At 71.1% G+C, this 230686-nt stretch carries 190 protein-coding genes and 3 pseudogenes (1 of these 193 only partly in view); 102 read left to right on the top strand and 91 right to left on the bottom strand.

Annotated features, from left to right (window positions below; all coding sequences use genetic code 11):
* The 4 genes from OG257_RS09095 to OG257_RS09080 all read left to right on the top strand — a co-directional run.
* Positions 1-326: the 3' portion of an ATP-binding cassette domain-containing protein gene (locus OG257_RS09095; RefSeq protein WP_329206364.1), read on the top strand. 463 nt of this gene lie to the left of the window's left edge; the window shows 326 of its 789 coding nt (coding positions 464-789); its start codon lies off the left edge, out of view; the stop codon is at positions 324-326.
* Complete coding sequence (locus tag OG257_RS09090; protein ID WP_329206363.1) at positions 323-1600, top strand: sugar ABC transporter permease; 1278 nt, start codon at positions 323-325, stop codon at positions 1598-1600. Before OG257_RS09095 ends, OG257_RS09090 begins: the two co-directional genes overlap by 4 nt.
* A 217-nt stretch (positions 1601-1817) precedes the next feature.
* Positions 1818-3731: a 1-deoxy-D-xylulose-5-phosphate synthase gene (gene dxs / locus OG257_RS09085; RefSeq protein WP_329206362.1), complete on the top strand. Its 1914-nt coding sequence runs from the start codon at positions 1818-1820 to the stop codon at positions 3729-3731.
* Between the two features lie 282 nt (positions 3732-4013).
* Positions 4014-5483, top strand: a complete 1470-nt coding sequence (locus OG257_RS09080; RefSeq protein ID WP_329214993.1) for an amino acid permease — start codon at positions 4014-4016, stop codon at positions 5481-5483.
* Positions 5484-5635: 152 nt separating this feature from the next.
* On the opposite strand, the gene OG257_RS09075 is transcribed toward OG257_RS09080, so the two are convergent.
* Complete coding sequence (locus tag OG257_RS09075) at positions 5636-6733, bottom strand: LCP family protein (protein ID WP_329206361.1); 1098 nt, start codon at positions 6731-6733, stop codon at positions 5636-5638.
* A 426-nt stretch (positions 6734-7159) separates the two neighbouring features.
* Here OG257_RS09075 and OG257_RS09070 point away from each other — a divergent pair, with 426 nt between their 5' ends.
* Positions 7160-8197 carry a hypothetical protein gene (locus tag OG257_RS09070; RefSeq protein ID WP_329206360.1) on the top strand — a complete coding sequence of 346 codons (1038 nt, stop codon included), beginning with the start codon at positions 7160-7162 and terminating at the stop codon, positions 8195-8197.
* A gap of 78 nt (positions 8198-8275) precedes the next feature.
* Here OG257_RS09070 and OG257_RS09065 read toward each other — a convergent pair whose 3' ends face one another.
* The 10 genes from OG257_RS09065 to OG257_RS09020 all read right to left on the bottom strand — a co-directional run bounded on the left by OG257_RS09065 (position 8276) and on the right by OG257_RS09020 (position 22924).
* Positions 8276-10258, bottom strand: a complete 1983-nt coding sequence (locus tag OG257_RS09065) for a glycosyltransferase (protein ID WP_329206358.1) — start codon at positions 10256-10258, stop codon at positions 8276-8278.
* Complete coding sequence (locus OG257_RS09060) at positions 10255-11835, bottom strand: stealth family protein (RefSeq protein ID WP_329206357.1); 1581 nt, start codon at positions 11833-11835, stop codon at positions 10255-10257. Before OG257_RS09060 ends, OG257_RS09065 begins: the two co-directional genes overlap by 4 nt.
* Before the next feature lie 146 nt (positions 11836-11981).
* Positions 11982-13004, bottom strand: coding sequence for a Gfo/Idh/MocA family protein (locus OG257_RS09055; protein ID WP_329206356.1), 1023 nt, complete (start codon positions 13002-13004; stop codon positions 11982-11984).
* Positions 13001-14128: a DegT/DnrJ/EryC1/StrS family aminotransferase gene (locus OG257_RS09050; RefSeq protein ID WP_329206354.1), complete on the bottom strand. Its 1128-nt coding sequence runs from the start codon at positions 14126-14128 to the stop codon at positions 13001-13003. The genes OG257_RS09055 and OG257_RS09050 overlap by 4 nt, the downstream gene beginning before the upstream one ends.
* The gene (locus OG257_RS09045) at positions 14125-15954 is read right to left on the bottom strand and encodes a stealth family protein (protein WP_329206352.1); all 1830 of its coding nucleotides are present in this window, start codon (positions 15952-15954) and stop codon (positions 14125-14127) included. The genes OG257_RS09050 and OG257_RS09045 overlap by 4 nt, the downstream gene beginning before the upstream one ends.
* A gap of 310 nt (positions 15955-16264) precedes the next feature.
* Positions 16265-18403, bottom strand: coding sequence for a 3-hydroxyacyl-CoA dehydrogenase NAD-binding domain-containing protein (locus OG257_RS09040; protein ID WP_329206350.1), 2139 nt, complete (start codon positions 18401-18403; stop codon positions 16265-16267).
* A complete protein-coding gene (locus OG257_RS09035; protein ID WP_329206349.1) occupies positions 18400-19626 on the bottom strand; it encodes a thiolase family protein in 1227 nt (408 codons plus the stop codon). Before OG257_RS09035 ends, OG257_RS09040 begins: the two co-directional genes overlap by 4 nt.
* Positions 19627-19989: 363 nt before the next feature.
* On the bottom strand, positions 19990-21270 hold the full coding sequence (locus OG257_RS09030) for a ribonuclease D (RefSeq protein WP_329206347.1): 1281 nt from the start codon (positions 21268-21270) through the stop codon (positions 19990-19992).
* 113 nt (positions 21271-21383) lie between these two features.
* On the bottom strand, positions 21384-22046 hold the full coding sequence (locus tag OG257_RS09025) for a helix-turn-helix transcriptional regulator (RefSeq protein WP_033300087.1): 663 nt from the start codon (positions 22044-22046) through the stop codon (positions 21384-21386).
* Positions 22047-22264: 218 nt separating this feature from the next.
* The gene (locus OG257_RS09020; protein WP_329206346.1) at positions 22265-22924 is read right to left on the bottom strand and encodes a DUF3000 domain-containing protein; all 660 of its coding nucleotides are present in this window, start codon (positions 22922-22924) and stop codon (positions 22265-22267) included.
* An 89-nt stretch (positions 22925-23013) separates the two neighbouring features.
* Here OG257_RS09020 and hemE point away from each other — a divergent pair, with 89 nt between their 5' ends.
* Positions 23014-24084, top strand: coding sequence for a uroporphyrinogen decarboxylase (gene hemE / locus OG257_RS09015; RefSeq protein ID WP_329206345.1), 1071 nt, complete (start codon positions 23014-23016; stop codon positions 24082-24084).
* Between the two features lie 48 nt (positions 24085-24132).
* Here the strand turns inward: hemE and OG257_RS09010 are convergent, their stop codons facing one another.
* Both OG257_RS09010 and OG257_RS09005 read right to left on the bottom strand, forming a co-directional pair.
* Positions 24133-25515, bottom strand: coding sequence for an FAD-dependent oxidoreductase (locus tag OG257_RS09010; RefSeq protein ID WP_329206343.1), 1383 nt, complete (start codon positions 25513-25515; stop codon positions 24133-24135).
* Between the two features lie 45 nt (positions 25516-25560).
* Entirely contained in the window at positions 25561-26574 is a 1014-nt protein-coding gene (locus OG257_RS09005) for a DUF4349 domain-containing protein (RefSeq protein ID WP_329206341.1), read from the bottom strand.
* Positions 26575-26701: 127 nt separating this feature from the next.
* Between OG257_RS09005 and hemG the strand changes: the two genes are divergently transcribed.
* Both hemG and hemQ read left to right on the top strand, forming a co-directional pair.
* Complete coding sequence (hemG, locus tag OG257_RS09000; protein WP_329206339.1) at positions 26702-28213, top strand: protoporphyrinogen oxidase; 1512 nt, start codon at positions 26702-26704, stop codon at positions 28211-28213.
* A 4-nt stretch (positions 28214-28217) separates the two neighbouring features.
* The gene (hemQ, locus tag OG257_RS08995) at positions 28218-28931 is read left to right on the top strand and encodes a hydrogen peroxide-dependent heme synthase (protein WP_329206337.1); all 714 of its coding nucleotides are present in this window, start codon (positions 28218-28220) and stop codon (positions 28929-28931) included.
* Between the two features lie 215 nt (positions 28932-29146).
* On the opposite strand, the gene OG257_RS08990 is transcribed toward hemQ, so the two are convergent.
* From OG257_RS08990 to OG257_RS08970, 5 genes are all read right to left on the bottom strand, one after another.
* Positions 29147-29929 carry a TIGR04222 domain-containing membrane protein gene (locus OG257_RS08990; protein ID WP_329206336.1) on the bottom strand — a complete coding sequence of 261 codons (783 nt, stop codon included), beginning with the start codon at positions 29927-29929 and terminating at the stop codon, positions 29147-29149.
* Positions 29930-30029: 100 nt separating this feature from the next.
* Entirely contained in the window at positions 30030-31079 is a 1050-nt protein-coding gene (locus OG257_RS08985; RefSeq protein ID WP_329206334.1) for a TIGR04222 domain-containing membrane protein, read from the bottom strand.
* Between the two features lie 5 nt (positions 31080-31084).
* Positions 31085-32377, bottom strand: coding sequence for a DUF692 domain-containing protein (locus OG257_RS08980; protein WP_329206332.1), 1293 nt, complete (start codon positions 32375-32377; stop codon positions 31085-31087).
* A 106-nt stretch (positions 32378-32483) separates the two neighbouring features.
* Positions 32484-33233, bottom strand: a complete 750-nt coding sequence (locus OG257_RS08975; protein WP_329214991.1) for a DUF4142 domain-containing protein — start codon at positions 33231-33233, stop codon at positions 32484-32486.
* A 149-nt stretch (positions 33234-33382) separates the two neighbouring features.
* Positions 33383-34120 (bottom strand): aminoacyl-tRNA hydrolase, encoded by a 738-nt coding sequence (locus OG257_RS08970; protein ID WP_329206331.1) that lies wholly within the window; start codon positions 34118-34120, stop codon positions 33383-33385.
* 72 nt (positions 34121-34192) lie between these two features.
* Here OG257_RS08970 and OG257_RS08965 point away from each other — a divergent pair, with 72 nt between their 5' ends.
* The 4 genes and pseudogenes from OG257_RS08965 to OG257_RS08950 all read left to right on the top strand — a co-directional run bounded on the left by OG257_RS08965 (position 34193) and on the right by OG257_RS08950 (position 36827).
* Positions 34193-34870, top strand: coding sequence for an AIM24 family protein (locus OG257_RS08965; RefSeq protein WP_329206329.1), 678 nt, complete (start codon positions 34193-34195; stop codon positions 34868-34870).
* An 11-nt stretch (positions 34871-34881) separates the two neighbouring features.
* A pseudogene (locus OG257_RS08960) lies at positions 34882-35250 on the top strand (ATP-binding cassette domain-containing protein); the annotation flags it as partial.
* Between the two features lie 726 nt (positions 35251-35976).
* The gene (locus tag OG257_RS08955) at positions 35977-36633 is read left to right on the top strand and encodes an ABC transporter (protein WP_329214989.1); all 657 of its coding nucleotides are present in this window, start codon (positions 35977-35979) and stop codon (positions 36631-36633) included.
* A gap of 14 nt (positions 36634-36647) precedes the next feature.
* A complete protein-coding gene (locus OG257_RS08950; RefSeq protein WP_329206328.1) occupies positions 36648-36827 on the top strand; it encodes a hypothetical protein in 180 nt (59 codons plus the stop codon).
* A 9-nt stretch (positions 36828-36836) separates the two neighbouring features.
* On the opposite strand, the gene OG257_RS08945 is transcribed toward OG257_RS08950, so the two are convergent.
* The 4 genes from OG257_RS08945 to zapE all read right to left on the bottom strand — a co-directional run bounded on the left by OG257_RS08945 (position 36837) and on the right by zapE (position 40981).
* On the bottom strand, positions 36837-37697 hold the full coding sequence (locus tag OG257_RS08945) for a polysaccharide deacetylase family protein (RefSeq protein WP_329214986.1): 861 nt from the start codon (positions 37695-37697) through the stop codon (positions 36837-36839).
* A 165-nt stretch (positions 37698-37862) separates the two neighbouring features.
* Entirely contained in the window at positions 37863-39245 is a 1383-nt protein-coding gene (locus OG257_RS08940; protein WP_329206327.1) for an alkaline phosphatase PhoX, read from the bottom strand.
* A 134-nt stretch (positions 39246-39379) separates the two neighbouring features.
* The gene (locus tag OG257_RS08935) at positions 39380-39805 is read right to left on the bottom strand and encodes an OsmC family protein (RefSeq protein ID WP_329206326.1); all 426 of its coding nucleotides are present in this window, start codon (positions 39803-39805) and stop codon (positions 39380-39382) included.
* An 84-nt stretch (positions 39806-39889) separates the two neighbouring features.
* Positions 39890-40981, bottom strand: coding sequence for a cell division protein ZapE (zapE, locus tag OG257_RS08930; protein WP_329206324.1), 1092 nt, complete (start codon positions 40979-40981; stop codon positions 39890-39892).
* Between the two features lie 37 nt (positions 40982-41018).
* Between zapE and OG257_RS08925 the strand changes: the two genes are divergently transcribed.
* From OG257_RS08925 to msrB, 4 genes are all read left to right on the top strand, one after another.
* A complete protein-coding gene (locus OG257_RS08925) occupies positions 41019-41816 on the top strand; it encodes a pyrimidine reductase family protein (RefSeq protein WP_329206323.1) in 798 nt (265 codons plus the stop codon).
* A gap of 157 nt (positions 41817-41973) precedes the next feature.
* Positions 41974-42426, top strand: coding sequence for an indole-3-glycerol phosphate synthase (locus tag OG257_RS08920; RefSeq protein WP_329206322.1), 453 nt, complete (start codon positions 41974-41976; stop codon positions 42424-42426).
* A 44-nt stretch (positions 42427-42470) separates the two neighbouring features.
* Positions 42471-43865: a UDP-N-acetylmuramate--L-alanine ligase gene (gene murC, locus OG257_RS08915; RefSeq protein ID WP_329206320.1), complete on the top strand. Its 1395-nt coding sequence runs from the start codon at positions 42471-42473 to the stop codon at positions 43863-43865.
* A 9-nt stretch (positions 43866-43874) separates the two neighbouring features.
* A complete protein-coding gene (gene msrB / locus OG257_RS08910) occupies positions 43875-44282 on the top strand; it encodes a peptide-methionine (R)-S-oxide reductase MsrB (protein WP_329206318.1) in 408 nt (135 codons plus the stop codon).
* An 82-nt stretch (positions 44283-44364) separates the two neighbouring features.
* Here msrB and OG257_RS08905 read toward each other — a convergent pair whose 3' ends face one another.
* On the bottom strand, positions 44365-44835 hold the full coding sequence (locus OG257_RS08905) for a hypothetical protein (protein ID WP_329206317.1): 471 nt from the start codon (positions 44833-44835) through the stop codon (positions 44365-44367).
* 575 nt (positions 44836-45410) lie between these two features.
* On the opposite strand from OG257_RS08905, the gene OG257_RS08900 reads away from it, so the two are divergent.
* From OG257_RS08900 to OG257_RS08805, 20 genes are all read left to right on the top strand, one after another.
* Positions 45411-47261, top strand: a complete 1851-nt coding sequence (locus OG257_RS08900; RefSeq protein ID WP_329206315.1) for a phage tail sheath C-terminal domain-containing protein — start codon at positions 45411-45413, stop codon at positions 47259-47261.
* A 28-nt stretch (positions 47262-47289) separates the two neighbouring features.
* Positions 47290-47814: a phage tail protein gene (locus OG257_RS08895; RefSeq protein ID WP_329206313.1), complete on the top strand. Its 525-nt coding sequence runs from the start codon at positions 47290-47292 to the stop codon at positions 47812-47814.
* A gap of 8 nt (positions 47815-47822) precedes the next feature.
* Positions 47823-48581, top strand: coding sequence for a T4 family baseplate hub assembly chaperone (locus tag OG257_RS08890; protein ID WP_329206311.1), 759 nt, complete (start codon positions 47823-47825; stop codon positions 48579-48581).
* Positions 48574-49302, top strand: coding sequence for a hypothetical protein (locus tag OG257_RS08885; protein WP_329206310.1), 729 nt, complete (start codon positions 48574-48576; stop codon positions 49300-49302). The genes OG257_RS08890 and OG257_RS08885 overlap by 8 nt, the downstream gene beginning before the upstream one ends.
* A 4-nt stretch (positions 49303-49306) precedes the next feature.
* Complete coding sequence (locus OG257_RS08880) at positions 49307-50176, top strand: DUF4255 domain-containing protein (RefSeq protein ID WP_329206308.1); 870 nt, start codon at positions 49307-49309, stop codon at positions 50174-50176.
* Between the two features lie 30 nt (positions 50177-50206).
* The gene (locus OG257_RS08875; protein ID WP_329206306.1) at positions 50207-52252 is read left to right on the top strand and encodes an ATP-binding protein; all 2046 of its coding nucleotides are present in this window, start codon (positions 50207-50209) and stop codon (positions 52250-52252) included.
* Positions 52243-52530 carry a hypothetical protein gene (locus OG257_RS08870; RefSeq protein ID WP_329206304.1) on the top strand — a complete coding sequence of 96 codons (288 nt, stop codon included), beginning with the start codon at positions 52243-52245 and terminating at the stop codon, positions 52528-52530. The genes OG257_RS08875 and OG257_RS08870 overlap by 10 nt, the downstream gene beginning before the upstream one ends.
* The gene (locus tag OG257_RS08865) at positions 52527-58901 is read left to right on the top strand and encodes an eCIS core domain-containing protein (RefSeq protein WP_329206302.1); all 6375 of its coding nucleotides are present in this window, start codon (positions 52527-52529) and stop codon (positions 58899-58901) included. The genes OG257_RS08870 and OG257_RS08865 overlap by 4 nt, the downstream gene beginning before the upstream one ends.
* A 94-nt stretch (positions 58902-58995) precedes the next feature.
* A complete protein-coding gene (locus tag OG257_RS08860; RefSeq protein ID WP_329206301.1) occupies positions 58996-59598 on the top strand; it encodes a hypothetical protein in 603 nt (200 codons plus the stop codon).
* A complete protein-coding gene (locus OG257_RS08855) occupies positions 59595-60281 on the top strand; it encodes a hypothetical protein (RefSeq protein WP_329206299.1) in 687 nt (228 codons plus the stop codon). The genes OG257_RS08860 and OG257_RS08855 overlap by 4 nt, the downstream gene beginning before the upstream one ends.
* A gap of 5 nt (positions 60282-60286) precedes the next feature.
* Positions 60287-60661, top strand: coding sequence for a hypothetical protein (locus tag OG257_RS08850; protein ID WP_329206297.1), 375 nt, complete (start codon positions 60287-60289; stop codon positions 60659-60661).
* Positions 60654-61793, top strand: coding sequence for a hypothetical protein (locus tag OG257_RS08845; protein ID WP_329206296.1), 1140 nt, complete (start codon positions 60654-60656; stop codon positions 61791-61793). The genes OG257_RS08850 and OG257_RS08845 overlap by 8 nt, the downstream gene beginning before the upstream one ends.
* 43 nt (positions 61794-61836) lie before the next feature.
* Complete coding sequence (locus tag OG257_RS08840; protein WP_329206294.1) at positions 61837-62367, top strand: phage baseplate assembly protein V; 531 nt, start codon at positions 61837-61839, stop codon at positions 62365-62367.
* Positions 62368-62388: 21 nt separating this feature from the next.
* Positions 62389-62730 carry a hypothetical protein gene (locus tag OG257_RS08835; RefSeq protein WP_329206292.1) on the top strand — a complete coding sequence of 114 codons (342 nt, stop codon included), beginning with the start codon at positions 62389-62391 and terminating at the stop codon, positions 62728-62730.
* Positions 62721-63104, top strand: coding sequence for a GPW/gp25 family protein (locus OG257_RS08830; RefSeq protein WP_329206291.1), 384 nt, complete (start codon positions 62721-62723; stop codon positions 63102-63104). Before OG257_RS08835 ends, OG257_RS08830 begins: the two co-directional genes overlap by 10 nt.
* Positions 63101-66271: a putative baseplate assembly protein gene (locus tag OG257_RS08825; RefSeq protein ID WP_329206290.1), complete on the top strand. Its 3171-nt coding sequence runs from the start codon at positions 63101-63103 to the stop codon at positions 66269-66271. The genes OG257_RS08830 and OG257_RS08825 overlap by 4 nt, the downstream gene beginning before the upstream one ends.
* Positions 66268-70056 carry a putative baseplate assembly protein gene (locus tag OG257_RS08820; protein ID WP_329206289.1) on the top strand — a complete coding sequence of 1263 codons (3789 nt, stop codon included), beginning with the start codon at positions 66268-66270 and terminating at the stop codon, positions 70054-70056. Before OG257_RS08825 ends, OG257_RS08820 begins: the two co-directional genes overlap by 4 nt.
* Positions 70057-70078: 22 nt before the next feature.
* Positions 70079-72271, top strand: a complete 2193-nt coding sequence (locus OG257_RS08815; protein ID WP_329206288.1) for a hypothetical protein — start codon at positions 70079-70081, stop codon at positions 72269-72271.
* 70 nt (positions 72272-72341) lie between these two features.
* On the top strand, positions 72342-73919 hold the full coding sequence (locus tag OG257_RS08810) for a DUF6519 domain-containing protein (RefSeq protein ID WP_329206287.1): 1578 nt from the start codon (positions 72342-72344) through the stop codon (positions 73917-73919).
* 28 nt (positions 73920-73947) lie between these two features.
* Positions 73948-74832: a peptidoglycan-binding protein gene (locus OG257_RS08805; RefSeq protein WP_329206286.1), complete on the top strand. Its 885-nt coding sequence runs from the start codon at positions 73948-73950 to the stop codon at positions 74830-74832.
* Between the two features lie 40 nt (positions 74833-74872).
* Here OG257_RS08805 and OG257_RS08800 read toward each other — a convergent pair whose 3' ends face one another.
* Positions 74873-77317: a GTPase-associated protein 1-related protein gene (locus OG257_RS08800; RefSeq protein WP_329206284.1), complete on the bottom strand. Its 2445-nt coding sequence runs from the start codon at positions 77315-77317 to the stop codon at positions 74873-74875.
* 264 nt (positions 77318-77581) lie between these two features.
* On the opposite strand from OG257_RS08800, the gene OG257_RS08795 reads away from it, so the two are divergent.
* On the top strand, positions 77582-78427 hold the full coding sequence (locus tag OG257_RS08795) for an alpha/beta fold hydrolase (RefSeq protein WP_329206282.1): 846 nt from the start codon (positions 77582-77584) through the stop codon (positions 78425-78427).
* Between the two features lie 58 nt (positions 78428-78485).
* Here OG257_RS08795 and OG257_RS08790 read toward each other — a convergent pair whose 3' ends face one another.
* Positions 78486-79244: a DeoR/GlpR family DNA-binding transcription regulator gene (locus OG257_RS08790; protein WP_329206281.1), complete on the bottom strand. Its 759-nt coding sequence runs from the start codon at positions 79242-79244 to the stop codon at positions 78486-78488.
* 73 nt (positions 79245-79317) lie between these two features.
* On the opposite strand from OG257_RS08790, the gene OG257_RS08785 reads away from it, so the two are divergent.
* Positions 79318-80517, top strand: coding sequence for an MFS transporter (locus OG257_RS08785; RefSeq protein ID WP_329206280.1), 1200 nt, complete (start codon positions 79318-79320; stop codon positions 80515-80517).
* 153 nt (positions 80518-80670) lie between these two features.
* Here the strand turns inward: OG257_RS08785 and OG257_RS08780 are convergent, their stop codons facing one another.
* Together OG257_RS08780 and OG257_RS08775 are read right to left on the bottom strand one after the other, a co-directional pair.
* Complete coding sequence (locus tag OG257_RS08780; RefSeq protein ID WP_329206279.1) at positions 80671-82263, bottom strand: MFS transporter; 1593 nt, start codon at positions 82261-82263, stop codon at positions 80671-80673.
* A gap of 121 nt (positions 82264-82384) precedes the next feature.
* Positions 82385-82858, bottom strand: coding sequence for a MarR family winged helix-turn-helix transcriptional regulator (locus OG257_RS08775; protein WP_329206278.1), 474 nt, complete (start codon positions 82856-82858; stop codon positions 82385-82387).
* Positions 82859-83030: 172 nt separating this feature from the next.
* Here OG257_RS08775 and OG257_RS08770 point away from each other — a divergent pair, with 172 nt between their 5' ends.
* From OG257_RS08770 to OG257_RS08750, 5 genes and pseudogenes are all read left to right on the top strand, one after another.
* The gene (locus tag OG257_RS08770; protein ID WP_329206276.1) at positions 83031-83486 is read left to right on the top strand and encodes a MarR family winged helix-turn-helix transcriptional regulator; all 456 of its coding nucleotides are present in this window, start codon (positions 83031-83033) and stop codon (positions 83484-83486) included.
* A gap of 276 nt (positions 83487-83762) precedes the next feature.
* Positions 83763-84725: pseudogene (locus tag OG257_RS08765) on the top strand (serine/threonine-protein kinase); the annotation flags it as partial.
* 301 nt (positions 84726-85026) lie between these two features.
* The gene (tdh, locus tag OG257_RS08760) at positions 85027-86055 is read left to right on the top strand and encodes an L-threonine 3-dehydrogenase (protein ID WP_329206274.1); all 1029 of its coding nucleotides are present in this window, start codon (positions 85027-85029) and stop codon (positions 86053-86055) included.
* 53 nt (positions 86056-86108) lie between these two features.
* On the top strand, positions 86109-87302 hold the full coding sequence (locus tag OG257_RS08755) for a glycine C-acetyltransferase (RefSeq protein ID WP_329206271.1): 1194 nt from the start codon (positions 86109-86111) through the stop codon (positions 87300-87302).
* A 34-nt stretch (positions 87303-87336) separates the two neighbouring features.
* Positions 87337-88242, top strand: a complete 906-nt coding sequence (locus tag OG257_RS08750) for a LysR family transcriptional regulator (protein WP_329206270.1) — start codon at positions 87337-87339, stop codon at positions 88240-88242.
* Positions 88243-88290: 48 nt separating this feature from the next.
* Here OG257_RS08750 and OG257_RS08745 read toward each other — a convergent pair whose 3' ends face one another.
* Positions 88291-88677: a VOC family protein gene (locus OG257_RS08745; RefSeq protein WP_329206269.1), complete on the bottom strand. Its 387-nt coding sequence runs from the start codon at positions 88675-88677 to the stop codon at positions 88291-88293.
* Positions 88678-88788: 111 nt separating this feature from the next.
* Between OG257_RS08745 and OG257_RS08740 the strand changes: the two genes are divergently transcribed.
* Positions 88789-89424: a nucleoside/nucleotide kinase family protein gene (locus OG257_RS08740; protein WP_329206267.1), complete on the top strand. Its 636-nt coding sequence runs from the start codon at positions 88789-88791 to the stop codon at positions 89422-89424.
* Between the two features lie 46 nt (positions 89425-89470).
* Here the strand turns inward: OG257_RS08740 and OG257_RS08735 are convergent, their stop codons facing one another.
* Positions 89471-91036, bottom strand: coding sequence for an LLM class flavin-dependent oxidoreductase (locus OG257_RS08735; protein WP_329206266.1), 1566 nt, complete (start codon positions 91034-91036; stop codon positions 89471-89473).
* Between the two features lie 12 nt (positions 91037-91048).
* Positions 91049-92524 carry an MFS transporter gene (locus OG257_RS08730; RefSeq protein ID WP_329206264.1) on the bottom strand — a complete coding sequence of 492 codons (1476 nt, stop codon included), beginning with the start codon at positions 92522-92524 and terminating at the stop codon, positions 91049-91051.
* Positions 92525-92584: 60 nt separating this feature from the next.
* Here OG257_RS08730 and OG257_RS08725 point away from each other — a divergent pair, with 60 nt between their 5' ends.
* Entirely contained in the window at positions 92585-93112 is a 528-nt protein-coding gene (locus OG257_RS08725) for a MarR family winged helix-turn-helix transcriptional regulator (protein WP_329206262.1), read from the top strand.
* Positions 93113-93217: 105 nt separating this feature from the next.
* Positions 93218-94348 (top strand): aminopeptidase P family protein, encoded by a 1131-nt coding sequence (locus OG257_RS08720; protein ID WP_329206261.1) that lies wholly within the window; start codon positions 93218-93220, stop codon positions 94346-94348.
* Here OG257_RS08720 and OG257_RS08715 read toward each other — a convergent pair whose 3' ends face one another.
* Together OG257_RS08715 and treZ are read right to left on the bottom strand one after the other, a co-directional pair.
* Positions 94349-95365, bottom strand: a complete 1017-nt coding sequence (locus OG257_RS08715) for an aldo/keto reductase (RefSeq protein WP_329206259.1) — start codon at positions 95363-95365, stop codon at positions 94349-94351.
* 76 nt (positions 95366-95441) lie between these two features.
* Complete coding sequence (gene treZ, locus OG257_RS08710) at positions 95442-97202, bottom strand: malto-oligosyltrehalose trehalohydrolase (protein WP_329206257.1); 1761 nt, start codon at positions 97200-97202, stop codon at positions 95442-95444.
* 203 nt (positions 97203-97405) lie between these two features.
* On the opposite strand from treZ, the gene OG257_RS08705 reads away from it, so the two are divergent.
* Entirely contained in the window at positions 97406-98764 is a 1359-nt protein-coding gene (locus tag OG257_RS08705; protein WP_329206255.1) for a GH1 family beta-glucosidase, read from the top strand.
* A 22-nt stretch (positions 98765-98786) separates the two neighbouring features.
* Here the strand turns inward: OG257_RS08705 and OG257_RS08700 are convergent, their stop codons facing one another.
* Together OG257_RS08700 and OG257_RS08695 are read right to left on the bottom strand one after the other, a co-directional pair.
* Positions 98787-99698, bottom strand: coding sequence for a GNAT family N-acetyltransferase (locus tag OG257_RS08700; RefSeq protein WP_329206254.1), 912 nt, complete (start codon positions 99696-99698; stop codon positions 98787-98789).
* 193 nt (positions 99699-99891) lie between these two features.
* Positions 99892-100845 (bottom strand): GNAT family N-acetyltransferase, encoded by a 954-nt coding sequence (locus tag OG257_RS08695; protein WP_329206253.1) that lies wholly within the window; start codon positions 100843-100845, stop codon positions 99892-99894.
* A 165-nt stretch (positions 100846-101010) separates the two neighbouring features.
* On the opposite strand from OG257_RS08695, the gene OG257_RS08690 reads away from it, so the two are divergent.
* Complete coding sequence (locus OG257_RS08690; RefSeq protein ID WP_329206252.1) at positions 101011-101577, top strand: DUF1707 and FHA domain-containing protein; 567 nt, start codon at positions 101011-101013, stop codon at positions 101575-101577.
* Between the two features lie 13 nt (positions 101578-101590).
* Here the strand turns inward: OG257_RS08690 and treY are convergent, their stop codons facing one another.
* Together treY and glgX are read right to left on the bottom strand one after the other, a co-directional pair.
* Complete coding sequence (gene treY, locus OG257_RS08685; RefSeq protein ID WP_329206250.1) at positions 101591-103999, bottom strand: malto-oligosyltrehalose synthase; 2409 nt, start codon at positions 103997-103999, stop codon at positions 101591-101593.
* A gap of 97 nt (positions 104000-104096) precedes the next feature.
* A complete protein-coding gene (gene glgX, locus OG257_RS08680) occupies positions 104097-106259 on the bottom strand; it encodes a glycogen debranching protein GlgX (protein ID WP_329206249.1) in 2163 nt (720 codons plus the stop codon).
* A 383-nt stretch (positions 106260-106642) separates the two neighbouring features.
* Here glgX and OG257_RS08675 point away from each other — a divergent pair, with 383 nt between their 5' ends.
* Both OG257_RS08675 and OG257_RS08670 read left to right on the top strand, forming a co-directional pair.
* Positions 106643-107875: an SAV2148 family HEPN domain-containing protein gene (locus OG257_RS08675; RefSeq protein ID WP_329206247.1), complete on the top strand. Its 1233-nt coding sequence runs from the start codon at positions 106643-106645 to the stop codon at positions 107873-107875.
* Positions 107876-107952: 77 nt separating this feature from the next.
* Positions 107953-108666, top strand: coding sequence for a 3'-5' exonuclease (locus OG257_RS08670; protein ID WP_329206246.1), 714 nt, complete (start codon positions 107953-107955; stop codon positions 108664-108666).
* A gap of 81 nt (positions 108667-108747) precedes the next feature.
* Here the strand turns inward: OG257_RS08670 and OG257_RS08665 are convergent, their stop codons facing one another.
* From OG257_RS08665 to OG257_RS08640, 6 genes are all read right to left on the bottom strand, one after another.
* Positions 108748-109104 carry a DUF4333 domain-containing protein gene (locus tag OG257_RS08665; protein ID WP_329206244.1) on the bottom strand — a complete coding sequence of 119 codons (357 nt, stop codon included), beginning with the start codon at positions 109102-109104 and terminating at the stop codon, positions 108748-108750.
* Between the two features lie 98 nt (positions 109105-109202).
* Complete coding sequence (locus tag OG257_RS08660; protein ID WP_329206242.1) at positions 109203-109715, bottom strand: hypothetical protein; 513 nt, start codon at positions 109713-109715, stop codon at positions 109203-109205.
* A gap of 60 nt (positions 109716-109775) precedes the next feature.
* Positions 109776-110273: a hypothetical protein gene (locus OG257_RS08655; protein ID WP_329206240.1), complete on the bottom strand. Its 498-nt coding sequence runs from the start codon at positions 110271-110273 to the stop codon at positions 109776-109778.
* Between the two features lie 58 nt (positions 110274-110331).
* Positions 110332-111642: a hypothetical protein gene (locus tag OG257_RS08650; RefSeq protein WP_329206238.1), complete on the bottom strand. Its 1311-nt coding sequence runs from the start codon at positions 111640-111642 to the stop codon at positions 110332-110334.
* Positions 111643-111653: 11 nt separating this feature from the next.
* Positions 111654-112061, bottom strand: coding sequence for a hypothetical protein (locus tag OG257_RS08645; RefSeq protein ID WP_329206236.1), 408 nt, complete (start codon positions 112059-112061; stop codon positions 111654-111656).
* Between the two features lie 99 nt (positions 112062-112160).
* On the bottom strand, positions 112161-113027 hold the full coding sequence (locus OG257_RS08640; RefSeq protein ID WP_329206235.1) for an aminoglycoside phosphotransferase family protein: 867 nt from the start codon (positions 113025-113027) through the stop codon (positions 112161-112163).
* A 125-nt stretch (positions 113028-113152) separates the two neighbouring features.
* On the opposite strand from OG257_RS08640, the gene OG257_RS08635 reads away from it, so the two are divergent.
* The 4 genes and pseudogenes from OG257_RS08635 (at position 113153) to mgt (ending at position 117482) form a co-directional block, all read left to right on the top strand.
* The gene (locus OG257_RS08635) at positions 113153-114091 is read left to right on the top strand and encodes a carbohydrate ABC transporter permease (protein ID WP_329206234.1); all 939 of its coding nucleotides are present in this window, start codon (positions 113153-113155) and stop codon (positions 114089-114091) included.
* A complete protein-coding gene (locus tag OG257_RS08630) occupies positions 114088-114927 on the top strand; it encodes a carbohydrate ABC transporter permease (protein ID WP_329206233.1) in 840 nt (279 codons plus the stop codon). The genes OG257_RS08635 and OG257_RS08630 overlap by 4 nt, the downstream gene beginning before the upstream one ends.
* Complete coding sequence (locus tag OG257_RS08625) at positions 114927-116228, top strand: ABC transporter substrate-binding protein (protein WP_329206232.1); 1302 nt, start codon at positions 114927-114929, stop codon at positions 116226-116228. Before OG257_RS08630 ends, OG257_RS08625 begins: the two co-directional genes overlap by 1 nt.
* 17 nt (positions 116229-116245) lie before the next feature.
* A pseudogene (gene mgt, locus OG257_RS08620) lies at positions 116246-117482 on the top strand (macrolide-inactivating glycosyltransferase).
* A 75-nt stretch (positions 117483-117557) separates the two neighbouring features.
* Here mgt and OG257_RS08615 read toward each other — a convergent pair.
* Positions 117558-119861 (bottom strand): MMPL family transporter, encoded by a 2304-nt coding sequence (locus OG257_RS08615; protein WP_329206230.1) that lies wholly within the window; start codon positions 119859-119861, stop codon positions 117558-117560.
* A gap of 372 nt (positions 119862-120233) precedes the next feature.
* Between OG257_RS08615 and OG257_RS08610 the strand changes: the two genes are divergently transcribed.
* From OG257_RS08610 to OG257_RS08590, 5 genes are all read left to right on the top strand, one after another.
* Complete coding sequence (locus OG257_RS08610) at positions 120234-121436, top strand: S8 family peptidase (protein ID WP_329206229.1); 1203 nt, start codon at positions 120234-120236, stop codon at positions 121434-121436.
* 79 nt (positions 121437-121515) lie between these two features.
* Complete coding sequence (locus OG257_RS08605) at positions 121516-122064, top strand: DUF1697 domain-containing protein (protein ID WP_329206228.1); 549 nt, start codon at positions 121516-121518, stop codon at positions 122062-122064.
* On the top strand, positions 122057-122440 hold the full coding sequence (locus OG257_RS08600; RefSeq protein WP_329206226.1) for a nuclear transport factor 2 family protein: 384 nt from the start codon (positions 122057-122059) through the stop codon (positions 122438-122440). Before OG257_RS08605 ends, OG257_RS08600 begins: the two co-directional genes overlap by 8 nt.
* Before the next feature lie 537 nt (positions 122441-122977).
* On the top strand, positions 122978-123895 hold the full coding sequence (locus tag OG257_RS08595) for a S1 family peptidase (RefSeq protein ID WP_329206224.1): 918 nt from the start codon (positions 122978-122980) through the stop codon (positions 123893-123895).
* A gap of 192 nt (positions 123896-124087) precedes the next feature.
* Complete coding sequence (locus tag OG257_RS08590; protein WP_329206223.1) at positions 124088-124720, top strand: mycothiol-dependent nitroreductase Rv2466c family protein; 633 nt, start codon at positions 124088-124090, stop codon at positions 124718-124720.
* A gap of 10 nt (positions 124721-124730) precedes the next feature.
* On the opposite strand, the gene OG257_RS08585 is transcribed toward OG257_RS08590, so the two are convergent.
* The 14 genes from OG257_RS08585 to OG257_RS08520 all read right to left on the bottom strand — a co-directional run bounded on the left by OG257_RS08585 (position 124731) and on the right by OG257_RS08520 (position 138278).
* The gene (locus tag OG257_RS08585; RefSeq protein WP_329206221.1) at positions 124731-125501 is read right to left on the bottom strand and encodes a sirohydrochlorin chelatase; all 771 of its coding nucleotides are present in this window, start codon (positions 125499-125501) and stop codon (positions 124731-124733) included.
* A gap of 6 nt (positions 125502-125507) precedes the next feature.
* On the bottom strand, positions 125508-126386 hold the full coding sequence (locus OG257_RS08580; protein ID WP_329206220.1) for an ABC transporter permease: 879 nt from the start codon (positions 126384-126386) through the stop codon (positions 125508-125510).
* A complete protein-coding gene (locus OG257_RS08575) occupies positions 126373-127164 on the bottom strand; it encodes an ABC transporter ATP-binding protein (protein ID WP_329206218.1) in 792 nt (263 codons plus the stop codon). Before OG257_RS08575 ends, OG257_RS08580 begins: the two co-directional genes overlap by 14 nt.
* Positions 127165-127201: 37 nt before the next feature.
* On the bottom strand, positions 127202-128317 hold the full coding sequence (locus tag OG257_RS08570; protein WP_329206217.1) for an aliphatic sulfonate ABC transporter substrate-binding protein: 1116 nt from the start codon (positions 128315-128317) through the stop codon (positions 127202-127204).
* 243 nt (positions 128318-128560) lie between these two features.
* The gene (locus tag OG257_RS08565) at positions 128561-129904 is read right to left on the bottom strand and encodes a sulfate adenylyltransferase subunit 1 (RefSeq protein ID WP_329206215.1); all 1344 of its coding nucleotides are present in this window, start codon (positions 129902-129904) and stop codon (positions 128561-128563) included.
* Positions 129905-130840 carry a sulfate adenylyltransferase subunit CysD gene (cysD, locus tag OG257_RS08560; protein WP_329206213.1) on the bottom strand — a complete coding sequence of 312 codons (936 nt, stop codon included), beginning with the start codon at positions 130838-130840 and terminating at the stop codon, positions 129905-129907.
* A complete protein-coding gene (gene cysC / locus OG257_RS08555) occupies positions 130837-131406 on the bottom strand; it encodes an adenylyl-sulfate kinase (RefSeq protein ID WP_329206212.1) in 570 nt (189 codons plus the stop codon). Before cysC ends, cysD begins: the two co-directional genes overlap by 4 nt.
* Positions 131406-132122, bottom strand: coding sequence for a phosphoadenylyl-sulfate reductase (locus OG257_RS08550; RefSeq protein ID WP_329206210.1), 717 nt, complete (start codon positions 132120-132122; stop codon positions 131406-131408). The genes cysC and OG257_RS08550 overlap by 1 nt, the downstream gene beginning before the upstream one ends.
* Positions 132119-132298 carry a hypothetical protein gene (locus OG257_RS08545; RefSeq protein ID WP_329206208.1) on the bottom strand — a complete coding sequence of 60 codons (180 nt, stop codon included), beginning with the start codon at positions 132296-132298 and terminating at the stop codon, positions 132119-132121. Before OG257_RS08545 ends, OG257_RS08550 begins: the two co-directional genes overlap by 4 nt.
* The gene (locus OG257_RS08540) at positions 132295-133992 is read right to left on the bottom strand and encodes a nitrite/sulfite reductase (protein ID WP_329206206.1); all 1698 of its coding nucleotides are present in this window, start codon (positions 133990-133992) and stop codon (positions 132295-132297) included. Before OG257_RS08540 ends, OG257_RS08545 begins: the two co-directional genes overlap by 4 nt.
* Positions 133993-134108: 116 nt before the next feature.
* Complete coding sequence (locus OG257_RS08535) at positions 134109-134192, bottom strand: putative leader peptide (RefSeq protein ID WP_310591794.1); 84 nt, start codon at positions 134190-134192, stop codon at positions 134109-134111.
* 123 nt (positions 134193-134315) lie between these two features.
* Positions 134316-134930: a GNAT family N-acetyltransferase gene (locus OG257_RS08530; RefSeq protein ID WP_329206204.1), complete on the bottom strand. Its 615-nt coding sequence runs from the start codon at positions 134928-134930 to the stop codon at positions 134316-134318.
* Between the two features lie 139 nt (positions 134931-135069).
* On the bottom strand, positions 135070-136365 hold the full coding sequence (locus OG257_RS08525; RefSeq protein ID WP_329206203.1) for a GAF domain-containing protein: 1296 nt from the start codon (positions 136363-136365) through the stop codon (positions 135070-135072).
* 275 nt (positions 136366-136640) lie between these two features.
* A complete protein-coding gene (locus OG257_RS08520) occupies positions 136641-138278 on the bottom strand; it encodes an acyl-CoA dehydrogenase family protein (protein ID WP_329206202.1) in 1638 nt (545 codons plus the stop codon).
* Between the two features lie 17 nt (positions 138279-138295).
* Between OG257_RS08520 and OG257_RS08515 the strand changes: the two genes are divergently transcribed.
* Together OG257_RS08515 and OG257_RS08510 are read left to right on the top strand one after the other, a co-directional pair.
* Positions 138296-139432 (top strand): YihY/virulence factor BrkB family protein, encoded by a 1137-nt coding sequence (locus OG257_RS08515; RefSeq protein WP_329206201.1) that lies wholly within the window; start codon positions 138296-138298, stop codon positions 139430-139432.
* Positions 139433-139450: 18 nt separating this feature from the next.
* The gene (locus tag OG257_RS08510; RefSeq protein WP_329206199.1) at positions 139451-140221 is read left to right on the top strand and encodes a DUF6597 domain-containing transcriptional factor; all 771 of its coding nucleotides are present in this window, start codon (positions 139451-139453) and stop codon (positions 140219-140221) included.
* Here the strand turns inward: OG257_RS08510 and OG257_RS08505 are convergent.
* From OG257_RS08505 to OG257_RS08490, 4 genes are read right to left on the bottom strand one after another with little or no spacing between them, the layout of a single operon-like run.
* Positions 140164-140553 (bottom strand): VOC family protein, encoded by a 390-nt coding sequence (locus tag OG257_RS08505; RefSeq protein WP_329206197.1) that lies wholly within the window; start codon positions 140551-140553, stop codon positions 140164-140166. The genes OG257_RS08510 and OG257_RS08505 overlap by 58 nt on opposite strands.
* A gap of 56 nt (positions 140554-140609) precedes the next feature.
* On the bottom strand, positions 140610-142160 hold the full coding sequence (locus OG257_RS08500; RefSeq protein WP_329206195.1) for a 3-hydroxyacyl-CoA dehydrogenase: 1551 nt from the start codon (positions 142158-142160) through the stop codon (positions 140610-140612).
* Between the two features lie 41 nt (positions 142161-142201).
* Positions 142202-142981: a CoA-transferase subunit beta gene (locus tag OG257_RS08495; protein ID WP_329206193.1), complete on the bottom strand. Its 780-nt coding sequence runs from the start codon at positions 142979-142981 to the stop codon at positions 142202-142204.
* Positions 142982-143007: 26 nt separating this feature from the next.
* Positions 143008-143925, bottom strand: a complete 918-nt coding sequence (locus OG257_RS08490) for a CoA transferase subunit A (RefSeq protein ID WP_329214984.1) — start codon at positions 143923-143925, stop codon at positions 143008-143010.
* Between the two features lie 157 nt (positions 143926-144082).
* Between OG257_RS08490 and OG257_RS08485 the strand changes: the two genes are divergently transcribed.
* From OG257_RS08485 to OG257_RS08470, 4 genes are all read left to right on the top strand, one after another.
* Positions 144083-144973: a LysR family transcriptional regulator gene (locus tag OG257_RS08485; RefSeq protein WP_329206192.1), complete on the top strand. Its 891-nt coding sequence runs from the start codon at positions 144083-144085 to the stop codon at positions 144971-144973.
* A 125-nt stretch (positions 144974-145098) separates the two neighbouring features.
* Positions 145099-146325 (top strand): acetyl-CoA C-acetyltransferase, encoded by a 1227-nt coding sequence (locus OG257_RS08480; protein WP_329206190.1) that lies wholly within the window; start codon positions 145099-145101, stop codon positions 146323-146325.
* A 131-nt stretch (positions 146326-146456) separates the two neighbouring features.
* Positions 146457-147800, top strand: coding sequence for an MFS transporter (locus OG257_RS08475; protein ID WP_329206189.1), 1344 nt, complete (start codon positions 146457-146459; stop codon positions 147798-147800).
* A gap of 33 nt (positions 147801-147833) precedes the next feature.
* Entirely contained in the window at positions 147834-148292 is a 459-nt protein-coding gene (locus OG257_RS08470; protein ID WP_329206187.1) for a MaoC family dehydratase, read from the top strand.
* Between the two features lie 72 nt (positions 148293-148364).
* Here OG257_RS08470 and OG257_RS08465 read toward each other — a convergent pair whose 3' ends face one another.
* A complete protein-coding gene (locus tag OG257_RS08465; RefSeq protein ID WP_329206185.1) occupies positions 148365-148787 on the bottom strand; it encodes a MarR family winged helix-turn-helix transcriptional regulator in 423 nt (140 codons plus the stop codon).
* A 160-nt stretch (positions 148788-148947) separates the two neighbouring features.
* Between OG257_RS08465 and eno the strand changes: the two genes are divergently transcribed.
* The gene (eno, locus tag OG257_RS08460) at positions 148948-150255 is read left to right on the top strand and encodes a phosphopyruvate hydratase (protein WP_329206183.1); all 1308 of its coding nucleotides are present in this window, start codon (positions 148948-148950) and stop codon (positions 150253-150255) included.
* Between the two features lie 54 nt (positions 150256-150309).
* On the opposite strand, the gene OG257_RS08455 is transcribed toward eno, so the two are convergent.
* Both OG257_RS08455 and OG257_RS08450 read right to left on the bottom strand, forming a co-directional pair.
* Positions 150310-151500, bottom strand: a complete 1191-nt coding sequence (locus tag OG257_RS08455; RefSeq protein ID WP_329206181.1) for an FAD-dependent monooxygenase — start codon at positions 151498-151500, stop codon at positions 150310-150312.
* A 156-nt stretch (positions 151501-151656) separates the two neighbouring features.
* Entirely contained in the window at positions 151657-152460 is an 804-nt protein-coding gene (locus OG257_RS08450) for a chaplin (protein ID WP_329206179.1), read from the bottom strand.
* A 322-nt stretch (positions 152461-152782) separates the two neighbouring features.
* Here OG257_RS08450 and OG257_RS08445 point away from each other — a divergent pair, with 322 nt between their 5' ends.
* From OG257_RS08445 to OG257_RS08420, 6 genes are all read left to right on the top strand, one after another.
* Positions 152783-153184, top strand: a complete 402-nt coding sequence (locus OG257_RS08445; RefSeq protein WP_329206177.1) for a rodlin — start codon at positions 152783-152785, stop codon at positions 153182-153184.
* Between the two features lie 222 nt (positions 153185-153406).
* Complete coding sequence (locus OG257_RS08440; protein WP_329206175.1) at positions 153407-153640, top strand: chaplin; 234 nt, start codon at positions 153407-153409, stop codon at positions 153638-153640.
* 225 nt (positions 153641-153865) lie between these two features.
* Positions 153866-154168, top strand: coding sequence for a hypothetical protein (locus OG257_RS08435; protein WP_329206173.1), 303 nt, complete (start codon positions 153866-153868; stop codon positions 154166-154168).
* 184 nt (positions 154169-154352) lie between these two features.
* The gene (locus OG257_RS08430) at positions 154353-154763 is read left to right on the top strand and encodes a rodlin (protein ID WP_329206171.1); all 411 of its coding nucleotides are present in this window, start codon (positions 154353-154355) and stop codon (positions 154761-154763) included.
* 215 nt (positions 154764-154978) lie between these two features.
* On the top strand, positions 154979-155206 hold the full coding sequence (locus tag OG257_RS08425; RefSeq protein ID WP_443054333.1) for a hypothetical protein: 228 nt from the start codon (positions 154979-154981) through the stop codon (positions 155204-155206).
* A 116-nt stretch (positions 155207-155322) separates the two neighbouring features.
* Positions 155323-155733 (top strand): rodlin, encoded by a 411-nt coding sequence (locus OG257_RS08420; protein WP_329206169.1) that lies wholly within the window; start codon positions 155323-155325, stop codon positions 155731-155733.
* An 85-nt stretch (positions 155734-155818) separates the two neighbouring features.
* On the opposite strand, the gene OG257_RS08415 is transcribed toward OG257_RS08420, so the two are convergent.
* Positions 155819-156319, bottom strand: coding sequence for a DUF5949 family protein (locus OG257_RS08415; protein WP_329206168.1), 501 nt, complete (start codon positions 156317-156319; stop codon positions 155819-155821).
* A 320-nt stretch (positions 156320-156639) separates the two neighbouring features.
* Between OG257_RS08415 and rsgA the strand changes: the two genes are divergently transcribed.
* Positions 156640-157797 carry a ribosome small subunit-dependent GTPase A gene (gene rsgA, locus OG257_RS08410; protein WP_329206166.1) on the top strand — a complete coding sequence of 386 codons (1158 nt, stop codon included), beginning with the start codon at positions 156640-156642 and terminating at the stop codon, positions 157795-157797.
* A 76-nt stretch (positions 157798-157873) separates the two neighbouring features.
* Complete coding sequence (locus tag OG257_RS08405; RefSeq protein ID WP_329214980.1) at positions 157874-159250, top strand: DNA-3-methyladenine glycosylase 2 family protein; 1377 nt, start codon at positions 157874-157876, stop codon at positions 159248-159250.
* 10 nt (positions 159251-159260) lie between these two features.
* On the opposite strand, the gene OG257_RS08400 is transcribed toward OG257_RS08405, so the two are convergent.
* Both OG257_RS08400 and OG257_RS08395 read right to left on the bottom strand, forming a co-directional pair.
* The gene (locus tag OG257_RS08400; protein WP_329206164.1) at positions 159261-159743 is read right to left on the bottom strand and encodes a DUF456 domain-containing protein; all 483 of its coding nucleotides are present in this window, start codon (positions 159741-159743) and stop codon (positions 159261-159263) included.
* A 74-nt stretch (positions 159744-159817) separates the two neighbouring features.
* A complete protein-coding gene (locus OG257_RS08395) occupies positions 159818-160804 on the bottom strand; it encodes a helix-turn-helix domain-containing protein (protein WP_329206162.1) in 987 nt (328 codons plus the stop codon).
* 209 nt (positions 160805-161013) lie between these two features.
* Between OG257_RS08395 and OG257_RS08390 the strand changes: the two genes are divergently transcribed.
* From OG257_RS08390 to OG257_RS08380, 3 genes are all read left to right on the top strand, one after another.
* A complete protein-coding gene (locus tag OG257_RS08390) occupies positions 161014-164778 on the top strand; it encodes a S8 family peptidase (protein ID WP_329206160.1) in 3765 nt (1254 codons plus the stop codon).
* A 138-nt stretch (positions 164779-164916) separates the two neighbouring features.
* Positions 164917-166497 carry a protein phosphatase 2C domain-containing protein gene (locus OG257_RS08385; RefSeq protein WP_329206158.1) on the top strand — a complete coding sequence of 527 codons (1581 nt, stop codon included), beginning with the start codon at positions 164917-164919 and terminating at the stop codon, positions 166495-166497.
* 110 nt (positions 166498-166607) lie between these two features.
* Complete coding sequence (locus tag OG257_RS08380) at positions 166608-168350, top strand: pyruvate dehydrogenase (protein ID WP_329206157.1); 1743 nt, start codon at positions 166608-166610, stop codon at positions 168348-168350.
* 12 nt (positions 168351-168362) lie between these two features.
* Here the strand turns inward: OG257_RS08380 and OG257_RS08375 are convergent, their stop codons facing one another.
* From OG257_RS08375 to OG257_RS08365, 3 genes are all read right to left on the bottom strand, one after another.
* Positions 168363-171479 carry an alpha-mannosidase gene (locus tag OG257_RS08375; protein WP_329206156.1) on the bottom strand — a complete coding sequence of 1039 codons (3117 nt, stop codon included), beginning with the start codon at positions 171477-171479 and terminating at the stop codon, positions 168363-168365.
* A 67-nt stretch (positions 171480-171546) separates the two neighbouring features.
* The gene (locus tag OG257_RS08370) at positions 171547-171936 is read right to left on the bottom strand and encodes a barstar family protein (RefSeq protein WP_329206154.1); all 390 of its coding nucleotides are present in this window, start codon (positions 171934-171936) and stop codon (positions 171547-171549) included.
* A 96-nt stretch (positions 171937-172032) separates the two neighbouring features.
* Positions 172033-172431, bottom strand: coding sequence for a ribonuclease domain-containing protein (locus OG257_RS08365; RefSeq protein ID WP_329206153.1), 399 nt, complete (start codon positions 172429-172431; stop codon positions 172033-172035).
* A gap of 241 nt (positions 172432-172672) precedes the next feature.
* On the opposite strand from OG257_RS08365, the gene OG257_RS08360 reads away from it, so the two are divergent.
* On the top strand, positions 172673-173083 hold the full coding sequence (locus OG257_RS08360) for an ATP-binding protein (protein ID WP_329206151.1): 411 nt from the start codon (positions 172673-172675) through the stop codon (positions 173081-173083).
* Between the two features lie 47 nt (positions 173084-173130).
* Here the strand turns inward: OG257_RS08360 and OG257_RS08355 are convergent, their stop codons facing one another.
* Positions 173131-174216, bottom strand: a complete 1086-nt coding sequence (locus OG257_RS08355) for a DUF2637 domain-containing protein (protein WP_329206150.1) — start codon at positions 174214-174216, stop codon at positions 173131-173133.
* 203 nt (positions 174217-174419) lie between these two features.
* On the bottom strand, positions 174420-175268 hold the full coding sequence (locus OG257_RS08350; RefSeq protein ID WP_329206149.1) for a (2Fe-2S)-binding protein: 849 nt from the start codon (positions 175266-175268) through the stop codon (positions 174420-174422).
* 146 nt (positions 175269-175414) lie between these two features.
* Between OG257_RS08350 and OG257_RS08345 the strand changes: the two genes are divergently transcribed.
* Positions 175415-176164, top strand: coding sequence for a GntR family transcriptional regulator (locus tag OG257_RS08345; RefSeq protein WP_329206147.1), 750 nt, complete (start codon positions 175415-175417; stop codon positions 176162-176164).
* A 44-nt stretch (positions 176165-176208) separates the two neighbouring features.
* Here the strand turns inward: OG257_RS08345 and OG257_RS08340 are convergent, their stop codons facing one another.
* On the bottom strand, positions 176209-176991 hold the full coding sequence (locus tag OG257_RS08340) for a hypothetical protein (protein ID WP_329206145.1): 783 nt from the start codon (positions 176989-176991) through the stop codon (positions 176209-176211).
* 163 nt (positions 176992-177154) lie between these two features.
* Positions 177155-178891, bottom strand: coding sequence for a PucR family transcriptional regulator (locus OG257_RS08335; RefSeq protein ID WP_329206143.1), 1737 nt, complete (start codon positions 178889-178891; stop codon positions 177155-177157).
* A 273-nt stretch (positions 178892-179164) separates the two neighbouring features.
* On the opposite strand from OG257_RS08335, the gene OG257_RS08330 reads away from it, so the two are divergent.
* The 6 genes from OG257_RS08330 to OG257_RS08305 all read left to right on the top strand — a co-directional run bounded on the left by OG257_RS08330 (position 179165) and on the right by OG257_RS08305 (position 189784).
* Positions 179165-180055 (top strand): FAD binding domain-containing protein, encoded by an 891-nt coding sequence (locus OG257_RS08330; protein ID WP_329206141.1) that lies wholly within the window; start codon positions 179165-179167, stop codon positions 180053-180055.
* Positions 180056-180057: 2 nt separating this feature from the next.
* Entirely contained in the window at positions 180058-180654 is a 597-nt protein-coding gene (locus OG257_RS08325; protein WP_329206139.1) for a (2Fe-2S)-binding protein, read from the top strand.
* A 2-nt stretch (positions 180655-180656) separates the two neighbouring features.
* Positions 180657-183074, top strand: a complete 2418-nt coding sequence (locus tag OG257_RS08320) for a xanthine dehydrogenase family protein molybdopterin-binding subunit (protein WP_329206137.1) — start codon at positions 180657-180659, stop codon at positions 183072-183074.
* A gap of 213 nt (positions 183075-183287) precedes the next feature.
* Positions 183288-184745, top strand: a complete 1458-nt coding sequence (locus OG257_RS08315; protein WP_329206135.1) for an NCS2 family permease — start codon at positions 183288-183290, stop codon at positions 184743-184745.
* Positions 184746-184785: 40 nt separating this feature from the next.
* Positions 184786-185925 carry an XdhC/CoxI family protein gene (locus OG257_RS08310; protein ID WP_329206133.1) on the top strand — a complete coding sequence of 380 codons (1140 nt, stop codon included), beginning with the start codon at positions 184786-184788 and terminating at the stop codon, positions 185923-185925.
* A gap of 106 nt (positions 185926-186031) precedes the next feature.
* On the top strand, positions 186032-189784 hold the full coding sequence (locus tag OG257_RS08305) for a S8 family serine peptidase (RefSeq protein WP_329206131.1): 3753 nt from the start codon (positions 186032-186034) through the stop codon (positions 189782-189784).
* Positions 189785-189848: 64 nt separating this feature from the next.
* Here the strand turns inward: OG257_RS08305 and OG257_RS08300 are convergent, their stop codons facing one another.
* From OG257_RS08300 to OG257_RS08280, 5 genes are all read right to left on the bottom strand, one after another.
* The gene (locus OG257_RS08300; RefSeq protein WP_329206130.1) at positions 189849-190703 is read right to left on the bottom strand and encodes a DUF3626 domain-containing protein; all 855 of its coding nucleotides are present in this window, start codon (positions 190701-190703) and stop codon (positions 189849-189851) included.
* Between the two features lie 55 nt (positions 190704-190758).
* Positions 190759-191526 carry a hypothetical protein gene (locus OG257_RS08295; protein WP_329206127.1) on the bottom strand — a complete coding sequence of 256 codons (768 nt, stop codon included), beginning with the start codon at positions 191524-191526 and terminating at the stop codon, positions 190759-190761.
* Between the two features lie 180 nt (positions 191527-191706).
* Positions 191707-193251, bottom strand: a complete 1545-nt coding sequence (locus OG257_RS08290) for an N-acetylmuramoyl-L-alanine amidase (protein WP_329206126.1) — start codon at positions 193249-193251, stop codon at positions 191707-191709.
* Positions 193252-193442: 191 nt separating this feature from the next.
* Positions 193443-194174, bottom strand: coding sequence for a nitroreductase family protein (locus OG257_RS08285; RefSeq protein WP_329206124.1), 732 nt, complete (start codon positions 194172-194174; stop codon positions 193443-193445).
* Positions 194175-194264: 90 nt separating this feature from the next.
* Positions 194265-194708 carry a nitroreductase family deazaflavin-dependent oxidoreductase gene (locus OG257_RS08280; RefSeq protein WP_329206122.1) on the bottom strand — a complete coding sequence of 148 codons (444 nt, stop codon included), beginning with the start codon at positions 194706-194708 and terminating at the stop codon, positions 194265-194267.
* A 228-nt stretch (positions 194709-194936) separates the two neighbouring features.
* On the opposite strand from OG257_RS08280, the gene OG257_RS08275 reads away from it, so the two are divergent.
* Genes OG257_RS08275 through OG257_RS08265 form a run of 3 tightly spaced genes read left to right on the top strand, consistent with a single transcriptional unit; the run spans position 194937 to position 197391 of the window.
* Entirely contained in the window at positions 194937-195170 is a 234-nt protein-coding gene (locus OG257_RS08275; protein ID WP_329206120.1) for an acyl carrier protein, read from the top strand.
* Positions 195167-196441, top strand: a complete 1275-nt coding sequence (locus OG257_RS08270) for a beta-ketoacyl-[acyl-carrier-protein] synthase family protein (protein ID WP_329206118.1) — start codon at positions 195167-195169, stop codon at positions 196439-196441. The genes OG257_RS08275 and OG257_RS08270 overlap by 4 nt, the downstream gene beginning before the upstream one ends.
* Before the next feature lie 14 nt (positions 196442-196455).
* Positions 196456-197391, top strand: coding sequence for an alpha/beta fold hydrolase (locus OG257_RS08265; protein ID WP_329206115.1), 936 nt, complete (start codon positions 196456-196458; stop codon positions 197389-197391).
* A gap of 57 nt (positions 197392-197448) precedes the next feature.
* On the opposite strand, the gene OG257_RS08260 is transcribed toward OG257_RS08265, so the two are convergent.
* On the bottom strand, positions 197449-199866 hold the full coding sequence (locus tag OG257_RS08260) for an endonuclease/exonuclease/phosphatase family protein (protein ID WP_329206113.1): 2418 nt from the start codon (positions 199864-199866) through the stop codon (positions 197449-197451).
* A 543-nt stretch (positions 199867-200409) separates the two neighbouring features.
* Here OG257_RS08260 and OG257_RS08255 point away from each other — a divergent pair.
* The 8 genes from OG257_RS08255 to OG257_RS08220 all read left to right on the top strand — a co-directional run bounded on the left by OG257_RS08255 (position 200410) and on the right by OG257_RS08220 (position 211471).
* Positions 200410-201663 carry an ROK family transcriptional regulator gene (locus OG257_RS08255; RefSeq protein WP_329206111.1) on the top strand — a complete coding sequence of 418 codons (1254 nt, stop codon included), beginning with the start codon at positions 200410-200412 and terminating at the stop codon, positions 201661-201663.
* Between the two features lie 300 nt (positions 201664-201963).
* Positions 201964-202509, top strand: coding sequence for a flavin reductase family protein (locus OG257_RS08250; RefSeq protein WP_329206109.1), 546 nt, complete (start codon positions 201964-201966; stop codon positions 202507-202509).
* 13 nt (positions 202510-202522) lie between these two features.
* Positions 202523-203587, top strand: a complete 1065-nt coding sequence (locus OG257_RS08245) for an ABC transporter substrate-binding protein (protein WP_329206107.1) — start codon at positions 202523-202525, stop codon at positions 203585-203587.
* The gene (locus tag OG257_RS08240; protein WP_329206105.1) at positions 203584-204456 is read left to right on the top strand and encodes an ABC transporter permease; all 873 of its coding nucleotides are present in this window, start codon (positions 203584-203586) and stop codon (positions 204454-204456) included. Before OG257_RS08245 ends, OG257_RS08240 begins: the two co-directional genes overlap by 4 nt.
* Positions 204432-205199, top strand: coding sequence for an ABC transporter ATP-binding protein (locus OG257_RS08235; protein WP_329206103.1), 768 nt, complete (start codon positions 204432-204434; stop codon positions 205197-205199). Before OG257_RS08240 ends, OG257_RS08235 begins: the two co-directional genes overlap by 25 nt.
* Before the next feature lie 19 nt (positions 205200-205218).
* Positions 205219-206595 (top strand): LLM class flavin-dependent oxidoreductase, encoded by a 1377-nt coding sequence (locus tag OG257_RS08230; RefSeq protein WP_329206101.1) that lies wholly within the window; start codon positions 205219-205221, stop codon positions 206593-206595.
* Positions 206592-210428, top strand: a complete 3837-nt coding sequence (locus OG257_RS08225; protein WP_329206099.1) for an ABC transporter ATP-binding protein — start codon at positions 206592-206594, stop codon at positions 210426-210428. The genes OG257_RS08230 and OG257_RS08225 overlap by 4 nt, the downstream gene beginning before the upstream one ends.
* On the top strand, positions 210425-211471 hold the full coding sequence (locus OG257_RS08220; protein WP_329206097.1) for an aldo/keto reductase: 1047 nt from the start codon (positions 210425-210427) through the stop codon (positions 211469-211471). The genes OG257_RS08225 and OG257_RS08220 overlap by 4 nt, the downstream gene beginning before the upstream one ends.
* Here the strand turns inward: OG257_RS08220 and OG257_RS08215 are convergent.
* Entirely contained in the window at positions 211408-211845 is a 438-nt protein-coding gene (locus OG257_RS08215) for a VOC family protein (RefSeq protein WP_329206095.1), read from the bottom strand. The two genes, OG257_RS08220 and OG257_RS08215, sit on opposite strands and share 64 nt — an antisense overlap.
* Before the next feature lie 89 nt (positions 211846-211934).
* Here OG257_RS08215 and OG257_RS08210 point away from each other — a divergent pair, with 89 nt between their 5' ends.
* Together OG257_RS08210 and OG257_RS08205 are read left to right on the top strand one after the other, a co-directional pair.
* Positions 211935-213428, top strand: a complete 1494-nt coding sequence (locus OG257_RS08210) for an MFS transporter (RefSeq protein WP_329206094.1) — start codon at positions 211935-211937, stop codon at positions 213426-213428.
* Positions 213425-214453: a glutathione S-transferase family protein gene (locus tag OG257_RS08205; protein WP_329206093.1), complete on the top strand. Its 1029-nt coding sequence runs from the start codon at positions 213425-213427 to the stop codon at positions 214451-214453. Before OG257_RS08210 ends, OG257_RS08205 begins: the two co-directional genes overlap by 4 nt.
* Before the next feature lie 7 nt (positions 214454-214460).
* On the opposite strand, the gene OG257_RS08200 is transcribed toward OG257_RS08205, so the two are convergent.
* Positions 214461-215339, bottom strand: coding sequence for a DMT family transporter (locus OG257_RS08200; RefSeq protein ID WP_329206092.1), 879 nt, complete (start codon positions 215337-215339; stop codon positions 214461-214463).
* A 105-nt stretch (positions 215340-215444) separates the two neighbouring features.
* Between OG257_RS08200 and OG257_RS08195 the strand changes: the two genes are divergently transcribed.
* Positions 215445-216563 (top strand): winged helix DNA-binding domain-containing protein, encoded by a 1119-nt coding sequence (locus tag OG257_RS08195; protein WP_329206091.1) that lies wholly within the window; start codon positions 215445-215447, stop codon positions 216561-216563.
* 59 nt (positions 216564-216622) lie between these two features.
* On the opposite strand, the gene OG257_RS08190 is transcribed toward OG257_RS08195, so the two are convergent.
* Positions 216623-217441, bottom strand: coding sequence for a response regulator transcription factor (locus OG257_RS08190; RefSeq protein ID WP_383810223.1), 819 nt, complete (start codon positions 217439-217441; stop codon positions 216623-216625).
* A 142-nt stretch (positions 217442-217583) separates the two neighbouring features.
* Between OG257_RS08190 and OG257_RS08185 the strand changes: the two genes are divergently transcribed.
* Both OG257_RS08185 and OG257_RS08180 read left to right on the top strand, forming a co-directional pair.
* Positions 217584-219260 carry an AMP-binding protein gene (locus OG257_RS08185; RefSeq protein WP_329206089.1) on the top strand — a complete coding sequence of 559 codons (1677 nt, stop codon included), beginning with the start codon at positions 217584-217586 and terminating at the stop codon, positions 219258-219260.
* Positions 219257-220864 (top strand): AMP-binding protein, encoded by a 1608-nt coding sequence (locus OG257_RS08180; protein WP_329206087.1) that lies wholly within the window; start codon positions 219257-219259, stop codon positions 220862-220864. The genes OG257_RS08185 and OG257_RS08180 overlap by 4 nt, the downstream gene beginning before the upstream one ends.
* Positions 220865-220922: 58 nt before the next feature.
* Here OG257_RS08180 and OG257_RS08175 read toward each other — a convergent pair whose 3' ends face one another.
* From OG257_RS08175 to OG257_RS08165, 3 genes are all read right to left on the bottom strand, one after another.
* On the bottom strand, positions 220923-221144 hold the full coding sequence (locus tag OG257_RS08175) for a hypothetical protein (protein ID WP_329206086.1): 222 nt from the start codon (positions 221142-221144) through the stop codon (positions 220923-220925).
* Positions 221145-221215: 71 nt separating this feature from the next.
* Positions 221216-221743, bottom strand: a complete 528-nt coding sequence (locus OG257_RS08170; protein WP_329206085.1) for a GNAT family N-acetyltransferase — start codon at positions 221741-221743, stop codon at positions 221216-221218.
* A gap of 20 nt (positions 221744-221763) precedes the next feature.
* Positions 221764-222486: a hypothetical protein gene (locus OG257_RS08165; RefSeq protein ID WP_329206083.1), complete on the bottom strand. Its 723-nt coding sequence runs from the start codon at positions 222484-222486 to the stop codon at positions 221764-221766.
* A 239-nt stretch (positions 222487-222725) separates the two neighbouring features.
* On the opposite strand from OG257_RS08165, the gene gcl reads away from it, so the two are divergent.
* Positions 222726-224510 (top strand): glyoxylate carboligase, encoded by a 1785-nt coding sequence (gene gcl, locus OG257_RS08160; RefSeq protein ID WP_329206081.1) that lies wholly within the window; start codon positions 222726-222728, stop codon positions 224508-224510.
* A 77-nt stretch (positions 224511-224587) separates the two neighbouring features.
* Here gcl and OG257_RS08155 read toward each other — a convergent pair whose 3' ends face one another.
* The 5 genes from OG257_RS08155 to OG257_RS08135 all read right to left on the bottom strand — a co-directional run bounded on the left by OG257_RS08155 (position 224588) and on the right by OG257_RS08135 (position 230662).
* Entirely contained in the window at positions 224588-225346 is a 759-nt protein-coding gene (locus OG257_RS08155) for a hypothetical protein (RefSeq protein ID WP_329206079.1), read from the bottom strand.
* 304 nt (positions 225347-225650) lie between these two features.
* Entirely contained in the window at positions 225651-227108 is a 1458-nt protein-coding gene (locus OG257_RS08150; RefSeq protein ID WP_329206077.1) for a catalase, read from the bottom strand.
* Positions 227109-227296: 188 nt separating this feature from the next.
* Complete coding sequence (locus OG257_RS08145) at positions 227297-228190, bottom strand: 2-hydroxy-3-oxopropionate reductase (RefSeq protein WP_329206075.1); 894 nt, start codon at positions 228188-228190, stop codon at positions 227297-227299.
* Between the two features lie 43 nt (positions 228191-228233).
* Positions 228234-229073, bottom strand: coding sequence for a TIM barrel protein (locus tag OG257_RS08140; protein WP_329206073.1), 840 nt, complete (start codon positions 229071-229073; stop codon positions 228234-228236).
* Between the two features lie 155 nt (positions 229074-229228).
* Positions 229229-230662: a cellulose binding domain-containing protein gene (locus tag OG257_RS08135; RefSeq protein WP_329206071.1), complete on the bottom strand. Its 1434-nt coding sequence runs from the start codon at positions 230660-230662 to the stop codon at positions 229229-229231.
* Positions 230663-230686 lie beyond the last annotated feature (24 nt).

Below are 230686 nucleotides of genomic sequence, written 5' to 3'. Positions count from 1 at the left end.
TCGCCATCGCCCGTTCGATGCTCGGCGAGCCCAAGCTCGTCATCCTCGACGAGCCCACCGCCGCCCTCGGCGTCGAGCAGACCGCGCAGGTCCTCGACCTCGTCGAGCGGCTGCGCGAGCGTGGCCACGCGGTCATCCTCATCAGCCACAACATGGCCGATGTGAAGGCCGTCGCCGACAAGGTCGCCGTGCTCCGGCTGGGCCGGAACAACGGGGTCTTCGACGTGAAGACCACCTCGCAGGAAGAGATCATCTCCGCCATCACGGGCGCCACGGAAAACGCCGTGACCCGTCGTGCGGCGCGCAACGCGGAGGTCCAGAAGTGAAGACCGACAAGACGTCCACCGCAGTGATCAACCCGGAGGCCGCCAAGGGCGCGGACACCGCGGTCGACCCGCGGCTGCTCGTGCGCGAGCAGGGCTTCGGCGGATACCTCACCGAGTTCAAGCGCAAGATGCGCGGTGGAGACCTCGGGTCGATCCCCGTGGTCATCGGCCTGATCATCATCTGCGTGATCTTCCAGAGCCTGAACTCCGAGTTCCTCTCCGCGAAGAACATCAGCGACATCGCCGTGACGATGGTGGCCACCGGCATGATGGCCGTCGGCATCATCTTCGTGCTGCTGCTCGGCGAGATCGACCTCTCGGTCGGCTCGGTCAGCGGTGTCTCCGGCGCCGTCGTCGCCGTACTCAGTGTGACCAACGGTATGAACGAGTGGCTGGCCGTCCTGGTCGCCATCGTCAGCGGTGCGGTCATCGGAGCCGTCCACGGCTTCTTCTTCGCCAGGATCGGCGCGCCCGCGTTCGCCGTCACCCTCGCGGGCCTGCTGTTCTGGCTGGGCTTCATGCTCCAGCTCCTCGGTGACACGGGCACGATCAACCTGGACGGCGACGGTGTCGTCGGCAAGCTGACCACGTACTACTTCACGGACGTCGCAGCCGCCTACGGCCTCGCGGCCCTCGCCGTGATCGGCTTCTTCCTGTCCGCGTTCCTGGACAGCCGCCGCCGCGATGCGGCCGGCATCCCGGCCCGGCCGCTCACCGACATCGTGGTGCGCACCGCGGTGCTCGCGGTGTTCGCCTTCGCCGCGGCCTTCATGTTCAACCAGTACCGGGGTCTGCCGCTGGCGCTGGTCCTCTTCCTCATCGTGCTGGTGGGTTCGGACTTCGTCCTGCGCCGCACCTCCTACGGCCGGAAGATCTTCGCACTCGGCGGCAGCGTCGAGGCCTCGCGCCGCGCCGGTATCAACGTCACCGCGATCCGTATCTCGGTCTTCTCGATCGCCGGTACCTTCGCGGCGATCGGCGGCCTGTTCTGGGCCTCCAAGATCGCGGCGGCGAACCAGGGCTCCGGCACAGGCGACCTGCTGATGAACGTCATCGCCGCAGCCGTCATCGGTGGCACCAGCCTCTTCGGTGGCCGTGGCCGCACGTGGAACGCTCTGCTCGGTGTCATGGTGATCGTCTCGATCCAGTACGGCCTGTCGCTGGAAGGCATCGCCACGCCGGTCCAGTACATGATCACCGGTGGTGTGCTTCTCGCCACGGTCGTCATCGACTCCGTCACCCGCAAGACGCAGAAGACCGCAGGCCGCGCCTGACCGCGGTTCCGCACACGTGCCCGGCATCCCTCGTGGTGCCGGGCACGTGCGCGTACTCATGTCCTGCCACGGCGCCGTGCGGAACGCGCCCGTGGCACGAGGCCGGACGCACCCGCGGCAGCACGCGGAATGCGCTGCCCGATGACCGATGCCGCCGACGGAACATTAGACTCATCGGATCGGCACGCTCGACCAGCTCAAACGCAAGGAGGCACGGGTGGACCTGCTGACCCGCATCGGGGGACCGCGCGACCTGGACCGGCTCAGCCTCGAGCAGCTGAACCAGCTCGCCGAGGAGATCCGTACCTTCCTCGTCGACGCGGTGTCCAAGACCGGAGGCCACCTCGGCCCGAACCTGGGCGTGGTCGAGCTGACCATCGCCCTGCACCGGGTGTTCGAGTCCCCGCAGGACAAGGTCCTCTTCGACACCGGCCACCAGAGCTATGTGCACAAGCTGCTCACCGGCCGGCAGGACTTCTCGAAGCTCAAGAGCAAGGGCGGCCTCTCCGGATACCCGTCCCGCGCCGAGTCCGAGCACGACGTCATCGAGAACTCGCACGCCTCGACCGTCCTCGGCTGGGCCGACGGCCTCGCCAAGGCCAACGAGGTACTGAAGAAGGACGACCACGTCGTCGCGGTCATCGGCGACGGCGCGCTCACCGGCGGTATGGCCTGGGAGGCGCTGAACAACATCGCCGCCGCCAAGGACCGCCCCCTCGTCATCGTCGTCAACGACAACGAGCGCTCCTACGCCCCGACCATCGGCGGTCTCGCGAACCACCTCGCCACCCTGCGCACGACCGACGGGTACGAGCGGTTCCTGGCCCGCGGCAAGGACATCCTGGAGCGCACCCCCGTCGTCGGGAAGCCGCTCTACGAGACGCTGCACGGTGCCAAGAAGGGCCTCAAGGACTTCATCGCCCCGCAGGGCATGTTCGAGGACCTCGGCCTGAAGTACGTCGGCCCGATCGACGGCCACGACATCGAAGCCCTGGAATCCGCGCTGACGCGTGCCAAGCGCTTCGGCGGCCCGGTCATCGTCCACTGCCTCACGGAGAAGGGCCGCGGCTACACCCCGGCCCTCCAGGACGAGGCCGACCGCTTCCACGCCGTCGGCAAGATCCACCCCGACACCGGCCTGCCCATCTCCACCTCCGGCCTCGACTGGACCTCGGTCTTCGGCGAGGAGATGGTCAAGCTCGGCCACGAGCGCGAGGACATCGTCGCGATCACCGCGGCCATGCTCCAGCCCGTGGGCCTCGGCAGGTTCGAGGAAGCCTTCCCGGACCGGATCTACGACGTCGGGATCGCCGAGCAGCACGGCGCGGTCTCCGCGGCCGGCCTCGCCACCGGAGGACTCCACCCCGTCTTCGCGGTCTACGCGACGTTCCTCAACCGCGCCTTCGACCAGGTCCTGATGGACGTCGCCCTGCACAAGTGCGGTGTGACCTTCGTCCTTGACCGGGCCGGAGTCACCGGTACGGACGGCGCCTCGCACAACGGCATGTGGGACATGTCGATCCTGCAGTGCGTGCCGACCCTGCGGATCGCCGCCCCGCGCGACGCCGACCAGGTCCGCGCCCAGCTGCGCGAGGCCGTCGACGTCGACGACGCGCCGACCGTCGTCCGCTTCTCCAAGGGTGCGGTCGGCCCTGCGGTCAAGGCCGTCGGCACGGTCGGCGGCATGGACGTGCTGCGCTACGCGGGCACGGACGCGCCGGACGTCCTGCTGGTCTCCGTCGGAGCGCTCGCCCCGATGTGCCTGGAGATCGCCGCACTGCTGGACGCCCAGGGCATCTCCACGACGGTGGTCGACCCGCGCTGGGTCAAGCCCGTCGACGAGGCACTCGCCCCGCTCGCCGCACAGCACCGCGTCGTCGTCACCGTCGAGGACAACAGCAGGGCGGGTGGTGTCGGCTCCGCCGTCGCCCAGAACCTGCGGGACGCCGGGGTGGACGTACCCCTGCGTGACTTCGGGATCCCGCCGGTCTTCCTCGACCATGCCTCCCGCAAGGAGGTCATGGCCGAGATCGGCCTGACCGCACCGGACATCGCCCGTCAGGTCACCGGACTGGTCGCCAAGCTGGACGGCCGGTACGAGAGCCGGGCCGTGGAGCCCGTCCGCGACTGACGCCGCGCGCCGGCCGGTACCGCGACTGCGCCCCCTCGTTCCGTACGGAGCGAGGGGGCGCAGTCATGCGGTCACCGGGAGAGGCTCGGTGAGGGCGTGAGCGTGTGCCGTCCGTGCCCGCAGTACTCCGTTCGGCCGAGAGAACTTCCCTCTCCCGTGCCCCATCGGGTGAATCGCCCCCTTCCGCCTCCCCTCAGCCGCGCGCCGTCTCGATCATGACCGTGATTCGGGTAACGCGAGGACGCGGCGACGGACGATCACGGAGGCAGACCGGTGAACACACTGTTTCGGACGAAGACGGTCGAACAGTCGATCAGGGACACGGAGGAACCGGAACACGCGCTCAAGAAATCCCTCTCCGCGCTGGACCTCACGGTCTTCGGAGTGGGTGTCATCATCGGCACCGGAATCTTCGTCCTCACGGGCAAGGTCGCCAAGGAGACGGCAGGTCCCGCGACCGCTCTCGCCTTCGTCGCCGCCGGTATCGTCTGCGCCCTGGCCGCACTCTGCTACGCCGAATTCGCCTCCACCGTTCCCGTGGCGGGATCCGCGTACACCTTCGCGTACGCCTCCCTCGGCGAACTCGTCGCCTGGATCATCGGCTGGGACCTGGTGCTCGAATTCGCCCTGGGCACGGCGGTGGTGGCGGTCGGCTGGTCCGGCTACGTCCGCTCGCTCATGGACAACGTCGGCTGGACGATGCCCGAGGCGCTCTCCGGTCCCGATGTGGCGGACGGATTCGGCTTCGACATCCTGGCCTTCGCCCTGGTCCTGATCCTGACGGTCATCCTCGTGCTCGGGATGAAGCTCTCCGCCCGGGTGACGACGGTCGTGGTCGCCATCAAGCTGGCCGTGGTCGGCATCGTGATCGTGGCGGGCCTGTTCTTCATCAAGTCGGCCAACTACTCGCCGTTCATCCCCGAGGCCCAGCCGCAGGAATCCGGTTCGGGCCTGGACGCCCCGCTGGTCCAGCTGATGTTCGGCTACGAACCGACGAACTTCGGCATCATGGGCATCTTCACCGCCGCCTCCGTCGTCTTCTTCGCCTTCATCGGCTTCGACGTCGTGGCCACCGCGGCCGAGGAGACCAAGGTCCCCCAGCGGGACATGCCGCGCGGCATCCTGGCCTCGCTCCTCATCTGCACAGTGCTCTACGTCGCCGTGTCGCTCGTGGTCACCGGCATGCAGCACTACTCCGAACTCTCCGTCAGCGCCCCGCTCGCGGACGCCTTCAAGGCCGTCGGCCACCCCTTCTACGCGGGAGTCATCAGCTTCGGCGCCGCAGTCGGCCTCACCACGGTCTGCATGATCCTGCTCCTCGGCCAGACCCGGGTGTTCTTCGCGATGAGCCGCGACGGGCTCCTCCCGCGCTTCTTCTCGGTGACGCACCCGCGCTTCGGCACCCCGTACCGCCCGACCATCCTGCTCGGCGGGATCATCGCGATCGTGGCAGGGTTCACGAGCATCAACGAGCTCGCGACCCTGGTGAACATCGGCACGCTCTTCGCCTTCGTGGTCGTCGCCCTCGGTGTGATCGTCCTGCGCCGCACCCGCCCCGACCTGCACCGGGCCTTCCGTACCCCCTGGGTACCCGTGCTCCCGATCGTGTCCGTCGCCGCCTCGGTGTGGCTGATGCTGAACCTGCCGGCCGAGACGTGGCTCCGGTTCGCGATCTGGATGGCCATCGGAGTGGCCGTCTACTTCCTGTACGGGCGCCGGAACAGCCGTATGCAGAAGGACAAGGTCTCCTGACCCTGCCCGGCCCCCCACAGGACGCGACAGCGGCCGCAGCCGTACAGGGACCCGTACACCGGGTCCCGTACGACTGCGGCCGCTGCTGTTCCGGGACCGGCCGGACCGGACCGTGGCCGGTCCCCTGCCGGTCCCTGAAGGATGAGGCGGGATCAGCCGCCGGTCGCGGGGGACTTCTTGGCGGACTCGGGGATCGTGGCGTCCTGACGGATCGCCTTCCAGAGCTCGCCGGCCCGGGGCTCCGAGGCCACCACCCGGTTCGGGTCCTGCTTGTCGTAGGCCACCGGCAGCATGATCGTCTCCATGGAGGAGGGGTCGACGCCGTTCATCGAGCGGGCGAACTCGGTGAGGGAGGTCAGCGAGGCCAGCCCCTCGTCGGTGGTGAGCGACTTGGTGGCCGAGTTGGCGATCTTGTACGCGGTCGTCGGACTGCCGAGCAGGTCCTGGGACTTGATCTCGGTCAGCAGCGCGAGCAGGAACTGCTGCTGGAGCCCGATCCGGCCGAGGTCGCTGCCGTCACCGATGCCGTGCCTGGTCCGGACGTAGGCGAGGGACTCGGTGCCGTTGAGCTTGTGGGAACCGGCGGTCAGGTCGAGACCGGAGGCCTTGTCCCGGATCGGTTCCTCGACCTCGACGGTGACTCCGCCGATCGCGTCGACCAGATCCTTGAACCCGGCGAAGTTGATCTCCAGGTAGTGGTCGATCCGGACCCCGGACATCTTCTCCACGGTCTTGACCACACAGGCCGGACCGACCTGGGAGTACACGGAGTTGAACATCACGCGCTCGGCGGACGGCATCTTCGAGCCGTCGGCCTTGTTGCACTCCGGCCGGGTCACCAGGGTGTCGCGCGGAATGGACACGGCGACGGCCTCGGTCCGGCCCTCGGGTATGTGCACCACCATGGCGGTGTCGGACCGGGCGCCGCCGACGCTGCCGCCACCGCCCAGCTCCTTGTTCTCCGCCCCGGCCCGCGAGTCCGATCCCAGCACCAGCAGGTTCTGCCCGGTGGTGGGGAGCTTCTCGGGACGGTCCTTCTCGTCGAGGGCCTTGTTGATGTCGACGCCCTTGATGTTGCCGTCGAGCTGGCTGTACATCCAGTAGACCGTGCCGCCGCCTGCGAGCAGCAGGACGAGCAGGACGCCAAGAGTGATCTTGAGGCCCCGGCGGCGCTTGCGCGGCTTGGGTGCGCGTCTGGAGCGGGTTTCGTCGGATATCCGCGATCCGGAGTCAGCGTTGTGATCTGTCATGGGCTCGTCTGGTTCTTCCGTCGGGACGCGCTCGGCGCGTGCGAGAGGAGAGGAAAAGGGGGCGGACAGTTCCGGTCCGTGGGTGCCGAAGTCGTCCCTGCGCTGCGATTCGTCCAGGTGCCGTTCGCACCTCGAAGTCGCATTCTGTGATAGGAAGCTCTCTGAAATCGACCCCTGTCGAGTATTATTGTGACACCAGTTGACGCAGTAAAAGCGAAACCGGTCATTCGACAGAGAAACCACGGGACTCCGCCCATCGCCGTTCGGCACCGGAGGAAGTACTCGGTGAAGAACGGGCGGGGAGCAATGGTTTTGCGTTCAGGGCGCAGGCGTGGCGGTCATCCTGGCGGGGGGATCTCTGCCGGACCTGTCGGACAGCCCGTCGCCGCACCGCGAGCCGCAGCGCCGCGCACGACCGGATGGCTCGTGCCGGACGGCGAAGGCCGCCTCACCGCGTACGCCGTCGGCAGGACGGGCGGCATCGTGCGCTGGACCGAGGCCGCTGCGCAGTCCGGCGGCTGGGGACGCCCCGAACTCCTGCTCGCCGACGCCGGGATGCTCCCGTATCTCTCCGTCGCGCGGAGTCCGCAGGGCTACGTCGACCTCTTCGCGATGCGGCGCAAGGGCAACGGCCCTCAGGCACCCGTCGAGGTCGTCTTCGCGTCCCAGTACCAGGCAGGCCGTCCGATGACCGGATGGCACTCGATCGGCAACCCGCACGCCGACGCAGCGCAGGCGGGGGCCGTCGGCGCCCCGGTGGCGGTCGTCGACGGGAGCGACACGGTCCACGTCTTCGTCCGCAGCGCGACCGGCGGGGTGTTCACCCGTCGGCGCGGCCGCGGAGGCGCCTGGGGCAAGTGGACGGCTCTGCCGTGCAAGCGGGTACGGGAGGGCATGTCCGCCGTCGTGACCCCGTCCGGCCGGGCCGAAGTCTTCATACCCGCCGACAAGGGCGTGTACGTATGGCGCCAGGAGAAGCCGGGCGGCTCCCTGGACCGCGCCCCCAACCTGGTCTTCATCGCCCGCCCGGAGACCGCGTCGGGCACCGGGTCCTACGAGGACAGGATCACCCACTTCTGGCGTGACGACGCGAGCGGCGAGGTCGTCGCCTACCGGTTGCCCGAACCCGGCGCCGCCGACGTCGCCCCCGCTCCGCTCGCCGGCCGGTCGGGTCGTGGCCCCCTCGCCCTGTCCCGCTGCGTCGTGGACGGCTACGACTGCACCGTCCTGGCCCAGACCGAGGAGACGGGCACCCTCGGGGTGACCGCCTATCCGACCGAGATGGAATCCGCAGGTGCCTGGTGGGCCGATACCCGCGAACCCTGTGAAGGGGTGCCCGCACTCGCCCGTGACCGTGCCGGCCGGCTGGTCGTGGCGGTGATCGGCCCGGACGGCGGGATGAGCGTGACAAGGCAGCGGACGGATCAGCAGGGGATGGCGCTGGAGGCCTGGCTCCGGTACTGAGACCGCACCCGCGCGCCCCGCGGAGTGCGCGGGGCGGCCCGGGTCGGCCGACGGCTGGGTCATGGCCATGTGTCCCCGCTACTCCGCCTTCTCGGAGACGCGGACCGAGAGTTCGGTGCCCGCGGTGTAGTAGGGCTTGACCAGGACGTCAGGACCGTCGTCGGCCGGCACCACCGCGTTGGGGTAGGCGAAGACACCCTTCACATCGACCACGTCGGTGAGGAAGCGGCCCAGCCGTGCGACCACCGGGTCGTACCGCCGGCCCACCCACAGGTCCCACAGCTCGTGCCGGCCGATGAGCTGTTCGGCCAGGTCCGACGCGGGCAGCGCGAAGGAGAAGTCCGCGGCTCCCGACGAGTTGCCGGAGAGCCAGAACTGGTGCCCCTCGCCCCCGCGCCGGCGCATCAGCAGCAACGGCTCCGCGTCACCGAAGTCGCAGCCGTACAGGACGCCCCGCAGATGGATGATTCCGTCACCGACCCAGACCTCGGTGGCCTCGGCGTGACGTTCCCGCGTCCATGTGCGCAGCACCAGGTGGCCGCTCTCGGACGCGTAAGGGAGCTGGACCACGGTGCAGGCGGGACCGGTCGCCACCGGACCGAAGCCGCGCAGGTCGAGGACCCCCGGCTGGATCTTCGAGGGCTTACCGTCACCGCTGTCCAGATGGACGTCCCAGCGGCCCTCGGTGAGAATCCCGGGCCCCGGCGGGACGACCGCTGTGTAGAGGTGCGGTCCCAGGCCGTCGGCGGGCAGCAGAGGGAGCCGGACCGGCCGCTCGTCGCGCGCCGCCTTCCGTCTGCGCAGGACCAGGTGCAGATCCTCGCGGCCCTCCCGTACCCCCGCCAGGCGCAGGCCGATCAGGCCGTCGGGCTCCACCGTGCACCCCACCGAGACCTCGGCGGCGGGACGGGACTCCCGGCGGGCTCGCCGGGACATCCTGATCGCCTTCTCGAACCGACCCGCCGCCGCCTCCGGACCGTAGCGGTCGGAGTCCTGGAGCGCCTGACGGCCCATTGCCGCGCGGGTGGCCTCGTCCTCGACCAGACGCATCAGCGCGGCGCCGAACGCGTCGACGTCGTCGACGGGCGTGAGCAGGCCGTTGACCTCGTGGCGGACGATTTCCGGGGGCCCGCCGGGGCAGTCGGTGGAGACGACGGGGAGTCCGCACCGCATGGCCTCCGCCAGCGCGAGCCCGAAGGACTCGCGGTCCGACGTGCCTGCGGCTATGGCGGATGCCGCCCAGTGCGCCTCCAGCCTGGGTTCCTCCATCATCAGGAACACGTGGTTGTACAGGTCGAGTTCGGCGACGAGCGCACGGAGCGAGCCGTACTCGGGACCGGTGCCGAAGATCCGCAGCTGCCAGTCGGGATGATGCCCGGCCACGTGCGCGAAGGCCTGGATCAGCAGGTCGAAGCGCTTCTCGGGGACGAGCCGGCCGGCCGCCATCACGGTCCGGGACCGTCCGTCGGCCGGACGTACCCTCGGATCGGGCACGCAGTCGGGGTGGGCGTACACGGCGACACCGCCCGGCAGACCCGCTTCCGTGATGGCCGTCGCCTCGGCGCGGCTCGGCACGATCACGGCATCCAGGCGCCCCAGCCCCGCCCACGCGCGGCTCTGCTCCTGGGCGGACAGCACGGTGCTCAGCAGATGCAGCTGGCCCAGCCGCAGCGCCCTCGGGCGGCCCCAGCGCGAGACGTAGGCCGCCAGCTCGAGGCTGGTACCCACCACCACCTGAGCCTGGGTCTCGCCGAGGTACTCCTGCACCTTGTCGTCGGTCAGCTGGCTGTAGCGCCAGGACATCTCCTGCGTGCGCGGGATGACCCTGGACGGGGTGAGCCTGCGGATGTCCTGCTTGTCGGGACGGCGGCCCTCGCGGAGGTCCAGCAGGGAGATGTTCCGTACTCCGTGGGCGGGCGCGATCGCCGGACGGTCGAGCCAGCGGAACACCGAGACGATCCGGACCTCGTGCGTGTCGGCCAGGGCGCCAGCCAGGTTGAGGACCGCACGGGTCGCTCCGTCCGCCGCGAAGGCGTTCTGAACCAGGAAATCGATCTTCACCGCGTCGCCGTCTTCTCGTACGGGCTGGGAAGAGGGAAGTACGCCTCGAAGAACGGATGGATCAGGGCCTCCTGATCAGCCACGTCGTCCTCGGTGCTGAAGGAGTCGTTCACACAGAAGACGGCCGCGTCCCGCCGCTTGAGCAGACGGTCGAGCTTCTTGGAGAGCTGGACCATCGAGAGGTGGAGATAGGCGTACGGGATGGTGTCGGGCACCCCGCGCTCCGTGAAGTACGAGTAGTACGGATACATGCAGGTGCCGACGTCGATATCGGTCCTGCTGCGGAATCGGGCGGCAGCGGTCGCCCGGAACACCTCCGCGAATTCCCGTTCCATCTCCTCCAGCACACTGCGCCGCAGCGGCACGGGCGTGTGCTTCATCGCGTCGATGATGGTGCGGCCGAACCGCCCCTCCAGAAGCGCGCGGACGTTCTTGCGGGCCACCTCGTGCGGAAGGTCGTCCGGGCGTATCGGGCCCATCGGGATACGGACCGTGTCCGGGTAGTACTTGGACGCGCCGTTCGGCAGGAAGAACTCGTGCGGGGTGATGGGCCTGCCCACGAAAACGTCGTCGTTGAAGTGGATGAAGTGCTCGGAGAGTCCGGGAACGCGGTGCAACTGCGCGCTGATGGCATGCGAGTTGAAGACGGGGAGGCGGTCCGTCTCCCGGAAGATCTCCCGGTGCGACACCACGGTGATGCCCTCGACTGTCTCGTCGAGCCAGTGCGGCACCTGGTCGTCGGTGACCAGGAAGATGTGGCGGACCCACGGGGCGTACATGTGCAGGGAACGCATCGAGTAGAGGAGTTCGTCGCGGTTGATGTAGCGCCCGGCGCTCGCGGACTCCTCGTGGAAGACGTCGCCCGAAGCCTCGGCCCTGCGCCGCTGCCAGGCCGGGTCGTCGCTGTCCACCCAGGTGTAGACGACATCGATGGGAAAGGTGATCTCGTCCGGACCGGTGCAGACGAACTCCCGGCGGGTCGGCAGACCGGTCGCCTCCTGCTTGCGGCTCCAACGCCGTTGCTTGGGCGCGGCTTCCGTGCGCAGCGGCGGAGCCAGCCGGGAGAAGCGGTGCGGGGAGACGAGAGTCATCTCGCCCTCCACGGGGAGGAAGCTCGCGCCCCGGTTGATCCGGGGCGGCAGCAGGCGTCCCTCCTCCTCACGCCAGAACTCGATGTCGCAGCCGTACTCGGTGCCGTACACGAGTTCACCCGACGGGTCGGCCTGGAACCAGATGGCGCGCAGTACGTCCACGGTCTCCAGGCCCTGCCAGGAGGACTCCCGGGCGCCCGGGTGCAGCAGCTCGCTGGTGCGCTGGACGGGGACCCGGCGCTGGATGTACCCGGGGCTCCGGCCGAACAGCGACCGCAGGGTCTGGGCGACCCTGCCGCGCTGGGTGTCCCGTACGCCGACCGCCGACGACGTGTCCTCGGTCCCGGGCACCACGAAGTGCTCCACGCCGGCCTGCGTCAGCGCGACGGACACCAGCTGAAGGTGCTCGGCGCGCACCGCGAGAGGGGTGAGGCCCGGCCGGACGTGAGCCAGTCGGCGGTGCATGCCGACGGGAATTTCGTGCATGCCGACGGGCAGGGCACGACTCGGCCGTTCAGCCGTTGCGTTGATCGGATGGATCACCGAATACTCCAGAACATCAGTGCGCCGAGAGACGCCGGAAGAACCCCGCATCCCCGGGTGGCCCGCAGCGGGCCACCCGGATGATCCGGTCAGACGGAAGTCACCGGGAGACCGGGCCCCACGGGGACCCCGGTCTGCTTCGCGGCGGCTTCGAGGACGGCTTCGGCCACGGCCACGGTGCCGGTGGCCTGCTCGAGCGTGACGATGTCGGCCTCCTTGCCCAGCACGGCGTCGCGGAAGGTCTCGTGCTCGACCAGCAGCGGTTCGCGCTTGACGATCGCGTACCGCGTGACGTCGCCCTCGGACACACCGCGGAACTGGCGCAGGCCCTCCCACTCGGTGGGCTGCGAGCCGTTGGCGTAGAACCACAGGTCCGCGGTGAGGGTGTCGGCCACGAAGCAGCCGTGCTCACCGGTCACGATGGTGACGCGCTCCTTCAGCGGGGACAGCCAGTTGACCAGATGGCTGGTGACGGCTCCGGACGCCAGGTGCCCCACGAACGCCACGAGGTCCTCATGGACCCGGCCGCTGCGCGACACCGTCGCCGAGGCAACCGACTCGTAGCGGCTGTTGGTGAGCCACGCGGTCAGGTCGATGTCGTGGGTGGCCAGGTCGTAGACCACCCCGACGTCCGCGATCCGCGCCGGGAAAGGTCCCTGACGCCGCGTCACCACCTGGTAGACCTCGCCCAGTTCACCCAGGTCGAGGCGGGCGCGCAGCTCGCGGAGGGCGGGGTTGTACCGCTCGATGTGCCCGACCCCGGCCACCAGGCCCGCTTCCGCGAAGGCGCGGGTGATGATCCCGGCGGACCGCACCGACGGAGCGATCGGCTTCTCGATCAGAGCGTGCACCCCGTGGGCCGCCAGCTCCAGCGCGACCTCTTCGTGCAGGGCGGTGGGGCAGGCGACGACCGCGTAGTCGATGCCCTCGGCCAGCAGCTGCTCGACACTGCGGAACACCGCTACGGAACCGGGCGCGCCGTCCTCGGCGGCGACCGGGTCGGCGACGCCCACCAACTCGACGCCTTCGAGACCGTGCAGCACCCGGGCGTGGTTGCGGCCCATCGACCCGAGACCGATCAGCCCGGCCCGCAGAGAGTTCTCCCGGCTCATGCGCCCTCCTCCACGACCTCGTTGACCGTGGCCGCCAGACGGTCGAGCTCCTGCGGAGTGAGCATCGGGTGCACGGGTATGGAAAGCGCCTGGGCCGCTGCCAGTTCCGTCTCGGCCAGGTCCCCGCCGACGTAGCCGAGGGCCTTCTCGCCGCTCTGGAACGGCTTGAGCCGGTGCACCGGGGTGGGGTAGTAGACGGCGTTGCCGATGCCCCGCTCCTGGAGCTCCCGGGAGACCGTGTCCCGGTCCTTGCCGGACGCGGAGTCCACCCGGATCGTGTACTGGTGGTAGACGTGGCGGGCGCCTTCGGCGACCGGCGGCGTGACGACGCCGCTCAGGCCCGCGTCGAGCACGGCGGCGTTGGCCCGGCGGCGGTCCGTCCAGGCGTCGAGGCTGCGCAGCTGGACGCGGCCGACCGCTGCCGACACATCGGTCATCCGGACGTTGAAGCCCACGATCTCGTTGGCGTAGCGCTGCTCCATGCCCTGGTTGCGCAACAGCCGCAGCGTGCGTGCGAGAGCGGCGTCACCCGTGGTGATCATGCCGCCCTCGAGGCTGTGCATGTTCTTGGTCGGGTAGAAACTGAAGCAGGCAGCAGCACCGAACGCACCCACGGGTGTGCCGTCCAGGGCGGCGGCATGGGCCTGGGCCGCATCCTCGACGACGGCGAGTCCGTGCCGCTCGGCCACCGTCATGAGCCCCGCCATGGCGGCCGGGTGGCCGTACAGGTGCACCGGCATGATCGCCGCGGTGCGCGGAGTGACGGCGGCCTCGGCGGCCTGCGGGGAGAGACAGAAGCTGTCGCGCTCGATGTCCGCGAACACCGGGGTCGCGCCCACGAGCCGCACCGCGTTGGCGGTGGCGGCAAAGGTGAAGGACGGGACGATCACCTCGTCGCCGGGGCCGATCCCGAGTGCCATCAGCGAGAGGTGCAGGGCGCTGGTGCCCGAGTTGACGGCGACGCAGTGCCGGCCGTCGACGAACTTCGAGAACTCCTCCTCGAAGCCGGCGACCTCCCGGCCCTGAACGACCATGCCGCTGCGCAGCACACGCACCGCGGCCTCGATCTCGTCCTCTCCGATCACCGGGGCTGCCGCGCGTATCACCTGGGGGTCACTGGTCATTGGTTCCACTTCACAGAGTTCGGAATGTCGAAAGCAGGCTCGGGCCGGGTGGTCTCCACCAGGTCGTAGGAGCGCTGCGGTGCGGCCGGCCCTGGCCGCTCATAGGGACTGGGCACGGGGAAGTAGGTCTCCAGGAACGTTCTGAGCATCGCGGTGCGGGCTTCCGCCGTATCCGGGTCGTCCACCGTGTCGTTGATGCAGAACGTGTGGTAATCGCGCTGGGCGAGAAGCCTGTTGAGATGCCTGCCGGTGTTGGGCGCGGCCAGGTCCAGATACGTGTAGCGGATCCTGCCCGGGACCGAACGGCTCGTCTGCTGCCCGTAGTAGTGGTGCAACGAAGAGGTGATCGACAGGTCGGTCGGGCTGCGGAAGTGCGAGTGCTGCGTCTGCCGGTGCTCCACCGGGTAGCGCTCCTCGATCTCCTGGAGGATGTCGCGGCGCAACGAGTGCGGCACGTGCTTCATCTTCCTGGTCAGCACCCGGTCGAACGACCCCGCGATGACGACCCGGTTGTTCTTCGCGGCGATTTCCGAGGGCGGGTCCTCGGCGGAGGGCGGGGTCATCGGGACGAGCGCGTTGGAGGGGAAGTACTTCGAGAGCCCGTTGGCGTGGAAGAACTCCTCGGGAGTCACACTGCGGCCGAGGAAGACGTCGTCGTTGAAGTACAGGAAGTGGTCGGAGAGCCCCGGGATGTGGTGCAGCTGGCTCTCGATGGCGTGGGAGTTGAACGTGGGCAGGGCGGAGCCCTCGGTGAAGATCTCGCTGTGGGGGACCACCTTGAGCCGGGGGTGGGCGGTGTGGAGCCATGCCGGCACCTGCCCGTCCGTGACCAGGTAGATGGTGCGCAGCCACGGTGCGAACTGGTGCAGGGAGCGCAGCGAGTAGCGCAGCTCGTCACGGCTGGTGAAGCGGGCGGCGCTCACCGCCTGCTCGTGGTAATCGGTCCGGCCGAGCGCGGTGGCCCGGCGGCGGATCCACTCGGGATCCGCGCCGTCGACCCACGTGTAGACCGCGTCGACGGGGAAAGTGACCTCGTCGGGAAGGGACAGGGTGAATTCGGACCGTGTCCCCACCTGCGGCGGTGCGTCCACCAGCCCGCTGACCGGACCGGTGAAATGGCTGACCGGCACGCGGACCGGGTTCTCGGCGGCGACCACGGCGGTCGCGGTGAGATTGGGTACCGGGGCCAGGAGCAGCCCGTTGTCCTCGGTCCAGTACTCGATGACACATGCGTGATTGGGCCCGAGCGTCCACTGCCCCATGGGATCGGTGAGGAGCCACCAGATCCGCAGAATCGATTCTTCCGAAGTCTGGGACCAGGAGGCGCGCTGATCGGCGTGCAGTTGCTTGCCGCCGGCCGCGCCACCCGCCAGGAGCGCGCCCGCCGAGAGTGCGCTCACTCGCAGCGCCCTTTCGGCGCGTGGCCGCTCGCCCGCCGGGATCGCCACGGCGGTCATGGTGACGGAATTGCCGCGCACGCAGAAATAGGGAATGCCGTGACGCTCCAGCACGTCGGTCACGCGCAACAGGTTCGTGGCACGGGCGATGGACGGTGTCAGACCTTCCGTCACCTCGGCGGCGCGGACCCCTCGCGCGTACCAGACCAGCTTCACGCCCGGGCGGCGGGCGTCGCGGCGCAGCCGCTTGCTCAGCCGGATGCTCGCCTGCTTGCGCAGGGTGCGCCACGTGGTGCCGAGCCCGGACAGGCCGTGCTGGAGGATCAGCCGGTTGCGGGCAGGCAGGAGCCGTACCAGGAATCGCCTCAGGGAGTGCGGCAGCATGCGCCGGTACAGGCGCAGCAGAGTAGAGGCTTCCGGGTTGCCCATTGCTTTGTCTACTCCGTGTTCCCCCGCTCGGCCTCACGGCGAGCAACCATCAAGCGTCACGGCGACAGTCCGTCGGTCTCGGCAGGCGGAGCGCGGAGGTGGGGATCCGCCGAAAGGTGCAGCCAAGTGAAGCAAACGTGTCGCAGAGGTGAAGAATAACAAGATTTTAAGGTTGAGGCTGCAATTAAATGGTTCCGATTTGACTACATCATCGACTTTTCGTGCATGCGAAAGCGGGCCGTACGGTGATCCGTACGGCCCGCTGCCCGCTGAACATGCGGATTCGGTGCAGATGCTGTGCGGTGCTGCCTCAGGCAGGAACGCTCGCCACGCCCTGCGCCAGGAACTTCTTGCCCGTGACCCGCTCGGAGACGCCCTCGCGGTCCAGGTACGGCGTGATGCCGCCCAGGTGGAAGGGCCAGCCCGCGCCGGTGATCAGGCAGAGGTCGATGTCCTGGGCCTCGGCGACGACGCCCTCGTCCAGCATCAGACCGATCTCCTGCGCCACCGCGTCCAGGACGCGGTCGCGGACCTGCTCCTCGGACAGGACGGTGTCGCCCTGCTTGAGGAGGGCGGCGACCTCCGGGTCCAGCTCCGGCTTGGCTGGATTCCCGGCGGAGTAGATGTAGAAGCCGCGCTTGCCGGCCTTGACCACCGCGGCCAGGTTCTCGGAGACGGTGAAGCGCTCCGGGAAGGCGCGGTTCAGGGTCTCGGAGACGTGCAGGCCGATCGCCGGGCCCACCAGCTCCAGGAGCACCAGCGGGGACATCGGCAGACCGAGGGGCTCGATGGCCTTCTCCGCGGTCTCGACCGAGGTGCCCTCGTCGATGATGTTCTGGATCTCGCCCATGAAGCGGGTGAGGATGCGGTTGACGACGAACGCCGGGGCGTCCTTCACCAGGACCGCGGTCTTCTTCAGCTTGCGGGCGACACCGAAGGCCGTGGCCAGCGAGGCGTCGTCGGTCTGCTCGCCGCGGACGATCTCCAGGAGCGGGAGGATCGCGACCGGGTTGAAGAAGTGGAAGCCGACGACCCGCTCGGGGTTCTTCAGCTTCGACGCCATCTCGGTGACCGAGAGGGACGAGGTGTTGGTGGCGAGGATCGCGTGCGCCGGGGCGACCGCCTCGACCTCCGCGAACACCTGCTGCTTGACGCCGATCTCCTCGAAGACGGCCTCGATGATGAAGTCGGCGTCGGAGAAGCCCTCGGCCTTGTCCAGCACACCGGAGACCAGGCCCTTGAGGCGGTTGGCCTTGTCCTGGTTGATGCGGCCCTTGCCGAGCAGCTTCTCGATCTCGGCGTGGACGTAGCCCACACCCTTGTCGACCCGCGCCTGGTCGATGTCGGTCAGGACGACCGGCACCTCGAGGCGGCGAAGGAAGAGCAGGGCGAGCTGCGAGGCCATCAGGCCCGCGCCCACCACGCCGACCTTGGTGACCGGACGGGCCAGGGCCTTGTCCGGGGCACCGGCCGGGCGCTTGGCACGCTTCTGGACCAGGTTGAACGAGTAGATCCCGGAGCGCAGCTCGCCGCCCATGATCAGGTCCGCGAGGGCCTGGTCCTCGGCGTCGAAGCCGGCGCTCAGGTCGCCGTCCTTGGCCGCGGCGATGATCTCCAGCGCGCGGTACGCGGCCGGGGCCGCGCCGTGCACCTTGGAGTCGGCGATGGCCCGGCCGCGGGCGACGGCCTGGTCCCAGGCATCCCCGCGGTCGATCTCCGGGCGCTCCACCGCGAGCGAGCCGTTCAGAACGGACGCGGTCCAGATCAGCGACTGCTCCAGGAAGTCCGCGCCCTCGAAGAGTGCGTCGGCGATCCCGAGCTCGAAGACCTGCTTGCCCTTGAGCTGGCGGTTCTGGTTCAGCGAGTTCTCGATGATCACCGAGACCGCGCGGTCGGCGCCGATCAGGTTGGGAAGCAGCGCACAGCCGCCCCAGCCGGGGACCAGGCCGAGGAAGACCTCGGGCAGCGAGAAGGCGGGCAGCGCCTTGGAGACGGTGCGGTACGAGCAGTGCAGTCCGACCTCGACACCGCCGCCCATGGCCGCGCCGTTGTAGTACGCGAACGTCGGGACCGCGAGGCCGGACAGCCGGCGGAAGACGTCGTGGCCGCCCTTGCCGATGGCCAGCGCGTCCTTGTGCTCCTTGAGCAGCTCGACACCCTTGAGGTCGGCGCCGACCGCGAAGATGAACGGCTTGCCGGTGATGCCGATACCGGTGATCGTGCCCTCGGCGGCCTCCTTCTCGACCTGGTCGATGGCGGCGTTCAGGTTCGCCAGCGACTGCGGTCCGAAGGTGGTCGGCTTGGTGTGGTCCAGGCCGTTGTCCAGCGTGATGAGGGCGAAGTTGCCCGCACCGGCCGGAAGTTCCAGGTGGCGTACGTGCGCCTGGGTGACGACCTCGCCGGGGAACAGCTCGGCCGCACCCTTCAGAAGCTCAGTGGTGGAGCTCACTTGTCGCCTCCGGCGGTGTTGAAGTGCGGGTTCTCCCAGACGACCGTCGCGCCCATGCCGAAGCCGACGCACATGGTCGTCAGGCCGTAGCGGACCTCCGGCTGCTCCTCGAACTGGCGGGCCAGCTGAGTCATCAGGCGGACGCCGGAGGAGGCGAGCGGGTGGCCGTAGGCGATCGCGCCGCCGTACTGGTTGACGCGCGCGTCGTCGTCGGCGATGCCGTAGTGCTCCAGGAAGGCGAGCACCTGCACGGCGAAGGCCTCGTTGATCTCGAAGAGACCGATGTCGGAGATCGAGAGGCCCGCCTTGGACAGGGCCTTCTCGGTCGCCGGGATCGGGCCGTAGCCCATGACCTCCGGCTCGACGCCCGCGAAGGCGTACGACACGAGGCGCATCTTGACCGGGAGGCCCAGCTCGCGGGCGACGTCCTCGGCCGCGAGCAGCGAGGCGGTGGCGCCGTCGTTGAGACCTGCGGCGTTACCGGCCGTCACGCGGCCGTGGGCGCGGAACGGGGTCTTCAGACCGGCCAGGGACTCCATCGTGGTGCCCGGACGCATCGGCTCGTCGGCGGTGACCAGGCCCCAGCCCGTCTCCCCGGCCTCCGCGTTGGTGCGGCGCACGGAGACCGGCACCAGGTCCTGCTGGATCTTGCCGTTGGCGTACGCCTTCGCGGCCTTCTCCTGCGAACGCACCGCGTACTCGTCGGCGCGCTGCTTGGTGATCGTGGGGTACCTGTCGTGCAGGTTCTCCGCGGTCATGCCCATGAACAGGGCGGACTCGTCGACCAGCTTCTCCGAGACGAAGCGCGGGTTCGGGTCCACGCCCTCGCCCATCGGGTGGCGGCCCATGTGCTCGACGCCACCGGCGACGACGACGTCGTACGCGCCGAACGCGATGGAGCCGGCCGTCGCGGTGACGGCGGTCAGGGCGCCCGCACACATGCGGTCGATCGAGTAACCGGGAACCGACTGCGGCAGACCGGCAAGGATTCCGGCGGTGCGGCCGAGGGTGAGGCCCTGGTCGCCGATCTGGGTGGTCGCGGCGATGGCGACCTCGTCGATCTTGGCGGGGTCCAGGTCCGGGTTGCGGCGCAGCAGCTCCCGGATGGCCTTCACGACGAGATCGTCGGCGCGGGTCTCGTGGTAGATGCCCTTCGGGCCCGCTTTGCCGAACGGGGTGCGGACGCCGTCGACGAAGACGACGTCCCGGATGGTACGAGGCACGGTGGCTCTCCTCCAGGGTGCGGGATGGCACTGCTGCGGGGCGCGCTCAGGAGCGCGCCGCCACCCTCATGCTACTTGCGGGTAACCAGACTGCCCACCCCCCACGGCCGGAGCGGCGAAGGTCACATGCCGCTCGTGTGCGGACCGCGGGCGGCGGGCGGGTGCGAGGGGAGCTGTACGGCCGCGATCCGGGCCGGGAACGTGGCGTGAATTCGCTCCTCGCCACGTGCGGTCCGGCCGCCTCCGCGGCGTGCGCGGCCACCGAAGCACCCGTGGTTCCAGTAGTCCCCGAAGCCGGCGTGATCAAACAGAACACCCCCGGCCCGGAGGCCAGGGGTGTTCAGGAGTGCAAGGGGTGAACGGTCAGGCGCTCGCGCCCGCGCCCAGGGCGCGCAGCAGCAGCGGGCCGACCTGCTCGATCTGCCAGTGCCTCGCGCCGTACCCGGCGAGGGCGCTCTCGACCGCGTCCGGGGTCAGGTTCCTGGGCGGCTCCCAGCAGACCCTGCGCACGGTGTCCGGGGTGATCAGGTTCTCCTGGGGCATGTGCAGCCGCTCGGCGAGCTCCGACACCGCGGTACGGGCCGCGGACAGCCGGGCCGCGGCGGCCGGGTCCTTGTCCGCCCAGGAACGGGGCGGCGGCGGTCCGGCGGGCTGCTGGCCGGGCTGCGGGAGCTCCGAGTCGGGCAGCTCCTTGGCCCGGTCGACGGCCGCCTGCCACTGCTCCAGCTGACGGCGGCCCATGCGATGGCCGAAGCCGGGCAGCGCGGTCAGGGCCTGCACATTGACCGGCATGGCGAGGGCCGCCTCGACGATCGCGGCGTCACCGAGCACTTTGCCGGGGGAGATGTCACGGCGCTGCGCGACCTGGTCGCGGGTCGTCCACAGCTCCCGTACGACCGCGATCTGACGGCGGCGGCGCACCTTGTGCATGCCTGAGGTGCGGCGCCACGGGTCCTTGCGCGGGGGTGCGGGCGGCGCCGAGGCGATAGCGTCGAACTCCTCCCGGGCCCACTCCAGCTTGCCCTGCCGGTCCAGCTCCTCCTCCAGGGCGTCGCGCAGGTCGACCAGCAGCTCGACGTCGAGCGCGGCGTAGCGCAGCCACGGGTCGGGCAGCGGGCGGGTGGACCAGTCGACCGCGGAGTGGCCCTTCTCCAGGGCGTAACCGAGCACGTTCTCGACTATGGCGCCGAGGCCGACCCGCGGGAATCCCGCCAGTCGTCCGGCGAGCTCCGTGTCGAAGAGCGAGGTGGGGACCATGCCTATGTCGCGCAGACAGGGCAGGTCCTGGGTGGCGGCGTGCAGGATCCACTCGGTGTCGGTGAGGACCTCGCCCAGTCCCGACAGGTCCGGGCAGCCGACCGGGTCGATCAGCGCGCTTCCCGCACCCTCGCGGCGCAGCTGCACGAGGTAGGCGCGCTGTCCGTAGCGATAGCCGGACGCGCGCTCGGCGTCGACGGCGACGGGGCCGGTGCCCGCGGCGAAGGCCGCGATGACCTCGGCCAGCGCGTCGTCGGTCGCCACCACCGGGGGAATACCCTCGCGCGGCTCGAGCAAGGGGATCGGCGCCGGGGCGACGTCGTCCGGGGGGGCGCCCCCGGTGGTTCGCAGTGAGGTGTCTGCTGCGGTCTCTTGGGCGTCGGTCACATGCCAAGGGTATCTGTGTATGTACAGCGCCCGCCGACGGAACCTTCCGTCGACGGGCGGTGATGCACGTAAACCGGCCTGGTACGCATCTGTGCACGCACCTCGGGACGGGGTCAGTGGATGATGCCCGTCCGCAGGGCGACGGCGACCATTCCCGCTCGGTCTCCGGTGCCGAGCTTGCGGGCGATGCGGGCGAGGTGGCTCTTGACGGTGAGGGCGGAGAGGCCCATGGAGACGCCGATGGCCTTGTTGGACTGGCCTTCGGCGACCAGGCGGAGTACCTCCACCTCACGGCCGGACAGTTCGCGGTAGCCGCCCGGGTGGCTCGGGGAACCGGGAGGCCGACGGTGCATACGGGCGGCATTGGCGCCGATCGGTGCGACGCCGGGGCGGGTGGGGTGACCGATGTTGGTTCGGGTGCCGGTGACGACGTAGCCCTTCACGCCGCCCGCGAGGGCGTTGCGAACGGCGCCGATGTCATCGGCGGCGGAGAGGGCGAGGCCGTTCGGCCAGCCGGCGGCTCGGGTCTCGGACAGCAGGGTCAGCCCGGAACCGTCGGGCAGGTGGACGTCGGCAACGCAGATGTCGCGGGGGTTGCCGACGCGGGGGCGGGCCTCCGCGATGGACGACGCCTCGATGACGTCACGTACTCCGAGTGCCCACAGATGGCGGGTGACGGTGGAACGGACGCGCGGGTCGGCCACGACGACCATGGCCGTCGGCTTGTTCGGGCGGTAGGCGACCAGGCTTGCGGGCTGCTCGAGGAGAACGGACACCAGGCCTCCTGGGGAGTGGCGGGACGGGCCGGCTCGGGGATGAAGCCGGGGCGAACCGTGCTTGAAGGGTCATTGACCTCTTCGGCAGCAGACCCGTCCTCCTTTAGAGGAAGATCACGATTTGATGAGTAACAATTCGGGCAAATAGGACGCGCGATCGATTGTACGAAAAGAGAGCCGGCCTCTGAGCGGCCGGCTCTCCCTGGGGCGACGCGGTGTTACGACACCTGTGGACCGCGCCGCTGAGGCAGGGTCACCACCGCCGCGTCGGACGTGCCCGACGGCGGCAGGCCGGCGATCTGGCAGAGCAGATCACCCCACGCGACCAGGTGACCGGCCACGTCCGGCACCCCGCCGCGCCCCTCGCGGGGCGTCCAGGAGGCCCGGATCTCGATCTGGGTCGCCGGACGGCGCTCGGCCAGCGAGCCGAAGTAGTGCGATCCGGCGCGGGTCACCGTGCCGCCCGCTTCGCCGTACGACAGTCCGCGCGCGTCCAGCGCACCCGTCAGCCAGGACCAGCACACCTCGGGCAGCAGCGGATCGGCCGCCATCTCAGGTTCCAGTTCCGCCCGTACGAGCGTCACCAGGCGGAAGGTGCCCTGCCAGGCGTCGTGCCCGGACGGATCGTGCAGCAGCACGAGGCGGCCGTCGGCCAGATCGTCCTCTCCGTCGACGACCGCGGCCTCCAGGGCGTACGCATGCGGGGCGAGCCGCTGGGGCGGTCGTGTCGGCTCGACCTCGAGTTCTGGTCGAAGACGCGCGGAGCGGAGCGCATCGACAGCCGACCGGAACGCGGGTGGGACGGAATCACCCTCCGCACTCTTCTTGGTGTCAGCGCCATCGGAATGATCGGAGAATTGTCCCTGAGCCGGAGCCATGCGGGGAAGAGTAGGCGGAACCGGAGCCTCGCGCAGGGAGGGACACCCGGCCGGGGCAGCTCCGTACCGCTTCATGCGAAGATTCTGGTGTGAGTGCCAACGAAGGCCCCTCGGGCCCGCAGACGACATCCGCCACCCATGAGTCGGCGTTCCTCAAGGCGTGCCGGCGCGAGCCCGTACCGCACACGCCGGTCTGGTTCATGCGCCAGGCGGGGCGTTCGCTGCCCGAGTACCTGAAGGTCCGTGAGGGCATCGCGATGCTCGACTCCTGCATGATGCCGGAGCTGGTCACGGAGATCACGCTCCAGCCCGTGCGCCGTCACAAGGTCGACGCCGCCATCTACTTCAGCGACATCGTCGTCCCGCTCAAGGCGATCGGCATCGATCTCGACATCAAGCCCGGCATCGGCCCGGTGATCGCCGAGCCCATCCGGACCCGCGCCGATCTTGCCCGGCTGCGCGACCTCACGCCCGAGGACGTCCCGTACGTCACCGAGGCCATCGGCATGCTCACGGCCGAACTGGGTGCCACTCCGCTCATCGGTTTCGCCGGTGCGCCGTTCACTCTCGCGAGCTACCTCGTCGAGGGCGGTCCGTCGCGGAACCACGAGCGCACCAAGGCCATGATGTACGGCGACCCGGAGCTCTGGGCCGATCTGCTCGACCGGCTCGCGGAGATCACCGGGGCGTTCCTGAAGGTCCAGATCGAGGCGGGCGCCTCGGCGGTCCAGCTCTTCGACTCCTGGGTCGGCGCGCTCGCCCCCGCCGACTACCGCCGCTCCGTCATGCCGGCCTCCTCGAAGGTCTTCGACGCCGTCGCCGGATACGGCGTCCCCCGCATCCACTTCGGTGTCGGCACCGGCGAACTGCTCGGCCTCATGGGTGAGGCGGGCGCGGACGTCGTGGGCGTCGACTGGCGCGTGCCGATGGACGAGGGCGCGCGGCGGGTCGGACCCGGCAAGGCACTGCAGGGCAACCTCGACCCGGCGGTGCTGTTCGCGCCGACGGCGACGGTGGAGGCGAAGACCCGTGAGGTGCTCGACGCCGCCGCCGGTCTCGAGGGCCACGTCTTCAACCTGGGCCACGGAGTCATGCCGACGACCGACCCGGACGCGCTGACGCGGCTCGTGGCGTACGTGCACGAGCAGACGGCGCGCTGACTCGGACGCGGTGCTGCCCCGGGTCCCGGACCCGGGGCGTGACGCGGCTCAGGCCGTGCCCGCCTCCCGCACCGCGGTCACCGCCTTGCGGGCAGCCACCAGCACAGGGTCCCAGACCGGTGAGAACGGCGGGGCGTAGCCGAGGTCGAGCGCCGTCATGGCCTCCACCGTCATACCGGCGGTCAGCGCCACCGCCGCGACGTCCACACGCTTGGCCGCCCCGTCGCGGCCCACGATCTGCACACCCAGCAGCCGGCCGGTGCGGTACTCCGCCAGCATCTTCACCGTCATCGGCTGCGCTCCGGGGTAGTAGCCCGCCCGGCCCGTCGACTCGATCGTCGCCGTGACGTAGCGCAGCCCGACCGCGCGCGCGTCCTTCTCGCGCAGCCCGGTCCGGGCGATCTCCAGGTCGCAGACCTTGCTCACCGCCGTACCGACGACACCGGGGAACGTGCCGTAGCCGCCGCCCACGTTGGAACCGATGATCTGGCCGTGCTTGTTGGCATGGGTGCCCAGGGCGATGTGCCGGGTGCGGCCGGCCACCAGATCGAGCACCTCGACGCAGTCGCCGCCCGCCCAGATGTTGTCGTGGCCCACGACCCGCATGGACAGATCCGTCAGCAGCCCCCCGTGCGGACCGAGCGGCAGACCGACCGTGCGGGCCAGAGCGGTCTCCGGCTCGACCCCGATGCCGAGCACCACCACGTCGGCGGGGTAGGTGCCGTCCTGCGTCGCGACCGCCGTGACACGGCCGTCCTCGCCGGTGAGGATGCGGGTGACGGCGGCCCCGTTGACGGTCGTGATGCCCAGGCCGTCCATCGCGTCGTGGACGAGGCGGCCCATGTCCGGGTCGAGCGTCGCCATGGGCTGTGCGCCGCGGTTGAGCACCGTCACCTCGAAGCCGCGCTTCAGCATCGCCTCGGCCATCTCGACGCCGATGTACCCCGCGCCGACCACGACGGCCCGGCGCCCCGGGGCCCGGTCCAGCGAGTCCAGGAGGGCCTGCCCGTCGTCGAGCGTCTGCACCCCGTGCACCCCGGGAGCGTCCATACCCGGAAGCGCGGGGCGGACGGGCCTGGCTCCGGTCGCGATCACCAGCTTGTCGAAGCCGGTCCAGTACGTCTCGCCGCTCTCGCGGTCCAGTGCCCGCACCCGTCGGCCGGAGACGTCGATCTCCGTCACCTCGGTGCGGGTGCGCAGATCGATCGAGCGGGCCCGGTGCTCCTCGGGCGTACGGGCGATGAGGTCGTCGCGCTCGTCGACGTCGCCGCCGACCCAGTACGGGATGCCGCACGCGGAGTACGAGGTGAAGTGGCCGCGCTCGAAGGCGACGATGGCCAGTTCGTCCGGACCCTTGAGCCTGCGGGCCTGCGACGCGGCGGACATGCCCGCCGCGTCGCCCCCGATGACCACAAGTCGCTCCGCTGCCATGCCGGGTCCCTTCGCCGTGGTGTCAGGGAGCCCACGCTACGGCGCTCACGGGGCCGGTGGGACCTCCGGACCTGCTGCCGCCCCCGGCGCGGCCGCGGGGGCCTGTGCGGGCGCCCGGACCGGCGTACGGCGGCGCGGCAGGCGGCCGCGCAGAAGCCGCCACACGAGCACCAGGACGGCCGCGGCGGCCAGGAACGGCGCGGTGGCGCCGATGGCCACCGCGATCCACCGCAGCATCGTCACGAACGCGTCCCAGCCGCCGCCCAGCGCGTCCAGGAAGCCCGGGTCCTCGTCCTCGGGCTCCTTGTCGCGCCCGTACGGCTCGCTGAGTTCGAGCGTGATCGTCGCCAGCGAGGTGCGGTCCTTCAGGGAGGCCTGCTGGGCGAGCAGCGACTCCAGAGCGGCCTGGCGGTTGCTCAGTTCACCTTCCAGGGTCACCACATCGGTGAGCCTGGTGGCCTGGTCCATCAGCGCGCGGACCCGGTTGACGCTCGCCCGCTGGGTGGCGATACGGCTCTCGACGTCGACGACCTGCCCGGTGACGTCCTTCGCGTTCGACGTACGGGACAACAGCTTCCCGGAGCCCGCGAGTTCGCGCAGGACCGCGTCGTACTCGTCCTGCGGGACACGCAGGACGAGATGGGACACGTCGTGCGTGTCGTCGAGCCGTTCCGTGGTCTCGTCCGCGACGAGCCCCCCGGCGCCCTCCGCGGCGCTGCGGGCGGCGGCGACCGCCTTCGGCACGCTCTTCACCTCGACTTCGAGCGTCGCCGTGCGGATGACGTGCACGGCGACCGCGCTGCCCGGTTTCGGCGCCGAGGAAGCCCCGTCCGCGGACTTCCCGCCGTCCGAGTCCGCCTGGGCGGCCCCCTCCGCGCCAGGCGCCGCCTGCTTCTGGTCGGATGCGACGCCCTTGCTCTGCGAATCGGCACCGCTACCGGCACCGCACGCACCGGTGCCGAGCAGCACCACGAGCAGTCCGGCTGCCAGAGCGGCGCGTGAGCGGCGCCGGCGGACACGGGCGGGTGGATGACTGTCCGTGTGGCGTTCGATATGCATAACGCGTCCCCCCAGGGCCGTTGTTGATGGTGCCGGTTCGACGTACGAGGGGCCTGTGAGGGTTGCCTGTCAGCGGTTTCGAAGCGGTCACGGTCGGGACTCGGTCCGGGTTTGAGAGAGTGGACCCATGCAGGGTTCTCTTCAGCGCGACAACACGCGTACGGGTCATGTCGTCGTCATCGGTGGCGGCATCGCCGGACTGGCCGCCGCCCACCGGCTGCTCTCCACCGGTCTGCGGGTCACCCTCCTGGAGGCGACGGAGCGGCTCGGCGGCAAGCTGATGACCGGCGAGGTCGGGGGCACCCGTGTCGACCTCGGCGCCGAGTCGATGCTCGCGCGGCGCCCCGAAGCGGTCGAGCTCGCCACCGCCGTCGGCCTCGGCGACCGGCTCCAGCCGCCCGCCACCGCCACCGCGTCGGTCTGGACGCGTGACGCCCTGCGGCCGATGCCCAAGGGCCACGTCATGGGCGTGCCCGGCGACCCGGCGGCCCTCGGCGGTGTGCTCTCGCCGGAGGGGCTGGCCAGGATCGCCCAGGAGCGCGACCTCACCCCGACCGCCGTCGGCGACGACGTCGCGGTCGGTGCCTATGTCGCCGACCGGCTCGGCCGCGAGGTCGTGGACCGGCTCGTGGAGCCGCTGCTCGGCGGGGTGTACGCGGGAGACGCCTACCGGATCTCGATGCGTGCCGCAGTACCGCAGCTGTTCGAGGCGGTGAAGGAGGGCGGCTCGCTCCTCGACGGCGTGCTCCGCATCCAGGAGAGGGCCGCCGCCCGGCAGCAGACCGGACCGGTCTTCCAGGGCATCGACGGCGGCATCGGCACCCTGCCGGACGCCGTGGCCGACGCCGTACGCGCCGGAGGTGCGGAGATCCTCACCGCCACCCCCGTACTCGGGCTGACCCGGAGCGCCCGGGGCTGGGACATACGGACGGACAGCCGGGTGATCTCCGCCGACGGGATCGTCCTGGCCACACCCGCCTGGTCCGCGTCCACGCTCCTCGCCGCCGAGTGCCCGGCGGCCTCCGTCGACCTGGCCGCGGTCGAGTACGCCTCGATGGCCCTGATCACCATGGCCTTCCGGCGCTCCGACATCGCCGGGACCGAAGCACTGCGGGGGCGCTCCGGATTCCTCGTACCGCCCGTCGACGGGCGCACGATCAAGGCATCGACCTTCTCCAGCAACAAGTGGCAGTGGGTCGCCGACGCCGACCCCGGCCTCTTCGTGCTGCGTACGTCCGTCGGCCGCTACGGCGAGGAGGACCACCTGCACCGTGAGGACTCCGAGCTCGTCGACGTCTCACGGAGCGACCTCGCCGCCGCGACCGGGCTCACGGCCGTGCCCGTCGACACGGAGGTCACCCGGTGGATCGGCGGCCTGCCGCAGTACCCCGTCGGGCATCTGACCCGCGTCGCCCGGATCCGCGACGAGGTCGCCAAGCTGCCGGGACTGCGGGTGTGCGGCGCGGTGTACGACGGGGTCGGGATCCCCGCCTGCATCGCGAGTGCCCGGCGGGCCGCGGACGAGATCGTCCAAGACCTGACGGGGAGGACCGCCGGTGCGATCACGCCGGGGAGCGCGGGGGAGATCATCGCCACGCCGCCCCCGGTTCAGGGCACTCGGAGCGAGGCGGGACAATAGCCGTATGAGTGCGCCAGAGAAGCTTCCGAACGCCGGTAAGAAGGCCAAGGACCTCAACGAGGTCATCCGCTACACGCTGTGGTCCGTCTTCAAGCTGCGAGATGTGCTCCCCGCCGACCGCGCCGGCTACGCCGACGAGGTCCAGGAGCTGTTCGACCAGCTCGGAGCCAAGGACATCACGGTCCGCGGCACGTACGACGTGTCCGGTCTGCGCGCCGACGCCGATCTGATGATCTGGTGGCACGCCGAGACCTCCGACGAGCTGCAGGAGGCGTACAACCTCTTCCGGCGCACCAGGCTGGGAAGGGCACTGGAGCCGGTCTGGTCGAACATGGCGCTGCACCGGCCCGCCGAGTTCAACAAGTCGCACGTGCCGGCGTTCCTGGCCGACGAGACGCCGCGCGACTACATCAGCGTGTACCCCTTCGTGCGCAGCTACGACTGGTACCTCCTGCCGGACGAGGACCGCCGCCGCATGCTCGCGGACCACGGCAAGATGGCCCGCGGCTACCCCGACGTGCGTGCCAACACCGTCGCCTCGTTCTCGCTGGGCGACTACGAGTGGGTCCTCGCCTTCGAGGCCGACGAGCTGTACCGCATCGTCGACCTCATGCGGCATCTGAGGGCTTCCGAGGCGCGGTTGCACGTGCGCGAAGAGGTCCCGTTCTACACCGGGCGCAGGAAGTCCGTCGCAGACTTGGTGGCCGGGCTCGCATAGCCAGCGTTCCCGATCACCCGACCCGGAAGATCAGTTGGCGGGCAACGGCGTGCAAACGCCGCCCGTCGTTCCAGCGACACCGGGTCCGGTTCCGGGGCCACTTCGGCCTCGGACCGGCGAACTGCGGTGGTCTGCGGGGGAGTCAGCCATACCTCCCCGCAGGCCGCCGCTTCTCGTTTTCCACGGCCGATGAGCGGCCGGTGCGGCCGGGGCGTTCATCGGCCCGAATGCGCCGTGCGGCCGCTGCGCAGAGCCGCCCGCAGCGCCGGGTCCTCCACGGCCCCCACACCGCGTACCGCCACCGCCGCCAGCAGATCGCGGTCCGCCCCGTGCGCCGGGGCCGGCAGCGAGTCCAGCCACTGCTGTCCGGACGGCGAGGCCCACGGGCTGTACGGATGGTTCTCGACACGGGCTATGGCCAGGCAGCCCAGGGTGAGGACGAGTGGCAGCCCGAACCAGGCCACCACCGGACCCGCGTACCCGGGGTCCTGACCGGGGATCAGCGCGGCGGCAGCGGCCAGCACCACCACCAGCACCGCCGCACCCCGCACGGCCCGCACCGCCGACTCCAGGGTCGTCCGGGTCCCGTGCGGTACGGCGAGGCCCGCCGCGACGAGCCGATCGGCGAGGGTGAGTACGGCCTCGGCGGCCGCGGCAGCGGCCCGTATCGGGGCTATCCGGGACTGCCCCTCCGGGCCGATCGCACGGATCACCGTGCGCTCCACCTCGTCCCGGCCCTCCGGATCGACGACCGTCGCCCAGCCCGTGTGGGCGAGCAGCAGCCGGCGCCGCAGGTGCATGGAGACGAGAGCCAGATCGGCGACCCGGTGCGGGCCGCCGGCCAGGAAGGCCGTCTCGTACAGGTTGAGTTCGTGAAGGGCGGGTTCGCGCCCGGCCTCGGACGGCCGCTGGGCCGCACCTGCGGTGACGAGGCAGAGCCGGATGCAGGAGATGGCCGCCGCGCCCCACGCGACCAGAAGGAACAAGACCCAGAGCATGGCGGAGTTCTATGCGAGACGGGCATGTGAGCGCCATGGGCTGTTCACGATATGGACGAATTGTGGTCACGGACGGTCATCGGTGGCTGAAACCGTGCGTTCAGGAACTGCTGCCGCAGCTCGAACCACCACTGCTGCTGCCGCAGCTCGATCCGCTGCTGCTGCTGCAGCTCGACCCGCCACTCGATCCGCCGCAGCTCGATCCGGAACTGCAGCTCGATCCGGAACTGCAGGAGGATCCCGACCCGTGGCCGCCACCGCCGCTGGAACTTCCGCAGCCGCCGCCGCCGGGGCTCGACCCGGCGCACCACATCACCGGCAGAAGCGCGGCGCTCGCGGCGTAGGAGTCCGTCGAGGTGGAGGACGACCGGGAGGACGACGAGGAGCGCCCGGCAGGCCGGTGGCGCGCGGCTGCGAGCAACTGCCCCTGGAGCGCGGGGTCGGGGAGCGCGCCCAGCCCCCGTGTGGCCACCAGGTGGGCCGGGTCGCCCACATAGGCATGGGCGGCCGCGTACCCGTCGGCGGCCCGGCGCCCCGCCCGGGTGATCCGGACCTTGGCCGATGCGGCCGTGAGGCCGCCCACCAGGGCGCCGCCCACGAGGGCGGGCAGCACCTTCACGATGAACGGGAACGGCATGTCCGAGTAGCCCTCGTGCAGGGCGTACTGGAGGAAGGTCAACAGGAGGCTGACGGGGCCGGCCACCAGGCACACCGACAGCTGGGCGATGGCCCAACGGCGGCGGGTCCGGTTCTCCTCCGGTGCGGCCAGCAGCCCGCGCGCCGCCAGTCCGTCGCCGATCTCCTGCACCGCCGGATGCCGCATCACGGCCTGCCGCAGCGTGTGCAGGGCGCCGTTCGGGGCGGCGCCCAGCTCCTGGAGCACGGCACGCTCCACCGCGTCCCGGGCCTCCGGGCGCTGTACGGCGACGATGCCCGGGCCGCCGATGGCCAGGCGCCCGTCGGTGTGCAGGGCGGTGAGCGCGGTGTCCACGACCCTGGCCGGACCGCCGTTGAGGAAGGCGGCCTCGGAGAGGTCGTGCACATACGCGTCGGGGCCGCCGCCGAGGCGGCCGGCCTTGCGGGTCGCAACGATCAGGAGCGTCGAGGAGACCACCGCGGCGAGAGTCATCAGAAGGGCAAGGGCGTTCATCGGGGTCACCTTCCCATGAGAGCGGTACGGGCCGCCCGGACCAGGCGGGTACTGCGGCGCGGCGGACGGGCGGCCGCGCGGTCCTGCCACCAGTGGGTCAGCCTGCGACGGGCCGCGTCGTCGGCCGGGGCCCCCGCCACGAGCAGCTGCTCGGCGAAGGCCAGGGCGTCACGACGGTAACCGCCGGACATGGGCCGGGTCCTGGCGTACGCGAGGAAGGCGCTGCGGTAGCCGTCGCCGAGGATCTCCGGGAGCTCCGGTGCCACCTTGGCGACGACCCCGGCCCGCTTGGCGGCCAGGGCGCGGCTCTGCACACCGAGCCGCCGGTGGTCGAAGCCCTCCGGCGCGGGCGTACCCGCGACCAGTGAAGAGAGCAGTGCGGTCTGGGCGACGGCGGTGCGGTCGCGGGCCCCCGCGGCACGGCCGGCCGGCTCCTGGGACCGCGCCGGCGGCCGTCGCACGGGGGCCGGCGCGTCGGCCGCCCCGGCCAGCGTGGTGCGGATCGCTACCAGTTCGTCCGCCAGTTCCGCGATCGGCGGGAAGTCGTCGTCGCGCTCCAGCAGGACGCCCGGCGGATCGACCCGTGAGCGGAGCTCGGCCAGCACGTCCAGGACGGGCTGTGTCACGGGATGGGCGTGCGTGTCGTGCCAGACCCCGTCCCTCTCCATGCCGCCCGCCACATGGACGTACGCGATGGCCTCGACCGGAAGTTCGTCGAGGGCCGTCGCCGGGTCCTCGCCCCGGTTGACGTGATTGGTGTGCAGATTGGCGACGTCGATCAGCAGCCGCACGCCCGTGCGCTCGACCAGCTCCGCGAGGAACTGCCCCTCGGTCAGCTCCTCGTCCGGCCAGGAGATCAGCGCGGCGATGTTCTCCAGGGCCAGCGGCACGGGCAGCGAGTCCTGGGCGATCCGCACGTTCTCGCACAGCACCTCCAGCGCGTCCCAGGTCCGCGGCACGGGCAGCAGGTGCCCCGCCTCCAGCCCCGGCGAGGCGGTGAGCGGCCCCCCGGCCCGTACGAACGCGATGTGCTCCGTCACCAGCGGCGTGCCCAGCAGCGTGGCTCGCGCCGCCAGATCGGCTAGCCGGCCCGCGTCGGGGCGGTCGGCGCCGCCGAGGCCCAGCGAGACACCGTGCGGGACGACGGTGACGCCGCGCTCCCTGAGGCGGGCGAGAGACGCGGGGAGGTGGTCGGTGCAGATGTTCTCCGCAACCGCCTCGACCCAGTCGATCCCGGGCAGCGCCTCGATGGCGTCCTCGATCTCAGGCCGCCAGCCGATTCCTGTTCCCAGCTTCATCCGTCCCCCTCCTCGGTCCGTCGCTTCGTGCAGGGGTCATGGCCCCGCCACACGGCGGTGAATCCGAAAAGGGGGACGTTCAGAGCTTGATTTGAGGTTCCCGGAGCTACGGCTGCGGCAGCGGCTCCATCGTGGGCGGCACCGGGCGCGAGGTGAACGACTGGTCCCCGGTCGGCGTCACCGGCACCGGGACCTGCGGGACTCCGTTGCCCGACACGGGCGGGCCCGAGGGGCTGGCCGTCGACGCGCCCGCCGCCTCGCGGGCCAGTCCGTCGAAGTCGACGAACCCGGTGCGCTCCAGCATGGTGATGTGGTCCAGGACGGTCTGGTTGGCGTCCGAGGCCAGCTGCCTGATCAGCGAGTTGCGCGTGGTGTGCCGGACCTGGGCGACCAGCGCGAAGACCTTGCCGTGCGCGTTGCGCAGCAGGTTGGCGAACTTGCGCTCGTACTCCTGGCCGCTCGCCGCCGTCAGTTCGCGCAGCCAGCCCTGCTGCAGTTCCGTCGGCTGGTTCGGCAGTTCCACCCCGAGCTTGGCGGCCACGTCCCGGGCCCGCCGGTCCAGATCCGTGTGCCCGACCACCAGGTGGTCGCCCGCCGTCTTCACCGCCTCGCTCGGTGCGCGCTCGATGGCCTGCTGGCCCGCGGGCAGTTCCCACAGCCCGGCGAGGCGCACCTTGACCAGGAAGTCCCGGTCGGTCGCGGAGAGCGGGCCCCACTGGGTGGCGACACTGGACGCGTTCAGATTGGCTTCGCCCGTCCCCGAGCGGTCGGCGTACGACCAGACGGGATAGGCGAGCGCGCCGAGTGTGGCGACAAGTGCCGCGATGATGAGGGCCGTTCCGTTGATGCGTCGCAACAAGAGTGTCTCCCGGGCCGATACGTGGCAGCTCTGAACCAACCGCCAACTGACTCGTCATTCAACCTACTCGTCGGTAATGGCGGTGCGGCAGTACCCGGAGGTACGTATTTCGGCGCAGGGATGTTCAGCAGGAGGGCGAGTGATCTTCAGCGGCGCAGTGCCGGATGGTCCGCGACCACCGTGCAGGACCCCGGCGCGATCTCGGTGAACCCGGCATCGCGCACCACCGGCAGTCCGCTCACGGTGAGTTCGCGCCAGCGGTCCGGGGCAGGGGTGGCCACGGAGAGAGGGAAACCCGCCTCCCGCCACGCCTTGCGCTCCGTGTCCGACAGCTCCCACCAGGCGAGCTGCGCACCGTGCCCGGCCTGGGCCATCGTCTTGCCCGCCGACATGCCGAGCTCCGGATTCAGCCAGAGCACTGGGCCGGCACCGTCGGGAGCGGCCGGCGGCTCCGGATCGTCGAGGTCGGTTCCCGACACCTGGAGCTTGGCCAGCTCCTTCGGCCAGCCGTCCAGCGGCACCGGCGGGAACACCCGCACCTCGGCCTGCTCGCCCGTGACCGTGATCCCGGGCAGCGCGGACGCCTTGCGCCACTCCGCACCGCGTGCGCGCCGCACCACCTTGCGGATCCGGGCGTCCTGCCAGTCCCGCATGAGCTGCGCCCACTCGCCCTCACCGAGCGATCGTTCGTCGGAGAGCATCGTGAGCACCGCGCGGGCGGCCGTCCGAAGCGCGTCGGTGCGTGCCGGGGGATCCGTCTTCTCGATGTGCACCACCAGCGGCAGCACGAACTGAGGTGCCTCGTCGCGCGCCGTCGGCTCGGTGCGGAACGGACTGTCCGCGGGATCTGCGGGAAGGGTCTCGGGAAGGTCGTCGCTGCTCACGGAGTCCAGTCTGCCAGGCCCCCGCAAACCGGTTCTTGGCGGAAGGCAGGGCTCCGGGTGAGGATGCACGGCATGAAGAGCGATCTCTTTTCCAGCGAGCACATGGCCCAGCAGGCCACCGCCCCCGGTATGTCCCTGCAGAACGCAAAGTCCATCAAGTACGCCGTCAACGGTGAGATGCACGCGCGTCAGGGATCGATGATCGCCTTTCGCGGCAGTCTCCAGTTCGAACGCAAGGGCCAGGGCATCGGCGGCATGCTCAAGCGCGCGGTCACCGGCGAGGGACTGGCGCTCATGGCGGTCCGCGGCCAGGGCGAGGCGTGGTTCGCCCACGAGGCGGCCAACTGCTTCATCGTGGAGATGGAGCAGGGCGACGTCCTGACCATCAACGGCCGCAACGTCCTCTGCTTCGACGCGAGCCTCTCGTACGAGATCAAGACCGTGAAGGGTGCCGGGATGACCGGCGGCGGCCTCTTCAACAGCGTCTTCAGCGGCTACGGCAAGCTCGGCCTGATCTGCGACGGCCAGCCCATCGTGATACCCGTGACCGCCCAGCAGCCCGTGTACGTCGACACGGACGCGGTCGTCGGCTGGAGCGCCCAGCTCTCCACCTCGCTGCACCGCTCGCAGAGCTTCGGATCCATGGTGCGCGGCGGTTCGGGCGAGGCCGTCCAGCTGATGCTCCAGGGCGAGGGGTTCGTGATCGTACGGCCCAGCGAGCTCAAGCCGGAGAAGGCGTCGGCCAACTGAACCTCCACGGGGTGGGCCGCAGGTACGGCCTCCGCGGCCCCTGGGTGCTGCGCGGGGTCGACCTGGTGCTGCCCGCGCGCGGCCTGCTCCGGATCGAGGGCGCCAACGGGACGGGGAAGTCGACCTTGTTGCGGCTGCTCGCCGGTATCGACGCCCCGTCCGAGGGGCGGATCACGGGCAGGCCGCGTACGGCGTACGTCCCCGAGCGCTTTCCGGCCGCCCTGCCCTTCACGGCGGCCGGCTACCTCGTCCACCTCGGCCGGATCCACGGACTGCGGACCGCGGAGGCGGCCTCGCGTGCTCAGGAGTGGCTGACGCGCTTCGGTGCGGCGGAGCACGCCCGTACACCGCTTGCGGAGCTGTCCAAGGGCACCAGCCAGAAGGTCGCCGTCGCCCAGGCGCTCCTGGCCGAGCCGGACCTGCTCGTCCTGGACGAGGCATGGACGGGCCTGGACACCGAGGCCCGGGGCGAACTGGACCGGGCCGTCGGCGCGCGGGTCCTGGCGGGAGCCACCGTCGTCTTCGTCGACCACGATCCGCGCCGGTTGGCCGACGGCGTCGATGCCGCGTACCGGCTGGAAGGCCGCACCCTCGCCCCGGCGGGGCTTCCGGCGCCGCCGCTCGAACAGCCCGGCCCCCGTGTCCGCATCGACGCGACAGGGCCTGCGGGCGGGTCCCTCCCGCCCGGACTCCGGGGTGCGCTCGCCGTGGACCGGACCGGGGGCGACACCGAGGGACGGGTGCGCCTCACCGTTGCGGCGGCACACTCGGACGCTGCCCTGCGGGCCCTGCTCTCGGCCCGCCCGCCCTGGCACATCGCAGGGGTCGCGCCGATCCCGCTCACGAACGCGGCCGGCACGGGGGAACGGGACGCGGACCGGGTTGCGGCACCGGGCCGAGGATGGGGCCCGGACCTGGCTTCGACTCCGGACCTGGCTTCGGCCCCGGACACGGCTTCGGCCCCGGACCGCGGTGCGGCGACGGACCTTGCTGTGGCCGCGGCGCCGGACCTGGCCCCTGACCCTGCCCTGGCCCCTGACCCGATCCCGTCCATCGCAGCGTCCCCGGGGTCCCGCCCCGCGCGCCGGGGCGCCACGACCGCCCTGATGCGCTATCAGGCCGCACTGCTGGTGCGCTCGCAGCGCTGGCTCGCGCCCGTCCTCCTCTACGCGGCCTTCCTCGGCGTCGGTGTGCGCGCCGGGCAGCCCCTGCTGGACTCGCTCGGTTACGCGGCCGCCGCGCTGCTGCCCGTCGCCGCGTGGTTCGTCCGGCTCTGCGTCACCCAGGAGCCGCCCGCCGCCCGGACGGTCGCGGCCGCCGCCGCCGGGCAGTCGCGGGTCCACTGCGCCGCGCTGCTCACCGCCCTCGGATCCGCACTGGCCCTGGGCGTCGTGGCCGACGGGGTCGTGCTCCTCATCAGCAAACCGGTCAGCACCGACAACACTGTCGACATACCGATTCTGCCCGCCGCCTGCGCCGGACTGCTCGCCGCCGTCTGCTGCGCCCTGCTGGGAGCGGCGGTCGGAGCGCTCTGTTCCCGGCCGCTGCTGCACCACCGCGGCTGGTCACTGGCCGCCACCGTGTCCGGCAGCCTGCTCGCCCTGGTGGCCCCCGGCTCACCTGCGAGGTACGCCGTGACGAGCCTGGTCACCGGTTCGTCGGCCGGGACGGTCCCGGTGCCCGTCCTGCCGCTGGCCGGGGCCGCTGTCATCGCGGCGGCGGTGGCCGCCGTCACCTCCCGGCTCACTTCGCTGCGCGGGTGAGTACGCTCGCAGCCATGGACGATGCGTACTGCGAGACGCCCGCGCCGGCCCCCGTACCCGTCGACGCGGGCCCGCCGTGGGCCGAGTGCGTGCTGTGCCGGAAGCCGACCGAGTACCCGGAGTCGACGAAGGGCAGCACCCTCTGCCCCGTCTGCGAGTGGCAGGAGGCGGGGCGCGCCGCCTGCTCGGGCTGACGCCGGTTCTCAGCCCCGCATCAGCTCGGAGACCTTGACGAAGCGGTACCCCCGCGCGCGCAGCTCGGGGACCACACGCCGCACGGCTTCGTCGGTGACGGGCGCCGCGCTGCGCGTGCAGTGCATGACGACCAGCGAGCCCGGCTTCACGCCCGCCAGTACCTGCTCGGCCACCGCGTCCGCGTCCGTGGCGAACGCGTCGCCGCTGACGACGTCCCACTGGACCGCCGTCACCCCGGTGGCCGCCAGGGCCTTCAGCGAGGCGTCGTCGTAACAGCCGCCGGGGAAGCGGAAGTACGGCACGACATTGCGCGCCCCCGTCTTCCGGATCGCGGTGAACGCCCGCTCCACCTCGCCGCGCATGTCGCCCTTCGCGACGGTCGGCAGCCCGTAGCAGGGGGAGGAGAAGGCGTAGTGGCTGTACGAGTGGTTGGCGACCTCGAACAGCGGGTCCGTGCCGATCGAGCGGGCCTGGACCGGGTACTCCTGGGCCCACCGTCCGGTCATGAAGACCGTCGACGGCACCTTCAGCCGACGCAGCAGCGTGATCAGACCCGGGTTGTCGAAGTGCTCGCCCGCGGCGGCGCGCTGACCCTGATCTGCCGTCATGTCCGCGTCGAAGGTGAGCGCCACGACCTTGTCGGCCTTGCCTGCCTTGCCGCTCCTGTCCCCGGATCCGCCGGAGCGGCGCTCGAAGACGGGAGTCAGCCCGGCCGGCCCCGGAGCCATCGTGGGCGGCTTCGTCCGCGTGCCCTGCGCCTTCGCCGCGTGGCTCGGGGCCGGCGACGGCGGCGTGAGGGTCTGGGTGCGGGTGGCCTCCGGGTTCCCGCAGCCGGCGAGCACCGCCCCCAGAACCGCCAGCATGGTCATCGTACGAACAGATTTGATCACTGAAGGACGCTAGCTGATGGGCGGTCAGCATTCCTTCACGGCACTCCGCCCCCGACGGCTCGGCTCCGAGCCGTCGGGGGCGGAGCGCACACGACCGGGGCCGGGCAGCGGATGCCGCCCGGCCCCGGTCGCGCTACCGGTCGCTCAGCGCCAGGGGCCCGTCACGGCGAAGGTCGTCCCCGGCGTGTAGCAGTTCACGAACATCGTTCCGCCGTCCGGCGAGAACGTCACCCCGGCGAATTCGCCCCACTCCGGCTCCTCGGGCGTCCCGATGTTCTGCCGCCCCCGCGCCATCGGATAGACCTCGCCGCGCCGTGTCACCCCGAGGACATGCTGTGCGCCGCCGCCGTCCTCGCACACCATCAGCCCGCCGTCGGCGGCCAGGCAGATGTTGTCCGGGGACTCGCCGGGCAGCTGGATGTCCGAGTCCGGGCCGAAGATCACCACCAGCGTGAGCCGGCGCCGCTTCGGCTCGTACCGCCAGACCTGGCCGAAGTGGTCGGCGGCCGACCCCTCCGAACTGTGGGCGAAACTGGAGACGAAGTAGACGGACGAACCGCCCCAGTAGCAGCCCTCCAGCTTCTGGGCGTGCGTGATGCCCTTCGGTCCGAAGTCCTGCAGCCGGATCGGAGTCGCGACGGCCTGCGGATCGGGGACGGGCACCCACTCGATCCGGTCGAAGCTCGTCCCGGTCTCCTGGACGACGGACAGGTCGGGTACCCCGGGCACCCGCATTGCTTCGAGCGCGCCCCCCGCCCGCAGCGAGCCCGTGCCGCCGAGCGGCTTCTCGGGGAGGAAGCGGTAGAAGAGCCCGAACGGCTGCTGGAACGCGTCCTCGGTCTCGTACACGATCCCGTTCTTCGGGTCGACCGCGATCGCCTCGTGCTGGAAGCGGCCCATCGCGGTCAGCGGTACGGCTCCGGTGCGGCGCGGATCGGCGCCGTCCACCTCGAAGATGAACCCGTGGTCCTTGGTGTAGCCGTTGGTGCCGGCCTTGTCCTCGGTCTCCTCGCAGGTCAGCCACGTGTTCCACGGGGTGGGCCCGCCCGCGCAGTTGACCGCCGTACCGGCGATGGCGACGCGCTCCCCGAGGACGTTCCCCCGGCTGTCGAGCTCCAGGGCCGTACAGCCGCCCTTGCCCGTCGGGTCGTACGTGAGGCCCTCGACCGTCGGTACGCCGATCTTGCCGGTGGGCCGGTTCTCGTGGTTGCGCACGAGGTGTACCCGGCCCCGGCGGCCCGCGAAGGCGGCCATGCCGTCGTGATTGCTCGGGACCAGGCCCTCGCCGGAGAGAAGGGGCTCACCCTCCCGGGAGAGGACCCGGTAGCGGAAACCTCTCGGCAGGTCGAGCAGGCCGTCGGGGTCGGGCACGAGGGGGCCGTAGTCGCCGTGGCCCCGGGCGGCGGCGGTGCCGGCGAAGAGCTCGGTGAAAGCCCCGGCGAAGGCGATCGAGGCGGCGGTCGCGCCGGTGCCGGCCAGGACCTGTCGTCGTGTTGCGCGTCCTTCAGGTACTGATGCTGATGACATGAGGCAACTCCCTGTTGGCGGACAGGTGAAGTGACCCGCATGTGTGTACCACGCGTAGTGTCTCGCGGGAACCATGCGGGCCACTGTGCCTCGATGTGGCCCGGGGACGGATGTGGCCCCCGGGACAGGTGGGATCAGGCCAGCGAAGCGCTGAGCGTGATCGTCGTGCCCGTCAGCGCCTGGCTGACCGGGCAGTTCACCTTGGCGTCCTCGGCGGCCTTCACGAAGCCCGCCTCGTCCAGACCCGGGACCTCGCCCTCCACGGTGAGGTGGATGCCGGTGATGCCGGTACCGGGCTGGAAGGTGACCTCCGCCTGGGTGTTCAGCTTGGTCGGCGGGGTGCCCGCCTTGGCCAGGCCGTTGGACAGAGCCATCGAGAAGCAGCTGGAGTGCGCTGCGGCGATGAGCTCCTCCGGGCTGGTCTTGCCGTTCGCCTTCTCCGCGCGGGAGGGCCAGGAGACCGGGTACTCCCCGATCCCGGAGGAGTCGAGGGTGACAACGCCCTTGCCCTCGAGCAGGTTGCCTTCCCAGACCGTGTGCGCCTGACGCGTGGTAGCCATGCTGGATCCCTTCAAACGGTGTGCGCGGATATACGGGGCGTACGCGGTGCCGTGAGGCTCCTCGTACGCGGTACGCCCACGAACCTACTGCGCCACCAGTCCCTTTGCGTCACGCGCCAGTGCCGTCAGCCGGGAGATCGCCCGGAAGTACTTCTTCCGGTACCCGCCGTTCAGCATCTCGTCGCTGAACAGCTGGTCGAACGGAAGACCGGACGCGAGCACCGGGACCTCACGGTCGTACAGCCGGTCCGCGAGCACCACCAGACGCAGGGCCGTCGACTGGTCCGGCACCGGCTGCACATCGGTCAGGCAGACCGCCGTGATGCCGTCCGTCAGTGCTCCGTAGCGGCTCGGATGGACCCGGGCGAGGTGGTCGAGCAGGCCGGGGAAGTCGTCCAGGGCGGCGCCCGGGGTGGCGTACGCGGCCCGGGTGACCTGCTCGTCGGAGTACGGCGGCGGGGCCTCGGGCAGCCCGCGGTGACGGTAGTCCTCGCCGTCGATCCGCAACGGCCGGAAGTGCGAGGAAAGCCCCTGGATCTCGCGGAGGAAGTCGGCGGAGGCGAAACGGCCCTCGCCGAGCTTGCCGGGCAGGGTGTTCGAGGTGGCGGCCAGCGCGACACCCGCCTCGACGAGCCTGCTGAGCAGCGACGACACCAGGACCGTGTCGCCCGGGTCATCCAGTTCGAATTCGTCGATGCACAGGAGCCGGTGGCCGCTCAGGGTCTGAACGGTCTGCTGGAAGCCCAGCGCACCGACCAGATTCGTCAGTTCGACGAACGTGCCGAAGGCCTTGAGCGAGGGGGCGGCCGGAGTGGCGTGCCAGAGCGAGGCCAGCAGGTGGGTCTTGCCGACGCCGTAGCCGCCGTCGAGGTAGACACCCCGAGGGCCGGTGGGCGGCGTGGGCTTCTTGCTGAACCACTTGCGCCTGCCCGCGCCGGTGGCGTGCGCGCCGCCGAGCCCGCCGGCGAACTCGCCGAGGACCTTGACCGCCTCGGTCTGGCTCGGCTGGTTCGGGTCGGGTACGTACGTATCGAAACGCACCGAGTCGAAGCGCGGTGGCGGCACCATCTCCGCGACCAGGCGGTCGGCGGGGACGCGCGGCTCGAGGGCGCACAAGGACTGCGGGGCCGTTTCGGCTATGGGGCTCTGCCCCGGCACGGCGGTGGAGGACGACACAACTCTCCACCTTAAGGGCCGTGCCAGACTGCGGGGCATGCGACGCCTGCTCCCTGTGACGGACCTGACAATCGCGGACCCGGCAGATGCCGCCGGGAGGACATCCGCAGCCAGCGATCGCGAGTGGACACTCGACGAGCTGGCCGACGCCTACGCGTACCCCGGGGAGACCCGCCCCTGGCTGCGCGCCAACATGGTCTCCACCCTGGACGGTGCGGCCCAGCACGAGGGCCGCTCCCAGGGCATCTCCAGCGCGACGGACATGCGGATCTTCGGCACCCTGCGCGGGCTGGCCGATGTGATCGTCGTCGGCGCGGAGACGGTGCGGCTGGAGGGCTACCGGCCCGCCCGGGCCCGCGATGCCTTCGCCGCCCGGCGCGCGGCGGCCGGGCAGGGCCCCGCCCCCGCGATCGCCGTCGTGAGCGCGAGCCTGGACCTGGACTTCTCGCTCCCGCTCTTCGTCTCGCCCCTGGTCCCGACCCTGGTGATCACCGGGGCGGCGGCACCCTCCGACCGGATCCGAGCGGCCCGGGACGCCGGTGCCGAGGTGCTGATCGCCGGGGACGGCGCGGCCGTGGAGCCGGCGCGGGCGGTTGCGGAACTGGCCGCGCGCGGCCTCACCCGGCTGCTCACGGAGGGCGGACCGAGGCTGCTGGGCCAGTTCGTGGCGGCCGGGGTGCTGGACGAGCTCTGTCTGACGGTGTCCCCGATGCTCACCGCGGGGGATGCGCAGCGCATCGCGGGAGGCCCCGGAGTGACCTTGCCGGAACGTTTCTCCCTCACATCCCTGCTGGAAGAGGCGGGATTCCTCTTCACCCGGTACGGGAAGATCTGACACTTAGCGGAATTTCCCGTTCCGGTTAGCTTCGGGTGGGCACACTTAGTCCTGCAGACCCCGTGCAATTGCGGGGAAGGATGGTTTCAGCAGCAGCGGCCGTCCGGGGCCGATGAGATGAAACGGAAGGGCGCCTGCCGTGTTCACAAGCGTTTTGATGATCGAGAAGCCCCTCACTCCCGAGGACGTGGAGTTCGTCACCACCCTCCACGGCGAGGAGCAGATCTCGTTCGTCGTACTGATGCAGCCACGCGGTGACCAGGCCGATGTCCTGTTGCGGGCGATCGACGACGTGGCGCTCGGCGAACTGAGAGAAGCGGCCCGCGAGGGCGAGGAGCCGGAGGGCAGGGCGGCGCAGGAGCCTGCCGCGGTCGCCTTGGAGTACTCGCTCCAGGAACTGCGCAAAGCAGGGTCCGAAGCCGTCGGACAAGTGATCGAGGACCACCCCCTGGACAAGCTGAAGACCGTGGTCGACGACTCCGGGGCCGACGAGGTCATCGTGCTCACCGCACCGCACTACGTGGAGGAGTTCTTCCACCGCGACTGGGCGTCCCGGGCCCGTCACAAGGTCGGCGTACCGGTGCTCAAGCTCTTCGCGCACAGCGAATAGGCTGGGCGGACCACATCCACGTCACACCTTCGGGAGACACACGCATGGCACCCGGTATTCCTGCCGCCCTTGAACGGCCGCACTTCATCGGCATCGGCGGCGCCGGGATGTCGGGCATCGCGAAGATCCTCGCCCAGCGAGGAGCGAAGGTGGCAGGCAGCGACTCCAAGGAGTCCGCCACCGCCGAGGCCCTGCGGGCGCTGGGGGTCACCGTCCACATCGGGCACGCCACCGGTCACCTGGCGGACGACGCGTCCTGCGTGGTCGTCTCCAGCGCCATCCGCCCGGACAACCCCGAGCTGGTCCGCGCCGCCGAACTGTCCGTGCCCGTCGTGCACCGCTCCGACGCGCTCGCCGCCCTGATGGAGGGCCTGCGCGCCATCGCGGTCGCCGGTACGCACGGCAAGACCACCACCACGTCGATGCTCGCCGTCGCCCTGTCCGAGCTGGCCCTCGACCCCTCGTACGCCATCGGCGGCGACCTGGAGGGTCCGGGCACGAACGCCGCGCACGGCGGCGGCGACATCTTCGTCGCCGAGGCGGACGAGAGCGACCGCAGTTTCCAGAAGTACGACCCCGAGGTCGCGATCGTCCTCAACGTCGAGCTGGACCACCACGCGAACTACGCGTCGATGGAGGAGATCTACGACTCCTTCGAGACGTTCGTCGGCAAGATCGTCCCCGGTGGCACCCTCGTCGTCTCCGCCGACCAGCAGGGCGCGGTGGAACTGGTCCAGCGGGTCCGCGACATCTCCTCGCTCAACGTCGTCACCTACGGCGAGTCGGAGACCGCGGACGTACGGGTCCACAAGGTCACCCCGCGCGGGCTGACCAGCGAGGTCACCGTCGTCCTGGGCGGCAAGTACCTCACCTTCACGGTCTCGGTGCCCGGCAGTCACTACGCCCACAACGCGGTCGCGGCCCTCGCCGCCGGTGTCGCCCTCGGCATCCCGGCACACAACCTGGCCTCCGCCATCGGCAAGTACACCGGCGTCAAGCGCCGTCTCCAGCTCAAGGGCGAGGCCGCCGGGGTCCAGGTCATCGACTCCTACGCGCACCACCCCACGGAGATGACCGCCGACCTGGAAGCCATGCGCGGCGCGGCCTCCGAGGCCCGCCTCCTGGTCGTCTTCCAGCCCCACCTCTTCTCCCGCACCCAGGAGCTCGGCACCGAGATGGGCCAGGCGCTCGCCCTCGCCGACGCGTCGGTGGTCCTGGACATCTACCCGGCCCGTGAGGACCCGATCCCGGGCATCACCAGCACCCTGATCGTCGACGCCGCGAAGGCGGCCGGGGCCGACGTCACGGCCGTCCACGACAAGGCGGCGATCCCCGCCGTCATCGCGGGAATGGCGAAGCCGGGCGATCTGGTTCTCACGATGGGAGCGGGCGATGTCACCGACCTCGGCCCGCAGATCCTGGACCACCTGTCGAGCTGAGGAGCCACCGTGTCGTACGACGTCGAGAAGCCCGACGAGCAATGGCGGGCGGAGCTGAGCCCCGCCGAGTACGCGGTGCTGCGCAAGGCAGGCACCGAGCCCGCGTTCGTGGGTGAGTACACCGACACCAAGACCGCGGGCGTCTACTCGTGCCGCGCCTGCGGGGCGGAGCTGTTCCGCTCCGACACCAAATTCGAGTCGCACTGCGGCTGGCCGTCCTTCTACGACCCGAAGGACACGGACGCGGTCGAGCTGATCCAGGACAACAGCCTGGGCATGGCCCGTACCGAGGTGCGCTGCGCCCGCTGCGGCTCGCACCTGGGCCACGTCTTCGAGGGCGAGGGCTACAACACGCCCACGGACCAGCGTTACTGCATCAACTCGATCTCGCTGACCCTGGCGCCGGACGAGAGCTGAGCACGGGGACGGGGCGGCGCCGCGGTCGGTCCTCCTGGGACTCCGCGGGCGCCGTCGGCCGGCCCTGCCCGGGCGCCGCCGGTCAGTCCTCCTCGGGCTCCGCGGGCGCCTCGGGGCGCAGCAGCGGGTGCGCGACGCCGGGGAACACCCGGGCCCGCACGACTTCCTCGGCGGACCCGCCCTGGACCACCGTCTCCGCGACGCCCCACGGCCGGCCGGCCAGCCGCACGGTCAGGGTGTACGAGGACGAGCAGCCGGTGCACTCGTAGCGGTCGGCCCAGATCTCCACGTCCGTGACGCTGCCCGGATACCGCTTCACGTGCAGGTGCCGGGCATGGCAGTGATCGCACGTCTCGCCCGGCTCGCAGGTGCCGCCGCACGGACAGGGCACATCCAGTGACTCCGCCGGCTGCCAGCGCTGGATCAGCCTGGCCTCGCGGGTCGCGCCCATGTCCTTCATGGCCTTCAGATTGCGCGCGGCGACGTTGTACGACTCGCCTGTCGCGGCCATCCGGTCCCTGATGACGTCCTTGCGCCCGCGGTTCGTCGTCATGTGTTCCTCCTGGGTGTACGCAGCCCGCCAGGAGGCCCACGAAATCGTTCTCCCTACGGTACCTGGCGCACCACCCCCGCCGCCCCGGCCCCGGCCCGCAGTCCCGGCGGCCCACGCGTACCCACAGTGCGACCGTCTGTCCGGTATTCGAACCAAATGGCCATTCCTCGGGGTGGGGCGCACGGCGGCGCGCCGTCATCGAGTCAATTCGGCTTGATTCTCTCGCGGGCCCAGACTTTTCTGTGAAGCGATGGTGAACTGAATCTTCATATGCTCATAGGGAAATCCTCTGACCATGCCGAATCATTTATTGCGGATCCGGTCGGACCCTCCTGCCGGATGACCGAATCACCACCTTGACCGGCTCTCCGGGCGCGATACACACTCGCAAGAGGCACTCATGCATCAGGAGCCACCAGCGCACACGGATGCGGATGGCCCTGCGAGACCGATATCGCACGGGGTGAACAACGGGGGAAACGCGCGGGGGGATTATGTGTGCGGATTTTGGCGCGCGCACGCAATTCCTTCACCTCTCCTCTCATCTCTTGGTGCGCGAAGGGAATGGAGGGGGAATGCCGACGCACATGGGCTATCCCGGTGTTTACATCGAAGAACTTCCCAGCAGCATCCGTACGATCGCCTCGGTCACCACCTCGGTGACCGCGTTCGTGGGACACACACGCCGGGGTCCGCTCAACCAACCTGTACGGGTCACCAGCTTCGCCGACTTCGAGCGCCGCTTCGGCGGCCTCACCTCGCAGAGCGCCCTCAGCTACGCGGTGCACCAGTTCTTCGGCAACGGCGGCACCTTCGCGGTGATCGTCCGTGTGGCCAAGGCCGGCACCGGTGAGGACGCCTGCGTGACGCTCCAGTCCACCGAGGGCCGCAGTGAGTGCCCGGTGCTGGAGGTGCACGCCAGGGAGCCCGGAGTCTGGGGCTCGGGCCTGCGGGTGGCCGTCGACCACGACACCCCGGCACCGGACAGGACGTTCAACCTCCATGTCCTCGACGCGCGCGGCGGAGCCCGGGAGTCCTTCACCGGCCTCTCGATGAGCGCCGGTCACGGCCGCTTCGTCGAGACAGTGGTCAACGCGGGTTCCTCCCTCGTCCGGGTGAAGGCTCTCGATGAGGACCGGCCCGACCCTTCCGGCACGGTTTCCAAGCCCTTCGCGGCGGAACTGCCGCACTTGAACGTCGAGTTGAAAGTCAAGATCGGTGATGTGGAGCGTGAGTTCACGCTCTTCGAGCCCGACCGCGACGGTGAGCCGCCGAGCAACGTCGTCGAGCTGGCCCTCCTGCTGGAGCGCAAGCTGCGCGCGCTGCCCGACGCTCCGGGGAAGCACGCCTTCGCCGGGGCCGAGGTCGCCGCTTTCGGCCGGCGGCTCCAGGTCGTCGCCGGGTCCGTCGACCCGGACGACGTGGTCCGCTTCGTCGGCGAGTGCGCCAACGACCTGGGGCTCGAGGCCTCGGTCAACCCGCCCGTCTTCCCGCTGGAGGGCGGCAAGGACGGCGATCCGCCCGGGCCGCGCGACCTCATCGGCAGCGAGGCGCGCAAGACCGGCGTGCAGGCCCTGCGCGACGTGGACGACGTCAATCTCCTCGTCCTGCCGGAGCTGTCGGCGTACGAGTCCACCGAGGACATGGTCACCGTCCTGTCCGCGGCCGAGCAGCTCTGCCAGGAGCGGCGGATCCTCCTGCTCGTCGACTCTCCCTCGACGTGGGGCAACGTCGACGCCGCGCGGGCCGGGATCGGCGCGTTCGAGCCCGTACGCAGCAGCCATGCGGCGCTGTACTTCCCGCATCTGCAGCTCACGGACCCGCTCACCGGACGGCTGCGTTCCTTCCCGCCGTCGGGTGCCGTCGCCGGTGTGATCGCCCGTACGGACGGCGAGCGCGGCGTGTGGAAGGCGCCGGCCGGGACCGAGGCGCGCCTCGCCGGGGTCCGGTCGCTGACGGTAAAGCTGACCGACCGGGAGAACGGGCTGCTCAATCCGCTGGGCGTGAACTGCCTGCGCACCTTCCCCGTGGTGGGGCCGCTGGTCTGGGGCGCCCGCACGCTCGAGGGCGCGGACGCGCTCGACAGCGAATGGAAGTACGTACCCGTGCGGCGGCTCGCGCTGCATGTCGAGGAGAGCCTCTTCCGCGGTCTGCAGTGGGTCGTCTTCGAACCCAACGACGAGCAGCTCTGGCAGCAGATCCGGCTCAAGGCGTCGGCCTACCTCCACGACCTCTTCCGGCAGGGCGCTTTCAAGGGCGGCACACCGCGCGAGGCGTACTTCGTGAAGTGCGACAAGGACACCACCACCGACGCCGACATCGAGCGCGGAGTGGTGAACGTCGTGATCGGAATCGCGCCGGTCAAGCCCGCGGAGTTCGTGATCGTCAAGATCCAGCAGTTCGCCGGGCAGTTCGACCTCTCGTAACCAAGGAAAAGGAACACGAAGGAAACCGATGGCTGAGTTCCAGATCAACGCCCATCGCTTCGACCCCTACAAGAATTTCAAGTTCCTGGTCCTCTGGGACGGTCGAACGGTCGCGGGTATCAGCAAGATCAGTCCACTGAAGCGCACCACCGAAGTGGTCAAGCACCGCCACGGCGGTGACCCGAGTTCACCGCGCAAGTCGCCGGGCCGCTCCGAGTTCGAGGGCGTCACGCTCGAGCGAGGTGTCACCCACGATCCCGAGTTCGACCGCTGGGCCAACAAGGTCTGGCAGGTCGGCGCCGGGCTCGGCTCGGAGGTCTCGCTCCGGGACTTCCGCAAGGACATCATCATCCAGGTGCTCAACGAGGCCGGGCAGGTGGCCGTCTCGCACAAGCTCTACCGGGCCTGGGTCAGCGAGTACCAGGTCATGGGCGAGCTCGACGCGAACGCCAATGCCGTCGCCATCCAGAGCGTGAAACTGGAGTGCGAGGGCTGGGAACGGGACTACGAGATTCCGGAACCGGTCGAGCCGTCGTTCACCCACCCGGCCTGAACGTCGTCGTGATCCCTGGAACAGCCCCCGTGGGGCCCGCCGAGCTGCTGGCCGCCTGGGAGACCGGGCTGGCCCTGGGCGCGGCGGAGAGGTCGCTGCTGCTGCACCGGGCGGCCCGCCCGGCGGCCGGTGCCGACGAGTTGCTGTCGGTACCGGTCGGCGAGCGGGAGGCCGATCTGTTCGCGCTGCGCCGGTCGCTGTTCGGCGAGCGGATGCAGGTGCGGGTCGAGTGCGGGGCCTGCGGCGAGGCCATGGAGTTCGACCTCGACGCCGGTGCACTGGGCGTGCGTCCGGCGGCGGGGGACCGACTGCTGCGGGTGGCGGAGGACGACTGGGTGGTCGAGTTCCGGCTGCCCACCGTCGCCGACCTCGCGGCGGCCGGCGGGGCAGCCTCCCCCGCCGAGGCCCGCCGGCTGCTCGTGACGGGCTGCACCGTGCGGGCCCTGCGGGGCGGGGAGCGCGTCGACGTCGATCAGCTGTCCGCTCTGCTGCCCCCACGGGTGGAGCGGCTCATCGCCGAGAAGGCCGCCGAGGCCGACCCGACGGCCGAGGTGACGCTGAACGTGGCGTGCCCCGAATGCGGTGAGGCCACCCCGGCCGAACTGGACATCACCTTCTACCTGTGGACCGAACTGGACACCTGGGCAAGGGACCTGCTCCTCGATGTCCATCTGCTCGCCACCGCCTACGGGTGGAGCGAGCCGGAAATTCTGGCGCTGAGTCCCACCCGGCGCCGTTACTACCTGGAGCTGTGCACCGATGCCTGACTACTTCGACCGGCTGCTCGCCCGGTACACACCGGTGGCCGCGGCCACCGATGACACCGGCGTGCGGGTGCGGCCACGGCTGTCCGGCCCGTTCGAGCGGGCCGAGGCACTGCGGTACGGGCAGCCCGAGCCGGACGAGCCGGCCGCGCTGCTGCCCTCCGCTCCCCAGGCCGCCACGAACCCGGACCTCCCGGTCCGGCCCGCCCGGGAGGTGCACACCGAGCGGCACACCGTGGTGCGTACCGAACAGGCCCCGCAGCCCGCTGAGCCGGGGCAGCCGGTCCGGCCCGCGGCCGCGGGCCCGGCACCCCTTCTGCGGCACCGGGCGGCTCCGTCGCCGAAGACCCGGCCCAGGGGGACGGACGGCACACGGGCCGAGCGCCGCGGGCAGCAGTCCGCGCGGGACGACACGACGCCGGCGCCCGTCACAGCGGCGGCACCGGCACGGGCCGCCGCACCGCCACGTGCGGCAGCGCTCCCCACGCCACGCGACTCCGACACCGCCGCCGCGCGCGGAGCGGCGCTCGCCTCGGTGGGGCGGCGCGCCCCGCGGCCGGCCGAGCGCGTCGTACACGTGCAGATCGGCCGCTTGGAGGTCAGTGCGGCGCCGCCACCCGGAGCGCACGGATCACCGGCCGGACGCCCCGCACAGCCGGCCGGAAGGCCTGCCCCCGTACTGACGCTGGCCGACTACCTGTCGCGCGGCGGGAAGAGGGACTGACGACATGAGCAACGCACTCGCCGTCGCCACGGTCACCCAGGCGCTCGCCCTGCTGATCGAGAGCAACCTGGGGCCCGAGATGGACATCGCGGTCAAGGTGGAGACCCGCAAGCCACCGTCGGAGCCGCCGAGCGAGCCGACGATCACGGTGTTCCTCTACCAGGTGACGCCGAACGCGGCGATGCGCAACAACGACCTGCCGACGCGCGCCGCCGACGGAACGCTGCGCAACCGCGCCGCCGCGCCGCTGGACCTGCACTACGTGATCAGCGCGTACGGGGAGGAGACGGAGCTGGTCGGGCAGCGACTGCTGGGTTGCGTGATACGCACGCTGCACGAAATTCCGGTACTGCCGCGCGAACTGATCGAACTGGCCGCCGATCGACCGCATTTGGCGGGCACAGATCTGGCGGACTCGCTGCAGAAGGTGCGCTTCACGCCGACGGTCATGGACATCGACGAGACGTCCAAGCTCTGGGGAATGCTGCACCAGACGCCCTACACCCTGTCGGTGGCCTACCAGGCATCGCTGGTGGTGATCGAGGGCCGGGAGAAGCCGGTCCCGGCGAAGCCGGTGGAGCGACGCACGGTACGGGTGCTGCCGTTCGGGGCACCGGGTGCTCCCGTGCCGCCCGAGGCTCCCGTCGCCGCTGCGGAGGGGGCGGACGAGGACACGTCCCGTCCGCCCGAGGGCAGGAACGCGGCGGCGAAGCAGGCAACGGCGAAGAAGGCCGCAGCGGTGACGAAGGCCCCCGCGAAGGCCTCCACCAAGGCCCCCGCCAAGTCCACCAAGGCGGCTGCCCGGCGTACCGCTCCGCCTCGTCCCCGCAGGGCGGCCGGCAGCGATACACCTGCGCCGGACGACAAGAGCTGAGCCGAAGTGCGGAACACGGGGGGTGAGGACATGGGTACGTACGAAGAGGCCGGTCGGAGCGAGAGCCGCGACGCGGCAGCGCAGGGACGTGCGCTTCTGGCGGCCGTCCACGCCGTACTCGCCCGCGTCGACGCCCACGCCGGGCGTGCGACCGCCGGGGCAGCGGATGCGGCCGGGGCAGCCGATGCTGCAGGAGGCGGGCGGCCCGCACGGAACGAACCCGAACCCGGATCCGGCACCACCCCCGCGGCGGGCGCCGTCCTGGCCGCACCACCAGGCCCCGCCGCCCTCGACGCGCTTGCCGCCTGCTTCGGCCTCAGCCCCTTCGAGCGCGAGATCGTCCTGCTGGCGGCGGCAGCCGAACTCGAACCCACCACGGCCGCCCGCTGCGCCGCGGCCTGCGGGGACCCGGAGCGCGCCCACCCCACCTTCTCGCTCGCCCTCGCCGCCCTCGGCGATCCGCACTGGAGCGCCCTCACCCCCGTCGCCCCGCTGCGGCGCTGGCGCATCGTCGAGCTCGACGACGAGACGAGGCTGACGACGTCCCGGCTCCGGCTCGACGAGCGGATCCTGCACTTCCTGGTCGGATCGCCCTACTTGGACGCACGGCTCCACGGGCTGCTGCGCCGGACCGCCGTGCCGGACTCGCTGCCCGCCTCCTACGACCTCGCGGCGAGCCGGGTCGCGGCAGGCTGGGCAGGGGCCGGGCGCGGTGCGCCGCTCCGGGTCGAGCTGGTCGGGGGAGATCTCCGTACCCGCGCGGACATCGCCGCGGTCGCGGCCCGCCGCTCGGGACTCGGCCTCTACGAGATGTCGGCCGCCGACCTTCCCGCCGCTCCGGCCCAACGCGACCTGCTGGCCCGCCTGTGGCAGCGTGAGGCGATTCTGCTGCCCGCGGCGCTGCTGGTGGAGATCGGCGACATGGACCGTGAACAGGCCGCCGCCACCGACGCGTTCGTCGAGAGCGCCGCTGTGCCGCTGGTCGTGTCGAGCCCCGATCCTCGGCAGACCGCCCGCCCCCGCGGTGAGCGCGTCACCGTTCCGCCGCTCGACGCGGACGAGCAACTCGGGGTGTGGGCCGATGCGTTCGCCGACGTACCGGACGTGTCGGAGGGTGATCTGCGCGACCTCGTGGCCCAGTTCTCACTGCCTCCGCATCTGGTCCGCTCGGCCGGCGCGGCCGTGGCCCGGGACCTGCCCGGCGAGGACGAGCTGGACGCGACCGGCCTGGCCTGGCAGGCGGGTCTGACCGAGGCCCGGATGGGCATGGACGAGCTGGGCCGCCGGATCGAGCCGCAGGCGGCGTGGGGCGATCTGGTGCTGGCCGAAAGGCAGTTGCGCGTCCTGCGAGAGATCACCGCGCATGTGCGGCAGCGGCCCACCGTGTACCAGGAGTGGGGTTTCGCCGGGACGCTGCGCCGGGGGCTGGGCGTCACCGCGCTCTTCGCGGGCGGCTCCGGCACCGGCAAGACCCTCGCCGCCGAGGTCATGGCCAAGGAGCTGGGCCTCGATCTGTTCGTCATCGATCTCTCCCAGGTGGTCAGCAAGTACATCGGTGAGACGGAGAAGAACCTGCGCAAGGTCTTCGACGCCGCCGAGCAGGGCGGGGCGCTCCTGCTCTTCGACGAGGCCGACGCGCTGTTCGGCAAGCGCAGCGAGGTCAAGGACAGCCACGACCGGTACGCCAACCTCGAAGTCAGTTACCTGCTGATGCGGATGGAGGCCTACCGGGGTCTCGCGATCCTCACGACGAACATGAAGCAGGCGCTGGACACGGCGTTCATGCGCCGCATCCGCTTCGTCGTCGACTTCCCGTTCCCCGGCGAGAGCGAGCGCGCCGAGATCTGGCGCAGGGTGCTGCCCGCGCGGGCGCCCATGAAGGGCGTCGATCCGGAGCTGCTGGCCCGGCTGACCGTGGCGGGCGGCTCCATCCGCAACATCGCACTGTCGGGTGCGTTCCTCGCCGCGGAGGAGGGCGACCGGCTCCAGATGCGCCACATGCTGGAGGCCGCTCGTACCGAGTACCTGAAGCTCGACCGTTCCCTGACGCCGTCGGAGGTGCACGGATGGGTCTGAACGAGCAGCAGCGCACGGTACGGGTGGACATCGGCGAGCTGGTGCTCGACGGGTTCGGCCGGGTGGACCCGGAACGCGTGTCGGAGTCCTTCCAGGCCGAGTTGGGCCGACTCGTACGGGAACGGGGCGTGCCGATCGCCGCGGACGGCGGACAGGCGCTGGACGCCCTGGTGGGACTGCCCCCGCTGCCCGCGTCGCTCTCGGCGCGACGCCTCGGCCAGGAACTGGCGCGCGCGGTGCACACAGGTCTCTCGGGCGGGGGCGAGGTGACGCGATGAGTACGTCCCACTCGCAGGAGACGCGGTCGGACCAGTCCGCCAGGCGCCGGAAGCGCAAGGAGCGCGCCGCGTCCCGGGCGCCCGAGCCGAAGAACATCGTCAGCGGCGCCGGCCAGCCGCTCGACCTGAGCGTGCGCCGCGAACTGGAGGAACAGCTCGGGCACGACTTCAGCCGGGTAAGGCTGCACAACGACCCGGACGCCGCCGCGCTCACCGAGATGCTCGGCGCGGACGCGGTCGCGGTCGGCCAGGACATCTTCTTCCGGGAGGGTGCGTACCGCCCAGGCACCCTGGACGGTCAGCGCCTGCTGGCCCACGAGTTGCTGCACACGGTGCAGAACCCGCACGGTCTGGGTGCGCTGCGCGCCGGGCGTGACCTGGGCGAAGTGAGCCTCCCGCAACAGGCGATGGAGCGCGAGGCGGAGTCGGCGGCCCAGGAGTCCGTACGGGACGGTGAGCCCGGGACCCGGGTCGAGGAGGGGCAGCCGACGCCGGGCTGGCTGCGGTACGCGACCGTGGACGCGGACCGGAACCGGCTGGAACAGATCGATCCGGCGACGCTCGTGGAGCGGCTGGCCAACTCGGTCGTACGCTCGCTGCGCGGCGACCCGGAGGACCGGTCCAAGCGCACCCGCAGGCAACTGGTACGGCTGCCGGAGGAGTTGCAGGACACCGTGCTGGAGCGCCTGGAGACCAGGCTGCTCAGCTCGGAGCACGAGCGGGTGCTCGACCTCGTCGACGAGGTCGAGGCCTACGACGACCTGGAGCGGAACTCGCTCGAGGCCCCTGGCGTGGAGAACGACCCGGTCCAGGAACTGCGGTACGAGCGGGAAACCGAGCAGCGGTCGGCCGAGGAGCAGCGGGAGGAGGAACAGCAGCCCGCGCCCGCGCCGGGTCCGGAGAAGGACCAGGACGACGAGGGTGGCGCTCCCGGCAGTACCCCGGAGAACGAATCCGCTCCGCGGGGCGGCGAGCTGGAACAGGCGAAGGAGCAGGACCCGGGTGCTGCTTCGGCGGCACCGGCTGCCACACCCCAGCAGCAGGCGTCGTCTGCGTCCTCCAGCTCTTCCTCGCCCTCGGGCGGAAGGTCCGAGGGCGGCGGAAGGCCGGCCGCGGGCTCCGACGAGGGCCAGGCAGGCGGCCAGGAGCAGCAGAGCGCCCCGGCCGTGAGCAAGGAGGAGTCCGCGGCCAAGAACCGTCCGGGCGCGGTCGATGCGCTCGTGGCGGGGCAGCAGCTGAAGCAGGAGGACAGGGGAGGCTCGGAGAAGCCCGCGGGCACTCCGTCCGCGGCAGGCAAGGACACCCAGCTACCCGGTGCGTTCAGCACGCTCGACGGCGTACGCAACCAGGATCTCGACGGCCCGGAGGAGACGTCCGACGACGATCCGTTCGGCTCCGGCAGCGAGTCGGAGGTGGAGGCAGGCAGCGGGGAGCCGAGCGCCTGGGACGTCAAGCTCAAGCCGGAGGATTTCCTGCCCGCGCAGGACCTCGACATGTCCGCCGTACCGACGGCGGACAAGTTGGACCCCTCCTCGTCCGCCGCCGGGACCGTCCCGTCGTTCCCCGCACCGCCGGTGACCAAGGCCGACCAGGTGCAGGCCGAGCGGGACGCGGAGGACGCGGAGGACGCCGAGGATGCTGCGGCGGAGTCCGAGCCCGGGCAGGACGATGCCGGTCCACCCTCCGGTACGGAGCCGTCGGCCGAGGCGGACCAAGGCACGCAGGGAGACACACAGCTCGGCGGACTCGCCCTGGAACAGGCCGCCGAGGTACGGCCGGTGACAGACTCGCGCGACCCGAAGAGCGGCGCCGACCCGAAGGCCGGTCCCGTCGCCGCGCAGACGACGGTGCAGGAGGCGCCGGGCAAGTCGGAAGCCGGAAGTGACGACAAGGAGGCGGCCGCCAAGGAGGAGAAGGGGACTCCCGCGGGGGCCGGCTCGGCGGCCGGTGCGCAGGAGAAGGCCTCGCCGCAGGCCGTGGCCGGAAACGCGGCGGCGCCCGAGCCCGCGGCCAGGGAGGAGCAGAAGAAGACGGACGCGGATCCGGCGGGCCGGAGCGAACCGACGGCGGACTCGCAGGCCCCCTCGCCCGCACGGGACACGCATGTCTCCGGCGGGTCCAACGTGGATACGTCCGGTGGAGCACCGAGCGAGTCGTCGGACAGCGGCCCGGCGAAGAGCGAGCCCGCTCCTCGTACGGAGAGCCCGGCCCCGAAAGCCTCTGCGCCCACCGCAGCGCCGGAAACCACGAAGGCTCCCGACGCCCCGAGTGCGGCGAAGGCCGCACCGGCTCCCAAGGCAGCGGCATCCAAGCCGGCCCCCGCCCCCAAGGGATCGAGCGGTGGAGGCGGCGGAGGCGGCGGGGCCAAGGCGGCCGGACCGGGCAGGGGCAAGGGCAGGAAGGACTCGGGGGCGGCCCCGAACCTCTCCGGCGTGGCACCGGAAGCGGGCCTGGCCACTGCCTCGAAGCTCAAGCCGCACAAGGCACTTCAGGCGATGACCGGCGTGAGCGGCTCCGTGGACCGCACCGTCGGCGACGAGCACAAGACCCTCGCGGCCGCGCCGCCCTCGATGCAGCGCCCCGCCGGCGCCCCGCAGACCCTGGAGGGCAAGCCGAAGGCCGACGCACCGGCCCAGTACTCCCAGGATCCGGCGGCCAGGTCCGAGGCCCCGAAGGACGAGAAGGCCGAGGTCAAGGGGGCCAAGGAGCCCGAGGGTCAGATCGAGGCGGAGAAGGCGGAGGAGCCGGGCGGCTGGGACACCTTCAAGATGGCCCTGGGCTTCGGCATCGGCAAGGTCCTGAGCTGGGTCGGCTTCGAGGTGGACGCGTCCGAGCTGGCAGCCAAGTTCGCCGGGCTGCCGACCAAGGACGAAGCGCTGAAGAAGGCCCAGGCGGGCAACGCGCCGGGCGTCGAGATGGAGGGCGCCGCCGAGCAGACGGCAGGCGAGCAGGGCACCGCTGTCGACACCAAGGGCCAGGAAGCGGTGGCGACGGGCAAGGACGACGCGGCCCGCCCGATGGGGGAGAACCAGGTCTACCCCAACGCTCCCAAGGAGCAGATGACGGCGAAGGTGCCCGGCGGGCAGGGCGGCAACGGGGGTGCGCCCGACGGGAGTGCCGGAACCGGGGCCGTACCGCCGGAGGCGGCCTCCGAAGTGGCCGAGCACGAACAAGGGCCGCAGTTCCAGGCCGCGTTCAGTGACGGCCAGAAGGGCATGTCCGAGGGTCGGCAGACCAAGGACAGGGACTTCCGCGACTCGCAGCAGAAGCACAAGGCGAAGGTCGACACGGAGATCGCGGCCAACACCAAGAGCCAGGCGGGCGAGCGCGAGAAGGCCCTGGACGAGGTCACCGCCGAGCGCACCGACTGGCGCACGGAGCAGGACGCGGAGCTCAAGACCCTCGGCACCAAGAAGACCGAGCGGCACGAGAAGGTCCGCACGGACGTCAAGGACAAGGAGAAGAAGACCGACGAGGACGTCGTCAAGGAGAAGGAGGACGGCGACAAGAAGATCCAGGACGAGAACACCAAGGCCGAGAAGGACGCGGAGAAGCAGCGCGACGACAGCGTCGAGGACTCGGGCAACTGGGTCAGCAAGGCCTTCGACTGGATCAAGCAGAAGGTCATCGACATCAAGAACGCGATCGTCCGCGTCATCAAAGCGGCGCGCGACGCGGTCGTCGGCTTCATCAAGAACTTCAAGGAGACGGTCGAGCGCTGGATCAACGAGGCGCGGAAGTTCATCGTCGACGCGATCAAGAACCTGATCGACGATCTGATCGAGTTCGCGAAGGCGATGGTCCGGGCCATCGTCGAACTGGCCAACCTCATCAGGAAGTTCATCACGGGGCTGATCGCTGCCGCGATCGCCCTCGTGAACAGGCTCGCCACAGCGCTGAAGCAGATCATCACCGATCTGCTGGACGCCATCGGCAGGCTACTGAGCAGCATCCTGGACTTCCTCAAGAAGATGCTCCAGGCCGCGGTGAAGGCGGTCGTGGCCGCCGTGAAAGCGGTCATGGACTTCGCCTCGAAGCTGCTGAGCGCGCTCGGCGACTGGATGCTGATCGCGGTCGACTTCCTCTCCGACCCGGGCGGCTGGCTGGGCGGCGCCAAGAACTCGGCGGTGGACGGCGCGAAGAACCACCTGTTCCGGGAGGTCAAGGCCGCCGTCAAGCAGTGGTTCAACGACAAGATCCAGGAGATCATCGGCGTCCCGAAGGCCATCTTGGACAAGCTGCTCAAGGGCGGCATCAAGATGGAAGACATCGTCAAGGAGGCCTGGGACGCCGTCGTCCCCCAACTCCCCTTGATCATCGGCGAGCTGGTCATGACAAAGATCGTCGCCAAGCTGATCCCGGGCGCGGGCTGGGTGATGGCCGTCATCGACGCCATCCGCACGGCCTGGGGCGCGCTGAGCGCCATCCTGAGCGCGCTGGGCATGGTCCTGGACTGGCTGAAGTCGGTCCGGAGCGGCGGCGCCGGGATCCTCTTCGCCAAGGCGGTCGCGGCGGGCGTGGTCGCCCTGCTCGAAGTCCTCTACCAGGCGCTGATGACCGGCATCGGCAAGTACGTCTCGAAGGTGGGCAAGCGCCTCAAGGGCGTCGCGGCGAAGCTCGGCAAGGACAAGGACAAGGGCGGGGACAAGAACAAGGACGGCACGGGCTCCGACGACAAGGGCGGCGACAAGAAGAACCAGAACCAGGACCCGAAGAAGGACACGGCCGCCCCGGGTAACCGCCCCAACACCACGACTCCGAAGCCCGACCTCACCAAGCCCGGGAAGCCCAGGACCACCCCGGGCAAGGGCAAGGACAAGGACGGCACCAAGCCGGACACCCGCCCGACCCCGTCCCCGAAGCCCAAGCCGAAGCCGCCGGCCAAGCCGAGGACCGAGCCGGACACGAAGCCCAGGCCGAAGGACGACACCCCGGGCAAGCCGAAGGACAACGACTCCACGAAGCCGAAGGACGCCGACAAGGACTCCGTAAAGCCGAAGGACGACACCCCGGGCAAGCCCAAGGACTCCACGAAGCCGAAGGCCGACGAGAAAGGCAGCCCGAACAAGCCGAAGGATCGGGACCCGAACAAGCCCAAGAGGGACGACAGGGACGGCCCGGGCAAACCCGCCAAGACCAAGGACAAGGACAGTGGCGGAAAGAAGCCGAAGGACAAGGGCAAGGACCCGGCCAAGGACAAGGACGGACAGGATCCCGGGAAGGACAGGAACGGCCCTGGCTCAGGCAGGCCGAAATCCACTTCGGACAAGGATCGGCGCAAGGATGAAGAGGATGATTCCAAGGCTGACCGCCTGCGGAAAATTGTGGCTCGCATTCGCCCCGTGATCAACGCGAAGCTTGAGGGCGGAATTACGCAGTCGTCTCACCGTGCCATGCTCGAAGGGCTCCGCGCCCACTACCGCCTCACAAGCCTCAGCAAGTCCCGGGACCAGGACTTCGAGGTCAGCGCGAGGCTGAACCCGACTTCACCCGTAACGAATGGTCATACGAGCGGCCAGGACAACAACGACTATCTGAGGCGGCAGAACGCCGTCGAGCCCCCGCTCCCGCCGACGAAACTTCCACGATTCAAGGACGGACCGGAGAAGGCTTCGAGTCTCAAAGCTCATCACATCAAGAAGACAACGCCTGCGGGATCGGAAGCAGTGGACCGGCCGAACGCGTTGCCCAGGGGGTGGGACGCGGTGTCCCCGACCCACAGCAGAGGCGGTGCGTGGGTGCGCATGCATCTGCTTCCCGCGCCGCTGGGGGGCGAAGCCACTACTTCCAACCTCGTTCCCGCGCGTGGGACCCAGAACAAGGACGCCGCAACGGCTGTGGAACATCCTGCCGCCAAGTCACTCGGCAATGTCGTACGGAAGTCCAAGTGGAAGGGGAAAGACAACAAGATGATCTGGTACGACGTCAATGTCTCCTACTACAGCGAGGACACGTTTCCGGGATTCCCGAACTCCATGTCGGTCACCTGGGGTGGATACGACCATCCCAACGGTCACTGGCAGCGGGACCCGGCCGCCGGTGTGTGGTCGCGCGGGTTCCAGCCGCCCCCGAAGAAGGAGGACATGGCGTCACCTGTCGCCAACGTGAACCACGATGGCGCGGAAGTCATACGCAGGGCGACGGGAATCAGCTCGTACTTCGCCAAGCGCATAGCGTCCATGACGGTGGCAAACCGGGGGCGGAGTAAGACGTTCGCCGATATGAGGGCCTTGACCAGGGCACTCAACGGCGGAAACCACTTGCGGCCCGGTGAGTCCGACGAGACCCACACCGGGGGCAGTCACAAGAACAGGCTGGAAGCGCTCAATCAACTCAGGAGAGCCGCCCGTAAGAAGCGGCTCACCTTCTAGGCGATTGCGGAGAGAGAGGAGAGAAGTGGCGAACTTGACGGAGTGGGAACAGGGATGGGCCCAGGTTCAGGAGGACCTCAGGCAGAGTCCGGGGGTGCAGGTATTCCGGGATGTCCAGGGTCCCGTCACCCAGGTGGACCGTCCCTCCGACGAGGGAGAGCCGCAGGGCGGACCGTCCCTCGCCCCATCACTTCACGAGCGGTCCGTCCGGTTTTCCGAGATCGGGAGCCAGTGGCAGACGGTGGAGCCGTACCCCTTTGTTACCGGAGAGTTCTATCTCATTCCCCTGTCGCAGGCGGTGAACGAGGATCCGCCCGAATTCGAGTCCTCATTCCACTCGAAGAAGGAACAGCGCATCGGAAAGGAACTCCGTGTCATCGACGATTCCCCGTTCACCGGAGCCGGATCGTTCGCCGCGATCAGGCTGCAGGCCGGGGTGACCGACCCCGAGGTGTGGTTCTCCGACCACCTGCGGGGGCTTTGGAAGATGGACCTCGACTACCGCACCTACATGGGTCTCCTTCGCCTCACCAAGGGTGCGTTCGGCTGGCAGCATCTCTTCACCGAAGCCCCACTGGGAGACGAAGACTTCCAGCGGACAGCCGACCGGATCACGAACATGATCGATGCCCTTCCGCAGATCTTTCCGAATGCCGACTACTCCGGTCTGCGTGCCCGCTCGGAGGCCCGACTGTGACCCGCTACGCAGACATCCCCAAGCCCATCCGCTCCGGAATAGTCGTGGTGGACCCCGAACGCGGCACTCCCCAGCGCATCATCGTCCTCCAGTTCAACCCCGACACCCTGGAACGCTCCCTCGCGCCCCAGTCCGCCGGCGGGAGCGGTGACTCCGGGGGAGGCGGCAGTGGGAGCGGGGACCGCAACGAGGCCCTCCGCCTCAAGGGGCCCGCCCAGGAGACCTGGAAGTTCACCGCCGAGATCGATGCCACCGACCAGTTCGAGGTCGCCGCCCCCGACGGGATCCACCCCGAGCTGGCCACCCTCGAAATGCTGGTGCATCCGACCACCGCCCAGCTGCGCGAGGCCAGCCGTCTCTCCAAGAAGGGCACCATCGAGATCAGCCCGATCGAGATGCCGCTCACCCTCTTCACCTGGGGCAGCAAGCGCGTCATGCCCGTGCGCCTCACCGAACTGTCCATCAACGAGTCCGCGTTCGACGTGAACCTGAATCCGATCCGGGCGAGCCTCAGCATCGGCATGAAGGTACTCAGCGTCAGCGACCTGCCCGCCGGGCACCGCGGGGCCGATCTGTACATGGCGCATCTCGCCCAGAAGGAGCAGCTCGCCCGGGCCGCGCGCAGTGGTGGGCTCGCCTCGCTGGGGCTGGCCGGGGGCAACACCGTCATGGGGAGGGGCTGAAGGACATGGCCGACATCGAACCGTACGAGAACGCGCTGGACGCCGTCCCCGGCGCCCATCCCTACCCGCGCTCCAGCCGCTACCACGACGCCGAGATCGGTGTGCACCGCATGGCGGACGAGACCGAAGTGCGGTACGCCAAGCGGCGGTTACTTCCACCGCTGGACGAGACGGCACAGGAGAGCGCGCCGCACACCGTCAGCAACGGCGACCGGCCCGACCTGCTGGCGCAGCGGTACTTCGGGGACCCCGGGCAGTGGTGGCAGATCGCCGACGCCAATCCGGTGCTCGACCCGCAGGAACTGACCGACGAGCCGGGCCGCGCCATCGCGGTCCCGCATGCCGGGGGCTTCCCCGGGCCGGGGGCGCGGTATGTCTGAGCAGCCCGTGGGGACCGGGCCCATCCACATCACCCTGCAGACGGGCCCACGGCTGACCCGGCCCGTGCCGCCCGAGGTCGTCCAGGCGCTGCTGTCCGCCCAGATCACCGCCACCGCGGGTGAACGCAGCGGGTTCCAGATGGCGTTCGACCTCACCAAGCAGGGCGCGCTGTCGCGGCGGCTGTTACCCGAGGGGTTCTTCGACCCGAAGACCCGGGTGATCCTCTCCGTGAGCGTGAAGGGGACGCCCCAGGTACTGCTCGACGGCCTCATCGTGCGGCAGGAGGTCGGCGCGAGTAATCAGCCGGGGCACTCCACCCTCACGGTGACCGGTGAGGACCTCACCCTCCTCATGGACCTGGAGGAGCGCACCGACCGGTACCCGAATCTGCGTCCCTCCGGACGTGTCGCGCGCATCCTCGCCAAGTACGCCGACTACGGCATCGAGCCCCGCGTCTTCCAGGAGCAGATCGAGCAGCCGCCGCGTGAGCAGCTGAGGGTCGACTACCAGTCGGGCACCGACCTGAGTTACGTGAACGAGCTGGCCCGGGCGAACGGGTACACGTTCTATCTCGAACCAGGACCCCGCCCCGGTCACTCCACCGCCGTCTGGGGCCCGGAGGCCCGGATCGGGCAGCGGCAGCACGCGCTCAACGTGAACATGGACGTCAACTCGACGGTGGACCAGCTGACGTTCGCGTACGACGGGACCGCCCGCGAGGAGCCGCAGGCCCGGGTCCAGGACCCCGCCACCCGCGACAGCCGGCTGCTGCCGCAGCCCGACATCGGGCCGCTGCGCCCCCCGCTGGGCCGCCGTGCCACGCCCGCGCTCAAGCGCCGCACGCTGGCCGGCACGGCGAAGAAGGAGTCGGCGCAGGCGCAGGCGGAACTGCTGGCGCGGGCCGCGCTGTCCGCCGACGCCATCTCGGGCTCCGGATCCCTGGACGTGAACCGGCACGGGTACATCCTGCGGCCGCGCGAACTGGTCGGGGTCCGCGGCGCCGGAGTGACGTACGACGGCGACTACTTCGTCAAGTCCGTCACCCACACCATCAGGCCCGGCTCGTACCAGCAGAACTTCACGCTCTCGCGCGAGGGCCTCATCGCCCGGAGCGACACCGTACGACCGTGACGGCCGCGACAGCGGAAGCGGAAAAGGACCAGGAGAACCTCGCATGGCTGCAGGACCGAACAACCGGTTTCTCGGAAAGTTCCGGGGGCGGGTGGTGGGCAATGACGACCCGCTGAGGATCGGGCGGGTCACGGTCAAGGTGCCGGACGTCCTGGGCGACGAGACGTCCACGTGGGCCATGCCCTGCCTGCCGTTCACGGGCCCGCAGTCGGGGCAGTACGTGGTCCCGGCCGTAGGGGCCGGGGTGTGGGTGGAGTTCGAGCAGGGGGACGTCAGCTTCCCCATCTGGACCGGCTGTTGGTACGGCGACACGTCCGAGCTGCCGCCCGACGCGCTCACCGGCGGTCCCGCCCACCAGAACGTGGTGATCCAGACCTCCGACCGGCACAAGTTCGTCATGGGCGACGTGCCGGACGGCGGCAGCGGTATCCGCCTCCAGGCAGCGACCGGGGCGTACATCCAGGTCGACGAGAAGGGCGTGACGATCGCGAACGGCCAGGGCGCCTCGATCGTGCTCGCCGGCGGCGAGGTCGACATCAACGACGGCCGGCTGATCGTGGCCAAGAAGCAGTAACAGACAACGGGGAGAGAAGTCTTGTCCACCAGCTCAGGGACCATCGTCAGCGCCGCCGCGACACTCACCTGCCCGCACGGCGGCCGGGCCTCAGCCACCTCCGCGCACCCGGCCGTGCGCCTGGACGGGCAGCCCGTGCACACCGCCTCCGACACCTTCGTGGTGACCGGGTGTCCGCACACCGTCGACGGGGCGCCGCATCCGTGCACCACCCTCCGGTGGAGCCCGCAGCCGGGCGGTGTACTCATCGACGGCTCGCCCGTCCTGCTGCACACGAGTGCGGCGCACTGCTTCAGCGCGGCGCACGTGCAGCACGGGCCACCCGTCGTGCACGCGGACCGGCAGGGGGCGACATGCCGGTGAGGACCGTACGGAACGACATCGCGTTCCCGTTCCGCAGCGACCGGCGCGGGCGGACCGCCCACGCGCGGCACGACGAGCATGTCCGGGACCTGGTCGAGCAGTTGCTGTTCACCAGCCCGGGCGAGCGGGTGATGCGGCCCGACTTCGGCTGCGGGCTGCTGGATCTGGTGTTCACACCGAACAGCCCCGAGCTGGCTTCGGCCCTCGAACTGTCGGTGCAGGCCTCGCTGCAGCGCTGGCTGGGCGAGCTGATCGATGTGGAGTCCCTGGACGTGGTGAGCGAGGAGAACGTGGTCCGGGTGCACCTGCGCTACGTGGTGCGCTCCACGGGGAGCAGGCGCGACGAGGTGTTCGAGGGGAGCGGGCCCGCATGAGCGGCACGAGCAGGGAGTCGGTCTGCCGGACGGACGGCAGGCGCGGCAAGGTCCGCGCGGCGCGGCTCGACGGCGTGGACGCGGTCGAGGTGGGGGACGACGGTCTTACGCTGACGGTCACCTTCCTCGGCAAGGCGCCGCACGGGCTGTGCCCGGAGAACATCCGGATCGACGGCGGGCGCCGGATCACGGGAATCGAGGCCGTGGAGGTGGCCGTCGAGCGGGAGGAGGACCCGGAGCTCGACGACCGGCTGCTCGTGACGGTCGACCGTACCGGGGACACCTCGCGCTACCGGCTGTCGGTGGTGGACACCGATCCGTACGGCCGCCCGGGCACGGAGCCGTTCCCCGGCTTCGACCAGCGCTATTTCGGGGCGGAGTTCGAGTTCCGGCCGGACTGCCCCACGCCGTTCGACTGCGCGGACGAGGCGGCCGGTGCCGACCCCGGCCCCCGGGTCGCGGCGCCCGTCATCGACTACACGGCGCGCGACTACGACTCCGTACGCCGCCTCATTCTCGACCGGCTCGCGCTGACCACGCCCGGCTGGGTCGAGCGCAACCCCGCGGACCTCGGCATCACTCTCGTCGAGCTGCTGGCCCACACCGCGGACCGGATCAGCCACCACCAGGACGCGGTGGCCACCGAGGCCTATCTGGACACCGCCCGCAGGCGGGTGTCGGTACGCCGGCACGTCAGGCTGATCGACTACCCGATGCACGACGGGTCCAATGCCCGGGCCCTGGTCACCGTCGAGGTGACGAAACGGCTGACGCTGCTGCCGGGGACGTTCCGCTTCGCCGCGGTCGACGTCCGCACGCTGGGGCCGCGCGACCGGCCCGAGATCGGCACCGTCATCGAGGACAGCGACCTGGCGGTGCTGGCCGAGCGCGGTTCGGTGGAGGTCTTCGAGCCGGTGGTGGCCGCCGAACCTGCCGAGCTGCGCCCCGCGCACAACACCATCCGCTTCTGGACCTGGGGCGACGAGGTGTGCGCCCTGCCCAAGGGTGCGGTGTCGGCGACGCTGCGGGACGAATGGACCGACAGGAAGTGCACGGTGCGGGCACTGGACCTGGCGCCCGGCGACCTGCTGGTGTTCGAGGAGGTACGCGGGGCGCGTTCGGGCACGCCGGGCGACGCGGACCCCGCGCACCGGCAGGCCGTACGGCTCACCTCCGTCACCCCGGGCCTGGACAGGCTCACCGACCAGCCGGTGCTGGAGGTCACCTGGGCCCGCCAGGACGCGCTCGCCGTCCCCGTGCGCCTGTCGACGCGCGGAGCTCCGGGCTGTGAGCCGGTCGCGGACGTGAGCGTCGCCCGGGGCAATGTGGTCCTCGTCGATCACGGCAGGTCGCTGACGTTCGGCGGGGCCGTGCCGGAGACGGTGACCGTACCGGCGGAACCCGCCGTACCCGGGTCCTGCGAGCCGTCCGGCTTCGCATGCGGGGACACCGACGCGGGCAACGCGCCCGCCCGGCTCCTGGGCGAACGCCTTGAACAGGCACGGAGCGGACGGCTGCTCACCGCCGAGCAGGTCAGGGAGCTGTCCGAGCAGGTCGGCGACGACCAGGTGGCGCGCGCCGGAATCGGCCTGGAGCTGGCGGGGCGACGGCGCGAGAAGGTCGTACCCGGTACGGCGTACGAGCAGGCCGAGGCACTGGCGACGCTGCTCGCACAGGTGGTGTACCCCGGCATCCGGCCCCGGTTCAGGCCGGTCCTCCAGCGATCGCCCGTCGTCCAGGCGGCACCGTTCCCGCTGCCGGAACACGTGTCGGCCGGACAGGCCGACCGGCTGGCCGCCGTACCCGGGCGGGTGCGGGAGCGGCTGGTGGAGCTGTGGCGCAGCGCCCGTGACCGCGACGGGCTGACCGAGGCGGAGATCGACGAGCTGACCGTGGTCTTCGGACTGCGGACACTGGAGCACCTGGAGCTGCACCGCCACCCCGTACGCGCGCTGCGCGAGCTGCTGCACCGCAGCGAACGGCTGCTGGCACCGAAGCTGCGCAGGCTCGAGGTGCTGACGGCCCGGGCCCGTGCGGGTGCCGTGCTGGACGCGGGCATCGCCTGGGAGATCGCGCACAGTTGGGGCCCCGGCCACGCGTCCGGGCTGCACCCGGACGAGCCGGTCCTACGCGGTCCCGCCGCGGCCCTGGTCCAGGATCCGCGGGCCGCGCTGCCCGCGGTGACGGCCGTGGACGGCGACGAGGTGTGGACCGCCCGGCGGGATCTGCTCACCAGCGGACACCGCGACCGGCACTTCGTCGGTGAGCTGGAGGACGACGGGCGGATCGCGCTGCGGTTCGGCGACGGGCGGCACGGTGCCCGGTCACGGCCCGGCGCCCGGCTGGAGCTGCACTACCGGCTCGGCGGCGGCACGGCGGGCAACGTCGGCGCGGAGGCCGTCAACCACCTGGTGCTGCTGGGAGACACGGACGCCGGGAAGACGCTGCCGGTCGCGGGGGTACGCAACCCGCTGCCCGCCGTCGGCGGAACGGAGCCCGAACCACTGCAACAGGTACGGCAGTTGGCCCCGCTCGATCTGAAGCGCACCACCCAGCGCGCGGTGACGGCCGAGGACTACGCGGCGCTGGCCTCCGCACTGCCCGGGGTACAACGGGCGGCGGCGGAGATCCGCTGGACGGGCAGTGTGCAGGAGGCCCATGTCGCCGTCGACGCACTGGGGGCCGGGGAACCGGCGCCCGAGCTGCTCGACTCGGTGGCGTACGCGCTGGAGAGCTACCGGCGGATCGGACACGACCTGGTGGTCGGCCCCGCCGGCAACGTACCGCTGGACATCGCACTGGCTGTGTGTGCGGCACCCGGCCACCAGCACGGGCAGATCCTCGCCGAGCTGTACCGGCTGCTGGGCAGCGGGCGGCTGCGGGACGGACGGCTCGGCTTCTTCCACCCCGACGCCCTCGTGTTCGGCGAACCGGTGCGGCTCAGCCGGCTGGTCGCGGCCGCGGCCGCGGTACAGGGGGTGGAGAACGTGACGGTGACCCGGCTGCGCCGGCTCTTCGACGACGCGGGCGTGGACGGCGGGGACGACACGGCTCTGGAGGCAGGCGTGCTGCGGATCGGCCCGCTGGAGATCGCACGGTGCGACAACGACCCGGACCGCCCCGACAACGGGCGGCTGACCATCGAACTCGCCGGAGGTACCCGATGAGCGGCGCGGGCAACTGCGGCTGCGGCTGCGGCGGACACGACGAGAGCCGTGCCCCCGAGGCCCTGTACAACCCGCCGGGGCGCACGGCCCTCGACTACCGGGTCGGGGACCACGGCTCCTTCCTGGCGGCCATGGTGGACCGGCTCGCCTCCCCGGCCTATCCGGCCCTGCGGGGGCTGACGGTCCGTACCCCGGACGACCCGGCGATCGGGCTGCTGGACTCCTGGGCCGTCGTGGGCGACCTGCTGACCTTCCACTCCGAGCGGATCGTGGACGAGGCGTATCTGCGTACCGCGAACGAGTACCGCTCGCTGGCGCTGCTCGGGCGCCTCGTGGGGCACCGGCCGAGGCCGGGCATCGCCGCCGACACGCATCTCGCGTACACCCTGGACAAGGACCCGCGCGGCGTGGACGTGGAGGTGGTCATTCCACGCGGGGCGCGCAGCAACAGCGTTCCCCTCACCTCCGAGGAGGAGTCGCAGGTATTCGAGACGGACACAGGACTCGCGGCCCGCGCGTCATGGAACGAGCTGGCGGTACGCAGGCGCAGGCCCTCGCTGCTGACGGAGCAGGACCTGACCCGGCGCTCCGAGATCCAGGTGTCGGGCACCACGACGGGTCTGCGGACCGGCGACCGGCTGCTCTTCGTCTTCAAGGGGCAGGGCGGCGACGGTACTCCCGGGCAGCGGCTGATCCGCACCGTGGCCCGGCTCCGCGTCGACCGGGAGGAGGACGTGACGGGGATCGGACTCCAGCAGTCCGCCCCGCCGACCCTGGGTGAACTGGTGGCGCTGCTGCGCGAGTGGATCACCGAGGACGAGCGGGCGGTCGAGGACGGCGAACCCGCTCCCGACAATCCCAATCCACGTCCGGTCAGCAGGTTCATCGCCGACTTCGACGCCCAGGTGCTCGCCCCGCTGCGGGCCGGCCTCGACACCGTCACCTCACCCGCCCGTCTCGTGGCAGTGCTCGCGGAGCCGCACGAACGGCTGGCCGAGGCGCAGGCCGTCGCCCGTGCGCACGCCGACGTCGCCGCCTGGTTCGAGCAGTTGGAAGCCATGGTCGGCGAAGTCATCGCGCAGGCAGCGGAACTGGAGCCGTCCCAGCCGGCCCCCGAGGTTCTGCGCGCGGCCGCGACGGACGGTTCCGCGGCGCTGCGGGCGCTCGGCGCGGTGCTGCCCGCGCTGCGCGGCGAGGTCGTGCGGCACGGTTCCCGCAACAGGTCCGGGCCGGGGTCCGGTTCCGGTTCGGCGGATGCCGGTGCGGACCGGCTGTCGGCGCCGGGCTCCGACCTGGGGGCTCAGCTCCTGGCGGCGCTCGACCCGCGGATCGCCGACGGGATGTACCCGGCGTGGCGGCAGTCCGCTCCCACCGTGCCACCGCTCCTGCACGAGGTGCAGGCGATGCGGGTGACGACGGCACCGTTCGGCGCGACGGCGCCGCTGCGGCCGGTGCAGGACGACCGGGGACGGGTGATCAGGCAGGCCGACTGGCCGCTGACGGGCTCGGCGCTGACGACGATGCGGGTGGTGTTCGACACCGCGGGCAAGGTCCCCCAGCGCGCCGAGTTCCAGCACACCGAGACGGGTTCGTCCGTCCAGCACTCGGAGACCCTGCCGTCGGAGGCGACGTTCGATCTCGGGCCGGGCCGCGTCGCGGTCATGACCCGGACCGCCCAGGACCACGATCTGAGCTGGCTCAACAGGCGGCCCGCCGACTCCCAGGAGCCCGGTGTCACCGCCCAGTTGCTCGACGGTCTGCCGGAGCGGACGCTGTTCGTCTCCCGGCCCGCGGACGACGGACGGGTCCACGTCGCCGTCCACAACGGTGAGCCGCGGAGCTGGCGTCTGGCGCCCGGCGACCACCACCAGATCAGGCACGAGGGCTATGAACTGACCGTGCGCTACACGGTCGGCAGCGAACCGGCGAACGTGGTGATCGGCATCGCCACGGTGCCGGAGCCCGCGAACCGCCGGGTGATCGCGCTCGACTCGGTACAGGACTCGGTCACCGTCGGCAGCTGGATCGCGATCGAGCGCCCCCGCAAGGGTGCCGAGGGGCCGGACGGCATTCCGGGCGACGCGGCGCTCGGCTTCGTCACCACCAGGGTCACCGCTTTGCGCACCGCCGTGTACACCGACTTCGGAATCACCGGACGCGGTACGGAGCTCACCCTCGCCGACCCCTGGCTGGACGAGCACGACGTACTGCTCTCCACGATCCGCGACGCGACCGTGCACGCGGGCGGGCAGGCACTGCGCCTCGCCGAGGAGCCGCTCGGTGAGGACGTACACGGCAACGAACTCGAACTGGCCGAGCTGTACGACGGGTTGCGGCCCGGACGGCAGCTGATCGTGTCCGGGGAACGCACGGACGTACCCGCCGCACAGGCCACCGAACTGGTGACGGTCGCGGGCGTCGAGCAGGAGCTCGACCCGCTGCTGCCCGGCGACCACGTGCACACGAGGCTGACCCTGACGACGGACCTGGTCCACCGCTACCGGCGCGCCACCGTCCGGGTGCGCGGCAACGTCGTGGCGGCCACCCACGGGGAGAGCAGGGAGGAGCCGGTCGGCAACGGGGACGCGGACCTGGCCAACCAGACGTTCGCACTCTGGCAGGCACCGCTGACCTGGCTGCCCGCCGACAACCCGCTGGGAGCGGCCCCCGCCCTCGAGGTACGGGTCGACGGGCTGCTCTGGCACAGGGTGGACAGCCTCGCCGGGCGCGGCCCGCGCGAGCGCGTCTACGTGTGCGGCGAGGCCGCCGGCCGGACGACGGTGACCTTCGGCGACGGGGTGCACGGCGCCCGGCTCCCCACCGGCCACGAGAACGTAAGGGCCCGCTACCGCTTCGGTACCGGCCGGGCCGCCAACGTCCGGGCCGACCGCATCACCCAGGCGGTCACCCGTCCGCTGGGCGTCACCGGCGTCACCAATCCGCAGCCCGCCACGGGCGGCGCGGAGGCCGACGGCCCCGGCCGGACCCGGTCGGCGATCCCGCTCGCCGTGTCCGCCCTCGACCGGCTGGTGTCCCTCGCCGACTACGAGGACTTCGCCCGCTCCCGGGCGGGGATCGGCAGGGCGGTGGCCCGCGAGATCTTCGACGGCAGGCGGCGGCTGCTGCATGTGACGGTCGCCGGGGTCCAGGACCTCCCGATCGCCGAGGACTCCGATGTGCTCACCGCGCTGCGCTCCTCGCTCGCCCGCTACGGCGACTCCCGGCTGCCCGTACGCGTGCAGGTGCGCGAACCGGTTCTGCTGCTCCTCGCGGCCAAGGTGAAAGTGGCCCGCGACCACAGCTGGCAGATCGTCGAACCAAGGTTGCGCGAGGCCCTGTTGACCCGGTTCGGCAGTTCCCGGCGCGAGCTCGGCAGCCCGGCACACCTGTCGGACGTGCTGGCGACCGCCCACCGTGTTCCCGGGGTCGACCACGTGGACGTGGACGTCTTCGGCGGAGTCCCGGCGTCGCTCACCCCCGACGGTCTGCCCGGCCTCGCCGACACGCTCGCCGAGCCGCGGGCGACGGTCCCGGCACGGCTCGCCGCGTACGACGAGGACGTGCACCGGGTGACCGAACCCGGGGGCGAGACGCTCACCTCGATCGCCGCTCGGTACGGCATCGCGCTCGACGAACTGCTGCGCCTCAACCCGGACATCACCGACACCCGGCGACTGGAGAAGGGCCGTGCGGTGTTCGTCTTCCGCGGGATCCGGCCCGCCCAGCTGGCCCTGCTGTCACCGGACGTCCCGGACACGCTGATTCTCACGGAGGTCACCTCATGAACACCCAGGAAGGGAGCGCCGCATGAGCAGGGAACCCGACGGGCTCGCGGAGCTGCTCCCGCAGTGGCACCGGCTGCGGGACGCGGAGGACGGGGAGCCGCTGCGGGCACTGCTCGCGGTGATCGCCGAGCAGGTCGACCGGGTGCGCGACGGGGTCGACCAGAGCTACGAGGACCTGTTCGTGGAGACGGCCGCGCCCTGGGTGCTGCCGTACCTCGGCGACCTGGTGGGCTACCGGCCGCTGCCCGGGTACGAGCGGGTCCCGTCGGCCGGGCTCGGCGACGCGGACGGCAAGGACGCCCGCACCCGGCTCGCCGAGGCGCTCGCACCGCGCCGCGACGTGGCCGCCACCGTCGCCAACCGCCGCCGCAAGGGCACCCTCGCCCTGCTGGAGGAGCTGGCCCAGGAGGTCGCCGGATGGCCGGCCAGGGCCGTGGAGCTCTCCCGGCTGGTCTCCCACCACCAGCCGGTCAGGCTGTACGGGACCGGGGCTGCGGCCACCGACGTACGCAGACTGGGGCGCGGCAGGCTGGCCGACGTACGCGAGGGTGCGCAACTTGACCTCGCGGGAGGGCCGTTCGACACGACGGCCCGGTCCGTGGACGTACGCAGGGCCGGTTCGCCGCGGCGCAGGGGCGGCCACTCGCCCGCCGGCGTCGGGCTGTTCGTGTGGCGGCTGAAGCCGTACCGGGTCAGCCGGGCACCGGCGTACTGCATCGACCGTGCCCGCAGCCTCTACACGTTCTCGATCCTGGGCAACGACAGCGGGCTGGTGACGCGACCGGTGCCGGAACCGTCGGCCACGCACATCGCGACCATCGACAACGTGCCCGCGTCCATCAGCAGGCGGCAGCTCGCGGACCGGCTCGCCGACCACTACGGGCCGGGCAAGAGCTTCACGGTCTGGCGCGACGGCCAGGACGAGCCGGTGCCGATGTCGGACATCGTCGTGGCGGACCTGTCGGGCTGGCGCTACCGCCCCAGGCTCGGCCAGGTGGCCGTCGACCCGGTGCTGGGCCGGATCGCCTTCGGGTCCCGTTCGGCACCCCGCCAAGGGGTATGGGTCACCTACCACTACGCCTTCGGCGACGACACCGGCGGCGGCGAGTACCCGCGCGAGCGCGTCACCTCGCCCGCCGCCCGGATCTACCGGGTGGGACCCGGCGGGCCCCACCAGCGGATCATGGACGCGTACGAGCAGTGGCGCACCGACCGGCGGGCGGGGCACTGCGGCGCCGAGGGCATCATCGAGATCACCCACAGCGGCGCCTACCAGGAGCAGCTCGACTTCGACCTCGGCCGCGGAGACCGGCTGGAACTGCGTGCGGCCGAGGGCTGCCGCCCGGTCATCCGGCTGCTCGACTGGTACAGCAACCGCCCCGACGCGCTCAACATCCGGGCGCAGGAGAGCGGACAGGGCGAAGGGAAGGACGGTCCGGCGCATCACGGGGGCGAAGCCCCCCGGATCGTGCTGGACGGCCTGCTGATCACCGGACGCGGGCTCCACGTCAGCGGCCCCGTCGGCGCGGTCGCCCTGCGCCACTGCACCCTGGTGCCCGGCTGGTCGCTGGAGGCGGACTGCGATCCGCACTCGCCCGAGGAGCCGAGCCTCGTCCTGGACCGGACCACCGCCTGCGTGTCCATCGAGCGCAGCATCCTCGGCACCATCGAGGTCATCGGCGAGGAGGTGAGCACCGACCCGCTGCCGATCCACATCCGCGACAGCATCCTCGACGCCACCGGCCACGGTCTTCCGGCGCTCTCCGCCCCGGACTGCCGCCACGCGCACGCCGTGCTGCACGCGCACCGCACCACCGTCATCGGCGAGGTCCACACCCACGCGGTGGAGATCGCCGAGAACAGCATCTTCACCGGGCAGGTGCGGGTGGCCCGTCGCGGCATCGGCTGCCTGCGCTACTCGTACGTGCCGCCCGGCTCCCGCACCCCGCGCCGCCACCGCTGCCAACCGGACCTCGTGGGCTCCGACCGGGCGGAAGAGGTGCGCCCCCTGCTGAGCAGCGAACGGTACGGCACCCCCGCGTACGGGCGGCTCGCCGACGGCGGACCGTGGCAGATCCGGCGGGGCGCCGACGACGGCTCCGAGATGGGGGTCTTCCACCACCTGTACGAACCGCAGCGCGAGGACAGCCTGCGGGCCCGGCTCGCCGAGTACACCCCTGCCGGTACGGACGCCGGGATCTTCCCCGTCACCTGACACCGGCGCCCGACCCGAACCTCTTCCGACCGACGCACGACTGACGGACTTCCAAGGGGGACCCCTTCCCATGCACGCAGATCTCTCCCGCGACACCTTTCGGCCCGACCGGCACTACGCGGCCGTCCTCGCCCAGCAGGGCCGGGTCCAGCTGGACGCGGACGCCAACGAACAGGCGGCGATCCAGCTCCACCGGGCCAGGAGCACCGCCGCCGACCTGATCGGGCGGCACGGCGGCCCGCGCGGCGCGACCGGGTTCGAGGTGGGCTTCCTGGGCGGCAGCCGGGAGCTGGACGACCTCTCCATCGGCGCCGGCCGCTACTACGTCGACGGGATCCTGCTGGACGCCGACCGCCCCGAGCCGGGCGTCCCCGCCGGGGAGGACACCGCCGAGGACGGTGACAGCCCGGCCGCGCTACCGGCGACCTGGACCTACTGGGACCAGCCCGACGGCCACCGGGACCCGGAGCGCCCCGGCGACCGGCTGCCCACCCAGTTCCCGTACCTCGCCTACGTCAAGGTGTGGGAGCGCGCGGTGACAGCGGCCGAGGACCCGCTGCTGCGCGAGGTGGCGCTCGGATCGGCGATGCCCGACACGGCGGCCCGGCTCAGGACCGTCTGGCAGGTGCTGCCGCTGCCCGGCGCGCAGCTGGAACTGGAGGACGGGGCGACCAAGGACCTGATCCGCCCGGCGTTCGAGCGGTGGGCGGCGGCGCAGGCACCGACCGCACGCATGGCGGCGCGCAGCGAGCGCCCCGAACACGCGGACGAGGACCCCTGCCTGGTGGGGCCGGACGCCCGGTACCGGGGTCCGGAGAACCAGCTGTACCGGGTGGAGATCCACGAGGGCGGCCCGGCGAAGGACGCGACCTTCAAATGGTCGCGGGAGAACGGCTCGGTGACCTTCCCGGTCGACGAACTCGACGGCACCTGGGTGGAACTGGCAACGCTCGGCAGTGACGACAAGCTCGGTCTGAGCGTCGGCGACCAGGTCGAGTTCGTGGACACCGCCTACACCAGCAGGGGCGAGCCGCTGCCGCTGCTGCGCATCGAGGAGGTCGACCTGCCGGGGCGGCGGGTACGGCTCTCGGGCGAGCCGGACCCTTCGGTCGGACGGCGCCCCGAACTCCACCCGTACCTGCGGCGCTGGGACCACCGTTCCGGCCCCCGGCACGGAGGCGGCGCCGGCCGGGGGAAGCCGGCCGCCGCGAAGCCGCGGGGCGGCGCGATCCGGGTCGAGGAAGGCGCGTGGCTGCATCTGGAGGACGGTGTGCTCGTGTACTTCGAGCCGGGCAGGACCTACCGGTCCGGTGACTTCTGGACCGTTGCGGCCCGTACCGCGACGGGCAGCGTGGAGTGGCCGACGGACGCGGCGCGCCGCCCCCTGCTGCAGTCCCCGAAGGGGATCGAGGTCCACTACGCGCCGCTGGCATGGGTGCTGTCGGAGGGTTCCGTCGCGGATCTGCGCATGACGTTCGCGCCGCTCGCGGCCGTCATTCCCGCAGCGAGCGAGGAGGAACTGGCCGCCGAGGCCGAAGCCGAGGCGGAGGCCGTGGCCGCCGAGGCCAAGGCGGCGAAGACGGCCGGAGCCGCCGGTTCGGGCGGGCGCACGGCGGGGCAGGACGACGAGGGACAGCCCGAGAACTGACGCATCACCTGGGTAAAGGAGCACCACGATGGCAACGCCTCTGTCCGCAGACAAACTGCTCAAGGCCCTCCGGGACGAAGGCCTGCATGTCGTCGAGCACCGGAGCTGGCGCACGCACAACCGCAACCACAAGGGCTCGTGGGGGCCCGTCCACGGTGTGATGATCCATCACACCGTCACCTCGGGCACCCAGAGTTCCGTCGAACTCTGCTACAACGGCCATTCGAGCCTGCCGGGCCCGCTGTGCCACGGGGTGATCGCCAAGGACGGCTCGGTCCACCTGGTCGGCCACGGCCGCGCCAACCACGCCGGACTCGGCGACGACGACGTCCTGCGCGCGGTGATCAACGAAACGGCGCTGCCCGCCGACAACGAGGCCAACACCGACGGCAACCGCTCCTTCTACGGCTTCGAGTGCGTCAACCTCGGCGACGGCAAGGACCCGTGGCCGGCCGCCCAGTTGGAGGCCATCGAGAAGGCGGCCGCCGCGATCTGCCGGGCGCACGGCTGGAACTACCGCTCGGTGATCGGCCATAAGGAGTGGCAGCCGGGGAAGATCGACCCGCGCGGATTCACGATGGACTCGATGCGCGGCCGGATCAAGGCACGCCTCGGCGGCAACCCGGACGGCCCGTCCAAGCCGCCCGCGACGAAACCCCCGGCGAAGTACGAGCCGTTCCCCGGTGCGGCCTACTTCCGGGCCGGCCGGCGCAGCGCCGTCATCACGGCGATGGGGAAGAGACTGGTGGCCGAGGGCTGCGGAAAGTACGACGTCGGCCCGGGCCCCGACTGGTCGGAGGCGGACCGCAAGTCGTACGCCGCCTGGCAGCGCAAGCTGGGCTACTCGGGAAGCGGCGCGGACGGCATCCCGGGCAAGGCCAGCTGGGACAAGCTCAAGGTGCCCAACGTCTGAGCCGCCGCGTCCGGTACCGCACGGTGCCTGACCACCCGGTTCACCCCCGGCGTACCCGCCCCACGATCCGCTTGCCCAGCCGCCCGATCGAGCGGGACGGCCGGCGGTTCCAGGCACGGAAGGCGTCGAGCGTGCGGCTGTTGACCTCGCGCTCGACGGCCCCTTCCACCGCCGCGACCCCGTCGGGAGACAGGGAGCGGACCGCCGGGCGCAGCACCTCGTCCAGCAGGGCGGTGCGGGTCCTGGTCCAGGCGTCGCCGGCGTGCGGGTGGGCGGTCCACACGGTGAAACAGTCGGCCACGTACGCGGGTTCGGCCCGGAGCCGGGCCAGGACCTCGTCGCGGCGGGCGACCCTGCCGTAGGCCGCGATCAGGTCCTCGTCGCCGCTGTGCACGAACGCGTACAGTTCCGCCTCCGGCCGGTCCGGGGCGAGCAACCGCTGGGCCAGGGCACCGTAGGCGTGCTCCAGCACCAGGGGCTCCACCGGTTCGGCGAGGGCGCGCAGCTGCCCGGCCCGCTCCGCCCAGCCGGGCTCTGCCGCACCGGAGCGGACATCCCGGGCGAAATCCAGCAGCAGCAGCGAGGCACGCACCCGGGCGCCGATCTCCTGCGGGAAGCTGCGCAGCAGGTCGTGGGCGAGTTCCGGGGCGGCCTCGTCGTCGAACGGCGCGGCGAGCGCGGCGGCGACGAGATGCCTCCAGGTGCCGGCCGTCCGGTGCGCGTCCGACGTGGTCTCGCCCAGCAGCGAACGCGCCTCGCCCGCCGTCGGGGTGTCCTCGCCCCACACCAGGCCCACGGCGGTCCGCAGCACCAGCGGCTCGGCGAACGGGGACATGCCTGCCGCCCGCAGCACCGTGTGCAGGACCATCACCCGGTCGGCGCCGCGGGCCTTGGCGCCCGGAGCCTCGGCGCACATCCGCAGATGCGGCAGAGCCTGCGTCCCGGTGAACGGCAGGGCCACCCGGATCAGCAGCCGCTCCGTCCCCGCGGGGTCGTCCGGTGCCAGTCGGTCCAGCTCGCCCAGCAGCGCCGTACGCACGTCGAACTGCTCGTCCAGCAGGTCGAGCAGCGCGGGACAGGCGCCGGCCTCCGGGTCGTCGAGCAGCGCACGCGCCAGCCTGCGTACGACACCGGGCAGCAGCTCCGCACAGTCCACGCCGAGCAGCCGCACGATCCGCAGCACCTGTACGGTCCGCGCGACACCCCGGGGGACTCCGGCGGCGAGCTCGGCCAGCAGGTCCTCGCCGAGCTCCGCGACCAGCGCGGCGACGGCACGCTCCCCGGCCGGCTCGGCGAACGCCGAACGCGGGGGCGGCTCGAGGGCGACATCGGTGCCCCGTACCGCCTCCGTCACCAGCAGCGCGGCCAGGGGCGCCGTGACAGCGGCGGGGGAGCGGCCGTCGAGCGCCGTGAGCAGCCGGAGCGCGGAGGCGCACTCGGCGGCCGTCCGGTCGTCGGTGGGTGCGGTCAGCGCGTCGGTGAGCTGCCGGGTCTGCTTCTCGTCCAGGGCGTACGGCCGGTCGGCGGCCCAATCAGCCGCAGCGGCACGCTCGTTGGAGCCGAGCGCGATACCGGCTCCGAGCGCTGTCACGGCGAGCGGCCCGGCGGCGAAGGGCTCGCCCGGCAGCTCCGCCGCGTCCCGGAAGAGCTCGGGCGCCCGGCTGCGCCAGATACGGGCAGCGGTCCCCGCCCAGGCGTCGTCCACGGGCACCGCGGGGCGCGGACCGGTGCTCGCGTGCACCCGGAAACGGGGGTTGCCCGCGTCGGGGGCGTCCTGCGGCAGCACACCGACGACCTGGTGCGACGCGCGTTCGGGGTGCCGGGTGTACGTGGTGAACGTCAGCCGTTCGGCATGCTCCCGGGGCAGTACGGCGGCGGCCAGCGCGACCCACCGGGCCACGTCCGCGCTGTGCCGCTCCACGAGGACGACGCGAGGCGCGGACGGATCCTCGCTCACCCGGCGCAGGTCCGCGAGTACGGCCGCGAGCCAGGGGCTCCGGGACACGGCGAAGTCGCCCAGCCCCTCGCGGGAGAGGCCGCCTGAGGCGGACGGGGAGGTGGAACGCGCGGTCAGCGGATCGGGCAGCGCGCGGTCCGGTGTCGCGGCCAGCCAGCCCGAGGCCCCCCACGCGGCGACGGGAAGCGCACCGCCCGGCAGCGGTGTACCGGCCGGCAGGTGAACGCCGTGCGCGTGGAACGCTCCGGCGCCGACGGCCACGGTGCGGCCGAGCAGATGACTGCCGTCGGACAGCGCGCTGAAGCTGAACGCGACCGGCAGCGCGCGCAGTTCGGCATCCGTGAGGCGCCCGGAGGCCCCGGGTATCCCCGAGGTGCCCGGAGTACCTGCCGGAGGCTCGTACCCGAGGAGCTGCCCGGCCTCCGCGCGTACCGGACCGGGTATCGCGGGATCGACGGCGGTGAACCGGCCGCCGGGCTCCCCGTCCCCGGCCGCGGCGGAGGTGTAGTGCAGCTGAGCGAGGCTCATGTGAGTCGGTCCTTTTTCCGTGCCACGTCCGTCCGGGCCCACCGCGGTCACAACTCCGCGAAGGGAGCGGTCCGTAGTCGCGTGGGCGACGCTATCAAGGCCCGGGCCATGCGCTCTCGTTGTCGAGGTACGAGGGCGGCCCGCGGGCGCCGTGCGGCGCCGGACGTACCGGAGTCCGGGGCATCCGCACCGCCCTCGACATCGGCCGAAACCCGCATCCCGCGCCACCGCTCCCGGGCGGTGACGGCGGTTTAGGTTGGTCGCATGACCGATGTGCTGCTTTCCGCAGGAGTGGTGGAGTACGAGGACACGGGTGGCGACGGACCCGTGGTGGTTCTGCTGCACGGGGTCGCGATGAACGGCTCGCTCTGGCGGCACGTCGTCGGCGAGCTGCGCGACGACTTCCGGTGCGTCGTGCCCACGCTGCCCCTGGGGGCCCACCGCAGGCCCATGCGCCCGGACGCCGATCTGACGGTCCCCGGGGTCGCCCGGCTGGTGGCGGAGTTCCTGGACGCACTGGACCTGACCGACGTCACGCTGGTGATGAACGACTGGGGCGGGGCGCAGGCCCTCGTCGCGGACGGGCGGGACCAGCGGATCGGCAAGCTCGTGATCACGTCCTGCGAGGCCTTCGACAACTTCCCGCCCGGCCTGCCCGGCCGCAATCTGTACGCCGCGGCGAAGATGCCCGGCGGCATCGAGCTCGCCTTCGCGCTGCTCAAGCTGAAGCCGATGCGCAGACTGCCCATGACGTGGGGGTGGATGAGCAAGCGGCCCGTCCCGAACGAGGTGCTGGACGGGTGGTTCCAGCCCCTGTGGACCTCCACCGAGATCCGCCGGGACCTCAGGGCGTACGTTCTCGGGGTACCGCCCAAGGACGAACTCCTGCGATGGGCGGAAGGGCTGCGCGCGTTCGACCGTCCCGCGCTCGTCGTCTGGGCGACGGAGGACAAGGTCATGCCGCTCGACCACGGACGCAGGCTCGCCGGGCTGCTGCCGCAGGGCGAGCTCGTGGAGATCGCCGACAGCTACACCTTGATCCCGGAGGACCAGCCGCAGCAGCTGAGCGCGGCGATCAGAGCGTTCCTGCTCAAGACCGCAGGCGCCTGAGCCCGCATCCCGGGCCGGGTGGCCCTGCGGCACGGTCCGCGCGGAACGGACTGCCGTGTCACACCCTCCGTACGTCCACGCCCACCGCTCTCAGCGCCTCGACCTCGTCATCGGGGGCCGCCGCGTCGGTCACCACCGTGTGCAGGGCGGCGGCGGGGGTGACCAGGGCCAGGGCGGTGCGGGAGAGCTTCGGGGCGTCGGCCACGGCGATGACACGGCGGGCCGACGCGATCGCCGCGCGCTTGACCGCCGTGTCCTCGAGGTCGTAGGCGGTCAGCCCGTCGGCAGCGGTCAGGCCGCAGCAGCCGATGACCGCGGTGTCGAAGCGGAGCGAGGCCAGGGACGCCTCGGTCAGCGGGCCGGTCAGAGCGAGCTCGCCGGGGCGAGGACGGCCTCCGGGCACCAGCAACGTCAGCCGGTCCGCCCCGGTCAGGGCGTTGGCCGCGTGCAGGGACAGCGGCATGACGGTCAGTCGGCGGTGGGCGAGGGCGTGGGCCACTTCCAGACACGTGGTGCCGCTGTCGATGACGACCGACTCGCCGTCCGCGATCAGTGAGGCGACCTCCGCCGCGATCAGCCGCTTCGTCTCCAGGCCCTCCTGCGCCCGCAGGGCGAACGGCGGCTCCTCGCCCCGCAGCACCAGGCTTCTGGCCCCGCCCCGGTAACGCTCCAGGACGCCCTGGCCGGCCAGGGTCTCCAGATCTCGGCGGATGGTCATCTCCGAGGCGCCCGTGAGCTCGGCCAGTTCCGTCACGGTCCGCCGGCCCGCCCCGAGTACCGCGTGCGTGATCTGCTTCAGTCGGTCTGCGCTCGCCATGGACAAAGTGAACACCAATAATGTGCGTAAAACAAACTTACGAACAGAAAATCTGTTTGTTAGGTTTGCGCGCATGGAAAGACTTCTGCGGGTCGGCCGGCTGGCCACCTTCGTGTACTTCACCCTCTGCGGCTTCATCCTGGGGATGTGGATCGTCCACATCCCCACCATCGAGCACCGGGTGGGGATCAGCCATGCCGTCCTCGGCTGGCTCCTCCTGCTGCTCGGCGGTGGAGCGTTCGCGGGGATGCAGCTGATCGGTCCGCTCAGCGACCGCTTCGGGGCCCGCAAGGTCGTCCCGGTCAGCGCCGTACTGTCCTGCGCCGCTCTCGTCCTGCCCGGCCTGGCCACCGACGCCTGGACCCTGGGTGCCTCGCTCTTCGTGCTCGGCTGCGTCACGGGATGCCTGGACGTGGCGATGAACGCCCATGCGGTGCAGGTCGAACGGGGTTACGGCCGGCCTGTGATGTCCGCCTTCCACGCCATGTTCTCCATCGGCGGGGTCTTCGCGGCCCTCGTCGGCGCCTTCACCCTCGGCCGGAACTGGAGTCCGGCGGTCACGCTCGGCGCCATGGCCGTACTCAGCCTCGCCGTGACCCTGGCCGCGATGCCGGCGCTGCTGCCCCCGGACGCCGCCCCGGCGGAGGCGGACGACGCTCCGAAGTCCGCCAAGGGTCCCGTGCCCCGCCGGATCTGGATCATGGCGGCACTCGCCCTCATGCTCATGCTCTCCGAAGGGGTGGCCGGAGACTGGAGTGCCCTGCACCTCAAGGACGTCCTGGACGCCTCCCCGTCCACCGCGGCCTTCGCCTACGGCGCCTTCGCCACCGCGATGACCATCGGCCGCCTGCTCGCCGACCGGGTCTCCGCACGCTTCGGACCCGTCGCCATCCTCCGCTACGGATCCGGCCTGGCGGCCGCGGGACTCGTCCTGGCCGCGCTCTCGCCCACGATCCCCCCGGCCCTGATCGGCTGGACGCTCTTCGGTATCGGCCTGTCCGGCACCATCCCGCAACTCTTCAGCGCCGCGGGCCACATCGACCCGGCCGCCGCGGGGACGAACGTCTCGCGCGTTGCGGGCCTCGGCTACATCGGCATCCTGGCGGGCCCCGCGGTGATCGGGCCGATGACCCACTTCATGCCGCTGAACCTCACCTTCTTCCTGCCGGTGGCCTTCTGCGTCATCGCCTGCCTCACGGCCCCGATCCTCATGACCGACTCCGCGAAGCAGGCCGAGGCCGTGAGCGAGGAGCCCGCACCCCAGGAGGCCTGAGCACTCCGCCGCCCGCGCCTGCGTAAATCGTGATCAAGTGATCATCGACCGTGGCACGGCGCGTCATCGCCCGCATGCGGGAGCGACACGAGCGGGTGGACTCCGCCGCCTGACACCGGGAGGTACGGAGGCGGAGCCGGCCCGGACGGGTCCTCAGTCCTCCACGGCCTCCGCCCCGGTGCGACGGCGCATGCCGAACCCGGCCAGCAGCGCGCCGGCGGCGCACAGGGCCGCGGTGACGACCAAGGCGGTGTGCACGCCGTTCATGAACGCGTTGCCGCTGCCCTCGATCACCGCGGCCCTCAGCTGCGCCGGCATGCCGGCCGAAACGGGCGGGACACCCATGGACACCGCGTCCTTGGCCTCTTCGAAGCCCGTCGCCGCCCCGGCCGGGACACCGGCGGAAGTCAGCTCGCCGGTCAGGGTGGAACCCACCTTCCCGCTGATCAGGGAGACCAGCACGGACGTGCCGAACGCTCCGCCGATCTGCAGCGAGGTGGCCTGCAGCCCGCCCGCCACTCCGCCGTCCTTCCTCGGCGCGTTGCCGACGATGGCGTCGGAGGAGGCGGACATCACGATGCCGACGCCCAGCCCGATGGCGAGGAACGGCGGCCACAGGGCGGCGTACGGGGAAGAGGTGTCCCAGGTCAGCATCCACAGGGCTGCCGCGGCCTGGAGTGCCATGCCGGCCGGCATGGTGAGCCGCGGGCCGAAGCGCTGGGTCAGGGCGGCGCCGAGCGGTGCCGCGACCACGGTGGCCAGGCTGAACGGCAGGGTGCGGACACCGGATTCGACCGGGGAGAAGCCGCGCACGTTCTGCAGGTACAGCATCACGAAGAAGATGACACCGAGCATCACGAAGAAGTTGATCGCCGTGACGATCGTGCCGATGGCCAGGGAACGGTTGCGGAAGAGGCGCATCGGCAGCAGCGGGTGCTCGCGTCGGCTCTCGTACCGGCAGAAGAAGGCCAGCAGGGCCAGGCCCGCGGCCATGGACCCCAGTGTTCCGCCGGAGGTCCAGCCCCAGGTCTCACCCTTGACCACGCCGAAGATCAGGGCGACGAGGCCGACGGCGAGCAGGAGCACGCCGGGTACGTCGAAGCGGTGGTTCCCCGTGGAGTCCTTGCTCCTGGGGAGGACGAACAGGCCGAAGAGCAGGGCGAAGACGCCGATGGGGGCGTTGATGTAGAAGACCGACTCCCAGTTGACGTGCTCGATGAGCAGACCGCCGACGATCGGGCCGAGCGCGGTGGAGCAGGACGCCACCATGGCCCACAGGCCCACCGCCATACCGAACTTCCGGGGAGGGAAGACCGCGCGCAGGAGGCCGAGGGTGTTGGGGATCAGCAGGGCGGCGAAGAGGCCCTGGACCGCGCGGAAGGTGATGACGCCCTCGATCGAACCGGAGAGGGCGATCGCGACCGAGGCGAGCGTGAAGCCGAGGGTTCCCACGAGGTAGACCGTGTGCCGCCCGAAGCGGTCACCGAGTTTGCCGCCCAGGATCAGCAGGGCGGCCATGGCGATCAGATAGGCGTTGGTGACCCACTGCAGGTCGGCGGTGGACGCGCCGAGGTCCCGGCCTATCTCGGGGTTGGCGATCGCGACGACGGAGCTGTCGAGGTTGACCATGAAGAGGCCGACGGCGACGGCGATCAGCGTCAGCCAGGGGTTGGCGCGCCGGCCCTTGGGAGCGTCCGGGGGAGCGGCTGCGGGCAGGGGGGACCTGTCCACTGTCGTGGAGGACATGGAAATGCCTTGTCTGTGTACGTACTTCGGGGCAACGAAGAAGGGGGAAGGAGAGGTGTCGCGCGGGCGCGCGCGAGAGCGGCCGCGGGCGATGGAAGCAGCCGCGGTCAGGGGCCGGTTGTCAGCCGGCGGAGGCGCGGAGCCGCAGGTTCAGTGACGTCAGAGCGCCCAGAGCCGCGCCGAGAGCGTCGAGCTCGCCCTCGGTGAGGGTGTGGAGGGCGTGCGCCACATGGCCTTCCTTGAGCAGCCGCGCCTCGGCGAGCCGCTCCCGGGCGGTGGCGGTGGGATACAGATGGGCGACCCGCTTGTCGGCCGTGTCCTGCTTGCGCTCCAGGAGTCCTAGCTCGGTGAGCTGGGAGACGAGGGCGCTGACGTTGTTCGGCTTCATCAGCAGTGCTTCCGCCGCCTCGCGGACGGTGACGCCCTCACGTTCCTCGACGAGGAACAGCAGCGCGAGCTGGCCCTCCGGAAGCCGTGGGTGCGGGAACTCGCGGCCGACATGCCGTTCGAGGCTCCGCTGCAGCGCGGGCAGGACCGTCACGAGCGCGGAGGCCACGCGGTCGACGTCCTGGGAGGGCGCGCTGGAGTCGGGCATGTCCGCAGCATAGGTACCCCAGGATACCTACGTCAACATACCTAAATGTTCCGCCCGCCCGCCGTCGTGGACCGGGGCAGCGGCCGGGCAGCTGACGCGGGGCTCTTCGCCGTGGTGGTATATCTGCAGTTGAGAGCCCCGGCGCACGGTGAAGACAGCCGAGAGAAGGACCATGGACAAGCCCACGCACTTGATCGAGTTCGAGACCATGCTGCTCGGGCGGCACCTCCAGCTGAGCGCGCCCCGGCTGAGGCGGAACAGCCAGAACCTGGACCGCAGCGCGTACACCCTGCTCAGCCGCATCCGGATGGAGGGCCCGATGTCCATCGGGCAGCTCAGCGACGCCTTCGGGCTGGACGCCTCCACCCTGAACCGGCAGACCGCCGCCATGCTGCGGGCCGGGCTCGTCGAGCGCATCCCGGACCCCGACGGGGAGATCGCCCGCAAGTTCCGCATCACCGAGGAGGGTGCGCAGGGCCTCGACGCCGAGCGCTCCGCGAACATCCGCGGCCTGGAGAAGGTCATGGCCGAATGGGATCCGGAGGAGGTCGCGGCCTTCGCCACGTATCTCAAGCGCTTCAACACCGACATCGAGCACCTCGACGGGCGCCCCTGGCCCCGCCCCTGATCCGGCAGGAGCCAAGTGCGTTGACCGGCCGGTCTGTTACACCGTGTCCCCGCTCTCCTGGCAGGTGCAACAGTTGGCCGGATCCCCGTGCCCGTCGAAACGGCGCTCCTATGATCGAAGCCGCATCCGGGGGACGAGGGTCAGGGCCTCGTGGCGCACCTGGGCAAGGGGCCGAGGGGCGTACCGAGGAGGAGATCTCCGACCTGGTGACCGAGGGGCAGGCCGACATGCTGGTACGGCTCGGGTCCGCCGTCGAGAAGCGGAACTGAGAACCCGATGGACGAGCTTCGGCCCACGGACCCCGCGCGGGTCGGCGAGCACCGGCTCCTCGGACGCCTCGGCGCAGGTGGCATGGGGGTGGTCTACCTCGGCCGTACGGACGCGGGAGCGACCGCCGCCATCAAGGTGATCCTCCCGGAGTACGCCGGGAACGACGAGTTCCGGGCCCGGTTCCGCCGCGAGGTCGAGGCCGCGCGCAGGGTGCGCAGCCCCTGGGCCGTCGCGGTCATCGGTGCCGAGACGGAGGGCGAACGCCCTTGGCTGGCCACCGTGTTCGTACCGGGCCCCTCGCTCGCCGAAGCGGTCGCCCGCTGCGGACCGCTGCCCACCCGCAGCGTGCGGGTACTCGGTCAGCTGCTCTCCCGCGCCCTGACCGCCGTACACGCGGCCGGACTCGTCCACCGCGACGTGAAGCCCGGAAACGTCCTGCTCGCCGTCGACGGGCCGCGGCTCATCGACTTCGGCATCGCGCGGGCCGGTGACGCCACCGCGCTCACCGCCACCGACATCGTCGTCGGCACCCCCGGCTTCCTGTCACCGGAACAGGCCTCCGCGGACGGTACGGCGCTGGGCCCCACGAGCGACGTGTTCTCGCTGGGCTGCCTCCTCGCGTACGCCGTCACAGGCAGGCCGCCCTTCGGCAGCGGGGCCGTGGACGCACTGCTGTACCGCACCGTGCACGCCGAACCCGACCTGGACGGGATCGGCGACACCGGACTGCGGGCCCTGGTCGCCGACTGCCTGGCCAAGAACCCCGCGGACCGGCCGACAGCGCGACAGCTCGACGAGCGCATCGTCGAGGACGTCCCGCACGGGTCGATCGACTGGCTGCCCGAGGACGTCGTGCAGCTGATAGCGGACCGGTCGGCCGTGATGCTCGCCCTGCCCGACATCGAACCCACGATCGCCGAGGAGCCCGTGCCCGCACCGCCGGGCAGACGCCGCTTTCGCCGCATGGGAGGCCCTGTGTGACGACGGCCGGCAGCGGCGCGGCGCCCCCGCCGGCCCGGCCTCCACCCCTCGGTGTGAAGCACAGCTGCGGCGGAGCTTAAGAAATCCTCGATGGACCTGGGGCCCGGCGTGCGGCACTGTCGTTGTGACGGCAGTGGGCGGCGGATCACGGCGTTCGTAGGACGTACGAGCGCACGCGTTCCGCCCTTTCCCGTCCGCCGTACCCCCATGCACCCCGGGCCGCAGGCCGCCTTCGGCATGCCCCCGGCCCGGGGTATTCACCAGGTACCAGGTACAGGGAGCCGCAGCCGTGAAGGCACTCGTGAAGCACAAGGCCGAGCCGGGACTCTGGCTGATGGACGTGCCGGAGCCGGAGATCGGCCCCGCAGACGTGCTGATCAAGGTCCTGCGCACCGGAATCTGCGGCACCGACCTGCACATCCGAAACTACGACGGCTGGGCGCAGCAGGCCGTGCGCACCCCGCTCGTCCTGGGCCACGAGTTCGTCGGCGAGGTCGCGGACCTCGGTTCCGACGTCGTCGACATCAAGATCGGTGACCTGGTCAGCGGCGAGGGCCACCTGGTCTGCGGGAAGTGCCGCAACTGTCTGGCCGGACGGCGCCACCTCTGCCGCTCCACCCTCGGCCTCGGCGTCGGCCGGGACGGAGCGTTCGCCGAGTACCTGTCGCTGCCCGCGTCCAACGTGTGGGTGCACCGGGACAAGGTCGACCTCGACATCGCCGCGATCTTCGACCCGTTCGGCAACGCCGTGCACACCGCGCTGTCGTTCCCGCTGGTCGGCGAGGACGTGCTGATCACCGGCGCGGGACCGATCGGCCTCATGGCCGCCGCCGTCGCCCGCCACGCGGGCGCCCGCAACGTCGTCATCACCGACGTCAGCGAGGCCCGCCTCGAACTGGCCAGGAAGGTCGGCGTCAGCCTCGCCCTCGACGTCAGCAAGGAGACCATCGCCGACGGCCAGCGCCACCTCGGACTGCGCGAGGGCTTCGACATCGGTCTGGAGATGTCCGGCCGCCCCGAGGCGATGCAGGACATGATCGCGAACATGACGCACGGCGGCCGCATCGCCATGCTCGGACTGCCCGCCGCCGAATTCCCCGTCGACTGGTCCCGCGTCGTCACCTCGATGCTCACCATCAAGGGCATCTACGGCCGTGAGATGTACGAGACTTGGTACGCCATGTCCGTCCTCCTGGAGGGCGGACTCGACCTCGCCCCCGTGATCACCGGACGGTACGGATACCGCGACTTCGAAGCCGCCTTCGACGACGCCGCGAGCGGCCTCGGCGGCAAGGTCCTGCTCGACTGGGCCGCCTGACCCGCAGCCCCACCTCGTACCCCCGGCCCGTACCCACCTGGGAGACATCCTTCATGTTCGACTCCGTACGCGACGACCTGCGCCTGACCCTCGACGAGATCAGGGACGCCGGACTCCAGAAGCCCGAGCGGGTGATCGGGACCCCGCAGTCCGCCACCGTCGGCGTCACCTCCGGCGGGCGCCCGGGCGCGGTCCTCAACTTCTGCGCCAACAACTACCTGGGCCTCGCCGACCACCCCGAGGTCGTCGCCGCCGCCCACGAGGCGCTGGACCGCTGGGGCTACGGGCTCGCGTCCGTCCGCTTCATCTGCGGCACGCAGGAGGTCCACAAGGACCTGGAGCAGCGCCTTTCGGCCTTCCTCGGCCAGGAGGACACGATCCTCTACTCCTCCTGCTTCGACGCCAACGGCGGTGTCTTCGAGACCCTCCTCGGCCCCGAGGACGCGGTGATCTCCGACGCCCTCAACCACGCCTCCATCATCGACGGCATCCGGCTCTCCAAGGCGAAGCGGTACCGCTACGCCAACCGCGACATGGCCGACCTGGAGCAGCAGCTCAAGGAGGCCTCCGGTGCCCGGCGGCGCCTCGTCGTCACCGACGGCGTCTTCTCCATGGACGGATACGTCGCCCCGCTCGCGGAGATCTGCGACCTTGCCGACCGCTACGGCGCCATGGTCATGGTCGACGACTCGCACGCCGTCGGCTTCGTCGGACCCGGCGGCCGGGGCACCCCCGAGCTGCACGGCGTCATGGACCGCGTCGACATCATCACCGGCACGCTCGGCAAGGCGCTGGGCGGCGCCTCCGGCGGTTACGTCGCGGCGCGCGCCGAGATCGTCGCCCTGCTGCGCCAGCGCTCGCGCCCGTACCTCTTCTCCAACTCGCTCGCCCCGGTCATCGCCGCCGCCTCCCTCAAGGTCATCGACCTGCTGGAGTCCGCCGGCGACCTGCGTGAGCGGCTCAACGCCAACACCGCGCTCTTCCGGTCCCGGATGACGGCGGAGGGCTTCGACATCCTGCCCGGTGACCACGCCATCGCCCCCGTGATGATCGGGGACGCGGCGAAGGCAGGCCGGATGGCGGAGCTGCTCCTGGAGCGCGGTGTGTACGTGATCGGGTTCTCGTACCCCGTCGTCCCCCAGGGAGCCGCGCGCATCCGCGTCCAGCTCTCCGCCGCCCACTCCACCGACGACGTCAACCGTGCGGTGGACGCGTTCGTCGACGCGCGGGCCGCGCTGGGGGAGTAGTCGCCGGTCTCCTGCGACCTGGGACAATGAGCGCATGATCGATGCACGGCGGCTGCGCATTCTCCGTGCGGTGGCAGACCACCGCACGGTGACCGCGGCAGCCGCCGCGCTCTACCTCACCCCCTCCGCCGTCTCCCAGCAGCTCGCCGCGCTGGAGCAGGAGACCGGACACCACCTGGTCGAGCGCGGTGCGCGCGGTGCCAGGCTCACCGCGGCAGGGGAGATCCTGCTGACCCACGCCAACGCGGTGCTCGCCCAGCTGGAGCGGGCGGAGGCGGAGCTCGCCGCCTACAGCGGAGGCGTGGCGGGCACGGTCACGGTCGCCGCGTTCGCCACGGGCATCGGCCTCGTCCTGGCCCCCGCCATCGCCGAGCTGACGCGCACCGCCCCCGGCATCCGGGTCCGTGTGCAGGACGCCGAGGGCGACGCGAGCGTGCCGATGGTGCTGGACCGGCAGGTCGACGTGGCGGTCGCCGTCGAGTACCGGGGCGCGCCCGGTGACGACGACCGGCGTCTGACCCGCGTGCCGCTCTACTCCGAGCCCTTCGACGCGGTGCTGCCGGTCGGCCACCGCCTCGCCGGGCAGGAGCACGTCGCCGTCGCCGACCTCGCCAAGGACCCGTGGATCGGCCCGTACCCCGGCAACCCCTGCCATGACGTGGTGGTCCTGGCCTGCGAGTACGCAGGGTTCGAACCCCAGCTGGAGCACTCCTCGGACGACTTCCACGCGGTGGTCGCCCTGGCCGGGGCGGGCGCCGGGGTGGCGCTGGTGCCCCGTTCGGCGCTGCGCGGCATGGATCTCGGCGGTGTCGTCGTACGGCCCGTGGAGGGCAGCGCCCCGACACGACGGGTCTTCGCCGCGGTGCGGCAGGGCGCCGAGGGGCATCCGCTGATCAGGCCGGTCCTGGACGCGCTGGGGTCGGCGGCGGGGCTCGCGTAGCCCGCGGCCGTGCACGGACCGTGGCAGCCCGCGCGGTCCCGGCCCGGCTCAGGCGGGCTGCAGCAGGTCCCATCGGTTGCCGTACAGGTCCTCGAAGACCGCGACCGAGCCGTACACCTCGTGGCGCGGCTCCTCCAGGAAGCGGACCCCGGCGGCCCGCATCCGCTCGTGGTCGCCCGCGAAGTCCTCGGTGTGCAGGAAGAGGCCGACCCGGCCGCCCGCCTGCGCCCCGACGGCCGCCAGCTGGGCCTCGCCCTTCGCGCGCGCCAGCAGCAGCCCCGTGCCCTGGGTGCCGCGCGGGCGCACGACGACCCAGCGCGAGCCGTCGCCCCGGTCCGTGTCCTCCATGAGCTCGAATCCGAGAGCGTCCGTGTAGAAGGAGAGAGCCTCGTCGTAGTCGCGGACGACCAGGGTGACCAGAGCGATGTGGGACATGGGGGGGCCTCGGGTTCCTCGAGTGGACGGACATTCACGTCTGGACGGCTGTGCGCGCCGGTTATACGTAACACTAACGCCGTCCTGCTGCGCCCGGGGACAATGCCCGGCATGGTCACGAGCGACTTCACCGAGCTGACGGTCCGCGCCCGCCGCCTCGCCGCCCCCGGCCGGCGCCGCATCCTCGGCATCGCGGGACCGCCCGGAGCCGGGAAGTCCACCCTGGCCGCCCGGCTCGTCGAGGCGCTCGAAGGACACGCCGTCCTCGTCCCGATGGACGGTTTCCACCTGGCCGGTGCCGAGCTGGAGCGCCTCGGCCGTGCCGACCGCAAGGGAGCCCCCGACACCTTCGACGCCGCCGGATACGCGGCCCTGCTCCGGCGGCTGCGCCTCCCCGAAGGGCCGGGCCCGGTGTACGCACCGGCGTTCGACCGGAGTCTGGAGGAGCCGATCGCCGGGGCGGTGGCCGTCCCCCGGGACACCCCGCTCGTGGTGACCGAGGGCAACTACCTGCTCCTGGCCGAAGGGCCCTGGGCGCCGGTGCGCGGGCTGCTCGACGAGGTGTGGTTCGTCGACGTCGACCCCGGGCTGCGGACGCGCAGGCTCGTCGACCGGCACGTGCGGTTCGGCAAGCCGCGCCCGTACGCGGAACGCTGGGTCGCCCGGTCCGACGAACCCAACGCCCGGCTGGTGGAGCGGTACCGCGACCGCGCCGACCTGGTCGTGCGGCTGCCGGACACGCCCTGACACCTCCGGGCACCCGCCCGGAGGAGTCAGGCCGGCGGGCCTGCTGTCACCAGCCGGTGCCGAACCGCGCCATCGGCTCGATCAGTTCGCGCTCCTCGTAGGCGAGATGGGACAGCAGCGCGTCCGCGAGCAGGTCGACGGCGGCCTGCAGGCCGTCCCTGCCCGAACCGTCCCCGATGAAGGCGACGAGCGCGCGGTCGAGCCTGTCGATGACTCCCCGCACGGCGTGATGCTCCTCGGCCAGCCGGTCGAGCACCGGTGCCAGGAGCGGCTCGGACCGGCGCAGGTGCGGGAAGAGGTCCTGGTCCTCCCGTGTGTGGTGCAGGGTGGTCACCTGGCAGTAGGAGGCGCAGTACGCGCCGAGCGCCCAGCTGTTCCGGCGCACGCTCAGCTTCTGGATCCCGGACCTGGCCCCACCGGGATCCGCACCGTCCTCCAGCACCTGGCGCACCACGTGGCGGAGTCGGTCCAGGTCCGAGCGGAGCCGGTCGTGCGCGGCGACCAGATTGCGGGCCGGCTCCTGGGCGCTGCGTGCATACCGTCGATCGGGGTCGACGGCGGGCCCGGTGGGGCGGGTCGACTCGTCCCACAGCCGTTCGGCCGACCGGCGCACACGGTCGTCGGGCGTCGCACGGACGGACAGGCGTTCCGGCGGCGATCCTCCGCGCCCGTGCGGCAGGTCGCTGCCCGCAGCCTCCGCAGAGGGACGCGGACGGTCGCCGGACGCCGTGTCCGTACCGCTCCGGCGTGCCGTGGACACCAGTTCCCGGGTGGCCGGCGCCACCTCGGCGGCGAACAGTTCGAGCAGGCGCGGCTGTTGGACGGGCAGCAGGAAGGCGCTCGTCCCGTGCTCCAGGGCCAGTGCGGCGAGCTGCTCGGGCCAGGCCCCGGGCGGCCCCTCCGGGAAGCCGCCCGGTCCCGGCGAGAGGTTGTAGAGGCGGCGCACCGCGTCCGGGGGCCTGCCCGCACGGACGGCTGCCTCGTCGATGATCCGGTGTCCTGCCGCGAGTCGCCCCGGCGGCACGTGCGGCACGCTGGGCAGCCAGCCGTCCGCGACGGACCCGGTCAGGTCCAGCATCCGGGGGCCGATCGCGCCGATCCAGATCCCGACGGGGTGTGCGGGAGCGGGGCCGGAGGACGCGCCGTCGAGCCTGTAGTGCTCGCCGTCGACGTGGACGCTACCGCCCTGGGTCCACAGCGCCCGGATGACCTCGACGGCCTCTCGGGTCGCCCGCACCGCCTCGCCGGGGGTGCGTCGCGTCCCGCCGTCGGCGGCGATGGAGTCCCAGTAGGCACCCGCTCCGATCCCCAGCTCCACCCGGCCGCCGCTGAGCCGGTCCAGGCCGGCCGCGGCGCGGGCCAGTACGGCGGGCGGCCGCAGCGGCAGACTGGCGACGTTGGGGAAGACCCGCACCCGGGAGGTGGACGCTGCGATGAAGGAGAGCACCGTCCAGGCGTCGAGCAGACCGGGCCGGTACGGATGGTCCGGGACGCTCACCAGATCCAGGCCGGCCCGGTCGGCGGCCTGTGCCGAGGCGACCGCTTCCTCGGCCTGTCCGGCCGACGGCATCAGCACGGTGCCGAAGAGCAGGTTGTGTCCGTAGTCGGGCATGTGGGTCAACTCCTAGGCGGTGGACGGGCCTTCGCCCGGGTTGGTAACGGGTGGGGTGGCCGTGCGCCACAGTGCTCCCGGGCCGGCGAGTGCCACGAGGGCGGCCACGGCCAGGGCGATCGCCGACATCGCGAAGGCGGTGGTGTAGCCGGACTCGGCGGGCAGCCGGGTGCCCGGGACCGTCCGGGCCGCCACGAGGGAGGCCGCGATCTGCGCGCCGAGCGAACCGCCGACGGTGCGCATGACGGTGTTGATGCCGGTCGCCTCTCCGGTCCGGTTCCGGTCGACCGCGCTGACGACCAGGTTGGCCAGGGCCGCGAAGGCGAACCCGACACCGGTGCCGAGCACCGCGGAGCCGGCGTACATCGCCCACTCGCTGTCGTGGGCCGTGGCGTAGACGACGAAGCCGGCCACCCCGATCAGGCAGGCGAGCACCAGCGGCAGCTTCCAGCCCGCGGCGGCCCCGATCCGTCCGGCGAGCGGGCCGGCGATCAGCATGGTCACGGCCATCGGGACCATGAACAGTCCGGACTCGGTGACGGAGGCCCCGAAGCCGTACCCGGCCTCGGCGGGCGTCTGGGCGAGCAGCGGCACGAGGGTGAACGCGCCGTACATGCCGAAACCGATGACGAGCGCCGTGACGTGGCTGGACAGGACGGCGGGACGGCGCAGCAGCTCGATGTCGATCAGGGGCTCGCGGACCTTCTTCTCGACGTACGTGAAGGCCACGAGGAGTACGACGGCCGCCGCGAAGAGGGCGATGATGCCGCCTGACGTCCAACCCCAGGACCTGCCCTGGCTGATGGCGATCAGCAGGGCCACGATGCCGGCGCTCAGCAGCACCACGCCGCCCCAGTCGATGCGGCCCGGGGAGCGGACCGGGAGCTCCTGGACGAACGCGGCCACGGCCGCGATGCCCGCCAGGATCACGATGAGACCGGTCCAGAAGATCCAGTGCCAGTTCAGGGCATCCACCAGGGGGCCGGGGATGACGAGCCCGATGCCGAAGCCGATGCCGAAGGTCGACGAGATCAGGCCGATCGCCGCAGGCACGCGCTCACGCGGGAACTGGTCGCGCACGATCCCGAAAGCCAGGGGGAAGGCGGCCGAGCCGACGCCCTGGACGGCGCGGGCCGCGATCAGCGGCCCGAGCGAGTCGGACAGCGCGGCCAGCAGAGTGCCGGCCGCGAAGACGGTGAGGCTCGCGAGGAGCACCCGCCGTTTGCCGAACATGTCGCCCACCCGGCCGAGCAGCGCGGTGGCCACCGAAGCGGTGAGCAGGAAGGAGCTGAGAACCCAGGAGACGGCGGTCGCGGAGGCGTTGAACTCGCGCTGGAGGCCGGGGAGCGCCGGGACGACCATCGTCTGCATCAGCGAGAAGGACAGCACGGCGAGGAGGAGGGCCGCGAAAGGTGCCGCGGTGCGGCGTCGTGGGTCCGCCGTCGGCGGTTGGGCAGGGGTGCGGGCGGAGCGTCGAATTAATAGCACGGCGGAATCATTACATGACGTCATCCTTACGTCCAGTCACTGACCGGATAGCATGCGTGGATGAGCGAATCCCCCGAGTGCGGGCCCGACGGCGCAGTCCCTTCCGAGGCCATGGAGCGGGGCTCCCGCCCGCCGGGCCTGCTGGCGCTGCCCTCGTACCTCGCCAGCCATGTGGGGCGCATCGGCCATGACGCACTGGTCGCGTCCGTGGGCGAGTACGACCTGCGGCTGCCCCACTTCGCCACGCTGACCGCCCTCGCGGACTTCGGGCCGCTGCCGCAGCACGTGCTGGCGGAACGCCTGGGATTCCAGCGCAGCCACCTGGGGGGCTACCTCGACCTCGTCGAGGAGCGCGGCCTGGTGTACCGGGCCCGGGACAAGGCGGACCGGCGGCGGCAGGTGGTCGGTCTGACGGAGGAAGGGGCCGCGCTCCAGCGCCGGTTGCTCAAGGTGGCCGAGGAGTCCCAGGAGGCGTTCCTGGCGTGCCTGTCACCCGCCGAACGCGAGACGCTGACCGCGCTGCTCCGGCGCATGCTGGACGCCGACGACCGGGCGGGAGGCCCGGCGGCGGGCGCCCGGACGAAGTAGCCGGCCCGGTCGTACGGCCCCGCGCCGCGTTCCGAATGCGTTCGCATCCACCGGCACGTACGGGCAGGATGCTGTGTGCCGCGTCGCCCCGCCAGGAGGTCCGTCATGTCCAGCCCCGACCAGCCCGTACCTTTCACCGCCGACGACTACAGGGCCCGGATGACCCGGGCGGCCGAGTCCGCCGACGCCGCAGGCCTCGCGGGCGTCCTCGTGGCGCCGGGCCCCGACCTGGTCCACCTCACCGGATACCGGCCGACCGCCGCCACCGAACGCCTCACCCTGCTCGTCATCAGGGCGGGCCACGACCCCGTCCTCGTCGTCCCGGCCCTGGAGGCCGCCGACGCCGAGCGTGCCGTCGGCGCCCCCGTCCTCACCCTGCGGGACTGGACCGACGCGGCGGACCCCTACGCCCTGACCGCCGAACTGCTCGGCGACAAGGGCCGGTTCGGGGTCAGTGACAACGCCTGGGCGCTGCACCTGCTCGCGCTGCAGGAGCTCCTTCCCGCCACCTCGTACGCCTCCCTCACCGCCGCCCTGCCGATGCTGCGCGCGGTCAAGGACGCAGCCGAGCTGGAACGGCTCGCCGCGGCGGGGGCCGCGGCCGACGCCACGTACGAACAGATCCTGAAGGTCCGCTTCTCCGGCCGGAAGGAGACCGACGTCGCCGCGGATCTCTCCGCCCTGCTCGTCGAATTCGGCCATTCGCAGGTCGACTTCACCGTCGTCGGCTCCGGCCCGAACGGCGCCAACCCGCACCACGAGGCCGGGGAGCGCACCATCGAGCAGGGCGACATGGTCGTCCTCGACTTCGGCGGCCTCAAGCACGGCTACGGCTCGGACACCTCCCGTACGGTGCACGTCGGCGCACCCACCGCGGAGGAGCAGCGGGTGCACGACGTCGTACGGGAGGCGCAGGAGGCGGGCTTCCGCGCGGTGCGGCCCGGCGTCGCCTGCCAGGAGATCGACCGGGCGGCGCGCGCCGTCGTCACCGAGTTCGGCTACGGCGAGCGCTTCATCCACCGCACCGGCCACGGCATCGGTGTCACCACCCATGAGCCGCCCTACATGATCGAGGGCGAGGAGCAGCCGCTGGTGCCCGGCATGTGCTTCTCGGTGGAGCCCGGCATCTACCTCCCGGGCCGCTTCGGCGTCCGGATCGAGGACATCGTCACCGTCACCGAGGACGGCGGCCGGCGGCTCAACAACACCCCGCGCGAACTGGCGGTCGTCGACTGATCAGTCCTGCGGCTCACGGTCGCGGAAGCGGTGCAGCACGTCGTACGGGTAGGGCAGCGGACGTGCGCTGGCCTCGTCCAGCCGCGTCTCCTGTTCCGGCGTCAGGTCCCAGCCCACGGCACCCAGATTGTCGGTCAGCTGCTCGACCGTGCGGGCCCCGATGATCGGTGCGGTCACGCCGGGGCGGCCGAGGAGCCAGCGCAGCGCCACCTGCGCGGGGGTGCGCCCCGCCTCCTCGGCGACCGCGACCAGCGCCTCGACGACCCGCCAGGTCTCCTCGTTGTCCCGCTCCCGCCAGGCCTCGCGGCCGAGCTCCTCCTGGTAGCGGGCCTCGCGGGTGCCGGGCGCCGCGGCCGTCATGCCCCGCCGGTACTTACCGGTCAGCCAGCCGCCCTGGAGCGGGCTCCAGGGGATGATGCCGACGCCCTCCGCCAGGCTCACCGGGACGAGCTCCCACTCCAGCTCGCGGGCCAGCAGGTTGTAGAGCGGCTGGAGGCTCACATAGCGCTCCCAGCCGTTGCGCCCGGCCAGGTCCTGCGCGCGCTGGAGCTGGGAGGCGGACAGGTTGCTCGCGCCGAGGTAGCGCACCTTTCCCGACGTCACCAGGGTGTCGAGCGTCGAGAGGGTCTCCTCGACGGGCGTCGTGGCGTCCCACACATGGGTCTGGTAGAGGTCGATGTACTCCGTGCCGAGCCGCCGCAGGCTCGCCTCCACGGCCGACACGATGTGCTTCCGGCTCAGCCCGCCCGCGTTGGGCGCCTCGCCCATCGTCCCGAACACCTTGGTGGCGACGACCAGATCGTCCCGCCTGCGGCCCTTCAGCCAGCGGCCGACGATCTCCTCGGAGACACCGCGGTGATAGACGTCCGCGGTGTCGATGAACGTCCCGCCCGCCTCCGTGAAGACGTCCAGGATCCGGTGGGCGCTCGCCTCGTCGGTGTCCTGGCCGAAGGTCATGGCCCCCAGGCAGAGCTCGCTGACGCGCAGCCCCGAACGGCCGAGGAATCGCTGCTTCATTGGGTCCCCTTCGCTTGTTCCCGTTGCTCAGTGGTGAAGCTACGAGTTGAAGTGCACCCGAAGGCAAGGGACTTGTTCAGTCGTCGGCCAGAATCACGCACGACTCCGGCGGCAGGTGCAGCAGCCCGTCGCCGCCCGGTGCGTCCACCGGATCCCAGGCGGCCAGCACCCTGCCCCCGCCGGTGCGGTGACGGCCGCCGCCCAGCGCGATGGTGGCCGGCTTCCCGGAGAGGTTGACCGCGACCCGCAGATCGCCCCTGCGGAACGCCAGCCAGCGCGCCTCCTCGTCGTACGCCGTCCTGACGGAGGCCAGATCGGGATCGGAGAGGTCGGGCATGGCCCCGCGCAGCGCGATCAGCTCGCGGTACCAGGCCTGGACGCGGGCGTGCGGTTCGCGCTCGGGTTCGCTCCAGTCGAGGCAGGAGCGGGCGCGGGTGAGCGGGTCCTGCGGGTCGGGGATGTCCTCCTCGGCCCAGCCGTGCGCCGCGAACTCACGCCGTCTGCCGTCGCGTACGGCCCGGGCGAGCTCCGCGTCGGTGTGGTCGGTGAAGAACTGCCACGGTGTGCGGGCGCCCCACTCCTCACCCATGAAGAGCATCGGGGTGAAGGGGCCGGTGAGCACGAGGGCCGCCGCGCAGGCCTGGAGCCCGGGTGAGAGGGTGGCGGCGAGCCGGTCGCCGAGGGCCCGGTTGCCGATCTGGTCGTGGGTCTGGGCGTAGCCGACGAAGCGGTGGGCGGGGGCGCGGGTGACGTCGACGGGACGGCCGTGCGTACGGCCCCGGAAGCTCGAGTACGTACCGTTGTGGAAGAACGCACTGGTGACGGTCTTGGCGAGCGCGGCCAGCGGGGCGGAGGCGAAGTCGGCGTAGTAGCCCTTGGACTCGCCGGTGAGCGCGGTGTGCAGACAGTGGTGGAAGTCGTCGTTCCACTGGGCGTGCAGCCCGAGGCCGCCCTCCTCGCGCGGGGTGGTCGTGCGAGGGTCGCAGAGGTCGGACTCGGCGATCAGGGAGAGCGGCCGGCCGAGCTCGGCGGCCAGGGCGTCGACGGCCCCGGACAGCTCCTCCAGGAAGGTGAGCGCGCGGCCGTCGGCCAGCGCGTGGACGGCGTCCAGGCGCAGCCCGTCCAGCCGGTAGTCCCGCAGCCAGGCGAGCGCGCTGCCCAGCAGGTACGAGCGGACCTCGTCCGAGCCAGGGGCGTCGAGGTTGACGGCCGAGCCCCAGGGCGTGTGGTGCGTATCGGTGAAGTACGGGCCGAAGGCCGGGAGGTAGTTGCCCGAGGGGCCGAGGTGGTTGTGGACCACGTCCAGGACGACCGCGAGACCCAGGCCGTGCGCCGTGTCGACAAAGCGCTTCAGCCCGTCCGGGCCGCCGTACGGCTCGTGCACCGCCCACAGCGACACCCCCTCGTACCCCCAGCCATGGGTTCCGGGGAAGGGGCAGACGGGCATCAGCGACACATGGGTGATACCGAGCTCCACGAGATGCCCGAGGCGCTCGGCCGCGGCGTCGAACGTACCCGCCTCGGTGAACGTACCGATGTGCAGCTCGTACAGGACCGCGCCCGGCAGCCCCCGCCCTGCCCACTCGTTGCGCCAGGCGTACGCGGCCGGGTCCACGACCGCGCTCTCGCCGTCGGGACCGTCCGGCTGGCGGCGCGAACGCGGATCGGGGAGCACGGGACCGTCGTCCAGCACGAAGCCGTAGCGGTCACCGTCGGCCGCCTCGGCCTCGGCCGTCCACCAGCCCTCCCGCAGCGGATCGCGCTCCATGGGCTGCCGCCCGCCCGCGGTCCGCAGCACGGCCGACTCGGTTCGCGGGGCCCACACCTCGAAACGCATTCACCACTCCTCGTCCATGAACCGGATGCCCTGCAACGGGCCCAACGATCGGCCGAAGTCGCACTCGGGGCCCCGGGAGACTGGAGTGAGCCCATTGTCGGCGATTAGGGTCTGGTCCTGATCATTGCCCTACCGGGTTCTGCTCATACGTAGAGAACCCGGGCAGTAATCCAAGGTCCCCCTTACGGCTGCTGGAGGCCGAGATGACCGTGCCGACGTTCCCACCCGGATTCCTCTGGGGAGCCTCCGCGTCCGCTTTCCAGACCGAAGGGGCGTTCGACGCCGACGGGAAGGGGCCCTCCGGCTGGGACGCCTTCGCCGCACAGCCCGGCCGGATCAAGGACGGCACCGACACCACCCGCGGCACCGGCTTCCACGAGCACTACCGCGAGGACGTCGCCCTGCTCGCCGGACTCGGTGCGGACGCCTTCCGCTTCTCCATCAGCTGGCCCCGCGTCGTACCGGGCGGCAGCGGCGCGCTCAACCCGGCGGGGCTGGACTTCTACGACCGGCTCGTCGACGAGCTCTGCGCCCACGGCATCACCCCCGCCCCGACGCTCTACCACTGGGACACCCCGCTCCCGCTGGACGAGGCCGGCGGCTGGCTCAACCGGGACACCGCCTACCGCTTCGCCGAGTACGCGGGAATCGTCGCGGAGCGCCTCGCCGACCGCGTACCCATGTGGATCACCATCAACGAGCCGGCCGAGGTCACGATGCTCGGCTACGCACTCGGCGAGCACGCGCCCGGGCGCACCCTCCTGTTCGACGCGCTGCCCGCCGCCCACCACCAACTGCTGGCCCACGGACTGGCCGTACGGGCGCTGCGCGCCGCGGGCGCCGACAACATCGGCATCGCCCTCTCCCACACGCCCGTGTGGACCGCGGGGGAGTCCGAGGAGGACCGCATGGGAGCGGAGCTCTACGACACCCTCACCAACTGGCTGTTCGCCGACCCGGTCCTCACCGGCCGCTACCCCGACGAGGGCTTCGCCGCCCTGATGCCGGGCCCGGTCGAGGACGACCTGAAGGTGATCTCGACGCCGCTCGACTGGTACGGGGTGAACTACTACAACCCCACCCTCGTGGGCGCCCCGCGCCCCGAGGCGCTCGAGTCCTTCTCCGGCTACACGATGCCGTCCGAACTCCCCTTCGGAATCAGGGAGATCGAGGGGTACGACACGACCGACTTCGGCTGGCCCGTCGTCCCCGAGGGGCTCGCCGAGACGCTCGGCGAACTGCAGAGCCGCTTCGGCGACCGGCTGCCGCCCGTCTACATCACGGAGAACGGCTGCGCCGTCGACGAGCCCGTCGCCGACGGCCGGCGCATCGCCTTCCTGGAAGGACACCTGGGGGCGCTGCGTACGGCCATCGACGCGGGCGTCGACGTGCGCGGCTACTTCACCTGGTCACTGACGGACAACGTGGAGTGGACCGAGGGCGCCAGCAAGCGGTTCGGCCTGGTCCACATCGACTACGAGACGCTGCGGCGCACTCCCAAGCAGTCGTACGCCTGGTACCGCGACGTCATCAGTGCCCAGCGCGCCGCCGGGACGGGCTGACGCCCCGGCGGCCACGAGCGGCTCACACCAGGTGGATGCGCTCCTGCACGATGCGGTGACCGGCCCGGGAGAACGCGGCAGCCATCGGAGTGTTGCCCCGGTCGGTCGCGCCCGCGATCGACGTCGCACCCTGGCCGGCCAGGAAGTGCGTGGTCTCCACGAGCAGGTCGTAGCCGTAGCCGTGACCACGCGCCTCGGGCACGACCCCGATGAAGCCGACGCACGGCCCGCCCGGATTGCGCGCCGGAACGTGGATTCCGGCGAGCTCGCCGTCCCGGGTGTGGGCGAGCTGCCACCAGGAGCGTGGTGAGGGGCACCAGTTGAAGAAGTCGAGCTCCTCCTGGGCGGCCTTCTCCAGGCCGCCCGGGCCCTCGATGGAACGCCGGGCATGGGCGTCCAGCGTCACGGAGTGGACCCGCCGCAGGACGTCCAGGATCACCGCGTCGTCCGGCTCCTCCCGGAAGTCGAGCCTGCCGGGCCGCTCGGGCAGACCGTCCCCGGGCGTCCACTCGTAGCGGTAGCGCTCGACCAGCAGCTTCATACCGGCCGCCTCGGCCGCGGCGATCCGTGCCCCGGCGGCTGCCCGCACCTCGGGGGTGTCCCGCCAGCCGGCCGGCACGATCAGCTCGTACTCGACCGACCACGGCGCACGGCGCAGCAGTTCGGCGGCCGCCTCGTCCTCGCCCTCGGCGAAGTCGAAGTAGTTGACCAGCACGGGCTCGGTGTCGTCGGGGCCGCCCCACCAGGCCGCCCTGGCGACGACGACTCCGTCGCGCAGAGCGACCCAGGTCCACTCGGGGCGGTACTCACCGCCGTCGTGAACGGTGGCGTAGCGGTGGCCGAACGCGGCGCGGCCGACGAGGCAGGGGCTCTGCAGGGAATCGAAAAGGTGTGCGTCGCTCTGGGTGAGCGCGCGGATGACCGTATCGGTCATGGGTGTGTCCTCCGGGACTCGTGACGAGAAGCGTGGTGCGCTCCCGGTCAGACCGAGTCCGACACCGCCCTGCGGACGGGACGGGAGCGCGGGAACGAAGCTGTACGCATCCGACTCGCCTCCTTCCGCATCCGGGACCTGGGTTCCGCACCGACGGTACGGAACCCGAGCCCGGTCGTCCACCCGTTTTGCGTCAGTCCCACACCATGTCGAAGGAGCGCTCGAAGTTGACGTAGCCCAGGCGCTCGAACGACTTCGCCATCGGGACGTTCCCGACGTCGGTGCTCGCCCTGATGCGCTCCACGTCCTGCGCGGCGAGCACCCGGGTGCCCTCGGCCAGGATGTCGTCGATGTATCCGTGTCCGCGGTGCGCCGGCAGAACCCCGATGTACGCGATCATCGGGTGGTAGTTGTTCCGGGCCGGAATGACGAAACCGACCGGTTCGCCGTCCGGCAGCTCCGCGATACGCCACCACTCCTGCGGAGTCCTGAGACCCGCGAACTCCTCGTCGTACTGCTTCTCCGCGGCCTCGCGGGCACTCAGGCCGGACGCCAGGTCCGCCTGGCCGTGCGCGTCCAGGGTTCCCGCCATCACCGGCGTCATCAGGGTGAGGAGGTCCTCGCGTCCGGAGACCTGGCGGAACACCAGCCTGCCGGTGTCCTCGGGCACGGGCGTGCCCGCCCGCCACTCCAGGCGCAGCCGCTCGACCAGCATCCGCGCGCCGCTCGCCTCCATCACCCGTATCCGGGCCTCGACGACGTCGCGCGCCGCCGGGTCCTCGCGCCAGTCCGGCGGGATGTAGCGGCCGTACTCGGGCGGGACGGTCCCGGCGGGCACGACCGAGGCGGTCGCCGTCTCCAGCAGCTTCAGCCCGATCTCACCGCGCTCCGGCTCCGGCAGGGTGTCGTCCAGGTCGAAGAAGTCCAGGAACTGCGGGGTGCCCCCGTCCTGGCCCGTCCACCAGGCGATCCTGGCCACGAGGTGGTCGCCGCGCAGGGCCACCCACATCCACTCGGGCCGGCGGCGGCCGGTGGCCAGGTCGTCGGCGAGCTCGTGGTCGAGGACGTACGGAAGACGGCAGAAGAGACCGAGCTCGTCCGCTCCGGTGAGCGGACGAATGGTCAGTTCCGTTGGGGCAAGGGTCACAAAGGCTCCTGGGTACGGTCGAGGCCGCCGTCGGGCGGCAGCGGGCGACGATAACAACATTCGTGCGGCCGGTGTGCGGTATTTATCCGCCGCCCCGCAGGTCACGACGGCCGGAAACGGGCTCCTTCTGGACACCCCCGGCCTCTCGGCCCGACAATCGGTACCGTGACGTCCTCCTTCGAGCCCTACACGTACCCCGCGCGGCTGTCCGACGCCCAGCGCGACCGTGTCCTCGGTGTGCTCAGAGACGGCGCGGCGCAGGGGAAGCTGTCCCACGACACCTTCCTGCGACGCATGGAACTGGCCCTGACGGCCCGGCGCTCCGAGGAGCTGGCGGCGCTCACCTCCGACCTGGAGACCCGCGGGCGCTGGTCCCGCAGGCTCTTCCGGGCGGTGGGCGGTGTCTCCGCGTTCCCCGCGGGGGTGCGCAGGGCCTGGCAGTCCGAGCGGCTGCCCAAACTGCTGCTGCCCGTGCCGGGGCCGCACCCGCTGCGTATCGGCCGGGACCCGGGCAACGGACTGCGGCTCAGCCACGAGACGGTGTCGCGGCTGCACGCCGAACTGACCGCACACGGCAGCCGATGGATCCTGCGCGACCTCGGCTCGACGAACGGCACCTGCGTCAACGGCCAGCGGGTCATCGGATCGGCCGCCGTGCGCGACGGCGACCAGGTGAGCTTCGGCCGGATGACCTTCCGGCTCTCCGCCCCCCTGCCCGGACCCCCGGCCTGACGGGAGGCGCGGCTCAGCCGCCGTCCGCTGCCCCTCCTCCTTCGGCCTTCACGAGCAGCGCCACCGGCCGTTCGGCGAAGAGTTCGGCCACCGCGACCGTCGTTCCCGTGAACTCCCGGCCGGGGGACAGCAGGTCGTGCCACGGGCCCTCGTCGGGCAGCGTCAGCGCCGTATCGCCCCAGCCGCCCTCCTCCTCCAGCCTCAGCGCGAGCCTGGTCACCGCCGTGACGGCCTCGCCCGAGCGGCAGAACGCCAGGCAGTGTGCGGCGGCCGGCCCGTGTGCCGCCAGCGGGGCGTACGTACCCGACTCGCCGAAGAGTCCGGGCCGCTCCCGCCGCAGCCCCAACGCCGCCACGGTCAGACCGGCCTTCTCGTCGGGCACGTCGGCCGGAGGCCGGCTGAACGGCCGGCGGTTGTCGGGGTCGACCAGGGCGATGTACTCCCGCTCCGTGCCCTGGTAGAGATCGGGCACGCCCGGCATCGTCAGATGCACCAGCGCCGCACCGAGCACATTGGCGCGCACGAAGGGGGCGAGGGTGTCGGCGAACCGCGTCATCATCGCCCGCGCCTGGCCCGTGTCGGCGCCCGGACCCGCCGCGACGAATTCGCTCACCGCATGCTCGTACGCCGGATCCGGCTCCGTCCAGCTGGTGAACAGGCCCGCCTCCCGTACGGACTTCAGCAGCGCCGGCTCCAGCCTGCCCGCCATCTCCCCGGTCGGCAGGCCCGCGCAGCCGTACGCCGACTGCCAGGCCTGCCAGGCCAGCTGGGGGTCCGGCGCGGACACGGTCGTGGCCCGGGCCAGCTGCGCCACCAGCGAGGCCCACCGCTCGGGGCACTCCGACAGGACCGCGATCCTGGCCCGTACGTCCCCGCTGCGCTTGGTGTCGTGCGTGGTCAGCACCGTGCCGGTGGCCGGCCAGTCGCGGGACAGCCGGGCGCAGAAGGCATGGAACTCCTCGGGGCTCACCGCCGGACGGCCGGGATCGCCGCCCACCTCGGTCGCCGAGATCAGCGGAACGTAGCGGTAGAACGCTGTGTCCTCCACCGACTTGGCGTGCAGCGCGGACGCCGTCTGTGCGAACCGGGCGCAGAACGCCGTGTGCTCCGGCCCGTCGCCGAGCCGGCCCAGCGCCAGGTCCCGCACCACGTCCACGGCCGCCGCCTCCTGCGGTACGGAGAAGACGGCCTTGGCCTCCTGGACCGCCTCGGCCGGGAGCGCCGACTCCGCGACCTCCGTGAGCGGGCCGCCCGCCGTGACGTACGGACGGTAGACCGGGACCCGGACGAGCAGTTCGCGCACCGCCGTGTGCAGGGCCCACGGGGCGTGGTCCATACGTGCGGGATCCCCCGAGCACGCCTGCACGGCGAGGCGGGTCAGCCACTCCGTCTCCGCGGCGAGCTCATGGGTGACGACGCGGTACGCCGCCCGGCGGACGGTCGCGGTCCAGTAGCCGCCGCGGTCGCCGGGCGGGCCCGCGAAGTCGCGGTAGCGGCCGAGCAGGTCCGCCGCGCCCATCGGGTCGGTGAACAGACCGTCGATGCGGTGCAGCGCGTCGTAGCCGGTCGTCCCCGCGACCGCCCAGCCGGCGGGCAGGGGTTCGGAGCCGGTGAGGATCTTCTCGACCACGGTCCACCGCCCGCCGGTCGCCCCGCCGAGCCGCTCCAGGTACGCGGCGGGGTCGGCCAGGCCGTCCGGATGGTCGATGCGCAGACCGTCGAGGACTCCGTCACCGACCAGTTCGAGGACCTTGCCGTGGGTGGCGGCGAATACCTCCGGGTGCTCGACACGGACCCCGATCAGTTCGGAGATGGTGAAGAACCGCCGGTAGTTGAGTTCCGTACGGGCCAGCCGCCACCAGGCCAGCCGGTAGTGCTGGGCGGCAAGGAGCTCCGGCAGGGGCAGGTCCGCGGTGCCCTCGCGCAGCGGGAACTCCTGGTCGCCGTATCGGAGCACCGGTGAGCCGTCGTCGCGGGCGCCGACCTCGAAGCGGCCGGCCTCGTCGCCGATCCGCCCCGCGAGCACGGGCAGCAGCACCTTGCCGCCGCCCGCCGCCCAGTCGATGTCGAACCAGTGGGCGTACGGCGACTGCGGTCCCTCGCGCAGCACCTCCCACAGCTGCCGGTTGTGCCTGGGCGCGGCGGCCATGTGATTGGGCACGATGTCCAGGATCAGCCCGAGCCCGTGCGCACGGGCCGTGGCGGCCAGCTGCCGCAGCCCCTCCTCCCCGCCGAGCTCGGCCCGCACCCGGCCGTGGTCGACGACGTCGTAGCCGTGCCCGGAGCCGGGCACGGCCTCCAGCACCGGGGACAGATGCAGATGGGAGACGCCGAGCGCGGCGATGTACGGCACGGCTTGTCCGGCGGCGGCGAACGGGAAGTCCGGTTGGAGCTGGAGCCGGTACGTGGCGGTGGGCGTCATGGACACGTACGTACCCAGCCTGACGGCTTCTGTGTCACTCGACCACGTACCAGGGCTCCACCGGCGGTGCCCGGGTCGCCCCGGGCACACCATTGGCCTACGCCGGGCGCTTGAGCACCGTCAGGCTGCGCCCGATGAGCGTCACCCGGTCACCCGCCGACACCTTGGGACCCGCACCCGGAGCCACTCCGTCCGGGATGCCCGTGTCCACGACGACCTGCCACTGCCTCCCGTGGTTCATCGGAACGGCGAATTCCAGGGTGTCGGCGCCCGCGTTGAACATCAGCAGGAACGAGTCGTCGGAGATCCGCTCGCCGCGCGGCCCCGGCTCCGAGATCGCATGGCCGTTCAGGAAGACCGTCATGGCCTTGGCGTGCGCGGCCTGCCAGTCCCGCTGCGTCATCTCCTCACCCCTGGGGGTGAACCAGGCGATGTCGGACAACTCATCGTGCGTGCCCTCCACCGGGCGGCCGTGGAAGAAGCGCCTGCGCCTGAAGACCGGGTGGTCCCGGCGCAGCCAGACCATGGACCGGGTGAACTCCAGCAGACTCGTGTCCGTGCCGCCGGTGCCCGCACCGTCTGCGTCGCCGTCCTGCGCGGCCGCGGCGGCCGGATCGGGCCAGTGGACCCACGAGAGCTCGTTGTCCTGGCAGTACGCGTTGTTGTTGCCCCGCTGGGTGCGGGCGAACTCGTCGCCGTGGCTCAGCATCGGGACGCCCTGGGAGAGCATCAGCGTGGCGATGAAGTTGCGCATCTGACGGCTGCGCAGCTCCTGGACCTCCTTGTCCTCGGTCTCGCCCTCCGCACCGCAGTTCCAGGAGCGGTTGTGGCTCTCGCCGTCCCGGTTGCCCTCGCCGTTCGCGTCGTTGCGCTTGTCGTTGTACGACACCAGGTCGTTCAGCGTGAAGCCGTCGTGGCAGGTGGTGAAGTTGATGGAGGCCAGAGGACGTCTGCCGTCGTCCTGGTACAGGTCGGAGGATCCGGTGAGCCGACCCGCGAACTCGGCGAGCGTCCGGGGCTCGCCCCGCCACAGATCCCGCACCGTGTCGCGGTACTTGCCGTTCCACTCGGTCCACAGCGGCGGGAAGTTGCCCACCTGGTAGCCGCCCTCGCCCACGTCCCACGGCTCGGCGATCAGCTTCACCTGGCTGACCACCGGATCCTGCTGCACCAGGTCGAAGAACGACGACAGCCGGTCCACCTCGTGGAACTGGCGTGCCAGCGTCGCGGCGAGATCGAAGCGGAAGCCGTCCACATGCATCTCGGTCACCCAGTACCGCAGGGAGTCCATGATCAGCTGCAGTACGTGCGGCGACCGCATCAGCAGGGAGTTCCCGGTGCCCGTGGTGTCCATGTAGTACCGCTGGTCGTCGGCCAGCCGGTAGTACGAGGCGTTGTCCAGACCCCGGAACGAGAGCGTCGGCCCCAGGTGGTTGCCCTCGGCGGTGTGGTTGTAGACGACGTCGAGGATCACCTCGATGCCCGCCTGGTGGAGTGCCCGCACGGCCTGTTTGAACTCGAGCACCTGCTCGCCGCGGTCGCCCCAGGAGGCGTACGCGTTGTGCGGGGCGAAGAACCCGATGGTGTTGTAGCCCCAGTAGTTGGCGAGGCCCGCGTCGGCGAGACGGTGGTCCTGGACGAACTGGTGCACCGGCATCAGTTCGATCGCCGTGACACCCAGCTCGGTGAGGTGGGCGATGATCTCGGGGTGGGCGAGCCCGGCGTAGGTGCCGCGCAGCTCCTCGGGCAGGCCCGGGTGAAGCATCGTCAGGCCCTTCACATGGGCCTCGTAGATCACCGTGCGGTGGTAGTCCGTGCGGGGACGGCGGTCGTCGCCCCAGTCGAAGTACGGGTTCACCACCACCGAGCTCATCATGTGCGGCGCGGAGTCCAGGTCGTTGCGCGCGTCGGGCCGGCCGAAGGGGTAGCCGTACACCGCCTCGCCCCACTTGATCTGCCCGGAGATCGCACGCGCGTACGGATCGAGGAGCAGCTTCGCCGAATTGCAGCGCTGCCCGCGCTGCGGCTCGTACGGGCCGTGCACCCGGAAGCCGTACCGCTGACCCGGCATCACCCCGGGCAGGTAGGCGTGACGGACGAAGGCATCGGTCTCGCGGAGTTCCACCGCCGTTTCTGAACCGTCATCGTGCAGCAGGCACAACTCGATTCGGTCGGCGGCCTCCGAGAAGACCGCGAAGTTGGTCCCGGCGCCGTCGTACGTGGCACCGAGGGGATACGCCTGTCCCGGCCAGACCTGCATAGATAGGACTCTTCCACTTCTGATCCGGGTGCTGCGGGCTTCTTGACCCGAATACTCCCCGAAAGAAGTGCGCCTACCTAGTACGTCGACCGGTGCGGCCGGGTCCGGTCGGCTCGCGCCCCGCCGGACCGGTCAACTTCGGACACTTCGGTGTCGCCCGTACAGGGACCGCGGGTAACAGGCAGCCGCTCCCGTCCGGTATGCGGCATGCGCGGGGGTGCCTAACCCCTATGAATCGCCTCACTCCGCCCAATCCTTTCGTAAGGAACAAGCCTGCGGCGCAGGGGAGTTGAGTAAGGAGCCTGTGCATCCGGCTGCACCGGCTCCCGGTCCCGGAGTACCCTTCCTTGATCGTTGGTGGGGGAGTGGAAGGCGGTACGCGGGTGAGCTCGGGCGGGTTCGAGCTGCCCCCAGGTGACGCAGGTCACGAGGGGGAATCGACCGATGCCCCGCCGGGGGCGGTGTCCCTGGCGCAGCCCATGGAGATCGGTGCGGAACTGGACTGGGGCGCGGACGCCTGGAACGAGGTGCGCACACGGGCGCAGCGCGCCGGGCGGGCGTACATCTGGCTGAATCTGGTGGAACAGCGGCTCCGTGCCGTGGTCGCCGCCGTGATCCGGCCGATCTACGAGCCGGTGCACGGCGAGGACTGGGTGGTGGCCGCGGCGGGACCCGCCGGGCAGGAGTGGGTGCAGCGCGCCGTCGCGGTCCGCGAGGTCTCGCGCCGCAAGGGCTATCTGCTCGACCCGGCCGACGACAACGTCCTCAGCTTCCTCACGCTGCCGCAGCTGCGTGAGCTGATGGTCCAGCACTGGCCCTGCTTCGAGCCGTATTTCGACGACCGCCGCGAGGTGGAGCTCGCGCTGGACGAGCTGGAGGTGGCGCGCAACGTCGTCTCCCGCAACCGGGCGCTGAACGAGGCGGTCCTGGCCCAGGCCGAACGCGCCTCCGCCCGGCTCCTGGAGATCCTCGGCAGCGGCGCGGCGGTCCCGTCGGCCGACCGGCTGCCCGTCGACGCCGTCGAGGAGCTGGTCGGCGACCGTTACGCTGACGTCGTCTCCGTCCACCCGGACCGGGTGCGGCTCCAGCGCCAGCTGCCCGCCGAGGACCTGTTCGGCGGCTCACGACGGCTGGACGCGATCGGCATAGGGCTCAACCTGCTCGTGCAGAACTTCTCGGGGCGCAGGCTGGTCCGCCTCGCCGAGTCGGGCTGCCGGGTCCGGCTGCTGTTCATCAACCCTGCGAGCAGCGCGGTCAAGCGCAGGGAGCGGGAACTGGGCCTCAAGAAGGGCGAGCTGAGCCGCTCCGTGGAGATGAACATCCTCCATATGCGCCGGGTCCGCTCCAAGCTCCGCGATCCGGGCGCCTTCCAGATCCATGTCTTCGACGAGACGCCGCGCTTCACGGCCTACCTGGTGGACGGCGACGGGCCGGACGCCGTGGGGGTGGTCCAGCCGTATCTGCGGCGCGCACGCGGCATGGAGGCGCCCGTGCTGGTGCTGCGGGGCGGCGGGCGCGCGGTCGTCCGGGCGGGGCAGGACAGCGAGCACGGCCTCTTCGAGACGTACCGCGAGGAGTTCGAGTCGGTGTGGACGGACTCCAGGCCGGTCTCCTGACGCTCCACCCGCGTTGTCAGTGGTGCGTGCGAAGGTGGTCGTCACTTGGGGGAAAGCACCACAGAAGGAGGTACGGGATGAGCTGGATCAGCGGCCCGTTGATGTCGTTCGACCTGGAGACCACGGGGACGGATGTCGAGACCGACCGGATCGTGACGGCAGCGGTCGTCCGGCTGGAGGCGGACGGATCCGTCTCGGAGGAGCGGACCTGGCTGCTGAATCCCGGTGTGGCCATACCCGAGCAGGCATCGGCGATCCACGGCATCTCGACGGAACGTGCCCGCGAGCACGGGCTGCCGGCCGCCTCCGCGATCGAGGAGATCACCCGGGCGGTCGCCGAGGGGCTGCGCTCGGGGACGCCGCTGGTGGTGATGAACGCGCGCTACGACCTGTCCCTGCTCGACCGTGAGTGCCTGCGGTACGGGGTCGAGTCGGTCAGTGAGCGGCTGGGCGACGCACCCTCACCCGTCATCGATCCGTTGGTGATCGACAAGCACGTCGACAAGTACCGGAAGGGGAAGCGGGCTCTCCACGCGCTGTGCGCCCACTACGGGGTGTCGCTCGACGACGCGCACGACGCGAGGGCGGACGCCGTGGCCGCTGCCCGCGTGGTGCGACGCATGGGGGAGAAGCACGAACCCGTCGGAGTGATGCCGCTGGAGGACCTGCACGGCCTCCAGGTGCAGGCGGCGGCCGAGCAGTCGCTGTCCCTGCAGGCGTATCTGCGGCGCACCGCGAATCCGGCGGCCGTCGTCGAACCGGCCTGGCCGCTCATCCCCCGGATGCGATGACTTCGGCGGTCGCCGCTGTCCGGGAGAGAGCCTGTCCGCCGGTGTGGACGATCCGACGCCGTGGCCGCGGAGGGCCGGAGGTCAGTTCGTGGCCGGAGAAGCCGTGTCGTCGGCCTTGATGTCGAAGTTGATCTTCTTGCCCTCGACCGAGGTGACCTTGACCGACACACCCAGCGTGCTGCCGTCCTTCGCCGTGAGCGTGCAGCGGGTGGTGGTGCCTACCTTCCCGGCGAGGTCCTCGGGGCACGTGATGTCCGGCTTCGGCTGGCCCGTTGTACTGGCGAGCTTCTCGGCGACCGTGTCGGCCAGCTTGTCCGAGGACAGCTTCGGATCGGAGCTTCCGACGCTGACCGATCCCGAGCAGCCGACGAGCAGCACGCCGGCTGCCGCGGCGGAGAGGCTCCATGTCGCTGCTGTGGTCAGGCGGGCTATGGGCATGGGGGATTCCGTTCCGGGTGATCAAGAGAGGAAGATGCCGGAATCATACGCGGCACCGTACTGCCGGGAGGTCGCCGGAGATGCCGACGGCCGCCCGCTCAGAGCTTGCCGAAGATCACTCCGCGCCAGGTCCAGCCCGCTTCGACGGCGGTGTTCCGCAGGGGTCCGGTCAGCTGCGCGCTGTCGAAGCTGAACGTCTCCGTCGCTTCGAGGCGGCCGTTCTCCCCGCGTTGGAGAGACCACCGGCGGGAGACGGTCCTGCCCGCGCCGCGCCCGTACTCCGCCGAAGTCTGGAGCCGAGGAGGATTCCCGACGCGGGTGACCTCCCACTGCTCCTCGATGGCACGCACCTCGGGGACGTCCTCGGCCAGGCGCATCCGGATCCGGATGGCGTGCGTCAGCTGGGACCCGATGAAGAAGGTCTGCCAGGCCGGCTCGGCGATCCGCCACTCCGCCACCAGATCGGCGCCGTGCGCTGCGCCGTCGCTGATGATGTACGGGACATCGGGCCCGTTCAGACCGAGCAGGGCTGTCCGCAACTCCTCGGCCGATCGTGGCGCGACCCCGTCCTCGGGGCGCTTGGTTCCGGTCAGCATGTCGAAGAATCCCATGAGGTCAACCTATGAGGGGTCGGATTGCGGGTGCAAGGAGGGCCGTCCCGGTGGGACGTCCTAGGAAGCCGCCTCGGTGTCGGGGCGGACCGTGCGCACGAAGTCCCGGAAGTCCTCCAGGACGGCGAGGTGCTGGGACGCGGTCACCGTCAGGATCAGACGGATCACCGCCCGCTTGCTCGGGTCCGTGACGTCCAGCAGGGACAGGTAGACCTGCGACTGCACGAGGTCGCGGAGCGAGCCGCCGGCGACGGCCGAGACCGCCAGGGTCTGGGTGAGGCCAGGAGCGTCCTCGGAACCGACCTCGCGGCGTTCCACGACCGCGACCGACGCGGCGGACCGGCGCAGGTTCTCCACGGATTCGTCGGCGATCTCGGGGAGCGTCGCCTCGTCCGGGCGGAACTCGCCGTCGATCGTGATGTTCGCGGTGAATCCCTCGTCCGGATGCGGGTGCAGCGCGACGAACGCCGAGCCCGTCGCACCCACTCCGTCCGGCGGTGTGGCGCGCCAGCCGTCCGGCAGCTCGAACGCGATCGGTACGGGCAGGGTGGTGGTCATCCCGGTCTCTCCTTACGGCAACGGTGTGCTTACGGCAGCGGGTCCGCGGTTGCGAGTGTCAGAAAATGCTGCCGATTCCGTCGCCTACCCAGTTCGCCGCATCTCCCACGGTATCGACGACCTTCCCCGGGTCGACGGTGAGCTCGAAGCCCACGGCGCCACCGAGGGCGGGGGAGAGGCCCACCTTCGGGCCGAAGTGCCAGACGCCGTTGGCGTCCTTGCTGGCGTTCAGACTGGCCTCCGCGCCGGGACCGGCCCAGCCCTCGGCCGTGACACCCACGCCGATGCCCCCGACGTCCGCGCCCGCGCCCACGCTGCCCTTCGCTCCGGCAAAGGCCTCGGCGCCCACGTTCAACCCGTCCAGGCCCGCTTGCGCGTTGACACCGGCCTCGGCGCCCGCCATGGCCTCCGCCCGCCCGTACACCCCGACGGGGCCGGCGTCGGCGGTGCCGCCGGCCGAGGCCTCGCCGCCCGCGAAGGCACCGGCCTCGGCCTGGGCGCCCTCATTGGTGATGCCGGCGGCCGCCGAGGCCTTGGCGCCCGCATAGGCTTCGGCTTCTCCGGCCAGCTTGAACGGACCGTTGGTGAGCGATCCCTCGGCCTTGGCGCGGCCCAGGTCGGCGTGTGCCTCCGCCTCGGCCAGCTTGCCCTTCCCGATGTTCGGACCGCTGGCCTCCGCCCCGACCCCCGGTCCGGAGGCCTCGGATTCGCCCTCGGAGACCCATCCGTCCTCCTTGCCGGGCTTGGGGTCGGGCTTACCGGCCTTCGCCAGATCGCCCTCGGCCTGCGTGTTGAACCCGCCGATGCCGATTCCGTCGAAGGAGACATCGCTCGTCGCGCGGGACAGCGCCCGCTTCACGCTCTGGTCGGCGGCGTCGACGGCCTTGACCGCCTTGGCTATCTCGTCGGTCCAGCCCTGCGCCTTCACCCGGGCATCGGCCAGCAGCCGGCCGTGATCGGGGTCGTGGTTGAAGGCGAACCGCTCCTGCGTGGAGAGGTTGTCGTACCCGACGTAGGTCGCCTTGCCGGAGCTGTCGACCTTGTATTCCTTCTTCTCGGCGTCCTCGACCAGGTCCTTGACCGCCTTCTGCAGGCGGGTCAGCTCGGTCTGCGCGTCCGTGAGCAGGCTGGCGATCGCCAGCGCCTCCGTCTTCGCCGCCCCGAACTCGAAGGCCGTGGCCGCGGCGTTGTTCTGCTGGGCGCCGAAGGCCTGGCCCTGCCAGTTCCCGTTGGCCAGCACGCCCTGCACGTTCTTCTCGTAATTGGTCTTCAGCTCACCGAAGCGCTCGCCCATCTTCTTCCACGCCCCGGACACGTCCGCGAGGGAAGACAGGTCGGCCGTCACCACGTCCTGGTAGGTCAGCGTCATGGCGGTGCCCGTCACATCCCGTCGAAACTGCTGGGGAGCCGTATGGAGTTCGCCTGTGCGCCGGTGGCGAGGTCCTGGTTGTGCAGGATGTTCTTCGCGCCCTTCAGCCCGTTCAGTTCCTGCTGCAACCGCGCCATCAGCCGGTTCGCCTGCCCCTGCCAGGCGCCCAGTGCGTCGGAGACGCCCTGGTCCGAGGCCCAGGCGGAGAGGCTCTTCAGCCCGGTGTCCTGCTTGATGAGGGGGCTCGGGGGAGCCGCGGACGGGGCGAGGAAGGGCGTGCGCACCGTTCCACCGCCGGCTGCCATGCGGCCGGCTGCCTGGGTGTCGGGCATCAGGTGTTCTTCCATGTACGTCGACGCGCGCTTCTTGTCGCTCGCCGAGCTCGCGAGCTTCTGCTCGCCGCCTTCTCCGGTTCCCATGGGCAACCCCCGTTGCAATCGCACCTGTTCGGCCTCACGGCCAAGAGGCATGGTACGGAAGGATCACCGGGCACCGGATCGGCACCCCCCCAGGTTGTTTCAGAAGGGGTACCAACGGACCTCGGGATCGTCCTCGCGCAAAGAGGCCACCCTGCGCCGGAACTCCGCCAGCGCCTTCGGGTTGTCCGGGGCGTGCTGGGAGACCCAGGCGCAGCTGGCCGTTTCGCGGGCGCCGCGCAGGACCGCGCAGCCTTCCCAGGTGCGGACGTCCCAGCCGTAGGCCTCGGTGAAAGCGTCGTACGACGCCGCGGGCAGGCCGTACCGGTCGCGGGAGAGTGCGAGGACCACCAGGTCGTGCTCACGCAGGTCGGCGGAGAAGGTCTCCAGATCGACCAGCACCGGCCCGTCCGGGCCGACATGGACATTGCGGGGGAGCGCGTCGCCGTGGACGGGGCCCGGCGTCAGGTGCGGGGCAAGCGCGGCGGCGGCCTTCGCGAAGCCGTCGCGCCGGCCGCGCAGATAGTCGGCGTCGGCCGGATCGATCGCATCACCCGCGAGCCGCAGCCAGCGCTCGACGCCGCCGAGCAGCTCCCTCCGCGGCAGCGTGAAGCCGTCCGGGGCGGACAGGGCGTGCACCTGGGTGAGCAGGGGGGCCAGATCCTGCGGCTCGGTCGGGCGTACGGCCTCGGGGAGCCGGTGCCACAGCGTGACCGGGTGGCCCATGGCCATGCGTACGCCGGGCTCCGCGGCCCGGACGGCAGGTACCCCCGAGGCGGCGAGCCACCGGGCGACGGCCGTCTCGCGCTCGGCGCGTTCCCGTAGTTCCGGGTGCAACGTGGCATCCCGGCCGACCTTGGCCACCAGGTCGCCCACGGAGAACACCGCGTTCTCGCCCAGCGCGAGCAGCTCCGCGCCGCCGGGCAGCCCGGCGGCGGTCAGTACCTCGCGCGCACGCAATTCGTCCATGGCCCGATTTTCGCATCCGTGCAGGCCACCTTGACGAACGGACGGCCCGTCAGCACGATGACGGAGGCCGCCCGATCGGCCATACGAGTACGAAACCGATCCAATGATGTGAAGGGGTCGTATTCATGACATTGGCGACCGCAATGGCGCGGTCCGGGCGCGGAGGTCCACGGAACGGACAGGGTAAAAGGGGCAGACGGGACGGGGCTTCCTGGTTCCTGGTGCTGCCGGCGCTGATACCGATCCTGATCCTCAGTGTCGGACCCCTCCTGTACGGCATCGCGCTGGCCTTCACCGACGCCCAGTCCGGCCGCACCCGCTCCACGCAGTGGATCGGCGGGCTGAACTTCCAGGACCTGCTGCACGACACCCTCTTCTGGGACTCCTTCCGGATCGGTCTGCTGTGGGCCGTCGGCGTCACGGTCCCGCAGTTCGTCCTCGCACTCGGCCTCGCCCTGCTGCTCAGCGCGAACCTGCGGATGCGCTGGCTGGCCAGAGCGCTGGCGATCATCCCCTGGGCCATGCCCGAAGTGGTCGTGGGCATGATGTGGCGCCTCGTCTACAACCCCGACGCGGGCATCCTGAACGAGACCATCCGCGACCTCGGCCTCGGCGACGGCAGGGACTGGCTCACCGGACTCGCGACCGCCCTGCCCGCGGTGATCGTCGTGGGCATCTGGGCCGGCATGCCGCAGACCACGGTCGCGCTGCTGGCCGGACTGCAGAACACCCCGCACGAACTCCACGAGGCCGCGGCGCTCGACGGTGCGGGAGCCTGGCGCCGGTTCCGTACCGTCACCTGGCCCGCGCTCAAGCCGGTGGCGCTCGCGATCACCGCGCTCAACTTCATCTGGAACTTCAACTCCTTCGCGCTGGTCTACGTGCTGACCAGCGGAGGTCCGGGAGGGCGAACCCGGCTTCCCATGCTCTTCGCCTACGAAGAGGCGTTCCGTTACGGGCAGTTCGGCTATGCCGCGGCGATGGGCTGCGTGATGGTCGCGGTGATCTCCGTGATCCTCGCGTTCTATCTCGTCGGCCGGCTCAGGGGAGGGGACGACGCATGAGTCTGCGAACCGGCCGAGCCGCACGGGCGGGGCAGTACGCCGCGCTCCTGTGCTACCTCGTGTTCCTGGCGTTCCCGTTCCTGTGGCTGATCTCGACCGCGTTCAAGCCGGCCCGCGAGCTGGGGTCGCTGCATCCCACGTGGATCCCCGAGGCTCCGACGCTGGACAACTTCCGGCAGGCCTTCGACGAGCAGCCGCTTCTCGGGGCCGCCGCCAACTCGCTCGTCACCGCGCTCTCGGCGGCAGTCATCGCGGTGGTCATCGCCACACCCATGGCGTACGTGATGGCCCGCCACCGGGGCAGGCTCTCCACCGCAGCCACCGGTTGGGTCGTGGTCAGCCAGGCGTTCCCGTTCGTCCTGGTGATCATTCCGCTCTTCCTCGTGCTCAAGAACCTGCATCTGATCAACTCGCTGTGGGGGCTGGTCATGGTCTACGTGGTGTGGTCGCTGCCCTTCGCGCTGTGGATGCTGGCCGGCTACGTGCGGGCCGTGCCGCCCGAACTGGAGGAGGCCGCCGCCGTCGACGGGGCGGGCAAGGTGCGGACACTCGTCTCGGTCACCGCCCCGCTGCTGGCACCCGGGATCGTCGCCACCGCACTCTTCGCGTTCATCACCGCATGGAACGAGTTCTTCTTCGCCCTCGTCCTGCTCAAGACACCGGAGAAGCAGACCTTGCCGGTCGTACTCACCCACTTCCTCGGCGCGGAGGGCGCGGCCGACCTCGGGCCGCTCGCCGCCGCCGCGTTCCTCGCCACCCTCCCCTCCCTCGTCCTCTTCGCGGTCATCCAGAAGCGGATCACGGGCGGACTGACGGCCGGGGCGGTGAAGAACTGATGCGCGCGCTCACCGTGACGAGGGCGGCCGCCGCCGTGGCCACCGCGCTGGTCCTCCTGCTCAGCGGCTGTTCGGACGACGGCGGTCGCAGGGACGCCGAGGGCACGATCCGGCTGAGCTTCCAGTCGCTCGCCTGGCAGAAGGAGTCCGTCGACGCCAACAAACAACTGGTCAAGGAGTGGAACGCGACCCACCCCGGCATCCAGGTGGACTACGTCCAGGGGAGCTGGGACAACGTCCACGACCAGCTGCTCACCTCCTTCGAGGGCGGGGAGGCGCCCGACATCATCCACGACGCCTCCGACGACCTCGCGGACTTCGCGTACGGCGGCTACCTCGCCGATCTGCGTACCCTCCTGCCGGAGCGGCTGGCCGCGGACATCCCGCGGCAGTCCTGGCGGACCACCACCTTCGGCGACGGTGTCTACGGGGTGCCGTTCCTCCAGGAACCCCGGGTCCTGATCGCCAACACCGAGATCCTCGAGTCGTCGGGTGTACGGATCCCGACCCCCGAGAAGCCGTGGAGCTGGCCGGAGTTCCGGCAGATCACCGCGAAGCTGACGCAGAAGGGGCGGTACGGAGTCGCCTGGCCGCTCAAGGAGCCGGTCTCCGTCACCCTCAACCTCGGCCTCTCCGCCGGGGGGCAGCTCTTCCACCACGGGGCGGACGGCAAGGTGGCCATCCGCTTCGAGGACGGCGACCACGTCATGCCCGGCACGGTCCAGGCCCAGGTCAACACCGACCGCAGCGCCGCCCGCACCGCGCTCGGCATGAGCGGCTCGGACACCCTCCCCGGCTTCTTCGGCGGCAAGTACGCCATGGTGCCGCTCGGGTTCTCCTACCGTCAGCAGGTCGTCGAGCAGGCCCCGGAGGGCTTCGAGTGGACGGTCCTGCCCGCCCCGGCCGGCAGCGACGGGCTCGCCCAGGGTGTGAGCCCGCAGACGCTTTCGGTGGCGGAGGACAGCGCCCACAAGAAGGAAGCCGTGCAGTTCATCGACTTCCTGCTGCGCCCGCAGAACATGGTGCGCCTCGCCCGGGGCGACTGGATGCTGCCGACCGGTACGAAGGCCCTGGCCGACCCCGCGCTGCACACCGCCGAGAACGGCTGGGCAACCGGTACGGCACTGGCCCGCGCGCTGCGCCCCGCCCCCGCGCAGTCGGTGCGCGGCTACCCCGAATGGAAGGACAAGGTCGCCACACCGGCGCTCCAGGAGTACTACAGCGGGGCGATCGACACCGAGGAGCTGAAGAAACGCCTGGTCGAGGACGGGAATCGGGTGCTGGCCCGGTACCAGCGCTGATCCGGCCCCCGAATAGACTGGACGAGACGTATCGTCTCGCTTACGCTGGCGGACATGACATCGACCCCGCGCGCCCATATCGCCATGTTCTCCATCGCCGCCCACGGGCACGTGAACCCGAGCCTGGAAGTGATCCGGGAGCTCGTCGCCCGTGGGTACCGCGTCAGCTACGCCATCCCGGCCTCCTTCGCGGACAAGGTCGCCGCCACCGGAGCCGAACCGGTCATCTACACCTCCGTGCTGCCCACCGAGGAGAACCCGGAGGACTGGGGCACGGAACTCATCGACAACATCGAGCCGTTCCTGGAAGACGCCGTGCAGGCTCTCCCCCGGCTCGCCGAGGCCTTCGCCGGTGACGAACCGGACCTGGTCCTGCACGACATCACGTCCTACCCGGCGCGGGTCCTCGCCCACCGCTGGGGCGTCCCCGCCGTCTCCCTCTGGCCCAACCTGGTTCCGTGGGAGGGGTACGAGAAGGAGGTCGGCGAGCCGATGACCGCCGGGCTCAAGGAGACCGAGCGGGGCCGGGCCTACTACGCGCGCTTCGAGCGCTGGCTCGCGGAGAACGGCCTGGGGGACGTCTCCTCGGACGACTTCGTGGCCCGGCCGCGCCGTGCCGTCGTCCTGATCCCCGAGGCGCTCCAGCCCAACGCCGACCGGGTCGACCACGGCGTGTACACCTTCGTCGGCGCCTGCCAGGGCGAGCGTGCCGACCAGGGCGAGTGGAAGCGCCCCGCCGACGCCGGGAAGGTGCTGCTGGTGTCGCTCGGGTCGTCGTTCACCAACGAGCCGGATTTCTACCGCGAGTGCGTCAAGGCCTTCGGTGACCTGCCGGGCTGGCACGTCGTGCTCCAGATCGGCACGCATGTCCCCCCGTCCGCACTCGGGGACGTACCGGCGAACATCGAAGTGCACTCCTGGGTGCCGCAGTTGTCCGTACTCAAGCAGGCGGACGCCTTCATCACCCATGCGGGAGCCGGCGGCAGCCAGGAGGGGCTCGCCACTGGCACCCCGCTGGTCGCCGTCCCGCAGGCCGTCGACCAGTACGGCAACGCGGACATGCTCCAGGCGCTCGGTGTGGCCAGGCACCTTCCCAAGGAGGATGCCGACGCCGCGTCCCTGCGCGCCGCCGTGCTCGCCCTGGTGGACGACCCCGAGGTGGCCGAGAAGCTCGCCCGGGTACAGGAGCGGATGGCGGGGGAGGGCGGCACGAAGCGGGCAGCCGACCTCATCGAGGCCGAACTGCCCGCCTGATTCCGGACGCGTCCGGATCGTGCCGCGCCCGGGTCCGGCGTGGCCGGACCGTGCCGCAGTTGCTCCCGGAGCCGGTCAGACCGTGACGCGCTCCGGCTCGTCGTCCCCGCGCACCGAGGGCGCGGCGGGCGGAGCGGCATCGGCCGGGGCCGACTCGTCGTGGGTCAGGTCCGGCAGCCAGCGCAGCCACTTGGGCATGTACCAGTTGCGCTCGTCGAGCAGCGCCATGACCGCCGGGAGCAGCACCCCGCGGATGATCGTGGCATCGATCAGGACGGCGGCGGCGAGGCCGACGCCCATCTGCTTCATGGACTGCATGGACAGCGTGCCGAAGATGGCGAAGACCGCGACCATGATGACCGCCGCACTCGTCACGACGCCCGCTGTCGACACCACTCCGTGGGCGATGGCGTCCCGGGTCGTGCGGCCCTGCATCCGGGCCTCACGGATCCGCGACACCACGAACACGTGGTAGTCCATCGAGAGTCCGAAGAGGATCACGAAGAGGAACAGCGGCAGCCAGGAGATGATCGCGCCGACCCCCTCGGCGCCGACGAGCGAGGCGCCCCAGCCGTGCTGGAAGACCGCGGTGAGGATGCCGTAGGCCGCGCCCACCGAGAGCAGGTTGAGCAGGATCGATGTCACCGCGATCGTCAGCGAACGGAAGCAGAGCAGCATCAGGACGAAGGCGAAGATGATCACGAAGGCGAAGACCGGGACGACCGAGCCGACGATCTGGTCGTTGAAGTCCTTCGAGCCGGCGACCTGGCCGGTGATCGGTGCCTCGACCCCTTCGGCCTTGAGCAGTGTGTCCGGCCGTACGTGGTCGCGCAGCAGGTCCAGGCTCTTCTCCGCCTTCTCCTGGTCGGAACCCCCGACCAGCGGTACGGAGATGATCGCGATGTTCTCCGCGTCGTGCGTCACCATGTCGACGGGGCCCTTGGAGGCTCCGGAAGCGACGGCCTGGCGGCGGAATTCGGCCAGTGCCTCACGCACCGGGGCCGCGCTGATGTCCTCGGCCTTCACCACGACCCGCGCCGGGTCGGCGCCGCCGGGGAACGCCTCGTTGAGGCGGTCGTACGTCTGCACGATCGGCAGGGAGTCGCCGAACTCCTGGTCCAGGGTGAGGTTCTGGGTGTTCATGCCCAGGGCGGGCAGGGCGATGGCGGCCAGTGCGCCGGCCGCGAGGACCAGCGAGGTCCACGGCCTGCGGAGCACGGAGCCGAGCACGGCACGCCACACGCGGCTCTCGCCCCGGCCGTTTCCGGTGTCCCTGCCGCGGGAGCGCTTGATCCGGTCGATGAACGGCAGCCGGCCCTTGTCGACACGCTCACCCAGCAGGGAGAGCAGCGCGGGCAGCACCGTCACCGAGCCGACCATCGCCACCGCGACGACCATCAGCGAGGCCAGGCCCATCGCCTCGAACTCGGCGATCCCGGTGAACAGCATGCCCGCCATCGCGACGCACACCGTCACTCCGGAGACGATCACGGCACGACCGCTGGTCGCCGCGGCGATCATCAGGGCCGTTCGGGCGTCGCGTCCCGCTGCCCGCTCCTCCCGTTCCCGGCGCAGGTAGAACAGGCAGTAGTCGACGCCGACCGCGAGGCCGACCAGGAGCATCACCGAGTCGGCGGTATCGCTCATCGGCTGGACATGGCTGACCAGGGCCATCAGTCCCATGGTCGCGACGATCGCCGTCATGGCCAGGGCCACCGGCAGCAGCGCGGCGACCAGCGCCCCGAAGGCGATCAGGAGGATCCCCAGGGCGACCGGCACGGCGGAGAGTTCGGCCCGCTTGAAGTCCTCGCCGAACGCGTCGTCGAAGGTCTTGTTCATGCTGGCGTCGCCGATCTCCTCGATCACCAGCCCGTCGTGCTCCCCCTGGACCCTCTCGACGGCGGAGAGGACGGGCTCGATGCGCTCCGTCGCCGTCTCCCGGTCTCCGCTGATCTCGAACTGGACGAGCGCGGTGCGTCCGTCGTCGGAGATGGATTTCGAGTCGTAGGGCGAGGTCACCCCGGTGACCTCGCCGGTGGCCTCGACCGCCTCGATCACCGAGTCGACCGCGGCGCGGACCTCCGGTGCCGTGGCCTTGACCGAGGCGTCCTCCGCCTGGATCAGCACCGTCTCGTCGACCGAGTTCTTGAGCCCCGCGCTCTCGGTGATCTGGACCGCCCGGCTCACCTCGCCGGACATCGCCTCACTGTCCTTGACGTCGACCCGGCCGGCAGCCGTGCCGAGTCCCATCGCCAGAACGACGAAGAGCACCCAGATGCCCACGGCCGCCCACCGGTGCCGCGCACTCCAGCCACCCGCTCGGGCGGCGATGCCGTGTACCCGCGGCGTTCCCGTGCGCGCCGAATCCGTTTTTCCCATGACCGGGACAGCCCCTTCGTGAGCGACGCCGGCGGGGTGCCACCGTCTCCACTTCGAAGCTATGGGCGGAATAAAGGCCGCTCCTCCTGCTCCCTGGTGAGCCTTTGCGAGGCATTTCTCCTCCTTGCGGGGTGGGTGGATCCCCGAGGAGGAGGATGCAAGCCCCTTACACGTAAAGGCGGTTGGGTCCCGGTTGCCTGACCCGGCCGGGAGGTGCTGTGTGTTTTATGTCGAAAGTCTGGTGACTGCGTGACGGCTGCATGAAGGTCTTGATCTGGGCGCGTCAATCGAGCAGGGTTTCGAAGCAGCCCCCGGAGATCTTCCGGCCGAGGGCCAATCCCCCCACAAAGAATGACGAGGAGAGCCCTCTTCATGGCAATTCACAAGCGCGCACGCCGGATCAAGCTGACCGCCGCGATAACCGCCGTGGCGGCCGCAGCCGGTGTCACCCTGATGAACACCTCGTTCGCCGGAGCCGCTCCGGCTCCCGCCCTGGGCACCGTCTACGGCGCCGACGCGGCCACCGCCGTCTCCGGCAGCTACATCGTGATGCTCGACCAGAAGGCCGACAAGGCGGAGCTCGCCAAGGAGTACGGCGGCAAGCTGAAGCGGAACTACACCTCGGCCATCAACGGCTTCTCCGCCAGCGGTCTTTCGGAGACCGAGGCCAAGCGGCTCGCGGCCGACCCGGCCGTCTCCAAGGTCGTCCAGAACAAGAAGTTCAGCATCAACGCCACGCAGGAGAACCCGCCGTCCTGGGGTCTGGACCGGATCGACCAGACCGAGACCGCGGGTGACGGCGCGTACACCTACCCGGACGCCGCGGGTGAGGGCGTCACGGCATATGTCATCGACACCGGTGTCCGTGTCACGCACACGGACTTCGAGGGCCGTGCCACCTCGGGCTTCGACGCGGTGGACAACGACGACGACGCGAACGACGGCAACGGACACGGAACCCACGTGGCCGGCACGATCGCGGGAGCGGCCCACGGTGTCGCCAAGAAGGCGAAGATCGTGGCCGTGCGCGTCCTGGACGACGCCGGCTCCGGCACCACCGAGCAGGTCGTCGCGGGCATCGACTGGGTCACCGAGAACCACCAGGGCCCGTCCGTCGCCAACATGAGCCTCGGCGGCGGAGCGGACCCCGCCCTCGACGCCGCGGTCCAGAAGGCGATCGCCTCCGGTGTCACCTTCGCGGTGGCGGCCGGCAACGAGTCGAGCGACGCGGGCGAGGGCTCCCCGTCCCGCGTCCCCGAGGCCATCACGGTCGCCTCGTCCACCGAGGCCGACGAGCAGTCGTCGTTCTCCAACTATGGTTCTGTCGTGGACATCTACGCTCCCGGCTCGGACATCACGTCGGCCTGGAACGACAGCGACGACGGCACCAACACCATCTCCGGCACGTCCATGGCGACCCCGCACGTCGTCGGGGCCGCCGCCGTCTACCTCGGCGGGCACCCGGACGCCACCCCGGAGGCGGTCGCCACGGCGCTCACCGACGGGGCCACCCCGGACGCGATCTCCAATGCGACCGAGGGAACGGCGAACAAGCTCCTGAAGATCGTCGAGTAACAGGTACGCAGGCCGCCGCGCCCTCCCCCACGGGGCGCGGCGGCCGTCACCGGCAGGATGACCGAATTAAGGTGGGGGCATGAGCACGATGTACGCGGCGCTGCTGCGCGGGATCAACGTCGGCGGGCACCGGAAGGTTCCGATGGCGGAACTCCGCACGCTGCTCACGGAACTGGGGCACGGCGACGTCGCCACCTACCTGCAGAGCGGGAACGCCGTCTTCAGCAGCGCGTCGGGTGACGAGACGACCCTGGCCGCCGAGCTGGAGAAGGCCATCGAGTCACAGTTCGGATTCGCGGTGTCCTGCCTGGTGCGCCCCGGTCCCTATCTGGCCGCCGTGGCCGACGCCTGCCCGTTCCCGGCCGCGGAGCTCGAGGGCAAGCAGCTGCACGTCACCTATTTCGACGGGCCCGTCGACCCCGCCCGCTTCGCCGGGCTCGACGCGGCCGCGTTCCGCCCCGAGGAGTTCCGGCTCGGCGAGCGTGAGCTCTATCTGTACGCCCCCGAGGGACTCGGCCGCTCCAAGCTGGCCGAAGCCCTCGCGCGGCCCGCCCTCAACAAGGGCCTCATCGGCACCACTCGTAACTGGAACACAGTGGTCAAACTCGTGGAGATGACGCGTGACTGAGCCTTCGCCCGCCGTGGCCGCTGCCATCGAGGGCGAGCTCCGCCTCCTCGATCCGACGGTACGGGCCTCCGCGGATCTGATGGCGACCCTGCTGCACCCCGGATTCCGGGAGATCGGCACCAGCGGCCGGCTGTGGGACCGTGACACGATCATCGCGGCACTGACCGCCGACGACGCGCCCACGCCCAGCCCCCTGACCGCTTCACGGATGCAGGGGGAGCAGCTCGCCGCGGATCTGGTGCAGCTCACCTTCGACACGGAGTCCAAGGGGTTGCGCTCCCACCGCAGTTCGCTGTGGAGGCTGACCGGAAACGGCTGGCAGCTCTACTTCCACCAGGCCACCCCGTTCATCGACGACCCCTTCGCCGAGGTCTGAACCCACCGAGCTGCCGCACAGCACAGGCCGGGCGGGCCCGCAAGAGTGCCGCCCCGGTCTGATGTCTGCGCCAGAACCGGCCGATTTTCGCCGGAGGGGAAGATTCCGGCCACCTGGATCGCCTGGGCAATTCGGCGGTAAGCCGTCCGAACGGGCGAGGCCTGTCCGGGGTCCGGTCCGGGTCCCGGAGCCGTGCGTCCACCGGCTCCGCGGACCTTGGCGGTGTGTGTGATCGTGACGCCCGCCACTGTGAGCAGGGTGCGGCCCATGGTTCACGGTTTGCTGCAATTCGCTGCGGGCGTCCGTTCGGTGAGCGGACGCGGGCGTTCGGAGGTCTCCTGGTCGCGTACCGGGGTTCACTGCCCGTTCTCCGGTGCCGAGTCCGGAAGGCGACCTTGCCACCGGGCCAAGTGGAGTCAAGGATTCAGGGCGTGCGGTTGGCAGGTCCACGACCAGAACCCACTGGTCCAGGACAGTCGCACGCTGTCGGTCCGCCCACCCAGCGGGCCGTGGATCCCCCCATCAATGGAGGATGTTGTGACCTTCAAGCGCTTCGCCCCCCTCGGCACCATCTCCAGACACGCCCGGCTCATCGCCGTGACCTCCGGTCTGGTCACCGCCGTCGCGCTTGCCGCACCGACCGCGGTCGCCCAGGCGACGCCGGACACCACCGTGACGAAGGCCGAGCTCGCCGACGCCAGTTCCGCCGTACGCGGCGCCGACGTCGCCGGTACGGCCTGGTACACCGACGCGAGCACCGGCAAGGTCGTCGTGACCGTCGACAGCACGGTGAGCGCCGCCGAGATCGCCACGCTCAAGGAGACGGTCACCGACTCCGGCGCCCGGATCTCGGTGAAGCACACCGAAGGAACCTTCAACAAGCTCATCGCGGGCGGTCAGGCCATCTACACCGGCGGCGGCCGCTGCTCCCTCGGCTTCAACGTCCGCAGCGGCAGCACGTACTACGCGCTGACCGCCGGTCACTGCACCAACATAGGCAGCACCTGGTACACCAACTCCGGGCAGACCACCGTCCTCGGTTCCACCGCGGGCTCCAGCTTCCCCGGCAATGACTACGGGATCATCCGGCACTCCAACTCCGCCAACGCCGACGGCCGGGTCTACCTCTACAACGGCAGCTACCAGGACATCACCTCCGCCGGCACCCCCACGGTCGGCCAGGCGGTGAAGCGCAGCGGCTCCACCACCGGTGTGCACAGCGGCACGGTCACGGGCCTCAACGCGACCGTGAACTACGGCGGCGGCGACGTCGTCTCCGGCCTGATCCAGACCAACGTCTGCGCCGAGCCCGGCGACAGCGGCGGCTCCCTCTTCGCGGGCACCAAGGCGCTGGGCCTCACCTCGGGCGGCAGTGGCAACTGCTCCTCGGGCGGCACCACGTTCTTCCAGCCCGTCACCGAGGCGCTGAGCGCCTACGGCGTCAGCGTCTTCTAGGACCGTCACAGGCGTCCGGACCGGCGGACGTACGCACCACCGACCCGGCTCACCCGACGGGCCGCGCCTCCCGGCGCGGCCCGTTGCCGTGTCCGCTCCCAGCAGCCGCCGGGACGGCGCGCCGCAGTGGCCCAGCCTGCCGATGGCTGAATGGCCCAGGAGAGCGGGCCACTCGCTCCTTAGGCTCGTTCCATGAGCACACACACAGACGCCGCGACGGGCGGAACGGCCGTCGACTTCTACTTCGATCCTGCCTGCCCGTTCGCCTGGATCGCCTCCCGCTGGATGCTGGAGGTCGAGCGGGAACGCGACATCGAGCTCCGCTTCCATGTGATGAGCCTCTACCTGCACAACGTCGGCAACGAACTCCCCGGCTGGTACCGGGAGCTGGTCGACAGGTCGATCGGGCCGGTCCGGGTCGCGGCCGCCGCCGCGGCGGACCACGGGGACGGCGTCCTGCGCAACCTCTACACCGCGCTGGGCACCCGTATCCACCAGCAGAAGAACGAGGACTTCGACGCGGTGACCGCCGAGTCGCTGGCCGAGCTGGGGCTGCCCGCCGACCTCGCGTCCGCCGCGCACTCCCCGGTACACGACGAGGCCGTGCGCCGCAGCCACGACCGGGGCAAGGACCCGGCTGCGGACTCCTACGTCGGAACGCCCACGATCCACGTCGACGGCACGGTGTGGTTCGGCCCGGTCCTCAACTCGATCCCGCGCGGCGAGGAAGCGGCGCGGCTCTTCGACAGCTTCCGCGTCCTGGCCGGCCACTCGGACTTCTTCGAGCTCAAGCGCACCCGCACCGGCAGCCTCGACTGCGGCTGAGCCGGACCCGCTACGCGCTCAGCGATGTCACCCGGGCCGCCGGGACGGACGCCTCGTCGTACCGGTTCAGCAGCAGCCGGGCCAGCGTCGGCGAGGGGCCCAGCACACCGGACAGCACATCGGCCCCGGCTTCCTCGGCGCCCGCGGCGATACGGTCAGGGAGCCGGCCGGGCGCGATGACGTACGGGGCCACCGCCACCCGCCGTACACCGTCGGCCCGCAGGGCCCGCACCACATCGGCGGTGCGGGAGAAGCCACCGGCAGAAACAGCGGAGGCGAACGCAGGCCGCACGGCGCACCAACCGGTGTGCCGCAGCTCCCGCGCGATTTCAGCGATCACTGCGATCGCCTCCGGGTCTGTGGAGCCCGCCGAGGCCAGGACGAGCCCGGTCGAGCGCCTGTCGGCGGGGGAGACCCCGGCCTCCTGCAGCCGCTGCTCCAGCGCCGCGTTCAACAGCGGCGACGGTCCGAGCACCTCGGCCTGACGGATACGCAGCTGCGGCAGCCGGGTCCTGGCCTCGTGCAGCACCGACGGGATGTCGGACTTGGCGTGGAAGGCCCGTGTCAGCAGCAGGGGAAGCGCGACGACCTCGCCCGCCCCCTCCGCGACCAGGCGTTCCAGCACCCTGGGCACGGACGGGGCGTTGAACTCCAGGAAGCCCGTCTCCACGCGCAGCCCCGGCCGCAGCGACCGCACCCGCGCGGTGAGCGCGTGCACGGTCGCCGCGTGCCGCGGATCGCGGCTGCCGTGGGCGATGACGAGAAGGACAGGGGCAGACATGGAGACTCAGCTCTTGACGAGGAGACCGCGGCTGCGCAGCACCCGCCGCTCCAGCGGACTGAAGATCAGCAGGTCGATGGCGATGCCGACGAACAGGATGAGGAGGATCGCCAGGAAGATCCCCGGCATGTCGAAGTTGTTGCGGCCGTTCTCCAGCAACTGGCCGAGTCCCAGACCGAGATCGGGCGACGACGCGATGATCTCGGCGGCCATCAGCGAACGCCAGGAGAACGCCCAGCCCTGCTTGAGACCCGCCAGATAGCCCGGCAGAGAGGCCGGCAGGACGATGTGCCAGGTCCCGCGCAGCCCGGTCGCACCGATCGTGCGGCCCGCGCGCAGGAACAGCGGCGGCACCTGGTCGACGCCGGAGACCAGTCCGTTGGCCACGGACGGGACCGCGCCGAGCAGGATCACCGCGTACATCGTCTTGTCGTCGAGGCCGAGCCAGATGATGGCCGGCGCCACCCACGCCACGGAGGGCAGGGACTGCAGCCCGGACAGGATCGGTCCGATCGCCGCCCGGACCACCTTCACCCGCGCCACCAGCAGACCCAGCGGGGTGCCGATCACGACGGCCATCACGAAGCCCAGCAGACCGCGCGACACACTGGTCCAGATGACCTCCAGCAGCGTCCCCTGCGCCCACATGTCGGTCAGGCTGTGCCAGACGGCGGAGGGTGGCGGCAGCTTGTAGTCGTCGGTGACCTTCGCCCAGACCAGCAACTGCCAGACGAGCACCACCAGCACGACCGCGAGGACCGGCGGCAGGACCTTGTTGAGCAGGATCTCGCGGGCCGGAGTCCTGCGCACCTGTACGGCGTCGAGCGCGTCCAGGCCCGCCTCGAGACCTGCCAGGTCGTCGGCCTTCGTTTCAGTGCTGGCCATGACGGCGGATCTCCCCACGCAGTTGTTCGGTGATCTCGACGGACAGCTCCGCCACGGCGGTGTCCTCGATACGGCGCGGCTGCTCGATGTCGACCGTCCACTCACGGGCGATCCGGCCGGGCCGCGACGACAGCAGGATGACGCGCTGCGCGAGCCGTACCGCCTCGCGCACGTTGTGGGTGACGAAGAGGACCGAGGCGTTCGTCTCGCGCCAGATCCGGGTCAGTTCGTCGTGCAGCACATCGCGGGTGATGGCGTCGAGCGCCGCGAACGGCTCGTCCATCAGGAGCAGTTGGCTGTCCTGGGCGAGTGCCCGGGCCAGGGCCACACGCTGGCGCATGCCGCCCGAGAGCTCGTGCACCCGCTTCCCGTACGCCCCGCCGAGCCGCACGAGTTCGAGCAGGCGCTCCGCCTCCGGGCGGCGGTCCGCCTTGGCGACCCCGCGCAGGCGCAGGGCCAGTTCGATGTTCCTGCCCGCGGTCAGCCACGGGAAGAGGGCGTGCTCCTGGAACATCAGGGCCGGCCGCCCGCCGGGGGTCTCGATGGACCCCGCGGTCGGGCGGTCGAGCCCCGCGACCAGGTTGAGCAGCGTCGACTTGCCGCACCCGGAGGCTCCCAGGAGGGTGACGAACTCGCCCGGAGCGACATCGAGCGTGATGTCGTCCAGGACGAGCTGCTGCCCCGTCGGTCCGGCGAAGGACTTGGAGACGTGCGTGATACGAGCGGCGTGCTCGACCGCTGCACGGTCCTCGGCCTTGGTGAGGGTGGTGGTCGCCATGGTCGTCACCTCCTGGGGAATCCGGGTACGGGTCGGGTTACTTGACGCCGAGACCGGCGTCGGCGACCTCGGGCTGGCCCGCGGCCTTGAGGATCTTGTTCAGCGGCTTCAGGTCGTAGATGCCGTTGAGCTCGGGCTTCTCCAGGAGACCGGCCTCGACCGCGTGGTCCGCCTGCGCCTGGAGCGTCGCGGCCAGCGGGTCGTTGGTGATCTGGATGGACTCCCACGCGGGGTCGAGGACCTCGGCGGGCAGCGCCTTGCCGCTGAGAGTCTTGAGCGCGGCGTTGGCCGAGGCCTTCGCCTCGGCCGGGTTGGCGGTGATCCACTTGTTGGTGTTCACGGTGCCGCGCAGCACGGCCTCGACGACATCAGGGTGCTCGGTGAGGAACTTCTGCGACACGATGATGTTCGTGATCACGAACTTGTTGTCGGGCCACAGCGTCGACTCGTCGAGCAGGACCTTCCCGCCCTCGGCGACCAGCTTGGACGCGGTCGGCTCCGGGACCCAGGCGCCGTCCAGGGCGCCCGACTTGTAGGCGTCGGGCGTCACCTTGTTGTCCGAGCGGACCACGGAGACGTCGCCCTTGCCGCTCTGGGCGTCGACCTTCCAGCCCTTCTCGGAGATCCAGTTGAGGAACGCGACGTCCTGGGTGTTGCCGAGCTGCGGGGTGGCGATCTTCTTGCCCTTGAGATCGTCCAGCGTCTTGATCTTCTTCGGGTTGACGACCAGCTTCACTCCGCCGGACGCCGAACCGCTGATGATCCGCAGGTTCTTGCCCTGGGACTTGGCGAAGCCGTTGATCGAGGGGGAGGGGCCGATGAAGCCGATGTCGATCGAACCCGCGTTGAGCGCCTCGATCTCGGAGGGCCCGGCGTTGAACGTCGAGGGCTTGACCGTGGTGCCGCCCAGCTCCTTGGCGATCAGCCCTTCCTGGATACCGACCAGGGCGGTGGCGTGCGTGAGGTTCGGGAAGTAGCCGATCTTCACAGTGTCCGCGGAGAGCTTCTTTCCGTCGGCGGAGACGTTCGACTTCTTGGCGTCGTCGTCCTTCGCCTCGGAGCCGTAGCCGCAGGCGGTGAGCGCCACGGCGAGCAGCGGCAGAGCAGCGGCAGCGGCGAGGCTGCGGCGGAGAGTGGTACGGGGGGCAGACACGGGAGGCTTTCCTCTCGTTGGCCCGGTACTCACGTCCCCCGGAAGTCCGGGGACGCGGCCGGGAGGTCGGCAGGTCTTCGTCTGAACGGGTGGTGCGGGCGGAGCAGTTGGTGCGAGCGGGCGCGCAGGCAGTGCGCGTACGTCATCACGCACATCGCCCGACCCCGCCCTGGCCGCTGCCGAGGGCGCCGCTGCCGACCCGGCCGCCCTCCTTCGCGAAGGTCGAGAAGAAGTCAGTGATCATCAGAAGTCCCATTCCGCGTCCTCGGCGGCGGCGTCCGCGTCCGCTGCCGCGTCGGTGGCGGCGGTGAACGAGGCGCCCGCCATGCCGGCCGTCAGCGTCGTGCCGTCCGCGGGGTCGATCAGCAGGAAGGAGCCGGTGCGCCGGGAGTCCGCATAGGCGTCGAGCGCGAGCGGCTCGGCCGTACGGACCACCACCCGGCCGATGTCGTTGGCCACCAGCTGCCCGGGAGCCGGGTGCTGGGAGAGGTCGTCCAGCGTGAGCCGTGACGGGATGTCCTTGACGATCGCCTTGACCGTACGGGTGGTGTGCTTGAGCAGCACCCGCTGACCCACGGTGAGCGGCCGGTCGGCCACGTGGCAGACGGTGGCCTCGACGTCCTGCGTGATGGCGGGGGCGTCGTCCGCGGGGGCGAGCAGGTCGCCGCGCGAGACGTCGATGTCGTCGGCCAGCCGGATCGTCACCGACTGCGGGGCCCAGGCGATGTCGACGCTCTCGCCGAGCGCGTCGATCCCCTCGATCGTCGTGGTGCGCCCGGACGGCAGCACGGAGACGGTCTCACCGACCCGGAAGACCCCGGCCGCGATCTGACCGGCGTACCCCCGGTAGTCGGGGTGCTCGGCGGTCTGCGGGCGGATCACGTACTGCACGGGGAAGCGCGCGTGGCATGCCGTCAGGTCGTGGCTGACCGGCACGGTCTCCAGGTGCTCAAGGACCGTCGGGCCGCCGTACCAGTCCATGTGGGCGGACGGTTCCACGACGTTGTCGCCGGCCAGTGCGGAGATCGGGATCGCGGTGATCTCGGGGACACCGAGAGAGGCCGCGTACGCGGTGAACTCCTCGGCTATGGCGGCGAACACGGGCTCCGCGTACTCGACCAGGTCCATCTTGTTCACGGCGAGCACCACGTGCGGGACACGGAGCAGCGCCGCGACGGCGGCGTGCCGGCGGGTCTGCTCGACGACGCCGTTGCGGGCGTCGACCAGGACGACGGCCAGCTCCGCCGTGGAGGCGCCCGTGACCATGTTGCGGGTGTACTGCACGTGCCCCGGGGTGTCGGCGAGGATGAACCGGCGCCGGGTGGTGGCGAAGTAGCGGTACGCGACGTCGATGGTGATGCCCTGCTCGCGCTCGGCGCGCAGACCGTCGGTCAGCAGCGCCAGGTCGGGCGCCTCCTGGCCGCGGTTGGTCGAGGCCAGCGCGACGGCCTCCAGCTGGTCGGTGAGGACCGACTTGGAGTCGTGCAGGAGCCGTCCCACGAGGGTGGACTTGCCGTCGTCGACGGACCCCGCGGTGGCGAACCGCAGCAGGGTGGTGGCCGACAACTGCTCAGTAGTGGTGGTCATTTAGAAGTACCCCTCGCGCTTGCGGTCTTCCATCGCGGCCTCGGACATCTTGTCGTCGGCGCGGGTCGCGCCCCGCTCGGTGAGCCGGGAGGCGGCGATCTCGGTGATCACGGCGTCCAGCGTGGTGGCGTCGGAGTCGACGGCACCGGTGCAGGACATGTCGCCGACCGTGCGGTAACGGACCTGACGGGTCTCGACCGTCTCGTGGTCCTTGGGGCCGCCCCAGTCGCCTGCGGTCAGCCACATGCCGGAGCGGTTGAAGACCTCGCGGTCGTGGGCGAAGTAGATCTCAGGGAGCTCGATCCCCTCGCGCTCGATGTACTGCCAGACGTCGAGCTCGGTCCAGTTGGAGATCGGGAACACCCGGACGTGCTCACCGGCGGCGTGCCGGCCGTTGTACAGCTGCCACAGCTCGGGGCGCTGCCGGCGCGGGTCCCACTGGGAGAACTCGTCGCGCAGCGAGAAGACCCGTTCCTTGGCCCGTGCCTTCTCCTCGTCGCGCCGGCCGCCGCCGAACACGGCGTCGAAGCGGTGCTGCTGGATGGCCTCGGTCAACGGGACGGTCTGCAGCGGGTTGCGGGTGCCGTCGGGGCGCTCGCGGAGCTTGCCCGCGTCGATGTACTCCTGGACGGAGGCGACATGCAGGCGCAGCCCGTGCTTCTCGACGGTGCGGTCCCGGTATTCGAGGACCTCCGGGAAGTTGTGCCCGGTGTCGACGTGCAGCAGCGTGAAGGGGATCGGGGCCGGGGCGAATGCCTTGAGGGCCAGGTGCAGCATGAGGATCGAGTCCTTGCCGCCGGAGAAGAGGATCACCGGCCGCTCGAACTCGCCCGCCACCTCGCGGAAGATGTGCACCGCCTCCGACTCCAGGGAGTCGAGGTGGCTGAGCGCGTACGGATTGACGGTGCCTTCCGGCACGGTGGCGACAGTGCTCACGCCAGGCCCCTCTCGGTGAGCAGCGCACGAAGCGCCGCTGCGGACTCCTGCACGGTCTGCTGGTGCGACTCGATCCGCAGATCCGGCGACTCGGGTGCCTCGTAGGGGTCGTCGACCCCGGTGAGGCCACTGATCTCGCCCGCCGCCTGCTTGGCGTACAGCCCCTTCACATCACGTACGGAGCACACCTCGACCGGCGTCGCGACGTGCACCTCCAGGTAGGCGGTGCCCTCCGCGCCGTGGCGCTTGCGCACCGCGTCCCGGCTGTCGGCGTACGGGGCGATGACCGGCACGAGCACCTTCACGCCGTTGGCCGCCAGCAGTTCGGCGACGAAGCCGATCCGCTGGACGTTGGTGTGCCGGTCCTCGCGGGAGAAGCCGAGGCCCGCGGAGAGGAACTCCCGGATCTCGTCGCCGTCCAGGACCTCGACCCGGTGGCCGTCACTGCGCAGCCGGCCGGCCAGCTCGTACGCGATGGTGGTCTTGCCCGCGCTCGGCAGACCGGTGAGCCAGACGGTGGCTCCCGTCTCCGTCACGCTCATCGAAATCTCCTGATCAGTCGTCATCAGCCGTGCAGCCCGCATTCGGTCTTTCCGCGCCCGGCCCAGCGGCCGGCCCGTGCGTCCTCGCCCTCCAGCACCCGACGGGTGCAGGGCGCGCAGCCGACGGAGGCGTAACCGTCCATCAGCAGCGGGTTGGTCAGTACGCCGTGCTCGGCGACGTACGCGTCCACGTCGTCCTGGGTCCAGCGGGCGATCGGCGAGACCTTGACCTTGCGGCGCTTCTCGTCCCAGCCGACGACCGGGGTGTTCGCCCGGGTGGGGGACTCGTCGCGGCGCAGGCCGGTCGCCCAGGCCCCGTACGCGGTCAGGCCCTCCTCCAGCGGCTTGACCTTGCGCAGCGCGCAGCACAGGTCGGGGTCGCGGTCGTGCAGCTTCGGTCCGTACCGGGCGTCCTGCTCGGCCACGGACTGGCGCGGGGTCAGCGTGATGACGTTGACGTCCATCACCGCGTCCACCGCGTCCCGGGTCCCGATCGTCTCCTCGAAGTGGTAGCCGGTGTCGAGGAACACCACGTCCACGCCCGGCGCGACGCGGGAGGCGAGGTGTGCGACGACCGCGTCCTCCATGGAGGAGGTGACGCAGAACCGCTTGCCGAAGGTGTCGGTGGCCCACTTCAGGATGTCGAGCGCGGAGGCGTCCTCCAGCTCGCGCCCCGCACGTTCGGCCAGCTCCTTCAGGGCCTCGTCGGTGAGCTCGCCGGCTTGCAGCGTGTCCGTCATGTCCCGTCCCCTTCCACGTCGTTGCGCTGGAGTCCGTGGGCCAGCAGGCCCAGGAACTTCAGCTGGAACGCGCGATTGCAGGAAGCACATTCCCAGGCGCCGTGCCCCGCCTCGTGCGGGCGCAGGTCCTCGTCGCCGCAGTACGGGCAGTAGAAGGGCGCAGCTCGTTCGCTCATGACAGCGACTCCGCACTGGCCCGCGCGGCCCAGGTCGCGAAGCGCTCGTCGTCCTCGCGCTCCTCCTGGAACCTGCCGAGGACCCGCTCGACGTAGTCGGGCAGTTCGGCCGAAGTGACCTTCAGTCCACGGACCTTGCGGCCGAATCCGGCCTCCAGGCCGAGCGCGCCGCCGAGGTGCACCTGGTAGCCCTCGACCTGGTTGCCGTCGGCGTCGAGCATGAGCTGGCCCTTGAGACCGATGTCCGCGGTCTGGATGCGGGCGCAGGCGTTGGGGCAGCCGTTGATGTTGATGGTGAGCGGCTCCTCGAAGTCCGGCAGGCGGCGCTCCAGTTCGTCGATGAGCGCGGCGCCGCGCGCCTTCGTCTCGACGATCGCCAGCTTGCAGAACTCGATGCCGGTGCAGGCCATCGTGCCGCGCCGGAAGCTGGAGGGCTTCACCTGGAAGTCCAGCGCCTCCAGCCCGGCGGAGAGGGACTCGACCTGGTCCTGCTCCACATCGAGGATGATCATCTTCTGCTCGACGGTGGTGCGGACCCGGCCCGAGCCGTGCGCCTCGGCCAGCTCCGCGATCTTGGCCAGGGTGGAACCGTCCACCCGGCCGACGCGCGGGGCGAAGCCCACGTAGAAACGGCCGTCCTGCTGCTGGTGGACACCGATGTGGTCGCGCCAGCGTGAGGAGGGTTCGGCGGGGGCGGGGCCGTCCAGCAGCGGACGCTTCAGGTACTCGTCCTCCAGCACCTGACGGAACTTCGCGGGACCCCAGTCGGCCATCAGGAACTTGAGGCGGGCACGCGTGCGCAGACGGCGGTAGCCGTAGTCGCGGAAGATGCCGACGACACCGGCCCAGACATCGGGAACCTCGTCCAACGGCACCCAGGTGCCCAGGCGTTCGGCCAGCCGCGGGTTGGTGGACAGGCCGCCGCCGACCCAGACGTCGAAGCCCGGACCGTGCTCGGGGTGGTCGACACCGACGAAGGCGATGTCGTTGATCTCGTGCACCACGTCCTGGACGGGCGAGCCGGAGATCGCGGTCTTGAACTTGCGCGGCAGGTTGGAGAACTCCGGGCTGCCGATGTACCGGTCGTGGATCTCGTCCACCGCGGGCGTGCCGTCGATGATCTCGTCCGCGGCGATGCCGGCGACGGGCGAGCCGATGATCACGCGGGGGCAGTCGCCGCAGGCCTCGGTCGTGGAGAGCCCGACGGCCTCCAGCTTCTCCCAGATCGCCGGGACGTCCTCGATGCGGATCCAGTGCATCTGGACGTTCTGCCGGTCGGTGATGTCGGCCGTCCCGCGCGCGTACTGCTCGGAGATCTCACCGATCACCCGCAGCTGCGCGGTCGTCAGCCGTCCGCCGTCGATGCGCACCCGCAGCATGAAGTACGAGTCCTCGAGCTCCTCGGGCTCGAGCACCGCGGTCTTGCCGCCGTCGATGCCGGCCCGGCGCTGGGTGTAGAGACCCCACCAGCGCATACGGCCGCGAAGATCGTTCGGGTCGATCGAGTCGAAGCCGCGCTTGGAGTAGATCGTCTCAATGCGTGTCCGCACGTTGAGACTGTCGTCGTCCTTCTTGAACTGCTCGTTCCCGTTGAGCGGGGTGTAGTGACCCATGGCCCACTGACCTTCACCACGGTGACGTCCGGCCTTGCGGCGGGGCGTGGCGGTAGCAGGCTGTTCGGGGGTGGCGGCCATGGCAAATACGTCCTTCGGGACTGCAGGAGGGCGGCTCTGAACTGCACACTCGCGTGAAGCGCGGCGGTGCGCAGGGATGAAGCGTGATCAGGGGGGCGCGGCGGTGCTGGAGACTCTCAGCGTGCCGGACAGATGGCGCTGGACATGCGGCCGAGGTCGACGTGCCGCCGACTCACCAAGGCAATTCCAGTTCCAGACATGAAGGAAGCGTGTCACGCGGATCTCGGGGCAGTCCACCACGATCCAGTATGTGGACGAGATGGTCCCGGAATGTGAGACGCTGTGGCATCCGTCACTTCCGGGACATCGACAAAGCGACTTTGTCAGGCCGCGGAGTCGTCGTACGCGCCGGGCCAGGGGCCGGGGTTCACGGCGTCGGGCTCCCGCTCGGTCCGGGTGTCGAACAGCCGGAAACCGCGGCGCAGGTAGTTGTCCATGGCGTGCGGGCCGTCGTTGGAGCAGGTGTGCACCCACACCCGCTCGGTGGGCATCCGGTCGGGGTGGCGTTCGGCCAGATCCCAGGCGCGCGCGACACCGTACGACAGCAGGTGGCCGCCGATGCGGCGCCCCCGGAAGGCCGGGATCAGCCCGAAGTAGCCGATCTCGACCACACCGCCCTCCTGCGAGTCGAGCTCGATGAAACCGGCGGGGGTCCCGTTCTCGTACGCCACCCAGGTCTCCGCGCCCGGACGGTCCAGGACCTCCTGCCACTGCGCGTACGTCAGTCCCAGCCGGTCGGTCCACCGGATGTCCCCGCCCACCGCCGTGTACAGGAACCGGCTGAACTCCGGCAGTGCCGTCTGCGACCGGACGATCCGCACATCGCCCGTGGGAGCGGCCGCGGGGCGCAGATCGTCGGGCGAGGTCTGCTCCAGGGACCAGATGGTCACCTCGGAGGTGGGAGCGGCAGGGGCGGCGGGAAGGGTGGGGTTGCTCATGGCCGCCAGAAAACCACGCCGCCCGCGCCGCGCCAAACCCGGTCCACGCAGGACCCGCGCCGCCCCGGACCTGCGGCCCGATGCCGGGCCACCCCTGCCCGGCCCGTCCGGGAGTCCGCCCACCGCTGTCCGGCCGGTCTCAGACCGTACCCGCGGACGTACGCGTCCTGACCACCACCGGAGCCGTCGAACGGGGCAGCAGGTCCGCCGGCAGGTCCGGATGGATCACCTCCACCTCCACCCCCTCACCGAAGCGGTACGGGCGATGGGCGAGCACCTCCGCCAGATGGCGCCGTATACGGGAGATCTCCGCCCGGACCGTCACCGTCCGGGTCGGGTCGCCGAAGATGTCCTGGGCCAGCTCCGCCGCGGTGCGCCCCTCCCGGTGCAGGGCCAGGGCGTACAGCAGCTCCGCGTGGCGGGGGGAGAGCCGCTGGGTCCAGGCGCCCACCGGACCCGCGACATGCACCGCGAGCCCACGCTCCCGGCTCAGGTCGAGCACCACGCGGCGCGGCGGCCCGTCGGCCCGGCCGTCCGCCACCTGCACCAGCCAGCCCCCCGGCAACGGCTCCACGAGGCACATCCCGAGCGACGCCAGCCACACCCGGCCCGGCTGCAGCGACTTCGGCAGCGGCAGCCGGTCCACGGGCGGCATCCCGATGACGGCGGCCAGCCAGCCATGGGTGTCCACCACCAGCGCACGGCCGCCCAGCCGGCACAGGATCGGCGCCGCCACCGACCGCAGCCGCTCGATCGCCACCAGGTGCCGTGTCCGCAGTTCGCTCTCCGCCAGCGAGGCCACCGAGCCGACCAGCGCCAGTGTCGTCGGATGGAACGTGGACGCCGGGCCGCTGATGTCGACGATGCCCATCAGCCGTCCGTCGCGCGGATCGCGCACCGGGGCCGCCGCACACGTCCAGTTGTGCAGGGCGCGGATGAAGTGCTCGGCCGAGTGGACCTGCACCGGAGTGCGGGTGGCGAGCGCCGTGCCGATCGCGTTCGTCCCGGTCGTCGACTCCGACCAGGCGGCGCCCTCCTCCAGGCAGATGTCCTTGGCGAGGCGCATCACGGCCGTGTGGCCCTGGCGCCACAGCACCCGGCCCTCGTTGTCCGTGACGACCAGGATCTGCTGGGCGGCGTCGGCGATCGCGGCCAGCCCGTCCCGCAGCATCGGCATGACGTCGCCGAGCACCGTGCTCCGGCGCCGGTGCTCGATCTCGTCCGCCTCCAGCAGCTCGCTCTCCGGTGACTGCTCGGGATCGATGCCGCTGCGGAGCACCCGGTCCCAGGACGCGTCGATCTCCGCGCGCGGGACCGGCACCCCGCGCGCGCCCGCCAGACGGGCCTCCCTGGCCCGGTGCACGAGGCGGGTGGCGGTCACCACCGGACGCGGGTCTGCTGGCCGTCGCGTTGCCACGGCAGGGCTTGTCTTCATGACGGGTTCCCCCAAAAACAAAGCGTGGACCCGGTCCGGACGGGAAAGCACCGGGTCCAGAAGACCCATCCTGCCGTGCCCGGGTCCGCGGTGCGGCGCACTCGCCACAATGGTTGCAACCCTTTGCAACTCTGGTGACAGGCCGCAGATCGTATGAGAGTGGCAGAACACCGGACTGGGAGTCCTCGGCTCCGCCGTCCGGTGGTCCACAAAGGTGGAGGGTGGTGCCGTGTCGGCGCAGCACCACCTTCCATCGTTGGCCGTACGCCGGAGAACTACCGGTCCTGGGCCCGTGCCCGCTCCACGATCGACGCCAGGTCCAGGCTGTGCGGCAGCGTCCCGAACGCGGAGCCCCAGTCCCCGCCGAGCCGCGAGGCGCAGAACGCGTCCGCGACCTCCGGAGGAGCCCAGCGCAGCAGCAGCGAGCCCTGGAGCACGAGCGCCATCCGCTCCACCAGCCGCCTGGCCCGCGCCTCCACGGCATCCAGATCCGCCAGCTCGGTCAGCAGGTCCTTGATCGCGGCATCGAGCCGGTGATCGGCGCCGCGCGCCTTTCCGACCTCCAGCAGGAACGCGTTGAGCGCCTGCGGCTCGCGCTGGAGCGCGCGCAGCACATCGAGCGCCTGCACGTTGCCCGAGCCCTCCCAGATCGAGTTGAGCGGCGCCTCGCGCAGCAGCCGGGGCATCCCGGACTCCTCCACGTACCCGTTTCCGCCGAGGCACTCCAGGGCCTCGCCGACCACCGCGCTGCACCGCTTCGTCACCCAGTACTTGGCGGTCGGCACCGCGATCCGCAGGAAGGCGCGCTCCGCGTCCGTGTCCGCGTCGTACGCGGCGGCCAGCCGCAGCGCCAGCGTCGTGGCCGCCTCCGACTCCAGCGCCAGATCGGCCAGGACGTTGCGCATCAGCGGCTTCTCGATCAGCAGGCCGCCGAACGCGCTGCGGTACGCGGTGTGATGGATCGCCTGCGCCACCGCCTGCCGCATGAGCGCCGACGAACCGACCACGCAGTCCAGCCGGGTCGCCGCCACCATCTCGATGATGGTGCGCACCCCGCGCCCCTCCTCGCCGACCAGGCGAGCCCAGGTCCCGTCGAACTCGACCTCGGCGGAGGCGTTGGACCTGTTGCCCAGCTTGTCCTTGAGGCGCTGGATCGCGAACGCGTTGCGGGCTCCGTCCGGCAGGACGCGTGGCACGAGGAAGCAGCTCAGCCCGCCCGGCGCCTGCGCCAGCACCAGGAAGCCGTCGGACATCGGTGCCGAGCAGAACCACTTGTGGCCGGTGAGCAGATACTCGCCGTCGCCGGCCAGCGGCTCGGCGCGGGTCGTGTTGGAGCGCACATCGGTGCCGCCCTGCTTCTCCGTCATGCCCATCCCGAAGAGCACACCGGCCTTCTGCGACGGGGGCCGCAGCCCCTCCTCGTACACGTGCGAGGTCAGCAGGGGCTCCCACTCGCCTGCCAGCGCGGGATCGGTCCGCAGCGCGGGGACGGCGGCGTGCGTCATCGACAGCGGGCAGCCGTGGCCGGCCTCGGCCTGTGTCCACACCAGGAACCCGGCCGCCCGCCGCACATGTCCGGCCGGGCGGCCCCAGGCGTCGGTCAGACCGGCCGAGACCGCATGCCCCAGCAGCCGGTGCCAGGCCGGATGGAACTCCACTTCGTCGACGCGGTGTCCGTAGCGGTCGTGCGTATGCAGTCCGGGCGGATTCTCGTTCGCCTGAGCACCCCACAGCTGAGCCTGGACGGAGCCGGCGGACAGACCGAGCGCCCCGAGTTCCCTCTGCGCCTCGGGGAGGATCTCGGGCGCGATGTGTCTCCCGACCGCTTCGGTGAGGGCGCGGTCGGTGGCGAAGACGTCATAGCCGACCAGCGGCGGGACCTGGTTGGTCACTGTGTGGGTGCTTGCTGCCATGCCGATACGGTAAGGACGTGCAGGCAGCAAAAGAAACACCCGAGCGGCCACCGGGTCGGCTCCACCGGGCTCGAGTCCTCTACCGCAACGTATCCAAGCGGCAGATGGCGTGGCAGTTGCTCAAGGACACGGTCAACTCGTGCATGGAATACCGCATCCTCGGTCTCGCGGCCGAGGCGGCGTTCTTCACCCTGCTGTCACTGCCGCCGCTGCTGCTCGGGCTGATCGGCCTGCTCGGCTACGTCGACGACTGGACCGCCACCACCACGGTCGCCTCCATCGAGCGCAACATCCTCGGTGCGGTGCAGACGGTGCTGTCCGAGCGGGGCGTGAAGGACATCGCCAGGCCGCTCATGGACGACGTGACGACCGGTGCGCGCCCCGATGTCATCTCGCTCGGCTTCGCCATCGCCCTCTGGTCGGGTTCCCGTGCGGTGAACGTCTTCATCGACACCATCACCGTGATGTACGGGCTCGACGGGCACCGGGGCATCGTCAAGACCCGCCTGCTCGCCTTCCTGCTGTACGTGGTCGCCCTGCTGCTGGGAGCGGTGGTGCTGCCGTTGCTGGTGGTCGGTCCCGACCGGGTCGTGGAGTTCGTCCCGTGGGGCACCGAGGTACTCGCCGTCCTGTACTGGCCGTTGGTCATCGTGCTGTCGATCGCGTTCCTGACGACGCTCTACCACGTCTCCGTACCCGTCCGTTCGCCGTGGATCGAGGATGTTCCCGGTGCGCTGGTGGCGCTCGGGATGTGGGTGGTGGGCTGCTTCCTGCTGCGGATCTATCTCACGAACACGGTCGAAGGGCCCACGATCTACGGTTCGTTGGCCGCGCCCATCGCTGTCCTGCTCTGGATAGGTATCTCAGCATTCGCCGTACTTGTCGGTGCTGCCGTGAATGCCGCGATCGACCGGGTATGGCCTTCGCTTGCCACCGCAGCGGCCCGTGCGGCCAACGAGCGGCTACGGGCGGCCCAGGCGGCCGAGCTCGTGGCCAGGGCCCAGTCGGCGAACTGGGACGCCTACGCGGACGACGAGGACGAGGACGTGTACATGCCGTCCGAGTTCCCCGAGCGCTGGTCCCGCTTCCTGCCGCCGGACGACGTGAAGTCCCGGCTCCACGGGAACCGGGACAAGGACGCCAAGGAGCAGTGACGCCGTAGCGTGGTGCCCATGGGTGCGGACGGACGGTATGAGGAGCGGTCGTCGCGCTTCGGCGGTGCGACGGTCTGGAACTGGAGCGGGCCGCGTGACCCGGCACGGGCCGTCCTGCCCGACGGTTGCATGGACCTGCTCTGGACCGGCGGCCGGCTGCTGGTGGCGGGCCCCGACACCCGTGCGTTCACCGCCACTGAGGCCGCCCCCGAATCCTGCACCGGAATCCGCTTCGCGCCCGGAACGGCGCCCGCACTCCTCGGCGTGCCCGCGCACGAGCTGCGTGACCGGCGGGTCCCCCTCGACGCGGTGTGGCCGGGCGCGGAGGTCCGCAGACTGGCCGAGAGGATCGACGGGACCGCCGACCCGGCCGCCGCGCTGGAGGACATCGCCCTGCGCAGGGCCGCCGACGCGAGCCCGCCGGACCCGCTCGCGGTGTCCGTCGCGGAGCGGCTCGGGCAGGGACTCTCCGTCGCCGACACGGCCCGGTCGGTCGGGCTGGGAGCACGCCAGCTGCACCGGCGCTCCCTGGCCGCCTTCGGGTACGGGCCGAAAACCCTCGCCAGAATCCTGCGGCTGCAGCGCGCCCTGGCCCTCGTACGGGCCGGAACGCCGTACGCCGAGGCCGCCTGCGCCGCCGGGTGCACCGACCAGGCCCATCTGGCCCGTGAGGTGAGGGACCTGGCCGGTACGACGCTCGGCGGCTACCTCACCGCGCTGGGCGGGGCCGGTCAGGCGCCGGCGAAGAGCGACACCGCGCTGCCGTCCGGATCGAGCACGACGGCATAGCGCTGCCCCCACACGGCGTCCCAGGGCTCCAGGTGGCCCTGGTAGCCGGCACCGGTCAGTTCGGCGTACACCGCGTCGACCTCCGCCGGGCTGTCGCACAGGAAGGCGAGGCCGACACGCTCGCCGCCCTTCGAACCGGTCCACTCCGGATCGAAGGTACGGACGACGTCCTCCGTGTCCCACAGCAGACGCTGCCCGCCGGGCAGGGCCACTTCGACATGGGGTGCGGATTCCGCGCCGGCGGGGATGTCGAGTCCGAGCCGGCGGTAGAAGGCGAGCGATGCGGCCAGGTCCGCGGTCGTGATGCTGATCGCGTCGAGTCGTGGAGTCATGGACCGAAGGTATGCGGGTCACCGTTCGCAGGTCTTGTACGAAACGGTCACCGCCGTCATCCGGTCGTGCAGGCGGCGGGCGAGGTGCCCGGGTCCGTCAGCGGAAGGCCGAGCTGGGCGCGTTCGGTGAGCCAGCGGGTCGGCCGGTGGCGGGGGTCGCCGGTCGTCGCGTGCAGGGCCCGCTGCAGCTCCAGCATCCGGGCGGCACCGATCCGGTCGCCCCAGGCGAGTGGTCCCACCGGGTAGCCGAGCCCGGCCGTCACCGCCAGGTCGATGTCCGACGGGGTGGCGAGCGAGCGCTCGGCGATCGACGCGGCGACGGACACCACCGAGGCGAGCAGCCGTTGCGCGACCGAACCCGCCGTGTCCCGCACCACCGACACGGCGTACGGCTCCTCGCCGTCCGCCGCGCGGGCCAGTACCGCGCGGGCGTCCCGCGCGGCGTCCGGGCCGGCCGCGGGCGTCACCGCGAGCACGCGGCGGCGGCCGGCCGCGGGCAGCGGGTCCACGCCGAAGGTGCGCCCGGCGGGCAGGCCCAGCGAGGCCACCGCGGCGGCCACCGTGGTACCCCAGACCGGAACCAGGACGACGGCGTCGGCGGAGGGCGCGGAACCGCTCTCGACGGTGGCTCCCGCGGCGGTCAGAGCCGCGCGGAGGGCGTCGGCGCCGGACGCTGCGCCCGTGCCCGTGTGCACCACGAACACCGGCCGGTCGGCATCGCCCGTGACCGGCGCCTCCGCGGCCGGGGCGGGCGCCTCGGAGCCGTACGCGAACCAGCCCTGCCCGGTCTTGCGGCCGTGCAGGCCCGCCGCCACCCGGTTCGGGGTCAGGTAGGAGGGGCGGAGCCGGTCCTCGTACCGGAAGCCCTGCCAGATCGAGTCGATCACGGCCGCGGTGACATCGAGTCCGGTGAGGTCCATCAGCTCGAACGGGCCCATCCGCAGCCCCAGCACGTCCCGGGCGATCCGGTCGATGCCCGCCGGGTCGGCGACCGACTCCTCCAGCAGCGCGAGCGCCTCGGTCACCAGACCGCGCCCGGCGTGGTTGACCAGGAAGCCGGGGGTGTCGGCGACCGTGACCGCACGGTGGCCGCAGCTCTCGACCAGCTCGGTCAGCGCCGGCACGATCTCGGGGCGGGTCGCGGCTCCCGGCACGACCTCGACGATCTTCATCAGCGGTACGGGGTTGAAGAAGTGCAGCCCCGCCAGCCGCGTGGGGTCCTTCAGCGACGCGGCGATCCGGGTCACCGACAGGGACGAGGTGTTGGTCGCGAAGACGGCGGAGCCGGGCAGGGCCTGCTCCAGCTTCCCGAACACCTCCGCCTTGGTGTCCAGGTCCTCCCGTACGGCCTCGATGACCAGGTCGACGTCAGGTCCCTGTGCCCAGGGATCGTCCAGGGGGACCAGCCGCTCCAGGGCGGCGGCGCAGCCCCCGGCGGAGATCCGGCCCTTGTCCACGGCGCGTTCCAGCATGGACCGTACGAAGTCCACGGCCGCCGTCACCGCCTCCGTACGGACGTCGCACAGCTCGACGGTGTGTCCTGCGGACGCCGCCCACTGGGCGATACCGCGGCCCATGGCTCCGGCGCCGACGATCCTGATACGCATGGAAGATGGGGTCCTCTCGGGGTTCGGGACGGTGAGTCGTCTCAGCGAAGATAGACGCGGTCGGGATCGACGTCCTCCCGCAGGAGCCGCAGCTCCGCGGCGGTGGGTGGCGGCACGGTGGCGACCGAGTCGGCCACCTTCAGGTCCCAGCCCGTCGCCGCCCGCACCTGCTCCACCGTGACGCCCGGGTGCACCGAGACCAGCCGGAGCTCCTCGCCGATGCCCTCGCGGGCCAGGATGCCCAGTTCGGTGATGACGCGGGTGACGCCGACCCCCAGCGGCCGGATGCCCTCGGCGAGCGCGCGGTCCGGGCCCGGTGTGGTGCAGAAGTCCAGGGCCTCGGTGAAGGAGCGCGGATTGTGGCGTCGCATCACCACGAAGACCTCACGGGAGTTGGCCATCACCTCGATGCCGCCGCCGGATCCGGGCAGCCGCACCGAGGGGCTCTCCCAGTCGCCGATCACGGACGTGTTCAGATTGCCCCACCGGTCGATCTGCGCCGCGCCCAGGAAGCCGACGTCGATGTGGCCGCCCTGCAGGACGTTGCCGAACAGGGCCGGCATCGACAGCACCGCCTCCGCGCCGGAGATGAGCACGGCGTCGGCGATGGTCTCGGGCAGGTGCGAGGGGTGCGCCCCGCAGACCCCGGACTCGTACACGACCTCGATCTGCGGGGCCACCGTCAGGTGGGCCAGCTCGGTGGCGAGCGTCGGCAGTCCGATTCCGGCGAAGACCGTGCGGCGCGCGGCCAGTTCGCGGGAGGCGACGACGGAGAGCAGCTCCGAGGACGTGACGGTGCCCGGCTCGGTGGTGGTGGTCATGACCAGCTCCTTCTCGTGTTCCGCGCTCACAGCCGACGTCCGTAGTTCACCGGTTCGCTGAGCGCCTCGCCGACCGCGAGCCCCGCCCAGAAGTCCTCGCCCAGTCTGGCGACGTACTCGGAGTGGTCGGCCGTGCCGTACACCCACTCCCGCAGCCACTCCTGCAGCCGCTCCGGGTCCTTGCTGATGTGGGACCAGGCCCGGTAGAAGTCGTTGTCCCGGTCGTAGTAGCCCTGTGCGAACGAGGGGTGCGCGCCGCGCGGGCAGACGACGACGGCGTCCACCGCGTGGGCGGGGACGAGCGTGCGGTTCGGGTCCGAGCGGACCACCTCGTCGCCGACGATCTCCTCCACGACGACGACGGCCTTGCCGGCCGCGTACACGGCCTCGGCCTGGATGCCCGTCAGGCCCCACATCTGCGTGTTGCCCCTGCGGTCGGCCCGCTGGGCGTGGATGAACGTCACGTCCGGGTTCACGGGCGGCACGACGTAGATCTGCTCGGTTTCGCCGTCCGGCCCCGGATAGGGCGAGGCGACCTTGCGCAGATCGCTGTTGACGGACGGCAGGTCGCTGCCCCCGTAGCTGCGCAGCGGATAGAACGGCAGCCGCTGGGCTCCGGCGAGATAGCGGCAGATCATGCCGTAGTGGCTGTACTCCTCGAAGGCGAGGGGCGCGGGGTCGCTGCTCTCGATCCGGCGCCGCAGTTCACCGAGCGAACCGGCGGAGGAGTTGCCCACGAAGGAGGAGACCAGCCGCGAGACGCAGCCCGCGGCGATCATCTGGTCCACCACGATGTCCGCGGTCATCCGCACGACCGTGAGGTCGCGGCGGCCCTGGCGGATGATCTCGTGCCCGGCCGCGGTGGGGATGAGGTGGGTGAAGCCTTCCAGGCAGACGGTGGCGCCGTCCTGGACGAAGGCGGCGACGGCCGCCTTCATCGACATGGTCTTGTCCGGCCCGTCGTCGGTCCTGTCCGTCCGGTCCACGGTGCTCCTCGGCGAGTGTGTGCTGGTCGGCCTACCGTGTCAGCGGCCATTGATTGCTGTCCAATACCAAATTAAGGTCGGATCAAGACCGCTGATTAATGAATGGGTGTTCCGTATGGAACTGCGTCATCTGACCGCCTTCACCGCCGTGGCCGAGGAGCTGCACTTCGGCCGGGCCGCCAAGCGGCTGCAGATGGCGCAGCCGCCGCTCAGCCAGCAGATCCGGCAGCTGGAGAAGGAGCTCGGCGTCCAGCTCTTCGAGCGCAACACCCGCTCGGTGCGGCTCACCAGCGCGGGGGAGTCCTTCCTCGAACCCGTACGGACCGTGCTCGACGACCTCGATACGGCGGTACGGGCGGCCAGGGCCGCGGGGCGGGGCGAGTACGGGCGGGTCACGATCGGCTTCGCCGGTGCCTCCAGCCACGAGACGCTGCCGCAGCTGACCCGGGCCGTCCGTGCGGCCCACCCCGCGCTGGAGCTCGTCATGAAGGGGCAGACGTACGCCAACGTCGCCCTGTCCCGGGTCGCCGACGGATCGCTCGACCTGGGCTTCGTCCGCCTCCCGGTGACCCAGCCGGGGGTGGCCTACCGGGTGATCGACGAGGAGGAGCTGCTCTGTGCGCTGCCCTCCGACCACCGGCTGGCGCACCTGGAGAGCATCCCGATCGGGATCCTCGCCGACGAGCCCTTCGTCTCCTTCCCCGCCAACACCGGGTCCACCGTGCGCGACGCGATGGTCGAGGCCTGCGAGGCCACCGGCTTCAATCCGCGTGTCGTCCAGGAGGCGCCCGACTCGTACACGATCCTGGCCCTGGTCGCCGCGGGCGTCGGTGTCACCCTCACCGTCTCCTCCTGCCGGCACATCCAGCAGAACGGGCTGGTGTACCGGCCCCTCGCCGGCCCGCCCATCCGGCGGCAGGCGGCGCTGGCCTGGCGTGCCGACAACCCCTCCGCGGCGCTCCGCGCGGTGCTGGCGGTCGCCGAGGAGGCCCTGCCGACGCCGTAGGGGCACGCCCCGGGGGCGATTGAGACGCGCTGCGTCTTGAAGAGGGGGCAACTCGATATTGGACCGACTCAGTGGTCGGGTGCGAAGGTCGCCCCACACACCCGAACCGCCGAAAGGTGTCCCCCGTGCCCGACCAGACCGATGTCGTCATCTGCGAACCGCTGCGCACCCCCATCGGACGTTTCGGCGGAGCCTTCGCCCAGCAGACGCCGGCCGCGCTCGCCGCACGCGTCATCGCCGAGGTCGTCGCCCGTACGGGGATCGACCCGGCCCGGGTCGACGAGGTGATCCTCGGCCACGCCTACCCCACGTCCGACGCCCCGGCCATCGGCCGGGTCGCCGCCCTCGACGCCGGACTCCCCGACTCGGTCACCGGCGCCCAGATCGACCGGCGCTGCGGGTCCGGCCTCCAGGCCGTCCTGGACGCGGCCATGCAGATCCGGGCCGGATTCAGCGACGTCGTCATCGCCGGCGGTGTCGACGTGATGAGCGCCGCCCCCTACTACACGCACGACGGGCGCTGGGGCATCAAGGGCCCCGGACTGCAGCTCCACGACTCACTGGCCCGCGGCCGGGTCACCGCCGGGGGCGTCAACCACCCCGTACCCGGCGGCATGATCGAGACCGCCGAGAACCTGCGGCGCGCCTACTCCGTCAGCCGCGCCGACCAGGACGCCCTGGCCCTGCGCTCGCAGGCCCGCGCCGCCCGCGCCGCCGCGGAGGGCCGCTACGACGCCGAGACCGTTCCCGTCACCGTACGGAATCGCAAGGGCGAGACGGTCGTGACCGCCGACGAGCACCCCCGCCCCGACACGACCGCCGAGCAACTTGCCGCGCTGCGCCCCATCATGGGCAAGTCCGACCCGGAGGCGACCGTCACCGCGGGCAACGCCAGCGGCCAGAACGACGCCGCCGCGGCCTGCCTGGTCACCAGCGCCGCCACCGCCGAACGGCTCGGGCTGACCCCGCTGGTCCGGCTCGTCTCCTTCGCCCGGGCCGGAGTCCCCGCCGCGACCATGGGCATCGGTCCCGTACCGGCCACCCACGCGGCCCTCGGCCGCGCCGGTCTCACCCTCGCCGACCTCGACCTCATCGAGATCAACGAGGCCTTCGCCGCGCAGGTCCTGGCCTGCACCCGGGAACTGGGCCTCGGCGAGAAGGACCACGAGCAGCGGATCAACGTCAATGGTTCCGGCGTCTCGCTCGGCCACCCGGTGGGCGCCACCGGGGCCCGCATCCTCGCCACGCTCACCCGCGAGATGCACCGCAGCGAGGCCCGCTACGGCCTGGAGACCATGTGCATCGGCGGCGGCCAGGGCCTCGCCGCGGTCTTCGAGCGCATCACCGTCTGACCGTCCCCCGTCCCCGTCCCCTCTTCGAGGACTCTTTCCCTTCCCCAACGCGTGACACCGGGCGTCCCGGGAGACGCCCCTGTCCGCCATGCCCCCATCCGCTTGATCAACGATGTTCACGGGAGCCACCTATGAGTGCGTCCACCGCAACCGCACGCGAGAAGACGAAAGCCGCCAACCGCGCAGGATTCGGAGCCTTCATCGGCTCCACCATCGAGTGGTTCGACTTCTACATCTACGGAACCGCGGCGGCGCTCGTCTTCGACAAGGTGTTCTTCCCCGAACTCGAAGGCCCCATAGGCACCCTGGTCGCCTTCGCGACCTTCTGGGTCGGCTTCCTCGCCCGCCCCATCGGCGGCATCATCTTCGGCCACTACGGCGACCGCCTCGGCCGCAAGAAGACCCTCGTCATCACCCTCCTGATGATGGGCATCTCCACCACCGCGATCGGTCTGCTCCCCGGCTACGCCTCCATTGGCATCGCCGCCCCGATCCTGCTGGTCTGCATCCGCATGATCCAGGGCATCGGCCTCGGCGGTGAGTGGGGCGGCTCCGTCCTGATCGCCTCCGAGCACGCCCCCAAGGGCAAGTCCGTGCTGTACGGGGCCTTCGCCCAGCAGGGCTCGCCCGTCGGCAACACCCTCTCGACGGTGAGCTTCCTGGCCATCAGCCAGCTGCCCGACGCCGCCTTCGTCTCCTGGGGCTGGCGGGTGCCGTTCCTCGCCTCCGCCGCACTCGTCATGGTCGGCCTGCTGGTCCGGCTGAAGGTCACCGAGTCCCCGGCCATGGCCAAGCTCATCGAGAAGAAGGAAGTCGTCAAGCTCCCGCTGACCGAGGTCCTGCGCAGCCACCCCATGCTGATCGTCCTCGGCATCGGCGCCTGCACGATCGGCCTGTCGGCGACCTACTTCAAGTCGACGTTCGCCCTGTCCTGGGCCACCACGTCGCTCGACTTCGACCGCAGCTCGTTCCTGACGATCATCCTGGTCGCCAACATCACCCAGATCATCGTCCAGCCCTTCGGCGCCGTGATCGCCACCCGGATGAAGAGCTGGTCCCGCGCCGTGATCGTGATGCTGGTGCCCGAACTGGTCCTGATGCCGGTGATGTTCGTCCTCATCAGTACCGAGAACTACGGGCTCGCGATGCTCGGGGTCGCCGTCGCCACCATCCCGCACTGCCTCTACTACGCGGCCCTCGCCGGCATGCTCGCCAGCCGCTTCCCCGCCCATCTGCGCTACACGGGCATCTCGCTCTGCTACCAGCTGTGCGGCACCCTGCTCGGCGGCACGACCCCGATCATCGGCCAGTTCCTGCTCAACCGGACGGGCTCGATCACCGCGGTCATCGCGTACGCCGTCTTCCAGGTGGCGCTGACGCTGGGCTGCATGCTGCTCCTGCTCAAGCGCCCCAACCACGACGAGCAGGCCGCTGAGCCGGTCGCCGCCCGCCGCACCGCCTCCGTCACCGCCTGACCGCCCCGTACGAAGAGAACGGAGTACCGCCCCATGCCCCTGACCGTGCACGGCATCCAGGAGATCCTCGCCCTCGGCGGGCGCGACCTCGGGCACTCCGCCTGGAAGGAAGTGACCCAGGAGCTCATCGACACGTACGCGTACGTCTCCGGTGACCACCAGTGGATCCACACCGACACCGAACGCGCCGCGGCCGGCCCGTACGGGCGCACCATCGCCCACGGCTACATGGTCCTGAGCTGGGGCATCCCGATGTTCGGCGAGCTGCTCCAGGTGAGCGGCGTGGGACGCGCGCTCAACTACGGGGTCAACCGGGTCCGATACCCGGCGCCCGTCCCCGTCGGAAGCCGCGTGCGGCTGCACGCCTCCGTCACCGAGGTGAAGGAGGTCCCGCGGGGCGGCGTACAGATGACGCGGGCCTTCACCTTCGAACTCGAAGGGTCGCAGAAGCCGGCCTGCGCCGCGGAGTCGCTGACGCACTTCTACCCGTGAGGACCGCCTCCCGGCGGTGAGGACCGTCGCCCCGCCGTGAGGACCGTCCTGTCCGGGCACCCGGCAGGGGCACTAGCGGGTGGCGAGCCGCTCCAGCAGGGCCGCGCTCCGTGCCAGCAACGCCCGCTCCTCATCGGTGAGTTCGGCCTCGATGGCCTGCGCGAGCCAGCCGGCCCTGCGGCCGCGCTCCGCTTCGAGCGCGGCCCGGCCCGCGTCGGAGAGCTCGACCAGGGACTTGCGGCCGTCCGTGGGGTGCGCCCGGCGCGTGATCAGGTTCTGCTCCATGAGGAGGCCCACCGCCCGGGCCATCGACTGGGGGCGTACGCGCTGATCGGTTGCGAGGTCGCTGGTGGTCATGGCGCCGTCGCGGTCGAGTGCGCCGAGGACGGCGACCTGGCCCAGCGGGATGTGGTCCTCGTGTGTGACGCGTCGGGTGAGCTTGCCCATCGCGGTGCGCAGTTCGGCGGCGATGGCGGCGGCTTCCGGGGTGGGCATAGGGCACTTTACCCCGTTGTCCGCAGGGCGGTGCCGTTGACCTGCACAGCAATGCTGTACAGCAAAACTGAGCAGCATTGCTGTATGGTTTTGCTTGTCGGGCTCAGCGCCAGCGTTGTCGCAGCCGGGCCACGGCACACGACAACGGGGAGGAACTCCCATGTCCGCAGAGGCAGCCGGAACCGTCGACGCCACCATCGAGACCGTCACCGCCCGCAGGATCATCGACAGCCGGGGCAACCCCACGGTCGAGGTCGACATCGTCCTGACGGACGGATCCCTGGGGCGCGCGGCGGTTCCCTCAGGCGCCTCCACCGGCACCCGGGAGGCCGTGGAACTGCGCGACGGGGACACCACGCGCTGGCACGGCAAGGGCGTCGACCGCGCGGTGGCCCATGTCAACGGGGAGATCGCGGCGTCCGTGCGCGGCCGGGACGCGGCGGACCAGGCGGGTCTCGACGCCGCGCTGGTCGCCCTCGACGGCACCGCCACGAAGGCCCGGCTCGGCGCCAACGCGATCCTCGGCGTCTCCCTCGCCGCCGCCAAGGCCGCCGCGGCGGCCCACCGCCTGCCCCTCCACCGCTACCTCGGCGGCGCCGACGCCCACCTCCTGCCGCTGCCGATGATGAACATCGTCAACGGCGGTGCCCACGCCGACAATCCGCTGGACTTCCAGGAGTTCATGATCGCGCCCGTGGGCGCGGACACCTTCGCCGAAGCCGTCCGCATGGGCAGTGAGGTCTTCCACACCCTGCGCCGCGACCTGCTGGCCGCCGGGCACTCCACGGGCGTCGGCGACGAGGGCGGCTTCGCGCCCGCGCTGCGTACCGCCGAGGAGGCGCTCGACTTCGTGATGGCCGCCATCGAGCGCACCGGCTACCGCCCCGGTACGGACATCGGCCTGCTCATGGACCCGGCGTCGTCCGAGTTCTTCCGCGACGGGGTGTACGACTACGCGGGCGAGGGCGTGCGCCGCACCCCCTCCGAGAACGTCGACTACCTGGCCGAGCTCATCGACGCCTACCCGGTCGTCTCCATCGAGGACCCGATGGCGGAGAACGACCTGGACGGCTGGCGCGAGCTGACCGCCCGCGTCGGCGACCGCTGCCAGCTCGTCGGCGACGACGTGTTCTGCACCGACGAGACGCTGCTGCGCGAGGGCATCCGCACCGGCGTCGGCAACTCGGTCCTGGTCAAGGTCAACCAGATCGGGACCCTGACCGAGGCGCTGGCCACGGTGGCCACGGCCCACCGGGCGGGCTGGACGGCTGTCATGTCGCACCGCTCGGGCGAGACGGAGGACACCACCATCGCGGATCTGGCGGTCGCGACCGGCTGCCGTCAGATCAAGACCGGATCGCTCTCCCGCTCGGACCGCACGGCGAAGTACAACCAGCTGATCCGGATCGAGGAGGAGCTGGGCGACTCGGCGCGCTACGCGGGCCGCTCCGCACTGCGCCGGGCGTGAACCGCAGGCAGACCGGGGCGGCGCCCGGGGGGTGAGGCGGCTGCGGAGCCCCTGCTACCGGACGCCGCCGTACAGATAGCTCGTACTGCCGGCAAGGGTGGCGCGGCACCAGGTGTCCACCGCTTCCTGGTCCATCGCGGTCCAGTCGGGAGTGCGTTCCACCTGGGCACCGCCCAGCCTGCGGCCGAGCTCCATCAGCCGCGCGCCCTCCGCGGTGCGCTCCCGCGCATAGTGCCGCAGCGCTTCGGCGGGTGAGGCGGACCCGCGCAGTGCCTCCTCCAGACACAGGGCGTCCTGCAGCGCCTTGACCGCGCCGCTTGCCGTGTGCGGCCGGGTGACGCCTGCCGCGTCCCCGGCCAGCAGGAACGGCGGATCCGCCGACCGGGGTGCGTGGAGATCGGTCACCGGGTGGCAGACCATGGACGTGTGCTCGCCGCGGGCGACGATGTCCGCCCACTCGGGAGGGAAGTGCTCATCGGCGATCTCCCGTACGTACGGGGCCAGTTCCTGTGGGTCTCCGGGTTCCGGCGCGGGTGGCTTCGCGTAGACCGCATAGGCGAGCAGACGCTCATCGGGTCCGGCCCCGCCGCCTCTGGGGATCAGGTAGAAGATGCCGTGTCCGCCGGGGTAGCCGATGGTGATCCAGGCACTCCGCAGGAGTTCGAGCTGGCGCTGATGCCCGTCGAGCGCGCTCAGCGGGAGCGCGCCGCGCCACACCATGTACCCGGCGGGCGACGGGCTCAGCCCGGGGGCGAGGACGTGCCGGGTGAGCGAACGGTGCCCGTCGGCGCCCACCACGATGTCGTACGACTCCTCCGCCCCGGCCGCACGGACGAGGGCGTGCCCCGACGCGGTCCGTTCGACGGAGGTGACGGGCCGCCCCCGGTAGTAACGGGCCGAGTCGGCCTTCGCGCGCAACGCCCGCCACAGCAGTCCCCAGTTGCACGGCGTGACCGGGCTCGGCTGGCGCGCGAACTCGCGGGCCGACCGCTGCCCCGGCTGCCGGGTCAGCCAGACGCGCGTGGCCACCGGCGCCGTGGGCATCGCGGCGTCCAGGTAGCCCGTGGCGACGAGCTGTTCGTGCAGGGGAGGCGGGATCACGATGCCCAGACCGCGGTCCTGGAGTTCGCCGGTGCTGCGCTCGTACACGGTGACGTCCGCCCCGGCCCTGGAACCCGCGATCGCCATCGCGCACCCGGCGATGCTGCCGCCGACCACGCCCATCCGTAAGCCTGTCGCTGCCACGCCGCTGCCGCCCGTCCGTCGTCCCGGTAGGTGTCGTCCCCATGGTCGCAGTCGCCCGGTGCGGTCGGGGGAGCAACACCTGCTCGGCACAAGGGCCGCCCGCACAGCAATCGATGCTGTGCGGGCGGCCCTTGTGCGTGCGTGACAGCTGGGGAACTAGCGCTGCGAGCCGCGGGTGCGCCGCAGCAGCACCGCGCCGCCCAGGAGCAGCGCAGCACTCGCACCGGCGGCCAGGCCGATGTCACCCGCGCCGGTCTCGGCCAGTTGCGTGTCAGGGGTGTTCGGGCCGGGGTTGCCGGCCGGCGGCTGGTCGACCGGGGGCTTGCTCACCGGCGGCTCGGAGGCCGGGGGCTCGTCGACGGGCGGCTCGTCCACCGGCGGCTCGTCCACCGGCGGCTCGTCCACCGGCGGCTCGTCGACCGGCGGCTCGTCCACCGGCGGGTGCTCGTGGTCGGGACCGCTCACGTTGGCGCAGGAGTTGCCGCCCGTGGGGTTGAGCGCACCCACGATGTCGACGGTGTTGCCGCAGGCGTTCACCGGGATGTCGAGGGGTACCTGGGCCAGGTTGCCCGACAGCACGCCGGGCGAGCCGGTGGCCACGCCCTCCGCGCTCGCACCGGAGCCGTGACCGCCGTGACCGCCGGACCCGTGTCCACCCGAGCCGTGACCGCCGGAGCCGTGACCGCCGGACTCGTGTCCGCCGTGGCCCTTGTCGGAGCTGACGTTCGCACAGGTGTTGCCGAAGGCGGGGTTCAGCAGGGCGATCACATTGACGGTATTACCGCAGAGGTTGACCGGGATGTGCACCGGCACCTGCACGGCATTGCCCGAGCCCACGCCAGGAGAATTGGCGGCAACGCCGTCTGCCGAAGCGTCGGCGTGCGCATAACCGCCGGCGGCGGTCAGGATGCCCGACGCCGCCGCCATGACGATCATGCTTTTATTCAGAACCTGTCGCATTACTTGCCCTTCTTCGGGATATTCACGTGGGCAGTGAGCCCGCAGAATCATCGCGCGGTGCCGCTTGCGTACCGGGGCGGTGGCCCCGGCGGCAACTCATTCCATCTACGCGGACTACTTCATAACGACAGGGGAGTTGCGTGGGAAACTTGGAGAGTCGTGGAAATTGTGTAACCACTCGAAGGGGTCACGCACATACGTTCACTTGACGGGGGGTGCCTGGGGATTTCCGGCATTCGGGTGAACGGGGAGAACCAAACCTCGGGCGGAGAGTTGGGCAGTGTGCTCCGCCACGGGGCAATCAGTACGAGAAGGGTTCATCGTGATCAAGAAGGTTCTGGCTACGGGTGCCGTCGCCGCCTCCATCCTCGGTCTCTCGGCGACGAGCGCCATGGCGATCGGTGACGACACCGGTACGACGTCGATCAACGGCAACGGTGCCGTGTCGGAGTTCGGCAACAGCGTGACCAAGGGTGACCAGAGCCCGCAGCTCAGCCTGGTCCAGGGCTCGCTGAACAAGCCCTGCATCGCCCTGCCGCTCAAGGCGAACGTCGGCGGGCTCCTCGGCGCCCTCGCGGTCGGGGTCCAGGACATCAACGTCCTGTCCAGCCCGCAGAACCAGCAGTGCACCGAGAACTCCACCCAGGCCAAGGGTGACGAGGCGCTGTCGCACATCCTGTCCGACATCCCGGTCCTCTCCGGAAATGGCGCCGGCAACGGCTGATTCGGGCCGCACCAACCGGCCCGGGCCGCCGACACTCCTCCATCGTGCGGCCCGGGCCTGCGTCATTCGGGGGGTTTTTCAGGAAACTGCTTCCATAGAGTTTCGATAACGCCCGCCGATCGTTACGGATTACAGAACCGGAGCCACGAGCGCATTCTCAACAGCGTTCGTGCGGCACGAAAGACGTGACCGCCCAGGGCTCCGCTGCAGAAAGGGATGAAAGTGAAGTACACCAAGGTTGCCGCCATCGCCGCCGGAACCCTCATGGCGCTGGGCTCCGCCGCACCGGCCATGGCCGACTCCGAGGCCGAGGCCATCGCGGCCCACTCCCCGGGTGTCCTGTCGGGCAACGTCATTCAGGCCCCGATCCACATCCCGGTGAACATCTGCGGCAACACCGTTAACGTCATCGGTCTGCTCAACCCGGCCTTCGGCAACGTCTGCATCAACGACTGACGTTTTCCCGGTCGAGTCGATGGCCAGTCATCGGCAGGCCCCGGACCGCATAACCGCGGTCCGGGGCCTTCTCGTTTCCGTGGACGAGAAAGTGTGCCCTGTGCAGTTGCCCGCTCGCGGGCTGATCGTTATGCCTGGTGAAAGCGGCGGAAGTCACAGGTAAAGAAGACTTGTGCGGCGCGGGGACGCGACCGAAGCAGACGCCGCACCAGAAGGGAACCGAAAGTGAAGTACGCGAAGACTGCCGCCCTTGTTGCCGGTTCCGTGGCCGCTCTCGGAACGGCCGCTCCGGCCTTCGCCGTTACCACCGCCACGGCCCCCCACTTCAGCCTGACCAGTGGCGTGAACGAGATCACGTCCACCACGCCGCAGCTGGCCGACCAGGTGGTGAACCCCGTGGTGGGCGCGGTCGGCGACACCACCGAGGCGGTCCAGGAGGACGGCACGGTCAGCAAGCTGGCGGACGGTGCGACCGGTGCGGCCAGGAGCGCGGGCCCGCTCCTGGGCGGGCTGCCCCTCGGCGGCTGATCCGTTCGCGGGACGCGTTCCCTCCCGGTGCGCGTCATTCCCGTTGCCCTTTCCGCGTAATCCTGCGGTGACCTGGACGAATTAAGAATCGTTCGAGTGAAACGGCACAACCAAACCCGCCGCAACGAGTTGTTCACCATGCTCCGGACAGGCGGGCAACAGAAGAATCAGAAGGGCTAGTTCCATGATGAAGAAGTTTCTGGCGTCGGCGGCAGTCGCTGCCTCCGTCGTAGGCGTTTCCGCCGCTGCGGCCCCCTCGGCCATGGCGATCGGCAACGACCACGGCACCACGTCGGTCAACGGCAACGGCGCCGTGCAGTCCTACGGCAACAGCAGCACGTACGGCGACATGAGCCCTCAGATCGGTCTCATCCAGGGATCGTTCAACAAGCCCTGCATCGCCCTGCCGGCCAAGGCCAACATCGGGTCGCTCCTCGGTGCCGTCGGGGTCGCGGTCCAGGACGTCAACATCCTGTCCAGCCCGCAGAACCAGCAGTGCACCGAGAACTCCACCCAGGCCAAGGGCGACGAGGCCCTGTCGCACATCCTGGACGACATCCCGATCCTCTCGGGCAACGGTGCGGGCAACCACTGACCACCGATAACTCCCGTCCTGCCCTTTAGCAGTTCATGACCTGAGGGGCCGGCTCGTCCGTGCGGCAACCGTTCGTCGGGAGCCCGGATGAACCGGCCCCTCAGGGCTGCCCGCCCCTCGTGTCCGCCGTTGGTCTGCAGGTCGGGTAGCCCGATAGTGCGGGAATTGGGCCGGTTGCCCCGATCGCGGCCGACGCGGACCGTCCGGTCGGGTAGATGCCCCTCATGGACCAGTACGACAGTCATCATCCGCCCGGCCGTGAACCCCGGCCGGAGGGCGCCACGCCCATCTACGACAGGCTGCTCGCCGAGTGGTGCGAGGCGGCCCGGCGCGAGGCCGTGCGGCGCCCGCAACGCCCGTCGTCCGGCGGGCCGGCGCGTGGCGGGGGGAGCGCCTTCGTCCCGGCCGCGCGTACGGCGGAATCCACGGGAAACGGCAGGTAGCGGAACGTCGACCCCGTGCCGCGTTCAACCCGTTTGAGTGGTGTAGCGGAACCGAAACCTCCGCTTGGGGTTAGTCAGTACGTTCCACAACGGGACGCTCCGAAAGGTGAAGCTTGATGAAGAAGATGATGGCCGGCGCGGCTGTGGCAGTGTCCCTGGTCGGTCTGTCCGCCGCCGCGGCCCCCTCGGCCATGGCGATCGGCAACGACCACGGCACCACCACGGTCAACGGCAACGGCGCCGAGTCGAAGTTCGGCAACAGTGCCACGCTCGGCGACCAGAGCCCGCAGCTCAGCCTGGTGCAGGGCTCGCTCAACAAGCTCTGCGTCGGCCTGCCGGCCAAGGCCAACGTCGGTGCGCTGCTCGGCGTGATCGCCGCGGTCGCGGTCCAGGACGTCAACGTCCTGTCCAACCCGCAGAACCAGCAGTGCGCGGACAACTCCACCCAGGCCAAGGGCGACGAGCCGCTGTCGCACATCCTGAACGACATCCCGGTGGTCTCGGGCAACGGTGCGGGCAACAACTGACGCCACTGAGCGCGACGATGCCCACCACTCCACGGGGGGTGGTGGGCATCGTCATGTCCCGGTGCGGTGCGGCGCGGGTGCCGGTTCAGGTCAGGCTGCGTACCGGCAGGAGGCAGTGGGCGGAGGTCCCGATGACCTCCGGGTCACCCACGAAGGACCGCAGCAGCTCCTCGTCGACCGGCAGTCCCGGAGCGGCCGCCGGCCACGGGCGCGTGGCGAACATGCCGTGCACCTGGCCCTCGGCCTGCGCCACCGCGAGCCACTCGCGCGGGACGGTGTACTGCGCCTTGAAGTGAGGCATCGTCAGGACGGCCTGGCCCGACTGGATGAGGAGCTTGACCGGAAGGTTCGGCTTCTCCGCGGCGTCCAGGGTCTCGCCCCCCACCCGCAGTCCGCTGCGCTCGAGAGCCACGCGCATGGCCTTCTCGCCCGCCTCCGGCCCGTCCTGCCCGTCGCCGAGCGAATAGGTGAGGAGAAAGGCGACGTCACGGCCGGTCGTGACGTTCCCGCCGCTCCAGGCGAGGAGGATCTGTGTGCCCAACTGGGCTTGTGCGAACGTGCCGGTGGCGGTCTGGGGTGAGGTCATGTCCGGCACCCTAATGGCCTGAGACCGGTAGTTGTGCATGCGTATCACCTGATCGAGGGAGATCTCGTGCCAAGCCGGACGAGGGCTGCGGCTCGGTGACCGTGCTCGAAAAACCCGTTGACGCCCCGGGGCTGCCCCGCGCTAGGGTGTGCGGAGTTCAAGGAATCAGGAGGTGAGGACATTGATGACTGTCGTTGCGATGGGCGCTGCCCACAACCAGAAGAGCATCGTTCTCACCCCCGTGGCCTCCGGCTGACCTTCACCTTTCTTCTCCGCGCCCGAGCGCGCGGTGCCGGGGCCACCCTTGTGAAGGGTTTCCCTTGTCTTTCCCCATTCTTCCGGTTTCCGTTTCGTCGCACCCGCTGGCTCCGTACGGCTGGGACGACGACTGGGCCGCCGCCTTCGCCCCGTACGCCGAGCAGGGACTCCTGCCCGGCCGCGTGGTCAGGGTGGACCGCGGGCAGTGCGACGTGGTCACCCCGGACGGCACCCTGCGGGCGGACACCGCGTTCGTGGTGCCCCGCGATCCGATGCGGATCGTCTGCACCGGCGACTGGGTGGCCGTCGACCCCGACGGCGACCCGCAGTTCGTCCGCACCCTCCTTCCACGGCGCACCGCCTTCGTACGCTCGACGTCCTCGCAGCGTTCCGAGGGCCAGGTGCTCGCCACCAACATCGATCACATCGTCATCTGCGTCTCGCTCGCCGTCGAGCTGGATCTCGGACGGCTGGAACGGTTCCTGGCGCTGGCCATGTCCAGCACCGCCGGTGCCGCCCTGCTGGGCGACGGGAATCAGGCCGAGGAGTACGAGGCGCACCCGCTCGTGGTGCTCACCAAGGCCGATCTCGTCCCGGACGCCGCCACGCTCGCCCACCTGGTCGAGGACATCGAGCGCATCGCCCCCGGAGTACAGGTGCTCCCCGTCAGCTCCGCCACCGGCGAGGGGGTCGACGTGTTCGGTGCCATCGTCTCGGACGGTACGAGTGTGCTGCTCGGGGTGTCCGGCGCGGGCAAGTCGACCCTCGCCAACACGCTGCTCGGCGAGGACGTCATGGATGTCCGGGCGGCGCGAGACGTGGACGGCAAGGGCAGGCACACCACCACGACACGCAACCTCCTCGTGCTGCCCGGCGGCGGCGTGCTGATCGACACCCCCGGGCTGCGTGGGGTCGGGCTCTGGGACGCGGAGGCCGGCGTCGGCCAGGTCTTCTCGGAGATCGAGGACCTGGCGCGGCAGTGCCGTTTCCACGACTGCGGCCACGAGGCCGAGCCGGGCTGCGCCGTGCTCGGCGCGATCGAGGACGGGACGCTGCCGGAGCGGCGTCTCGACAGCTACCGCAAGCTGCTCAGGGAGAACCACCGGATCGCGGCCAAGACGGACGCCCGGCTGCGCAGCGAGACCATGCGCGAATGGAAGCGCAGGGGCGCCGAGGGCAGGGCTGCCATGGCGTTCAAGCGGGAGGGCCGGATGCGGTAGTGCGGGCGGGCCACCTGGTTCGACGTCCGAAAACCGCGAGTGCGCCTTCGGGAGGGGGCGCACACTGGACGGTGTGATGGACGAACAGACCAGGTACGAGGCGGTGAGCAGCCGCGACGCGCGCTTCGACGGAGAGTTCTTCTTCGCCGTCGCGACCACCGGCATCTACTGCCGGCCGAGCTGCCCCGCCGTCACCCCCAAGCGGAAGAACGTGCGGTTCTACCCGACCGCGGCCGCGGCCCAGGGCAACGGCTTCCGGGCGTGCAGACGCTGCCGCCCGGACGCCGTGCCGGGCTCCGCCGAATGGAATGTGCGGGCCGATGTCGTCGGCCGCGCCATGCGGATGATCGGCGACGGCGTCGTGGACCGGGAAGGCGTCCCCGGGCTCGCCGGGCGGCTCGGCTACAGCGCACGTCAGGTCCAGCGCCAGCTCAACGCCGAGCTGGGAGCCGGCCCCGTCGCCCTCGCGCGCGCCCAGCGCTCCCACACCGCCAGGGTCCTGCTGCAGACCACCGACCTGGCCGTCACCGAGATCGCCTTCGCGTCCGGCTTCGCCAGCGTGCGCCAGTTCAACGACACCATCCGGCAGATCTACGCCCGTACCCCCAGCGCTCTTCGGACCGAGGCCGGCACGGGTACCGGCGGGGGGCTGCGCGAGGGGCGAAGGGCCGGAGTCCCGCTCCGGCTCGCCCACCGCGGCCCGTACGCAGCCCGGGAGGTCTTCGACCTCCTCGGGGCCGAGGCCGTGGCCCGGATCGAGGAGATCGGCGGAGCCCCCGGCGCACGCACCTACCGGCGCACGCTGCGGCTCCCGTACGGCACCGGAGTCGTCGCCGTCGACGAGGCCTCCGCCGGGCCGTGGCTGGAAGCCCGCATCGCGCTCACCGACCTCCGCGACCTGACCACCGCCGTACAGCGGCTGCGCCGGCTCCTCGACCTCGACGCCGATCCGTACGCCGTCGACGAGGCCCTCGGTGCCGATCAGCGGCTGGCGCCCCTCGTCGCGGCCCGCCCCGGCCTGCGCTCGCCGGGCGCCGCCGACCCGGAGGAGCTCGCCGTACGCGCGCTCGTGGGCACGGAAGCCGCCGAAGGGCTGGTGGAGCGGTACGGGAAGGTCCTGGACGTGCCGTGCGGCGGCCTCACCCATGTCTTCCCCGAACCGGGGGTGCTGGCCGTCCGGGCCGAGGATCCGGCCCTGCGGGAGCTCGCGGGCGCCCTTGCCGGGGGAACCGTACGGCTCGAAGCCGGAGCGGACCGGGACGAGGCGGAGCAGGCGCTGCTGCGGCTGCGGGCGATCGGACCCGCGACCGCGGCAGTGATCCGTATGCGGGCACTGGGCGATCCCGATGTGGACCCGCACGGGACACCCGCGACGGAGGGTCTGCGGCCGTGGCGGTCGTACGCCGTACGCCACCTGGAGCTCGCGGGCCGAGCAGCACCCTCAAAGCGGTAGGTGCGGGCCGTCAGCCCCAGATCACGGAGCCCAGCCACGCCCCGACCACGAGCAGGCAGACGAAGAGCTCCAGGAGCACCGAGTAGCCGGTCGCCCGCATGACCGACTTGAGCGAGGTCCAGCCCGCCCTGCGGGTGCCCAGCCTCAGCCGTTCCGCCCCGTAGATCGCGCCCACGTAGCCCAGCAGCCCGCCGATCACCGGCACCACGAAGAACCCCGCGATCGCAGCGACCCCGCCGATCATCAGTGTCTTGCGGGGGGCGCCCGACTCCTGCGGGCGGCGTGACGGCAGCAGAGCCTTCAGTGCCTGGTTCAGCAGGAGCAGACACGTCGCCCCGATCAGAACCCCCCAGGCGAGCGGCGTCGTGTCCGTCAGCGCCCACCACAGCACGGCGGCCCAGATCATCGCCTGCCCGGGCACACCCGGCACCAGCACACCGACCAGTCCGAGCACCATCACCGCGCCCACGGCAACGAGCTGCCAACCACTCATTCGACCAGCCTGCCGGAGTCCGCCCGGTCCCGCCCGTCAGCGCAGGTCCGACAGGGGGGCGAACCCCCGGCCGGTCAGCGTGGCGCCCGCGCCACCCAGCCGCGTTCGTACGCGTGCCAGCCCAGCTGCAGCCGTGTGGACACCCCGGTCAGTTCCATGAGCCCCTTCACCCGCCGCTGCACGGTCCGCAGGCCCAGTTCCAGCTGTTTCGCCACACTCGCGTCCGTCAGACCGGACAGCAGCAGGGACAGGATCTCCAGATCGGTGGGGTCCGGCCCGGGGCCTTCCTCCTCGCTGACGCCGCTCTCACCCAGCCGCAGGGGCATCGCATCGCGCCACACCGCCTCGAACAGTCCCATCAGCGACTCCAGCAGGCCACTGCCATGGACGACCAGGGCGGCGGGCTCGGCCCCGCGCCCCGTCAGCGGCACCATGGCCAGCGAGGCGTCGGCGACCACCAGTTTGGTCGGCACCCGGTCGACCACCCGGCACTGCTCGTCACGGCTCAGCGCCGCCGAGAGCTCCACGATCCCGGAGGGCAGCGCGAGCACATCGCGCTCGACGACGACCCGGTAGGACACTCCGCGCATCGCCGCCCGTTCCTCGGACTCGTTCTCCATGCCCGTGACCGCGATCGGCTTCCCCGTGACCAGTGCGCAGACTTCCGAGACGGCGCCCAGCTGCAGCTGATGGAAGCGATGCGCGACCGCACTCGCACCGGTCACCACCTCCACCAGGTCGTGCACCGCCGGCTCGGTCGCCTCCGCCCGGTACTCCTCGGCGAGCAGTGCCGACGCGAGCTCGGCCTGCTCCAGTTCGTGCCGCTGCTGAGTCAGCAGCGCGCCCAGCGCGACCCCGGGCGGCGCGGCCACCCAGCGGTCGGTCCGCGACGACGACTGGGCGGCGAGGCCCTGCTGTTCCAGCCGGCGCAGCGCCCGCTCCGTGTCCGCCTCCGGCAGCGCCAGCCGGCGCGCGAGATCGGAGAGCTCTGCGGCGCCCGCCGCGACAAGCGCCCGGTAGGCCGCTTCCTGTCTCTCGTCGAGACCTATCGCTGCCAGCATCTTCCGACCCTCCCCGGGATGGTGTGCGCGAGTCTCCGCGCCTGTCCGGCCGACCGGCCGTGGCGGGAAACAGCCACGGCGCAAACCCGCCGGACACATCATCCCCCGTACCACCGGAGCCTCTGCCAATGTGGCGCCACCGCAGCACCAACAACCTTTCGAATGTGGCGCCTTGTGCTGCTACGTTCCGGAATGATCTGGGGAGAGCGATGCGTCCGATATCGCGCACGGCGCTGGGAGCGGCCACCGCCGCCGTCCTGGCCGTCACCGCGATCGCACCGTCCGCGGCAGCGCCGCAGGACGGCTCGACCGCAATGAGACCGCTGACCGGAAGCGCCGCAGCGACCGCCGAGGACGCCCCGGTCACCGTCACCCTCGTCACCGGCGACAAGATCCTGGTGAGCACGGACGGTTCGGGCGCCGCGTCCGCCACCGCCCTGCCCCGCGAGGACGGCAGCGTGCCCCTCGTCCAGACCCGGCAGTCCGGCAAGGACCTGTACGTCTACCCCGAATCCGCGGTCACCGCCCTCGCCTCCGGCACGGTCGACGAGGAACTCTTCAACGTCACCGGACTGATCCGCCAGGGCTACGACGACGCCCACTCCACGACCGTCCCACTGATCGCCACATACACCGTGCAGGCCGCGCGCAGCACTCCCGTCACCCCGCGCGGCGCCGAGCGCGGACTCGACCTCGCCGCCGTCGACGGCGTCGCGCTCAAGGCCGACAAGAAGCAGACCGCCGCCTTCTGGGCAGACGTCACCGGCACGCGCGCCCGCTCAGCCGCCGGTCTGAAGAAGCTCTGGCTCGACCGCAAGGTCCAGGCCACCCTGGACCGGTCGACCAAGCAGGTCGGGGCCGACCTGGCCTGGGCCGCCGGATACGACGGCAAGGGCACCAAGGTCGCCGTCCTCGACACCGGTGTCGACGCCGAACACCCCGACCTCAAGGGCCGGATCGCCGACTCCAAGAACTTCACGGACTCCGACACCACGGACGACCGCCAGGGCCACGGCACCCACACCATCTCCACCGTGGGCGGCTCCGGTGCGGCCGGCGACGGAAAGACGAAGGGCGTCGCCCCCGGCGCCGACCTTCTCGCCGGCAAGGTCCTCAACGACAGCGGTTCCGGCGCCGAGTCCTGGATCATCGCCGGTATGCAGTGGGCCGTCGACCAGAAGGCCGACGTCGTCTCCATGAGCCTCGGCAGCCAGACCCCGACCGACTGCACCGACCCGATGAGCGTCGCCGCCGAGGAGCTCGCCCGGAGCAAGGACACCTTGTTCGTCATCGCGGCCGGCAACTCCGGTCCGACGCTGAACACCGTCTCCTCGCCGGGCTGCGCGCCCGGCGTGCTGACCGTCGGGGCCGTCGACCGCGACGACTCCACGGCCCAGTTCTCCAGCCGCGGACCCGCGATCGGCTCGCACACCCTCAAGCCCGAGATCTCCGCCCCCGGCGTCGACATCTCGGCCGCGGCGGCCGGTGGCCGCGGGGTGTACGCGTACCGGACGATGTCCGGCACGTCGATGGCCACCCCGCATGTCGCGGGCGCCGCGGCCATCGTGAAGCAGCGCCACCCGGACTGGACAGCACAGCAGATCAAGGCCGCTCTCGTCTCCTCCGCGAAGAGCGACATCCCCGGCGACGTACGGGAGACCGGCGGCGGCCGCCTCGACGTCAAGGCCGCCATCGACACCACCGTCGTCGGCGCCCCCGCGCTCCAGGGCGGCACGTTCAACTGGCCGCAGGACAGGAGCGACCGCACCACGGTCGACGTCCCGTACACCAACTCCGGTACCGAGCCGGTGAAGCTGTCGCTGAAGGTCCAGGGCGTCACCGGCAACGACGGCTCGGCGGTCCGCTCCTCCGTCGCCAGGCTCGACGCGAGCAGCGTCACCGTCCCGGCCGGAGCGACCGTCAAGGTCCCGCTGGACATCGACCCGACAGCGAGCCTGAAGGCCGCCCAGTACGGAGATGTCACCGGGCGCGTGCTGGCCACCGGTCCCGGCGGAGTCAAGGTCTCCACCCCGTTCTCGCTGTACGTCGGCCCGGAGACCGTCACCCTGCGGGTCAAGCTCATCGACCGCACCGGCAGGGCTGCCGCCGGAAACTCCTCCGTGGATGTCATCGGCACCGACACCGCCTCCGGAGAGCGCCGCTTCAACGACGGTTCGACGGACCAGGTCTACGAGGTGCGCCCCGGCGCCTACTTCGTCTCCAGCTTCATCACCTCGCCGGACCCGAAGGACGCCACCGGCAGGATGGTCGAGTCCGTCGGCTACCTCGCCAGGCCGCAGCTGAACGTCACCAAGGACACCCTCCTGGTACTGGACGCCCGCAAGGCCCATCGGGTCCAGGTGCGGACGGAGGACCACCTGTCGGAGAACCGTTCCGCGACACTCACCTTCGGCCGCAGCTGGGACGATGTCTGGCTGCACTCGGGTTCCATGGCCGGCGGTCGCGCCATCAAGAACTACCTGGTCGACGTCCAGGGCAGGGCGAGTGACGGCGACTTCGAGTTCGCCAGCTTCTGGCGTTCCTATGCTCCGCAGATCGAGAAGCTCTCGGTCGTCGGCGGTGCGGCACTGCACCCGCTGGTGGCGAGCACCGGCTCCGTCAACCTCGACGGTACGGGCGAGGCGGCGCTCGTCGACGCGGGCACCGGCACCCCCGACGAGCTGAAGGCCGCCGATGTCACGGGCCGGATCGCCCTGGTGAAGGTGGCCGACGACGGATACATGACCGTCCAGGCGCGGAACGCCAAGGCCGCCGGCGCGAAGGCGATCATCGTGCACCGGCCGTCCGCCGGCCCCTGGCTGCCGTCCGTCGGCTACGGCCAGGCGCCGCTGCCCTCCCTCGGGGTCGAGGCGAGCGAGGCCGCCGGCCTGACCGCCGCACTCGCCGACGGTCCCGTGACGCTGCGCTGGAAGGGCACTGCCGTCAGCCCGTTCGTCTACAACCTCGCTTTCCCCGAGACCGGCCCGGTCACCTCGGACCGCACGTACAAGGTCCGTGACAACAAGCTCGGCAAGTCCACCGCCACGTACGAGGCAATGGGCGTCGCGGCCGACTACGTCGACTCGATGGTCGTCTCCCGGCCGTACGGCACACGCTTCTCCGTCGGAATGTTCGACACCGTCGCAGCCCCCGGCAAGCGAACCGAGTACTACTCGGCGGGCGACAGCGGGTACGAGCGCTACCTCTCCTCCAGCTTCCCCTGGGGCGAGACCTTGTTCGACAAGCCCCGTACGTACAAGGCGGGCCAGCAGCGTACGGAGAGCTGGTACCGAGGCATCCTCGGCCCGTCGACCCCGCTCAGCACGCAGGGCGAGCAGCAGCTCGCCGCCGAGCGTCAGGACAACCTGATCGGCGTCGCCCCGGGCTTCTGGGCCGACACCGAACACGGCGGAATGCAGGGCTCCTTCGGAGACCTGGGCGGAATGAAGCTCACCAGCGGTGGTGAGGTGCTCGGCGAGTCCGGGTGGCCTTCCGGGGTGTTCACCGTCCCGGCCGGGGACGCGGCGTACGAACTCACCATGGTGACGTTCAAGTCCGGTCAGCCGGCCGCCGTCTGGAAGAGGTCGACCCACACGGAGACCACCTGGAAGTTCCGCTCGCACCGCGAGGAGAACACCTACTCCCAGGGGATCCCGCTGCTCTTCCCGGGCTACGACCTGGCGACGGACGGGCTGAAGACCCTGGCGGCGCAGGACGGTCAGAAGATCGAACTGAGCGTCACCGGCCACGCGGGCTACACGCCCGGCAGGCTGACCGCCGCCAAGGTCTCCTACTCGTACGACAACGGTGAGACCTGGACCGCCGCCACCACCGCGGAGAAGCGCGGCACGTGGACCGCGACCGTGAACCACGCGGGCGCGGCGGGCAAGCCCGTCACCCTGAGGACCGAACTGACGGACGCCAACGGCAACTCCGTCATCCAGACCGTGACCGACGCGTACGCAGTGCGCTGACGACACCCTGACCGGTCCGCCGGGCGTCCTTCCCGTGGGGGGTGGGGCCGCCCGGCGGACCCTTTTCCGGCCGTCAATTCCAGGCCTCTTTTCCGGATGAACCGTTTTCGCACGGCCCGCGCGGTGGACAATAAGGGCATGAGTCAGCAGGGGGAGACGCCCGCCGCCCACGAGGACGACTGGTGGCGCAGGCTGTACGACGAGACCGCGCCGGACACGGGGCCCAGCAGCGCGGCCGACAGTCTCGACGACCGCTTCGACTCCGCATCGGACGCGGTGGGTCCACCGGAGGACGACCGCACGGACACAGGAACGAACGAGGGCGCCGCCGTCCCCGTGCCCGACCCCCGCGTACCCGCAAGGCCGTCGGTTCCCGGTGCGCCGCCCGCCGGCGCACACCGGATGCGGCAGCCCCCACCGAAGGCGCCCCCTGTGCCTCAGCGGTCCGCCGCGGACGGCGTGCCCGCGCCCCAGCGAGCCGTACCGGCCGTGCCGCGGACACCCGCCGGGCCGCCTCCTCCCGCGTCGACGCGCACCGTGGCCTGCCCCGCTCCGTGGGAGTCTCCGGCCGGATCCCCGCAGCCGCGGACCTTCGCCGCCCCGCCGCCGCCCGAGCAGCCGCCCGAGCAGGCCGCCGGGCCCGCCGATGCCACGGCGGCGCAGCCGGAGTTCACCCGCAACGGCGCCCCCGAACAGCCCGCGGGCCCTGTCACGGCGTCCCGCCCCGTCGTCGGCCACATCGGGGACCGGCCGCCCACCTACGATGCCGAGCCCGTCGCCCTGCCCGTATCCGGCCCCGGTGACCTCGACGGGCTCGTCGCCGACACCGTGCTCGACGGCGCCCGGTACGGGACGTACACCCTGCGGGCCGCCTCCGTACGCGGGGACTCGGCGCGCTTCCGGGGCGAGCCCCGGCGTGACGCCCTGCTGACGGCACGCTTCGGTGCCGGTGACGGTTCCCTCGTCCTGGTCGCCGTCGCCGGCGGTGCCCGGGCCGCCGAGTACGCGCACCTCGCCGCCGCCGACGCCTGCCGCTGGATCGGGGGCGCCGTGGGCCGCAGCCACACCCGGCTCTCCGACGACATAAGGGCGGGACGCCGGGGCGAACTCAAATCGGGTCTGCACCGTCTCACCGACCGGACCTACGGCAAGCTGCGCGCCCGCGCGGCGGAGCTGGGCATCGAGGCCGACGCCTACACCGTGGGCCTGCGCTGCCTGCTCCTGTCCGCCGACCCCGAGTGCCGCACCCGGGTCTTCTTCGGCACCGGCGACGGGGGCCTGTTCCGGCTCCGTGACGGTGCCTGGCAGGACCTCGAACCGCCGGTACCGCCCGCCGGTGCCCGTCGGGGGGAACCCGTCGTCGGTTTCGGCTCGGCCCCCCAGACCGGTGCGGAGAGCGAAGAGGGGCCGGGCGGCGACCGGCTGACGATGGACCTGCAGATCACGACGCCGCCGTCCCCGTACATCGAGAGTCCTGTGCCGCCGCCCGCCGAACCGTTCCGTTTCCGTGCCTCGGTCGCCCGTCCGGGGGACACGCTGCTGCTCTGCAGCAACGGTCTGGCCGAACCGATGCGGGGCGAGCCCGCCCTCTCCGAGGAGCTCGCCGAGCGCTGGAGCGCCACCGGGCCCCCTGGACTGGCCGCATTCCTCGCGGACATCCAGACGAGGGCCAAGGGGTATGCCGACGACCGCACGAGCGCCGCGGTCTGGGAGGCGTAACGCCGCACGCCATGGGTTGATGGACTCCGGAGTCCGACGGCCGGCTGTCCCGGCCCCGGAGCCCGGACAGCCGCATGTGCGCCGAGCACACGCAGAGAGGGCGCACACCCATGGCCAAGCAGAACGTGTCGGAACAGTTCGTCGACATTCTCGTGCGGGCGGGGGTGAAGCGGATGTACGGCGTCGTCGGTGACAGCCTCAACCCCGTGGTCGACGCCATCCGGCGCAACGCGGCCATCGAATGGATCCAGGTCAGGCACGAGGAGACCGCCGCGTTCGCCGCCGGTGCGGAAGCCCAGATCACCGGCACCCTGGCGGCCTGCGCAGGGTCGTGCGGCCCCGGCAATCTGCACCTCATCAACGGCCTCTACGACGCCCACCGCTCCATGGCCCCGGTCCTCGCCCTCGCCTCGCACATCCCTTCGAGCGAGATCGGGCTCGGCTACTTCCAGGAGACCCATCCCGAGCTGCTCTTCCAGGAGTGCAGCCACTACAACGAGATGATCTCCAACCCGCAGCAGATGCCCCGGCTGCTCCAGACCGCTGTCCAGCACGCGATCGGACGCGGCGGGGTCAGCGTCGTCTCGATGCCCGGCGACATCGCCTCCCGGCCGGCCCCGGAGAAGTCGATCGAGCATGCTCTGGTCACCACGCGGCCCTCCGTACGGCCCGGTGACGAGGAGATCGAGAAGCTCTGCCGGATGGTCGACGAGGCCGAACGGGTGACGCTGTTCTGCGGCAGCGGCACCGCAGGCGCGCACGCCGAGGTGATGGAGTTCGCCGGGCGCGTCAAGGCCCCGGTCGGGCACGCGCTGCGCGGCAAGGAGTGGATCCAGTACGACAATCCGTACGACGTCGGCATGAGCGGACTGCTCGGCTACGGCGCCGCCTACGAGGCCACCCACGAGTGCGATCTGCTCATCCTGCTCGGCACCGACTTCCCGTACAACGCGTTCCTCCCGACCGATGTGAAGATCGTCCAGGTGGATGTGCGTCCCGAGCACCTGGGCCGTCGCTCCAAGCTCGATCTGGCGGTCTGGGGCGACGTACGCGAGACCCTGCGGTCGCTCACACCGCGCGTGAAGGCCAAGACCGACCGCAAGTTCCTCGACCGGATGCTGAAGAAGCATGCCGACGCGCTCGAGGGCGTGGTCAAGGCGTACACCCGCAAGGTCGAGAAGCACGTTCCGATCCACCCGGAGTACGTCGCCTCGGTGCTCGACGAACTCGCCGACGAAGACGCCGTGTTCACCGTCGACACGGGCATGTGCAACGTGTGGGCCGCCCGCTATCTCACGCCCAACGGCAAGCGCCGGGTGATCGGTTCGTTCAGCCACGGCTCGATGGCCAACGCGCTGCCGCAGGCGATCGGCGCCCAGTTCACCGACCGGAACCGGCAGGTCGTGTCGATGTCGGGCGACGGCGGATTCACCATGCTGATGGGCGACTTCCTCACCCTGGTCCAGTACGACCTGCCGGTGAAGGTGGTCCTGTTCAACAACTCCTCGCTCGGCATGGTCGAACTGGAGATGCTCGTCGCGGGACTGCCCTCGTTCGGCACGGCGAACAAGAATCCGGACTTCGCGGCGGTCGCCCGTGCCTGCGGGGCGTACGGGGTGCGGGTGGAGAAGCCCAAGCAGCTCGAAGGCGCCCTCAAGGACGCCTTCAAGCACAAGGGCCCCGCACTCGTCGACGTGGTCACCGACCCGAACGCGCTCTCCATCCCGCCGAAGATCAGCGCCGACATGGTGACCGGCTTCGCGCTCTCCGCCAGCAAGATCGTGCTGGACGGCGGAGTGGGCCGGATGCTCCAGATGGCCCGCTCCAACCTCCGGAACATGCCCCGACCCTGACCTGGGGCACGCTCAGGCGGGTGTCAGCCGCACCGTCAGGATCTGGAAGGGCCTGAGCGACAGCGCAAGACCGTCCTCGCCGGCCACGGCCTCTTCCACCGGCCGCTCCAGGAGGTCGGTGATCTGCGCCCGCACCACGGGGAAACCGACCCGCAGAGTGGTGTCCGCCCGCCCTCCGGCCGACTCGTACAGCCGCACGACGACATCACCGCCGCGGTCCTCGGCGAGCTTCACCGACTCCACGGTCACGGCCGGATGCCCCGTCGTCACCAGCGACGGCACGGCCGGGGCCACCGCCGCCCGCAGCGGCAGGTTGAGCGCCAGCCCCTCCCGCACCGCATCGGTGACCTGCGCACCGGGCGCCAGGGCGTAGCGGAAGCGGTGCGTCCCGAGATCGGCGTGCGGGTCCGGGCTGTGCGGTGCGCGCAGCAGCGACAGCCGTACGGTCGTGCCGAGCCCGGCCTCGTGCGGGGTCCGTGTCACCTCGTGGCCGTAGGTCGAGTCGTTGAGGACCGCGACGCCGTAGCCCGGTTCGGCGACGCGCAGCCAGCGGTGTGCGCAGATCTCGAAACGCGCCGCGTCCCAGCCGGTGTTGTCGTGCGTCGCCCGGTGCACATGGCCGAACTGGATCTCGGCCGTGGACCGTTCGGCGTGGACGTCCAGCGGGAAGGCCGCCTTCAGGACCTTCTCCGACTCCTGCCAGTCCACCTCGGTGTCGATGTCGAGCTGCCGGCTGCCCGCGGAGAGCCGCAGCTCCTGCACGATCCGGGACGCTCCGAAGGAGCGCACCACGCGGACGGCGGCCCGCAGCGGCCCGGCCTCGACCGTCTCGACGGAGTCCGCGTCCGTCAGGTCCGTGCGCGAGCGGCGGTAGTGCCGGTCGATGTCCCAGGCGTCCCAGTGGTTGGGGTGATCCGGGTGCAGCTGAAGGAGGTTCGCCCGGTGGCCGGGGGCGAGGACGTCCCGGCCGGCCACCAGGTCCCGCACCGAGGCGATCAGCCCGTCCCGGTCGACCGTGACCCGCAGGAGCCCGTTGTCCAGAACGATTCCGCCGTCCTCCGCGGTGCCGGTCGCCGTGGCCGCGTGGTCCGGCACCACCGAGCCGTCCAGCAGCCCCGCACCCAGGGCCGGCGTCCGTGCCGCCACCGCCGTGCGCCCTTCGCCCAGTGCCTGCACATGGGCGCCCGACGGCAGCACTCCGCTCGCATCCGCGTCCAGTTCGAGCACATGACTGCGGTCGTACGGCGAGGCGTTGAGCGCCACGAGACCTTCCGGCGGGCCGAGCGCCGTCACGGCCTCGGCCACCACGTCGGCGAGCTCCGCCCGCACCGCCTCGTACGTGTCGCGGGCCTCGCGGTGCACCCAGGCGATGGACGAGCCGGGCAGGATGTCATGGAACTGCAGCAGCAGAACGGTCTTCCAGATCCTCTCCAGCGTCTCGTACGGGTAGTGGTAGCCGGGGTCGCGCAGGGCCGCCGCGGTCGCCCACAACTCCGCCTCACGCAGCAGGTGTTCACTGCGGCGGTTGCCGCGCTTGGTGGCTGCCTGGGAGGTGTACGTCCCCCGGTGCAGCTCCAGGTACAGCTCGCCCGACCAGACCGGTGCCTCGGTGCCGTACTCCTCCTCGGCCGCCGCGAAGAACGCCGAGGGCTTCTCGATCTCGACCCGGGGCGAGCCCTCCAGATCCCGGAGCCTGCGGGCCTTCTCCAGCATCTCGCGGGTCGGCCCGCCCCCTCCGTCGCCCCAGCCGAACGGCACCAGGGAGCGCGAGGCGCGGCCTTTCTCGGCGAAGTTCTTCTCCGCGCGGGCGAGTTCGCTTGCGTGGAACTGCGCGTTGTACGTGTCCACCGGAGGGAAATGCGTGAAGACCCGGGTCCCGTCGATGCCCTCCCACCAGAACGTGTGGTGCGGCATCCTGTTGTGCTGGTTCCAGGACAGCTTCTGCGTCAGGAACCACCGGACCCCGGCCAGCCGGGCCAACTGCGGGAAGGCCGCCGTGTAGCCGAAGGAGTCCGGCAGCCAGATCTCCTCCGTCTCGACCCCGAGCTCCTCGGTGAAGAAGCGCTTGCCGTGCACGATCTGCCGGGCCAGCGCCTCACCGCCGGGCATGTTGGCGTCGGACTCCACCCACATCGAGCCGACCGGTGCCCACCGGCCGTCCGCGACCGCCTGCTTGATCCGCTCCCAGATGTGCGGCTGATGCTCCTTCACCCAGGCGTACTGCTGGGCCTGGGAGCACGCGAAGACCAGCTCCGGATAGTCCTGGGCCAGAGCGGTGACGTTGGCGAAGGTGCGCGAGGCCTTGCGCACCGTCTCGCGCAGCGGCCACAGCCACGCCGAGTCGATGTGCGCGTGCCCGGCCGCCGACACGCGGTGTGCGCTCGCGGAGGCGGGCCTGGACAGGGCCTCGGCCAGCTCCGCCCGGGCCGCCGCCGCCGTGCCTGCCACATCGTGCAGATCGAGGGCGTCCAGCATGCGTTCCAGCGCCCGCAGGATCTCGTGGCTACGGGAGCGGTCGGCGGGCAGCTCGCCCATCAGCTCGGACAGCACCTCGATGTCCAGGACGAGATGCCAGACGTCCTCGTCGAGGACGGCGAGGTCGGCGGAGGCGAACGTGTAGAGGGGGCGGTCCCCGGCGGTCAGTACGTCGCCGAGCGGGGTCGGTTCGAAGCCGTGCTCCAGCACGGCGGGGTTGGCCGCCGCCTCCAGGAGCAGGGAGACCGGCTCACCGCCCTTCGCCGCCGCGGAGACCGTGAGGTGCCGGTTGCGTGGATGGATGCCCTTGAGGGGGACGCCGTCGGTGCCGTACAGCATCCCCTCCGCCTGGAAACCCGGGCCCTGGCCGGAGAACCCGGGATCGACGACCACCTCCACCCGGCGTCCCGACCACTCCTCGGGCACGCTGCCCGTGAGCCGGAACCAGGTCGTGGACCACGGCTTCCCCCATGCCGTACCGGTCACGAAGGGCTCGTACGCCTGACCGAGCGCGTCGGCCACCGGCACGGGTTCGCCGGGGGCGTGCCAGGCGGAGAGGGCCAGAGGGGTCCGGGCCGCGTACTGGGCGGGGCGGACGAACTGCTGGAGCGCCCGCTCCAGGCGGCCCTCCACCAGTGTGCGGTCGTCGTGCATCACGGCTCCTCGGGGTCGGTGCCTGCGGGGTGTTACAGGGCTTCACTTCCCCGTACCGCGCCCGTGATCACCTCAGCCGCAGGGTCCCGGGCGCGGTCCGTTCCGTGATGATCTCCACCAGCGTGTCGAAGAGCGTCGGGCCCCGGCCGGCCAGCGCATCGGCCAGCGCGTGCTCGGCAGCCGCCCTCCCGGTGGGGTGCACACGGGTGAGCGTGCGCCGCAGATGGCGTGCGGTCTCCTCGTGGCCCAGCGCACGGGCGGAGAGCGCGTGGTCGCGCCATTCGACGGCGAAGTCGGCGTCGTCCGGGGTGCCCATGCCACCGCTCAGACAGTCGGCGAACGAGTCGAGACTGCGGCCGAAATAGCCGCCGGGGCCGTTCACCGCCTCGCCGACCACGTCCCAGAAGCGCTCCAGGCCGGTGACCTCGGAGCCGTCGATCACATAGATCACGGTCATGCGTGGAGGGTACAAGCGCGGTTCTCCCGCCGCCGGTCCGGTGATCCGCGCCGCAGGTGGGGGACGACGGCGCGGACCGGACCGGGGGACTACTGATCAGCAGTCGTGGTCGACCAGGTCGAAGGACTCGTAGTGGTCAGCGGTGTAGTAGTCCTCCTGGACCTCTTCACCCGTCACGATCCGACGGGCACCGCGGGTCGAGGAACCAGGCGTGATGACCGTGTACTCGTGGTAGTAGCCGGTTCCCTGGCTCGGCAGGATGCCTTCCCGGTTCTGGAAGACGGTGCCGTCCTGGTCGTACGGGAAAGGACCTCCCGCGTCGATGAGATCGAGGGTGTCGTGCGCCTGCGACGGCAGAGCGGAGTAGCAGATGCTGCCGACCGCGGTGACCGAGGGGACGGTCGCGGCCGTCGCGGTGACCGGGCCGCCGACGAAGAGGACGGACAGGAGGGCGGCGATGCCGCCGAGCGTGGTGATGCGTGGGGGGATTCGCATGGGCACCATGATGACGCGCGTAGATCCCTATCCGTCAACGCCGACTCATGTGAATTTTTTGGAAGTTAACCGTGGGTACGGAAACGTAACGCACTGGCCTTCCGGCCGGGGTTGCGCCGGTGTCCGTTCACCTGTTGACGCCCGTAAAAGCGTGAGTGCCCGTCTGTGGGGCATGCATCCCGTGAAGGTGTTCGAGGGATGACGACTCGAAGGAGGTCGATTCACTGTGCGCGCGGGGGACATGACGAAGCGACAGGAGAGCCGTCCGGTGCGGCTGCACCGGAGACTGGGGCACGCGGATCTGTCGGGCGTGGGGGAAGTGAGAGGCGCCTTGCGGGAGTTCCTGCGCTACCGCTCACGCCCCGAGGACACCGACGTGGCGGAGCTCCTGCTGAGCGAACTCGTGACGAACGCCCTGATCCACACCCGCACCGGCGCAGTGGTCACGGTGACGGCGGCGCCCAGGCGATTACGGGTGGAAGTGCGCGACTTCCTGGCGGGGCAGGAGCCCGAGCCGTACGTACCGAACGCCGACGACGGTACGCACGGCAGGGGACTGCTCCTCGTACAGAGCCTGGCCGACTCCTGGGGAGTCACCGCACAGGCGCTGGGCAAGGTGGTCTGGTTCGAGCTGAACAGGGAGAAGCCCTGAGGCACAGGGCCTCGCGTCCGGATCCGTCCGGATCCAAACGAAAGACCCTAGCCGAACTGCTGCTCCAGATCCTTGAGCTTCTGCTCCAGCGAGTCGAGCCGGGGCAGTGTCTGGGTGTCGTCCTCCGCTGTGAGGTCGACGGTCACGGGTTCACCGTTCGGGTTCTGTGCCGAAGTACTCCTGGATTTCTGGCCGTTGACGGCTTGAAGGGATGGCCGGGGACGCAGGGGCAGCTGTCCCGGCTCTGTTATGGCAGGCTCCGCGACGGCCGGTGTGCCGCCGCCCGGTGCGGGGGCGATGGCCTGGACGTCCACTTCGTGGGCGTTCCTGCCGACGCGTCCCCAGGCCCGGTTCTGCCGGTTCAGGGCCTTGATCTGGGCCCGGTCCAGCTTCGCCTGGTCCTTCCTGCGGTGCCGGTCCTGTTCCTTCTCCCGGCGGTCCTCGCGTACCTCGTCGACCGCCTCGTCCAGGGTGCGTACGCCCTCGAGGAGCATCAGCGACCAGGCGCCGAAGGTCTCCCTGGGGGCCCGCAGCCACCGGACGATCCGGATCTGCGGCAGGGGCCGCGGTACCAGCCCCTGCTCCCGCAGGGCGGCCCTGCGGGTCTGCTTGAGCGCCCGGTCGAACAGCACGGCTGCCGAGAGGGACATCCCCGCGAAGAAGTGCGGGGCGCCCGCGTGGTCCATCCCGCGCGGCGCGTGCACCCAGTTGAACCAGGCGGCAGCGCCGGCGAACGTCCACACCAGCAGCCGGGAGCCCAGCGCCGCGTCACCGTGGCTGGCCTCGCGCACCGCGAGCACCGAACAGAACATGGCAGCCCCGTCGAGGCCGAAGGGGACGAGATACTCCCAGCCCCCGGAGAGGCTGAGGTTTTGCCGGCCGAAGCCGACGAGTCCGTGGAAGGAGAGAGCGGCGGCAACCGCGGCGCAGCAGAACAGCAGGACGTACGAGGCGGTCGCGTAGAGCGCCTCCTTGCGCCTGCGGCGGTCCTCGCTGCGTTCCCAGGTGTCGTCGGCCGCGGCCTTCTCAGCGGCGCGCTTGCCGCGCGCGACCACCGTCACCGCCGCCATGACCCCCACGAGCAGTACGGCGCCCGGAAGCAGCCAGTCAAGCGATATGTCGGTCAGTCTCATGCGCGGTCCCTTGCGTCGCGTAGGGCGTTTCGGGCGCCATCGTGACGGAAATACCGGACCGCTCAGGGGGGTTTCGGGGCAAGTGAACGCCATTGGGGTGGCAGGGCTCACCGTTGGACGGAATCTTCTCGAACATCCGCATAGGGGAAGCGAGTTGTGTTCGAATTCGGGTCGCCCGGACGGGCGGTGTGAGCCGACGCCCCTCAGGGGGCGGGTGTCAGCTTCCGGACGCGGTCGGCATCGCAGGTGCGCGGGCAGGTGACGCAGGTGTCCTCGGGCCGCAGGGTGTAGAAGAGGCAGCAGCTCGCCCGGTCGCGGGTCGGCAGCGCCTCTCCGTCGGGTCCGGTCAGCTCGCGGAAGCCCGCGGTTCCCACGTACGGCTTGGTGGTGCCGGGCAGCAGCAGCTCCAGCTCGTCCATCGCGCGGCGCTCCTCGCCGAGCAGATGGGCGATGTACCAGAGGCCCTCGACGATCTCGTCCGTCGCCATGCCCCACAGGGCGCGCTTGCCGCGCCGCATGCGGGGTCCGAAGCCGTCGAGCACGGGGCCGAGGTGCTCCGCCACGGCCTCGCGGACCTCGGCCCGCAGTGCCGCGTCGTCAGGGACGATCCGGGCGCCCGGCAGCGTCGCCGCCGGATCGTCCGGAAGGCAGGCGAACTCGCGCACCCGGACGGTCAGATGTCCGAGGGCCCGCTGGAAGGAGACGTCCCGGACGGGAATCCGCGGCACCCGGCGGTGCAGGAACCACGGAACGGTCACCAGCAGACACGCGGGCCAGGCGTAGCGGTGAAGTCCGAAGCTGGCCACCACGTCGGGGCGTGCCTGCGTGCCGTAGTCCCGGAGTACCTGCTCGTCGTCCCAGGCCAGGAAGGCGTCCAGGGCGGCGCCGCCCTCGGCGAGCTCGGCGGCGCCCACCCAGCCGGTGCCCGACGGCGCCGCCGCGTCGTCGGGGAGCACCTCGGCCCGCAGCCCGGGGAAGACCTCGGCCAGGCGTACGTACGCCGCCGTCACGGGGGACGGGGCGGGGGCGGTGAGCAGGGTGGGGACGGTCATGCAGGGACCACCGAATCACGATCGTTTGCAGGTAAGCCTTACCTTACCCGAATTGATCGATGTTTGAACTGCGGCCTCCTCCGCCTATCGTGCACAGAGGGCAGGCCACGTGCGAGCCGGCCCCACGGCAGGCCGAGGAGGTCCGGGTGGAGCAGGGCAGAGCGCGCGAAGGCGTACGCCCGCCGTACGCGTCCGCGGGGACCCCGCAGGACGTCCGGGTGCCCGAACAGGCACGCGGCGAGCACACCCACAGCGAGCCGCCCGCCCCCCGCGTGGTGCAGCGGCACTCCGTACGCGGCCAGATCCTGGACGCCCTGCGCGCCGCCCTCGTCGACGGCGAGCTGGCACCGGGGCAGGTCTACTCCGCCCCGGCGCTCGGCGCGCGGTTCGGCGTCTCCGCGACGCCGGTGCGCGAGGCGATGCAGCAGCTGGCCATCGAGGGCGCCGTCGAGGTCGTACCCAACCGGGGCTTCCGGGTCAGCGAGCGGGGCCCGCGCGAGCTGGCCGAGCTCGCCGAGGTGCGCGCCCTGATCGAGGTCCCCGTGATGCTGCGGCTGGCCCGTACCGTGCCGGCGGGCAACTGGTGCGTGCTGCGCCCGCTGGCCGACGCCACGGTCGCCGCGGCGGCCGTCGGCGACCGGGCGAGCTACGCCGAGAGCGACCGGGCCTTCCACCGTGCCGTTCTCGCGCTCTCGGGCAACCAGCAGCTCGTGACGGTCGCCGACGAGCTGCACCGCCGCTCCCAGTGGCCCCTGGTCAGCAACCCCGCCACCCGGCGGGCCGACCTTCTCGCCGACGCCTCCGAGCACACCGCGCTGCTGGACGCACTCATCGCGAGGGACCTCACGGTCGTGCAGTCACTCGTGCGCGAACACTTCACGGGCGCTGAGGGCTGACCCCGCGCCGTCCCCGGCCGGGGACGGCGCACCGGCCGCGTGCGTCAGTTTGCCTCCACGGTCTCCGGGGCCGGTGGCTCGAGCCGGGGGGCCAGCCACGTCGGTACGCCACCGAGCAGCCGGAACAGCCGCCCCGCCTCGGCGCGCAGCCGCCCCGCCTCGGGTTCCGTCTCGGCGTCCGCGAGCGAGAGGAGGGCCGGGGCGGTACCGACGAGATAGCCCAGCTCCTCCCTTATCCGCAGCGATTCCGCGAAGCCGTGCCGTGCCTCCGCGAGCTCGCCCTCGCGCAGGGCGAGCGAGGCCAGGTGGCGCCAGGTGAAAGAGAGCAGCAGCTCGTCGCCCTGGGCCGTGGCCCCGGCGTGGGCCCTGCGGTACGCGGCCCGGGCGGACTGGGGGGCGTCGGAGATGTTCTGGGCGATCAGGCCCCGGCGGAAGTCCAGCAGGGGGCGGCCCGGGGCCCCCGGGGCGAGCAGGGCCGCGGCCCTGCTCAGCGCCACGCTGGCCTCGTCGGCCCGGTCCCGTACCCCGAGCAGCGTCGAGGCGTACGCGAGGTAGCCGCGCTCGCAGGCGGCCGCCCCGCGCTCGGTGTCGTCGTGGGCGAGTGCCTCGGCCGTACGCAGCGCGTCCTCGGCCTCGGTCCAGCCCGTACCGGTGTAGAGGCACTGCTCGGTCAGCAGAGAGGTCCGCTGGAGAGCGGCTGCGGCATCCGTGGCCGCGTGGTGTTCCAGCAGTGCGGCCGCGTCCGTCCAGCAGGCGCGTGACCGCAGCCGCCATACCGCTGTCTGGAGCGGCGGATCGTCATCTGCTGTCGTTCCGGAACCAGACATGGCGGTATGCGCCACGTTGCCCTCCCCGAGCGCGCCCTTGAGCTGTTGAGTGTGGCCGCATCTCAGCACGGAATGGCACGCCGGGCCAAGGGGTGGGATCAATGTCAGGTGAAAGATTTCACAATCGACCGGACCGAGGAGGTGCCGTGGCGGCGCCCGGAAGTCAGCTCATACGCAGGGCGAGGAAGAAGTCGAGCTTGTCCTCGAGGCGCGAAAGGTCACGCCCCGTCAACTGCTCGATCCGGCCGACGCGGTAGCGCAGCGTGTTGACGTGGAGGTGCAGCCGGGCCGCGCAGCGGGTCCAGGAACCGTCGCAGTCCAGGAAGGCCTCGAGCGTCTCGATGAGCTCCGCGCGGTGCCGCCGGTCGTAGTCGCGCAGCGGGTCCAGCAGACGGGCGGTGAAGGCCCGGCGGACGTCGTCGGGGACGAAGGGCAGCAGCAGGACGTGCGAGGCGAGCTCGTGGTGGCCGGCCGCGCAGACCCGGCCCGGGCGTGCCGCCGCGACGCGGCGGGCGTGCCGGGCCTCCTCCAGTGCGCCGCGCAGTCCTTCGGCCGAATGCACGGCGGCGCTGACACCCAGTGTCAGACGGCCGTCCTCCGCGAGCCCCGCCGAGAGCGGCTCGCGGACGGTGGCGAGGAGGGCGTCGGCGTGCAGCGCGTTGTCCCGCCGCTCCGGGGCCTCCTCCGGCGCGTCCGGGCCGGAGCCGGGAGCGGGCTCCGCGGCGGGCGCGGAGACGGCGGGCAGCGGAACGAGGGCGATGGCCTCGTCACCCGTGTGGGCCACGGCGATCCGGTCCGCGGAGTCGGGTCCCGCCACGGCGGGGTCGACGAGGATCTCCTCCAGCAGCGCCTGGGCGACCTGGCCGCCCGGCAGCTCCGGGCCGGAGTCCGTGCCCTCGCCCGCCCACTCGACCCGGGCCACCACGACCTGCCAGTGCGGGGCGGTCCCGAGGCCGGGCAGCAGGACCGGGGCCGCGACCCGCAGCCTGGCCGCGATCTCGGCCGGGGGCGCGCCCGTCTGGACCAGCTCCAGCACCTCCTGGGCGAGCCTGCGGCGTACCGTACGGGCCGCGTCGCGGCGGTCCCGCTCGACCGCGATCAGCTGCGTGACGCCCTGGAGGAGATCGAGCCGCGCCGCCGGCCAGTCGCTCGCGTCGGCCTCCACGGCCAGCAGCCAGTCCGAGAGCACCGACTCCCGCGCGTCGCGGGACGGGGCCGGGACGGTACCCCGGCCGTTGTTCCGGATCGGGAACAGCGAATAGGTCGTACCACCCACCTCGGCGCGGTGCGGGCCCCGGCGGCCGGTGCGGGTGGCCGCGAGGTGCTGCGCGGCCAGTGCCGCGCACACGGGACCGGCCAGGGGTTCGCCGGCCCCGGCGATCCGGCGGCCGGTGGGGGAGAGGACCCAGGCGCGCAGGTCCAGGTCGGAGGTGAGCAGGTCGAGGACCACCTCGGGGCCGCCGCCCGCCGGGCCCGAGGTCATCAGCCGGCGGTGCCGGTCCACGACGGCGGCGAGATCACCGGCGCGCTCACCGGAGACCTGGCGCACCACGTGCTCGGTGATCGTTGCAAATGCGACAATTTCATTGACCGCGAAGAGCGGAAGCCGGTGGTGCAGGCATGCTTCGACGAGATCGTCGGGAATGGCCCCGAGCTCCGCCTCGCCCGCCGCGAGACCGGCGACGCCGGCACCCGCCAGGATCCGGACGAACGGTTCCGAGTCCGCCGCGTCCCGGCGCCAGGCCAGGCCCGTGAGGACGAGCTCCCCGCCGGAGAGATAGCGGCTCGGGTCGCGGAGATCGGTCGTCATCACGCCCCGGACCGAACGGTCCAGCTCGTCCTCGCCGCCGAGCAGCCGCAGGCCCAGCGCGTCGGTGTCCAGCAGTGCGCGCAGCCGCATCTCGATTGCCGCCGATCTTTCTCGTTGGTCCGGGGGACAACTGGGGATACCTGTGAGTTGCGGTGAGGTTCATGTTCCCCACCATTCGTTCGAATCTACAAGACAGGGATGAGGACCAGCCAATTCCTTCATGGTTTCGGTGACTGCACCGAGTGGAGCAAGGCTTGTGTACTGGGTCACACACCGCGTCAACAACACAGGAACGACCAGTCGAGGGCCGGCCGTCCCCCAGCCCCCAGCCGAACGACCCGATTGAGAAGAAGAGAGCCACTCATGGACTTCCTTCGCCCCGCCAGCTGGGAGGAGGCGCTCGCCGCCAAGGCCGAGCACCCGACGGCTGTACCCATCGCGGGTGGAACCGATGTGATGGTCGAGATCAACTTCGACCACCGGCGGCCCGAGTACCTCCTGGACCTGAACCGCATCGGTGAGCTGTCCGAGTGGCAGGTGGGCCAGGACGACGTCCGGCTCGGCGCCTCCGTGCCGTACAGCGCCATCATGGAGCACCTCAGGGCCGAGCTGCCCGGCCTCGCCCTCGCCTCGCACACCGTCGCCTCGCCGCAGATCCGCAACCGCGGCGGCGTCGGCGGCAACCTCGGCACCGCGTCACCCGCCGGTGACGCCCACCCGGCCCTGCTCGCCGCAGGCGCCGAGGTCGAGGCCGAGTCCGTACGAGGCACCCGGATGATCCCCATCGACGCCTTCTACACCGGCGTCAAGCGCAACGCCCTCGAACCGGACGAGCTGATCCGGGCCGTGCACATCAAGAAGGCCGACGGCCCTCAGCAGTACTCCAAGGTCGGCACCCGCAACGCGATGGTCATCGCGGTCTGCGCGTTCGGCCTCGCCCTCCACCCGCAGACCCGCACCGTCCGGACCGGCATCGGCTCCGCCGCACCCACGCCCGTGAGGGCCAGGGAGGCCGAGGAGTTCCTGAACGCCGCGCTGGAAGAGGGCGGGTTCTGGGAGAACGGCAAGATCATCACCCCGTCCGTCGCCAAGCAGTTCGCGCAGCTGGCCTCCGGCGCCTGTAACCCCATCGACGACGTACGGGGCACCGCGGCCTACCGCAGGCACGCCGTCGGCATCATGGCCCGCCGCACGCTGGGCTGGACCTGGGAGCAGTACCGCGGCACGGGCCGCACCCTCGAAGGAGCTGCTTAACCATGCGAGTGAATTTCACGGTCAACGGCCGCAAGCAGGAAGCCGACGACGTCTGGGAGGGCGAGTCCCTCCTGTACGTCCTGCGTGAGCGCATGGGCCTTCCGGGTTCGAAGAACGCCTGTGAGCAGGGCGAATGCGGGTCCTGTACGGTCCGCCTGGACGGTGTGCCCGTCTGTTCCTGTCTGGTCGCGGCCGGACAGGTCGAGGGCCGCGAGGTCGTCACCGTCGAGGGCCTCGCGGACTATGCGAAGCACCGCGAGGACGCCCACCCGGGCAACGGCTGCGCCTCCGGCGCCTGCGGCACGACGCTCGACGCCGCCCAGCGCTGGCAGGCCAAGCCCGCCGACGGACAGAGCGGCGAGGCGACCGAGCTCTCGCCGATCCAGCAGGCGTTCATCGACGCCGGTGCCGTGCAGTGCGGTTTCTGCACCCCCGGTCTCCTGGTCGCCGCCGACGAACTGCTGGAGACCCACCCCTCGCCGTCCGACCAGGACATCCGCGAGGCGCTCTCCGGCAACCTCTGCCGCTGTACGGGTTACGAGAAGATCCTCGACGCGGTCCGCCTCGCGGCCGCCCGTCAGGAAGAGACGGTGCGATAGCCATGGCTCTGCATCCACGGGCCGCCTCCGTGCCGGCCGGTACCCCCACCAAGATCACCCAGGGCTCGCAGACCAGGGGCGGCATCGGCGAGTCCACGCTGCGCCCCGACGGCACCCTGAAGGTCACCGGCGAGTTCGCCTACTCCTCGGACATGTGGCACGAGGACATGCTGTGGGGCCACACGCTCCGCTCGACCGTCGCCCACGCCGAGATCAGGTCGATCGACATCGGGGAGGCCGTCGCGACGCCCGGCGTCTACGCCGTGCTGACCTACGACGACCTGCCCGCCGCGATGAAGAACTACGGCCTGGAGATCCAGGACACCCCGGTCCTCGCCCACGGCAAGGTCAGGCACCACGGTGAGCCGGTGGCGCTCGTCGCCGCCGACCACCCGGAGACCGCGCGCCGCGCCGCCGCCAAGATCAAGATCGACTACGTCGAACTGCCGGTCATCACGGACGAGGCGTCCGCGACCGCACCTGACGCGATCCTGGTCCACGAAGGCCGCGACGACCACCACATCGGTCATGTCCCGCACCCGAACATCGTCCACCGCCAGCCGATCGTCCGCGGTGACGCCGACGCCGCCGCGAAGCGCGCCGATGTGATCGTCCGGGGCGAGTACACCTTCGGCATGCAGGACCAGGCGTTCCTCGGCCCGGAGTCCGGCCTCGCCGTGCCTTCCGAGGACGGCGGCGTCGAGCTGTACGTGGCCACCCAGTGGCTGCACTCCGACCTCAAGCAGATCGCCCCGGTCCTGGGCCTGCCCGAGGACAAGGTCCGGATGACGCTCTCCGGTGTCGGCGGCGCCTTCGGCGGCCGCGAGGACCTCTCGATGCAGATCCACGCCTGCCTGCTCGCGCTGCGCACCGGCAAGCCGGTCAAGATCGTCTACAACCGCTTCGAGTCCTTCTTCGGACACGTCCACCGGCACCCGGCGAAGCTCCACTACGAGCACGGCGCCACCAAGGACGGCAAGCTCACCCACATGAAGTGCCGGATCGTGCTGGACGGCGGGGCCTACGCCTCCGCCTCCCCGGCGGTCGTCGGCAACGCCTCCTCGCTCTCGGTCGGCCCTTATGTCATCGAGGACGTCGACATCGAGGCACTCGCGCTCTACTCCAACAACCCGCCCTGCGGCGCCATGCGCGGCTTCGGCGCCGTCCAGGCGTGCTTCGCGTACGAGGCGCAGATGGACAAGCTCGCGGCGAAGCTCGACATGGACCCGGTCGAATTCCGCCAGCTCAACGCCATGGAACAGGGCACCCTCCTGCCGACCGGACAGCCCTGCGACTCGCCGGCCCCGGTCGCCGAGCTGCTGCGCCGGGTCAAGTCCCGGCCGATGCCGCCCGAGCAGCAGTGGCTGGCGGTGGACGCCGAAGGCAGCAGCGTCGACGTGCGCGCCCTGCCCGGCGGGCTCTCCAACACCACCCACGGCGAAGGCGTCGTCCGCGGGGTCGGCTACGCCGTCGGCCTCAAGAACGTCGGCTTCTCCGAGGGCTTCGACGACTACTCCACCGCCCGGGTGCGCATGGAGGTCATCAACGGCGAGCCGGTCGCGACCGTGCACACCGCGATGGCCGAGGTCGGACAGGGCGGCGTCACCGTCCACGCCCAGATCGCCCGTACCGAACTCGGCGTCAACCAGGTCACCATCCAGCCCGCCGACACCCGTGTCGGCTCGGCGGGTTCGACCTCCGCCTCCCGCCAGACGTACGTCACCGGCGGCGCCGTGAAGAACTCCTGCGAAGCCGTCCGGGAGAAGGTGCTGGAGCTCGGTCGCCGCAAGTTCGGCACGTACCACCCGGCCTGGGCCACCGCCGAACTCCTCCTGGAGGGCGGCAAGGTCGTCACCGACGGCGGCGAGGTACTGGCCGACGTGGTCGACGTACTGGAGGACGAGGCGATCGACATCGAGCTGGAGTGGCGCCACCGGCCCACCGAGCCGTTCGATCTGCGGACCGGCCAGGGCAACGGCCACGTCCAGTACTCCTTCGCGGCCCACCGCGCGGTCGTCGAGGTCGACACCGAGCTCGGCCTGGTCAAGGTCATCGAACTGGCCTGCGCCCAGGACGTCGGCAAGGCGCTCAACCCGCTGTCGGTCATCGGCCAGATCCAGGGAGGCACCCTCCAGGGCATGGGCATCGCCGTCATGGAGGAGATCGTCGTCGACCCGAAGACCGCGAAGGTACGCAACCCGTCCTTCACGGACTACCTGCTGCCCACGATCCTCGACACCCCGACCATCCCGGTCGATGTGCTCGAACTCGCCGACGACCACGCCCCGTACGGGCTCCGCGGTGTCGGCGAGGCCCCGACCCTGTCGTCCACCCCGGCCGTCCTCGCGGCGATCCGGAACGCGACGGGTCTGGAGCTGAACAGGACACCGGTACGACCCGAGCACCTCACCGGGACCTGACGGCCACCCAGAACCCTCCGGGCGGTGCGCGCCTGCCGTGAACGTCACACTTCCCCGCGCCGCGCACCGTCCGGAGTCCACGCACAACCGCTCCACCTGCAAGAAGAGTTCGTCCTGGGCCGTCCCCCGGGTCGTGCCGCCGAGCAGCATCCCAAATCCCGCAGTCACGAAGCTCCACGCGGGTGCCCCTGTGAACCTTGGGAGTCAGGCAACATGACCCAGCAGACAGTGCAAGCCAAGACAAGTGCGGAGGACGCGGGCCCCGGCTCGCGCGTCCCCGCCGGACGGTCCTGGCTCGACCGCTACTTCCACATATCCGAACGGGGATCGACCGTCGCGCGCGAAGTGCGCGGCGGCGTCACGACCTTCATGGCCATGGCGTACATCCTCCTGCTCAACCCGCTCATCCTCGGCGGCAAGGACGTCGACGGCCAGCTGCTCAGCCAGCCGGGACTCATCACCGCCACCGCGTTCGCGGCGGCTGCCACCACCCTGCTGATGGGCTTCATCGGCAAGGTGCCCCTCGCGCTCGCCGCCGGTCTCAGCGTCTCCGGCGTGCTCGCCTCGCAGGTCGCCCCGGCCATGTCCTGGCCGCAGGCCATGGGTATGTGCGTGGTCTACGGGCTGGTGATCTGCCTGTTGGTCGTCACCGGCCTCCGCGAGATGATCATGAATGCCATCCCGCTCGCGCTGAAGCACGGCATCACCATGGGCATCGGCCTCTTCATCGCCCTCATCGGGCTCTACAAGGCCGGCTTCGTCCACAAGGGCACCGCGACCCCGCTCTCCCTCGGCCCCGCCGGTGAACTGGCCGGCTGGCCCGTCCTCATCTTCGCCGTGACCCTGCTGCTGATCTTCATGCTCCAGGCGCGCAACATCCCCGGCGCGATCCTGATCGGGATCGTCGTCGGCACCATGGTAGCGGTCGTCGTCAACGCCGTCGGCGACATCGACGCCAAGTCCTGGAGCAGCGGCCCGCCCGAGCTGGCCGGCAGCGCGGTCTCCTCACCGGACTTCTCGCTCTTCGGGGACGTCGAGTTCGGCGGCTGGGGCGACGTCGGGGTGATGACCGTCGGCATGATCGTCTTCACCCTGGTGCTGGCCGGCTTCTTCGACGCCATGGCCACCATCATCGGAGTCGGTACGGAGGCGAAGCTCGCCGACGACAAGGGCCGGATGCCGGGCCTGTCCAAGGCGCTGTTCATCGACGGAGCGGGCGGAGCGATCGGCGGCGTCGCCGGGGGCTCCGGCCAGACCGTGTTCGTCGAGTCGGCGACCGGGGTCGGGGAGGGCGCCCGCACCGGGCTGGCCTCCGTCGTCACCGGGCTCTTCTTCGCCGCCTGCCTCTTCTTCACCCCGCTCACGGCCATCGTGCCGGCCGAGGTGGCCTCGGCCGCCCTGGTCGTCATCGGCGCCATGATGATGCAGAACGCCCGGCACGTGGACTGGAGCGACCGCTCCGTCGCCATCCCGGTCTTCCTCACCGTGGTCCTGATGCCGTTCACGTACACCATCACCACAGGTGTCGCGGCGGGCGTCATCTCGTACGCCGCCATCAAGCTCGCCCAGGGCAGGGCCCGTGAGGTCGGTGCCTTCATGTGGGTCCTGACGCTCATCTTCGTCGTCTACTTCGCCCTGAATCCGATCGAGAGCTGGCTGGGCGTCCACTGACGCCACCGCCCTCCGCACCCCTGTCAGAAGGAGACACGCCATGCTGGACATCGCCGAGGAACTGCACCGGTGGGTCGGGCAGGGACGCGCGTTCGCCGTGGCCACCGTGGTGGCCGTCGGCGGCAGCGCGCCCCGGCAGCCGGGCGCCGCGCTCGCGGTCGACAGCGAGGGCACGGCCATCGGATCGGTCTCCGGCGGATGTGTGGAGGGCGCGGTGTACGAACTGTGCCGACAGGCGCTCGAGGACGGCACCACCGTGCGCGAGCGCTTCGGCTACAGCGACGACGACGCCTTCGCGGTCGGCCTGACCTGCGGCGGCGTCATCGACATCCTGGTCACCCCGGTGCGCGCGGAGGATCCCGCGCGCCCGGTGTTCGCCGCCGCGTTCGCCGCTGCCGCCGGGGGTTCGGCGGCGGCGGTCGCCCGGATCACCGACGGGCCCGCGGAGATGCTCGGCCGCCCGCTGCTCGTCCACCCCGACGGCAGGTACGAGGGCGCGCTCGGGGGACACCCCGAGCTCGACCGCACGGCCGCCGCCGAGGCCCGGGCGATGCTGGACGCGGGCCGCACCGGCGAGGTCACCATCGGCGCCGACGGCTCGCGCTGCGGCCGGCCGCTCGCCCTGCTCGTCGAATCGAGCGTCCCGCCGCCCCGGATGATCGTCTTCGGGGCCATCGACTTCGCCGCCGCCCTCGTCCGAGCCGGCCGCTTCCTCGGCTATCACGTCACCGTCTGCGACGCCCGGCCCGTCTTCGCGACCGCGGCACGCTTCCCGGAGGCCGACGAGATCGTCGTCGACTGGCCGCACCGCTACCTCGCGGACACCGAGGTGGACGCGCGCACGGTGCTCTGCGTACTCACGCACGACGCCAAGTTCGATGTACCGCTGCTGGAACTGGCGTTGCGGCTGCCGGTCGCCTATGTCGGCGCGATGGGTTCGCGCCGCACCCATCTGGAGCGCAACGAGCGACTGCGCGAAGCGGGCGTGACCGAGCGCCAACTGGCCGCCCTGCACTCGCCGATCGGCCTGGACCTCGGGGCCCGTACGCCCGAGGAGACGGCCCTGTCGATCGCGGCCGAGATCGTCGCCGACCGGCGCGGCGGCAGCGGTGTGCCGCTCGCCGGCGCCCACACCCCCATCCACCACGAGGACGGACCACCGCTCGCCTCCGTGGCCTGAACCCGGCCGCCCGGCCGCGGTCATCGGCGGGGCGGATTACCGCCACGGCAGGTTCACGCCAGGTGTGAACGCGCCATCGGTGTGTCCCGGCCGGTAGATCTTCTGCATGACATTCCTCCCCTCCTCCGTTTCCGGCCGGGCGAGACCCGCTCGCGCGGGACGCAGGGCACTGCTCATAGCGACCTCGGTCGCCCTCGTGAGTGGCGTCATGCTTCCCGCGGCGGGCTCCGCCACCGCCGCTCCGCAGCCGTCATCCACCGGCGGCCGCTCCGAGGCCCCGGCCCGGAGCTACGACATCACCCTCGTCACCGGTGATGTCGTCCACTACACGGACGGCGCCGGCAAGCAGGACACCGTGACCGTGGACCGCCCCGACGGAGTCTCGGGCGGCGTGCACATGCAGCAGGCGGGCGACGACATCTACGTCCTGCCCGACGAGGCGACCGCCCTGATCGCGGCGGGGAAGCTGGACCGCCGGCTCTTCAACGTCTCCGCCCTCGTCGAGATGGGGTACGACGACAAGCGCTCCGGCGGCATCCCGCTGATCGCCACCTACCCGGCGGGCTCGGCACGTTCGCTGCCCGCGGCACCGCGCGGCAGCAGGACGGTCCGCACCCTCGAATCGATCCACGGTGCGGCGCTGAAGGCGGACAAGGACGACGCCCGCGCCTTCTGGAGCGACATCGCCCGCACGGAGAAGAGCCGTTCGCTCGACAACGGCATCGCCAAGCTGTGGCTCGACGGCCGGGTCGAGGCGTCGCTCAAGGACTCGGTGCCGCAGGTCAACGCCCCGCAGGCATGGGCCGCAGGCTTCGACGGCAAGGGCACCACGGTCGCCGTCCTGGACACCGGCATCGACGCGACGCACCCGGACGTGAAGGACCGCATCCTGCAGTCCAGGAGCTTCGTACCCGGCGAGGAGGTCGTCGACAAGCACGGCCACGGCACGCACGTCGCGTCCACCATCGCGGGCTCGGGCGCCGCGTCGGACGGCGCCAACAAGGGCGTCGCCCCGGGAGCCGACCTGATCGTCGGCAAGGTCCTCAGCAACGAGGGATCCGGCGCGGACTCCGGCATCATCGAAGCCATGGAGTGGGCGAAGGCCGAAGGCGCCGACGTCGTCTCCATGAGCCTCGGATCCAGCATCCCCGACGACGGCACCGACCCGATGGCGCAGGCAGTCGACGCGCTCTCGGCCGACGGCGGCCCGCTGTTCGTGATCGCCGCCGGCAACGCGTACGGCGCGGGCACGATCGGCGCTCCCGGCTCCGCGGCGAAGGCACTCACCATCGCCGCCGTCGACAAGCAGGACAACCGCGCGGACTTCTCCTCCATGGGCCCGCTGGTGAGGTCGCACGGGCTGAAGCCCGACCTGTCCGCCCCCGGCGTCGACATCAACGCGGCCGCCTCGCAGGCGATCCCCGGTATGACCGAGATGTACCAGCAGATGTCCGGTACGTCGATGGCGACCCCGCACGTCGCCGGCGCCGCCGCCATCCTGAAGCAGCGGCACCCCGACTGGTCGGGCCAGCGCATCAAGGACGCGCTGATGACCTCCTCGAAGCAGCTGCCCGACTACACGCCGTACGAGCAGGGCACCGGCCGCCTCGATGTGAAGGCGGCGATCGACACGACGATCGAGGCCACCGGCTCCGTCGAGGTCGCCTCCTACGACTGGCCGCACGCCACGACCGACCCGGTCGCCGAGCGGAAGATCACCTACCGCAACTCCGGTGCGCAGGACGTCACTCTGGACCTGGCGACCGGCACGGACTCGGCCGCCTACAAGCTCTCCGCGTCCACGGTCACCGTCCCGGCCGGTTCCACCGCCGACGTGGTCCTCTCGATCGACCCGGCCCAGGTCCCGAACAACACCCAGTTCTCCGGCCAGGTGGTCGCCAAGGACGCGGCCGGCACAGTCGTCGCGCACACCGGCTTCGCGGTGAACAAGGAGCAGGAGCTCTACGACCTGACGCTCGAGCTCCGCGACCGCGCGGGCAAGCCGATGGACGGCTACGTCGTCCTCGGTGAGCTCGGCAGCCCGGACCTCGGCGTCGTCGCGGTCTCCGGCGAGACCACGCTGCGCCTGCCGCCCGGCAACTACTCCACCTGGGCCTCGGTCGACGTCGAGGGCGACCGCGCCGACTCGAAGGCCGTCGCCTTCCTGGCGGACCCCGAGACGGTCCTGGACAAGCCCACCACCGTCACCCTGGACGCCTCCAAGGCTCGCAAGGTCAGCGTGCGCACGCCCAGGGAGACCGAGACGCGGCAGCTGCGCTACGACATGGCACGCACCGCGCCCAACGGGGTCGTCCTGCGTGACGCGTTCCAGATCCCGCTGATGTACGACCAGTTGTGGGCGAGCCCCACCGAGAAGGTCACGCAGGGCAGCTTCAGCTTCCTGACCCGCTGGCGTCAGGGCGAGAAGATGATCGACCTGTCGGCCGACGGCCGTGATGTGCCGGTCACCGTGCAGTCCGGCTCGCTGCTCGCCGAGAACAGCGAGCAGAAGCTGACCGGCTTCTTCGCCGGCAACGGTGCCGCGGCCGACTACGAGGGCCACAACGTCAAGGGGAAGGCCGTCGTGGTCACCCGCAGCGATGCGGTCAGCCCCGCCGACCGGCTGGCGAACGCGCTCGCCGCGGGCGCCAAGGCGCTGTTCGTCGTCAACGACGGCAGCGGCGTCCTGATGGAGAGCTACGTCCCGTACGGCACCGAGACCACGATCCCGGTGGCCACCGTGCAGCGGATCGCGGGCGGGACGCTGATCAAGGCCGCTGAGCGCGGCCGGAAGCTCGACATCGACCAGCGCAAGTACACGAGCTTCGTGTACGACCTGGTCGACCGCCACAACGGCACCATCCCCGACCGCTCACTGGCCTTCGCGCCGTCGACCGGTCAGCTGGCGAAGGTGGAGAACACCTTCTACGGCCACAAGGCGATGCTCGGCGGCGGCTACCGCTACGACATCCCGGACTACGGACCGGGGCTCGGCTTCGCGGAGTACGAGAAGTTCCCGGGCGTCCGCACCGAGTGGGTCACCCCGCTGCCGGGCGACTCCTTCTGGTACGAGAACCACTCGGTTCTGAACGCGCAGGCGACGGATTTCGCCGCCGAGATGCGCAGCGGCGACCTGGACTACACGGCCGGCCGCAGCTACGAGGCCGAGTGGTTCGCGCCGATCACCCGTCCGCGGCTCGGCACCGGCTACTGGGGTCCGTTCCGGACGACGTACAACGACATGCAGTTCAACATCCCGATGTGGAGCGACTCCGGTGCGGGCCACTCCGGTTCGATGCCCGAGGACGAGTACGACACCACGTCGTACGCCTTCTACCAGGGTGACACGCTGCTCAGGAAGGGCGCGGGCCGCGCCGGATACGCGGGCGACCTCTCGTCGGAGAAGCTCCCGTACCGGCTGGTCCTCGACTCGGTCCGGGACGGCGACGTGTGGAAGACCTCGACCCGGACCCACAGCGAGTGGAGCTTCGTCTCGGGCGCCCTGGACGAGAACACGTACCAGGCCGACATCCCGATGCTCCAGCTGGACTTCGACGTCGACACCGACCTGGCCGGTGACGTCAAGGGCGGCCGGTGGACCGAGGTGGGGCTCGCCTCCGGCACGCAGGAGTGGATGGACGGCGCGGTGAAGGCCGACAAGGCCTCGCTGTCGGTCAGCTACGACGACGGCAAGACCTGGGCGGCCGCGCAGCTGCACAAGGACTCGGCGGGCAGGTGGACAGCACGGTTCAGGACCCCGGCGAAGTCGGGCGGCTTCGTGTCGCTGAAGGCGCACACCGAGGGACCCGGCGGCCTCGCCGTCGACCAGGAGATCATCCGGGCCTTCGGCCTGAAGTGATCTGCTGAGGGACCCGTCCGAGGTGGCTCCGCACCCTGCTCAGGGGGCGGAGCCACCTCTGTTCTCACTCTCTCCCGCCGGTGGCGGTCCGCCCGAACCGGGCCAGACAGTGCCAGACCTTCTTGAGGTCCTGCCCGTCGTGGCGGCCGGAGCGGGCCGCGTCCCCGATCAGCCGCGGGTCGAGCCGGCCGTCCACCGCGAGCGCGGCGCCGAGATCGACGTACTCCTGTCCTCGGTAGCCCGGCCGGCGCCGCAACTCCTCGACGCTGATCCGGAACCCGTCGTGCCACTCGACAGGACAGGGAAGTCTCCGTGCGGCGGAGTCCACCGGCGTACCGCGGTAGGACGGGTCGAGAACCAGCGCCTCCACATGGCGGTCGAGGCGGACGGGCCCGTGGACCTGGGCCTCGATGTAGTCGTCGAGCGCGTCCTTGCGGTCGGCCTCGGCCAGTTCGATGAGCCGCATACGCGCCGCCACCCCGAAGTCCGCAGGCTCCAGGAAGCTGTCGGGATAGCAGAACGTGGTGCGGTCGAGCGCCTCGGAGGTCAGCCTGAGGTGCGCGGAACCGAACCGGGGCGCCGCACCGACGGTCGAGCGTCGGAAGTTCAACGCGCCGTAGACGGGGCGCTCATGGGCGTGCGCGTCGTCGTAGGCACCCCCGAAGATCCGGCTCTCCCAGCGCCACCGGTCACCGCCGGGGTGCGCCGTGAGCCCTCCGTTGCTCGTGCCGGTGACGAACTGGGACACGTACACGCCGTCATCGGCCAGCAGATCCAGAACCGTACGGCCGTCGGGGCCGGCCCTGTCCGGGTGGAAGTTCAGCGTCACAGCCAGTGCCGGATCCAGCGGCGATCCTGTCGACAGGGAGGCCACATGGTGCAGGGCGCGCTCCGGTGCCCGCGGGGTGTCGGTACTCACCGCCCCAGTCTGCCCGGTCGCGCCGCCGCCCTTCCGGCCGGTCCGGGCAGGACCATCAGCGCAGCGGGTGTGCGCCCGCATCGCCGTCGGCTGCCCGGAGCAGCCGCAGGAACGCCTTCAGGCCGCTGATGATCTCCTGGTTGTCCGTCAGGCGGTTCACGGTGGCTTCGAACTCCCGGGCCAGCGCCGCGATCTTCCGGTCGGCCTCGTCCGCCCGCTCGTACACCGAGGCGCCCAGCGCGTCCACGGTGCCGCGCAGTGCGGCGAGGGCGCGGTACTGCTCCTCCGCCTTCTCCTCCAGGACCCTGGTCCCGCTCTGCACCCGCTCGACCTGCTTGCGCAGTTCCAGGACGTCGTCACGCGGGAAGGTGACGTCCTCGACGAGGGTGCCCAGCCGTCTCCGCAACTGCCCGAAGTAGGCGCCCGCCGGCCTGAAGACGGTGCTCAGCAGGAAGAACCCGGCGAACCAGTATCCCGTGACCGCTCCCGTCGCCACCGTGACCGCGACGACCAGGGCAGCCGTCAGGACGTGACCCCCCACTGCGACCCGCAGCATCATCCGGGCGATCCGCGCCGCTTCCGCATCGCGTGCCTCCGGCACGTCCAGGCCCTTGCCGCGGCTGACCCCGATCTCGGCGAGGACCGCCCGGGCACGGAAGTACAGGTTCCATGGCACCGTCAGCAGGAGGAGCAGCCACAGCAGGCTCAGCACACCGGCCGCCGCTCCCAGCAGCAGCGACAGTGACATGCCCGACGTGTAGGCCAGTGCCAGTGCTCCGGCCAGTGCGGCTGTCGCCAGCACCGCCCCCGCGAACCGTCCCATGCCGTCCCCCCGACCGAGCCGCGCGTCCGTCCGCCCGCTCTCCCGTCATCGTCCCGGGGGAGCCGGGTCCGGGCATGAGTACCGGTACTCAAGGGGACCCGGTACTCAAAGGGACGGGCGGGCCCGTGCGCACCGCGCACGGGCCCGCCCGCAAAGCTTTGGTGACGGGGAACCGGGGAATCAGAGCCCGGCCTGCAGTGCCTTCCATGTGTCGGGTCCCACGCTGCCGTCCACGTCCAGACCCCGGCCGTCCTGGTACAGACGCACGGCCGTGTCGGTCGCCGTGCCGAAGCTTCCGTCTGTGGCGACCGTCGAACCGAGCGCCGCGGTCAGCGCCCGCTGCACCCGCTTCACGTCATCGCCGTTCGCACCCTTGGTGAGCGTCGGTGTGGTCCCGGCCGACAGCAGCGCGGTCCACGTCTTCGGGTCCACAGTTCCGTCGGCGGACAGCTTGCGGGCCGTCTGGAACGCCTTGACGGCGTTCTGCGTGGTCTGTCCGAAGATGCTGTCCTCGGCACCCGCGCTGTACCCCTGCTTGTTGAGCAGGTGCTGGATCGCCTTCACCTGGGGACCCGTCGAGCCCGACCGTTGGGTCGCGTACGAGGTGAAGTCCAGCCCGACGCTGCTGCTGCCCCCGCCGCCCCCGACCAGCTGCATGTAGTAGGTCCAGTTCCAGTTGACGCCCGGGTCGGTGTGGTCGTTCCCGGGTGCCTCGCTGTGCCCGATGATGTGGGCCCGGTCCTTCGGGATCCCGTACCGGTTGCACAGGTAGGCGGTCAGCGCCGCCGAGGAGCGGTACATCGAGTCCGTGAACCACGACGCGTCGTCGATGAAGCCCTCGTGCTCGATGCCGAGCGACGAGGCGTTGGCAGTCTTGGCGTGCCAGCCGGTGTCCTTGTCGCGCACCATCTGGGTGATCTGACCGTCGGAGGAACGGACCACGTAGTGGGCGCTGACCTGCGAATCGGGGTTCTGGAACCAGCTGATCGTGCCGGCGTACGAGCCCTGCGTGACGTGGATGACGACCTTGTCGATGGCCGCCGTCCGGTTGACCGCGTAGTTGGCGGCATTGGCGGGGACCCACAGCGCCGAGGGGTAGTCGGGGCTCTGGGCGGTCACGCCGACCGCGGCCAGGGCGCCCTTCTGCGGGGCGACCGGACGGGAGGTGACCGAGATCCGTTCGCCACCGGGAACCGTCGCCCGCAGCCCCTGCGCGAGGAAGGTGTAGACGTTGTCCGCGTAGAGCGCGGACACGCCTCCCTTGGCCCCGCTGTAGCGGGCGACGGCCGGGTACCAGGCATCGATGTCTCGACGCTCGGCGCTGTCCAGGCCGAGTGCGTCGGCGTGGCTCCGCAGGAGGGCCGCGCCGCCCAGGATGTTGGTCTCGGTGTCCTGGCGCAGGTCGGCCGCGGATTCGCCGGTCAGGGCGGAGGCCTTCTCCAGGGAGCGGTTCGTGGGGTTGCTGATGAGGTGCATCACGCCGTAGCCGCCCGCCTGGCTCGGGCGTCCGTCGTGCCCGTCCAGGTGGGTTTCGCCGTAGCCCACGGCGGCGAGCAGATCGCGCGGTACGCCGAACTTCTCGGCTGCCCGGGTGAAGGCCTGGTTCATGGGATCCGGCGCGGCTGCCGCGGGGGCCGGGTGGCCGGCGGCGACGACGGCAATGACGGTGAGAGCCGCCAGAACAGCTGCGCGACCCCGGGTGTGGCCGGCGGGGCTTCTGGGCATACCTGCTCCTGGTCTGTGGGGGAGGACGGACCCCCGGGCCCGGGTGGGGTGGGCCGAGGGCGCGAGCCCGCACAGGCTATCGACCGGGTCAGGACATGCCAACGCGGCGCGAGCGTGGTCAAATCCCTTTCACTCCAATGGAGTTGGGGTGATTCCGGCACCCCCGTCGGGGGCGCCGGAGCCCCGTGCTGCTACCAGCGGTCCCGGTGGATGACGTCCGCCACCGGACGGCGCCGGACGGGCCCGAAGTTGCCCTGCGGCCACCCGACGGGAATGGCGGCGAAGGTCTCCATGTCCTCGGGGATCCCGAGCGCCTCCTTCCACTCCTGCTCCAGCATCAGGTGCCAGATGGTCAGGTTGGCGGCGAGCCCCAGGGCCCGTGCGGCGAGCAGGATGTTCTGGACGCCGGGATAGACGCAGGAACCCTCGGCGAGTGCCTGGAAGCGCGTCTGCGTGTCCGTCATGTGCGCAAGCCCCGCCGGGCCGAGCGACTCGGCGTAGACCTGCAGGCCCTCGTCGTCGAACTGCGGCTCCGGGAACCGGTAGCAGGGGATGATCAGCGCCGGTGTGTCCGCGAAGTGGTCGCGCTGGTACTCGATGGCCGCCACCATCCGGCCGTACGCCGCGTCGTCCATGCCCTTCGGCGCGTACTTGCCCGTGGTCGCCAGATACGCGTCGACGCAGCGCTTCCACAGCGGGGCCAGGCGGGCCATCACCTCGCGGTCGGTGACGACGACGTACTCGTAACACTGCATGTTGCCGCCGCTGGGTCCCCAGACGGCGGCCTGTATGAGCTTCTCGATCGTCTCGTCCGGCACGGCGTCCGGCTTGAGGCGGCGCATGGCGCGCATGGTGGACATGGTCGGGAAGAGTGCGGGTCCGTCGAGGGCGGACGGGTCGGACTGAACCGTTTCGAAGGTCATGATCGCGGAGTTTACGCATCAGGAAGCCCTGCAGGGAGCCCCGTTGGGGGCAGGCTCGGCCGGGCTGCCCTGCCGGACCGTCCGGGCAGGTCAGCGGCGCCGGAGCCGTACCACGGGGATGTCGCGGCCGGTGCCCTGCTGGTACTGCGCGTACCGGGGGAAGACCTCCACCAGATGCGGCCACACCCGGGCCTTCTCCTCGGGCGTGAGGGTCTCGGCGAGCGCCGGGAAGCGCTCCGTGCCGACCCGGATGTCGACGGCGTGTTCGGACAGCAGGTTCAGGTACCAGAGCGGATGGCTGTCCGAGCCGCCGTTCGACCCCACGATCAGGTAGTCGTCGCCGTCGCGGCCGTACATCAGGACCGTGCGCCGTACCGCCCCGCTGCGCCGGCCCACGCAGTCCAGCAGCAGGCACGGGACGCCGAGCTGGGTGGTGCCCTTGGTCCCGCCGGACGACTCGTACAACTCGGCCTGCTTCGCAACCCAGTTCGTCGGGCTGAGCTGTACCGGACCGTCGTGCTGCTCCGCCGCCATGACCGCTTCTCCCTCTCGTTGCCCCTGTGTGCACCCATCGTGTCACCCCTCCCCGCGGCACGTCGGATTCGCACACCTGGTCGTCCCCCCTCCTCACGGGGGAACGGGGGCCGGAATCCCGGCCGCGAAGGCGTATAAAGGGTGCCTCCGGAGCAGCCGGCGTCCCCGATGGCCGTCCCACCCCCACGCGGCCGGCGTCACCGCGTACGAGAGCGGAGGAGCGTCCCCATGAGCACCTCGGAAGAGATCAGCGCCTTGCTCGTCACCACATTCGGAGCGGATCCCCTGGCCATCCGGCCGGAGGTGCCCCTCCGTCAACTGCGCCTGGACTCGCTCGCCCTGGAGGAACTCCGGCTCCTCATCGAGGACCGTATGGACATCGACCTCGAGGATGTCGTCCTCTCGTCGCGCGACACCGTGGGCCAACTGGTCGCGGCAGTGTGCAGCAAGGCCGGCGCGTGACGGCCCGGCGGCCGTTCGCCCGCACGTCCGCCCGTCCGGGGACCGAGCCGTTCAGTGCCGCTGTCACCGGGATCGGTCTGGTGACCGCCGCCGGTGTCGGGGTCGAGGCGGCATGGCGCGGGGTGTGCGACACAAGCGTCGCCCCCTCGGTCATGCACCGGCCCGAACTGGCCGGTCTGCCCTGCGACTTCATGTACTCGATCACGGACCTCGACACGAGGGCCGTCCTCGGCGTCGCCGCCCAGCGGCTGATGGACCGCTTCTCGCAGCTCGCCGTGATCGCCGCACGCGAGGCGGTCGCCGACGCCGGTCTCGACCCGGCGGTCTGGGACAGCGGCCGGGTCGCCGTCGTCATCGGCTCGGCGCACGGCGGGCTTCCCTTCTACGACGAGCAGCACACGACCCTCACCGAGCGCGGCGCGCGACGTGTCTCCCCGAAGCTCGCCCCGCTGTCCGTCGTCAACGGCGCCGCCAGCAGCGTCGCCATGGACCTGGGCGTCCACGGCCCCAGCCAGGCGGTCTCCACCGCCTGCTCCTCCGGCACCGTCGCCATCGGCACCGCCCATCAGATGCTCCGCACCGGGGCCTGCGACATCGTCGTCGCGGGCGGCGCCGAATCGGTCTGCTCCCGGCTGCTCATCGCCAGCGCCTGCCAGATGCGGGCCGTCTCCACCCGCCGCGACGACCCTCAGGCGGCCTGCCGGCCCTTCGACACCCACCGCGACGGCTTCGTCGTCGGCGAGGGTGCGGGGCTCCTCGTGCTGGAACGCCCCGAGCACGCACGGGCCCGCGGGGCCACGGTCCGCGCCCGCGTGGCCGGCTACGGGGCATCGAGCGACGCACACTCCGCCGTCGCCCCGGACCCGGACGGCCTCGGCATCGAACGGGCGCTGCGCACCGCCCTGGCCGACGCGGGCCTCGACGCCTCCGACATCGGCCACGCCAACGCCCACGGCACCTCGACCGTCGCCAACGACCTCATCGAGGCGACCATGCTGCGCCGGGTCCTCGGCGAGCACCCCCTGGTCACGTCCACCAAGGCGATGACCGGTCACACCCTGGGAGCCGCGGGCGGCATCGAGACCGCGCTGACCGTCCTGGCGCTCCAGCACCAGCTCGTACCGCCGACGGCCAATCTCGACGCACCCGACCCCGCGATCCCCCTCGACGTGGTGAGCAAGGAGGCCAGGCGGGGCGCGTTCGACTGCGCGGTCAAGACCTCGCTCGGTTTCGGCGGTCACAACGCGGCGCTCGTCCTCACCAGGGCCTGACGGGAAGGAGCACCATGCCCGAGGAGATCATCCGGTCCCTGTCCGTCCACGGGCTGCGGTACGGCTACCGCATCCTGCCCCGTGCCGAACCGGCGCACGGCCCGGGCACCGAACCCGTACTCGTCCTCGGCGGCGCGCTGCAGGGCATGTTCGGCTGGCCGCAGATGGACGATCACCTGGGCCCGGTGGCCGATGTGGTCACCGCGGACCTGCCCGGCATGGGTACGGCGGACCCGCTGCCGCCCGGCGACTGCGCGGGCATCCTGCGTGCCGCGGTCACCGGGATCATCGACGACATCGGCGCGCCCCGGGTCAACCTGTTCGGCTTCTCCTACGGCGCGGCCATCGCCTTCGGCTGTGCGCGGCACGACCCCGGCCGCATCGCCCGGCTCGTCCTCGGCGGCGTTCCCGCGCACATCGGCGCCGCCCAGCGGAGCTACTGGCACCGGGCCACGGAGCGGCTGGCAGAAGGTGACGCGGAGGGTTTCGCGGAGCTGGCCGCCGACGGACTCATGTGCCTGGACCCGGACCGTCCGGTGCACCGCAGGGAACTCGCCAGGCGCTACGTACGCCGCTCGTTCCTGCACGCACTCAGCCACTCGCCGCACGCCGCGGACTCGCTGCACCGGGCGCTGGGGGACCGGCCCGACTTCTCCGGGGGACTGTCCGGCGTACCGGCCCTGGTCTTCGCCGGGGAGCACGACACGGTGACCTCGCCCCGGCGGCAGCGGGAGTTCGCCGCGACGATCGAGGGAAGCCGCTTCCTCACCCTGCCGGAGTCCGACCACTGGGTGGTCCTGGAACGCTCCGACGAGGTCGCCGCACTCGTCACCCGCTTCTTCACCGACGAACCGGCGGACGGGCCACCGGATCCGCCGCCCGCCGCCCACGCACTTCCGCGCCAGGCCACGGTCCCGGGCGGCAAGGCAGCGACCCGCGCGGACGCCTGAACGCGGTCTGCCGAACGGGATCCGGGGACGGCCGGTGCCGGCCGTCCCCGGAGGCGGTCAGTGCTTGTGGCCGCCGTTGCCGCTCACGTCGACCCGCACGATCTGCGGGTCGTGGTCGCTCGCCTGGTCGGCGAACTCCGCGTTGATGTGCACCACGTCGTAGTCGAAGCGGCGGATCGCGGGGCTGGTCAGAATGTGGTCCAGCGTCTGCGAGTTGCCGTCGTACACGTAGCTGTACTGCTCGCTCCTCGGCAGCGTCGTGATCAGCGGCTTGAGCACCTTGCCACCGGTCAGCGCGTCCATCGTCGGCGAGAACGCGAAGTCGTTCAGGTCGCCGAGCGTGATCACCTGCGCCGACCTGTCCGCCGTCAGCAGCGAGCGGACGAAGGTGTTGACCTCCGCCCCCTGCTGGACCCGCTTCGTCTCCGAGCTGCGCACGGGCTCCTGGTACCGCCCGTGCAGGGGCTGGTCGCCGCCCTTGGACGCGAAGTGGTTGCCGATGACGAAGACCGGCTTCCCGCGGAAGCGGAACTCGCCCACCAGGGGCTTGCGGCTGTCGTCCCAGGCGGCGCTCGTCGGGTTGATCCGGCCGGGCGAGACGGAGAGCGTGGCACCCTTCTTGGTCTTCACGGCCGTCACGGCGGTGGTCGCGTCGCCGCCCGCACGGTCCACGAAGTCGACCCGCTGGGGGTTGAAGAGGAAGACGTTGCGGATGTTGCCGCCGGGCTCGCCGCCGTCCTTGCCGTCCTCGGGTGCGACGTAACGCCATGCGTACCGCGGTCCGCCCGCGGCGACGATCGCGTCGGTGAACCGCTTCAGCGTGGCGTCGGAGCCGACCGTGCCGTCGTTCGCCGCGCCGTTGTCGTCCTGGATCTCCTCCAGCGAGACGATGTCGGGGGAGGCGAGGCTGACCGCGACACCCTCGGCGAGCGTGTCGAACTTGGTCTGCTCGTCGAGCGCGTCGAGGTTCTCCACGTTGTACGTGGCGACGGCGAGCTCCTTGCGCTTCTGCTTCCGTGTCACCTCGCGCCGCAGCCCGTTGTCGGTGAGCGTGCCGAGCTCGGTGGCCTGGAGGTTGTACCCGCCGAACGAGGCGTAGTCGATGACGCCCGTGGTGGAGCCGGAGAGCTCGTCGCCCACGTCCGCCACCGGGACCGGCTGCGCGGCGTTCAGCGACATCACCTTGATGCGGCCGGTGTTCTGGTCCTCGTACGAGGCGTAGAGCGTGCCGCCGCGCCGGGTGCGGTTCTCCTCCGGCTTGACCGTCACCCAGACCTCGTCGTACGCGGTCGTCGCCCCCGTCACCCGGGTGTCGGCGATCGTGGCACGGGCGCCCTCGACCGACTCGTACAGGTCCAGGGCGTACGTGGCCGGGTCCAGGGCCAGTGCGTCGATCGAACCGCCGCCCGCCGACGGTACGTAGGCGTCGGGCACCGAGGCCGCGTCGAGGACGACGGGCGCCGGAAGGGCGTTGCCCGAGGACAGGACCGTGGTGCTCGGGGCGGTGAGCTGGGTGAGCGACTGGGTGGTGGCGGACGGGTAGTACTCGGCCACCTTGCCGCTGACCAGCACCGAGTCGCCCACGGCGACGGCCGGGGCGGCGGAGCCGGTGTACACGAACAGGCCCTCGCTCGTACGGGCGTCGGCGTCCGGTGCGGTGTCCTGGATCCAGAAGCCGCGCGAACCGCTGGTCCGTACGCCGGTGACGACGCCGGGGACACCGGTGACCGCCTGGCCCACGAGCGGGGAGACACGGGTCGTGCCCTGGATGTCGTGCACCCGTACGGTGCCGGGCTCGGTCGGTCCGCCGGGCTCGCCCGGCCCTGATCCGCCCGAGGTCTGGCCGGCCGCGTTGACCGGCGTCGGGGTGCCCGCGGCCAGGTCCGCCGCGTTGTCGTCGGTGTCCGCGAGGGACGTACCGCGTGCCACGGAGGCGGTGGCCGAGGTGCCCGTCGCCGGGCCGGTGCCCTCGCGGACGACCGCCGAGCCGTAGCCGACGAGGTCCACGATCCGGGTGTCGACGGCGCAGTCCGCGGCTGTCTTGCAGGTCAGCGGTGTCGTGCCCGAGACCAGCGCGACGGTGCCGCTCGCCGCGGACATCGCGACCGTGCCGGTGGCGTCGGCGGTAGGCAGGGCCACCGTGCCGCCGGTGCCGGCGGCCTGTGCGACGAGGTAGCGGCCACCGGGCGCGACGGCGCCGGACAGCTCGGAGACCTGCCACAGCGAGCCGGCGGACGGGGTGCCCGGCAGGTACTGGACGCTGAAGCCCGACAGTCCGAACGGGCTCGAGCCGGCATTGGCCAGCTCGATGAAGTCGCGGGTGAGCGTCGCACCGGAGTTGCCGCCGCCCCCGTACACCTCGGAGATCACGGCGGTGGAGGACGGGGCCGCGAAGGCGGCGGGCAGCGCGGTCACCGAGAGGGTTACGGCGACGGCGCCGGCCAGCAGGGCGGAGCCGGGTCTGGCTATGTGCACGGGAACTGCCCCCAAGTTGTAGTGAGGTGGCAAAAGCTATGCGCGTAGACAGGGAGTGACAAGGCATCAAGAGGTTAATTCCTGGAAACGCCCGGGTTCGGGCAAGCCTCGGCCGGTCTGTGTCAAGCGCGGAAACGGTGCCGCCACACGCTCTCAACACCCGTTCAACGCGGCGCAATACGCGCGCAACACACGTCCGTGGACAGGTGTCCCAGCATGCGGGCAGTGGTTTGACCGGCTTACGCCGTTCCGGCTACGTTGCGCGGCATGCAGCGATCCGCACACCTGACGACGCGAGGTCATGTCGACCTGAAGCGCGTGTGCTCCGCGGCGTGTCACCGGGCCTGAACACACGGAGCCCGCGCGAACCGCCCACGGGGACACGCTCCCCCTGCGCGCCGCGGGCGCCCCGCCGCACGGGACAAGCGGAATCCGGACCGGACCGATACCGGCCGCATCCGCCACCAGGAACCGCCCCGCACCATCGCCGGGGCGGGACCGCACCCGTACCGCCCGCTGCCACCGAGGACCTGGAAGACACCTGTGAAGAGTCTGCCTGCGCCCGCCCGCCGCACCGGTCCGCTGCGCCGCTCGGACATCCCCGCGGCCGCAGCCGCCCGCCGTGTCTCCGGCACGGGAGCCGTGCTGAGCGCGATCCTCGACCACGGCCCGGTGGCCCGCTCCACCGTCGCCCGCGTCACCGGCCTGTCGCCCGCCTCGGTGACCGGACACGTGGGACACCTCCTGTCCCGCGGACTGGTCCGTGAGAGCCAGGAGACCACCGGACCGCGAGGCCTCGGACGCCCCCACATACCGGTAGAGATCGACACCGGCCGGTTCCTGGTGGCGGGGGCCCACATCGCCGTCGCGCACTCGACGGTCGCCCTGATGGATCTGCGCGGCCGGGTGGTGGCCGAGGACCGTCGGCCGCACCGCAGCACCGAACCCCGCGGCATCCTGGCCGACCTGGCCGCCCGGCTGCCCCGGCTGACGGCCGCTCACGCGGCCGGCCGGACCGTGCTGGCCCTGGGTGTGGCCACCGGCCACCGGGTGGACTCCGCCGCCGGAGTGGTCGTGGAACATCCTCATCTCGGCTGGCGCTCCGTGCCCGTACGGGAGATCCTGACCGCCGCCACCGGGCTGCCCGTCCATGTGGACAGCCACTCAAGAGCGTTGGCGCGGGCCGAGCAGATGTTCGGTGAGGTGTCGACGCGGGCCAGCACGGTGCTGCTGTTCATCGGCGCGGTCGTCGACGCCGCCTTCGCCACCGCGGGCGAGCTGCACCGGGGCCCGCGCTCCGGAGCGGGCAGCGTGGCCCATCTGCCGCTGGGGCCGGGCGGATCGGGTGACGCGGAGCCCTGTAGCTGTGGCCGTACCGGATGCCTCCAGTCCGAGGTCTCCGAGCGCGCGATGATCCGCCGGGCCGCCGAACAGGGCCTGCACGTCGCCTCGTTCGGTGAACTGCTGGACCACGCGATGGCGGACGAGCCGCGCGCCGTGGCGCTGTTCCGCCGCCGCGCCCGGCTGGTGGGCCGGGCCGCGGCACTGCTGCTGGACATGTTCGACCCGGAGTGCCTGGTGGTGGTCGAGCCCGGAGCGGGCCGGCTGCCGCAGTGTCTCGCCGATCTGCGGGCGGAGGTGGCCGAACGCTCCGGTGTGTGCGACGACCCCGAAAGCGCGGTGGTGCCGAGCAGCTTCACCGGATCGGTGCTGGCCACCGCGGGTGGCGCGGTCGCGCTCGGCGCGCTGTACACCGACCCGCTCGGGCCGTGGCCCGCACTGCCCGCGGTGTCCTGACCGCCCCGGCGAATACCGACTTAATTCAGATCGTTGCATTGTTGACCCGCCCTCGCCCCGAACGGGAAGATGGATTCATGACCAGCCGACAGCGGAATTCGAGGAATGTGCCCCAGGCGGCACGTTCCTGCCGCGCGGCTGCGCCGGTGAGCGATATCGCCCGGCGTTCCTGTTGTCGCCCCTGTCCGGGTAACCGATAACCCTCAGCAGAATTTCCGGGCGGTCCGCACCCTGTGCGTGTTTTCTCTCCGCCCGTCTGTCCGCGCACCCATTTTCCGCCTTTCCGACCGGGGAGAGACGTTGACCGTCACTGTGTCTTCGTATGCCGCTGTCCAATCAACCGAACCCGCCGCGCCCGGCATTGCCCCGGAACGTTTCAAGCAGGCATTCCGCAGGTACCCCGCAGGCGTGGTCGTCGTCACCGCCGACGCCGGCCACGGGCCGGTCGGCTTCACCGCCACCTCGCTCACCTCGCTGTCGCTCGCCCCGCCGCTGGTCTCCTTCGGCATCGGGACATCGGCCTCGTCCTGGCCGCACATCGAGCGGGCCGCCACCGCGGTGGTGAACTTCCTCGGCGTCGAACAGGAGGCGCTGGCCACCACGTTCGCGACCAGTGGCATCGACCGCTTCGCCGCGCCGACCCGGTGGAGCCGGCTGGCGGGCGGTGAGCCCGTGCTCGACGGGGTGACCGGCTGGCTGCGGCTCACCGTCCAGCACATCATCCCGGCCGGTGACCACCGCATCGTCGTCGCCCGGGTCGAGGAGTCCTGGCTCGACGAGGGGCGCAGCCCGCTGCTGTTCCACGACGGCTCCTACCACTCCATCCGCCCCACGCACGACCAGTGATCAGGAATTCACCATGACACGCAAAGACACCCAGCGGACCCTTGCCCGACGGTCGTTCCTCGCACTGGCGGGCGGAACCGTCCTGAGCCTCGCTGCCTGCTCCCCGCAGACCAAGGCCGTGGCCGGCGCGGAACCGGCCGGCGCCCTGCCCACGGGAAATCCGCCGGCAGGCACGAAACTGACCATCGCAGTCCGTACGGCCCGACTCCAACTGGAGCCGGCCGGGCTCGCCGAAGAACTGAAATTCACCGTTACGGAATGGCCGAACCTCTCTGCGGGCCCCGACATCATCCAGGGATTCCGTGCGAAATCGATCGACCTGGCCACCAATGCGGGAATTCCGCCGATCCAGGCGCACGCCATCGGTGTCGGAGCGAAAATTGTCGGAGTGCAGGTCCGCAAGAAGCCGACGTACGTCTTCGCCACGGCACCCGGATCGTCCATCAGGAATGTGGATGACTTCCGGGGCAAGAAGATCGGGTTCTCCCAGGGACAGGCCCAGGGCGTAGTGGTCCTGCGCGCACTGAAGGCGGCGGGTCTGAGCAACAGCGACGTCGAGCTCGTCGCCCTGCCCAGCACCCAGTTCCTGACCGCCCTGCAGTCCAAGCAGGTGGACGTGGCCCCGCTGGGCGAGCCGACCATCACCAAGTACCTCAGCCAGTACGCCAAGGACGGCGCCCGCGGGGTGAAGACAGAGGTGGTGGACCTGCTGACCGTGCTCTGGGCGCCGAACGAGGTCCTCAACGACCCGGCGAAGGCGGCGGCGGTGCGCAGCTTCATACCGCTGTGGGCGCGGGGCCAGGTATGGGCGTGGGAGAACAGCGACGAGTGGATCGACACGTACTACGTGAAGGACCAGGGCGTCACCAAGGAGGACGGCAAGCGCATCGTCGCCGCCCTCAACAAGCCTCACTTCCCCGCGAACTGGGACGAGGCCATCGCCTGGGAGCAGGAGACCGCCGACCTGCTCGCCGAGGGCGGATTCGTACCCGAACAGAAGGCGTCCGAGCTGTTCGACCGCCGCTTCGAAGGGCTGGCGGCCGCGGCCGTGGCCGCCGAGTACCGGGAGGGGTCATGACGGATCTGCTGTCCAAGGCACGCGAGGCCCGGCCGGAGGCCGTGGAGGCTCCGCGGGCAGCCGCGGAGGCCGCCCCCGCATCCCGCGGCACCCGGCGGCGGCTCGGCCCCGGCCGGTCCCTGCCCTTCGGGCGGCTGATCGGGCCCGTGCTGCTCGTCGCCGCATGGTGGGCGGCGTCCGCATCCGGCTATCTCGACCCCCGCATCCTGTCCTCGCCCGGCACCGTGCTCGCCACCGCGGGCGACCTGGTCTCCACCGGCCGGCTCCAGGACAACGTCCTGATCTCCCTCCAGCGCGCCGGACTCGGACTGTTCTTCGGGGTGTCGGCCGGGGTGATCCTGGCCGTGGCGGCCGGACTGAGCCGCAGCGGAGAGTACCTGCTGGACGGCCCGCTCCAGATCAAGCGGGCGATCCCGTCCCTGGCCATGCTCCCGCTGCTGATCCTCTGGCTCGGCATCGGCGAGCAGATGAAGGTCACCGTGATCGCGCTCGGCGTCGCGGTGAACATGTACATCAACACGTACGCCTCGCTGACCGGCATCGACAGCAAGTACGTGGAACTCGCCGAGGGACTCGACCTGGGCCGCTGGCAGTTCATCCGCAAGGTCGTCGCCCCCGGCTCGCTCCCCGGCTTCTTCGTCGGCCTGCGCCTCGGAGTCACCTCGTCCTGGCTCGGCCTCATCGTGGTCGAGCAGATCAACGCCACCAGCGGTATCGGCTACATGATGTTCCAGGCCCAGCAGTACGCCCAGTCCGACGTGATCATCGTGGGGCTGGTGGCCTACGGGATCTTCGGCTTCGCCTCCGACGCGGCGGTACGCGCAGTCGAAAGGAGGGTCCTGTCATGGCGACGCACACTGGCGGGCTGACGGAGGTCCTGCCCGGCACCGAGGGCGAGCGGCCCGCGGTACGCACGACCGGGCTGGTACGCAGGTTCGGCGACCGGGTCGTCCTGAAGGACCTCGATCTGACCGTGGCGCCGGGGGAGTTCACCGCGCTCCTCGGCCGCAGCGGCTCCGGCAAGTCCACTCTGCTCCGGGCCGTGGCCCGCCTCGACCACACGGTCGAGGGATCCGGTGAGCTCCTCGTACCCGAGCGGGTGTCCCTCTCCTTCCAGGACTCCCGCCTGCTGCCCTGGCTGCGCGTGCTCGACAACGTCATCCTCGGTCTGCGCGGCCCGAAGGCCCGTGAGCGGGGCCTGACCGCGCTGGCCGAGGTCGGCCTCGAAGGCCGCGACCGCTCCTGGCCCCACGAGCTGTCCGGCGGCGAACAGCAGCGCGCGGCCCTGGCCCGGGCCCTGGTCCGCGACCCCGAACTCCTCCTGGCCGACGAGCCGTTCGGAGCACTGGACGCGCTGACACGGATCAAGATGCACGGCCTGCTGCGCGAACTGTACGAACGCCACCGCCCCGCCGTCCTCCTGGTGACCCACGACGTCGACGAGGCCGTCGAACTGGCCGAGCGCGTGCTGGTGCTCGAGGACGGCCGGATCTCGGTGGACCTCAGGATCGACCTGCCGTCCCCGCGCTCCCGTCGCGACCCGCGCTTCCAGGAGTACCGCGACACGCTGCTCGGCGCCCTCGGCGTGGCGCAGCCCCAGCTCACGAACTGATTCCCGAGGAGAAGACACCATGCCGCGCAAGCAGCTCCATCTGAACGCCTTCCTGATGTCCACCGGCCACCACGAGGCGTCCTGGCGGCTCCCCGAGAGCGCCGCCGAGGCCAACTCCGACCTCGAGCACTACAAGAACCTGGCCCGCATCGCCGAACGCGGCCGTCTGGACTCCCTGTTCCTCGCCGACAGCCCCGTCCTGATGGGCGACCCCGGCCGCCGCCCCGCCGCCAAGCTGGAACCCACCGTCCTGCTCACCGCACTCGCCGGGGCGACCGAGCACATCGGGCTCATCGCCACCGCCTCCACCAGCTACAACGAGCCGTACAACCTGGCCCGCAGGTTCGCCTCGCTCGACCACGTCTCCGGCGGCCGGGCCGGCTGGAACATCGTCACCACCGCCGGGGCCGACGCGGCCCGCAACTTCGGTCTGGACGACACCCCGCTGCACCGCGACCGCTACCGGCGCGCGGGTGAGTTCGTCGAGGTGTCGACCAAGCTCTGGGACAGCTGGGCGGACGACGCCGTCGTCGCCGACAAGGAGAGCGGCGTCCACGCACTGGCCGAGCGGGTCCGCGCCATCGGCCACACCGGCGAGTTCTTCCGGGTCGACGGTCCGCTCAACGTCCAGCGCCCCCCGCAGGGCTACCCGTTGCTCGTCCAGGCCGGATCCAGTGAGGACGGCAAGGACTTCGCGGCCCGCTACGCGGAGGCGGTGTTCACCGCACAGCAGACGCTCGAGGAGGGCATCGCCTTCTACAAGGACGTCAAGCAGCGCGCCGAAGCCCTCGGCCGCAACCCGGACGGCATCAAGATCCTGCCCGGCATCGTCCCCGTCATCGGGGACACCGAGGCCGAGGCCCTGGAGCTGGACGCCGAGCTCGACCGGCTCATCGTCCCCGAGTACGCCAAGCGCCAGCTGGCGCAGAAGCTGAAGCTCGACCCCTCCGAGCTCCACCTCGACAGGGAACTCCCCGAGTCCATCCCCACCGAGGACGAGATCGAGGGCGCCAAGAGCCGCTACACCCTCATCGTGGAGCTCGCCAGACGCGAGAAGCTGACCGTGCGCCAGCTCATCGGCCGGCTCGGCGGCGGGCGCGGCCACCGCACCTTCGCCGGAACGGCCGAGCAGGTCGCGGACACCATCGAGCACTGGTACGACAGCGGGGCGGCCGACGGATTCAACATCATGCCCGCCGTGCTCCCCTCCGGTCTGGAGGTCTTCGTGGACCGGGTCGTCCCCATCCTCCAGGAGCGGGGCCTGTTCCGCACCGAGTACACCGGCGCCACCCTGCGCGAGCACTACGGTCTGCCGCGCCCCGCCAACCGGCTGTTCGACACCGTCGACACCTCCGAGGGCCACACCGGCATCGGCCTCGCGGCGGCGGCCCGGTGACCGACTGTCCGCCACCGCAGACCGGCACGTCCCCGCAGCCGCCGCCCGGCTGGGCGCGGCGGCTGCTGGGGTACTGTCTGCGCCACCGCACCGACCTGCTCCTCGCGTTCGGAGCGGCCCTGGTAGCGGCCGTCGCCACCGCCACCCTGCCCCTCGTCCTGCGCCATGTCGTGGACGGGGTGGCAGGGGGCACCACCGGATCGCTCCTCCCCTGGACCCTCCTGCTCGCCGGCCTCGGCGCGATCCGCTTCGCGGCGAGCTTCACCCGCCGCTACCGCTCGGGCCGGCTCTCCCTCGGTGTCCAGTACGACCTGCGCAACGACGCCTTCGCCGCACTGCTGCGGCTCGGCGGCGCCCAGCAGGACGACCTGCGCACCGGACAGGTCGTCAGCCGGTCCATCTCCGACATCACCCTGATCCAGACGCTCCTGCAGTTCCTGCCCAACCTCACGGGCAACGTCCTGATGTTCCTCTGCTCCGTGATCTTCATGGCGGTGCTCTCGCCGCTGCTGACCGTGGTCGCCCTGGTCGTCGGACCGCTGCTCTACCTCATCGCCCTGCGCAGCCGCCGCGACCTGTTCCCCGCCAACTGGCACGCCCAGCAGGAGGCCGCCGAAGTGGCCTCCTCCGTGGAGGCCACCGTCACCGGCGTCCGCGTGGTCAAGGGCTTCGGGCAGGAGACACGGGAACTCAACGGCCTGGAGGAGCGCGCCCGTACCCTGTTCGCCTCCCGCCTGCGGGTCGTCCGCTTCACCAGCCGCTACAACCCCGCCCTCCAGGCGGTGCCCGCACTCGGCCAGGTCGCCGTGCTCGCCCTCGGCGGCTGGATGGCCCTGGACGGCCGGATCTCGCTGGGCACCTTCCTCGCCTTCACCACCTATCTCGGCTCCTTCGTCACCCCCGTACGCCAGGTGGCGACGCTGCTCACCGTCTGGCAGCAGGCACGGGCCGGCGCCGAACGCGTTCTGGAGGTCGTCGACGAAGCACCGGTGATCACCGACGCACCGGGCGCCCGCGACCTCCCCGACCGGCCACCGGCCCTCTCCTGGCAGGACGTCACCTTCGGCTACGGGGACGGTGCCCCGCTGCTGGACGGCTTCACCCTCGACGTGGAACCGGGCGAGACCCTCGCGCTGATCGGCTCCGCCGGCTCCGGCAAGTCCACCGCGGCCGCCCTGCTGCCCCGGTTCTACGACGTGCCGTCCGGATCCGTACGGGTGGGCGGCACCGACGTCACCGAACTGACCCTGGCCTCACTGCGCTCCCGTATCGGCTTCGTCTTCGAGGAGAGCCTGCTGCTCTCGGACACCGTGCGCGCCAACATCGCGTACGGCGTCCCGGACGCCACCGACGAGCAGATCCGCCGGGCCGCCCGGACCGCCCGCGCCGACGAGTTCATCGAGCGGCTGCCCCACGGCTACGACACCGTCGTGGGCGAACAGGGGCTCACCCTCTCCGGCGGCCAGCGCCAGCGCCTCGCCCTGGCCCGCGCCCTGGTCGGCGACCCCGCCGTCCTCGTACTCGACGACGCCACCTCGGCCATCGACGCCCGGGTCGAGGCCGAGATCCACGCGGGCCTCCACGAGGCCACCCGTCGCCGCACCACCCTGATCGTCGCGCACCGCCGGTCGACCCTGGAGCTCGCCGACCGGATCGCCGTACTGGACGGCGGCCGGATCACGGACACCGGCACCCTGGACGAACTCCGCTCGCGTTCGGCCCTGTTCCGCACGCTGCTGTCGACCGCCGAGAGTCCGCAGGCAGCGGAGCAGGCGGCCGACGCACCCGAGGGCCCTGTGGCCGACGGGGTCACCGCGCACCTGTGGCACCGCGCAGAGAGCGCCGACACCGCCACCGAGGAAGGCACCGCTGTCCGGGCCGCCCAGGCCCTCGCCGAAGCGGCGGCCACCTCAGGACCCGGCCGGGCCGGGCCCGGCGGCGGAGTGCTCGGCTCCGCCCCGCCGAGCGCCGAACTGATGGCGGGCCTCGCCAGACTGCCGCTGCCCGCGGCCGACCCGAAGGTCCCCACCGCCCAGGCGGTCGCAGCCGACCCCGACTTCCACCTGGGCACCCTGCTGCGGCCCTTCCGGGTGCCGCTGCTGCTGGGGCTGCTCCTCGTCGCCCTGGACGCCGCCGCACAGATCGCGGTACCCGTCCTCGTACGGCACGGAGTGGACCACGGCGTGGCACGCCAGGCCGGAGGAGTCCTGCTCGCCGCCGCCGCGGCAGCCGCGCTCGTCGTGGCGGTGAACTGGCTGATCGGAGTCGCGCAGGTCCGCACGACGGGGCGCACCGGTGAACGCCTCCTCTACACCCTTCGTGTGAAGACCTTCGCGCAGCTCCAGCGTCTCGGCCTCGACTACTACGAGCGGGAGCTCGGCGGCCGGATCATGACGAGGATGACCACCGACGTGGACGCCCTGTCGAACTTCCTGCAGACCGGGCTGATCACCGCCGTCGTCAGTCTGCTCACCATCCTCGGCGTCCTCGTCGCGCTCCTCGTCATCGACGCGGGCCTGGCCGTCGTCCTGCTCGTCGCGCTGCCCGTACTGATCGGCGCGACCGCACTGTTCCGCCACCACTCCGTACCCGCCTACCGGGAGGCCAGGGAGCGCATCAGCGCCGTCAACGCCTGCCTCCAGGAGAACGTCACCGCCATCCGCGTCACCCAGGCCTTCGGGCGCGAACAGCGCAACGCGGCCGACTTCGCCGAACTGGCCTGGTCCTTCCGCACCTCGAGACTGCGCGCCCAGCGCTACATGGGCACCTTCTTCCCGTTCGTCGAATTCCTCGGCACCCTCTCCACCGCAGCCGTTCTCGTGATCGGTGCGGGACAGGTCAGGGCGGGTGAGCTGAGCGCGGGAACCCTCATCGCGTTCCTGCTCTACGTCGAGCTGTTCTTCTCACCGATCCAGCAGCTCTCCCAGGTGTTCGACGGATACCAGCAGGCCGTCATCGGCCTCGGCAGGCTGCGCAGCCTGATGCGGACCCCGGCCGGCACCCCGCCCGCCGAGAGCCCCCGGCCCGTCCGGGAACTGCGCGGGGACGTCGAGTTCGACGGGGTCTCCTTCGGATACGCGGGCGGCGGCGGCCAGGAGGTGCTGCACGGGCTCTCCCTGCGCATCGCCCCCGGTGAGAGGGTCGCCCTGGTCGGCGCCACCGGCGCCGGGAAGTCGACGGTCGTCAAGCTCCTCGCCCGGTTCTACGATCCGGCGGCCGGCACGGTCCGGGTCGACGGCCAGGACCTGCGCGACCTCGACCTCCCCGGCTTCCGCCGCAGGCTCGGCATCGTCCCGCAGGAGGCCCACCTCTTCAGCGGCACCGTCCGGGACGCCATCGCCTACGGGCGCCCCGACGCCACCGACGCCGAGGTGGAGGCGGCGGCCCGCACGGTCGGAGCGCACGAGATGGTCGCCGGGCTGCGGCTCGGCTACCTCCAGCCGGTGGGGGAGCGGGGCCGGGGCCTGTCCGCCGGGCAGCGCCAACTCCTCGCGCTGGCACGCGCCGAGCTCGTCGACCCCGACATCCTGCTGCTCGACGAGGCCACCGCCTCGCTGGACCTGGCGACCGAGCGCCGTGTCGTGGCGGCGACGGAGGCCCTGGCCAGGCGGCGGACCACCGTCGTCGTCGCGCACCGGCTGACGACCGCCGCGCGCGCCGACCGGGTCGTCGTCATCGACGCCGGAACCGTCGTCGAGTCGGGCACGCACACCGAACTGCTCGCCGCGCGCGGCGCCTACCACCGCCTCTGGGAAGCCTTCCGGCAGACCGGGAACCCCGCACCCGCGGACCACCTCACCACCGATGAACTCGTCAAGGAGAACGCAGGATGACCGACTACCGCACCCTCGGACGCACCGGCGTCAAGGTCAGCCCGCTGGCCCTGGGCACCATGATGTTCGGCGCCCGTGGCAACACCGACCACGACGACAGCGTCCGGATCATCCACCACGCCCTGGACTCGGGCATCAACTTCGTCGACACCGCCGACGTGTACTCCGCCGGTGAGTCCGAAACCATCGTGGGCAAGGCCCTGGCCGGCGGGCGGCGCGACAACGTGGTGCTCGCCACCAAGTTCCACGGCAGCCTCGGCGAGGACCCCAACCAGCAGGGCAACAGCCGCCGTTGGATCATCCGCGAGGTCGAGAACAGCCTGCGCCGGCTCGGCACCGACTGGATCGACCTCTACCAGGTGCACCGCCCCGAGCCGGACACGGACTTCGACGAGACACTCGGCGCGCTCTCCGACCTGGTGCGCCAGGGCAAGATCCGCTACATCGGCACCTCCACCTTCGAGCCCTCCGCGATCGTCGAGGGCCAGTGGATCGCCGAGCGCCGGGGCCGCGAACGCGTGGTCGCCGAGCAGCCCCCGTACTCCCTGCTCGCCCGGGGCATCGAGCGAGAGGTACTGCCCGTCGTCCAGCGGTACGGACTCGGAGTCCTGTCCTGGAGCCCGCTGGCCGGCGGCTGGCTCTCCGGCCGCTACCGCACGGGCGCCGACCAGCCCGCCTCCAGCCGTGCCGCACGCCAGGCAGCCCGCTTCGACATCACCGCACCGGAGAACGCCGCCAAGCTGGCCGCCACCGAAGCCCTGGCCGAGCTCGCCGAAGAGGCCGGACTCACCCTCGTACAGCTCGCCCTGGCCTTCGTCCTGGAACACCCGGCCGTGACCTCGGCGATCATCGGGCCGCGCACCTTCGAGCAGCTGGACAGCCAGCTGGGTGCGGACAAGGTCCGGCTCAGCCGGGACGTCCTCGACCGGATCGACGAGATCGTCCCGCCCGGCACCAATCTGTCCGTCCGCGACTCCGGTTACACCCCGTCCGTGCTCACCGACTCCTCGCTCCGCCGCCGTTCGGGGCTGAAGGAGGGGTAGACGGCCAGGGAGAACGAGTGCCCGGCCGGATCCGTGTAGACGCGGACATCGCGCGGACCGCTGTTGCTGTCCTTCGTGTCCACCGGCCGGGCGCCCAGGCCTATCGCCTCACGCTCGGCCTCGTCCATGTCCCCCACCTCGACCAGGATGCGCAGATGCGCCTGCTGGGAGTCCTCGGGGCGGGGCCAGCTGGGGGGCGCGTAGCCGTGGTCGCGGCGAACGGCCAGGTGCACACCCGGGTTGCCGACCACCTCGACGAAGTCGGGATCGCTTCCCACCCGCATCTCGGCACCCAGCAGATCGGCGTAGAACCCGGCGAGCTCCATGGGCTCGGCACAGTCCAGGACCAGAACACTCGTTTTCCCGACAGTCATGTCCCGCGAGTACCCCCGGTAGGGCGGAACACGCCGGACCCCACCGACGGGTCCGCCGGAATCAGGAGCCGCGGCCTAGGGTTCGGACCATGGCAGAGAGCGTGGCGCACCGGGATCCTGGCTCTCCTCCCGGACCTTCCGATCCCCGTCGTTGGCGCGCCCTCGCCGTCTGCCTGGTGGCGGGCTTCATGACGCTCCTCGACGTGTCCATCGTCAACGTGGCGCTGCCGTCCATCAAGGAAGGCCTCCACACCCCGGAGTCCGACCTCCAGTGGGTCCTGTCCGGCTACGCGCTCGCGTTCGGGCTCGTCCTCATCCCCGGCGGCCGGCTGGGAGACGCCCGGGGCAGGCGCACCATGTTCATGTGGGGCCTCACCCTGTTCACCCTGGCCTCCGCCGCGTGCGGAGCCGCCCAGTCCAGCCTCTGGCTCGTCGTCGCCCGGCTGCTCCAGGGTGCGGCGGGCGGGCTGCTCTCGCCCCAGATCTCCGCCCTGATCCAGCAGATGTTCTCGGGCCGCGAGCGGGGCCGGGCCTTCGGCATGTTCGGCACCGTCGTCGGCATCTCCACCGCCGTCGGCCCGCTCCTGGGCGGGCTGCTGATCCAGGGTGCGGGGGCGCAGGAGGGCTGGCGCTGGATCTTCTACGTCAACCTGCCGATCGGAGCCGTCTGCCTCCTGCTGGCCCACCGGCTCCTGCCGGACACCCCGTCCGCGGGCCGGGTCGGGCCACGCGACCTGGACCCGGTCGGGGTGCTGCTGCTCGGCGCGGGGGTGCTGGCCCTGCTGCTTCCGTTCGTCCAGGCCCAGCAGTGGCCGGGCAACGGGAAATGGCTGCTCGTCCTGGTCGCCCTGGTCCTGCTGGCCGCCTTCGTCGGCTGGGAGTCCCGCTGCGCGAAGAAGGGCGTCCAGCCCGTGCTGAACCTCGCGCTCTTCCGGCTCCGGTCCTTCTGGCTGGGGTGTCTGATGATCCTGCTGTACTTCGCGGGCTTCACCTCGATCTTCTTCATCAACACGCTGTACCTGCAGTCGGGCCTGGACTACAGCGCCCTGGAGGCGGGCCTCGCGATCACCCCGTTCGCACTGGGCGCGGGTGGTGCGGCGACCATCGGCGGCCGGCTCGTCGGCAGGTTCGGCCGGCCCCTGATCGTCGTCGGACTGGTCATGGTGGCCGTCGGACTCGGCCTCACCGCACTGGCCGCACACCTGGTGCCGGGCAGGGGCGCCGGACTGGCGATGGCGGCTCCGCTGCTCCTGGCCGGACTCGGCAGCGGGCTCGTCATCGCCCCCAACCAGACCCTGACCCTCTCCCAGGTGCCGGTGCAGAACGCGGGCAGTGCCGGGGGCACCCTCCAGACCAGCCAGCGGGTCGGATCCTCCATCGGGATCGCCGCGGTGGGCTCGGTCTTCTTCGCCCAGCTGGGTCCCGACGGCTGGGCGGACGCGTACGACCGCGGGCTCCTTGTCTCCATCGTGTTCGTCCTGGCCGCGCTCGTCGTGGCCCTGGCCGACGTCGGAGCGGGCCGCCGGGGAAGAAGAAGCCAGGAGACATCCGAAACACCCGACGCACAGAGGGGAACACGATGAGCGGCGAGGAAGCGGAGCCGGGCGGGAACACCTCGTACGGCCACAAGCCCTTCAAACGGTCGCGCAGCCACTTCGCCGACCGCATCACCGCCGACGGCCGCGACGGCTGGCCCGTCGAGGCGGGCCGCTACCGGCTGGTCGTCAGCAGGGCCTGCCCCTGGGCGAGCCGCGCCCTCGTCTCACGGCGGCTGCTCGGACTGGAGGGCGCCCTCTCGCTGGCCGTCGCCGACCCCATCCAGGACGACCGCAGCTGGCGCTTCACCCTGGACGAGGGCGGCCGCGACCCGGTGCTCGGCATCCGCTACCTCAGCGAGGCGTACGACGCGCGCGAGCACGGCTACCCCGGCGGGGTCAGTGTCCCCGCGATCGTCGACGTACCGAGCGGCAGGCTCGTCACCAACGACTACCAGCGGATCACGCTGGACCTGGCCACCGAATGGACGGCGCTGCACCGCCCCGGCGCCCCCGACCTCTACCCGGAACGGCTGCGGGAGGAGATCGACGAGGTGATGGAGGGCATCTACCGCGACGTCAACAACGGTGTCTACCGGGCCGGATTCGCCGACGGCCAGAGCACGTACGAGGCCGCGTACCTCGATGTCTTCCGCCGCCTGGACCACGTCTCCGAGCGGCTCGCCGACCGTCGATACCTCGTCGGCGACACCCTCACCGAGGCGGACATCCGGCTCTTCACCACCCTGGTGCGGTTCGACGCCGTCTACCACGGCCACTTCAAGTGCAACCGCTCGAAACTGGCCGAGGACCCCGTCCTGTGGGCGTACGTACGCGACCTCTACCAGACCCCCGGCTTCGGCGACACGGTCGACTTCGACCACATCAAGCAGCACTACTACCGCGTGCACACGGGCATCAACCCGACCGGCATCGTGCCGCTGGGCCCCGACCTGATCGGCTGGCTGACCCCGCACCACCGGGAGCAGCTCGGCGGCCGCCCGTTCGGCGACGGCACCCCGCCGGGCCCGGTGCCGCCCGGCGAGGGCGTACCGGCCCGCGGGCGCCCCTGACCCGTCCTCACTCCACCCGCGGCGCGGGGGCGGTGTCCCCCGCGTTCGCCGCGGCCAGCGGGGAACGGGCCAGCACCACACAGCCCACGGCGATCAGCGCCACACCGGCCAGCTGCGGCAGCAGCCACCAGCCGGTGCGCAGGACCTCCCCGAACAGCGTCACCCCGAACGTGATGCTGATCAGCGCGTCCCCGAGCGTCAGCATCGGCTGTACGGCCGCCAGACTGCCGGCGTGCAGCGCGTTCTGGAGGAGGAACAGCGCCCCCACACCGGCCGCCGCCGTGGCGTACAGCTGCCAGGCCGTCAGCAGGGCGGTCACACCCCCTTCGTCCAGCCGCGCCATGGCGTCCTTCATCAGGGCAGCCGTCAGCGCGTACCCGCAGGCCGCCGCCAGGCCCAGCAGCGCGGCCCTCGCGTTGCCGCCGGTGCCGAGCGCGGCGGTGATCAGCGCGGCCTCGAACAGGCCGGTGACCACGAGAGCCGGGATCCAGTCCTCGCCCGGCACACTGTCACTGCCGCCGACCGGTGCGGCGGCGGCCATACCGACGGCCAGCCCCAGCGTCACGGCGGCCACGCCGTACCAGACGGTCCGGGACACCCGGACCCGCATGACGACCCCGGCGAGCAGCAGCGTCGCGGGCAGCTCGATCACGAAGATCGGCTGGACCACGGCGATCGGCCCGGTGGCCAGCGCCACCGCCTGGCAGACGGCGGCGACGATCACCAGGGCGATCCCGCACAGCCACACCTTCTGACGCAACAGATGCGCTATCAGCGACAGCCGCATGGCCTCGCTGTCGGGCACGTTCAGGGCGGCGCGGCGCTGGAGGACCGAGGCGGCACCGTTGCTGAGTGCTGTCAGAACGGCGAAGAGGACACTGATCACGGGCACCATCATGCGGGCGGGCGGCCCCCGGTCCGTGGTGCCGCCGCCCGGCACGAGTGTCGGATTCGAGCGCCGGTGCAGAGCCTGCCGCGTAGCGTGCGGTCCATGGTCGCGAAGAATGCTCCCGTGCTCTCCAGCCGCGCACTCAACCGGGCAACCCTGGAACGCCAGTTGCTGCTCCGGCGTACCGCCGTGCCGGCGAAGGACGCCGTCACCCGCCTGGTGGGGCTGCAGGCGCAGAACACCAGGCCGCCGTACTTCCAGCTCCTAGCCCGGCTCGAAGGCTTCGATCCCGCCGAACTCTCCGCGCTCATGGAGTCCCGCGAAGTCGTCAGGATCGTCACCCTGCGCTCCACCATCCACACGCACACCGCCGATGACGCCCTCACCCTGCGCCCCCTGGTCCAGCCGGCCCGCGACCGGGAGCTGAAGGTGTTCCGGCGCGGGCTCACCGGGGTGGACCTGGACCGGCTCGCCTCCCTCGCCAAGGAGCTCGTCGAGGAACGGCCCCGCACGATGAAGGAGCTGCGGGAGGAACTGATCGTGCACTGGCCGGACGCGGACCCGCGGGCCCTGTCGGTCGCCGCCCGTTGCCTGTTGCCGCTCGTCCAGGTCACCCCGCGCGGAATGTGGGGACGCAGCGGACAGGTCGCACTGACGACGGTCGAGCACTGGCTCGGCAGGGCCTCGCAGCCGGCGCCCGCGCCCGACGGGACCGTGCTGCGCTACCTGGGCGCGTTCGGACCGGCCTCCGTGAAGGACATGCAGATGTGGGCGGGCCTCACCCGGCTGAGCGAGGTCTTCGAACGGCTGCGGCCCCAGCTCGTCACCTTCCGCGACGAACACGGCGTCGAGCTCTTCGACCTGCCGGATGCCCCGCGCCCCGGCCCGGACGTACCGGCGCCGCCCCGCTTCCTGCCCGAGTTCGACAACGTACTGCTCGGCCACGCCGACCGGACACGGATCATCCCGGCCGCGTACAAGGGGCGCAACGGCGTCGGCAACCAGGCCTACGGAACGGTCCTGGTGGACGGCTTCCTGGCCGCGCTCTGGCGCCTCGACGAAACGGGCGACGACGCGACGGTCACCGTCCAGGCCCTCGGCGGACTCGGCCGGGAGCAGCGCGAGGAGATCACGCAGGAGGCCGTGGACCTGCTGACGGTGATGTCACAAGCATCCGCGTACGACGTCAGGTTCGCCCCGTTCGTCGACTTCGGCGACTGAGGGCGTCGGTCCGCCCGGCCGGTGGCCTCCACCGTCACGACCGGGCCGCGCCAGGATCTCTACGGCAGCAGCCCCGCCCGGCGCGCGGCCACCACCGCCTCCAGCCGGGTGTGCGCCCCCAGCTTCCGCATCGCGGAGCGCAGGTACCCCTTCACGGTCTCCGGCCGCAGCCCCAGCCGCTCGGCCGCCGCCGCGTTCGTCGCCCCCGCCGCCACACAGGCGATCACATCCGTCTCGCGCGGCGCCAGCCTCACCTGCCGGGCCGCGGCCGACCGGTTCGTACCCGCAGCCGAGGCGAGCCGCCCGCACACCGCGAGCAGCTCGTCGCGCAGGGCAGGGTCGACGATCCTCGGGGCCAGGGCACGCAGTTCGCGGTGCGCCTCGCGGACGTCCTCCCAGGTGCCGGGATCCGCGTGCGGACCGGTCATCTGCTCCCGGGTGGTCGCCAGGAGCTGCTGCACCTCGTCCCGCACGGCCAGCGCCTGCTCCACATCACGGGCCGCGGACACCGCCGCGTCGAACGTGCGGTCCCCGAGTGTGAGCGCCTCGCGCAGCGCCCCGTACAGCACGCCCCGCACCTTGCGGCGCACGACGACGGGCACCGCGACGACCGAGCGCAGACCCTCCGCCGCGACAGCCGTGTCGTACTCGTGGCTGATGTGGCGCGAGGAGGCGTAGTCGGTCACCGCGCACGGCCGCGACAGCGCGATCGCCTTGCCGCCGAGCCCGCTGCCCGCGGAGATGACGAGCCCGCGCAACGCACCCGTCTGCGCCCCGTTCAGCTCGGCGATCCGCGCGTGCCGCGCGTCGGACAGCAGCCCGCCGAAGACCACCGGCAGCCCGCTCGTGCGGCGCAGCCTCAGCAGAGCCGCCTGCATCTCCGTCGCCTCAGCCGGTTGTGGCACGCCGATGCCTCTCCGCCCCGTGGGGTCCTGCCCGCACCACCCCCGTTCGGGGGTGGTGAGATCCGGGTCACTGTTTACATGATGTTAAGGGACGGGTCCGCAATGAGGAGGGCACATGCCGGCAACCAGCGCGACGGAGACGTTCCGGGCCGCTCGGGACTTTCTGCTGGAACACCGCGAGGACTATGCGAAGGCCTACGCCGGCTTCGAATGGCCCAGGCCGGCCCGCTTCAACTGGGCACTGGACTGGTTCGACGTCATCGCCGAGAACAACGACCGGACCGCCCTGCACATCGTGGAGGAGGACGGACGGCGCACCGAGGTGTCCTTCGCCAGGATGGCCGCCCGTTCCAACCGGGCCGCGAACTGGCTGCGCGCCCAGGGGGTACGGGAGGGCGACCGGATCCTGGTCATGCTCGGCAACCAGACCGAGCTGTGGGAGACCGCCCTCGCCGCGATGAAGCTGCGTGCCGTCGTCATCCCCGCGACGCCGCTGCTCGGCCCCGTCGACCTGCGCGACCGGGTCGAGCGCGGCAAGGTCCGCCACGTTCTCGTGCGGTCCGAGGACGCGCCGAAGTTCGACGAGGTGCCCGGCGACTACACCCGGATCACCGTCGGCGAGGACGTGGCGGGCTGGCTCCCGTACAGCGGGGCCGACGAGGCGCCCGATACCTTCACCGCCGACCGTGAGACCGACGCGGACGAACCGCTGATGCTGTACTTCACCTCCGGTACGACGGCGAGCCCCAAGCTGGTCGAGCACACCCATGTCTCGTACCCGGTGGGGCACTTGTCGACGATGTACTGGATCGGCCTCAAGCCCGGCGATGTGCACCTCAACATCTCCTCGCCCGGCTGGGCCAAGCACGCCTGGTCGAACCTCTTCGCGCCCTGGAGCGCCGAGGCCACCGTCTTCATCTTCAACTACACACGCTTCGACGCGGCCCGGCTGATGGCGGAGATGGACCGCTCCGCGGTGACCAGCTTCTGTGCGCCGCCGACCGTGTGGCGGATGCTCATCCAGGCCGACCTCGCGCAGCTGAAGACACCGCCGCGGGAGGTCGTCGCGGCCGGGGAGCCGCTCAACCCCGAGGTCATCGAGACCGTCAGGCGCGCCTGGGGCGTCACCATCCGGGACGGCTTCGGCCAGACGGAGACCGCCGTCCAGGTGGCGAACACGCCGGGCCAGCGGCTGAAGACCGGCTCGATGGGGCGCCCCAGCCCCGGCTTCGAGGTCGAGCTGCTCGACCCGGTCTCCGGGCGGGCGGGTGTGGCGGAGGGCGAGATCGCCCTCGTCCTGTCGTCCGCACCCGTCGGCCTGATGACCGGCTACCACGGCGACCCGGAACGTACGGCCGAGGCCATGGCGGGCGGCTACTACCGCACCGGTGACATCGGCGCCCGGGACGAGGACGGCTACATCACGTACGTGGGCCGCGCCGACGACGTGTTCAAGGCCTCCGACTACAAGATCTCGCCGTTCGAGCTGGAGAGCGCCCTGCTGGAGCACGAAGCGGTGGCCGAGGCCGCGGTCGTGCCCGCACCCGACCCCGTGCGCCTCGCCGTACCCAAGGCGTACGTCGTACTCGCCGAGGGCTGGGAGCCCGGCCCGGAGACGGCGAAGGTGCTGTTCGAGCACTCCCGGGCGGTCCTCGCCCCGTACAAGCGCATCCGCCGGCTGGAGTTCGCCGAGCTGCCCAAGACCGTCTCCGGCAAGATCCGCCGGATCGAACTGCGGGAGCGTACGGCCCAGGGCGCGGGCACCGAGTTCGACGAGGGGGACCTGCGATGAGCGAGCTGTCCTACGCGCACGGCACCGGCGGAACCGCACTGCTCGGCGACACCATCGGCCGCAACCTCGACCGGGCGGTCGACGCCTTCCCGGAGCGCGAGGTCCTGGTCGACGTGGTGTCGGGGCGCCGCTGGACGTACGCCGAATTCGGCGCCGCCGTCCAGGAACTGGCCCGCGGACTGATGGCATCCGGGGTGGCCAAGGGCGACCGTGTCGGTATCTGGGCGGTCAACTGCCCGGAGTGGGTGCTCGTCCAGTACGCGACGGCCCGCATCGGCGCCGTCATGGTCAACATCAACCCGGCCTACCGGGCACACGAGCTGGAGTACGTGCTCAACCAGGCCGGGATCTCCCTGCTGATCGCGTCGCTCGTCCACCGCACCAGCGACTACCGCGCGCTCGTCGGCCAGGTCCGTGCCAACTGCCCGGACCTGCGCGCCGTCCACTACATCGGCGACCCGACCTGGGACGAACTGACGGCCACGTCGGCAGCTGTCACCGCAGAAGAACTCGCCCTCCGTGAGGCGGAGTTGTCCTGCGACGACCCGATCAACATCCAGTACACCTCGGGTACCACCGGCTTCCCCAAGGGGGCCACGCTCTCCCACCACAACATCCTGAACAACGGCTACTTCGTGGGGGAGATGGTCGGCTACACCGAGGAGGACCGGGTCTGTCTGCCGGTCCCCTTCTACCACTGCTTCGGCATGGTCATGGGAAACCTGGGCATCACCTCGCACGGCGCCTGCATCGTGATCCCGGCCCCGTCCTTCGAGCCCGCCGCCGTGCTCTCGGCGGTTCAGCAGGAGCGCTGCACCTCGCTCTACGGCGTCCCCACCATGTTCATCGCGGAGCTGAACCTCCCCGGCTTCGCCGACTACGACCTCTCCTCGCTCCGCACCGGGATCATGGCCGGATCGCCGTGTCCGGTCGAGGTGATGAAGCGGGTCGTCGCCGAGATGCACATGGAGGAGGTGTCGATCTGCTACGGCATGACGGAGACCTCACCGGTCTCCACCCAGACCCGCAGGGACGACGACCTGGAGCGCCGCACCGGCACGGTCGGCCGGGTGCTGCCGCATGTGGAGGTCAAGGTGATCGACCCGGTGACGGGCGTGACCCTGCCGCGCGGAGGGCCCGGTGAGCTGTGCACCCGCGGGTACAGCGTGATGCTCGGCTACTGGGACCAGCCCGGGCGGACCGCGGAGGTGATCGACGCGGGGCGCTGGATGCATACGGGGGATCTCGCGGTGATGCGGGAGGACGGATACGTCCAGATCGTCGGCCGGATCAAGGACATGATCATCCGAGGCGGGGAGAACGTGTACCCGCGGGAGATCGAGGAGTTCCTCTACGGTCATCCGAAGATCGCCGACGTCCAGGTGGTCGGGGTGCCCGACGCCACGTACGGCGAGGAGATCCTGGCCTGCGTCATCCCCCGCGACCCGGCCGATCCGCCGACGCTGGACGAGGTGACCGCGTACTGCCGCGAGCAGCTGGCGCACTACAAGATCCCGCGCCGACTGCAGATCCTGGAGACCTTCCCGATGACGGTCAGCGGGAAGGTCCGGAAGGTCGAACTGCGGGAGAGCTACGGGGCGTAGCGCATGGCGCGGTGCGCATGGCGTGGCGCGTGGCGCCGGGTGGGGCGGTCGGGCGGGGTCAGGCGGCTTCGATGATGTCGCAGTCGATGCCCTTGGTCGCGGCCGCCCACTCGATCAGAAGCACCTCGTACGTCGCCGACTCCACGGACGACCAGTCCTGGCCCGCGCGGGCGTCCACGAGCGCGCGAATCGCCTCGTTCGCCTCGACGGCGGACGGGTGGGTGGGCTGGGTCGCGAAAACAGGGGTGGAGGGAGGTGAAAGCCGAGGAGTTAAGACCATGCCTTCACTGTACGTCCCCATACTGACAACAGTCCGAACATATGAGGCTCGCGGGGCACACGTGACCGAAATCATTTCGATGTGTCGGTGGGGAGATCGCGGCGCATGCACACGCGCGGCCAGCGGTCCAGGCCGTGTTCGGCTTCCTGCGACCTGATCCCGCGGAGCCCGTCACCGAGCTCGTCCTCCGCCAGTGTCCGAAAACCGAGGCGCGTGTAGTAGGGCGCGTTCCAAGGAACTTCGGCGAAGGTCGTCAGTGTGAGAGCGGTCAGTCCCTCCGCCTCGGCCCAGCCGGCGAGATGGTCGATGAGGGCCCGGCCGACACCCCGGCGGGCGGCCACCGGGTCGACGGAGATCTGCTCGATGTGGGCGGCGCCGTCCACGCGGTCGGCGATCAGATAGCCGACCGGGAGGTCCGAGGTCTCGTCCGTGGACACCCAGCAGCGCCCGCTGCGACGGTAGTTCTCCAGCAGGGCGAGCGGTGGCGGCTCGTCGTCGGCGACGGCGGGCATGCCGACCGCGCGGAACGGCTCGCCCGCGGCGCGCTCGATGGCCTGGAGCAGCGGGAGTTCCGGGCGCCGGGCGGGACGGATGCGCATGGGACCAGTATGACGGGTGGTCAGGGTCCCGTGCTGATCAGTTCGTCCGCAGGGCTGTTCACCGGCTGCGGCGTCCCCGTGAGGTCCATGACGAAGAGCGGGATGGCGAGACCGTCGGCGCGTGAGCGCGCGTCCTCCGCGTAGCCGGCCAGCGAGAAGAGCACGCCCGACACCGAGGTGTTGAGGGCGTTGAGCCAGAGGCACTCGACGTCGCGCAGCGCGGTCGGCCGGGTGGTGGAGTCGACCTGTGCGATGAGCCCGGAAGCCCGGAGGTCTATCCGGGACGCGGGGCGCACCTCGGGCTGGACGACCTCGCGGTAGCCCAGCCACTTCAGGTAGAGGGCGGCGGCGCTCACCGCGTCGCGCGCGGTCCGGATCACCATCGGCCGGAACGAGGGGCGCGGGTGCGCGGCCGTGCGGGGCAGCGGGATGTGCGAGGGCCCGGGCGGCCGGGCCGCGGCGGACGGTGCCGCGCCGTGCGGGGTCACCGGGCGGACGGGTATCCGCAGTACGGCGCCGCAGGGGCAGCACAGCTCGGGGTGCGGCCACTGGTCCCGCCGCCCGCAGGCGGTGCAGCGAACGCTCACCCAGTCGTCGTTCCAGGTGCGGTGGGTGATGGGTTCGACCGGTGTGCCCCGCATCAGCGGCGGGGCCGTCGGGGAGCCGCACGGGCAGGGATAGACGGGCGTGATGTACGCGTGGTCCCGGCCGCAGGCCGGGCAGTGCACCGGTAGGGAATCCACCGTCCGCCCCTCCTGCCGTGATTGCCGCGGCGACTGCGCTCCGTACCCCCATGGTCCACCAGGAGCGAGGTTCTGGGGAGGAGGTTGGCGTACTTCGTCCCGGCGTCCTCCCTTGACGGCCGTACGACTCCGCCTTAGATTGATTCCACATAGCAGAACAGAATTTCCGTAATGCGGAATTGGTGCTCTCAGGTGGCGCGACAGAGCCCGAATCCACCAGGTCCGAGCAGGAGCACTCAATGCCTCGTATGACCGCTGCCCGAGCGGCAGTTGAGATTCTCAAGCGCGAAGGCGTCAGTAACGCGTTCGGTGTGCCGGGTGCGGCGATCAACCCGTTCTACGCGGCACTCAAGGCATCCGGCGGGGTGCACCACACCCTCGCCCGCCATGTCGAGGGCGCCTCCCACATGGCCGAGGGCTACACCCGGGCCGCGGCAGGCAACATCGGTGTCTGCATCGGTACGTCCGGTCCGGCCGGCACCGACATGATCACGGGCCTCTACTCCGCCATCGCCGACTCCGTCCCGATCCTCTGCATCACCGGCCAGGCCCCCACGGCGGTGCTCCACAAGGAGGACTTCCAGGCCGTCGACATCGCGTCGATCGCCAAGCCGGTCACCAAGGCGGCCACCACCGTCCTGGAGGCCGCCCAGGTCCCCGGCGTCTTCCAGCAGGCCTTCCACCTGATGCGCACCGGCCGTCCCGGCCCGGTCCTCATCGACCTGCCGATCGACGTGCAGCTCACCGAGATCGAGTTCGACCCCGATCTGTACGAGCCGCTGCCCGTCCACAAGCCCGCCGCGACCCGCAAGCAGATCGAGCGCGCCGTCGAGATGCTGAACGCCTCCGAGCGTCCGCTGCTCGTCGCGGGCGGCGGGATCATCAACGCGGACGCCTCCGAACTCCTGGTGGAGTTCGCCGAGCTGACCGGTGTTCCGGTCGTGCCGACCCTGATGGGCTGGGGCATCCTCGCCGACGACCACGAGCTCAACGCGGGCATGGTCGGCCTGCAGACCTCGCACCGCTACGGCAACGCGAACTTCCTGGAGTCCGACTTCGTCCTCGGCATCGGCAACCGGTGGGCCAACCGCCACACCGGCAAGCTGGACGTCTACACGCAGGGCCGGACGTTCGTCCACGTCGACATCGAGCCCACCCAGCTGGGCAAGATCTTCGCCCCGGACCTCGGCATCGCCTCCGACGCCAAGGCCGCGCTGGAGCTCTTCGTCGAGGTGGCGCGCGAGCTGAAGGCCGCGGGCACCCTGAAGGACCGGTCGGCATGGGCCGCGTCCACGCAGGAGCGGCGGGCCACGCTGCAGCGCCGCACGCACTTCGACAACGTGCCCCTGAAGCCGCAGCGGGTGTACGAGGAGATGAACAGGGCCTTCGGGCCCGAGACCCGGTACGTGACGACGATCGGCCTCTCCCAGATCGCGGGCGCGCAGATGCTGCACGTCTACCGGCCGCGCCACTGGATCAACTGCGGCCAGGCCGGCCCGCTGGGCTGGACGATCCCGGCCGCGCTGGGCGTCGCCACGGCCGACCCGGAGGGATCGGTCGTCGCGCTCTCCGGCGACTACGACTTCCAGTTCATGCTGGAGGAGCTCGCCGTCGGCGCGCAGCACCACATCCCGTACGTCCATGTGCTGGTGAACAACTCCTACCTGGGGCTCATCCGCCAGGCCCAGCGCAACTTCGACATCGACTTCCAGGTCAACCTGGAGTTCGAGAACATCAACTCCCCGGAGCTGGGCGTCTACGGCGTCGACCACGTCAAGGTCGTCGAGGGCCTCGGCTGCAAGGCGATCCGGGTCACCGAGCCGGACCAGCTGCTGCCCGCGTTCGAGGAGGCGAAGAAGCTGGCGGCGGAGTTCCGGGTGCCGGTGGTCGTCGAGGCGATCCTGGAGCGCGTCACGAACATCTCGATGAGCGGGACGGACATCGCGTCGGTCAACGAGTTCGAGGATGTGGCGACGGAGCCCGGCCACGCGCCGACGTCGATCCGTGCGCTGACGGTTTCCTGACCACCCGGCCACCGTCCGGAGCTCCGGCCCCGGGATTCCCGACCCTGTCGGCGAATCCCGGGGCCGGCGTCGTCCCTCTAGCCGTCCCTGAAGACCTGGTAGTAGTCGGGGGCCGACATCTCCAGCTTGAAGACCATTCCGTACCGCCTGCGCAGGTCTGCGACCGTCGTCGATGCGGGCTCGCGCAAGCACCGGGTGACAGGCGGATCGTTCTCCGTACACGGGCCCGTCTCCTGGACCGGCGTCTTCGGGCTGCTGCGCAGGGTGTCCCAGGACAGGGTCTGCGAAGGGTCGGAGAGCTGGAACGGTTCCGGGGTGTCCGGGCCCGTCGGGTTCGGGCCGCGTCCCCGGTAGTAGGAGACGAGGCGGGTGCGGTAGTCGTCGTGACCGAACGGGATCGGGCCCGTGGGAGACGCGGAGACGTCGTGGTCGCCGGCCGTGAGGACGGCGTCCAGGGTGTCACCGATCCGCTTCGGGTCGGCGCCGTAGTAGGCGGTGATCCTCAGGGAGCAGCGGATCCTGTACCGGTCGTCGCCGGACGGGAAGAACCACTCCCTCGCCGCCCCGCCGACGCACAGGTCGTTCACCGTGGTCAGGCCGAGGACCAGGGGAGTGTCCTTGTCGTAGGCGCGCACGGTGGTCCGGAGATAGTCCTCGGCCACGTTCCGGGTCTCCTGCGCCTCTGTACCGCCCGCCAGTTCGCGCAGCTCCTCGGGGCTCGTGGCGCGGTCCTCTGCGGAGCAGGCGGGGACGGCGAGGACGAGGAGGAGGCCGAGGAGCCCTCTGAGGGACCTGCGCCCGCCGGATGCGGCGCGCGGTAACCGCGTCGTAGTCATAGCGCCATTGTCGGGACGCCGTCGGCGGCATCCATCCGTACCCGTACTCAGATGCGTCGTCCGGAGACGTCGAAAAGGGGCGCGGCGCACGGAGTCGTCCGTGCGCCGCGCCCCTCGGAACAGGGGGCCGCGGCGGCGGTGACCGGGCCGGCGCCCCGGCTTCTTCAGGTCAGAAGCCGGGCCGTCCGGGCCCTTCGCCACCGCACTGGCGTCGTCCGCCGCCGCGGCCTCGTCCTGCCCGCGCCCCGCATGACCCCTCATCCGGGTGTGCGCGGCACGGGCAGGGCCCATGGGGGAGGGAGGGTCAGTCCTCGCGCAGCGCGCGGACCGCCTTCTCCACGCGGGTGCCGTAGTCGGCGTCCGCTGCATGGAAGTGGGCCAGGTTCTTCTCGATCACGTCGTCGCGGGTGACCTGCGAGAGGCCGCCGGCGATGTTGGCGATCAGCCGGTCCTTCTCGTCCGCCGACATCAGGCGGTAGAGCTCACCGGCCTGGAAGAAGTCGTCGTCCTTCGTGTGGGCCGGTGCCTCGTGCGTACCCGTCCAGCCGTGGACGGCGAGCGGCGCGGCCAGGGCGGCGCCGGTCTCCGCGGGACCGGAGTACGAGTTGGGCTCGTAGTTCTTGTCCTGGCGCGAGCCGTAGCGCGTCGCGTGCAGGCCGTCGCGGCCGTAGTTGTCGACGACGGCCGCCTTCGGCGCGTTGACCGGGAGCTGGGTGTGGTTGATGCCCAGCCGGTAGCGGTGCGCGTCGGCGTACGCGAACAGCCGGCCCTGCAGCATCTTGTCCGGCGACGGGCCGATGCCCGGCACGAAGTTGTTCGGGGAGAAGGCGGCCTGCTCGACCTCGGCGAACACGTTGTCCGGGTTGCGGTCGAGGACCAGGCGGCCCACCCGCTGCAGCGGATAGTCGCTGTGCGGCCACACCTTGGTGACGTCGAACGGGTTGAAGCGGTAGTCGGCGGCCTCCGCGGCCGGCATGACCTGCACGTGCAGCGTCCACGACGGGTTGACCCCGCGCTCGATGGCCTGGAGCAGATCCGTCTGGTGCGAGGAGGCGTCCTTGCCGGCGAGCTCGGCGCCCTGGTCGGCGGAGAGGGAGCGCACGCCCTGGTTCGTCTTGAAGTGGTACTTCACGAAGAAGGCCTCGCCCGCCGCGTTCGTCCACTGGTAGGTGTGCGAGCCGTAGCCGTTCATGTGGCGGTACGAGGCGGGGATGCCGCGGTCACCCATCAGCCAGGTGATCTGGTGCGTCGCCTCGGGGGAGTGCGCCCAGAAGTCCCAGACGTTGTCCGGCTCCTGGCGGCCCGTGAACGGGTCGCGCTTCTGCGAGTGGATGAAGTCGGGGAACTTGATCGGGTCCTTGATGAAGAACACCGGGGTGTTGTTGCCGACGAGGTCGTAATTGCCCTCGTCCGTATAGAACTTGAGGGCGAAGCCCCGCGGGTCGCGTACGGCGTCCGCGCCGCCGAGGGAGTCGGCGACCGTCGAGAACCGGATGAACGTCTCGGTGCGTCGGCCCACCTCGGAGAGGAAGTCGGCGCGGGTGAAGCCGGTGACGTCGTCCGTCACCTCGAAGTAGCCGTACGCGCCGGAGCCGCGGGCGTGGACGACGCGCTCCGGGATGCGCTCGCGGTTGAAGCGGGCGAGCTTCTCCAGCAGGTGCTGGTCCTGGAGGAGGATCGGCCCACCGGCGCCGGCCGTGGCGGAGTTCTGGTTGTCGGCGACCGGGGCGCCTGACTCGGTCGTGAGCACACGCTTCGACATGGAGACCTTCCGTACTGGGGCTGCTGACGGCCCCAGGAGCGTAGATTCGCCGGGAACGGAACGTCAACAGTTTGTTGAAATTGGAGGAGATGATTCCGGGCCGCGGCGGCGCCTGGGCGCGACAGGACAGGTGTCAGCGCCACCGCGACCCGGAGTTCGGGGGGCCCTGCGGGGCAGGGCCGGGGGTGTCAGACCTGGGAGCCGGAGAGGCGCTCGACGGCACGCAGCAGCGCGGAGTGGTCCAGCCCGCCGTCGCCCTGCGTGCGCAGCGAGGCGACCAGCTGGGCCACGACCGCGCCGACGGGCAGGGCGGCACCGACGTTGCGGGCGGCGTCCGTGACGATGCCCATGTCCTTGTGGTGCAGGTCGATCCGGAAGCCCGGAGCGAAGTCCCGCTTGAGGAAGTTGTCCTTCTTGCGGGTCAGGACCGTCGAGCCGGCCAGTCCGCCGTTCAGGACGTCGAGGGCCGCGGCCAGGTCGACGCCGGACTTCTCCAGGAAGACCACGGCCTCGGCGCACGCCTGGATGTTGACCGCGACGATCAGCTGGTTGGCGGCCTTCACCGTCTGGCCCGAGCCGTGCGGTCCGCACAGCACGATCGTCCTGCCCAGAGCGTTCAGGAGGGGCTGCGCGGCGTCGAAGTCGGTCTGCTCACCGCCGACCATGATGGACAGCACGGCCTCGATCGCGCCGGCCTCACCACCGGAGACCGGGGCGTCCAGTACGCGGATGTCCTTGGCCTTCGCGTTCTTCGCCAGGTCCACGGAGGTCTGCGGCGTGATCGAGGACATGTCGATCAGCAGAGCACCGGGCCGCGCGTTCTCCAGGATGCCGTCGGGGCCGTACGCGATGGCCTCGACCTGCGGCGACGCGGGCACCATCGTGATGACGACGTCGGCGTCGCGCACCGCGTCCGCGATCGAGGCGGCACCCTTGCCGCCCGCCGCGACCAGCCGGTCGATCTTGTCCTGCTCCAGGGTGTAGCCGGTGACGTCGTAACCGGCCTCGATCAGGTTCTCGGACATGGGCGAGCCCATGATGCCGAGCCCGATCCACGCGACCTTGGGGAGGTTGTTGCTCATGAGGGTGCCTTCCGATAAGCGTGTGTACGAGGGGGCCGGGGCCTCAGCGGGCCGGCCGGGCCGCGGCCGGGAGCCAGTCGAAGGACTCTGCGCTCGGCCGGTCGCCCGGCTTGTACTCCAGGCCGACCCAGCCCTCGTAGCCGGCCTGCGCCAGCTCGTCGAGGAGCTGCTCCAGCGGGAGTGAGCCGGTGCCCGGCGCGCCGCGCCCCGGGTTGTCGGCGATCTGGACGAGGCCGGTCTTGGCGGCGTACGCCTTGATCACCTGGCCGAGGTCCTCGCCGTTCATCGACAGGTGGTAGAGGTCCAGCAGGAAAGCGGCGTTCCCCAGTCCCGTCGCCTCGTTGACCCGGTCGACGACCTCGATCGCCGCCGGTGCGCTCACCAACGGGTAGAGCGGCGACTCCGGCTTGTTGAGGGTCTCGATCAGGAGGGTGGCCCCGATTCCGTCGGCCGCGCGGGCGGCGGCGGTCAGGTTCTCCAGGGCGAGCGCGTCCTGTGCGGCCGGGTCCACGCCGTCGACGCGGTTGCCGTACAGCGCGTTGAGCGCCCGGCAGCCGACCGAGGCGGCGAATTCGGCCGCCACCGCGATGTTGGCGCGGAAGCGGTCCGACTCCGCGCCGGGCACGGACAGTGCGCCACGGTCGGGGCCGGGCAGCTGGCCCGCGTAGAAGTTCAGCCCCACCAGCTGCGTGCCCGCTGCGTCGAGCGCCCCCTTCAGGGCGTCGAGCTCGGCCTGCGCGGGGGTGGGGGTCTCCGTCCAGGGCCACCAGAGCTCGACCGCGGTGAAGCCCGCGGCGGCGGCCGCCGCGGGGCGCTCCAGGAGCGGGAGTTCGGTGAAGAGGATCGAGAGGTTCACATCGAAGCGCTGGTCCGAGTAACCCATAGTGCGCTCCTTCCGTATTGCGGAAGTTAGTTTCTGCTTAACGGAAGATTGCCCGGAAGGAGGTGGGGCTGTCAAGAGGCGTCCTGACTTCCGGACGTGCCGAAGCGGGGTGGAGGCCGCCCGCCTCCACCCCGCCGCCGGTCACACCCGCCGGGTCAGCCGGCCGGCACCGTGTCCTGGAAGGTCGTGCCCGCCGCCCGGTACTGGCCCACCAGTGCGGACACCTGGGCCGGGGACAGGACCTGGTCCTTCACATGCAGGACGTAGTCCACCTGCTGGTCGTAGGACCGGGGCGTGGTGCTGCTCTGGCCCGCCAGGTCGATCAGCCACTGGTTGAAGTTGATCGACATCGGCCGCTCCGGCAGGTACGCCGCCCCGTGCGTGCCGAAGTGCTGCCCGTCGACGTAGTACGTGATGGCGCTGTTGTCGATGGTCACCACCAGGTCGTGCCAGCCCGCATAGCTCTGCCGCGCCTCGCTGTGCTGGTTGACGGCCTCCCACGGGTCGGGGCGGTAGGTCTCCCACGACGTCGTGTAGAGGATGTTGGCCGGCTCGCCCCAGCCGCCGTTGGGCAGGTACTCGAAGTCGTACTCCGCGTAGTCGTCCGCCATCGGCGCCTTGAGGTCGTTGATGGTGAAGAACGTCTGGACGAGGTGGTCGCCGTCGGGCCCGGACCGGGGGGCGTCGCTGAACTTCACCCGGGCCGCATAGGTGCCGTTACGGAACTTCGTGGCCTGCGTGAGGATCTCCGTGTGCTCCGTCGAGGCGCCGGTACCCGCCGTGGACGTCTCCAGGTTCATCACCGAATTGCCGCTCTGGCTGCTGAAGGTGACGTTCTCCGGAGCCCACACGGCACCCGGCACACCCGGACCGCCGGAGTTGGAGCGGACGCTCCAGCCGTGCGCGGCGATACCCGGGTCCGTGTGGCCGCTGTAGTTGAAGTCGTCGAACAGCCTGGGCCCGTCCGCCGGCGGATCGGTGGGGGGATCCGTCGGATCCGTCGGGCCGTTGCCGCCGGGAGCCTCGCCCCAGGCCGTGACCCCGCCGAGCTGCGCGGTGATCCGGGGCCAGTCGCCGTACGCGGTCCGCTCGGCGCCGAAGGAGTAGTCGTCGCTCTGCCGCAGCGACTGCCAGTCCGCCCGGTGGAAGCGCAGCTGCATGTCCCCGGTGTCCGCACCGGGGGCCAGGGAGCCCGCGCCCGAGGTGAACGCGATCTCCAGGTAGCGGTCGGCGTCTGCCGTCGGGTTCGCGAGCGTCCCGAACGTACCGGTGATGTTCCCGCAGCCCTTCACCGCCCAGGAGCAGGCGAACCGGTAGGCCGTAGAGGCCGAATCGGCCTTGAAGTAGTACCGCACCTTGACGTTGCTGAGCGGGACGCTCGTACTGCCGGTGTTGCGCACCTTCAGCCAGGGCTCGCTCTGGTCGGCCGTCGCTCCGGACGCACTCGTGCGGTACTGGACGACGAGCCCGTCGGCAGCGGCAGCGGCGCCGGCGGTCGAGGGGACGGCGGCGAGGGCGGTGCAGCCCAGCGCCACGGTGACGGCGGCAGCCGCGGCCGAACGGAGCCGGCTCCTGTCGATCTTCCTCATGGGATGTTCCTCTCCGGAACAGTG

This window comes from Streptomyces sp. NBC_00683, assembly GCF_036226745.1.
Classification (GTDB): Bacteria; Actinomycetota; Actinomycetes; order Streptomycetales; family Streptomycetaceae; genus Streptomyces.
The sequence above is the reverse complement of the archived record's forward strand: the minus strand, read 5'-3'. Positions and strand labels throughout refer to the sequence as shown.

Coding starts and splice junctions, on each gene's coding strand:
- OG257_RS09075 (WP_329206361.1), bottom strand. CDS start 6,733: ATGACAGATCACAACGCTGACTCCGGATCGCGGATATCCGACGAAACC.
- OG257_RS09060 (WP_329206357.1), bottom strand. CDS start 11,835: ATGCACGAAATTCCCGTCGGCATGCACCGCCGACTGGCTCACGTCCGG.
- OG257_RS09055 (WP_329206356.1), bottom strand. CDS start 13,004: ATGAGCCGGGAGAACTCTCTGCGGGCCGGGCTGATCGGTCTCGGGTCG.
- OG257_RS09050 (WP_329206354.1), bottom strand. CDS start 14,128: ATGACCAGTGACCCCCAGGTGATACGCGCGGCAGCCCCGGTGATCGGA.
- OG257_RS09045 (WP_329206352.1), bottom strand. CDS start 15,954: ATGGGCAACCCGGAAGCCTCTACTCTGCTGCGCCTGTACCGGCGCATG.
- OG257_RS09020 (WP_329206346.1), bottom strand. CDS start 22,924: ATGGCTCCGGCTCAGGGACAATTCTCCGATCATTCCGATGGCGCTGAC.
- OG257_RS09010 (WP_329206343.1), bottom strand. CDS start 25,515: ATGGCAGCGGAGCGACTTGTGGTCATCGGGGGCGACGCGGCGGGCATG.
- OG257_RS09005 (WP_329206341.1), bottom strand. CDS start 26,574: ATGCATATCGAACGCCACACGGACAGTCATCCACCCGCCCGTGTCCGC.
- hemG (WP_329206339.1), top strand. CDS start 26,702: ATGCAGGGTTCTCTTCAGCGCGACAACACGCGTACGGGTCATGTCGTC.
- hemQ (WP_329206337.1), top strand. CDS start 28,218: ATGAGTGCGCCAGAGAAGCTTCCGAACGCCGGTAAGAAGGCCAAGGAC.
- OG257_RS08990 (WP_329206336.1), bottom strand. CDS start 29,929: ATGCTCTGGGTCTTGTTCCTTCTGGTCGCGTGGGGCGCGGCGGCCATC.
- OG257_RS08985 (WP_329206334.1), bottom strand. CDS start 31,079: ATGAACGCCCTTGCCCTTCTGATGACTCTCGCCGCGGTGGTCTCCTCG.
- OG257_RS08980 (WP_329206332.1), bottom strand. CDS start 32,377: ATGAAGCTGGGAACAGGAATCGGCTGGCGGCCTGAGATCGAGGACGCC.
- OG257_RS08965 (WP_329206329.1), top strand. CDS start 34,193: ATGAAGAGCGATCTCTTTTCCAGCGAGCACATGGCCCAGCAGGCCACC.
- OG257_RS08955 (WP_329214989.1), top strand. CDS start 35,977: ATGCGCTATCAGGCCGCACTGCTGGTGCGCTCGCAGCGCTGGCTCGCG.
- OG257_RS08950 (WP_329206328.1), top strand. CDS start 36,648: ATGGACGATGCGTACTGCGAGACGCCCGCGCCGGCCCCCGTACCCGTC.
- OG257_RS08945 (WP_329214986.1), bottom strand. CDS start 37,697: ATGACCATGCTGGCGGTTCTGGGGGCGGTGCTCGCCGGCTGCGGGAAC.
- OG257_RS08940 (WP_329206327.1), bottom strand. CDS start 39,245: ATGTCATCAGCATCAGTACCTGAAGGACGCGCAACACGACGACAGGTC.
- OG257_RS08935 (WP_329206326.1), bottom strand. CDS start 39,805: ATGGCTACCACGCGTCAGGCGCACACGGTCTGGGAAGGCAACCTGCTC.
- OG257_RS08925 (WP_329206323.1), top strand. CDS start 41,019: ATGCGACGCCTGCTCCCTGTGACGGACCTGACAATCGCGGACCCGGCA.
- OG257_RS08920 (WP_329206322.1), top strand. CDS start 41,974: ATGATCGAGAAGCCCCTCACTCCCGAGGACGTGGAGTTCGTCACCACC.
- murC (WP_329206320.1), top strand. CDS start 42,471: ATGGCACCCGGTATTCCTGCCGCCCTTGAACGGCCGCACTTCATCGGC.
- OG257_RS08905 (WP_329206317.1), bottom strand. CDS start 44,835: ATGACGACGAACCGCGGGCGCAAGGACGTCATCAGGGACCGGATGGCC.
- OG257_RS08900 (WP_329206315.1), top strand. CDS start 45,411: ATGCCGACGCACATGGGCTATCCCGGTGTTTACATCGAAGAACTTCCC.
- OG257_RS08895 (WP_329206313.1), top strand. CDS start 47,290: ATGGCTGAGTTCCAGATCAACGCCCATCGCTTCGACCCCTACAAGAAT.
- OG257_RS08885 (WP_329206310.1), top strand. CDS start 48,574: ATGCCTGACTACTTCGACCGGCTGCTCGCCCGGTACACACCGGTGGCC.
- OG257_RS08880 (WP_329206308.1), top strand. CDS start 49,307: ATGAGCAACGCACTCGCCGTCGCCACGGTCACCCAGGCGCTCGCCCTG.
- OG257_RS08875 (WP_329206306.1), top strand. CDS start 50,207: ATGGGTACGTACGAAGAGGCCGGTCGGAGCGAGAGCCGCGACGCGGCA.
- OG257_RS08870 (WP_329206304.1), top strand. CDS start 52,243: ATGGGTCTGAACGAGCAGCAGCGCACGGTACGGGTGGACATCGGCGAG.
- OG257_RS08865 (WP_329206302.1), top strand. CDS start 52,527: ATGAGTACGTCCCACTCGCAGGAGACGCGGTCGGACCAGTCCGCCAGG.
- OG257_RS08850 (WP_329206297.1), top strand. CDS start 60,287: ATGGCCGACATCGAACCGTACGAGAACGCGCTGGACGCCGTCCCCGGC.
- OG257_RS08845 (WP_329206296.1), top strand. CDS start 60,654: ATGTCTGAGCAGCCCGTGGGGACCGGGCCCATCCACATCACCCTGCAG.
- OG257_RS08840 (WP_329206294.1), top strand. CDS start 61,837: ATGGCTGCAGGACCGAACAACCGGTTTCTCGGAAAGTTCCGGGGGCGG.
- OG257_RS08830 (WP_329206291.1), top strand. CDS start 62,721: ATGCCGGTGAGGACCGTACGGAACGACATCGCGTTCCCGTTCCGCAGC.
- OG257_RS08825 (WP_329206290.1), top strand. CDS start 63,101: ATGAGCGGCACGAGCAGGGAGTCGGTCTGCCGGACGGACGGCAGGCGC.
- OG257_RS08820 (WP_329206289.1), top strand. CDS start 66,268: ATGAGCGGCGCGGGCAACTGCGGCTGCGGCTGCGGCGGACACGACGAG.
- OG257_RS08815 (WP_329206288.1), top strand. CDS start 70,079: ATGAGCAGGGAACCCGACGGGCTCGCGGAGCTGCTCCCGCAGTGGCAC.
- OG257_RS08810 (WP_329206287.1), top strand. CDS start 72,342: ATGCACGCAGATCTCTCCCGCGACACCTTTCGGCCCGACCGGCACTAC.
- OG257_RS08805 (WP_329206286.1), top strand. CDS start 73,948: ATGGCAACGCCTCTGTCCGCAGACAAACTGCTCAAGGCCCTCCGGGAC.
- OG257_RS08800 (WP_329206284.1), bottom strand. CDS start 77,317: ATGAGCCTCGCTCAGCTGCACTACACCTCCGCCGCGGCCGGGGACGGG.
- OG257_RS08795 (WP_329206282.1), top strand. CDS start 77,582: ATGACCGATGTGCTGCTTTCCGCAGGAGTGGTGGAGTACGAGGACACG.
- OG257_RS08790 (WP_329206281.1), bottom strand. CDS start 79,244: ATGGCGAGCGCAGACCGACTGAAGCAGATCACGCACGCGGTACTCGGG.
- OG257_RS08785 (WP_329206280.1), top strand. CDS start 79,318: ATGGAAAGACTTCTGCGGGTCGGCCGGCTGGCCACCTTCGTGTACTTC.
- OG257_RS08780 (WP_329206279.1), bottom strand. CDS start 82,263: ATGTCCTCCACGACAGTGGACAGGTCCCCCCTGCCCGCAGCCGCTCCC.
- OG257_RS08775 (WP_329206278.1), bottom strand. CDS start 82,858: ATGCCCGACTCCAGCGCGCCCTCCCAGGACGTCGACCGCGTGGCCTCC.
- OG257_RS08770 (WP_329206276.1), top strand. CDS start 83,031: ATGGACAAGCCCACGCACTTGATCGAGTTCGAGACCATGCTGCTCGGG.
- OG257_RS08755 (WP_329206271.1), top strand. CDS start 86,109: ATGTTCGACTCCGTACGCGACGACCTGCGCCTGACCCTCGACGAGATC.
- OG257_RS08750 (WP_329206270.1), top strand. CDS start 87,337: ATGATCGATGCACGGCGGCTGCGCATTCTCCGTGCGGTGGCAGACCAC.
- OG257_RS08745 (WP_329206269.1), bottom strand. CDS start 88,677: ATGTCCCACATCGCTCTGGTCACCCTGGTCGTCCGCGACTACGACGAG.
- OG257_RS08740 (WP_329206267.1), top strand. CDS start 88,789: ATGGTCACGAGCGACTTCACCGAGCTGACGGTCCGCGCCCGCCGCCTC.
- OG257_RS08735 (WP_329206266.1), bottom strand. CDS start 91,036: ATGCCCGACTACGGACACAACCTGCTCTTCGGCACCGTGCTGATGCCG.
- OG257_RS08725 (WP_329206262.1), top strand. CDS start 92,585: ATGAGCGAATCCCCCGAGTGCGGGCCCGACGGCGCAGTCCCTTCCGAG.
- OG257_RS08720 (WP_329206261.1), top strand. CDS start 93,218: ATGTCCAGCCCCGACCAGCCCGTACCTTTCACCGCCGACGACTACAGG.
- OG257_RS08715 (WP_329206259.1), bottom strand. CDS start 95,365: ATGAAGCAGCGATTCCTCGGCCGTTCGGGGCTGCGCGTCAGCGAGCTC.
- treZ (WP_329206257.1), bottom strand. CDS start 97,202: ATGCGTTTCGAGGTGTGGGCCCCGCGAACCGAGTCGGCCGTGCTGCGG.
- OG257_RS08705 (WP_329206255.1), top strand. CDS start 97,406: ATGACCGTGCCGACGTTCCCACCCGGATTCCTCTGGGGAGCCTCCGCG.
- OG257_RS08700 (WP_329206254.1), bottom strand. CDS start 99,698: ATGACCGATACGGTCATCCGCGCGCTCACCCAGAGCGACGCACACCTT.
- treY (WP_329206250.1), bottom strand. CDS start 103,999: ATGACGCCCACCGCCACGTACCGGCTCCAGCTCCAACCGGACTTCCCG.
- glgX (WP_329206249.1), bottom strand. CDS start 106,259: ATGCAGGTCTGGCCGGGACAGGCGTATCCCCTCGGTGCCACGTACGAC.
- OG257_RS08670 (WP_329206246.1), top strand. CDS start 107,953: ATGAGCTGGATCAGCGGCCCGTTGATGTCGTTCGACCTGGAGACCACG.
- OG257_RS08665 (WP_329206244.1), bottom strand. CDS start 109,104: ATGCCCATAGCCCGCCTGACCACAGCAGCGACATGGAGCCTCTCCGCC.
- OG257_RS08660 (WP_329206242.1), bottom strand. CDS start 109,715: ATGGGATTCTTCGACATGCTGACCGGAACCAAGCGCCCCGAGGACGGG.
- OG257_RS08655 (WP_329206240.1), bottom strand. CDS start 110,273: ATGACCACCACCCTGCCCGTACCGATCGCGTTCGAGCTGCCGGACGGC.
- OG257_RS08650 (WP_329206238.1), bottom strand. CDS start 111,642: ATGACGCTGACCTACCAGGACGTGGTGACGGCCGACCTGTCTTCCCTC.
- OG257_RS08645 (WP_329206236.1), bottom strand. CDS start 112,061: ATGGGAACCGGAGAAGGCGGCGAGCAGAAGCTCGCGAGCTCGGCGAGC.
- OG257_RS08640 (WP_329206235.1), bottom strand. CDS start 113,027: ATGGACGAATTGCGTGCGCGCGAGGTACTGACCGCCGCCGGGCTGCCC.
- OG257_RS08635 (WP_329206234.1), top strand. CDS start 113,153: ATGACATTGGCGACCGCAATGGCGCGGTCCGGGCGCGGAGGTCCACGG.
- OG257_RS08630 (WP_329206233.1), top strand. CDS start 114,088: ATGAGTCTGCGAACCGGCCGAGCCGCACGGGCGGGGCAGTACGCCGCG.
- OG257_RS08625 (WP_329206232.1), top strand. CDS start 114,927: ATGCGCGCGCTCACCGTGACGAGGGCGGCCGCCGCCGTGGCCACCGCG.
- OG257_RS08615 (WP_329206230.1), bottom strand. CDS start 119,861: ATGGGAAAAACGGATTCGGCGCGCACGGGAACGCCGCGGGTACACGGC.
- OG257_RS08610 (WP_329206229.1), top strand. CDS start 120,234: ATGGCAATTCACAAGCGCGCACGCCGGATCAAGCTGACCGCCGCGATA.
- OG257_RS08605 (WP_329206228.1), top strand. CDS start 121,516: ATGAGCACGATGTACGCGGCGCTGCTGCGCGGGATCAACGTCGGCGGG.
- OG257_RS08590 (WP_329206223.1), top strand. CDS start 124,088: ATGAGCACACACACAGACGCCGCGACGGGCGGAACGGCCGTCGACTTC.
- OG257_RS08585 (WP_329206221.1), bottom strand. CDS start 125,501: ATGTCTGCCCCTGTCCTTCTCGTCATCGCCCACGGCAGCCGCGATCCG.
- OG257_RS08580 (WP_329206220.1), bottom strand. CDS start 126,386: ATGGCCAGCACTGAAACGAAGGCCGACGACCTGGCAGGTCTCGAGGCG.
- OG257_RS08575 (WP_329206218.1), bottom strand. CDS start 127,164: ATGGCGACCACCACCCTCACCAAGGCCGAGGACCGTGCAGCGGTCGAG.
- OG257_RS08565 (WP_329206215.1), bottom strand. CDS start 129,904: ATGACCACCACTACTGAGCAGTTGTCGGCCACCACCCTGCTGCGGTTC.
- cysC (WP_329206212.1), bottom strand. CDS start 131,406: ATGACGACTGATCAGGAGATTTCGATGAGCGTGACGGAGACGGGAGCC.
- OG257_RS08550 (WP_329206210.1), bottom strand. CDS start 132,122: ATGACGGACACGCTGCAAGCCGGCGAGCTCACCGACGAGGCCCTGAAG.
- OG257_RS08545 (WP_329206208.1), bottom strand. CDS start 132,298: ATGAGCGAACGAGCTGCGCCCTTCTACTGCCCGTACTGCGGCGACGAG.
- OG257_RS08540 (WP_329206206.1), bottom strand. CDS start 133,992: ATGGCCGCCACCCCCGAACAGCCTGCTACCGCCACGCCCCGCCGCAAG.
- OG257_RS08535 (WP_310591794.1), bottom strand. CDS start 134,192: ATGTCTGGAACTGGAATTGCCTTGGTGAGTCGGCGGCACGTCGACCTC.
- OG257_RS08530 (WP_329206204.1), bottom strand. CDS start 134,930: ATGAGCAACCCCACCCTTCCCGCCGCCCCTGCCGCTCCCACCTCCGAG.
- OG257_RS08525 (WP_329206203.1), bottom strand. CDS start 136,365: ATGAAGACAAGCCCTGCCGTGGCAACGCGACGGCCAGCAGACCCGCGT.
- OG257_RS08520 (WP_329206202.1), bottom strand. CDS start 138,278: ATGGCAGCAAGCACCCACACAGTGACCAACCAGGTCCCGCCGCTGGTC.
- OG257_RS08510 (WP_329206199.1), top strand. CDS start 139,451: ATGGGTGCGGACGGACGGTATGAGGAGCGGTCGTCGCGCTTCGGCGGT.
- OG257_RS08505 (WP_329206197.1), bottom strand. CDS start 140,553: ATGACTCCACGACTCGACGCGATCAGCATCACGACCGCGGACCTGGCC.
- OG257_RS08500 (WP_329206195.1), bottom strand. CDS start 142,160: ATGCGTATCAGGATCGTCGGCGCCGGAGCCATGGGCCGCGGTATCGCC.
- OG257_RS08495 (WP_329206193.1), bottom strand. CDS start 142,981: ATGACCACCACCACCGAGCCGGGCACCGTCACGTCCTCGGAGCTGCTC.
- OG257_RS08490 (WP_329214984.1), bottom strand. CDS start 143,925: ATGTCGATGAAGGCGGCCGTCGCCGCCTTCGTCCAGGACGGCGCCACC.
- OG257_RS08485 (WP_329206192.1), top strand. CDS start 144,083: ATGGAACTGCGTCATCTGACCGCCTTCACCGCCGTGGCCGAGGAGCTG.
- OG257_RS08475 (WP_329206189.1), top strand. CDS start 146,457: ATGAGTGCGTCCACCGCAACCGCACGCGAGAAGACGAAAGCCGCCAAC.
- OG257_RS08470 (WP_329206187.1), top strand. CDS start 147,834: ATGCCCCTGACCGTGCACGGCATCCAGGAGATCCTCGCCCTCGGCGGG.
- OG257_RS08465 (WP_329206185.1), bottom strand. CDS start 148,787: ATGCCCACCCCGGAAGCCGCCGCCATCGCCGCCGAACTGCGCACCGCG.
- eno (WP_329206183.1), top strand. CDS start 148,948: ATGTCCGCAGAGGCAGCCGGAACCGTCGACGCCACCATCGAGACCGTC.
- OG257_RS08450 (WP_329206179.1), bottom strand. CDS start 152,460: ATGCGACAGGTTCTGAATAAAAGCATGATCGTCATGGCGGCGGCGTCG.
- OG257_RS08430 (WP_329206171.1), top strand. CDS start 154,353: ATGATGAAGAAGTTTCTGGCGTCGGCGGCAGTCGCTGCCTCCGTCGTA.
- OG257_RS08425 (WP_443054333.1), top strand. CDS start 154,979: ATGCCCCTCATGGACCAGTACGACAGTCATCATCCGCCCGGCCGTGAA.
- OG257_RS08420 (WP_329206169.1), top strand. CDS start 155,323: ATGAAGAAGATGATGGCCGGCGCGGCTGTGGCAGTGTCCCTGGTCGGT.
- OG257_RS08415 (WP_329206168.1), bottom strand. CDS start 156,319: ATGACCTCACCCCAGACCGCCACCGGCACGTTCGCACAAGCCCAGTTG.
- OG257_RS08405 (WP_329214980.1), top strand. CDS start 157,874: ATGGACGAACAGACCAGGTACGAGGCGGTGAGCAGCCGCGACGCGCGC.
- OG257_RS08400 (WP_329206164.1), bottom strand. CDS start 159,743: ATGAGTGGTTGGCAGCTCGTTGCCGTGGGCGCGGTGATGGTGCTCGGA.
- OG257_RS08395 (WP_329206162.1), bottom strand. CDS start 160,804: ATGCTGGCAGCGATAGGTCTCGACGAGAGACAGGAAGCGGCCTACCGG.
- OG257_RS08390 (WP_329206160.1), top strand. CDS start 161,014: ATGCGTCCGATATCGCGCACGGCGCTGGGAGCGGCCACCGCCGCCGTC.
- OG257_RS08385 (WP_329206158.1), top strand. CDS start 164,917: ATGAGTCAGCAGGGGGAGACGCCCGCCGCCCACGAGGACGACTGGTGG.
- OG257_RS08380 (WP_329206157.1), top strand. CDS start 166,608: ATGGCCAAGCAGAACGTGTCGGAACAGTTCGTCGACATTCTCGTGCGG.
- OG257_RS08375 (WP_329206156.1), bottom strand. CDS start 171,479: ATGCACGACGACCGCACACTGGTGGAGGGCCGCCTGGAGCGGGCGCTC.
- OG257_RS08370 (WP_329206154.1), bottom strand. CDS start 171,936: ATGACCGTGATCTATGTGATCGACGGCTCCGAGGTCACCGGCCTGGAG.
- OG257_RS08365 (WP_329206153.1), bottom strand. CDS start 172,431: ATGCGAATCCCCCCACGCATCACCACGCTCGGCGGCATCGCCGCCCTC.
- OG257_RS08360 (WP_329206151.1), top strand. CDS start 172,673: ATGACGAAGCGACAGGAGAGCCGTCCGGTGCGGCTGCACCGGAGACTG.
- OG257_RS08355 (WP_329206150.1), bottom strand. CDS start 174,216: ATGAGACTGACCGACATATCGCTTGACTGGCTGCTTCCGGGCGCCGTA.
- OG257_RS08350 (WP_329206149.1), bottom strand. CDS start 175,268: ATGACCGTCCCCACCCTGCTCACCGCCCCCGCCCCGTCCCCCGTGACG.
- OG257_RS08340 (WP_329206145.1), bottom strand. CDS start 176,991: ATGTCTGGTTCCGGAACGACAGCAGATGACGATCCGCCGCTCCAGACA.
- OG257_RS08335 (WP_329206143.1), bottom strand. CDS start 178,891: ATGCGGCTGCGCGCACTGCTGGACACCGACGCGCTGGGCCTGCGGCTG.
- OG257_RS08330 (WP_329206141.1), top strand. CDS start 179,165: ATGGACTTCCTTCGCCCCGCCAGCTGGGAGGAGGCGCTCGCCGCCAAG.
- OG257_RS08325 (WP_329206139.1), top strand. CDS start 180,058: ATGCGAGTGAATTTCACGGTCAACGGCCGCAAGCAGGAAGCCGACGAC.
- OG257_RS08320 (WP_329206137.1), top strand. CDS start 180,657: ATGGCTCTGCATCCACGGGCCGCCTCCGTGCCGGCCGGTACCCCCACC.
- OG257_RS08315 (WP_329206135.1), top strand. CDS start 183,288: ATGACCCAGCAGACAGTGCAAGCCAAGACAAGTGCGGAGGACGCGGGC.
- OG257_RS08310 (WP_329206133.1), top strand. CDS start 184,786: ATGCTGGACATCGCCGAGGAACTGCACCGGTGGGTCGGGCAGGGACGC.
- OG257_RS08305 (WP_329206131.1), top strand. CDS start 186,032: ATGACATTCCTCCCCTCCTCCGTTTCCGGCCGGGCGAGACCCGCTCGC.
- OG257_RS08295 (WP_329206127.1), bottom strand. CDS start 191,526: ATGGGACGGTTCGCGGGGGCGGTGCTGGCGACAGCCGCACTGGCCGGA.
- OG257_RS08290 (WP_329206126.1), bottom strand. CDS start 193,251: ATGCCCAGAAGCCCCGCCGGCCACACCCGGGGTCGCGCAGCTGTTCTG.
- OG257_RS08285 (WP_329206124.1), bottom strand. CDS start 194,174: ATGACCTTCGAAACGGTTCAGTCCGACCCGTCCGCCCTCGACGGACCC.
- OG257_RS08280 (WP_329206122.1), bottom strand. CDS start 194,708: ATGGCGGCGGAGCAGCACGACGGTCCGGTACAGCTCAGCCCGACGAAC.
- OG257_RS08275 (WP_329206120.1), top strand. CDS start 194,937: ATGAGCACCTCGGAAGAGATCAGCGCCTTGCTCGTCACCACATTCGGA.
- OG257_RS08265 (WP_329206115.1), top strand. CDS start 196,456: ATGCCCGAGGAGATCATCCGGTCCCTGTCCGTCCACGGGCTGCGGTAC.
- OG257_RS08245 (WP_329206107.1), top strand. CDS start 202,523: ATGACACGCAAAGACACCCAGCGGACCCTTGCCCGACGGTCGTTCCTC.
- OG257_RS08240 (WP_329206105.1), top strand. CDS start 203,584: ATGACGGATCTGCTGTCCAAGGCACGCGAGGCCCGGCCGGAGGCCGTG.
- OG257_RS08235 (WP_329206103.1), top strand. CDS start 204,432: ATGGCGACGCACACTGGCGGGCTGACGGAGGTCCTGCCCGGCACCGAG.
- OG257_RS08230 (WP_329206101.1), top strand. CDS start 205,219: ATGCCGCGCAAGCAGCTCCATCTGAACGCCTTCCTGATGTCCACCGGC.
- OG257_RS08220 (WP_329206097.1), top strand. CDS start 210,425: ATGACCGACTACCGCACCCTCGGACGCACCGGCGTCAAGGTCAGCCCG.
- OG257_RS08215 (WP_329206095.1), bottom strand. CDS start 211,845: ATGACTGTCGGGAAAACGAGTGTTCTGGTCCTGGACTGTGCCGAGCCC.
- OG257_RS08210 (WP_329206094.1), top strand. CDS start 211,935: ATGGCAGAGAGCGTGGCGCACCGGGATCCTGGCTCTCCTCCCGGACCT.
- OG257_RS08205 (WP_329206093.1), top strand. CDS start 213,425: ATGAGCGGCGAGGAAGCGGAGCCGGGCGGGAACACCTCGTACGGCCAC.
- OG257_RS08195 (WP_329206091.1), top strand. CDS start 215,445: ATGGTCGCGAAGAATGCTCCCGTGCTCTCCAGCCGCGCACTCAACCGG.
- OG257_RS08190 (WP_383810223.1), bottom strand. CDS start 217,441: ATGCAGGCGGCTCTGCTGAGGCTGCGCCGCACGAGCGGGCTGCCGGTG.
- OG257_RS08185 (WP_329206089.1), top strand. CDS start 217,584: ATGCCGGCAACCAGCGCGACGGAGACGTTCCGGGCCGCTCGGGACTTT.
- OG257_RS08180 (WP_329206087.1), top strand. CDS start 219,257: ATGAGCGAGCTGTCCTACGCGCACGGCACCGGCGGAACCGCACTGCTC.
- OG257_RS08175 (WP_329206086.1), bottom strand. CDS start 221,144: ATGGTCTTAACTCCTCGGCTTTCACCTCCCTCCACCCCTGTTTTCGCG.
- OG257_RS08170 (WP_329206085.1), bottom strand. CDS start 221,743: ATGCGCATCCGTCCCGCCCGGCGCCCGGAACTCCCGCTGCTCCAGGCC.
- gcl (WP_329206081.1), top strand. CDS start 222,726: ATGCCTCGTATGACCGCTGCCCGAGCGGCAGTTGAGATTCTCAAGCGC.
- OG257_RS08155 (WP_329206079.1), bottom strand. CDS start 225,346: ATGACTACGACGCGGTTACCGCGCGCCGCATCCGGCGGGCGCAGGTCC.
- OG257_RS08150 (WP_329206077.1), bottom strand. CDS start 227,108: ATGTCGAAGCGTGTGCTCACGACCGAGTCAGGCGCCCCGGTCGCCGAC.
- OG257_RS08145 (WP_329206075.1), bottom strand. CDS start 228,190: ATGAGCAACAACCTCCCCAAGGTCGCGTGGATCGGGCTCGGCATCATG.
- OG257_RS08140 (WP_329206073.1), bottom strand. CDS start 229,073: ATGGGTTACTCGGACCAGCGCTTCGATGTGAACCTCTCGATCCTCTTC.
- OG257_RS08135 (WP_329206071.1), bottom strand. CDS start 230,662: ATGAGGAAGATCGACAGGAGCCGGCTCCGTTCGGCCGCGGCTGCCGCC.